The 224811-nt window shown below is 60.3% G+C and carries 230 protein-coding genes, 2 tRNA genes and 1 other annotated feature (1 of these 233 running past the window's edge); of the genes, 134 read left to right on the forward strand and 98 right to left on the reverse strand.

All coding sequences use genetic code 11. The annotated features are described in order from the left end of the window. The 6 genes in view from selD to yqeB are tightly spaced (at most 24 nt apart) and all read left to right on the forward strand, a layout consistent with a single transcriptional unit that may run on beyond the window. On the forward strand, positions 1 to 836 hold the 3' portion of the coding sequence (gene selD / locus F3G95_RS00305; protein WP_149793298.1) for a selenide, water dikinase SelD. Its footprint begins 205 nt before the window's first position; only the last 836 of its 1041 coding nucleotides appear in the window; its start codon lies beyond the left edge, outside the window; it ends in the stop codon at positions 834 to 836. Positions 837 to 860: 24 nt separating this feature from the next. Further along, positions 861 to 1463: a sulfurtransferase-like selenium metabolism protein YedF gene (gene yedF / locus F3G95_RS00310; RefSeq protein WP_149793299.1), complete on the forward strand. Its 603-nt coding sequence runs from the start codon at positions 861 to 863 to the stop codon at positions 1461 to 1463. After that, positions 1460 to 2599 (forward strand): aminotransferase class V-fold PLP-dependent enzyme, encoded by a 1140-nt coding sequence (locus F3G95_RS00315; RefSeq protein ID WP_149793300.1) that lies wholly within the window; start codon positions 1460 to 1462, stop codon positions 2597 to 2599. The genes yedF and F3G95_RS00315 overlap by 4 nt, the downstream gene beginning before the upstream one ends. A 1-nt stretch (position 2600) precedes the next feature. Then, complete coding sequence (locus tag F3G95_RS00320; protein ID WP_149793301.1) at positions 2601 to 2831, forward strand: DUF3343 domain-containing protein; 231 nt, start codon at positions 2601 to 2603, stop codon at positions 2829 to 2831. A 19-nt stretch (positions 2832 to 2850) separates the two neighbouring features. Next, entirely contained in the window at positions 2851 to 3903 is a 1053-nt protein-coding gene (locus F3G95_RS00325; RefSeq protein ID WP_149793302.1) for an XdhC family protein, read from the forward strand. Then, positions 3893 to 4708 (forward strand): selenium-dependent molybdenum cofactor biosynthesis protein YqeB, encoded by an 816-nt coding sequence (gene yqeB, locus F3G95_RS00330; protein WP_149793303.1) that lies wholly within the window; start codon positions 3893 to 3895, stop codon positions 4706 to 4708. Before F3G95_RS00325 ends, yqeB begins: the two co-directional genes overlap by 11 nt. A 41-nt stretch (positions 4709 to 4749) precedes the next feature. Here yqeB and F3G95_RS00335 read toward each other — a convergent pair whose 3' ends face one another. The 5 genes from F3G95_RS00335 to nth all read right to left on the reverse strand — a co-directional run bounded on the left by F3G95_RS00335 (position 4750) and on the right by nth (position 7777). After that, on the reverse strand, positions 4750 to 5595 hold the full coding sequence (locus tag F3G95_RS00335; RefSeq protein WP_149793304.1) for a sugar nucleotide-binding protein: 846 nt from the start codon (positions 5593 to 5595) through the stop codon (positions 4750 to 4752). Between the two features lie 12 nt (positions 5596 to 5607). Further along, positions 5608 to 5919: an AzlD domain-containing protein gene (locus tag F3G95_RS00340; protein WP_149793305.1), complete on the reverse strand. Its 312-nt coding sequence runs from the start codon at positions 5917 to 5919 to the stop codon at positions 5608 to 5610. Then, positions 5916 to 6698, reverse strand: a complete 783-nt coding sequence (locus F3G95_RS00345) for an AzlC family ABC transporter permease (RefSeq protein ID WP_149793306.1) — start codon at positions 6696 to 6698, stop codon at positions 5916 to 5918. The genes F3G95_RS00340 and F3G95_RS00345 overlap by 4 nt, the downstream gene beginning before the upstream one ends. A gap of 131 nt (positions 6699 to 6829) precedes the next feature. Continuing rightward, on the reverse strand, positions 6830 to 7069 hold the full coding sequence (locus F3G95_RS00350) for a GlsB/YeaQ/YmgE family stress response membrane protein (protein ID WP_015564063.1): 240 nt from the start codon (positions 7067 to 7069) through the stop codon (positions 6830 to 6832). Positions 7070 to 7096: 27 nt separating this feature from the next. Continuing rightward, positions 7097 to 7777 (reverse strand): endonuclease III, encoded by a 681-nt coding sequence (nth, locus tag F3G95_RS00355; RefSeq protein WP_015564064.1) that lies wholly within the window; start codon positions 7775 to 7777, stop codon positions 7097 to 7099. A gap of 176 nt (positions 7778 to 7953) precedes the next feature. On the opposite strand from nth, the gene F3G95_RS00360 reads away from it, so the two are divergent. From F3G95_RS00360 to nrdR, 34 genes are all read left to right on the forward strand, one after another. Next, the gene (locus F3G95_RS00360; RefSeq protein ID WP_149793307.1) at positions 7954 to 9228 is read left to right on the forward strand and encodes a replication-associated recombination protein A; all 1275 of its coding nucleotides are present in this window, start codon (positions 7954 to 7956) and stop codon (positions 9226 to 9228) included. A gap of 49 nt (positions 9229 to 9277) precedes the next feature. Further along, on the forward strand, positions 9278 to 9658 hold the full coding sequence (locus F3G95_RS00365) for a transcriptional repressor (protein ID WP_149793308.1): 381 nt from the start codon (positions 9278 to 9280) through the stop codon (positions 9656 to 9658). Between the two features lie 106 nt (positions 9659 to 9764). Continuing rightward, on the forward strand, positions 9765 to 11156 hold the full coding sequence (miaB, locus tag F3G95_RS00370; RefSeq protein ID WP_149793309.1) for a tRNA (N6-isopentenyl adenosine(37)-C2)-methylthiotransferase MiaB: 1392 nt from the start codon (positions 9765 to 9767) through the stop codon (positions 11154 to 11156). 64 nt (positions 11157 to 11220) lie between these two features. After that, positions 11221 to 11628 carry a YlbF family regulator gene (locus F3G95_RS00375; RefSeq protein ID WP_015564067.1) on the forward strand — a complete coding sequence of 136 codons (408 nt, stop codon included), beginning with the start codon at positions 11221 to 11223 and terminating at the stop codon, positions 11626 to 11628. A 111-nt stretch (positions 11629 to 11739) separates the two neighbouring features. Then, entirely contained in the window at positions 11740 to 14355 is a 2616-nt protein-coding gene (gene mutS / locus F3G95_RS00380; protein WP_149793310.1) for a DNA mismatch repair protein MutS, read from the forward strand. A 25-nt stretch (positions 14356 to 14380) separates the two neighbouring features. Beyond that, positions 14381 to 16534: a DNA mismatch repair endonuclease MutL gene (mutL, locus tag F3G95_RS00385; protein ID WP_149793311.1), complete on the forward strand. Its 2154-nt coding sequence runs from the start codon at positions 14381 to 14383 to the stop codon at positions 16532 to 16534. Next, on the forward strand, positions 16518 to 17474 hold the full coding sequence (gene miaA / locus F3G95_RS00390) for a tRNA (adenosine(37)-N6)-dimethylallyltransferase MiaA (protein ID WP_243130228.1): 957 nt from the start codon (positions 16518 to 16520) through the stop codon (positions 17472 to 17474). Before mutL ends, miaA begins: the two co-directional genes overlap by 17 nt. 6 nt (positions 17475 to 17480) lie before the next feature. After that, entirely contained in the window at positions 17481 to 18800 is a 1320-nt protein-coding gene (locus F3G95_RS00395) for an HlyD family efflux transporter periplasmic adaptor subunit (RefSeq protein ID WP_149793312.1), read from the forward strand. Positions 18801 to 18911: 111 nt separating this feature from the next. Next, positions 18912 to 19382, forward strand: coding sequence for a cell division protein SepF (locus tag F3G95_RS00400; protein ID WP_149793313.1), 471 nt, complete (start codon positions 18912 to 18914; stop codon positions 19380 to 19382). Then, positions 19366 to 20187 (forward strand): YlmH/Sll1252 family protein, encoded by an 822-nt coding sequence (locus F3G95_RS00405; RefSeq protein ID WP_149793314.1) that lies wholly within the window; start codon positions 19366 to 19368, stop codon positions 20185 to 20187. Before F3G95_RS00400 ends, F3G95_RS00405 begins: the two co-directional genes overlap by 17 nt. A gap of 18 nt (positions 20188 to 20205) precedes the next feature. Continuing rightward, the gene (locus F3G95_RS00410; protein WP_149793315.1) at positions 20206 to 20970 is read left to right on the forward strand and encodes a DivIVA domain-containing protein; all 765 of its coding nucleotides are present in this window, start codon (positions 20206 to 20208) and stop codon (positions 20968 to 20970) included. Positions 20971 to 21086: 116 nt separating this feature from the next. Further along, positions 21087 to 23882 (forward strand): isoleucine--tRNA ligase, encoded by a 2796-nt coding sequence (gene ileS / locus F3G95_RS00415; protein ID WP_149793316.1) that lies wholly within the window; start codon positions 21087 to 21089, stop codon positions 23880 to 23882. A 73-nt stretch (positions 23883 to 23955) separates the two neighbouring features. Next, complete coding sequence (lspA, locus tag F3G95_RS00420; RefSeq protein WP_149793317.1) at positions 23956 to 24432, forward strand: signal peptidase II; 477 nt, start codon at positions 23956 to 23958, stop codon at positions 24430 to 24432. Between the two features lie 3 nt (positions 24433 to 24435). Then, positions 24436 to 25368: an RluA family pseudouridine synthase gene (locus tag F3G95_RS00425; RefSeq protein WP_149793318.1), complete on the forward strand. Its 933-nt coding sequence runs from the start codon at positions 24436 to 24438 to the stop codon at positions 25366 to 25368. Then, entirely contained in the window at positions 25365 to 26198 is an 834-nt protein-coding gene (locus F3G95_RS00430) for an HAD hydrolase family protein (RefSeq protein ID WP_149793319.1), read from the forward strand. Before F3G95_RS00425 ends, F3G95_RS00430 begins: the two co-directional genes overlap by 4 nt. A gap of 78 nt (positions 26199 to 26276) precedes the next feature. Further along, positions 26277 to 26612, forward strand: coding sequence for a helix-hairpin-helix domain-containing protein (locus tag F3G95_RS00435; protein WP_149793320.1), 336 nt, complete (start codon positions 26277 to 26279; stop codon positions 26610 to 26612). 33 nt (positions 26613 to 26645) lie between these two features. Next, complete coding sequence (ppk1, locus tag F3G95_RS00440) at positions 26646 to 28952, forward strand: polyphosphate kinase 1 (protein WP_149793321.1); 2307 nt, start codon at positions 26646 to 26648, stop codon at positions 28950 to 28952. An 82-nt stretch (positions 28953 to 29034) separates the two neighbouring features. Beyond that, positions 29035 to 29574: a M23 family metallopeptidase gene (locus F3G95_RS00445; RefSeq protein ID WP_149793322.1), complete on the forward strand. Its 540-nt coding sequence runs from the start codon at positions 29035 to 29037 to the stop codon at positions 29572 to 29574. Beyond that, positions 29571 to 30020, forward strand: coding sequence for a peptidase (locus tag F3G95_RS00450; RefSeq protein WP_149793323.1), 450 nt, complete (start codon positions 29571 to 29573; stop codon positions 30018 to 30020). The genes F3G95_RS00445 and F3G95_RS00450 overlap by 4 nt, the downstream gene beginning before the upstream one ends. A 48-nt stretch (positions 30021 to 30068) precedes the next feature. Further along, positions 30069 to 31931 (forward strand): TIGR03960 family B12-binding radical SAM protein, encoded by a 1863-nt coding sequence (locus tag F3G95_RS00455; protein ID WP_149793324.1) that lies wholly within the window; start codon positions 30069 to 30071, stop codon positions 31929 to 31931. Further along, complete coding sequence (locus F3G95_RS00460) at positions 31906 to 32550, forward strand: TIGR03936 family radical SAM-associated protein (protein WP_149793325.1); 645 nt, start codon at positions 31906 to 31908, stop codon at positions 32548 to 32550. Before F3G95_RS00455 ends, F3G95_RS00460 begins: the two co-directional genes overlap by 26 nt. A 204-nt stretch (positions 32551 to 32754) precedes the next feature. After that, entirely contained in the window at positions 32755 to 33096 is a 342-nt protein-coding gene (gene rplS, locus F3G95_RS00465) for a 50S ribosomal protein L19 (RefSeq protein WP_149793326.1), read from the forward strand. A 132-nt stretch (positions 33097 to 33228) separates the two neighbouring features. Continuing rightward, positions 33229 to 33771 (forward strand): signal peptidase I, encoded by a 543-nt coding sequence (gene lepB / locus F3G95_RS00470; RefSeq protein WP_149793327.1) that lies wholly within the window; start codon positions 33229 to 33231, stop codon positions 33769 to 33771. After that, on the forward strand, positions 33768 to 34691 hold the full coding sequence (ylqF, locus tag F3G95_RS00475; RefSeq protein WP_149793328.1) for a ribosome biogenesis GTPase YlqF: 924 nt from the start codon (positions 33768 to 33770) through the stop codon (positions 34689 to 34691). Before lepB ends, ylqF begins: the two co-directional genes overlap by 4 nt. Next, positions 34688 to 35332, forward strand: coding sequence for a ribonuclease HII (locus F3G95_RS00480; protein ID WP_149793329.1), 645 nt, complete (start codon positions 34688 to 34690; stop codon positions 35330 to 35332). Before ylqF ends, F3G95_RS00480 begins: the two co-directional genes overlap by 4 nt. Further along, positions 35332 to 35697, forward strand: coding sequence for a YraN family protein (locus tag F3G95_RS00485; protein WP_015564084.1), 366 nt, complete (start codon positions 35332 to 35334; stop codon positions 35695 to 35697). The genes F3G95_RS00480 and F3G95_RS00485 overlap by 1 nt, the downstream gene beginning before the upstream one ends. Before the next feature lie 98 nt (positions 35698 to 35795). Further along, positions 35796 to 37256, forward strand: a complete 1461-nt coding sequence (thrC, locus tag F3G95_RS00490; RefSeq protein ID WP_188117490.1) for a threonine synthase — start codon at positions 35796 to 35798, stop codon at positions 37254 to 37256. A gap of 28 nt (positions 37257 to 37284) precedes the next feature. After that, positions 37285 to 37968, forward strand: a complete 684-nt coding sequence (locus F3G95_RS00495) for a metallophosphoesterase (RefSeq protein ID WP_149793331.1) — start codon at positions 37285 to 37287, stop codon at positions 37966 to 37968. A gap of 216 nt (positions 37969 to 38184) precedes the next feature. Next, positions 38185 to 39501, forward strand: a complete 1317-nt coding sequence (gene tig, locus F3G95_RS00500; RefSeq protein WP_149793332.1) for a trigger factor — start codon at positions 38185 to 38187, stop codon at positions 39499 to 39501. A gap of 151 nt (positions 39502 to 39652) precedes the next feature. Continuing rightward, entirely contained in the window at positions 39653 to 40252 is a 600-nt protein-coding gene (clpP, locus tag F3G95_RS00505) for an ATP-dependent Clp endopeptidase proteolytic subunit ClpP (RefSeq protein WP_015564088.1), read from the forward strand. A 40-nt stretch (positions 40253 to 40292) separates the two neighbouring features. Then, positions 40293 to 41624, forward strand: a complete 1332-nt coding sequence (gene clpX, locus F3G95_RS00510) for an ATP-dependent Clp protease ATP-binding subunit ClpX (RefSeq protein WP_149793333.1) — start codon at positions 40293 to 40295, stop codon at positions 41622 to 41624. Positions 41625 to 41850: 226 nt separating this feature from the next. After that, the gene (locus F3G95_RS00515) at positions 41851 to 43131 is read left to right on the forward strand and encodes an aminotransferase (RefSeq protein WP_149793334.1); all 1281 of its coding nucleotides are present in this window, start codon (positions 41851 to 41853) and stop codon (positions 43129 to 43131) included. 156 nt (positions 43132 to 43287) lie between these two features. Beyond that, a complete protein-coding gene (gene secF, locus F3G95_RS00520; RefSeq protein WP_149793335.1) occupies positions 43288 to 45621 on the forward strand; it encodes a protein translocase subunit SecF in 2334 nt (777 codons plus the stop codon). A gap of 46 nt (positions 45622 to 45667) precedes the next feature. Then, positions 45668 to 46129: a transcriptional regulator NrdR gene (gene nrdR / locus F3G95_RS00525; protein ID WP_149793336.1), complete on the forward strand. Its 462-nt coding sequence runs from the start codon at positions 45668 to 45670 to the stop codon at positions 46127 to 46129. Between the two features lie 343 nt (positions 46130 to 46472). Here nrdR and F3G95_RS00530 read toward each other — a convergent pair whose 3' ends face one another. Both F3G95_RS00530 and F3G95_RS00535 read right to left on the reverse strand, forming a co-directional pair. Further along, positions 46473 to 46841, reverse strand: a complete 369-nt coding sequence (locus tag F3G95_RS00530; protein ID WP_149793337.1) for a DUF4363 family protein — start codon at positions 46839 to 46841, stop codon at positions 46473 to 46475. Positions 46842 to 46851: 10 nt separating this feature from the next. After that, positions 46852 to 47544, reverse strand: coding sequence for a DUF421 domain-containing protein (locus F3G95_RS00535; RefSeq protein ID WP_149793338.1), 693 nt, complete (start codon positions 47542 to 47544; stop codon positions 46852 to 46854). A 72-nt stretch (positions 47545 to 47616) separates the two neighbouring features. Between F3G95_RS00535 and F3G95_RS00540 the strand changes: the two genes are divergently transcribed. Genes F3G95_RS00540 through F3G95_RS00550 form a run of 3 tightly spaced genes read left to right on the forward strand, consistent with a single transcriptional unit; the run spans position 47617 to position 50876 of the window. After that, positions 47617 to 49062, forward strand: coding sequence for a spore germination protein (locus F3G95_RS00540; RefSeq protein ID WP_149793339.1), 1446 nt, complete (start codon positions 47617 to 47619; stop codon positions 49060 to 49062). Continuing rightward, positions 49063 to 49905: a hypothetical protein gene (locus F3G95_RS00545; protein ID WP_149793340.1), complete on the forward strand. Its 843-nt coding sequence runs from the start codon at positions 49063 to 49065 to the stop codon at positions 49903 to 49905. It begins immediately after the preceding gene. Beyond that, a complete protein-coding gene (locus F3G95_RS00550; RefSeq protein WP_149793341.1) occupies positions 49902 to 50876 on the forward strand; it encodes a hypothetical protein in 975 nt (324 codons plus the stop codon). Before F3G95_RS00545 ends, F3G95_RS00550 begins: the two co-directional genes overlap by 4 nt. Here the strand turns inward: F3G95_RS00550 and F3G95_RS00555 are convergent. The 3 genes from F3G95_RS00555 to F3G95_RS00565 are packed head-to-tail and all read right to left on the reverse strand — an operon-like array spanning position 50873 to position 54701. Beyond that, positions 50873 to 52222 (reverse strand): ATP-binding protein, encoded by a 1350-nt coding sequence (locus F3G95_RS00555; protein WP_149793342.1) that lies wholly within the window; start codon positions 52220 to 52222, stop codon positions 50873 to 50875. The genes F3G95_RS00550 and F3G95_RS00555 overlap by 4 nt on opposite strands. Then, the gene (locus F3G95_RS00560; RefSeq protein ID WP_149793343.1) at positions 52219 to 52908 is read right to left on the reverse strand and encodes a response regulator transcription factor; all 690 of its coding nucleotides are present in this window, start codon (positions 52906 to 52908) and stop codon (positions 52219 to 52221) included. Before F3G95_RS00560 ends, F3G95_RS00555 begins: the two co-directional genes overlap by 4 nt. Then, entirely contained in the window at positions 52905 to 54701 is a 1797-nt protein-coding gene (locus F3G95_RS00565) for a Na/Pi cotransporter family protein (protein WP_149793344.1), read from the reverse strand. The genes F3G95_RS00560 and F3G95_RS00565 overlap by 4 nt, the downstream gene beginning before the upstream one ends. A 366-nt stretch (positions 54702 to 55067) precedes the next feature. Here F3G95_RS00565 and hprK point away from each other — a divergent pair, with 366 nt between their 5' ends. The 28 genes from hprK (at position 55068) to tyrS (ending at position 82669) form a co-directional block, all read left to right on the forward strand. Next, complete coding sequence (gene hprK / locus F3G95_RS00570; RefSeq protein WP_149793345.1) at positions 55068 to 56003, forward strand: HPr(Ser) kinase/phosphatase; 936 nt, start codon at positions 55068 to 55070, stop codon at positions 56001 to 56003. 25 nt (positions 56004 to 56028) lie between these two features. Beyond that, positions 56029 to 56967 (forward strand): UDP-N-acetylmuramate dehydrogenase, encoded by a 939-nt coding sequence (gene murB, locus F3G95_RS00575; RefSeq protein WP_149793346.1) that lies wholly within the window; start codon positions 56029 to 56031, stop codon positions 56965 to 56967. A gap of 18 nt (positions 56968 to 56985) precedes the next feature. Further along, positions 56986 to 57849, forward strand: coding sequence for an RNase adapter RapZ (gene rapZ / locus F3G95_RS00580; RefSeq protein WP_149793347.1), 864 nt, complete (start codon positions 56986 to 56988; stop codon positions 57847 to 57849). A gap of 15 nt (positions 57850 to 57864) precedes the next feature. After that, complete coding sequence (gene whiA / locus F3G95_RS00585) at positions 57865 to 58806, forward strand: DNA-binding protein WhiA (RefSeq protein WP_149793348.1); 942 nt, start codon at positions 57865 to 57867, stop codon at positions 58804 to 58806. Then, a complete protein-coding gene (locus F3G95_RS00590) occupies positions 58803 to 62315 on the forward strand; it encodes a DNA polymerase III subunit alpha (RefSeq protein WP_188117491.1) in 3513 nt (1170 codons plus the stop codon). Before whiA ends, F3G95_RS00590 begins: the two co-directional genes overlap by 4 nt. Positions 62316 to 62492: 177 nt before the next feature. Next, the gene (gene pfkA, locus F3G95_RS00595; protein ID WP_015564104.1) at positions 62493 to 63467 is read left to right on the forward strand and encodes a 6-phosphofructokinase; all 975 of its coding nucleotides are present in this window, start codon (positions 62493 to 62495) and stop codon (positions 63465 to 63467) included. Positions 63468 to 63618: 151 nt separating this feature from the next. Next, positions 63619 to 65613 (forward strand): NAD-dependent DNA ligase LigA, encoded by a 1995-nt coding sequence (gene ligA, locus F3G95_RS00600; protein WP_149793349.1) that lies wholly within the window; start codon positions 63619 to 63621, stop codon positions 65611 to 65613. A 130-nt stretch (positions 65614 to 65743) separates the two neighbouring features. After that, entirely contained in the window at positions 65744 to 66625 is an 882-nt protein-coding gene (locus F3G95_RS00605; RefSeq protein ID WP_149793350.1) for an ATPase, T2SS/T4P/T4SS family, read from the forward strand. After that, positions 66622 to 67074: a hypothetical protein gene (locus tag F3G95_RS00610; protein WP_149793351.1), complete on the forward strand. Its 453-nt coding sequence runs from the start codon at positions 66622 to 66624 to the stop codon at positions 67072 to 67074. Before F3G95_RS00605 ends, F3G95_RS00610 begins: the two co-directional genes overlap by 4 nt. Before the next feature lie 21 nt (positions 67075 to 67095). Continuing rightward, on the forward strand, positions 67096 to 67290 hold the full coding sequence (spoIIIAC, locus tag F3G95_RS00615; RefSeq protein WP_015564106.1) for a stage III sporulation protein AC: 195 nt from the start codon (positions 67096 to 67098) through the stop codon (positions 67288 to 67290). Between the two features lie 11 nt (positions 67291 to 67301). Then, positions 67302 to 67667 (forward strand): SpoIIIAC/SpoIIIAD family protein, encoded by a 366-nt coding sequence (locus F3G95_RS00620; protein WP_149793502.1) that lies wholly within the window; start codon positions 67302 to 67304, stop codon positions 67665 to 67667. Continuing rightward, positions 67664 to 68752, forward strand: a complete 1089-nt coding sequence (locus F3G95_RS00625) for a stage III sporulation protein AE (protein WP_149793352.1) — start codon at positions 67664 to 67666, stop codon at positions 68750 to 68752. Before F3G95_RS00620 ends, F3G95_RS00625 begins: the two co-directional genes overlap by 4 nt. Beyond that, positions 68749 to 69237: a hypothetical protein gene (locus tag F3G95_RS00630; protein WP_149793353.1), complete on the forward strand. Its 489-nt coding sequence runs from the start codon at positions 68749 to 68751 to the stop codon at positions 69235 to 69237. Before F3G95_RS00625 ends, F3G95_RS00630 begins: the two co-directional genes overlap by 4 nt. Further along, on the forward strand, positions 69234 to 69737 hold the full coding sequence (locus F3G95_RS00635; RefSeq protein WP_149793354.1) for a stage III sporulation protein AG: 504 nt from the start codon (positions 69234 to 69236) through the stop codon (positions 69735 to 69737). The genes F3G95_RS00630 and F3G95_RS00635 overlap by 4 nt, the downstream gene beginning before the upstream one ends. Before the next feature lie 45 nt (positions 69738 to 69782). Further along, positions 69783 to 70403: a SpoIIIAH-like family protein gene (locus F3G95_RS00640; RefSeq protein ID WP_015564111.1), complete on the forward strand. Its 621-nt coding sequence runs from the start codon at positions 69783 to 69785 to the stop codon at positions 70401 to 70403. Between the two features lie 109 nt (positions 70404 to 70512). After that, positions 70513 to 70899 carry an Asp23/Gls24 family envelope stress response protein gene (locus tag F3G95_RS00645; protein WP_149793355.1) on the forward strand — a complete coding sequence of 129 codons (387 nt, stop codon included), beginning with the start codon at positions 70513 to 70515 and terminating at the stop codon, positions 70897 to 70899. Between the two features lie 80 nt (positions 70900 to 70979). Continuing rightward, the gene (gene nusB, locus F3G95_RS00650; RefSeq protein WP_015564113.1) at positions 70980 to 71414 is read left to right on the forward strand and encodes a transcription antitermination factor NusB; all 435 of its coding nucleotides are present in this window, start codon (positions 70980 to 70982) and stop codon (positions 71412 to 71414) included. Continuing rightward, on the forward strand, positions 71411 to 72352 hold the full coding sequence (locus F3G95_RS00655; protein WP_149793356.1) for a glycoprotease: 942 nt from the start codon (positions 71411 to 71413) through the stop codon (positions 72350 to 72352). Before nusB ends, F3G95_RS00655 begins: the two co-directional genes overlap by 4 nt. After that, on the forward strand, positions 72340 to 73563 hold the full coding sequence (xseA, locus tag F3G95_RS00660) for an exodeoxyribonuclease VII large subunit (RefSeq protein WP_149793357.1): 1224 nt from the start codon (positions 72340 to 72342) through the stop codon (positions 73561 to 73563). The genes F3G95_RS00655 and xseA overlap by 13 nt, the downstream gene beginning before the upstream one ends. Continuing rightward, a complete protein-coding gene (xseB, locus tag F3G95_RS00665; protein WP_243130229.1) occupies positions 73541 to 73762 on the forward strand; it encodes an exodeoxyribonuclease VII small subunit in 222 nt (73 codons plus the stop codon). The genes xseA and xseB overlap by 23 nt, the downstream gene beginning before the upstream one ends. Before the next feature lie 29 nt (positions 73763 to 73791). Next, the gene (locus F3G95_RS00670) at positions 73792 to 74682 is read left to right on the forward strand and encodes a polyprenyl synthetase family protein (RefSeq protein WP_149793358.1); all 891 of its coding nucleotides are present in this window, start codon (positions 73792 to 73794) and stop codon (positions 74680 to 74682) included. Between the two features lie 121 nt (positions 74683 to 74803). Then, positions 74804 to 75277, forward strand: coding sequence for a divergent PAP2 family protein (locus tag F3G95_RS00675; protein ID WP_149793359.1), 474 nt, complete (start codon positions 74804 to 74806; stop codon positions 75275 to 75277). Between the two features lie 45 nt (positions 75278 to 75322). Beyond that, entirely contained in the window at positions 75323 to 77206 is a 1884-nt protein-coding gene (dxs, locus tag F3G95_RS00680) for a 1-deoxy-D-xylulose-5-phosphate synthase (protein ID WP_149793360.1), read from the forward strand. Beyond that, the gene (locus F3G95_RS00685; protein ID WP_149793361.1) at positions 77203 to 78006 is read left to right on the forward strand and encodes a TlyA family RNA methyltransferase; all 804 of its coding nucleotides are present in this window, start codon (positions 77203 to 77205) and stop codon (positions 78004 to 78006) included. The genes dxs and F3G95_RS00685 overlap by 4 nt, the downstream gene beginning before the upstream one ends. Before the next feature lie 32 nt (positions 78007 to 78038). Beyond that, on the forward strand, positions 78039 to 78890 hold the full coding sequence (locus tag F3G95_RS00690; RefSeq protein ID WP_149793362.1) for an NAD(+)/NADH kinase: 852 nt from the start codon (positions 78039 to 78041) through the stop codon (positions 78888 to 78890). A 21-nt stretch (positions 78891 to 78911) separates the two neighbouring features. Beyond that, positions 78912 to 79400 (forward strand): arginine repressor, encoded by a 489-nt coding sequence (locus F3G95_RS00695; RefSeq protein WP_149793363.1) that lies wholly within the window; start codon positions 78912 to 78914, stop codon positions 79398 to 79400. Positions 79401 to 79416: 16 nt separating this feature from the next. Continuing rightward, a complete protein-coding gene (gene recN / locus F3G95_RS00700) occupies positions 79417 to 81084 on the forward strand; it encodes a DNA repair protein RecN (protein ID WP_149793364.1) in 1668 nt (555 codons plus the stop codon). A 52-nt stretch (positions 81085 to 81136) separates the two neighbouring features. Next, positions 81137 to 81385 (forward strand) — a binding site (T-box leader). A gap of 63 nt (positions 81386 to 81448) precedes the next feature. After that, entirely contained in the window at positions 81449 to 82669 is a 1221-nt protein-coding gene (gene tyrS / locus F3G95_RS00705) for a tyrosine--tRNA ligase (protein ID WP_149793365.1), read from the forward strand. Between the two features lie 123 nt (positions 82670 to 82792). Here tyrS and F3G95_RS00710 read toward each other — a convergent pair whose 3' ends face one another. From F3G95_RS00710 to asd, 5 genes are all read right to left on the reverse strand, one after another. Further along, positions 82793 to 83260, reverse strand: coding sequence for an ACT domain-containing protein (locus F3G95_RS00710; RefSeq protein WP_149793366.1), 468 nt, complete (start codon positions 83258 to 83260; stop codon positions 82793 to 82795). A 43-nt stretch (positions 83261 to 83303) separates the two neighbouring features. After that, positions 83304 to 84590, reverse strand: coding sequence for a CapA family protein (locus F3G95_RS00715; protein ID WP_149793367.1), 1287 nt, complete (start codon positions 84588 to 84590; stop codon positions 83304 to 83306). Positions 84591 to 84645: 55 nt separating this feature from the next. Next, the gene (dapB, locus tag F3G95_RS00720) at positions 84646 to 85404 is read right to left on the reverse strand and encodes a 4-hydroxy-tetrahydrodipicolinate reductase (protein WP_149793368.1); all 759 of its coding nucleotides are present in this window, start codon (positions 85402 to 85404) and stop codon (positions 84646 to 84648) included. A 75-nt stretch (positions 85405 to 85479) separates the two neighbouring features. Further along, a complete protein-coding gene (gene dapA / locus F3G95_RS00725) occupies positions 85480 to 86373 on the reverse strand; it encodes a 4-hydroxy-tetrahydrodipicolinate synthase (RefSeq protein ID WP_149793369.1) in 894 nt (297 codons plus the stop codon). 47 nt (positions 86374 to 86420) lie between these two features. Then, a complete protein-coding gene (gene asd, locus F3G95_RS00730; protein WP_149793370.1) occupies positions 86421 to 87503 on the reverse strand; it encodes an aspartate-semialdehyde dehydrogenase in 1083 nt (360 codons plus the stop codon). A 152-nt stretch (positions 87504 to 87655) separates the two neighbouring features. Here asd and queA point away from each other — a divergent pair, with 152 nt between their 5' ends. The 7 genes from queA (at position 87656) to F3G95_RS00765 (ending at position 94292) form a co-directional block, all read left to right on the forward strand. Next, a complete protein-coding gene (gene queA, locus F3G95_RS00735; RefSeq protein ID WP_149793371.1) occupies positions 87656 to 88684 on the forward strand; it encodes a tRNA preQ1(34) S-adenosylmethionine ribosyltransferase-isomerase QueA in 1029 nt (342 codons plus the stop codon). A gap of 112 nt (positions 88685 to 88796) precedes the next feature. Next, on the forward strand, positions 88797 to 89942 hold the full coding sequence (gene tgt, locus F3G95_RS00740) for a tRNA guanosine(34) transglycosylase Tgt (RefSeq protein ID WP_149793372.1): 1146 nt from the start codon (positions 88797 to 88799) through the stop codon (positions 89940 to 89942). 72 nt (positions 89943 to 90014) lie between these two features. After that, positions 90015 to 90323: a preprotein translocase subunit YajC gene (gene yajC, locus F3G95_RS00745; RefSeq protein WP_149793373.1), complete on the forward strand. Its 309-nt coding sequence runs from the start codon at positions 90015 to 90017 to the stop codon at positions 90321 to 90323. Positions 90324 to 90390: 67 nt separating this feature from the next. Further along, a complete protein-coding gene (locus F3G95_RS00750; RefSeq protein WP_149793374.1) occupies positions 90391 to 90777 on the forward strand; it encodes a TIGR04086 family membrane protein in 387 nt (128 codons plus the stop codon). A gap of 57 nt (positions 90778 to 90834) precedes the next feature. After that, positions 90835 to 91587 (forward strand): hypothetical protein, encoded by a 753-nt coding sequence (locus F3G95_RS00755; RefSeq protein ID WP_149793375.1) that lies wholly within the window; start codon positions 90835 to 90837, stop codon positions 91585 to 91587. Between the two features lie 83 nt (positions 91588 to 91670). Then, complete coding sequence (radA, locus tag F3G95_RS00760; RefSeq protein WP_149793376.1) at positions 91671 to 93083, forward strand: DNA repair protein RadA; 1413 nt, start codon at positions 91671 to 91673, stop codon at positions 93081 to 93083. An 18-nt stretch (positions 93084 to 93101) separates the two neighbouring features. Beyond that, on the forward strand, positions 93102 to 94292 hold the full coding sequence (locus F3G95_RS00765) for a tyrosine-type recombinase/integrase (RefSeq protein WP_149793377.1): 1191 nt from the start codon (positions 93102 to 93104) through the stop codon (positions 94290 to 94292). Between the two features lie 583 nt (positions 94293 to 94875). Here the strand turns inward: F3G95_RS00765 and F3G95_RS00770 are convergent. The 9 genes from F3G95_RS00770 to F3G95_RS00815 all read right to left on the reverse strand — a co-directional run bounded on the left by F3G95_RS00770 (position 94876) and on the right by F3G95_RS00815 (position 105165). Beyond that, on the reverse strand, positions 94876 to 95709 hold the full coding sequence (locus tag F3G95_RS00770; protein WP_149793378.1) for an N-acetylmuramoyl-L-alanine amidase: 834 nt from the start codon (positions 95707 to 95709) through the stop codon (positions 94876 to 94878). A 4-nt stretch (positions 95710 to 95713) separates the two neighbouring features. After that, positions 95714 to 98125 carry an endonuclease MutS2 gene (locus tag F3G95_RS00775; RefSeq protein ID WP_149793379.1) on the reverse strand — a complete coding sequence of 804 codons (2412 nt, stop codon included), beginning with the start codon at positions 98123 to 98125 and terminating at the stop codon, positions 95714 to 95716. A gap of 33 nt (positions 98126 to 98158) precedes the next feature. Continuing rightward, positions 98159 to 98905: a DNA repair protein RecO gene (recO, locus tag F3G95_RS00780; RefSeq protein WP_149793380.1), complete on the reverse strand. Its 747-nt coding sequence runs from the start codon at positions 98903 to 98905 to the stop codon at positions 98159 to 98161. A 200-nt stretch (positions 98906 to 99105) separates the two neighbouring features. Beyond that, a complete protein-coding gene (gene era / locus F3G95_RS00785; RefSeq protein ID WP_223387478.1) occupies positions 99106 to 100038 on the reverse strand; it encodes a GTPase Era in 933 nt (310 codons plus the stop codon). A gap of 18 nt (positions 100039 to 100056) precedes the next feature. Continuing rightward, positions 100057 to 100548, reverse strand: a complete 492-nt coding sequence (ybeY, locus tag F3G95_RS00790) for an rRNA maturation RNase YbeY (RefSeq protein WP_149793381.1) — start codon at positions 100546 to 100548, stop codon at positions 100057 to 100059. Positions 100549 to 100627: 79 nt separating this feature from the next. Further along, a complete protein-coding gene (locus F3G95_RS00795) occupies positions 100628 to 101590 on the reverse strand; it encodes a PhoH family protein (RefSeq protein WP_015564135.1) in 963 nt (320 codons plus the stop codon). Between the two features lie 641 nt (positions 101591 to 102231). Then, positions 102232 to 103422 (reverse strand): site-specific integrase, encoded by a 1191-nt coding sequence (locus F3G95_RS00805; protein ID WP_149793383.1) that lies wholly within the window; start codon positions 103420 to 103422, stop codon positions 102232 to 102234. 139 nt (positions 103423 to 103561) lie between these two features. Beyond that, positions 103562 to 104434, reverse strand: coding sequence for a hypothetical protein (locus tag F3G95_RS00810; RefSeq protein ID WP_149793384.1), 873 nt, complete (start codon positions 104432 to 104434; stop codon positions 103562 to 103564). Between the two features lie 83 nt (positions 104435 to 104517). Further along, the gene (locus F3G95_RS00815) at positions 104518 to 105165 is read right to left on the reverse strand and encodes an XRE family transcriptional regulator (protein WP_149793385.1); all 648 of its coding nucleotides are present in this window, start codon (positions 105163 to 105165) and stop codon (positions 104518 to 104520) included. Positions 105166 to 105319: 154 nt separating this feature from the next. Here F3G95_RS00815 and F3G95_RS00820 point away from each other — a divergent pair, with 154 nt between their 5' ends. Both F3G95_RS00820 and F3G95_RS00825 read left to right on the forward strand, forming a co-directional pair. Next, positions 105320 to 105517 carry a helix-turn-helix transcriptional regulator gene (locus F3G95_RS00820; RefSeq protein ID WP_227622660.1) on the forward strand — a complete coding sequence of 66 codons (198 nt, stop codon included), beginning with the start codon at positions 105320 to 105322 and terminating at the stop codon, positions 105515 to 105517. A 39-nt stretch (positions 105518 to 105556) separates the two neighbouring features. Further along, on the forward strand, positions 105557 to 105886 hold the full coding sequence (locus tag F3G95_RS00825) for a hypothetical protein (RefSeq protein ID WP_149793386.1): 330 nt from the start codon (positions 105557 to 105559) through the stop codon (positions 105884 to 105886). Here F3G95_RS00825 and F3G95_RS00830 read toward each other — a convergent pair. Then, positions 105867 to 106214: a hypothetical protein gene (locus F3G95_RS00830; RefSeq protein ID WP_149793387.1), complete on the reverse strand. Its 348-nt coding sequence runs from the start codon at positions 106212 to 106214 to the stop codon at positions 105867 to 105869. The genes F3G95_RS00825 and F3G95_RS00830 overlap by 20 nt on opposite strands. Positions 106215 to 106281: 67 nt before the next feature. On the opposite strand from F3G95_RS00830, the gene F3G95_RS14025 reads away from it, so the two are divergent. The 36 genes from F3G95_RS14025 to F3G95_RS01010 all read left to right on the forward strand — a co-directional run bounded on the left by F3G95_RS14025 (position 106282) and on the right by F3G95_RS01010 (position 134752). Then, positions 106282 to 106404 (forward strand): hypothetical protein, encoded by a 123-nt coding sequence (locus F3G95_RS14025; RefSeq protein ID WP_279240228.1) that lies wholly within the window; start codon positions 106282 to 106284, stop codon positions 106402 to 106404. Between the two features lie 5 nt (positions 106405 to 106409). Next, the gene (locus tag F3G95_RS00835; RefSeq protein ID WP_149793388.1) at positions 106410 to 106604 is read left to right on the forward strand and encodes a helix-turn-helix domain-containing protein; all 195 of its coding nucleotides are present in this window, start codon (positions 106410 to 106412) and stop codon (positions 106602 to 106604) included. Positions 106605 to 106619: 15 nt separating this feature from the next. Continuing rightward, complete coding sequence (locus F3G95_RS00840) at positions 106620 to 106895, forward strand: hypothetical protein (RefSeq protein WP_149793389.1); 276 nt, start codon at positions 106620 to 106622, stop codon at positions 106893 to 106895. Beyond that, on the forward strand, positions 106892 to 107107 hold the full coding sequence (locus F3G95_RS00845) for a hypothetical protein (protein WP_149793390.1): 216 nt from the start codon (positions 106892 to 106894) through the stop codon (positions 107105 to 107107). Before F3G95_RS00840 ends, F3G95_RS00845 begins: the two co-directional genes overlap by 4 nt. Continuing rightward, on the forward strand, positions 107104 to 107379 hold the full coding sequence (locus F3G95_RS00850; protein ID WP_149793391.1) for a hypothetical protein: 276 nt from the start codon (positions 107104 to 107106) through the stop codon (positions 107377 to 107379). Before F3G95_RS00845 ends, F3G95_RS00850 begins: the two co-directional genes overlap by 4 nt. Further along, positions 107376 to 107576 (forward strand): hypothetical protein, encoded by a 201-nt coding sequence (locus F3G95_RS00855; protein WP_149793392.1) that lies wholly within the window; start codon positions 107376 to 107378, stop codon positions 107574 to 107576. Before F3G95_RS00850 ends, F3G95_RS00855 begins: the two co-directional genes overlap by 4 nt. A 121-nt stretch (positions 107577 to 107697) precedes the next feature. Then, positions 107698 to 107994 (forward strand): hypothetical protein, encoded by a 297-nt coding sequence (locus F3G95_RS00860; RefSeq protein WP_149793393.1) that lies wholly within the window; start codon positions 107698 to 107700, stop codon positions 107992 to 107994. Next, entirely contained in the window at positions 107991 to 109751 is a 1761-nt protein-coding gene (locus F3G95_RS00865; protein ID WP_149793394.1) for a hypothetical protein, read from the forward strand. The genes F3G95_RS00860 and F3G95_RS00865 overlap by 4 nt, the downstream gene beginning before the upstream one ends. Next, positions 109742 to 111046, forward strand: a complete 1305-nt coding sequence (locus tag F3G95_RS00870; protein WP_149793395.1) for an AAA family ATPase — start codon at positions 109742 to 109744, stop codon at positions 111044 to 111046. The genes F3G95_RS00865 and F3G95_RS00870 overlap by 10 nt, the downstream gene beginning before the upstream one ends. Beyond that, complete coding sequence (locus F3G95_RS00875) at positions 111046 to 112134, forward strand: ATP-binding protein (RefSeq protein ID WP_243130230.1); 1089 nt, start codon at positions 111046 to 111048, stop codon at positions 112132 to 112134. The genes F3G95_RS00870 and F3G95_RS00875 overlap by 1 nt, the downstream gene beginning before the upstream one ends. 152 nt (positions 112135 to 112286) lie before the next feature. Continuing rightward, positions 112287 to 112763 (forward strand): DUF669 domain-containing protein, encoded by a 477-nt coding sequence (locus F3G95_RS00880; RefSeq protein ID WP_149793397.1) that lies wholly within the window; start codon positions 112287 to 112289, stop codon positions 112761 to 112763. Continuing rightward, on the forward strand, positions 112763 to 114394 hold the full coding sequence (locus F3G95_RS00885) for a DEAD/DEAH box helicase (RefSeq protein ID WP_149793398.1): 1632 nt from the start codon (positions 112763 to 112765) through the stop codon (positions 114392 to 114394). The genes F3G95_RS00880 and F3G95_RS00885 overlap by 1 nt, the downstream gene beginning before the upstream one ends. Positions 114395 to 114399: 5 nt before the next feature. Continuing rightward, positions 114400 to 116622 carry an AAA family ATPase gene (locus F3G95_RS00890; RefSeq protein WP_149793399.1) on the forward strand — a complete coding sequence of 741 codons (2223 nt, stop codon included), beginning with the start codon at positions 114400 to 114402 and terminating at the stop codon, positions 116620 to 116622. A 265-nt stretch (positions 116623 to 116887) separates the two neighbouring features. Continuing rightward, on the forward strand, positions 116888 to 117301 hold the full coding sequence (locus tag F3G95_RS00895; protein WP_149793400.1) for a RusA family crossover junction endodeoxyribonuclease: 414 nt from the start codon (positions 116888 to 116890) through the stop codon (positions 117299 to 117301). Beyond that, complete coding sequence (locus F3G95_RS00900; protein ID WP_149793401.1) at positions 117298 to 117702, forward strand: hypothetical protein; 405 nt, start codon at positions 117298 to 117300, stop codon at positions 117700 to 117702. Before F3G95_RS00895 ends, F3G95_RS00900 begins: the two co-directional genes overlap by 4 nt. A 484-nt stretch (positions 117703 to 118186) precedes the next feature. Next, entirely contained in the window at positions 118187 to 118582 is a 396-nt protein-coding gene (locus F3G95_RS00910; protein WP_149793403.1) for a hypothetical protein, read from the forward strand. Further along, positions 118569 to 119825, forward strand: a complete 1257-nt coding sequence (locus tag F3G95_RS00915; protein ID WP_149793404.1) for a phage terminase large subunit — start codon at positions 118569 to 118571, stop codon at positions 119823 to 119825. Before F3G95_RS00910 ends, F3G95_RS00915 begins: the two co-directional genes overlap by 14 nt. Then, positions 119822 to 121315, forward strand: coding sequence for a hypothetical protein (locus tag F3G95_RS00920; protein ID WP_149793405.1), 1494 nt, complete (start codon positions 119822 to 119824; stop codon positions 121313 to 121315). The genes F3G95_RS00915 and F3G95_RS00920 overlap by 4 nt, the downstream gene beginning before the upstream one ends. Then, positions 121315 to 122829: a phage minor capsid protein gene (locus tag F3G95_RS00925; RefSeq protein ID WP_149793406.1), complete on the forward strand. Its 1515-nt coding sequence runs from the start codon at positions 121315 to 121317 to the stop codon at positions 122827 to 122829. Before F3G95_RS00920 ends, F3G95_RS00925 begins: the two co-directional genes overlap by 1 nt. Continuing rightward, a complete protein-coding gene (locus tag F3G95_RS00930; protein WP_149793407.1) occupies positions 122819 to 123022 on the forward strand; it encodes a hypothetical protein in 204 nt (67 codons plus the stop codon). The genes F3G95_RS00925 and F3G95_RS00930 overlap by 11 nt, the downstream gene beginning before the upstream one ends. A 53-nt stretch (positions 123023 to 123075) precedes the next feature. Further along, positions 123076 to 123154, forward strand: a tRNA-Thr gene (locus F3G95_RS00935). 92 nt (positions 123155 to 123246) lie between these two features. After that, positions 123247 to 123801 (forward strand): phage scaffolding protein, encoded by a 555-nt coding sequence (locus tag F3G95_RS00940; protein ID WP_149793408.1) that lies wholly within the window; start codon positions 123247 to 123249, stop codon positions 123799 to 123801. Positions 123802 to 123816: 15 nt separating this feature from the next. Further along, entirely contained in the window at positions 123817 to 124635 is an 819-nt protein-coding gene (locus F3G95_RS00945) for a hypothetical protein (protein ID WP_149793409.1), read from the forward strand. Positions 124636 to 124703: 68 nt separating this feature from the next. Further along, on the forward strand, positions 124704 to 125075 hold the full coding sequence (locus F3G95_RS00950) for a hypothetical protein (RefSeq protein ID WP_149793410.1): 372 nt from the start codon (positions 124704 to 124706) through the stop codon (positions 125073 to 125075). After that, positions 125075 to 125458 (forward strand): hypothetical protein, encoded by a 384-nt coding sequence (locus F3G95_RS00955; RefSeq protein ID WP_149793411.1) that lies wholly within the window; start codon positions 125075 to 125077, stop codon positions 125456 to 125458. The genes F3G95_RS00950 and F3G95_RS00955 overlap by 1 nt, the downstream gene beginning before the upstream one ends. 6 nt (positions 125459 to 125464) lie before the next feature. Next, positions 125465 to 125923 (forward strand): minor capsid protein, encoded by a 459-nt coding sequence (locus tag F3G95_RS00960; RefSeq protein WP_149793412.1) that lies wholly within the window; start codon positions 125465 to 125467, stop codon positions 125921 to 125923. After that, entirely contained in the window at positions 125920 to 126369 is a 450-nt protein-coding gene (locus F3G95_RS00965) for a hypothetical protein (RefSeq protein ID WP_149793413.1), read from the forward strand. Before F3G95_RS00960 ends, F3G95_RS00965 begins: the two co-directional genes overlap by 4 nt. A 19-nt stretch (positions 126370 to 126388) precedes the next feature. Then, positions 126389 to 126898, forward strand: coding sequence for a hypothetical protein (locus F3G95_RS00970; RefSeq protein ID WP_149793414.1), 510 nt, complete (start codon positions 126389 to 126391; stop codon positions 126896 to 126898). A gap of 19 nt (positions 126899 to 126917) precedes the next feature. Next, the gene (locus tag F3G95_RS00975) at positions 126918 to 127406 is read left to right on the forward strand and encodes a hypothetical protein (RefSeq protein ID WP_149793415.1); all 489 of its coding nucleotides are present in this window, start codon (positions 126918 to 126920) and stop codon (positions 127404 to 127406) included. After that, positions 127399 to 127992, forward strand: a complete 594-nt coding sequence (locus F3G95_RS00980; protein ID WP_149793416.1) for a Gp15 family bacteriophage protein — start codon at positions 127399 to 127401, stop codon at positions 127990 to 127992. The genes F3G95_RS00975 and F3G95_RS00980 overlap by 8 nt, the downstream gene beginning before the upstream one ends. A 182-nt stretch (positions 127993 to 128174) precedes the next feature. Further along, on the forward strand, positions 128175 to 131093 hold the full coding sequence (locus F3G95_RS00985) for a tape measure protein (protein ID WP_149793417.1): 2919 nt from the start codon (positions 128175 to 128177) through the stop codon (positions 131091 to 131093). A gap of 17 nt (positions 131094 to 131110) precedes the next feature. Beyond that, positions 131111 to 131974: a phage tail domain-containing protein gene (locus F3G95_RS00990; protein WP_149793418.1), complete on the forward strand. Its 864-nt coding sequence runs from the start codon at positions 131111 to 131113 to the stop codon at positions 131972 to 131974. After that, positions 131971 to 132978, forward strand: coding sequence for a siphovirus ReqiPepy6 Gp37-like family protein (locus F3G95_RS00995; protein WP_149793419.1), 1008 nt, complete (start codon positions 131971 to 131973; stop codon positions 132976 to 132978). Before F3G95_RS00990 ends, F3G95_RS00995 begins: the two co-directional genes overlap by 4 nt. A gap of 11 nt (positions 132979 to 132989) precedes the next feature. Beyond that, on the forward strand, positions 132990 to 133931 hold the full coding sequence (locus F3G95_RS01000; protein WP_149793420.1) for a hypothetical protein: 942 nt from the start codon (positions 132990 to 132992) through the stop codon (positions 133929 to 133931). Between the two features lie 12 nt (positions 133932 to 133943). Continuing rightward, positions 133944 to 134357, forward strand: coding sequence for a hypothetical protein (locus F3G95_RS01005; RefSeq protein WP_149793421.1), 414 nt, complete (start codon positions 133944 to 133946; stop codon positions 134355 to 134357). Positions 134358 to 134359: 2 nt separating this feature from the next. Further along, positions 134360 to 134752: a hypothetical protein gene (locus F3G95_RS01010; RefSeq protein WP_149793422.1), complete on the forward strand. Its 393-nt coding sequence runs from the start codon at positions 134360 to 134362 to the stop codon at positions 134750 to 134752. Positions 134753 to 134806: 54 nt separating this feature from the next. Here the strand turns inward: F3G95_RS01010 and F3G95_RS01015 are convergent, their stop codons facing one another. Beyond that, on the reverse strand, positions 134807 to 135094 hold the full coding sequence (locus F3G95_RS01015) for a helix-turn-helix transcriptional regulator (protein ID WP_149793423.1): 288 nt from the start codon (positions 135092 to 135094) through the stop codon (positions 134807 to 134809). After that, positions 135091 to 135450 carry a type II toxin-antitoxin system RelE/ParE family toxin gene (locus tag F3G95_RS01020; RefSeq protein WP_243130231.1) on the reverse strand — a complete coding sequence of 120 codons (360 nt, stop codon included), beginning with the start codon at positions 135448 to 135450 and terminating at the stop codon, positions 135091 to 135093. The genes F3G95_RS01015 and F3G95_RS01020 overlap by 4 nt, the downstream gene beginning before the upstream one ends. A gap of 98 nt (positions 135451 to 135548) precedes the next feature. Here F3G95_RS01020 and F3G95_RS01025 point away from each other — a divergent pair, with 98 nt between their 5' ends. Genes F3G95_RS01025 through F3G95_RS01035 form a run of 3 tightly spaced genes read left to right on the forward strand, consistent with a single transcriptional unit; the run spans position 135549 to position 136663 of the window. Then, positions 135549 to 135968 (forward strand): D-Ala-D-Ala carboxypeptidase family metallohydrolase, encoded by a 420-nt coding sequence (locus F3G95_RS01025; protein WP_149793505.1) that lies wholly within the window; start codon positions 135549 to 135551, stop codon positions 135966 to 135968. Between the two features lie 13 nt (positions 135969 to 135981). Further along, the gene (locus F3G95_RS01030) at positions 135982 to 136413 is read left to right on the forward strand and encodes a phage holin family protein (protein ID WP_149793425.1); all 432 of its coding nucleotides are present in this window, start codon (positions 135982 to 135984) and stop codon (positions 136411 to 136413) included. A gap of 1 nt (position 136414) precedes the next feature. Next, positions 136415 to 136663: a phage holin gene (locus F3G95_RS01035; protein WP_149793426.1), complete on the forward strand. Its 249-nt coding sequence runs from the start codon at positions 136415 to 136417 to the stop codon at positions 136661 to 136663. 71 nt (positions 136664 to 136734) lie between these two features. On the opposite strand, the gene F3G95_RS01040 is transcribed toward F3G95_RS01035, so the two are convergent. The 3 genes from F3G95_RS01040 to F3G95_RS01050 all read right to left on the reverse strand — a co-directional run bounded on the left by F3G95_RS01040 (position 136735) and on the right by F3G95_RS01050 (position 138342). After that, positions 136735 to 136917 carry a hypothetical protein gene (locus F3G95_RS01040; RefSeq protein ID WP_149793427.1) on the reverse strand — a complete coding sequence of 61 codons (183 nt, stop codon included), beginning with the start codon at positions 136915 to 136917 and terminating at the stop codon, positions 136735 to 136737. Positions 136918 to 137126: 209 nt separating this feature from the next. Beyond that, positions 137127 to 137202: transfer RNA gene (locus F3G95_RS01045), tRNA-Thr, on the reverse strand. 51 nt (positions 137203 to 137253) lie between these two features. After that, positions 137254 to 138342 (reverse strand): hypothetical protein, encoded by a 1089-nt coding sequence (locus F3G95_RS01050; protein WP_149793428.1) that lies wholly within the window; start codon positions 138340 to 138342, stop codon positions 137254 to 137256. A 67-nt stretch (positions 138343 to 138409) separates the two neighbouring features. On the opposite strand from F3G95_RS01050, the gene F3G95_RS01055 reads away from it, so the two are divergent. Then, on the forward strand, positions 138410 to 138697 hold the full coding sequence (locus F3G95_RS01055) for a YabP/YqfC family sporulation protein (protein WP_243130232.1): 288 nt from the start codon (positions 138410 to 138412) through the stop codon (positions 138695 to 138697). 12 nt (positions 138698 to 138709) lie between these two features. Then, positions 138710 to 139855 (forward strand): sporulation protein YqfD, encoded by a 1146-nt coding sequence (locus tag F3G95_RS01060; protein ID WP_149793430.1) that lies wholly within the window; start codon positions 138710 to 138712, stop codon positions 139853 to 139855. Between the two features lie 65 nt (positions 139856 to 139920). On the opposite strand, the gene hslO is transcribed toward F3G95_RS01060, so the two are convergent. The 12 genes from hslO to F3G95_RS01120 all read right to left on the reverse strand — a co-directional run bounded on the left by hslO (position 139921) and on the right by F3G95_RS01120 (position 151790). Continuing rightward, a complete protein-coding gene (gene hslO, locus F3G95_RS01065; protein ID WP_149793431.1) occupies positions 139921 to 140805 on the reverse strand; it encodes an Hsp33 family molecular chaperone HslO in 885 nt (294 codons plus the stop codon). Position 140806: 1 nt separating this feature from the next. Beyond that, positions 140807 to 141559, reverse strand: coding sequence for a methyltransferase domain-containing protein (locus tag F3G95_RS01070; RefSeq protein WP_149793432.1), 753 nt, complete (start codon positions 141557 to 141559; stop codon positions 140807 to 140809). A gap of 4 nt (positions 141560 to 141563) precedes the next feature. Continuing rightward, entirely contained in the window at positions 141564 to 142178 is a 615-nt protein-coding gene (gene yihA / locus F3G95_RS01075) for a ribosome biogenesis GTP-binding protein YihA/YsxC (protein WP_149793433.1), read from the reverse strand. 18 nt (positions 142179 to 142196) lie between these two features. Further along, on the reverse strand, positions 142197 to 144647 hold the full coding sequence (gene lon, locus F3G95_RS01080; RefSeq protein WP_149793434.1) for an endopeptidase La: 2451 nt from the start codon (positions 144645 to 144647) through the stop codon (positions 142197 to 142199). A gap of 118 nt (positions 144648 to 144765) precedes the next feature. Beyond that, complete coding sequence (locus tag F3G95_RS01085) at positions 144766 to 145305, reverse strand: Gx transporter family protein (RefSeq protein ID WP_149793435.1); 540 nt, start codon at positions 145303 to 145305, stop codon at positions 144766 to 144768. 25 nt (positions 145306 to 145330) lie between these two features. Next, entirely contained in the window at positions 145331 to 147226 is a 1896-nt protein-coding gene (locus tag F3G95_RS01090) for an ABC-F family ATP-binding cassette domain-containing protein (RefSeq protein WP_149793436.1), read from the reverse strand. 51 nt (positions 147227 to 147277) lie between these two features. After that, complete coding sequence (locus F3G95_RS01095) at positions 147278 to 148018, reverse strand: YjjG family noncanonical pyrimidine nucleotidase (protein ID WP_149793437.1); 741 nt, start codon at positions 148016 to 148018, stop codon at positions 147278 to 147280. Between the two features lie 123 nt (positions 148019 to 148141). Next, positions 148142 to 148369 (reverse strand): hypothetical protein, encoded by a 228-nt coding sequence (locus F3G95_RS01100; protein ID WP_149793438.1) that lies wholly within the window; start codon positions 148367 to 148369, stop codon positions 148142 to 148144. A gap of 56 nt (positions 148370 to 148425) precedes the next feature. Continuing rightward, positions 148426 to 150219 carry an SGNH/GDSL hydrolase family protein gene (locus tag F3G95_RS01105; RefSeq protein ID WP_243130233.1) on the reverse strand — a complete coding sequence of 598 codons (1794 nt, stop codon included), beginning with the start codon at positions 150217 to 150219 and terminating at the stop codon, positions 148426 to 148428. Positions 150220 to 150238: 19 nt separating this feature from the next. Further along, entirely contained in the window at positions 150239 to 150907 is a 669-nt protein-coding gene (locus F3G95_RS01110) for an HAD hydrolase-like protein (RefSeq protein WP_243130234.1), read from the reverse strand. Between the two features lie 170 nt (positions 150908 to 151077). Beyond that, the gene (locus F3G95_RS01115; RefSeq protein ID WP_149793441.1) at positions 151078 to 151413 is read right to left on the reverse strand and encodes a hypothetical protein; all 336 of its coding nucleotides are present in this window, start codon (positions 151411 to 151413) and stop codon (positions 151078 to 151080) included. Positions 151414 to 151481: 68 nt separating this feature from the next. Beyond that, complete coding sequence (locus F3G95_RS01120; RefSeq protein ID WP_149793442.1) at positions 151482 to 151790, reverse strand: YerC/YecD family TrpR-related protein; 309 nt, start codon at positions 151788 to 151790, stop codon at positions 151482 to 151484. Between the two features lie 713 nt (positions 151791 to 152503). On the opposite strand from F3G95_RS01120, the gene F3G95_RS01125 reads away from it, so the two are divergent. Then, positions 152504 to 154231, forward strand: a complete 1728-nt coding sequence (locus tag F3G95_RS01125) for a carbon starvation CstA family protein (protein ID WP_149793443.1) — start codon at positions 152504 to 152506, stop codon at positions 154229 to 154231. A gap of 390 nt (positions 154232 to 154621) precedes the next feature. On the opposite strand, the gene tsf is transcribed toward F3G95_RS01125, so the two are convergent. The 4 genes from tsf to F3G95_RS01150 all read right to left on the reverse strand — a co-directional run bounded on the left by tsf (position 154622) and on the right by F3G95_RS01150 (position 158885). Next, entirely contained in the window at positions 154622 to 155545 is a 924-nt protein-coding gene (tsf, locus tag F3G95_RS01135) for a translation elongation factor Ts (RefSeq protein WP_149793445.1), read from the reverse strand. 52 nt (positions 155546 to 155597) lie between these two features. After that, on the reverse strand, positions 155598 to 156320 hold the full coding sequence (gene rpsB / locus F3G95_RS01140) for a 30S ribosomal protein S2 (protein WP_015563994.1): 723 nt from the start codon (positions 156318 to 156320) through the stop codon (positions 155598 to 155600). 197 nt (positions 156321 to 156517) lie between these two features. Beyond that, on the reverse strand, positions 156518 to 158464 hold the full coding sequence (locus F3G95_RS01145; RefSeq protein ID WP_149793446.1) for an alkaline phosphatase family protein: 1947 nt from the start codon (positions 158462 to 158464) through the stop codon (positions 156518 to 156520). 127 nt (positions 158465 to 158591) lie between these two features. After that, on the reverse strand, positions 158592 to 158885 hold the full coding sequence (locus tag F3G95_RS01150; RefSeq protein ID WP_149793447.1) for a YlmC/YmxH family sporulation protein: 294 nt from the start codon (positions 158883 to 158885) through the stop codon (positions 158592 to 158594). Positions 158886 to 159016: 131 nt separating this feature from the next. On the opposite strand from F3G95_RS01150, the gene F3G95_RS01155 reads away from it, so the two are divergent. Next, entirely contained in the window at positions 159017 to 159628 is a 612-nt protein-coding gene (locus F3G95_RS01155) for an HAD family phosphatase (RefSeq protein ID WP_149793448.1), read from the forward strand. 67 nt (positions 159629 to 159695) lie between these two features. On the opposite strand, the gene F3G95_RS01160 is transcribed toward F3G95_RS01155, so the two are convergent. The 4 genes from F3G95_RS01160 to F3G95_RS01175 all read right to left on the reverse strand — a co-directional run bounded on the left by F3G95_RS01160 (position 159696) and on the right by F3G95_RS01175 (position 162767). Next, a complete protein-coding gene (locus tag F3G95_RS01160) occupies positions 159696 to 159854 on the reverse strand; it encodes a DUF1540 domain-containing protein (RefSeq protein WP_149793449.1) in 159 nt (52 codons plus the stop codon). Positions 159855 to 159926: 72 nt separating this feature from the next. Continuing rightward, positions 159927 to 160349 carry a flavodoxin gene (locus F3G95_RS01165; protein ID WP_149793450.1) on the reverse strand — a complete coding sequence of 141 codons (423 nt, stop codon included), beginning with the start codon at positions 160347 to 160349 and terminating at the stop codon, positions 159927 to 159929. 178 nt (positions 160350 to 160527) lie between these two features. After that, positions 160528 to 161283, reverse strand: a complete 756-nt coding sequence (locus F3G95_RS01170) for a heparan-alpha-glucosaminide N-acetyltransferase (protein ID WP_149793451.1) — start codon at positions 161281 to 161283, stop codon at positions 160528 to 160530. A gap of 89 nt (positions 161284 to 161372) precedes the next feature. After that, entirely contained in the window at positions 161373 to 162767 is a 1395-nt protein-coding gene (locus F3G95_RS01175) for a nucleobase:cation symporter-2 family protein (RefSeq protein ID WP_149793452.1), read from the reverse strand. 776 nt (positions 162768 to 163543) lie between these two features. Between F3G95_RS01175 and F3G95_RS01180 the strand changes: the two genes are divergently transcribed. Then, positions 163544 to 163741 (forward strand): hypothetical protein, encoded by a 198-nt coding sequence (locus tag F3G95_RS01180; RefSeq protein ID WP_188117492.1) that lies wholly within the window; start codon positions 163544 to 163546, stop codon positions 163739 to 163741. Beyond that, on the forward strand, positions 163738 to 164562 hold the full coding sequence (locus tag F3G95_RS01185; protein WP_149793454.1) for a hypothetical protein: 825 nt from the start codon (positions 163738 to 163740) through the stop codon (positions 164560 to 164562). Before F3G95_RS01180 ends, F3G95_RS01185 begins: the two co-directional genes overlap by 4 nt. Before the next feature lie 471 nt (positions 164563 to 165033). Here the strand turns inward: F3G95_RS01185 and F3G95_RS01190 are convergent, their stop codons facing one another. The 27 genes from F3G95_RS01190 to F3G95_RS01325 all read right to left on the reverse strand — a co-directional run bounded on the left by F3G95_RS01190 (position 165034) and on the right by F3G95_RS01325 (position 191269). After that, the gene (locus F3G95_RS01190) at positions 165034 to 166566 is read right to left on the reverse strand and encodes an SPOCS domain-containing protein (protein WP_149793455.1); all 1533 of its coding nucleotides are present in this window, start codon (positions 166564 to 166566) and stop codon (positions 165034 to 165036) included. A 177-nt stretch (positions 166567 to 166743) separates the two neighbouring features. After that, the gene (locus tag F3G95_RS01195) at positions 166744 to 167370 is read right to left on the reverse strand and encodes a hypothetical protein (RefSeq protein WP_149793456.1); all 627 of its coding nucleotides are present in this window, start codon (positions 167368 to 167370) and stop codon (positions 166744 to 166746) included. A 900-nt stretch (positions 167371 to 168270) separates the two neighbouring features. After that, entirely contained in the window at positions 168271 to 168876 is a 606-nt protein-coding gene (locus F3G95_RS01205; RefSeq protein ID WP_149793458.1) for a hypothetical protein, read from the reverse strand. Between the two features lie 654 nt (positions 168877 to 169530). Further along, entirely contained in the window at positions 169531 to 170181 is a 651-nt protein-coding gene (locus F3G95_RS01210) for a thiamine diphosphokinase (protein WP_149793459.1), read from the reverse strand. Between the two features lie 380 nt (positions 170182 to 170561). Next, positions 170562 to 171443, reverse strand: coding sequence for a ribosome small subunit-dependent GTPase A (gene rsgA / locus F3G95_RS01215; RefSeq protein ID WP_149793460.1), 882 nt, complete (start codon positions 171441 to 171443; stop codon positions 170562 to 170564). A 10-nt stretch (positions 171444 to 171453) separates the two neighbouring features. Beyond that, positions 171454 to 173355: a Stk1 family PASTA domain-containing Ser/Thr kinase gene (gene pknB / locus F3G95_RS01220; protein WP_149793461.1), complete on the reverse strand. Its 1902-nt coding sequence runs from the start codon at positions 173353 to 173355 to the stop codon at positions 171454 to 171456. After that, a complete protein-coding gene (locus F3G95_RS01225) occupies positions 173348 to 174097 on the reverse strand; it encodes a Stp1/IreP family PP2C-type Ser/Thr phosphatase (protein ID WP_149793462.1) in 750 nt (249 codons plus the stop codon). Before F3G95_RS01225 ends, pknB begins: the two co-directional genes overlap by 8 nt. Before the next feature lie 13 nt (positions 174098 to 174110). Beyond that, complete coding sequence (gene rlmN / locus F3G95_RS01230; RefSeq protein ID WP_149793463.1) at positions 174111 to 175151, reverse strand: 23S rRNA (adenine(2503)-C(2))-methyltransferase RlmN; 1041 nt, start codon at positions 175149 to 175151, stop codon at positions 174111 to 174113. Positions 175152 to 175166: 15 nt separating this feature from the next. Further along, a complete protein-coding gene (rsmB, locus tag F3G95_RS01235; RefSeq protein WP_149793464.1) occupies positions 175167 to 176495 on the reverse strand; it encodes a 16S rRNA (cytosine(967)-C(5))-methyltransferase RsmB in 1329 nt (442 codons plus the stop codon). Further along, the gene (gene fmt / locus F3G95_RS01240; protein WP_149793465.1) at positions 176492 to 177412 is read right to left on the reverse strand and encodes a methionyl-tRNA formyltransferase; all 921 of its coding nucleotides are present in this window, start codon (positions 177410 to 177412) and stop codon (positions 176492 to 176494) included. Before fmt ends, rsmB begins: the two co-directional genes overlap by 4 nt. Further along, positions 177412 to 177948, reverse strand: a complete 537-nt coding sequence (gene def, locus F3G95_RS01245; RefSeq protein ID WP_149793466.1) for a peptide deformylase — start codon at positions 177946 to 177948, stop codon at positions 177412 to 177414. The genes fmt and def overlap by 1 nt, the downstream gene beginning before the upstream one ends. Before the next feature lie 23 nt (positions 177949 to 177971). Beyond that, entirely contained in the window at positions 177972 to 178802 is an 831-nt protein-coding gene (locus F3G95_RS13925; RefSeq protein ID WP_149793467.1) for a GIY-YIG nuclease family protein, read from the reverse strand. Between the two features lie 13 nt (positions 178803 to 178815). Then, positions 178816 to 181077, reverse strand: a complete 2262-nt coding sequence (priA, locus tag F3G95_RS01255) for a primosomal protein N' (RefSeq protein ID WP_149793468.1) — start codon at positions 181075 to 181077, stop codon at positions 178816 to 178818. Positions 181078 to 181090: 13 nt separating this feature from the next. Then, positions 181091 to 181663: a guanylate kinase gene (gene gmk / locus F3G95_RS01260; protein ID WP_149793469.1), complete on the reverse strand. Its 573-nt coding sequence runs from the start codon at positions 181661 to 181663 to the stop codon at positions 181091 to 181093. Positions 181664 to 181666: 3 nt separating this feature from the next. Beyond that, the gene (locus F3G95_RS01265; protein ID WP_015563972.1) at positions 181667 to 181930 is read right to left on the reverse strand and encodes a DUF370 domain-containing protein; all 264 of its coding nucleotides are present in this window, start codon (positions 181928 to 181930) and stop codon (positions 181667 to 181669) included. A gap of 21 nt (positions 181931 to 181951) precedes the next feature. Continuing rightward, a complete protein-coding gene (locus F3G95_RS01270; protein WP_015563971.1) occupies positions 181952 to 182830 on the reverse strand; it encodes a YicC/YloC family endoribonuclease in 879 nt (292 codons plus the stop codon). 197 nt (positions 182831 to 183027) lie between these two features. Beyond that, entirely contained in the window at positions 183028 to 184431 is a 1404-nt protein-coding gene (locus F3G95_RS01275) for an oxaloacetate decarboxylase subunit alpha (protein WP_149793470.1), read from the reverse strand. A 16-nt stretch (positions 184432 to 184447) separates the two neighbouring features. Continuing rightward, positions 184448 to 184831, reverse strand: a complete 384-nt coding sequence (locus F3G95_RS01280; protein WP_149793471.1) for a biotin/lipoyl-containing protein — start codon at positions 184829 to 184831, stop codon at positions 184448 to 184450. 46 nt (positions 184832 to 184877) lie between these two features. After that, positions 184878 to 186197 (reverse strand): carboxyl transferase domain-containing protein, encoded by a 1320-nt coding sequence (locus F3G95_RS01285; protein WP_149793472.1) that lies wholly within the window; start codon positions 186195 to 186197, stop codon positions 184878 to 184880. A gap of 146 nt (positions 186198 to 186343) precedes the next feature. After that, positions 186344 to 187180 (reverse strand): pseudouridine synthase, encoded by an 837-nt coding sequence (locus F3G95_RS01290; RefSeq protein WP_149793473.1) that lies wholly within the window; start codon positions 187178 to 187180, stop codon positions 186344 to 186346. A 252-nt stretch (positions 187181 to 187432) separates the two neighbouring features. Next, positions 187433 to 187837 (reverse strand): GerW family sporulation protein, encoded by a 405-nt coding sequence (gene ytfJ / locus F3G95_RS01295; protein ID WP_149793474.1) that lies wholly within the window; start codon positions 187835 to 187837, stop codon positions 187433 to 187435. Between the two features lie 170 nt (positions 187838 to 188007). Beyond that, the gene (locus tag F3G95_RS01300; RefSeq protein ID WP_149793475.1) at positions 188008 to 188283 is read right to left on the reverse strand and encodes a type II toxin-antitoxin system YafQ family toxin; all 276 of its coding nucleotides are present in this window, start codon (positions 188281 to 188283) and stop codon (positions 188008 to 188010) included. Next, positions 188280 to 188549: a type II toxin-antitoxin system RelB/DinJ family antitoxin gene (locus F3G95_RS01305; protein ID WP_015563964.1), complete on the reverse strand. Its 270-nt coding sequence runs from the start codon at positions 188547 to 188549 to the stop codon at positions 188280 to 188282. Before F3G95_RS01305 ends, F3G95_RS01300 begins: the two co-directional genes overlap by 4 nt. A 65-nt stretch (positions 188550 to 188614) precedes the next feature. Continuing rightward, entirely contained in the window at positions 188615 to 189337 is a 723-nt protein-coding gene (locus tag F3G95_RS01310; RefSeq protein ID WP_243130235.1) for a DUF2953 domain-containing protein, read from the reverse strand. Next, positions 189334 to 189867, reverse strand: a complete 534-nt coding sequence (gene scpB / locus F3G95_RS01315) for an SMC-Scp complex subunit ScpB (RefSeq protein WP_149793476.1) — start codon at positions 189865 to 189867, stop codon at positions 189334 to 189336. The genes F3G95_RS01310 and scpB overlap by 4 nt, the downstream gene beginning before the upstream one ends. Continuing rightward, on the reverse strand, positions 189864 to 190595 hold the full coding sequence (locus tag F3G95_RS01320) for a ScpA family protein (RefSeq protein ID WP_149793477.1): 732 nt from the start codon (positions 190593 to 190595) through the stop codon (positions 189864 to 189866). Before F3G95_RS01320 ends, scpB begins: the two co-directional genes overlap by 4 nt. Beyond that, positions 190595 to 191269, reverse strand: a complete 675-nt coding sequence (locus tag F3G95_RS01325) for a site-2 protease family protein (RefSeq protein WP_243130236.1) — start codon at positions 191267 to 191269, stop codon at positions 190595 to 190597. Before F3G95_RS01325 ends, F3G95_RS01320 begins: the two co-directional genes overlap by 1 nt. 194 nt (positions 191270 to 191463) lie before the next feature. On the opposite strand from F3G95_RS01325, the gene rpmB reads away from it, so the two are divergent. The 4 genes from rpmB (at position 191464) to F3G95_RS01345 (ending at position 193532) form a co-directional block, all read left to right on the forward strand. Next, on the forward strand, positions 191464 to 191652 hold the full coding sequence (gene rpmB / locus F3G95_RS01330) for a 50S ribosomal protein L28 (RefSeq protein WP_005932647.1): 189 nt from the start codon (positions 191464 to 191466) through the stop codon (positions 191650 to 191652). 76 nt (positions 191653 to 191728) lie between these two features. Beyond that, positions 191729 to 191905: a DUF4250 domain-containing protein gene (locus tag F3G95_RS01335; RefSeq protein WP_015563959.1), complete on the forward strand. Its 177-nt coding sequence runs from the start codon at positions 191729 to 191731 to the stop codon at positions 191903 to 191905. A 16-nt stretch (positions 191906 to 191921) separates the two neighbouring features. After that, positions 191922 to 192680: a hypothetical protein gene (locus F3G95_RS01340; RefSeq protein WP_149793479.1), complete on the forward strand. Its 759-nt coding sequence runs from the start codon at positions 191922 to 191924 to the stop codon at positions 192678 to 192680. 18 nt (positions 192681 to 192698) lie between these two features. Beyond that, entirely contained in the window at positions 192699 to 193532 is an 834-nt protein-coding gene (locus tag F3G95_RS01345; RefSeq protein ID WP_149793480.1) for a sugar phosphate isomerase/epimerase, read from the forward strand. A 270-nt stretch (positions 193533 to 193802) separates the two neighbouring features. Here F3G95_RS01345 and F3G95_RS01350 read toward each other — a convergent pair whose 3' ends face one another. From F3G95_RS01350 to F3G95_RS01360, 3 genes are all read right to left on the reverse strand, one after another. Then, the gene (locus F3G95_RS01350) at positions 193803 to 195524 is read right to left on the reverse strand and encodes a PASTA domain-containing protein (RefSeq protein ID WP_243130237.1); all 1722 of its coding nucleotides are present in this window, start codon (positions 195522 to 195524) and stop codon (positions 193803 to 193805) included. A 195-nt stretch (positions 195525 to 195719) separates the two neighbouring features. Further along, positions 195720 to 196457, reverse strand: a complete 738-nt coding sequence (locus tag F3G95_RS01355; protein WP_022256466.1) for a YebC/PmpR family DNA-binding transcriptional regulator — start codon at positions 196455 to 196457, stop codon at positions 195720 to 195722. Positions 196458 to 196629: 172 nt separating this feature from the next. Beyond that, complete coding sequence (locus F3G95_RS01360) at positions 196630 to 198174, reverse strand: RsmB/NOP family class I SAM-dependent RNA methyltransferase (protein WP_149793481.1); 1545 nt, start codon at positions 198172 to 198174, stop codon at positions 196630 to 196632. Between the two features lie 107 nt (positions 198175 to 198281). On the opposite strand from F3G95_RS01360, the gene F3G95_RS01365 reads away from it, so the two are divergent. Beyond that, positions 198282 to 198485, forward strand: a complete 204-nt coding sequence (locus F3G95_RS01365; RefSeq protein WP_149793482.1) for a hypothetical protein — start codon at positions 198282 to 198284, stop codon at positions 198483 to 198485. A gap of 118 nt (positions 198486 to 198603) precedes the next feature. Here the strand turns inward: F3G95_RS01365 and F3G95_RS01370 are convergent, their stop codons facing one another. From F3G95_RS01370 to F3G95_RS01440, 15 genes are all read right to left on the reverse strand, one after another. After that, positions 198604 to 199008, reverse strand: a complete 405-nt coding sequence (locus F3G95_RS01370) for a ribonuclease III domain-containing protein (RefSeq protein WP_149793483.1) — start codon at positions 199006 to 199008, stop codon at positions 198604 to 198606. A 162-nt stretch (positions 199009 to 199170) separates the two neighbouring features. Continuing rightward, on the reverse strand, positions 199171 to 200454 hold the full coding sequence (obgE, locus tag F3G95_RS01375) for a GTPase ObgE (RefSeq protein ID WP_149793484.1): 1284 nt from the start codon (positions 200452 to 200454) through the stop codon (positions 199171 to 199173). A gap of 79 nt (positions 200455 to 200533) precedes the next feature. After that, positions 200534 to 200785, reverse strand: coding sequence for a 50S ribosomal protein L27 (gene rpmA, locus F3G95_RS01380; RefSeq protein WP_015563948.1), 252 nt, complete (start codon positions 200783 to 200785; stop codon positions 200534 to 200536). 17 nt (positions 200786 to 200802) lie between these two features. Next, positions 200803 to 201114 (reverse strand): 50S ribosomal protein L21, encoded by a 312-nt coding sequence (rplU, locus tag F3G95_RS01385; protein ID WP_015563947.1) that lies wholly within the window; start codon positions 201112 to 201114, stop codon positions 200803 to 200805. Between the two features lie 165 nt (positions 201115 to 201279). Further along, entirely contained in the window at positions 201280 to 201612 is a 333-nt protein-coding gene (locus tag F3G95_RS01390) for a type II toxin-antitoxin system RelE/ParE family toxin (protein WP_149793486.1), read from the reverse strand. Next, complete coding sequence (locus F3G95_RS01395; protein ID WP_149793487.1) at positions 201602 to 201859, reverse strand: type II toxin-antitoxin system Phd/YefM family antitoxin; 258 nt, start codon at positions 201857 to 201859, stop codon at positions 201602 to 201604. Before F3G95_RS01395 ends, F3G95_RS01390 begins: the two co-directional genes overlap by 11 nt. Before the next feature lie 95 nt (positions 201860 to 201954). Continuing rightward, positions 201955 to 203004, reverse strand: a complete 1050-nt coding sequence (lgt, locus tag F3G95_RS01400) for a prolipoprotein diacylglyceryl transferase (RefSeq protein ID WP_149793488.1) — start codon at positions 203002 to 203004, stop codon at positions 201955 to 201957. Next, positions 203001 to 204314, reverse strand: a complete 1314-nt coding sequence (locus F3G95_RS01405; RefSeq protein WP_149793489.1) for a pitrilysin family protein — start codon at positions 204312 to 204314, stop codon at positions 203001 to 203003. Before F3G95_RS01405 ends, lgt begins: the two co-directional genes overlap by 4 nt. Next, positions 204307 to 205590 (reverse strand): insulinase family protein, encoded by a 1284-nt coding sequence (locus F3G95_RS01410; RefSeq protein WP_149793490.1) that lies wholly within the window; start codon positions 205588 to 205590, stop codon positions 204307 to 204309. The genes F3G95_RS01405 and F3G95_RS01410 overlap by 8 nt, the downstream gene beginning before the upstream one ends. 20 nt (positions 205591 to 205610) lie before the next feature. After that, positions 205611 to 206417, reverse strand: a complete 807-nt coding sequence (locus tag F3G95_RS01415) for a M15 family metallopeptidase (RefSeq protein WP_149793491.1) — start codon at positions 206415 to 206417, stop codon at positions 205611 to 205613. A gap of 169 nt (positions 206418 to 206586) precedes the next feature. Continuing rightward, positions 206587 to 207786 (reverse strand): aspartate kinase, encoded by a 1200-nt coding sequence (locus F3G95_RS01420; protein ID WP_149793492.1) that lies wholly within the window; start codon positions 207784 to 207786, stop codon positions 206587 to 206589. Between the two features lie 84 nt (positions 207787 to 207870). Further along, complete coding sequence (thrB, locus tag F3G95_RS01425; protein WP_015563941.1) at positions 207871 to 208776, reverse strand: homoserine kinase; 906 nt, start codon at positions 208774 to 208776, stop codon at positions 207871 to 207873. Between the two features lie 23 nt (positions 208777 to 208799). Beyond that, complete coding sequence (locus F3G95_RS01430; RefSeq protein WP_149793493.1) at positions 208800 to 210035, reverse strand: homoserine dehydrogenase; 1236 nt, start codon at positions 210033 to 210035, stop codon at positions 208800 to 208802. A gap of 37 nt (positions 210036 to 210072) precedes the next feature. Next, the gene (locus F3G95_RS01435; protein ID WP_112114976.1) at positions 210073 to 210513 is read right to left on the reverse strand and encodes an ACT domain-containing protein; all 441 of its coding nucleotides are present in this window, start codon (positions 210511 to 210513) and stop codon (positions 210073 to 210075) included. Positions 210514 to 210676: 163 nt separating this feature from the next. Beyond that, entirely contained in the window at positions 210677 to 212956 is a 2280-nt protein-coding gene (locus F3G95_RS01440; RefSeq protein ID WP_243130238.1) for a transglycosylase domain-containing protein, read from the reverse strand. Between the two features lie 491 nt (positions 212957 to 213447). Here F3G95_RS01440 and F3G95_RS01445 point away from each other — a divergent pair, with 491 nt between their 5' ends. Further along, on the forward strand, positions 213448 to 213816 hold the full coding sequence (locus F3G95_RS01445; RefSeq protein WP_015563938.1) for a hypothetical protein: 369 nt from the start codon (positions 213448 to 213450) through the stop codon (positions 213814 to 213816). A 58-nt stretch (positions 213817 to 213874) separates the two neighbouring features. Here F3G95_RS01445 and F3G95_RS01450 read toward each other — a convergent pair whose 3' ends face one another. Continuing rightward, positions 213875 to 215653, reverse strand: coding sequence for a Na/Pi cotransporter family protein (locus F3G95_RS01450; RefSeq protein ID WP_149793495.1), 1779 nt, complete (start codon positions 215651 to 215653; stop codon positions 213875 to 213877). Positions 215654 to 216498: 845 nt separating this feature from the next. Here F3G95_RS01450 and F3G95_RS01460 point away from each other — a divergent pair. Then, positions 216499 to 218301, forward strand: coding sequence for a carbohydrate-binding domain-containing protein (locus F3G95_RS01460; protein WP_243130239.1), 1803 nt, complete (start codon positions 216499 to 216501; stop codon positions 218299 to 218301). Between the two features lie 84 nt (positions 218302 to 218385). Here the strand turns inward: F3G95_RS01460 and F3G95_RS01465 are convergent, their stop codons facing one another. Next, a complete protein-coding gene (locus F3G95_RS01465) occupies positions 218386 to 218859 on the reverse strand; it encodes a CBS domain-containing protein (RefSeq protein ID WP_149793497.1) in 474 nt (157 codons plus the stop codon). 512 nt (positions 218860 to 219371) lie between these two features. Here F3G95_RS01465 and F3G95_RS01470 point away from each other — a divergent pair. Both F3G95_RS01470 and F3G95_RS01475 read left to right on the forward strand, forming a co-directional pair. Further along, complete coding sequence (locus F3G95_RS01470; RefSeq protein WP_015563933.1) at positions 219372 to 219722, forward strand: Asp23/Gls24 family envelope stress response protein; 351 nt, start codon at positions 219372 to 219374, stop codon at positions 219720 to 219722. Between the two features lie 51 nt (positions 219723 to 219773). Then, positions 219774 to 221468, forward strand: coding sequence for a DAK2 domain-containing protein (locus tag F3G95_RS01475; protein ID WP_149793498.1), 1695 nt, complete (start codon positions 219774 to 219776; stop codon positions 221466 to 221468). A gap of 591 nt (positions 221469 to 222059) precedes the next feature. On the opposite strand, the gene F3G95_RS01480 is transcribed toward F3G95_RS01475, so the two are convergent. After that, positions 222060 to 224669, reverse strand: coding sequence for a hypothetical protein (locus F3G95_RS01480; RefSeq protein ID WP_149793499.1), 2610 nt, complete (start codon positions 224667 to 224669; stop codon positions 222060 to 222062). Positions 224670 to 224811 lie beyond the last annotated feature (142 nt).

A 224811-nucleotide genomic window follows, 5' to 3' on the forward strand; every position in this document is an offset into this window, starting at 1 on the left:
CGCCGATGGTGGATGACCCCTACACCTTCGGCCAGATCGCGGCGGCAAACGCCCTCAGTGACGTCTACGCCATGGGCGGCGAGGTAAAGACTGCACTGAATCTCGTCTGCTTCCCTGAGAGCATGGATCTGAACATCCTCGGTGAGATCTTGCGCGGCGGCGCAGAAAAAGTGGCCGAGGCGGGGGGCATCCTCGCGGGAGGCCACTCCATCGCCGACACTGGCGTGAAGTACGGCCTGTCGGTCACCGGTCTCGTGGACCCCCGCCGCCTCACTGCCAATGATACGGGAAAGCCCGGCGACAAGCTCATTCTCACCAAGGCGCTGGGGGTTGGCCTCATCTGCACGGCCAACCGCGTGGGCGAAGCTGCCCCCGGCGCCATGGACGCTGCCGTGGCCTCCATGACGACCCTGAACAAGTCTGCCGCCGAGATAAGTCGAAGCTATGATGTTCACGCGGCCACGGATGTGACCGGGTTCAGCTTCCTCGGCCACCTCCATGAGATGATGGGCGGGCGGCTGTCCTGCCGTATCGACGGCAGCGCTGTGCCGGTTCTGCCGGGTGCGTGGCGGGCCGCTGACGACTGCCTTTATACCGCCGCCGGTCAGCGCAACCGAAACCACACCGGGCCTTTCGTCCGGTTCGAAAATGTGCCGTTTGCCATGCAGGAAATTTTGTTCGACCCCCAGACCTCGGGCGGACTGCTGCTTGCCGTGGCTCCGGAAGAGGCTGAAAGCCTCTGGGACGAGCTGCAAAAAGCCGGCATCCCCGCACAAATCGTGGGAGAAATCACAGAGAAGCAGGATACCGAAATAGTTGTGTCCTATCCTGAATAAAACATACGATAGAGAGGGAAAACTATGATGAAAGTTGATGCCAGAGGGGACGCCTGCCCGCTGCCTGTAGTGAAGGCAAAGAAAGCGATTGCGGAACTAAATGGCGCAGGCGAAGTCGAAGTGCTCGTGGACAACGAGATCGCCGTCCAGAACCTCACCAAAATGGCCCAGCAGAAGGGCTACCAGTCTGCCGCCGAAAAGCTGGCCGAGCGGGAATACCGCGTCCTGTTCACCGTGGGTGAGCCTGCGGCAGAAGAAGAGGAAGCTCCGGCCTGCGCCCCTGACGCCCGCACCGATACGGTGGTGGTCATCGCGTCCGACAAGATGGGCGAGGGTGCTGAGGAGCTGGGCAAGACCCTGCTGAAGGCTTTCATCTTCTCGCTGACCCAGCAGGACAAGCTGCCCAAGACCATCCTCCTCTATAACGGCGGTGCGCACCTCACCTGCGAGGGTTCGCCCATGCTGGACGACCTCAAGGCACTGGAGGCTGAGGGCGTCGAGATCCTCACCTGCGGCACCTGCCTGAACTTCTACGGCCTGACCGAGAAGCTGGCCGTGGGCGGTGTGACGAATATGTACGTTATCGCCGAGAAGATGCTGAACGCTGGGAACGTGGTCAAGCCGTGATCTACCTCGACAACGCCGCTACCACCCTGCAAAAGCCGCCCTGCGTGGGCCAGGCTATGCTGGATGCACTGGAACATGCGGGCAATCCGGGCCGCGGGGCGCATGAGCCGACCCTTCACGCGGCCCGTATCGTCTACCATGCCCGTGAGACACTTGCAACACTTCTCCATGCGGAAAGCCCGGACTGCATTGCTTTCACGGCCAACGTGACCCAGGCGCTCAATACAGCGCTCTGCGGCCTCGTCCGCCCCGGCGACCATGTTATCACAACGGTCTGCGAGCACAACTCAGTGCTGCGGCCGCTCTATCGCCTGCGGGAGCAGGGGGCAGAAGTGAGTTTTGTGGAGGTGGACGACACCGGGCGGCTGCGGTATGAGCAGTTCGAAAAATTTCTCCGCCCCAATACCCGTCTTGTCGTGGTGACGCATGCTTCCAACGTCACAGGCAATCTTACGGACCTTGCGTTCGTCTCCACTTTTGCAAAAAAGCACGGTCTTACGCTTGTCGTGGATGCAGCCCAGACCGCAGGCGCACGACCCATCGACGTGCAGGCGCTGGGGGTGGATGTTCTCTGTTTCACCGGACACAAGGCGCTGCTGGGTCCGCAGGGGACCGGCGGGCTGTATGTCCGCCCCGGGCTGACCATAGCCCCCCTTGTGGTGGGTGGCAGCGGCATCCACAGTTTCGATGAAACACACCCCTCTCAGATGCCCACAGCGCTGGAAGCGGGGACGCTGAATGTTCCCGGCCTCGCGGGCCTCGGGGCAGGCGTGGAGTGGATACTTTCGCAGGGCGTCGAAGCTCTGCATGAAAAAGAAACGGCTCTGACACGCCTGTTCTATGAGAAAATCGTCCATGCTCCCGGTGTGAAAATTTACGGCAGTTTCGACGAAACAGACCGCGCGCCCATCGTCTCCCTGAACTTCGGGGGTGAGGACGCCGCCTGTGCCGCCGACATCCTCTGGGAGGACTACGGCATCTGTGTCCGGGCGGGCGCTCATTGTGCGCCCCTCATCCACAAAGCCCTCGGCACCGTGGAGCAGGGGATGGTGCGATTCAGCTTCTCCCACCAGAACACAGAGGCCGAGGTGCTCAGAGCCGCCGAGGCGGTCTGTGAGCTGGCCGAGGAGGGCTGATATGCGCAGAAAAAGACAATACATCGTTCTTTCGTTTGCCTCTACTGCCCGCGCGATGGGCTGGGAGAAAGAGTGTGCCGCCCGGGGGATCCCGGGGCGGCTCATCCCGCTGCCCGGTGAGATCACGGCAGGCTGCGGGCTCGGCTGGCGGATGCTGCCCGAGGACTGGCAGACGTGGCAGTCTCAGCTGAACGATGCGGACTACGATGCTGCCACACCGGTGGAGCAATAAACCATAATGGAGAAATTCTATGTCGATTCGTGAGTTTTTGGACGCTTTGCGCAGCACACAGGGGCAGCATACGCTGGCCTCCGTACTGGAAGGGCCGGAAAGCGGAGCAAGGCTTCTTCTTTGTGAAGGCGTACCCGTCTGGCCCGCAAGACCGGAGGGTCTGCTGGCCCGGAATCTCCCGGCGCTGGCCGGGTGTGGTGCAAGCGGCATCCTGACTCTGGAAAATAAGCGGATCTTCGTCGAGAAATTCGGAGGTGCGCCCCGGCTCGTCATCTGCGGCGGAGGCCATGTGGCCGAGTCCGTCGTCCGGCTGGCCGTGATGCTGGGCCTGCCCGTCACCGGTCTCGAGGAGCGGCCGGAGTACGCTGACGCCCTTCGCCGTGCCGGGGCAGAAAAGGTCCTCTGCGGTCCTTATGCCGAAAATCTCACCCAGGTGGAGGGCAGTGCGGAGACCTACTTTGTTGTCGCCACCCGCGCCCACTCCTTCGACGTGGAATGCCTTACCGAAATATACAAGAAACGATTTGCCTACGTTGGTATGCTGGGCAGCCGAAGCCGGTCGGCCCTTGTCCGCCGCCAGCTCATCGAGGCCGGAACTGCCCCGGAAAAGGCTGAGTCACTCCACGCCCCCATCGGCCTCGCCATCAAGGCGCAGACAGCGCAGGAAATCGCACTATCCATCCTCGCGGAGATCGTTGAAGTGAAAAATGGCCGTCAGCAGACGGAAGGCTTCCCGCCCGAGCTGCTGAATGCGCTGGATGCCTGCACGGGACAGGGAAAGGCTCCTGTCCTTGCGACCATCGTTTCCCGCCACGGTTCGACCCCCCGGGAGGTGGGAGCAAAGATGCTGGTGCTGCCGGACGGCAGGTCCGTGGGCAGTGTGGGCGGCGGCATTATGGAATACCGTGTGCAGCAGCTTGCATCAAAAATGCAGGCGGGCGAGGCTGCGCCCTGCCAGCTGGCAGAGTATTCGGCCAGCGCGAAAGAGGACGATGCGGCGCTGGCTGCCTGCGGCGGCTCGATGAACGTGTTCCTGCAGCTGCTCAGGGAGGAAGAAAACAATGAAGCGTGATGACGTCATCCTGGTGCGCGGCGGCGGCGACCTCGCCACCGGCACCATCCATCGGCTGTGGTCGGCGGGATTGAAAGTGCTCGTGCTCGAAGCCGAACACCCTGCCGCCATCCGCCGCCAGGTCTCGGTGAGTGAGGCCGTGTATGAGGGCGGGGCTGTCGTGGAGGGAATGCGCGCCACCCTTGTAAAAACGCTGGATGAGGCCGTTGTGGTCTGGCATCGCGGCGATGTGCCGGTGATGGTGGACCCGAAAGGGGAGCTCATCCCGCAGGTGCGGCCTGCCGCGCTCGTTGATGCCATCCTTGCAAAGAAAAATCTCGGAACGACGCGGGATATGGCTCCGCTGACCATCGCACTCGGCCCGGGTTTTACCGCCGGTGTGGATGTCGATCTCGTGGTGGAGACCAAGCGCGGCCACCGTCTGGGCCGTATCATCCGGGAGGGTGCGGCCATCTCCAACACGGGCGTCCCCGGAGTCATCGGCGGCTATGGTGCTGAGCGTGTCATCCACGCAGAAAAGGCCGGTATCTTCCGGAATGTGTGTGCCATCGGAGATCTTGTGTCGGCGGGTGAAACGATCGCGGAGATCGAAACGCCGGACGGCATCCGCACTCCGGTGACGACCCGCATTGCGGGCATCCTGCGCGGCCTGCTGCGGGACGGCTGCCCCGTCACGCCCGGCTTCAAGGTGGCTGACGTGGACCCCCGCCGGGAGGAGTTGGAAAACTGCTTCCTCATCTCCGATAAGGCGCGCTGCATCGCGGGAAGTGTGCTGGAGCTGATCGCGGCAAATCTGTGGAAATAATAAAAAGGGAAGGGACTGCCTTGGGCAGTCCCTTCCCTTTTTTACATCAAATATCCAAGCCGGTAATCCCCGAGACACACCCGAAGTGCGCCCCGCGTCGAGGAGAACTCGATGCCGTGAGCCCGGAGCTTCCCGGTATCCATCGCGAGGTTGCGGGTGAGATCGGATTCCTCGATCTTCACATCCACTTGCAGTAAATTTGCGAAGCATCGCGCAGTCTCGACCATGTCTCCGTCGCACTCGCTGCCGAAGTTGTAGACGCCGCCGGGCAGCTCCATCGCAGGGACGAGGTTCTCGATGACCTCCCGCACATAGCCCACGCCCCGGTAGTCATTGCGCGAAAAGCGCAGCACTTCACCGGTCTTTGCCGCTTTCAGGATGTTCAGCGGCAGGTTGCCCCGGATGGGCAGATGATAGCCCGGGAGGTCGTACATCCAGGGCAGGCGGAGCGCCACAGCATCCGGGCAGCGGGCCAGAACCCGGGCCTCGGCCTCGAGCTTGTGCTGTCCGTAGACGTTGGAAGGGGAGAGGGGCAGCGTCTCCGCCAGCGCCCCCCGCTGCGTCACGCCCGCATACACCTGGTCGGAGCTGCAGGAGAGCAGCTTTGCGCCCACCTCTTCCGCGCCCTTCGCCACCCACTCGGGCAGCAGGACGTTGGCGCGGAAGGAGTCCTCCGGCTCCTGCTGGCAGTACTGGGTGTTGGAGAGGGCCGCCGTGTGGACGATGACGTCCGGGTGCTCCTTCAAAATGAAGCGCAGCACCGCGTTTTCGTCGGCAGTGCGCAGGGTGTCGGACGGGAAGGCGCAGAGCGCAAACTTCCCCCGCCACATATCGAGGATGCGCGCGCCCACAAAGCCGCCTGCGCCGGTCAAAAGGACTCGTTTCATAGGGCAGTCACCTCAGTGAACAAGGAACAGTTCCAGCACGAAGACGACGGCGCAGCAGGCCACCGACACCTGAAACAGGCTGGCTCCGAACCATGCCGCCGCAATGCCTACCACCAGCGCCACCGCACCAGCTGCCGGACTCTGGGTGGCGTTGACGATGGCCGGGAAGGTCATGACCGCCAGAGTGACGTAAGGGACGTAGTATAAGAACGACTGGATGAACCGGTTTTTGATGGGCTTCCGGATGAGGGTCAGCGGCAGGATGCGGATGGTGTAGGATACGGCGAACATCACTGCGATGTAAAGCCAGTTGCTGCGAATCATTGTTCAGCCTCCTCACTCTGGGTCTTGACGGGGAATAACAGCGCACCTGCGCAGGAAATAGCCACTGTCAGGATGATGGTGCGGGTGCCGTCCGACAGGGCGGAGATGCCCGGCAGATAGGTGCAGGCAAAGCTCAGCGCAAAGCTGATGGCCACCAGCGCGGCCACGATCTTATCCTTCCGGGCCGGAGGAATGATGATGGCGAGGAACATGCCGTAGAGCGCCACGCTCAGCGCGCTGACGGCCCGCAGAGGCAGCAGATTGCCCGCGATGATGCCCAGCGCCGTACCCGAAGCCCACGCCGGCGCGGCCAGCGCGATGGCGCCGTAGGTGTAGAAGGGGTTCAGATAGCCCGGCCGGGCGATGGTGATGCCGAACAGCTCGTCAGTGACGTCATAGCCGATGATGAGCCGGTGGAAAAACGGCGTACCGGGGGCGAACCGCTGGGCCAGCGCACAGCTCATCAGCAGATAGCGGGCGTTGGCGATGAGGGTGATGATGGCTACCTCGAGATAGGTCGCGCCGCTGGCAATGAGGGCAAAGGCAGCGTACTCGCCCGCCGAAGCATTGTTGAGCAGGCTGGCCACGAAGCCCTGCAAAGGTGTAAAGCCCGCTGTCCGGGCCGCGATGCCCAGCGAGAACGACACCGCAAAATACCCCAGCGCGATCGGCACACCGTCCCGCATCCCCTCGCAGAACACCTTGCGGCTGAAAGCGTAGGGCTTGGCGGGCTGTGCGGAGCGGAGAGTCTGGTTCGACGACTCATGCGTAGTTTCCATGAGAAAAGCTCCTTTCCAATTTCAGACACGAACCTTATTATAGCATAGTTTGAGAGAAAATGACATCGGGCAGAAACGAAAAAACCACAGCTTTCACCCCTGAAAGCTGTGGCATTTTCAAGATGGACTGCTTACCTGAACAGCTTGCGGCCAGCCCAGATGCAGACACAGGCGCCGATGACCGAGACGATGATCTCACCCACGAGGCCGGTAGCGGACAGGCCCACGAGGCCGAAGAGGATGCCGCCCACAAAGCTGCCCAGGATGCCCAGCACGATGTTGCGCAGGGCGCTGGTCTCACTGCCCATGATGCGGCCTGCGATGGAACCGGCCAGCGCACCGATGAGAAGGCTGAAGATAAAACCAAACATAAGAAAAACCTCCTGAAATATGTAAAATCAGACGTTGGACGCTTCCTCCCGCGCGCAGCGGCAGATGTCCGAAAGACAGCATTTTTCGCACTCCGGCTTCCGGGCATTGCAGACGGCCCGGCCATGCATCACGAAACGGTGGCACAGATCACTGCCCTCTTCGGGCGGGACGATCTTCCAGAGCGCCATCTCCACCTTCTGCGGTTCCTTGATGCCGTCCACAAGGCCGATCTTGTTGCACAGGCGGATGCAGTGGGTGTCGGTGACGATGGCGGGCTTGCCGAACACGTCGCCCATGATGAGGTTCGCGCTCTTGCGGCCCACGCCGGGCAGTGCCAGCAGTTCCTCAAAGGTGGTCGGCACCTTGCAGTCGTACTTGTCCCGCAGCATCCGCATACAGGCCGAGATGTCCCGGGCCTTGCTGCGGCCCAGCCCGCAGGGTTTGACGATGGCTTCGATGTCCTCGGGCTCTGCCTCGGCCAGCGCGGCCACCGACGGATATTTTGCAAACAGGTCCTGCACCACGATATTCACCCGGGCGTCGGTACACTGGGCCGCCAGCCGGACGCTCACCAGCAGCTGCCAGGCGTGGTCGTAGTCCAGCGTGCAGCCTGCGTCGGGATACTCCGCCTTAAGCCGCCGGATGACCTCCAGAGCCAGCTCTTTTTTGGCCGTCAGGTCTTCGGCGGAGATGTTCTTTCCGCGCATACATTTCCCCTCGTTTCTTGATTGGAATGGCACAAGCATATCATGTTTTGCGAAATTTGTAAATGCTTTGTCGTTTATCTGAGAATCATTTTCATTATTTCTCTTGCCGCGGCGTGCAAAATGCGCTATACTATAAAAGAGAAGGATTCTCATGATCATTTTTGGAGGGAAGACCCATGAACGAACCGCTGGCGCAGCGTCTGCGCCCCAAAACGCTGGCCGATGTCTGCGGCCAGCAGCATCTTCTGGCCGAGGGACAGGTGTTCCGCCGCACCATCGAGAGTGGTCGTATCCCCAACATGATCTTCTACGGCCCCTCCGGCACGGGCAAGACCACCGTCGCCCGCATCATCGCCGAGAACAGCGGCATGACCCTCCATAAGCTCAACGGCACTTCCTGCGGCACCGGCGACATCAAAGCAGTGCTGAAGGACATCGGCACGCTGGCCGGGGCAGGGGGCATCCTGCTCTACCTCGACGAGATACAGTACCTCAACAAAAAGCAGCAGCAGAGCCTTCTGGAGTGCATCGAGGACGGTTCTGTCACCCTCATTGCCTCCACCACCGAGAACCCTTACTTTTACATCTATAATGCACTGCTGTCCCGCTGTACGGTGTTCGAGTTCAAGTCCCTCTCCGTCGCCGACATGGAACGGGGCATCCGCAATGCCCTGAAAAAGCTCTCGGAGTCGGAATCACAGCCTGTCGTGATGGACGAGGACGCCTGCGTCTACCTCGCCGAGAGTGCGGGCGGCGACCTGCGCAAGGCGCTGGGCTGTCTCGATTTCGTGGTGACGGCGGCCCCCGTGGACGAAACCGAAAAGCACATCACCCTCGAGATGATACAGCAGGTCACCCGCCGCACCGCCATGCGGTACGACCGGGACGGCGACGACCACTACGACATCGTGTCGGCCTACCAGAAGTCCATGCGCGGTTCCGACCCCAACGCCGCCCTCCACTATCTGGCCCGTCTGCTGGAAGCGGGCGACCTGCCCTCGGCCTGCCGCCGGTTGATGGTCTGCGCCTGTGAGGACGTGGGCCTTGCATACCCGCAGATCATCCCCATCGTCAAGGCGGCAGTGGACGCAGCCAACATGGTGGGTCTGCCGGAAGCCCGGCTCCCGCTGGCCGATGCCGTCATTCTCGTGGCAACCAGCCCGAAATCCAACAGCGCCCACGACGCCATCAATGCGGCCATCGCCGATGTGCAGGCGGGGCGCACCGGCCCCATCCCGCGCCAGCTGCAGAACAAGCACTTCGACGGCGAGGATGCTGCCGTCAAGGGCCAGAACTACAAGTACGCCCACGACTATGAGAATCACTGGGTGGACCAGCAATATCTGCCAGACCTGCTCAAGGACGTGAAATACTATACGTTCGGCGACAACCGCACCGAACAGGCCGCCCGGGCCTACTGGGCGAAGATCAAGGGGGAAGACAAGCTCTGAACCCGGCCTTTATCCCGATACACACCCCATCAGAAAAAGGAGAAAGACCATGCGTTATTCCAAACAGCGCGAGCTGGTACTGCAGAAAGTGGAGCAGCTCTGCGACCACCCTACTGCCGAGGAGATTTTCGACCTCGCAGCCAGGGAATGTCCCGGCCTGAGCCTTGGTACCGTCTACCGCAACCTCAACAGTCTCGTGGATGCAGGCCGCGTCCGCCGCGTCTCCATCCCGGGCAAGGCTGACCGCTTCGACCACACTCTGGGCTGGCACAGCCACCTCTACTGCAACTGCTGCGGCGGCGTCGTGGACGCCGACGTGGACGAAAAGCAGGTGATGAAGCTGGTGCGCAGCCAGAAGGGCGTCGTGCAGGACTGCGCCGTGGTGCTGTTCGGCCTGTGCGAGACGTGTGCCGCCAAGCAGGCTCAGTAAAAATAAACTCTTGCCCTCCAAGGCCAAAAAGGGTATACTATAGAGAGCTTTCTTTATAGTATCAGTATGTCTGCTGCCGGAGGTGTGTCTCCGGAGGCAGAGAAGGATGGTTTCATTGGAGTACATAGCATTTGAACATAACAACGCGGCGGCAGAGCTGGTCAAGCTGGCCTATGACACCCCGCCGCTGGCCTTCGTCCACAGCTACGGCTGCCAGCAGAATGTCAACGACGGCGAGCGCATCAAGGGTGTGCTGATGGACATCGGCTACGGCCTGTGTGACAAGCCTGAGGACGCCGACCTCATCCTTTTCAACACCTGCGCCGTCCGTGAGCACGCCGAGCAGCGTGTCTTCGGCAACGTGGGCGCTCTCAAGGGCCTGAAAGAGAAGAAGCACGGCCTCATCATCGGCCTCTGCGGCTGCATGGCCAACCAGAAGCACGTCGTGGAAAAGCTGCGCCAGAGCTACCCCTACGTGGACCTCGTGTTCGGTGTGGACGGCATCGACACGCTGCCCCAGCTCATCGCCCAGAAATTGCAGAAGCACAAGCGGGTGCTCATGGAGCCGGCTCAGCGCCCCGTCATCGTGGAGAATATCCCCATCCGCCGTGAGAGCGAGTTCCGTGCCTGGCTGCCCATCATGTATGGCTGTGACAACTTCTGCACCTACTGCATCGTGCCTTATGTCCGCGGCCGCGAAAAGAGCCGCAAGCCCGGCGACATCCTCGCCGAGTTCAAGAGTCTCGTGGAGGCAGGATATAAGGAAATCACCCTTCTGGGCCAGAATGTCAACAGCTACGGCAAGGGCCTTGAGGAGCAGGTGGATTTCTCCGACCTGCTCAACCTGCTCTGCACCGTCCCGGGCGACTACCACATCCGCTTCATGACCAGCCACCCGAAGGACGCCAGCTTCAAGCTCATCGACACCATCGCGGCCCAGCCGAAGATCTGCAAGCATCTGCATCTGCCGGTGCAGTGCGGCTCGGACCGTCTGCTTGTCCAGATGAACCGTCACTATACCGTGGAGCATTACCTCGAACTCATCGAGTATGCCCGGAAGAAGGTCCCCGGCATTACCTTCTCCAGCGACATCATCGTGGGCTTCCCCGGCGAGACCGAAGAGGATTTCCAGAAGACCCTCGAGCTGGTGCAGAAGGTAGGCTATATGCAGCTGTTCACCTTCATCTACTCCAAGCGCACCGGCACCAAGGCGGCAGATATGCCCGACCCCACCCCCCGCAAGGAGAAGACCGACCGCATGACCCGCCTGCTCAAAGTTCAGGACGACATCGCAATGGCCCTCGTGAAGGCTCAGGTGGGCCAGACCGTCCGCGTCCTCGTGGAGAGCTATGGCCGCAATGAAGGCACCCTCTCGGGCCGTCTGGACAACAACCTTACCGTCGAGTTCAAGGCTGACCCCGCCCTCATGGGCAGCTATGCGATGGTGCGCCTCACGGGCGCCCGTGCCACCGTCCTGCTGGGCGAACTTTCGGAATAACATTGATATTCTGGATACACTATCCTAATATATAACACAGGAACGATAAAAGGAGACTACTACAATGGATTGCATCGACCTTTTCAAGCGTGCCGCCATGGCACTTCAGACCGACTCCCGCTATCTGGCTATGGACCAGGCCCGCAAGATGAACGACAAGGACGAGGAACTGCAGAACCTCATCGGCGAGTTCAATCTGGCCCGCATGGACCTGAACAACGAGATCGGCAAGCCCGAGCGCAGCGATGAGCGCATCGCCGAGCTGAACCAGAAGGTGAACGACCTCTACGGCAAGATCATGGCCGATGACGGCATGGTGGCCTACAACGAGGCAAAGCGCGACTGCGAGGCCCTCGTGAACTATATCGACGCCATCATCAACACTGCAATGAACGGCGGCGACCCCATGACCGTGCAGGAGCCTTCCGCTTCCTGCACCGGCAGCTGCTCCACCTGCGGCGGCTGCCACTAAGGCTTAAACCATGAAACACAAAACGCGGCTGTGCAATGCAGGGCCGCGTTTTGCTTGCAACAGGCGGTTTTGGATGGCAAACCGACAACTAGGGGAGGAAGGTGAACGGTCATGGCAGAGCTTTCGCCCATGATGCAGCAATATCTGGAAATCAAAAAACAACATAAGGATGAGATTCTTTTCTACCGCATCGGTGACTTCTACGAGATGTTCTTTGACGATGCGCTCACAGTCTCGCGGGAGTTGGATCTGACCCTCACGGGCAAGCAGTGCGGCCTCGAAGAGCGCGCGCCCATGTGCGGCGTACCGTTCCACAGCTATGAGGGCTATGTGGCCCGCCTCATCTCGAAGGGCTACAAGGTCGCCATCTGTGAGCAGATGGAAGACCCGGCCAAGGCCAAGGGTCTTGTGAAACGCGACATCATCCGCGTGGTCACGCCCGGCACCGTCATCGAGAGCAGTATGCTTCAGGATGACAAAAACAACTACATTGCGAGTATTTTTCTGAAAGGCGGCGCAGCAGGCCTCTGCTTTGCGGATGTCTCCACCGGCACGGCCCATATCACCGAGCTCAAGCGGGAAAAGATCGCCCCGGCGGTCATTGCGGAACTCTGCCGCTACCACCCCAGCGAGGTGCTGATGAACCCGGGTCTGCTGGACTGCCGGGAGATCACTGCCTACATCAAAAAGAATATGGACTGCGCCGTCGAGCTGGTGGAAGAGGAGCGGTATGCCCCGGGCCTCGTGGCCATCTCCCTCGAGAACCAGTTTGGCCGCGACTGGGCTGCAAAGACCGGCATCGCAGAAGACGGCCTTGTCCGCCTGGCAATGGCCGCTCTGCTGGAATATCTCCATGATACGCAAATTAAAGGCGTTGAGCGCCTGAAAACGGTCATCACATATAATGAAGCTCAGTTCATGAGCCTGTCGCCGGTCACCCGGGCAAATCTCGAGCTGACCGAGACGCTGCGGGGCCGCGAAAAGCGGGGAACGCTGCTCTGGGTGCTGGACAAGACCAGCACCGCCATGGGCAAGCGGATGCTCCGCAGCTGGATCGAGCAGCCGCTCATTTCCAGTGCCGCCATCAACCGCCGCCTCAACGCGGTGGAAAGCCTCGTGAATCAGACCATGCAGCGGGGCGATTTGATCGAACAGCTCCACTACATCGCCGACCTCGAGCGCCTGATGACCCGCGCGGTCTACGGTTCCGCCACCCCCAAGGAGATCTACACGATGGCCCAGACCTGTGAGCGCCTGCCGGAACTGCGGGCGCAGGCCGAGAGCTGCAGCTGCCCGGAGCTGACTGCTCTTGCAGGACAAATCGACCTGCTGGACGATGTGAAGACGGCCATCCTCGCCGCCATCGACCCGGAAGCGCCCTCCACCCTCAAGGACGGCGGCGTCATCGCAAAGGGTTACCACCCCGAGGTGGACGAGCTGCGCTCCATCCGGGACAACACCAAGGGCGTCCTCGCCCAGCTGGAAACGCGCCTGCGGCAGGAGACCGGAATCCCCAAGCTGAAGATCGGCTACAATCACGTCTTCGGCTACTACATCGAGGTCAGCAACTCCTATAAATCCATGGTTCCCGAGACCTACATCCGCAAGCAGACCCTCACCTCCGGTGAGCGCTATATCACCCAGGAGCTGAAAGAGCTGGAAAGCAAGATCTTAGGTGCGCATGAGCGTCTCATTGCGCTGGAGCATCGGCTCTTCTCGGAACTGCTGGAAACGATCGGCGGTCAGCTCGACCGTATCCAGCGGACGGCAAATGCTGTGGCCGAGCTGGACGTGCTGGCGGCGCTGGCGCAGGTGGCCGCTGAAAACAACTACTGCCGCCCTGTGGTGGATGACAGCGACGAGCTTGCCATCACCGAGGGCCGCCACCCGGTGGTCGAGCAGATGCTGAAAGGCAGCCTCTTCGTCCCCAACGATACCAAACTCAACTGCACCACCGACCGCTGTCTCATCATCACCGGCCCGAATATGGCAGGCAAATCGACGTATATGCGCCAGAACGCTCTTATCGCTCTGATGGCGCAGATCGGCTCCTTCGTCCCGGCGACCAGCTGTCATGTGGGCGTCGTGGACGCCATCTTTACCCGCATCGGCGCATCGGACGACCTTGCCGCTGGCCAGTCCACCTTCATGGTCGAGATGACCGAGGTTGCCGAAATTCTCAAGAACGCTACCCCCAAGAGCCTCGTCGTGCTGGACGAAATTGGCCGCGGCACCTCTACCTTCGACGGCATGAGTATCGCCCGGGCCGTCGTGGAGCATATCTCCGACCCGGCCAAGGGCCTCGGCTGCAAGACCCTCTTCGCCACCCATTACCACGAGCTGACGGACCTGGAAGGGGCCATCGAGGGCGTCAAAAACTACAACATCGCAGTCAAGAAGAGGGGAGAGGACATCACGTTCCTCCGCCGCATCATCCGCGGCCCCGCCGACGACAGCTACGGCATCGAGGTGGCGAAGCTGGCCGGTCTGCCCGGCACCGTGACCCGCCGCGCCCACGAGGTGCTGCGCACGTTGGAAGCGTCTGCCCCGAAGAACAAAGTGGAGCAGATGGATTTCGACGCCCTGCAGGAGTATTCTTCGCCCGCCGTCCCCAGCGAGATGATGGAAAAGCTCGAGGCACTGGACGTTGAGACCCTGACTCCCATCGAGGCGCTGAACTTCCTCTACGAGCTGAAAAAGACCCTGAGCGGCAGCCTGAATGGCTGATTTTATTTGAAACGGAGGGAAACGAATGGCAGAGATACACGTTCTCGACAAGCACACGGCAGAACTCATTGCCGCCGGTGAGGTGGTCGAGCGGCCCGCATCGGTCGTCAAGGAGCTTCTGGAAAACTCCATCGACGCCGGTGCGTCTCAAATCACCGTCTCAATCGAGTCGGGCGGCGTCCATCTGATTGAAATCAGCGACAACGGCACCGGCATCGAGGCAAAATACATCCCCACGGCTTTCATTCGCCATGCCACCAGCAAGATCCGGACGGAGGACGACCTCACCAGCATCCACACGCTGGGCTTCCGCGGCGAAGCGTTGGCCTCTATCGCCAGCGTGGCCCGCGTCGAAGTGCTCACCCGCACCGAGGCCGACGAGTGCGCTTCCCTCTACCGTATCGAGGGCGGGGAAGAGCAGCCCATCGAGCCGGGTGCGCGAGGCGTCGGCACCACCATCCGGGTCCGTGACATCTTTTTCAACACGCCTGCCCGGATGAAGTTCCTCAAAAAGGATTCCAGCGAGGGTACTTTCGTGGCCGACATCGTGGGCCATGTGGCCCTGAGCCACCCCGAGGTGAGCTTCAAGTTCATCCGCGAAGGCAAACTGCAGTATGTCACCCCCGGTGACGGCCAGCTCCGCAGCGCGGCTTATGCCGTACTGGGCCGGGAGTTCAGCCGTGACCTCGTGGAGGTGGATAACCGCGAGGGCGTCTACCGCGTCTGGGGGCTCATCACCCAGCCCCGCAGCTGCCGCGCCAGCCGCAGTATGCAGTATTTCTATATCAATGGCCGCTATGTCCGCAACCGCACCATGATGGCGGGCATGGAGATGGCGTTCAAGGGTACCACGATGCAGGGCAAATTTCCTGGAGGGATCCTGCTTCTTGAGATGCCCGCCGACCTTGTGGATGTCAACGTCCATCCGGCAAAAACAGAAGTCCGCTTTGCCCGGGAAAACGACATCTTCGACCTCGTCTACCATGCCGTCAAGCTGGCACTGAGCCAGCCGGGTACAGGGGAGAGACAGTTCGTCTTTGACAGCGAGAAAGAGGATGATGCATCCAACGAACATGAAAATAGCGGAAATAAAGGAAAAAATGCTGTAAAGAATAATAGCTTTACAGGACTTTCGGCGGTGATCTCGGGTCAGGCAGAGCCGGGAAGCCTGCCGCACCCGGAGGAAAAACCTTTCCGCCCGGCGGCACCGGCAGCGTCTGTGACACCCCGCACGACACAGCCCTCTGCCCCGGAGCGGGACATCCTCCCGCTGCCCGTAAAAGCCCCGGAAAAGGCTGCGCCGGCATCGGAACACACATGGACAACGGTTGCGGCCTCCGAGCCTCTTCCGATGAATGCTGCCCTCCACAGTCCTGAGCCGCCGCAGGAGGAAAGCGTCCTTGAGCCGCCGCCCTTCCGGGCTGCATCCAGTGAGTCACAGCTGGACATCGAGGCAGACATCGACCTGCCGGATGTCACCCGCGACCACATGGCCGCGTGGGAGCCTGCCCCGGATGAACCGGAGCGTCCGCCTCTGCCGGAGGCTTCGGATGAGCCGCAGCAGAGCGCAGCCCCGGAGCAGCTGGGCTTTGACGTTCAGGACGGCCCCGAGCCCCTTCGGTATGTGGGCGAGATCTTCCGCACCTATATCCTCGCGGAGCGGGGCGACGAGATCTGCATCATTGACAAGCACGCCGCCCACGAGCGCCAGCTCTTCGAGAAGCTGGCCGCCCACTACGGCGATGTCCCCAGCCAGCTCCTCCTGGAGCCGCTGGTGGTGGAGCTCTCCGCCGAGGAAAAGACTGCTCTGCTGACCAACCTCGACCTGCTGGAAAGCGCCGGCCTCGAGGTGAGTGATTTTGGCGGCAGCTCGGTCTGCCTGCGCTCGGTCCCCGCTGATGTGGAGCAGAGCAGTGCCGAAGATCTGTTGGTCGAGCTGGCGGCAAAGCTGGCCCACGGCAGCCGCGACGCCCTGAACGAGCGGACGGAGTGGGTGCTCCACTCCATTTCCTGCCGCGCCGCCATCAAGGCGGGCGACCACACCTCGCCGCAGGAGCTGATGGCGCTGGCCGAAAAAATTCTCTCCGGCGAAGTGCCGCCCTTCTGCCCCCATGGGCGCCCCTGCGTTCTCAAACTCACCCGAAAGGAGCTGGAAAAGCAGTTTGGCCGAATCGTGTGATAGAAATCAGAAGCATCCGGTGCTGGCCGTCGTCGGCCCCACTGCCACCGGCAAGACCGCTCTCGGCGTGGCGCTGGCCGAAGCTTTTGAGGGCGAAGTCATCAGCGCCGACTCGATGCAGATTTATAAAGGATTAGACGTCGGTACGGCGAAGGTCGCGCCCGACGAGACCCACGGCGTCCCGCACCATGCGGTGGATATTCTGGAGCCGGACGAGCCCTTCAGTGTGGCGGATTTCGTCGCGCTGGCCGGAACGCTCGAGGCTGACATTTCTGCCCGGGGCTGTCTGCCCATCCTCGTGGGAGGCACGGGCCTCTATGTCCAGAGCTTTTTGTACGGTGTCCGCTTCGCCGCCGAGAAGACGCCGGACGGCCTGCGGGAACAGCTGGCCGCAGAGATGGCGGAAAAAGGCCCGGAGGCTATGTACAAAGAGCTGCAGACCGCCGACCCGGAAGCCGCCGCCGCCATCCATCCAAACAATCAGGTGCGGGTCCTGCGGGCGCTGGAACATTTCCGGGCCACCGGCAAGCGTCTGAGCGAGCAGAAAGCCCAGTCCCTCCCGCCGGAGCGTCCCTATCGTTCGCTGGTGCTGGGTCTGGACTTTCCCGATCGCACCCAGCTCTACCGCCGTATCGACCTGCGGGTGGACAAGATGCTGGACGCCGGTCTCCTCGATGAGGCAAAGCTGGCCTATGACCACTGCCAGACCTACCGCACGGCAGCGCAGGCCATCGGCTACAAGGAATTCTTCCCCTATTTTGAGGGGACGGCCCCGCTGGATGCCTGCACCGAAAAGCTCAAGCAGGCCTCCCGCAACTACGCCAAGCGCCAGCTGACCTGGTTCCGCCATATGGACGGCGTGGTCTGGCTGGACGCCTCTGCGCCGGACGTTACAGCCCGGGCCGTGCAGCTGACCCGAAAATTTTTAGCGAAAGGGTGACCTTTTATGATGGATAGACCACGCTCTGATCCCGGCGCGTCCAGCGCTTTGGGCAAGCTGGCAGGCTTCGTTATCACTGTCGTGGTGCTGGCGGGCATCTATGTGGGCTATCAGGCCCTGCAGGTGCTCTTCCCGCCCAACACCTACGAGACGGCGCTTCTTGCCACCGTGGCGGATACGGTGGACGCCGACGGCGTTCTCCTCTTCGATGAGGTCTATGTTCCCGGCGGCGGAACGCTGGGCTATCTCGCGGCCGACGGCGAGCGCGTCTCGGCAGGGGCTGCGGTAGCGGAGATCTACAGCAGCCCGGAACAGGCGGGCCTCCGTCAGCAGCTCACCAGCCTGAACGACCAGATCGAGCTTCTGCAGCGCTCTCAGAATACCACCGCCACCCAGCTGGATTCTCTGAAAAAAGAGCGGGCTTCCGCGCTTTATGATATGATGGATGCGCTGGACGGCTCTGCCTACGACGAGACAGCCCAGGGCGAAGAAAACTACATCCTCGCTCAGAACAAGCTCTGGGTCATCACCGGTGAAGTCTCGGACTTCTCGGCCCAGATCGCCTCCCTCACCGAGCAGTCGGCGCAGGTGCAGGCCCAGCTGGGTGGGCCGACCCAGATCACCGCCCCTCAGACGGGTTACTTCATCCGCAGCTCTGCCAGCGGGCGGCTCAACGCCGGGGCAGACGACATCCTCGCGCTGAACACCACCGACCTGCAGGCGTATCTGAACTCTGACCCCGAACTGCCGCTGGACGGCTGCGCGGGCAAGATCGTCTCGGGCTTTGCGTGGCGGTACGTCGGCCTCTGTTCGGCCAAGGAAGGGGAGAAGCTGCTGGGCGACAACGGCAAGCCCCTGACCCGCTCGGTGAAGATAAAGTTCCCCGGCCAGATGGAGACGCCCCTCAAGGCCTCCGTCTCCGAGGTGACCATCGACGAAGCGACCGGTCTGGCCCGCTTTGTCATCACCTGCGAGATCATCAACGGCGATGTGCTGCGGCTCAACCGGGCCAGCGCCCAGATCATCGTGGACGAGACCACCGGCCTGCGCGTTCCCATCGACGCGATCCATTATCTGAAAGAGGACGGCACCGAGTCTGAGACGCAGGGCGAGAACTACATCCCGGGCGTCTATGTCAAATACGGCAATCTTGCCCGTTTCTGCAAGATCGACCCCGTGGATAATGACCATCCGCTGGTGACGGACGGCGAGTACCGCATCGTCATGCCCAGCAGCTCGGATAAGACAAAAACCGTCAGCGAAGTCCGCCTTTACGATGAGATCATCGTCTCCGGACAAAATTTGTATGATGGAAAGCTTTTGTAGTTATTGACATCTGACGCAAAAAATCAGATAATAGAAAAAGCTATTAGCAACTCTTTTTCACAAAGGGGTGCCAGGCAGCGTGAGCTGCCCGAATGAAAGGAGCAAGTTTCTATGTCTTTTGTGGACAGCCTGAAAAAAGGGCTTTTCGGCAGTGAGGACGATTACGACGATCAGTACATGGACGACGGTCCTCAGATGGTGAATAACAACAACGGTCTCGGCGTCGCAGGCAACGAGGAAGAGGACGAGCCCGAAGAGGGTGCAGCCCCCAAGCGGAACGGCAAGGTGGTCAACATCCATGCTACCACCCAGCTCAAGGTCGTTCTGGTCAAGCCTGAGCACTTCGAGGATGCCAGCACGATTGCAGACCACCTGAACAACAAGCGCACCGTCGTGCTGAATCTGGAATCCACCAACAAGGAAGTTTCCCGCCGTCTTGTGGACTTCCTCTCCGGTGTGGCCTACGCCAACAACGGCCAGATCAAGCGGGTGGCCAACAGCACCTTCATCATTACTCCCTACAATGTAGACATCATGGGCGACCTGCTGGACGAGCTGGAGAACAATGGCGCGTTCTATTGATACCCAGCAAAGCGCCGTGCGGGGCTTCGTCCCGGCGCAGAACGATGAGGAACGCTTCCTCATGCGCCATGTCGAGGATCTGGCCCGCGCCGCCTTTGGCCGGGGCATCGCCCGTTATTCGGCGTTCTTGAGTGACCGAGAACAGCAGCTGGCGCAGGCGGCGCTCAACCGTGCCGGTGCGCCGGAGGAAAGCTGCCGCTTCGAGGGCGGCTGGCCCGACGCCGAGCGCCGGGTGCTCTGCCTCGAGCCGGAAGACTGCTACCCTGCAAGCCCTGTCTGCTGCGTCCGGCTCAGGTGCCGTGCGCTGGCCGGTTCGCAGCTGCCCGTCCATAAGGATTATCTGGGCAGCCTGATGGGGCTCGAGCTTCGCCGTGAGGCGCTGGGCGACATCGTCCTGCCGCCGGAGGAGCCGGGTACCGCTTATCTGTTCGCGCTGGAGCCTGCTGCAGCCCTTATCTGTCAGGAGCTGCGCAGTGTGGGCCGCACCGAGGTGACGGCTCAGCAGCTGGCGCTGGACGAAGTACCGGAGTTTGCGCAGGCAGAGCGCCGGTTACAGACCGCGACCGTATCGTCGCTGCGTCTGGATGCCGTACTTGCCGCCATGCTGCGGTGCAGCCGGGGCATGGCCGCAGAGCTTGTGGCAGCGGGAAGGGTAGAGATCAACCATCTGCCCGTTTCCAGCGCCCATGCGCCGGTATACGAATCTGACGTGTTCACAGTGCGGGGCAAAGGGCGCTTCCGCCTCACAGCCCTGCCGGGCAAGAGCAAAAAAGACCGACAAATCATCGAGTTCTTCCAATATTGAGAAGGACGACTGGATAAAATGGAGGAGATCATTATGCTGACACCGCAGGACGTGCGCTCTGTGCAATTCGAAAAAAACCTCCGCGGCTACCGTACCGAGGATGTTGACCGCTTTCTGGATAAGGTAGAGCAGCAGCTCGGGCAGGATGCGGAGCAGATGGAGGCCCTGCGCAAGCAGGTGGCCGACCTGACTGCCGAGAACGAGACTCTGCGCCGCAATATGCAGAGCTATGAGGCCGACGGCGATATGCTCAAGAGCGCCCTCATCAACGCGCAGCGCATGGGCGAAAACGTCATCCGCGAGGCCAACCAGAAGGCCGAGGACATCCTGCACCGTGCAAATCTGCGCGGCGACGATATCATCCGGGATGCCAACGAGCTGCTGCAGAAGGCCAGCGACCGCGCCGACGAGATCATCAGCGAGGCCAACGACAAAAAGCTGGCCGAAGAGCGTGAGTATGACCGCGTTCGTCTCGAGGTCACCCGCTTCAAGTCCGACGTGCTGAACCTCTACCGCACCCATGTGGAGTCCCTGAGCCGTCTGCCGGAGTTCCAGCAGAAAGAAGAGACCCCCGCACAGGATGCCGAGGCTGAGCTGCCCGAAACCGAGGATGCCGATACCACCGAGGAAGCAGCACCCGCTGCGGACGCTGCCGAGACGGAAGACGCCGCCCCCGAGAAGGCTGGCGAGGACTTCTGGGAGAAGGACGAATCTCAGCTCAAGCTCGACCCGCCCCCGGCAGACCCCAACGCTGTCTTTCAGGGCGTGAGCTTCAGCGAATAATTCCCTAAGCATCGACAGCAAGGCATCATTTGTGTGCCGTAAAGCTGTTTTGATAAAATAAGCGCATAGCTGCGCTGTTTGCGACTGCAAAACCAATAGAGGAGAGTGTAAAACCAGTGGCTAAGAATAAGTCTCAGTACGACAGTACTCTGAATCTGCCCAAGACCCTGTTTGAGATGCGCGCCGGCCTGCCCAAGAAGGAACCGGTCATGCTCAAGGATTGGGACGACAACGACCTGTACAACCAGCTCATGAAGCACAACGAGGGCAAACCTCAGTTCATCCTGCACGACGGCCCTCCGTATGCCAACGGCAATATCCACATGGGTACCGCGCTGAATAAGATCATCAAGGACATCATTATCCGCGAGAAGAACATGGAGGGCTTCCAGGCTCCCTATGTACCCGGCTTTGATACCCACGGCCTGCCCATTGAGCTGAAGGCCCTGTCCTCCGTCGGCGAGAAGAAGAAGGACATCTCCAAGCTCGAGCTGCGCCAGATCTGCGAGAAGTTCGCCACCGAGCACATCGACATCATGAGCGACCAGTTCAAGCGTCTGGGCGTTATCGGCGATTTTGAGCATCCCTATCTGACCCTCAAGCCCGAGTTTGAGGCCCGTCAGATCGAGATCTTCGGCGAGATGGCCAAGAAGGGCTATATCTACAAGGGTCTGAAGCCTGTCTACTGGTGCCCCGACTGCCGCACCGCTCTGGCTGAGGCCGAGATCGAGTACGGCGAGGACGAGTGCGACTCTATCTTCGTCCGCTTCCACGTCTCTCAGGACCCCAACGGCGTTCTGGCAAAGCACGGCATCCCGATGGAGAAGACCTACTTCGTCATCTGGACCACCACCACCTGGACCTTGCCCGCCAACGAGGCCATCTGCCTGAACGGCCAGTTCGAGTACTCCTTCGTCAAGATCGGCGACGAGTTCCACATCATGGCCACTGACCTCGTCAAGAGCGTCATGGATGCCTGCCACATCACCGATTACGAGGTGGTGGGAGAGCCGGTCAGCGGCGCTGAGTTCGAGCTGATGCGCTATAACCACGTTTATCTGCCCAAGGAAGGCTGGGTCATCCTCGGCGACCACGTCACGCTGGAAAGCGGCTCTGGCTGCGTCCACACCGCCGGCGGCCACGGCGTCGATGACTTCAACGTCTGCCAGAAGTACCCCCAGATCCCCATCACCGTCCCCGTGGACGACGGCGGCTATCTGACTGAGCAGGCCGGCAAGTACGCAGGCCAGCGCGTCTGGGCTTCCAACAAGACCATTCTGGCCGACCTGACCGCCTCTGGCGCTGTCATGGGCCAGCTGCACATCAAGCATCAGTATCCGCACTGCTGGCGTTGCCACAACCCCATCATCTTCCGTGCTACCGAGCAGTGGTTCTGCTCCATCGCCAAGTTCCGTGAGGACGTCTACAAGGCCATCGACACCGTGACCTGGATGCCCGACTGGGGCCATGACCGTATGCACGGCATGGTGCGCGACCGCAACGACTGGTGCATCAGCCGTCAGCGCACCTGGGGTGTGCCTATCCCGGCCTTCTACTGCAAGAAGTGCGGCGCTTACCACATCACCGACGCCACCATCAAGGCCGTCAGCGACCTGTTCCGCAAGGAGGGCTCTGACGCCTGGTATAAGTACGACGCTGAGCAGATCATCCCCGCTGGTGAAGTCTGCGAGAAGTGCGGCGCTTCCGAGTGGACGAAGGACACCGACATCATGGACGTCTGGTTCGACTCCGGCTCCACCCATGCTGCCGTTCTGGAAGAGCGTCCCGAGTTGCGATTCCCGGCCGATCTGTATATGGAGGGCGGCGACCAGTTCCGCGGCTGGTTCCAGTCCAGCCTGCTGACCAGTGTCGCAAGCAAGGGCTGCGCACCCTATAAGTCCGTTCTGTGCCACGGCTGGGTCGTGGACGAGCAGGGCAAGCAGATGCACAAGAGCGCCGGCAACGGCGTCGAGCCCAGCGAGATCATCAAGGATTACGGCGCAGACATCATCCGCCTGTGGGTGGCTTCTTCCGACTACACCGTCGATGTGCGTGCCGGCAAGAACATCTTCAAGCAGCTGAGCGAGGCCTACCGCAAGATCCGCAACACCGCCCGCTTCATTCTGGGCAACCTCGACGGCTTCGACCCCAACACCGACTGTGTGGCTGACGACCAGCTGCAGGACATCGACCGCTGGGCTCTGGCTGCGCTGGATGACCTCATCGTCAACACCAACGCCGGTTATGCTGTGTATGACTTCAACAAGGTCTACCACGCTGTCTACAACTTCTGCGTCGTGGCCATGTCCAACTTCTATCTGGACGTCACCAAGGATCGTCTGTACTGCACCAACGGCACCGGCCGCAAGGCTGCGCAGACCGCGATGTACAAGATCCTCGTCGCTCTGGACAAGATCATCGCTCCCATCCTCTGCTTCACCAGCCAGGAGATCTGGGACTTCCTGCCCAAGACCGAGGCTATGAACAAGTACGTCGTCTTCGAGGATATGCCGAAGGCCGGCCAGTACGCAGCTGACGATGCCTTCAAGGCCAAGTGGGCGCAGCTCATCGCTGTCCGCGACGAGGTCAAGAAGGTCCTCGAGCAGGCCCGTGCAGATAAGCAGATCGGCGCTTCTCTCGAGGCTTCCGTCACTCTGTACTGCAATGACGCCGTCTACGACCTGCTCAACAGCATCCCGATGGACGAGCTGGCCGACCTGATGATCGTCTCCCATGTGGAGCTGGTCAAGGGCGAAGGCGGCGCAGCCAGCGCCGTCGAGGGCCTGGGCGTTGCTGCTGCACACGCCACCGGCGACAAGTGCGAGCGCTGCTGGAAGTACTCCGCAGACATCGGCACCCACGCTGCTCATCCCACTCTGTGCGCACGCTGCGCCGCTGTTGTGGAGGGCTAAACCATTTCGTATCTCTGGCGGCGCACCCGGCGCAAAAGGGGGCGCCGCCTTTTTCAAAAAATCAGGAGAAACTATGGCATATGTCATTCTGAATCTGGTCTGTGTGGCCGCGCTGGTGGGCATCGACCAGGCCATCAAGCTCTGGGCTACCCAGTATCTGGCCCCTGTGGAGGCCATCACCGTCATCCCGCATGTGGTGGAGCTGCGCTTCGTGCTCAATCAGGGCATGGCGTTCAGCCTGCTGAGCGGAAAGCAGCTCTTCCTTATCCTCGCCACCAGCGCTGCGCTGCTGCTCGTAGCCTATCTGCTGTTCTTCCGCAGCCGCGGCAAGCTCCTGCAGCAGATCGCCTTCATCCTCGTGCTGGCCGGCGGCATCGGCAACCTCATCGACCGTGTGCTGAACGGTGAGGTCGTGGACTACATCAACCCCCTGTTCATCGACTTTGCAGTCTTCAACTTCGCCGACATCCTCGTCTGCGTCGGTGTGGCGCTCTGGGTGCTGGTCATCCTGCTGGAAGAAGTGGAAGATAAGCCCTCGAAGGAGCAGTAAACCATGGAACAGCGTGAATTTATCGTGGAGGCGGAGGCCGCAGGCCAGCGTATCGACCGCTTTCTCAGCGGGGAAGACACCGGCCTTTCCCGCAGTGCGCTACAAGGCCTCGTGGCTGAGGGTCATGTGCTCTGCAACGGCAAAAGCATCGCCAAGAGCCTCAAGCTCAAGGCGGGGGACACCATCCTGCTGGAAATTCCTGACGCAAAGCCTATCGAGGCTGTGCCGCAGGACATCCCGCTGGACATCGTGTACGAGGACGACCACCTTCTGGTGGTGAACAAGCCCAAGGGCATGGTCGTCCACCCGGCTCCGGGCAACCCGGACGGCACGCTGGTGAACGCCCTGCTCTGGCACTGCAAGGGCAGCCTCTCGGGCATCGGCGGCGAGATACGCCCCGGCATCGTCCACCGCATCGACAAGGACACCAGCGGCCTGCTGGTGGTGGCGAAAGATGACGCCACCCACATCGGCCTGTCCCAGCAGATGGCGGTCCACAGCGTGGAGCGCGCCTACCAGACCGTCGTCTACGGCGGTTTTGCGCAGGACGAGGGCTTCGTGGAGGCAAATCTGGGCCGCTCCAAGACCGACCGCAAGAAGATGGCGGTCTACCCGGCCAGCGAGCCCCACACCAAGTATGCCTACACCGGCTATAAGGTGCTGGAGCGCTTCGGCGGCTTTACCCTGCTGGAATGCCGCCTCAAGACGGGCCGCACCCATCAGATCCGCGTCCACATGGCGTCCATCCGGCATCCCGTGGCGGGCGACCCGGTGTATGGCCCCCACAACTGCATCACCAGGCTCCACGGCCAGTGTCTCCACGCAAAGACATTGGGCTTCATCCACCCCATCACGGGGGAACATCTCCGCTTCAACTCGGAGCTGCCGGAGTATTTCACCCACTTTATTGCATCGCTCAGGAGGGGGACTGTATGACGAAACTTCTCGATTCTACGCTCGTACTCTGCGATCTGGACCATCTCCTTTTGGCCGGTGACGGCAATATGCCGCAGGTCGTGCGGGATGTGCTCCAGCTGTTTTCCAGCCGGGGCGGCAGGCTGACGGTCTTCACCCAGCGTTCGCCCCGGGCCGTCCGCGCCGTGCTGGGTGGACTGCGCCTTGCTGCGCCCGCGCTCACCTGCGGCGGTACGCTGGCCTACCGGTTCTCGGAGGGCAGCGGCCAGCCGCTGTGCAGCTTCGCGGGCTGTGAGGAGTCCATCTTCAAAAAACTGCCCGCAGCTGTGGGCCTCGGCATCGCGCTGCAGATGGCCGACGGCTCTACCCGTGTGCTGCGGATGAGCACCGCCCTCGAGCGCCATCTGCGCCGGGAGTTCACCCCCTTTACGCTGTGCAGTCCCGCCGACGTCAAGGGTGAGGACGTGCTGCGCATCCTGCTCTATCAGGACCGTCAGCAGCTGCCCATTCAGGCCCTGCTGGAAAAGGCACTGGGAGACAATGCCGCCATGCTGCGCTCGGAGCGCACCGGTATGGATGTCATAGTGCTGACACCGGGTGCCGTCTCGGCGGAAGCAATGCTGGGTGCGGTCTGCCTGCCCGTCAACTGCACGGCTGACCAGCTCACCGTCGCCGCCGGGTGCAGCCAGATGCTCGAGCTGGTCCGTCAGGCCAGGCAGAGCGTCGTTCCGGCAGATGCCCCGGTGGAGCTGCGCCTTGCCGCAAGCCAGACGACCCTGACCGACCACGACACCGGCGCCGCTGCAGAGTTTTTCTATGGCCTTGTGCGAAGTGCCGAAGCTGCATCGTAAAAATTGTGTAAAGTCTCCTGCAAATTTTCCGCAGGAGACTTTCTTTTTGGAAGGATTTCGAGTACAATGAGAGAAACTATGTTAAGCCCTAGTGAGCGCCGCTTTCTGGTACTGGCGGCAGCAGCGGCGGTCTGCATTGTCAGTCTGGCGTTCTGGTATGCCGTGCCGCCATCCCCGGCGCAGGCTTCGTCAGCGGCAGTCGAGCCTCTGCGGGAGTCCTTCCGCGTGGACCTCAACACCGCCGGGGTGGACGCTATGACCACACTGCCCGGCCTCGGGGAGAAGAAAGCGAGAGCCATTCTGGAATATCGTCTTGCCTATGGCCGGTTCCAGAGCCTCGATGAGGTGGCACAGGTGTCGGGCGTTACGCAGGATATGATAGACGAATGGCAGGGCCTCGCCTATGTGAGCTGAGAGGGGAGACCTTCTCGGGAAAAAGGAGTTATCATGAGTGAAGAGAGCATTTTTATCAACCGGGAATTGAGCTGGCTGGACTTCAACCGCCGCGTGCTGGTGCTGGGCAAGGATAAAAATGTCCCGCTGGCCGAACAGCTCAAGTTTCTGGCCATCTACGGCTCCAATCTGGACGAGTTCTTCATGGTGCGCGTCGGCTCGCTCCAGGAGCGCGCCAACCTCATGCGCGGCAAGAAGGAAAAGCGGGAAAACAAGACGAACATGACGGCGGAAGAGCAGCTTGCCGCCATCATGCCCAAGACCGCTCAGCTCCAGGAGGACTGCGACAAATACTACGCCAAAGCGCTGGAAAATCTGGCTGCCTGCGGCTACCGCAAGGTGGATTTCGATAAGCTGAGCAAAGAGGACGAGCACTTCTGGAAAAAGTATTTCCAGAGTGAGCTTTTCCCCATCCTCAGCCCCCAGATCGTGGACAGCCGCCACCCGTTCCCGTTCCTGCGCAATAAGGAGATCTATCTCGGCGTCCTCCTTCACGAAAAGCACACCTCGGAGCACACCCTCGGCATCGTACCCATCTCAAGCCAGATGGAGCGGATGCATTTCGTCCGGAAGGACAATGAGACCTGCTTTGCCCTGACCGAGGAGCTGGTGCTCCATTATGCGGCCCTCATCTTCGGCAAGGAAAATGTGCAGGAAAAGTGCCTCTTCCGGGTCACCCGCAACGCCGACATCGACGTGAAAGAGGGCATGATGGACCATGACATCGACTACCGCGAGATCATGGCCGATCTGCTCAAGCGCCGCCGCAAGCTGGCCGCCGTCCGTCTGCAGGTCATCCCCGCCGCACCACAGGTCGCTCAGCTGCTCTGCAGCCGCCTCGAGCTGACCCACAAGCGGGTCTTCGTCCAGAAGAGTCCTCTTGACCTGAGTTTCTTCTACAAGCTCACCTCCCGCATGGAGTCCGACGGCCACCCCGAGCTGTTCTATACGCCTGCCCGGCCTATGCTGCCTCCGCAGGACTATGACCTTGCCGCCGAGGTGGAAAAGCACGATGTGCTGTTGAGCTATCCGTACCAGTCCATCCGCCCCTTTATTGCGATGCTGAAAAAGGCCGCGCAGGACCCCGACGTCATCTCCATCAAGATGACGCTCTACCGCATGGCCCGTGAATCTCAAATCGTACAGGCCCTCGTGGAAGCCGCCGAGAACGGCAAGGAAGTCGTGGCGCTGGTGGAGCTGCGCGCCCGCTTTGACGAACAGAACAACATCGACTGGTCGAAGCACCTCGAGGAAGCCGGATGCACGGTCATCTATGGCTTTGACGACTACAAAGTCCACTCCAAGCTGACTCTCATCACCAAAAAGAGCGCCCACGGCTACTCCTACATCACCCAAATCGGTACCGGCAACTACAACGAGAAGACCAGTGAGCTTTATACCGACTACTCCTTCATCACCGCCGACCTCGGCATCGGCGAGGAAGCGTCCAACGTCTTCCAGAACCTTGCCGTGCAGAAACTGACGGAGGAGAGCGAAAAGATGCTGGTAGCACCCCTCCGCTTCAAGAGCGTGCTGCTGGATGAGATGGACCGGGTCATCAACGCTGCCCGTCTGGGCCGCCCGGCTTCCATGATTTTGAAGAACAACTCCATCTCTGATAGAGATATTATCCTCAAGCTCGAGGAAGCCAGCTGTGCCGGTGTCCGCATCGACATGATCGTCCGCGGCATCTGCTGCGTCCGCGCCGGTGTGCCGGGCAGGACCGAAAACCTCCACATCCGCAGCCTCGTGGGCCGCTACCTCGAGCATGGCCGAATCTACAGCTTCTATGACGGCGTGAACACCCGCATCTATATCGCATCCGGCGACTTTCTTACCCGCAACACCGAGTGCCGCGTGGAAGTCGGCGTCCGGGTGGAAGACCCCGTGCTGAAGGAGAAGCTGGACAGCATCCTCCGCCTCCAGCTCAGCGACAACGTCAACGCCCGCGAGATGCAGCCGGACGGCAGCTACCAGAAAGTCAAGCCAGCCCCCGGCGAGCCGCTGGTGAACAGCCAGATGGGAATGTACGACCTTCTCCGCGACGACTGGACGGCCCGCGACAAAGCGCCTGCACCGGCTTCTGTCGCTGAGACGCCGAAGCCCCAGCCCGTCAAGGCTCCGGAAAAGCCTGCCGCACCGGCAAAGGCGGCACCTCAGCCCGCAAGACCCACAGAGCCGGAAAAACAGCCAGTACAGCCGGAAAAGGCCGCTCCCGCCCCGATGCCCATTGTCGTCACCGAGAGCCGCCCCCGCCGCACCGGTCTGCTGAGCCGCCTGCTCGAACACTTCCTGAAATGATCCCCGATGCCGCTGGCCCGCAAGGCCGGCGGCATTTTATATTGTCCTGCCGCATACAGTACAGGAAACAGGAGGGACGCCGATGGGGACAAGACAGCATAAAACAAAAGGATGGGTGATTTTTGCGGTGTTCTGCGCTGTCCTGTTCTGCGTGGCCGCTCTGCGGGCCTGTGCCGCAAAAGCCGCGCCCGAGGGCTGTTCGCTGAAACGGGTAAGGCCCGCGCAGACGGCCTGCTTCCCGCTGGGTACGACGGCATGGCGGGTCTCGGACGCCTACGGCTGGCGCACCGACCCCATCACCGGCGAAGAGGCGTTCCATCGCGGCACTGACCTCGCCTGTTCGGAAGGCACGCTGGTGCTGGCCGCAATGGATGGCGTCGTCACTGCCGCCCGGCGGAGCGCGGCCTACGGCAACTACCTCCGCCTGAGCCACAGCGGCGGGCAGGAGACGCTTTACGCCCATCTGCAGTATCTCTTCGTTCGGGCCGGAGAGGTGGTGCAGGTGGGTCAGCCGCTGGGGACAGCGGGGGAGACGGGCCGCTCCACCGGGGCGCACCTCCACTTTGAGCTTCTGGAACAGGGCGTCCGCTATGATGCGGGGGCTCTGCTGGGCCTGCCATGAGGCGGCTCGTCCGGCTGGGGCCGCTGGTGTTCCGTGACCCGCTGCTGCTCTGCGGGGCGCTGTATCTGCTGCTCTGGTTCGACGCCAGCGGCTTCCTGCGCATCGGCCTGTGCGCCGCCGTCCTCCACGAAATGGGTCATATCTTCGTCTATCTGCTCCTGTTCCGGTGCTTTCCCGTCATCGAAGTGACCATGACCGGTTTCTGTATGCGGACATGGGGTCAGACCCTCACCCGGGGGCAGACCTTTCTGCTCGCTGCCGCCGGGCCGGGCATGAATGGCCTCTTGGCCGCCATCTGGGCAATGAGGATGGAACAGTGTGCGACCATCCGGGGCAGTGCGTTCCTTGCGGCCAATCTGCTCACCGGGGCGTTCAACCTTCTGCCTGTCCCACCGCTGGATGGAGCTCAAATGCTGCGATGTCTGTTGCAATCTTCGCCCAAATAGGGTAGAATATATAAATATGCAATCCGTGTTGTTAAATGGAGGAACTTGATGTTTGATCCGAAACTGAAAGAAGCGCTGTCCCGGGTGCAGAAGCCGGGCCGCTACACCGGCGGCGAACCGGGCAGCGTCTATAAAAATAAAGACGAGGTAGACGTCCGCTTCGCGTTCTGCTTCCCGGACACCTACGAAGTAGGCATGTCCTTTCTGGGCGAAAAAATCCTCTACGAGCTGCTGAACAGCCACGAAAACTGGTGGTGTGAGCGCGCTTTTATGCCGTGGCTGGATATGAAGGCTGAGATGGAGCGCCTGAACCTGCCCCTCTACACGATGGAGAGCAAAGACCCCCTCACGGCTTTCGACGCTGTGGGCTTTACGCTCCAATATGAGCTGTCCTACACCAACATCCTCGCCATGCTGGATCTGGCGGGCATCCCGTTCTACTCGAAAGACCGCGACGAGAGCTGGCCCCTCATCGTGGCGGGCGGCCCCTGTGCCTGCAACTCCGAGCCCATCGCCGACTTCTTCGACGTCGTCCAGCTGGGCGAGGGCGAAAACCAGCTGCCCGGCATCTGCGCCGAAATCGAAAAGGCTAAGAAGGAGGGCGGCGTCTCCAAGAAAGAGCTGCTGCTCCGCATCGCCAGGATCCCCGGCGTCTATATCCCGGCTTTCTACGACATCGAATACTACGAGGATGGCCGCGTCAAGTCCATCACCCCCAACGAGCCGGGCATCCCGGCGGTCATCACCAAGGCCATCATCAAGAACCTGAACGACTTTGCGCCTCCGACCAACTTCGTCGTCCCGATGGTGGGCGCCATTCAGGACCGCGCCAGCGTCGAGGTGCTGCGCGGCTGTGTGCGCGGCTGCCGGTTCTGTCAGGCAGGCTTCCTCTACCGCCCCATGCGCCAGCGCGACGCCAGCCTACTGAACAAGGCCGCACAGGACCTCTGCGCCAACACCGGCTACGAGGAGCTGAGCCTTTCCAGCCTGTCCACCTCCGACCACAGCCAGCTCGAAGAGCTGCTGGACGATTTGAACGAGTGGGCGCCGAAAGAGCACGTCAGCCTGTCGCTGCCCTCTCTGCGGATGGACAACTTCTCCCAGAGCCTCATTGAAAAAACCACCAAGGTGCGAAAAAGCGGCCTGACCTTTGCCGCTGAGGCCGGCACCCAGCGCCTGCGCGACGTCATCAATAAGAACGTCACCTGGGACGAAATCGAAAAGACCTGCTCGCTGGCCTTTGCCAACGGCTACACCTCCGTCAAGCTCTACTTCATGATGGGCCTTCCCACCGAGACGATGGAGGACATCGAGGGCATCGCCGAGACCGCTCAGAAAGTGGTCGATTTGTTCTACTCCAATCCCAAGCACGCCAAGGGCCGCGGCGTGCAGGTGACCATCAGCTGCGCCTGCTTCGTGCCGAAGCCCCACACCCCCTTCCAGTTCGTCCCGATGGACACCGAAGAGATGCTGCAGGCCAAGCAGAAGCACCTGCTCGAAAGCGTTCACAGCCGCAAGATCAAGGTCAACTACCACGACAGCACCACCAGCTTCCTCGAGGGCGTCTTTGCCAAGGGCGACCGCCGCTTGGCTCCCGTCATCCTCGAGGCCTACAAGCGCGGCTGCTATTTTGACGGCTGGGAAGAGTGCTTCAAGTACGACACCTGGATGCAGGTCTTCGAGGACATGGGCATTGACCCCAAGTTCTACTGCCAGCGCGCGATCGGTCTGGACGAAGTGACCCCGTGGAGCCACATGGACTACGGCGTCACCCACGAATATCTGGTGCGGGAGTACAACAAGGCCCTCGCGGCTCAGACAACTCAGCCCTGCAACCGTGCCTGCCACGGCTGCGGCGCAAACCATCTGTTAGGAGGACCGTGCTTTGATTACAGTAAGGATCTCGTTTAAGAAGATGAACGAAGCCTCCTACATCTCCCTGCTGGATATGCAGCGGGTGATGCAGCGGGTGCTCAAGCGCAGCGGCCTGCCGGTGTGGCATACGCTGGGCTTCAATCCCCACATCTATATGACTTTTGCCTGCCCGCTCTCGCTGGGGCAGGAGAGCCAGTGCGAGTGCGTGGATGTCAAGACCGAGGCCGAAAACCCCGATTTTGCCCAGTGGCAGACGGCGCTGAACGCCATCATGCCTGCCGGAATCGAGGTCTACCGCGTGGAGCCGGTGAAGATGAAGGCCGACGCCATCGCCTACGCCTGCTACCGCATCCGCTACCCGGCGGATGCCGCGGAAAAGCTTGCGCAGTACAATGCCCTCGACAGCGTGCCGGTGGAGAAAAAGAGCAAGCGCGGCGTCAGGATGGTCGAGATGAAGGAATATGTCCCCACTCTCGAGCTTGAGACGGAGGGGGAGAGCGTGAGCTTTGCGGTCTGCCTGCCTGCCTCGCAGGACCTGAACCTGAACCCCTCACTGCTGACGGCGGCGCTGGAAGCAAAATTCGGGGTCCCGGCGGCGAACGCCTCCATCCTGCGCACCGAATTTCTGACGGCAGACAAGCAGAAGTTCGAATAAGAACGGTCTATCAAAGCCAGAGCGAAAATTTTTGCATAAATTTGCCCGAAACGCTTGCTTTTACGGGCGGTTTGTGCTATCCTATTAAGGCGTTAGTGTCCGCTGAGACCACAGCGGGGTTAATGACACATATCATTAAACGGGCGGTCCTCTGACGGCAGTTCGCCGTGTATGAACGTCTAAAAACAAATGGAGGAATTCAAAATGGACGCACTGAAGATTATTTCTGAAGGCAGCATCAAGGCTGAGAAGCCCCAGTTCAACGTCGGCGATACCGTCCGCGTTGATGTTCGTATCAAGGAAGGCGAGCGCGAGCGTATCCAGGCTTTCGAGGGTACCGTCATTGCTAAGAAGCACGGCGGCGTCGCAGAGACCTTTACCGTTCGCCGCGTTTCCTACGGCGTCGGCATCGAGCGTGTCTTCCCCATCAACAGCCCCTTCGTCGAGAAGGTCACTGTTGTCCGTAAGGGCAAGGTCCGCCGCGCAAAGCTGTTCTACCTGCGTGGTCGTACCGGCAAGGCTGCCAAGGTCAAGAGCGATATTTGATGATTCCCCGTTTCAAAGCGGGAGAAAAGGGGACAACTCGTTTGTCCCCTTTTTTCTGTTATACGGCGCTTTTGGCGCAGAGACAGAGAAAATAAAAACGGGCAGAAGCCCGGATAAAGAGGTGCATCGGATATGGAACAGTCACAGCCTGCTGTCCGTGGTCAGGGCCTGCTGGAATGGTACGAAGCGCTTATTTCGGCGGCGCTGGTGCTGGTGCTGGTGTTTTCCTTTTTCTTCCGCATCATTCAGGTGGACGGCGAGTCGATGGTGCCTACGCTGGAAAACGGCGATAAGCTCGTCGTCTGGGGCGCAGGCTATGAGCCTCAGCGGGGCGATGTGGTCATCGTGGACAGCTACACCAGCTATGGCCGCCCTCTGGTCAAGCGTGTCATCGCCAAAGGCGGCGACACCATCTCCATCGACTATGCCACCGGAACGGTAGAGGTCAATGGAAAGGTGCTGGAAGAGGATTACATCGCAGAGCCGACCTATCTGGGCTATGATGTGGAGTTCCCGTACACTGTGCCTGAGGGGACGGTGTTTGTGATGGGCGACAACCGCAACGCCTCGCTGGACAGCCGCTCGAGCTATGTCGGCTGCATCGACGAACAGGATATACTGGGCAAAGTGCTGCTCTGCTTTTTGCCCTTTTCGGATTTTGGAGTAGTAAAATGAACAATCAGGACACCCGGTTTGCAAACCAATATGCCATCCAGTGGTTCCCGGGCCATATGGCCAAGACGCTGCGGATGATGGAGCAGGAGATCCAGCACGTTGACGCAAGCCTTGTACTGCTGGACGCCCGCATCCCGCTGTCCAGCCTCAACCCGGAGATCGAGCGCATCACGGCCCGCAAGCCCAAGCTCTATGCGCTGAACAAAGCGGACCTCGCCGACCCCGCCGTGACGGAAGAGTGGATCCGCTACTTCCACGAGGCGGATGCGGGCTGTGTCGCCATCAGCGCCAAGCAGAAAGGCGGCGCGAACGCCGTCAAGGCCGCGATCGAAAAGGAACTGTCCGGCCTGCTGGCACGCCGCCAGAACCGCGGCATGGCCGGTGCCAAGACGCAGGTCATGCTCTGCGGCATCCCCAATGTGGGCAAATCCACCTTCATCAATACCTTCGCAGGCTCTGCCCGCGCCAAGGCGGCTGACCGTCCCGGCGTGACCAAGGGTAAGCAGTGGGTCAGCACCGAAAAGTTTGACCTGCTGGATATGCCCGGTGTGCTCTGGAAGAAGTTTGATTCCAAGACCATCGCCTCGAATCTGGCCTTCATCGGCTCCATCAAGGATGACATCCTTGATGTGGAGGAGCTGGCCATGAACCTTTTGGATGAGGTGCGCCGCAACTATCCCGACCTCGTGGCCCAGCGCTACAAGCTGGACGCCGAGACGCTGGCTCTGCCGCCCTACGAGCTGATGGAAGCCATCGGCCGCAAGCGCGGTCTGCTGGTGCGGGGCGGTGAGGTGAACACCGAGCGCTGTGCCGTGATGCTGGTGGATGAGTTCCGCGCCTGCAAGTGGGGCCGCATCTCCCTTGAGCGCCCGCCCCAGCGGGACGACATGGCCGACTTTGCCGAGGAGGACGAGGAATGAAGCGTCGGACGGATGAGGAGATCTCCGCGCCGCTCTACGCCTACGATGCCGACATCCGGGCGCAGTACGGCTGCTTTGCAGGCGTAGACGAGGCGGGCCGCGGCCCGCTGTGCGGCCCGGTCTGCGTGGCCGCCTGCATCCTTGACCCCGAGGCTCCGGTCTACGGCATCAACGACTCCAAGAAGCTGAGCGAGAAAAAGCGGGAAGCTCTTTTCGACCAAATCGTTGAAAAGGCATTGGCTTACAAAATCGTCTTCGTCGGCCCCGACATCATCGACCGCGACAATATCCTGAATGCCACCATGGGCGGGATGCGTCAGGCCGTGGAGGGGCTGGACATCGTGCCGAACCTCGTCCTTGTGGATGGCAACCGCATCCCGGCCGGGCTGACCATGCCCGCACAGCCGGTGGTGAAGGGCGACGCCACCAGCTCCAGCATCGGCGCAGCGTCCATTCTGGCCAAAGTCAGCCGTGACCGCTATATGCTGGAGCTGGACAAGCAGTATCCCCAGTATCAGCTGGCAAAGCACAAGGGCTACGGCACCAAGCTCCACTATGAACTCATTGCCCAGTACGGCATTCAGCCGTTCTACCGCCGCAGCTTCCTCAAAAAGCAGGGCTACTGGCCCGAGGGCAAGTGATGGACCGGGCCGGGACAGGCCGCAGGGGAGAAGCAGCTGCCGCGCGTTTCTACGAGAAACAGGGCGCGGCCCTCATCACCCACAATTATCACACCCGGATGGGGGAGATAGACCTCATCCTGCGGGAACCGGACGGAACACTGGTGTTCTGCGAGGTAAAGACCCGCGCCAAAGACTCTCTGGATACCCCCGCTGCGGCGGTCAACGCCGCCAAGCAGCGCCGTATCATCGCATCCGCCGCATGGTATCTCCAAAGCACCCATCAGAGCGACGAGCCGGTACGTTTCGACGTGGCCGAAGTCGTCCCTCTTGACAGCGGGCGCTGGATGGTACATATTATAAAGGGTGCTTTTTGCGCGAAATAGCAGGAAGTGCCGGTGGGAAAAGGCAGAAAAACGGCTCTGGGCCGCTGCCGCACGACGAGGCCAAGTGATGGGCCTTCTGGCAAAAAGGAGCGATAACGATGAAATTTTTCAGCACGAGAGACCATTCCCGCATTGTGACCGCCTCTCAGGCGATCGCACAGGGCCTGTCGGATGAGGGCGGCCTGTTCGTCCCGGAAAGTTTTCCGCAGGTGGACGTGGAGGCATTGTGCCAGCTGGATTATCCGGAGCTGGCCGCTGCCGTCGTCAGCGAATATCTGACCGACTACTCGAAAGACTTCCTCGCTGAGGCTGCTCGCACGACTTATGGTGAGGCCTTCGGCGGCAAGGCCGGTTATCTGGCCCCGGTGGAGGGCGATACCTATGCCCTTGAGCTGTGGCACGGCCCGACCTGCGCCTTCAAGGATTATGCCCTTCAGCTGATGCCGAAGCTCCTCGTGGAGGCAAAGAAGAACCTCTCCCGCACCGAAAAGACCCTCATCCTCGTGGCGACCAGCGGCGACACCGGCAAGGCCGCACTGGACGGCTACCACGACATCCCGGGCGTCGAGATCGCCGTGTTCTACCCCACGGGCGGCACCAGCGAGATCCAGCGCCTGCAGATGGCCACGCAGGAGGGTGCAAATGTCGCTGTCTATGCCGTGCGCGGCAACTTCGACGACGCCCAGACCGGCGTGAAGAAGGTCTTCGGTGATAAAGCCATTGCGGCCAAACTGGCCGAGCGGAACATCCGCCTTTCCAGCGCCAATTCCATCAACTGGGGCCGCCTCGTGCCGCAGATCGTCTATTACTTCGCCGCTTATGCCCAGCTGCTCAAGGCGGGAAAAATCAGCTTTGGCGACAAGGTCGATTTCTGCGTTCCCACCGGCAACTTCGGCGACATTCTGGCCGGCTACTATGCAAAGCAGATGGGCCTGCCCGTCGGCAAGCTGGTCTGCGCCTCCAACCAGAACAACGTCCTGACCGACTTCCTCTCCACCGGCACTTACACTGCAAAGCGGGAGTTCTATAAGACCACTTCGCCCAGCATGGACATCCTCGTGTCCTCGAACCTTGAGCGCCTGCTCTACCACGTCACCGGCAGCGATGCCGAAGTGGCCGGCCTGATGAAGAGCCTGAACGAGACGGGCCGCTACACCGTCCGTCCCGAGACGCTGAAGGCCATTCAGGAGAGCTTCGACTGCGGTTGGAGCAGTGAGGAACAGGTGGCAGGGGAGATCCGCGCCCGCTACGAGAAGGACGGCTACCTCTGCGATACCCATACGGCGGTGGCTTTCCATGTCGCCGCCCAGAAGAAGCGGGACGGCGTGCCGATGGTGGTGCTTTCCACCGCCTCGCCCTTCAAGTTCCCGCGCAGCGTGCTGGAAGCTCTGGGCCACACTGCCCCGGAGAACGACTTCGAGGCCATGCAGGCGCTGGAAGAGGCTACCGGCCGCACCGCTCCCGCAAGTCTCGCAGTCCTGCGGCAGAAGGCCGAGCGGTTCAGCACCGTCATCGACCCGGCTCAGATCGCGGAGGTGGCACTGGGCTGTCAGGCTTGACGAAAACCAGAACAGGAGTAAATAAACTATGGCACTTTTTGTGCTTGGCGATACCCACCTTTCCCTGGGCGGCTCCAAGCCGATGGACGTTTTCCCCGGCTGGAACGGCTATGTGGAGCGGCTGGAGGCCAACTGGCGCAAGCTCGTAAAGCCCGAGGACACCATCGTCCTTGCAGGCGACATCAGCTGGGCCATGCGTCTCACCGATACCCGCAGGGATTTCGAATTTCTGCAGCAGCTGCCCGGCCAGAAGCTCATCATGAAGGGCAATCACGACTATTGGTGGACCACCGCCAACAAGATGAACGCCTACCTGAAGGCCGAGGGCTTCGATACGCTCCACATCCTGCACAACAACTCCTACTCTGTGGAGGGCTACGCCATCTGCGGCACCCGGGGCTGGCTGTTCGATGTGGGGGAGCCTCACGACGAAAAGGTGATGAATCGGGAGATAGGCCGCTTGAAGATGAGCCTCGATGCCGCAGAACCCGGGCTGGAAAAGCTGGTGTTCCTGCATTACCCGCCGGTCTACACCGGCACCAGCGCCCCCGAGATCGTGGCGACACTGAGAGCCTACGGCATCAGGACCTGCTACTACGGCCATCTGCACGGCAATGCCATCCGCTATGCGGTGCAGGGCGATGTGGACGGCATCCGCTACAAGCTTGTCAGCGCTGATGGTCTGCGGTTCTGCCCCTACCGCATCAACTGAGGCAGAGACCAGAACCGCAGAAATGACAAAAAGTCAAAATTTGGGGTGGCAATTCTATCACGACCGTGCTATAATAAGTTGTGACGCGATTGTTGCACCCAATTTGAGCGCGCGCGTCCCCGCATTTCGCAAACAGCAAGGACGCGGTGCGCGGTTGCAGGCGGCAGTTTTCCCGCTGCCCCAACGCAATAGAATATTTGAGTGGAGGATACACAAATGAATTTCATCAAGTGCGAAAAGCTCGAGAAGAGCATGGCAGAGCTGCAGTTCTCCATCGACGCTGAGGCTTTCAAGGCTGCAGTTGCCGATGTTTTCAAGAAGGAGGGCAAGAAGTACCCTGTTCAGGGCTTCCGCAAGGGCAAGGCTCCCAAGGCTCTCATCGAGAAGATGTACGGCGCTGATGTCTTTACCTACGACGCCATCAACGAGCTGTTCCCCGCAGCTTACGAAGAGGCTGTCAAGGCTGCCGGCATCGAGCCGGTCGGCCGTCCTGAGGTCAGCGTTGACTCCGCCAGCGAGGCTGAGGGCGCTACCCTGACCGTCAAGGTCGCTGTCAAGCCCGAAGTCAAGATCGGCGCATACAATGGTCTGACCGTTGAGAAGACTGTCCATACTGTTTCTGACGAGGCTGTCGAGGCCGAGCTGAAGCGTGTGCAGGAGCGCAACGCCCGTGAGCTGACCCGCGAGGGTGCTGCTGAGAACGGCGACATCGTGGACATCGACTTCGAGGGCTTTGTGGATGGCGTCGCATTCGAGGGCGGCAAGGCTGAGCACTACAGCCTGACCCTAGGCAGCGGCAGCTTCATCCCCGGCTTCGAGGACCAGCTCGTTGGCCACGCTGCTGGCGAGGAGTTCGACGTCAACGTCACCTTCCCCGAGCAGTACCAGGCTGCTGAGCTGGCTGGCAAGCCCGCTGTCTTCAAGATCAAGCTGCACGAGGTCAAGTACAAGGAGCTGCCCGCTCTGGACGACGAGCTGGCTAAGGACTGCTCCGAGTACGACACTCTGGACGAGTTCAAGGCTTCCATCCGCAAGAACAACCAGGAGCAGCTGGACAAGCAGGATGACCTGGCTGTCGAGAACGCTCTGGTCGATCAGGTCATCGACGGCATGGAGGCTGAGATCCCCCAGGCTATGTACGATGTCCGCATGGACGAGCTGGTCAACGACTTTGCTTTCCGCATGGAGCAGCAGGGCCTGCGCCTCGAGGACTACCTGAAGTATATGGGCCAGTCCGTTGACCAGTTCCGTGCTTCCTTCATGCCTCAGGCTGAGAAGCAGGTCAAGATCCGTCTGGCTCTGGAGGCTGTCGCAGCTGCCGAGAACATCGAGGCTTCTGAGGACGAGCTGAACGCAGAGGTCAAGCGCATCGCTGACCAGTACAAGATGGAAGAGGACAAGGTCCGTGAGCTCATCAATGTCGATGAGGTGAAGCACGACCTGGCCATCAACAAGGCGATCGACTTCATCAAGAGCCACGCTAACGTCGTGGAGAAGGCCGCTGAGGCCGAGAAGACCGAGGACGCTCAGTAATTCTGGCGCACAAGGTCACACAGGGCAGGGAGTGATCCCGGCTCTGTAAGCTAAGGTTGTTGAAATTGACCGATACGGCTACGGCCCATGTGCGCTTGCCGTATCGGTCAATTTTGCAAATACAATAATTTTCATTCAGGAGGCGAACCCTATGAGTTTTGTTCCTTACGTTGTCGAGCAGTCGGCGCACGGGGAGCGTTCCTACGATATTTTCTCCCGTCTGCTGAACGACCGCATCATTGTGCTGAGCGAGGATGTCAACGACACCTCTGCCAGCCTTGTCGTGGCACAGCTGCTGTATCTGGAAGGGCAGGACCCCGATAAGGACATCAGCCTGTATATCAACAGCCCCGGCGGCTCCATCAGCGCGGGTATGGCCATCCACGATACCATCCAGTATATCAAGTGCGATGTCTCCACCATCTGCATGGGCATGGCTGCCTCGATGGGCGCATTCCTGCTGGCCAGCGGCACCAAGGGCAAGCGCTTCGCTCTGCCCAACGCTGAGATCATGATCCACCAGCCGCTGATCGCAGGCGGTCAGGGCGGCGGTCTGTCCGGACAGGCTACCGACATCAAGATCCACGCGGACCACATCATCCGCACCCGCGCCAAGATGAACCGGCTGCTCAGCGAGTACACCGGCCAGCCGCTGGAAAAGGTGGAGCAGGATACCGAGCGCGACAACTTCCTTTCTGCGCAGGAGGCCAAAGAATACGGCCTCATTGATGAGGTCATCACCCACCGCTGAGCGGCAGAAAGCAATACACCCAGGATAAGGAAAAACGGTTATGGCTAATAACAATTCCGGCAGAGATAAAAACGAAAAGGATCTGGTCTGCAGCTTCTGCGGCAAACATCAGGACGAAGTGGAGCGGATGATCATCGGCCCCGGCGTGAACATCTGCAGCGAATGCATCGGCCTCTGCGCCGACCTGCTCTCGGACAAGCCGGATCATCCGGGCAGCAACAGCTCCCGCCCCAGCCGCGGCAGCGCCAGCCGGGCGCGTATCCAGCCCGCAGATGATCTCGCCATCAACATCAAGACCCCCGCAGAGATCAAGGAGGGTCTGGACCAGTACGTCATCGGGCAGGACGAGGCCAAGCGTGTGCTGGCCGTCTCGGTCTACAACCACTATAAGCGCATCCTGAGCGGCAAGGGTGCAGACGTTGAACTGCAAAAGTCCAACGTCCTGCTGCTGGGACCCTCCGGTGTCGGCAAGACCCTGCTGGCCCAGACGCTGGCCAAGATGCTGGGCGTTCCCTTCGCCATCGCAGACGCCACCACCCTGACGGAGGCCGGCTATGTGGGCGAGGACGTCGAGAACATCCTGCTCAAGCTCATTCAGGCCGCGGACTTCGACGTCCAGAAGGCTCAGATCGGCATCATCTATATTGATGAGATCGACAAGATCACCCGCAAGAGTGAGAATCCCTCCATTACCCGCGACGTGGGCGGTGAGGGTGTTCAGCAGGCTCTGCTGAAGATCTTGGAAGGCACCGTCAGCAATGTCCCCCCGCAGGGCGGCCGCAAGCACCCCCAGCAGGAGTTCATCCAAATCGACACCACCAACATCCTCTTCATCTGCGGCGGTGCGTTCGACGGTCTGGACAAGTATATCCTCCGCCGCACCGACAAGTCTGCACTGGGCTTCGGCAGTGCGCTGAAGGATAACTCCAGCGAAGCCGAAAAGGCCCTGCTGCGGAAGGTCGAACCCCACGACCTCGTCAAGTTCGGCCTCATCCCCGAGCTGATCGGCCGTCTGCCGGTCATCACCGTGCTGGACGACCTGGACGAGGATGCGCTGGTGCGCGTGCTGAAAGAGCCCCGCAACAGTCTGGTCAAGCAGTATAAAGAGCTGCTGTCGATGGACAATGTGGAGCTGGACATCACCGACGAGGCTCTCCATGCCATCGCCCGCAAGACCATTGAACGCAAGACCGGCGCCCGCGGCCTGCGCAGCGTGATGGAGAACATCCTCATGCCCATCATGTACGATGTGCCGAACGACCCCACCATCATCCGCGTCACCATCGACGAGGACACCGTGGAGGGCGGCGAAGCGCACATGGAGTACGGTGCGGTGCGCAAGCGCTATAAGAGTCAGACTTCCCTGAGCTGAGCGTCAGCGCACAGCAGGGAAGAGCAGCCCCGCTGAAAGCTTTTTGCTTTTTGGCGGGGCTTTTTTGTGCCATCTGACTTGTTTCCGAGACCAAATTGTAGTAAACTATAAAAGTCTGGAATTGCAAGGGGAATACCGGGACGGTCCACTGGCATGGGACTGCTCTGCGGATGGCAGCGCCGGACATTTTGTGGGAAACAGAAAGTACGATAAAGGAGTGTGTGTTATGGCAAATTATTTTGAGATGACCCGCGACGAACTGACTGCTGAGAAGGCAGCTCTGGAAGAAAAGTACAAGAAATTTCAGGCAATGGGCCTGAAGCTGAATATGGCCCGCGGCAAGCCCGGCCCTCACCAGATGGACCTGGCAATGGGTCTGCTGCAGATGACCGATTACACCACCGACGCCGGCACCGATGCCCGCAACTACGGCGACCTTGAGGGCCTGCACGAGGCCCGTGAGCTGTTCGGCGACGTGATGGGCGTCAAACCCGAGGAAGTCTTTGTGGGCGGAAACTCCAGCCTGCAGATCATGTACAACCTCATCTCTATGGGCTACTGCTTCGGCTTCCCCGAGTCTCCCTGCCCCTGGTCGCAGGTGGAGAAGCGCAAGTTCCTCTGCCCGGTACCCGGCTATGACCGCCACTTCGCCATCACCGAGGAGTTCGGTTTTGAGCTCATCAGCGTTCCCATGACTCCGACCGGCCCTGATATGGACGTTGTTGAAAAGCTGGTAGCTGAGGATGATACCATCAAGGGCATCTGGTGTGTGCCTCAGTATTCCAACCCCGACGGCTACACCTACAGTGACGAGACCATCGACCGCTTCGCCAGGATGAAGACCGCTGCTCCTGATTTCAAGATCTTCTGGGATGAGGCTTACATCGTCCACCACCTGACGGACGAGATCATCGAGACTCCTGTCCTGCTGAACGAGTGCAAGAAGTACGGCACTGAGGACCGCGTCTTCATGTTCACCTCTACCAGCAAGATCACCTTCCCGGGCGCAGGCGTCTCTGCACTGGCCTGCAGCGAAGCCATGATGAAGTACATCTGCAAGCGCTTCTCGGTCATGATCATCAGCTATGATAAGATGAACCAGCTGCGTCACGTCCGCTTCCTCAAGAACAAGGAAGGCGTTCTGGCCCACATGGCAAAGCACCGCCGCCGTCTGGTACCCTGCTTTGATGCCGTCAAGACGGCCTTCAATGAGGAGCTGACTCCCTGCGGCGACATCGCCCACTGGACGAACCCCAAGGGCGGCTACTTCATCAGCCTCTATGTCATGCCTGGCTGCGCCAAGCGTGTGGCCCAGCTGTGCAAGGACTGCGGCCTGACCCTCACCGGCGCAGGCTCCGCTTACCCTTACCACAAGGACCCGGACGATGCCCATCTGCGCATCGCGCCCACTTATCCCAGCCTGGACGAAGTGGAGACTGCGTCCGACCTGCTCTGTGTCTGCGTCCGTCTGGCCGCAGTCGAGAAGCTGCTGGCTGAGAAAGCCTGATTCATCGCACAAGATCCCCGCTGTGCTGCCGCTCTGACGGCGCAGCGGGGATTTGGAAGTTGTTTTCATAGCCAGAGTGCGCCAAAAGGCAGTTCAGGCGGTGTGCAATGGTTATGAAAACAGCTTCTTATTATATTTGGAGGTTTCCCGATTCATATGAAAACTAAAGGCAAAGCATGGCAACTTGTCCTCACTGTGCTTTTGATCGCGGCGTTTGTCTATACGGCATTCTTTGGCGTCGCAGTCAAGTACGGTGATGTGACCACAACCTACATCAAGGGCGCGAAAGACATCCGCTTTGGTGTGGACATCAAGGGCGGCGTCAACGTCACCTTCGTCCCCTCCGACGGCTATGACGCCACCGACGACCAGCTCGAGGCTGCTCAGCTGGTCATCGAGAACCGTCTGGTCGCCCTCAACGTGACCGACTATGAGCTGTATGTGGACAACAACTCCGACAGCCTCATCCTCGAGTTCCCGTGGCAGTCGGGCGAGACGGAGTTCGACCCCGAGGCCGCCATTGAGGAGATCGGCACCACTGCCTATCTGACCTTCCGCGAGGGGAGCAGTGCAGACGGAGAGCTCGTCCTCGACGGTTCGATGGTGGAGAGCGCAGCTGCACAGTACGGCCCCGTCAACGGCAGCAGCTCCGAGTACTATGTGGCGCTCAAGTTTACCGATGAGGGCGCCAAAGCATTCGGCGACGCGACCACCCGCCTGTATCAGACCGGCGGCACCATCAGCATTTGGCTGGACGACGAGAACGTCAGCACCGCCAGCGTCAACGCCGCCATCACCGACGGCTCTGCCATCATCACCAGTTCTGCGTCGAGCCCCTTCACGCAGGAGGACGTTGTCAAGATGGCCCGCCAGATCAACTCCGGCTCTCTGCCCTTTGCGCTGACGGTGGACAGCTACTCCACCATCAGCCCGAGTCTGGGCGAGAACAGCCTGAGCGCCATGGTGCTGGCCGGCGTCATCGCCTTCGCCCTCATCGTGGTGCTGATGACGGCTCTGTACCGTCTGCCCGGCTTCCTGGCCTGCATCGCTCTGGCCGGTCAGGTGGCGGCTACGCTGGCCTTCGTCTCCGGCTACTTCTCGGTGTTTGAGAGCTTCACCCTGACCCTGCCCGGCATCGCCGGCATCATCCTCGCCATCGGCATGGGTGTTGACGCCAACGTCATCACTGCCGAGCGCATCAAGGAAGAGCTGCGCAGCGGCAAGAGCCTCGACGGCGCTCTCAAGAGCGGCTTCGCCCGCGGCCTGACTCCCATCATCGACGGCAACGTGACCATCGTTATCGTCGCCATCGTGCTGATGGGTGCCTTCGGCCCGTCTGACGGCTTCTTCGCCAAGGCCCTGCACTTCGTCTTCTTCGCCTTCGGCCCCTCGACCGCAGGCACCATCTACGCCTTCGGTTACACGCTGCTCACCGGTGTGCTGCTCAACTTCGTGTTCGGTATCTTCGCTACCCGTACCATGATCCGGGGTGCTGCCTCTATCAAGGCTCTGCGTGACCCCCGCCTCTACGGTGCCGATGCTCCCGGCAAGACCCCGGCAGAGAAGAAGCAGGTCGACTTCGTTGGCCTGCGCAAGCGCTTCCTGACCTTCTCCGCCTGCCTGATGGCAGCCATCGTCCTCTGCGCTGTGGTGCTGGGCGTCCATCTGGACACCGAGTTCACCGGCGGTGCGATGATCACCCTGAGCTACGAGAACAGCTTTGAGATGTCTGCCGTCCAGAAGACCGCCTCCGAGGCACTGGGCAGCAACGGCCTGACCCTGCAGACCGGCGAGAACGTCGCGACAGGGGAGCAGACTCTGAAAATCTCGATGCCCGGCACCGAGACTGTCACCACCGACGAAGTGCAGACCCTGCTGGACTCCCTGAATGAGAGCTGCCCGGACAACTCCTTTGCACAGCTCTCTCTGAGCAATGTCAGCGCCGCAATGGGTACCAAGTTCCTTCAGAAGAGTCTGGTGGCCGTGGTGTTCGCACTGGTGCTCATCCTCGCCTACATCGCCTACCGCTTCAAGAAGATCGGCGGCCTCACCGGCGGCATGATGGCTGTTCTGGCCCTGCTCAATGACCTGATGGTGGTGTTCGGCACCTTCGTGCTGCTGCGCGCCCCGCTGGACGGCAATTTCATCGCCGCCATGCTCACCATCCTCGGCTACTCCATCAACGATACCGTCGTCGTTTACGACCGTATCCGTGAGAACCGCGGCCTGCTGGGCAAGAAGGCCAGCTTCGAAGAGCTGGTCAACCATTCCGTCAACCAGTCTGCCCGCCGTACCATCATCACCACCGTCACCACGGTGATGGCTCTGGGTGTGATGTGCATCGTCTCCAAGCTGTACGGTCTGGACAGCATCTTCACCTTTGCCTTCCCCCTGATGATGGGTATGCTCAGCGGCGTGTACACTTCGCTGTGTGTCTCCACTTCCGCATGGGTGGCCTGGAGCGAGCGCAAAAACGCAAAGAAAAACTGAGCTTCTATCCTGACGCAAATCTGTCCTGAATCTAGGAGGAACGACCATGAAATGCCCCTATTGTGGCGCTGAGGAATCCAAAGTCATCGACTCCCGCCCTACCGAAGACAGCGAGCGCATCCGACGCCGCCGGGAGTGCCTGAACTGCCATATGCGGTTCACGACCTACGAGGTCGTGGAAACGGTGCCGCTCATCGTCATCAAAAAGGATAACTCCCGTGAGCCGTTCGACCGGCAGAAGCTGCTCAATGCGATGCTTCGGGCCTGCGCCAAGCGTCCGGTGAGCTACGAGTCTCTGGAACGCGCCGTCAGCAGCATCGAGCAGACCCTGATGAGCACCTATGACCGCGAGGTGACGAGTGTTCGCATCGGTGAGCTGACCATGCAGGAGCTGAAGAAAATCGACGAGGTGGCCTATGTCCGCTTTGCCTCGGTCTATCAGCAGTTCGCGGACGTCGAAAGCTTCTTCAATGAGCTGAAAAAGCTGATGGGCGACCGTAAGAAGTAAAGTGTAAAAAAGCACGAGCGCCCCATTCTCTGCCGCAGGGCAGGGGATGGGGCGCTTTTTGCGCCTTTGGGACACGGGAAAAGAGCCCTTTCTATAAGGTCTGTATCTTTCGAAAGATACGCTGAAAGATGGGATATATAAAAATCCATATAGCCAGGGACACTTAATGGCAGCCTCTTATAAATAGAATTGTTACAGAGAAAAACAATGATAACGCAATGGAAATATCGGATGACCTTGCAGATGAAATCCCTTTTATAAGACTCATCTTGCGCCGGGACGAGACGGCATAATTTCGAATAATATAGATTACACGAAATATAACCGCGTCCTGACGATTTAATTACACAAGTCTACGTGACAGCCATTCCAGCGTCTCCACCCGAACCTGCGCCCGGCGCAGTTCACCAAATGCTTCTTCGGGGGCGTTCAGTTCGAGATGTCCGTCCGCAGCGCGAAGGGCAGCTTCCAGTTCTGTGAAGTCCTGCGTGCGGAGCAGGTGATTCATCCCTTCCCGCATTTTGTCGCAGAGTTCAGCGCCCTCGGCCAGTGCCTGCCGCGCGGAAGGGAGGTCCTCGTCCCGGATGTCCTCCATGGCATTGTCGATGTCGTCCGAAATATCCTCTGCAAACTTCTGCACCCGCCAGCTGCTGTAAAAGGCCACACCCAGCAGCACTGCCACAATGCACAGACACGCATAAATTCGCTTCATTCCACACCTCTCACTGGGAGCTGCCCTTGCGGCGGCTCTCTTTTTTCAGCAGAAAATAGTCCTCCGTCTCGTTGCCCACTAAAAGCAGAATTTCCTCCGGCAGCAGGGTATTGGCCTGCGCTGTCCGCTCGAGCCAGTCCTGGTCTTTGCCGCACCAGTGCAGATTTTCCTCGAGCACCTGTCCGTCCAGCACGAAGGGGATAGTCGCGTGGCTGTGCTCCACTTTCAGCTGCAAGTCAGCGAGGGTAACGGTCTCTTTCTCAGGGCGCAGTGCCGCCGAGAGACTGCCATTCGTCTCCACCACGGCGTAGGAGACATCCCGGGGGTCAAAGATGTTTTTGCCGCGCAGTGCCTCCAGCAGGTCGGCAGTCGTCAGCCGGAGGGTGCGCAGAGCGTTCTGGTCGATTTGTCCGTCCAGGATGACCGTCTTGGGACGGCCCGACATCAGGTTGAAAAATTTCTGGCTGCGGAAGCTCAGCGCCGACCCCAGCAGCTCTAAAGCCGCGATGAGGAAGAGAGGAATGAGGCTGGCCGTCACCGGCACTTCTTCCGACTCGATGGAGATGGACGCCAGATTTGAGATGAGGATAGTAGATACCAGCTCTTCGGGCTGCAGTTCGCCCAGCTGACGCTTGCCCATCAGCCGCATGGCGAACAGAACGCAGAGATAGATGAGCAGAGTACGGAAAATCAGAAGCTTCACGAGAAGGCCCTCCTTGTGGGTTGAATAAGCACCGTTGGTGGGGGAATACTGGCAGGAAAAGGGGGATACCGTATGCTGCAGCTTTCCTCGTCGCTGGAAGAGAATCTGGCGGCGCTCAACGCTAGGTTTGGCGCTTCGGCGGATTTTTATGCCAAGCGCATCGAGCTTTATCACTGCCCGGGGGCCATCGTCCTTTTCGACAATATGGCCAGCCTCGAGTCGCTCTGGTCGCTTTTACTGGACGCCGCCACCCGTCACACGCCCAGCCTCGAGCCGGAGCGGATACCTCACACCGGCACGCAGGTGTATGATTTGCTGATGAACCATTCCGGTCTGCCCGCCGAGGACGGCCCGGTCAAGGACATGGACGACCTCATCCGCCGCATGACCGCCGGCATGGCCGTGCTTCTGCTGGAAGGGTGCAAAAAGGGGCTTGTCTTCTCGGTGCAGGGGCTGAAATCGCGCTCGGTGGAAGAGCCCTCCGGGGAAGGAAACCTCCGTGGTTCCCGGGAGGGCTTTGCCGACCTGCTGCGGGTCAACCTGAGTTTACTGCGCCGCCTCATCCGCACCGACACCCTTGTGATGGAGACCGCACAGGCCGACTGTGCCATGAAGACCGAATACGCCATCTGCTACTGCAAAGACAAGGCCGGCAAGACGGCGGTGGCGCGGGTGCGCCGGACGCTCCAGGAGGCAAAGCCGGAGGTCCTGCTGGATTCCAGCTACTTTGTACCGTGGCTTTTCCCGGCCAGGTGGCGGCTGTTTGCCCCAGTGAGCTATACCGAGCGCCCGGCATCCGCCGCCGCAAAGCTCTGTGAGGGAAAAATCATCATCCTTGTCAACGGCAGCCCCTCGGCGCTGGTGCTGCCGTCCCTTTTCTGCGAGAACTTCGACTGCCTCGACGACTACGCCACCACGGCAGTTTTTTCGTCGTTCCTGCGCGTCCTGAAGTATGGCTCGTTTTATCTCAGCATCTTCCTGCCGGGCGTTTTTGTCTGTCTGGCGGTCTATCTGCCCGAGCTCATCCCACCGCAGTTATTATTCAAAATCGCGGCGGCAGAAAAGGCGACGCCTCTGCCGCTCTTTGCCGAGATGCTGCTGGTCATCATCTTGTTGGAGATCATCCGGGAGGCCGGGCTTCGGATGCCCCAGACGCTGGGCCACTCGGTGAGCCTTGTCGCGGCACTCATCATCGGTGACGCCGCCATCGGGGCCGGACTGCTGAGCACGCCGGTTATTCTCGTAGCCAGCATCACGGCCATCTCGGTCTTTGTGACGCCCTCGCTGTACGAACCGGCCACATTGCTGCGCTTGGGCGTTACGCTGGCCGCCGGTCTGGCCGGGCCGGTAGGTCTGGTGTGTGCGGCCTTGGGCGTGCTGGCCGCACTGACGTCCATCTCCGCGATGGGGGTACCCTATCTTTCGGGCGCAGTCTTTTCGGGTGACGGCGTCGTCCGCCGCAACTATCGGGCGCTGTCCCGCCGCCCATTCACCATCTGGCAAAGGAGGGGTTCCTGAATGCAGCAAAAACAGACATTCTCGGCCCAGACGCTGACACTCAGCGTCGCGGTGGCAGAGCTGGGCCGCGCCATCTTCGGGGCAGGGCAGACCGGCTCCGTCCGCGCCGTCCTGCTGAGCAATGTACTGGCGGCAGCGGCCTTCGTGCTCCTTGCCGCGCTCGTCTCGGTCAACGCCTCCCGTCTGAACCGCCCGGGCTTTGCAGGAAAGTGCATCTGTGCCGTCTTTCTGCTCTGGTATCTCTTCGAACTTGTCCGGACGGCTGCAATGCTCCAACAAGCCTGTTGGGAACAGTTTGCGTCTATGGCCTTCATCGGTCTGCTGCCGTTCTTTCTCTGGGCAGGGTGGAGCCTCGGCTGTGAGCTGTATGACCGGATGGCCTCCGTCCTCGGGTGGCTCGTAGTGCTGGGTATCGTGTTCTGTGTGCTGGGGCTGGCCGGACAGCTGCAATGGCAGGTGCTCGTGACAGGTGAGACGGCACATTCGTTTGTGCTTCCGGATGCATCTTTTTACCCGGAATATTTCTCCTTTCCACTTCTCTGTATGAGAAAAAATAATGCGAAGATCAGTAAAAAGCCTGTCGTGTGGCTTCCAATCATCGCTGCCGTCATTTCCTCGGGTTATGCGCTGGGGCTGGCCCTTCTTTTCGGTGCCCCGCAGGCTTACCCTGGCTATGAACTGCTGCGGGCGTGGAGCTTCGGCGGCATCTCCCGCTTTGATGCCGCGTTCCTGCTCCTCTGGCTGGCGGCGGCGATCTTCCGCTTCGGCTTTATCGTCCGTGCCGTCCGGCTGCTCTGTGAGCGCCTTGCCGAAGGGCCTGTAAATGCGGAGGCTGTACAATGACCCGCCGGGGCTGGCTGCGGCTGATGGCCGCAGGCGTCCTCGTCGTCTGGCTCTGTCTCTTTTTGCATTGGGACAACACCGAAAAAAGCATGATACGCGCCCTTCTCGTCGAGACGAACGGCGACAGCTGGACAGTGGGTCTGCTGTACCAGTTCCCGGAAGCCTCCGCCGATTCCTCCGAGGCCAAAGCCGCCATCCGTCTCTGTATTGGCCGAGGCTCCGAGCTTTCTTCTGCCATTTCTGCCGCTGAGGAAGCCCTGCCCCAGCGGGCGGACTGGCGGCTCTGCGAATATCTTCTGGCCGGGCTGGATTCGGTGCGGCAGACGCTGCCTGCCTGTGAAGAACTGTTTCTCCATCGACCCTACGGGCGGCTGGCGTCCCGGGTGTTTGGGGGAAGTTTTTCGGTAGAGACACTGAAAGAGCGGGCCGATGGATCAGACGTCCTGCCGGAAAATCTCCTGCAATGCGTCAAAAACGCTGCCCCGGCCGCGCCCCGGCTCTATCAGCAGAGCAGCGGCTTCATCCTGCCTGTCGTGGAGCTGGAAGACGAGGACGCACATTACAGGCCCGAAGCCCTCATCATCACCCCGGAACAGACCGGCCAGCTGACCGAGTCCCAGACGGAAATGGCACTCTTATTGCAGGGCAAAAGCTGGACGGATACAGGGGAGCATCGTTTCTTTCTGGAATCTGGGCCGCTCCGCCTGCGCCGGGCTTTCTGCGGCGTGGAGCGGGAAGGGGAGAGCTTTCTTCTCCGGGTGAACGCGCTCTCACGCAATAATGCCCTGCCTGCCGACGCCGAAGCAGAACTGGAAGCCCTCTGTGCGGACACCGTCCGCCGCTGCTGGACGCTGGGGCTGGACATCTCCGGACTCGGTGCGCATCAGGCACTGCGTGACGGTCACTTTGCGCTCACAACAAAAAACGTCTGCCCGGAAATTCGGGCAGACGTGAAGCTCATGAAATTTTAAGAAGCCGTTTCGAAGATCACGGTGATGGTGGTACCCTCGTCCACAACGCTGTCCAGCTTGATGCGGGCGTTGTGGATGCGGGCGATGTGTTTGACGATGGCCAGACCCAGACCGGTGCCGCCGGTGGCTTTGCTGCGGCTCTTGTCCACCCGGTAGAAGCGCTCGAACACGCTGTTCTGCGCCTCTTTCGGGATACCGATGCCGTTGTCCTTCACGGTCAGGGTGCAATGACCGTCCCGGGTGCAGGCCGTGATGATCTGGACTTTTCCACCGGGGCGGTTGTAGCGGATGGCGTTGTCGCAGAGGTTCTGGCACAGCTCATCCAGCAGGCTGCGGCTGCCTGTCACAGGGGCGCTTTCGCCGAGGTAGGTCAGGGAGATATAGGAGTGCCGGGCGTTGACCTTCTGGCGCTCCACGCACTCGCGAGCCACATCCAGCAGATCGACCGTTTCCATTGCAGGCGCAGCACCCGTCTCGCTCACATTGTCGAGGTGGGAGAGCTGCAGAATATCGTTGACCAGCTGTATCATCCGGCTGGCCTCTACATGGATCTTGCGGGCAAAACCCGGCGTATCCTCGGGTTTTGCAATGCCGGTCTCGATGAGCTCTGCATAACCGGAGATGCTGGTCAGAGGCGTTTTCAGCTCGTGGCTGACATTGGCCGTGAACTCCTGCCGCATTTTCTCGTTATTTTCCCGCAGCATCCGGTCGGAGTGGATGCTCTCGGCAAAGGGGATAAGCTCCTTGTAGGGGACATTCTCCTGGATGTGATCGAGGTCATCGGTCATCTTGAGCACAGGCTGGACGAGGCTCTTGGTCAGCAGTCCGGCAATGATGGCGGCTGCGCCCATCATCAGGAAACAGCTCAGCACGATGGCAGGCAGAGCGGCGTCATAAATCGACCAGATCGTCTCAGAATCCTGTGCCACCCGGAGGATGTCTCCGTTCGTCAGCAGCATGGCGTAATAATAAGTCTCATAGCCCAGCGTCTGGGAGTCGCGGCAGTCGCGGCCCACACCGCTCTTCATGGCCTGTTGTATCTCGGGGCGGCTCAGATGGTTCTCCATCGGCTGGTTGGTGGCCGACTCAAAAAGCACACTGCCGTCCGAGGCGATGAGAGTGATGCGCAGCGAGCCGTCCACATAAGTTTCCAGCTGGCTGGGGGCGTCCACCTGCGCACAGCCGGCAGCCACAAGGTCGGCTTCCCGCTCAAGGGCTGTCCAGGCCTGCTCCCGGAACGCCTTGTGGAACACAAAGATGCAGAGCGCAGCGGTACACACCAGCCCCGCAAAGCCCATCAGAAACAGCAGATAGCTTATTTTTTCTTCCATGCTGCGTGGTTTCATTGTTCGAGCTCCTCCTCGCTGTCCGTCAGCTTGTAGCCCACTTTCCGCACCGTGCAGATGTACTTTCCGGCGTCGCCCAGCTTTTTGCGCAGGGTGCGGATGTGCATATCCACAGTCCGGCTCTCCACTGAGATGTCAGTACCCCACACCACCTGCAAAATGGTCTCGCGGGTGACGACAAGGTTGGTGTTTTCCAGCAGCAGGCGGAGCAGGCTGTATTCTTTGTAGGTCAGCTCCACCGGTGCGCCGCTGACAGTGACGCTGTGGCGGGCATTGTCCAGCAGGATCTCCCGGAAACTGTAGACGTTGGGCCGCGCCTCGGGCTCTGCCCGGCGGAGGGCTGCCCGCACCCGGCTCAGGAACTCCATGATGCCAAAGGGCTTGGTGATGTAGTCGTCTGCGCCGCAGTCGAGGCCGCGCACGGTGTCCAGCTCGCTGGACTTGGCTGTTATCATGATGATGGGCAGACGCCGCAGGGAAGGGGCGGCGCGGAGCTTTTTCAGGATGGAGAAGCCGTCCTCACCGGGGAGCATCACGTCCAGGATGACCAGTTCCGGCGGCGTGGTGTGGACGGCCTGCCAGAACGGCTCCGAGGACTCGAAGCCCACGGCCTCGTAGCCGTTGGACTGTAATGCATACTGCTCTAATTCACGGATGGCTGAATCGTCTTCTACGATATAGATCATGCCTGTTTGTCCTCCGTTTCGGTGACGTTTTCGTCGGGGAAGAGATAGCGCTCACGGTAGCGGTTCAGGCGGCGCTGGAACTGCTCGCTCTCCTTGGTGGAGGCATGGCCGCTGCGCAGGTCGTTGAGGTAGGCGTGGGTGTCGAAGCTGTCCTGCGCCACCTCGATCTGGGCAACTGCCACGTTGCTGCAGTGGTCGCAGACGCGCTCGTAGTTGGTCAGCAGGTCTTCCAGCACGAAGCCATACTCGATGGAACAGCTTCCGGCCTGCAGGCGGGCGACGTGCCGTGCCTTGATGGCACGCACCAGCTCGTCCACGACGGTCTCCAGAGGTTCGACCTTGCTTGCCAGATGCAGGTCATCTTTGCGGAAGGCGTCAGTGGTGCGGTTCAGCACGTCCTGCACGGCGTCCTCAAGCACCTGCAGCTCTTCGCGGGCATCGGTGGAGAAGTTGACCTCCTTGGTGTGCATCTCCTGCGCGGATTCCAGAAGGTTCACGGAATGGTCGCTGATGCGCTCGAAATCGCTGATGGTGTGGAGCAGGGTATTCACGCTCTGGCTGTCCGCATGGTTCAGCTCACGGCTGGACAGCTTGACCAGATAGGTGCCGAGAGCATCTTCGTACTGGTCAACTTTGCTCTCCTCATCCCGGACTTTCTGGGCCAGCGCATCATCCCAGGTGTGGGTCAGGCTCATGGCCTGCATGACGCCCACACGGGCCAGCTCGGCCATGTCAGCAGTAGCAGAGTGGGCGCGGGCCACGGCCACAGCCGGGGTGTTCAGCAGACGCTCATCCAGCAGAGCAAAGCTCTCTTTTTCGGCGTCGTCGGGGATGGTGAGGATGGCCAGCTTTTCCAGACCATTTGCGAAGGGGAGAAGGATGAGGGTGGCCGCGATGTTGAAGGCGGAGTGGACCACAGCAATGCCCCAGGCGGCGATGGTCTCGTTCACAAAATCAAAGTGGACCACGGCGTTCAGACCGTAGAAACCGGCCAGAAAGACCGTGACACCAATGATGTTGAAGTAGAGGTGGACCATGGCGGCACGGCGGGCATTCTTATTTGCGCCCACAGAAGAAATCAGCGCGGTGACACAGGTGCCGATATTCTGACCCATGATGATGGGGATAGCGCTGCCGTAGGTGATGACGCCGGTAGCGCTCAGTGCCTGCAGGATGCCGACGCTGGCGCTGGAACTCTGGATGATGCCGGTGACCAGTGCGCCCACCAGAACGCCGAGGATGGGATTGGAGAAGCGGACGAAGAGGTTGGTGAACCATGCCTCACCCTGCAGGGGCTCGACGGCATTGGACATGGTAGTCATGCCGGTCATCAGGATGGCAAAGCCGATGAGGATGGTGCCGATGCCCTTTTTCTTCTCATTCTTGCCCATATAGAGCAGGATGCCGATGAAGGCGAGTATGGGGCTGAAGGAGGTGGGCTTGAGCATCTGGATCCAGATGCTGTCGCCCTGCAGGCCGGAAAGGCTCAGCAGCCAGCTGGTGACAGTGGTACCCACATTGCTGCCCATAATGATGCCGATGGCCTGATGCAGCTCCATGATGCCGCTGTTGACGAAGCCGACCACCATGACGGTGGTAGCACTGGAACTCTGGATGATGGCGGTCACGCACAGACCGAGGAAGAAGCCCTTGAGGGGGTTATCCGTCAGCTTGCTCAGGATCTTCTGCAGATGGCCGCCGGCCTGTTTCTCAAGGGCTTTGCCCATGATGTCCATGCCGAACAGGAACAGAGCCAGACCGCCCAGCAGAGAAAAGACATTGAATAGAGTCATGTTTTACTCCTCGCTTGTTGAAGCTTGCGTTTGTACATCGACAGCGGCCGTAGAGGACCCGTGCAGGAGCATGTCTCAACTTTTTACACGACCTGCACTGGATTTCACCGGTCCTATCCCTGATTATGAGTATACGAGTGGAATGTAAAATCGGAAACCGGCGAAATGTAAAACTCATGTAAAGTGAACTCTATCCCTGTCTCCTATTATATGGTTTTGGCCCCCGGATGCAAGCGCTGGCGCAAAACCAGAAAAGATTCCTGAAAGAATTGTTGTTTTTGCTGTCCGTCTCGATTATAATAAGGAAGGATAAGCTGTGCTGCCTTTTGGTATGGCGGAGCACAGAGGATGCAGGAGGAAAAACGAATGGGGAATTTCGCTGTTTCGCTCAAGCGGCTGGTCGAGAAGGTCAGCCTCGAGGTTATCTATACGCCCTGCGATTTGGACAAGATCAGCGTCGAGATCGCAGAGGTCAACCGTCCCGGCCTGTTTCTGGCCGGTTACTACGATTATTTCGATAAGCTGCGCTTACAGATCATGGGCCTTGCGGAGATGAACTTTCTGGCCGGTCTTACGCCGGAAAAGCGCCGTGAGCGCCTTGACCGGCTGTTCCGCCAGCGGCCTCCGGCCGTCATCCTCTGCCGCAACGAGGAGCTGGAACCCTTCCCGGAGATGCAGGAGCTTGCAAAGCAGCACGGGGTAGCCCTGCTGCGCTCCAACGAGACGACCTGCACCATGATGGGCAGCCTCATCAGTGTGCTGAACCTTGAACTGGCTCCCCGCATCACCCGCCACGGCGTGCTGGTGGAAGTTTACGGTGAAGGCATCCTCATTCTCGGCGACAGCGGCATCGGCAAGAGCGAGCTGGCCATCGAGCTGGTCAAGCGCGGCCACCGCCTCGTCGCCGACGATGCCGTGGAGCTGCGCAAGGTCTCCAGCCGTCAGATCATGGGGACTGCGCCGGAAAACATCCGCCACTTCATTGAGCTGCGGGGCATCGGCATCGTCAACGTGGCCCGCGTGTTCGGCGTGGGCGCGGTCAAGGTGAGTGAAAGCCTCGACCTCGTCGTCCAGCTGGAAGCATGGGACCCCACCAAAAACTATCAGCGCACCGGCTTGGAAAGCGAGTATTATGACATTCTGGGCGTCAACATCCCCAGCACCATCATCCCCGTTTCGCCCGGACGCAACCTCGCAGTCGTGCTGGAAACGGCGGCTATCAATAACCGCCAGAAGAAGATGGGCTATAACGCCGCCAAGGAGCTGCTCATCCGTCTGGGCCTGAACGACACGATGGACTGATTTTCTACCGATAGAGGGAGAACGAATGGAACGATTGAAACAGGCTTTGTCCGCTGCGGGCATTGCATACAAAGAAAACGAGCCGCTCAGCGCGCACTGCACTTTCCGCATCGGCGGCCCGGCAGATGTCTTTATCCTGCCGGAAAATGAGGCGCAGCTCTGCGCCGCCATCAAGCTGGCGAAGGAAGCAAATGTCAAATATTATCTGCTGGGCAACGGCAGCAACATCCTGTTTGAGGATGCGGGCTACCGGGGAGCTGTCATCAATGTATCGGCCATGAAGAGCGCGATCGGCATTCTTGAAACCATCTGTTTCCCGGGCAAAGACCCGTCCCTGACTTACGATGCTGTCGTTGTCGGTGCGGACAAGATGCTCTCGTCGCTCTGCATGACGGCGCTGGAAAACAGCCTCACCGGTCTTGAGTTTGCCTACGGCATCCCGGGTACGGTGGGCGGTGCTGTCTACATGAACGCCGGAGCTTATGGCGGCGAGATGAAGGACGTGCTGGTCTCCGTGCGGTATCTGACCGCAGAAGGGGAGAGCGTTGAGGTACCGGCAGAACAGCTCGACCTCAGCTACCGCCACAGCATTTTCGAAGAAAACGGCGGCTGCATCCTCTCGGCAAAGTTCTACCTTGCAAGAGGCAATGCCGCCGACATCCGCGCCAGGATGGACGACCTGATGGCCCGTCGCAAAGACAAACAGCCTCTCGACAAGCCCAGCGCCGGCAGCACCTTCAAGCGGCCGGTGGGCGCATTTGCGGCAGCCCTCATCGACCAGTGCGGTCTGCGGGGCTACCGCCATGGCGGCGCAGCCGTCAGTGACAAGCACTGCGGCTTTGTGGTCAATCTGGGTGGAGCGACCTGTGCAGATGTGTTGGCTCTGTGCGATGAGGTGCGTGTCATCGTGAAAGAAAAGACCGGCTATGACCTCGAAAAAGAAATTCGTGTGGTGGAAGCATAAAAGAAAGAGGCGTGCAAAATGAATCTTCTTATCGTCAGCGGCCTTTCCGGTGCAGGCAAATCTGTCGCCATGAATGCACTGGAAGACATCGGTTTTTTCTGCATTGATAACATCCCGGCGGCACTGCTGCCCAGCATCACGGCGTTTTCGAAAGCGGGTGACAACCAGCTCAAGCGGGTGGCTCTCTGTATGGACATCCGCGGCTGCCGCACGCCGGAAGAAATCGAAGAAGCTCTTTCTCAGCTGGACGCGCAGGGGATAGAATATGAGATCTTGTTCCTTGATGCCCCGGACGATGTGCTGATGCGCCGCTACAGTGAGACGCGCCGCCGCCATCCGATGAGCATTTCTGACGGCCTTTCCACCCGGGAAGCCTTCCGCAGGGAGCGCGGGATCTTGCAGCCCCTCAAAGACCGGGCAGATTATACCATCAATACCGGCCTGCTCTCCACCTCGCAGAACAAAGAGCGCATCTGCGACCTGTTCAACCAGAACGGCGGCGCGAAGAGCGCCATGCGTCTGACGGTCATGTCCTTCGGCTTCAAGTTCGGCATCCCGCCGGAGGCGGACCTTGTTTTGGATGTCCGCTGTCTGCCCAACCCTTTTTATGTCCCGGAACTGAAGCATAAAACGGGTCTTGATGAAGAGGTCGTCGATTTTGTCATGAGCCACCCGGAGGCGCAGGAGCTTTTGAAGCGCTATGAGTCATTTCTGGAATATGCTCTTCCGCTCTACGTCAAGGAAGGCAAAAGCCAGCTCACCATCGCAGTGGGCTGCACCGGCGGCAAGCATCGCTCCATCACATTTGCGCGGAAAATCGCGGAATACTGCGAAAAGCTTGGCTATAAGCCCGGCATCCAGCACCGCGATTCTGTCCGTTGAAAGGATAAACATATCATGAGTTTTGCATCCCAGGCAAGGGAGGAGATCGCCCGGCGCAGTCTGCAGAAGGACTGCTGCGTCCGCGCTGCTGCCTATGGAATTGCCTGCTTCGCCAAGTACTTCGACGCCAGCGGCCTGGTGCTGCAGACGGAACAGGAGCTGACGACGCAGGTGGCTTCCCAGCTGTTTGCGCGCTGCGGCGTACAGGGCGACATCATCGAGAAGCAGCGCCCCAGCGGGGTGGTCTATGAGTTCAGCATCCGCGCACCGGAGCAGGTGGCGCGGATGCACGAGCTTTTCGGCACCACCGGCACCGAGACGAGCCTGCAGATAGACCCCAGACTGATTCGCTGCCAGACGTGCGTCAGCGCGTACATCGGGGCAGCTTTTTTGTGCAGCGGCACGGTCACTGACCCGCAAAAGGAGTATAACATCGAGTTTCTCACCAGCCGCACGAACCTTGCGCGCGACTTCGAAGCCCTGCTGGCGGAGCACGAGTTTGCGCCCCACCGCACCCGCCGCAACGGCGTGAACCTTGTTTACGTCAAGAGCTGCGACAACGTGGAGCGCATCCTTTCCTTTATGGGAGCGGCGGAGGCATCGGCCCAGCTCAGCGCCCAGAAGGCTGTCAAGCAGATGCGCAACCAAATCAACCGCCACACAAACTGCGATACCGCAAACCTGGGCAAGACGGCCCGTGCCAACGCCCAGACGCTCAAAGCCATCCGCTTTCTGGAAGAGCAGGGGGCGCTGAAAACGCTGCCCGAGGCGCTGCAACAGGCAGCAGCCCGGCGGCTGGAATATCCTGATTTATCGCTGACGGCGCTCTGCGGATGCTTTGACCCGCCCATGAGCAAATCGGGCCTTTCTCACCGGATGAAAAAGCTGGAAGCGCTGGCCGACGCCCTGCGTCAGCGGCTCGAAGAACACACTGAAACAGAGGAGGCAGGAGCATGAGCGATGTGACCGAAGGGAACCGTCATGGGAGAGACTTCGTTCATCTCCACATCCATACCGAATACAGCCTGCTGGACGGTGCCTGCCGTATCGACCAGCTCATGGACCGCGTCAAGGAGTGTGGTCAGAGCGCCATCGCCATCACGGACCACGGCGTCATGTACGGCTGCGTCCAGTTCTATAAGGCCGCAAAAAAGGCAGGCATCAAGCCTATCATCGGCTGTGAGGTCTATGTGGCCACCCGCACCCGCTTCGATAAAGTCAACAAAATCGACGGCAACAACCATCTTATCCTGCTCTGCAAGAATGAGACTGGCTATAAGAACCTCATCAAGATGGTGTCCGCTGCCTTCGTGGAGGGCTTTTATTCCAAGCCTCGTGTAGACAAGCAGCTTCTTGAGCAGTATCATGAGGGGCTTATCTGCCTGTCTGCCTGCCTCGCAGGCGAGATCCCGCAAGCCATTCTGGCGGGAGACTATGAGCGGGCAAAGTCCACGGCCCTATGGTATCAGGAGCTGTTCGGCAAGGGCAATTACTACATCGAACTGCAGGACCACGGCCTCGAAGAGGATACGATCGTCCTGCCCCAGCTCATCAAACTGGCGCGGGAGACCGGCATCCCGATGGCGGCCACCAACGACTCCCACTATCTGCGGAAGGATGACGCCAAGATGCAGAGCATCCTGCTCTGCATCCAGACCGGCAAGACCATTCAGGATGCCGACCGGATGGAGTTCCAGACCGACGAATTCTACGTCAAAACGACGGATGAAATGTATGATTTGTTCGCAATGGTGCCGGAAGCCTGCGCCAACACCCGGAAAATTGCGGACCAGTGCAATTTCGACTTCGACTTTGGACACACCAAAATTCCATATTACAAAGCCCCGAACGGGATGGACAATCAGGAGTTCTTCGAGAAGCTCTGCTGGGACGGCCTCGAGCGCCGCTACGGCCCGGACGTCCCACAGTCCAATAAGGACCGCCTGACCTATGAGATCGGCGTGGTCAAGTCGATGGGCTATACCAACTACTACCTCATTGTCTGGGATTATATCAACTACGCCAAGAGCCAGGGCATTCCGGTAGGCCCGGGCCGTGGCTCGGGCGCGGGCAGCATCGCGGCTTACTGTGTAGGCATCACCGACATCGACCCCATCCGCTACAACCTCATCTTCGAGCGATTCCTGAACCCCGAGCGCGTCAGTATGCCCGATTTTGACGTCGATTTCTGCTATGAGCGCCGTCAGGAGGTCATCGACTACGTCAACCGGAAGTACGGCGCAGACCATGTGGCCCAGATCGTCACCTTCGGCACCATGGCTGCCCGCAACGCTATCCGCGATGTGGGCCGCGTGATGGGTATGCCATACCAGAGCGTGGATGTGGTGGCAAAGCAGGTGCCGATGGAGCTGAAAATGACGCTGAAACGCGCCTTGGAGGTCTCACCGGAGCTGAAGCGGATGTACGACAGCGACCCGCAGGTCACAGAACTTATCGACACTGCGCTGAAAGTTGAAGGTATGCCCCGCCACGCCTCCACCCATGCGGCCGGCGTCGTCATTACCCCGGAACCGACAGACTATTATCTGCCCCTGGCCACCAACGACGGCCTGCCTGTCACCCAGTTCAATATGACCGAGATCGAAGAGCTGGGTCTGCTGAAAATGGACTTCCTCGGCCTGCGCACCCTGACGGTCATCCGGGACGCGGAGACGGCCATCCAGAAAAAAGACCCGTCCTTCTCCATCCAGAAGCTGGATTATGACGATGCAGCGACTTATAAGATGCTGGGTCAGGGTGAAACGGAGGGCGTGTTCCAGCTCGAATCCTCGGGTATGAAACAGGTCCTCGTGGGTCTGCAGCCGCAGAACCTTGAAGATGTCATCGCTCTTATCAGTCTTTACCGCCCCGGCCCGATGGACTCCATCCCGACCTACCTGCGCAACCGCCACGAGCCGGATAAGATCAGCTATAAGACCCCTCAGCTGGCCCACATCCTCGACGTCACCAACGGCTGTATCGTCTACCAGGAACAGGTCATGCAGATATTCCGTGAGCTGGCCGGTTTCTCGTTCGGACAGGCAGATAACGTCCGCCGTGCCATGAGTAAAAAGAAGCACGCGGTGATGGAGGCAGAACGCGAGCATTTTGTCCACGGCTGCACCGAACCGGGCCACGAATGCCCGGGCTGTGTCGCCAATGGCATCTCTGAGGAAATCGCCAACGAGATCTACGATGAAATGTCGAGTTTTGCCTCCTACGCCTTCAATAAAAGCCATGCTGCCTGCTACGCTTATGTCGCATTCCAGACGGCTTATCTCAAGTGTCATTACCCCAGCGAGTTTATGGCCGCATTGCTCACCAGTGTGCTTGACAATACCGACAAAGTCATCGAGTATTCGGGCGAGTGCGCCCGCCTGGGCATCAAGGTGCTTCCGCCGGACGTCAATATCTCGAATGGCGGCTTCACGGCGGACAACGGCAAGATCCGTTTCGGCCTGAATGCGGTCAAGAATGTGGGCCGCAACCTCATTGAGCGAGTCGTGGAAGAGAGAAAAGAGAAGCCTTATTCGAGCCTCTATGATTTCTGTAAGCGGATGCACGGCACTGAGCTGAACCGCCGGGCCGTGGAATGCCTGATCAAGGCGGGTGCCTTCGACAGTATGGGCGTCAACCGCCACAGCCTTGTGGAAGCCGTGGACGGCATCATCAAGAGCGTGGAGAGCGACTCCCGCCGCAATCTTGAGGGACAGCTGGACCTGTTCTCAGTGATGAGCGGAGAATCTCAGACTGCCGACACCGACAGCTACGAGATAAAGCCCTTCCCGGAGTACAGCCACACCGAACTGCTCCAGCAGGAGAAAGAGGTCAGCGGCCTCTATCTGTCCGGCCACCCGCTGGATGCCTATCGGGAACAGTCGGCACGCTTTGCGTCCAACAGCATCAAGGAGCTCACCGGCGAGGATGCCCACAAGCTGGACGGCAATCATGTCCGTATCGTGTGTACCATCGTCAAAAACCGGATGATGACCACCAAGTCCAACACGATGATGGCCTTCACCAGCGTGGAGGACCTGACCGGTACGATGGAGGTCATCGTCTTTCCACGGGTACTGGATACTTTCCGCGATGCGCTCAAGGAGAATGCTGTCGTGGTCATCGAGGGACGCCTCTCCGTGCGTGAAGATGAGCCTTCCAAGCTGATGGCTGAGAGCATCTCGCCCATCGAGGGCTATGACCCCAAACGCCCGCAGGCCAACCGCCCCAACCTCATGCGGGATGCCGCCCAGCGGCTCTATGTCCGCCTGCCGTCCCGCAGCTGCCCCGAGTATGCAAAGGTCATCAATCTCCTTGAGATATTCGACGGCGATATGCCCGTCATTTTCTATCTCGAGGATGTCAAGCAGAAGCTCGCCGCGCCCCGGAGACTCTATGCTTCGGGCCATCCACTGCTGTTCCAGGAGCTGAAACGTCTGCTTGGTGAACGCAATGTCGCAACAAAATGACATTTCTGTGCATCAATCATTATGCCTTCGCTGTTTTCAAATGATTAACTTTGTGATATACTTGTCTAAGGCAAGCCATAGCAAATATGTTGCATCGAGTCGGGCCGCATCTGTGGAAGAAGGGGATGCGCGCACCCCGAGTGGTATGTGAAGAAACAAATTGGAGGGAATCTCTCTATGGAAAAGCAAATCAAGACGATCGGTGTTCTCACCAGCGGCGGCGACGCCCCTGGCATGAACGCAGCTGTCCGTGCCGTGGTCCGTACCGGCCTGCACAAGGGCTTCCGCATGATCGGCATCCAGCGCGGCTATAACGGTCTGCTGAACGGCGAGTGCTTCGAAATGAACCTGCGCAGTGTCTCGAACATCATCTCTGCCGGCGGCACCATCCTCTACACCGCACGCTGCCTTGAGTTCAAGACCAAAGAGGGCCAGGATAAAGGCGCAGCCAAGTGCCGTGAGCTTGGCATCGATGCGCTGGTGGTCATCGGCGGCGACGGTTCTTACCGCGGCGCCCGTGAGCTGGCACACCGCGGCATCCCGATGATCGGCCTGCCCGGCACCATCGACAACGATATTGCCTGCACCGACTACACCATCGGTTACGATACCGCTATGAACACTGCTCTGGAGATGATCGACAAGCTGCGCGACACCACCCAGAGCCATGACCGCTGCAGCGTCGTCGAGGTCATGGGCCGCAACGCTGGTTACATTGCCCTGAACGTCGCCATCGCCTCCGGCGCTATGGCCGTGCTGCTGCCCGAGAAGGAATTCGATATGCAGCGCGACATCCTCGATAAGATCGTCGAGACCCAGCGCACCGGCAAGCGCCACTTCATCGTCATCGTGGCCGAGGGCATCGGCCATTCCCAGGAGATCGCCAACGAGATCCAGGCCCGCACCGGCATCGACACCCGTGCCACCATTCTGGGCCATGTCCAGCGCGGCGGCTCTCCCACGCTGCGTGACCGTGTGAACGCCTCTGCTATGGGCTACCACGCCGTCTGCCTGCTCGAGCAGGGCAAGTATAACCGCATCGTCGGCATGAAGGGTGAGGAGCTGGTGGATTACCCGGTAGATGAGGCCCTCGAGATGACCAAGAGCATCGACCCGGTCCTCGTGGACGTATGCAATACGATCTCGATTTGAGTTTTTGAACATAGCGCAGAGCTGTATTTCTCAGTAAAAGGGGGAAAGCAGCTCTGCTTTTTTGTTTACGAAAAACACCGTTTTGTGGTATACTATCGCAAGAGAATCAAGACGCGGCGCTCTGTCCCGCGTCAGGCAGGAGAGTGGAACTGTGGAACTGGAACAAGCCAAGAAGCGCGTAGAGGAGCTGCGCGCTGTTATCGAGAAGAATAACCGCCTTTATTACGACCAGGACGCCCCCGAACTCGAGGACTTTGAATACGACGCCCTGACGCGGGAATTGAAGGAGCTGGAGGCGCAGTACCCGGAGCTGGTCACTCCGGCTTCGCCCACCCAGCATGTCGGCGGCACCCCCAGCGGACGCTTCGCAAAAGTGACACATGCCGTCAAGATGGAAAGCTTGCTGGATGCATTTTCCTACGATGAACTGCGTGATTTCGACCGCAGAGTGCGTGACGCGGGTATCGAGCCGGAATATGTCGTCGAAATCAAGATCGACGGTCTTTCTTGCAGCCTTGAGTACGAGAACGGTGAACTGGTTCGTGCTTCTACCCGCGGCGACGGTGTCGTGGGCGAGGACGTCACCGCCAATGTCCGGGCTATCAAAAAGATACCGAAGAAGCTGAAAAATGCCCCTGAGTTTCTCGAGGTGCGCGGCGAGGTTTATATGCCCCATGAGGCGTTCCAGCACCTCTGCGCCGAGCAGGAGCTGCAGGGCGCGGCACCCTTCAAGAATCCCCGCAACGCCGCCGCCGGTTCGCTGCGCCAGAAGGACGCCAAGATCACCGGGAGCCGCGGCCTTTCGATTTTTGTTTTCAACGTCCAGCAGGTGCGTGGCAAGGAGCTGACTACCCACGCGGAAAGCCTCGATTACCTCAAAAGTCTCGGCCTGCCGGTCTCGCCCCGCTACCACATCGTCCACGATATTGAGGACGCGATCAAGGAAATCGAGCAGATCGGGCAGAACCGCTCAAAGCTCGATTTCGACATGGATGGTGCGGTCATCAAGGTCAATCACTTCGCCCAGCGCGATCTGATGGGCTCTACCAACAAGTTCCCCCGCTGGGCCATCGCGTTCAAGTATCCACCCGAAGTCAAGGAGACGACCTTGCGCAGCATCGAGGTCGCTGTGGGCCGCACAGGCGTATTGACCCCGACCGCCTGCTTCGACCCGGTCTTCCTCGCCGGTACGACAGTGGCCCGCGCGACCCTCCACAACGAGGATTTCATCCGCCAGTTCGGCCTCTGCATCGGCGATACCATTCAGGTGCGGAAAGCCGGCGACATCATCCCGGAGGTCATCGGCGTCGTCCATCACCCGGAGAACGCAGAGCCTTACCAGATGCCGACAGTCTGTCCGTCCTGCGGCGCACCGGTCGTCCATCTCGAAGACGAAGCCGCCCTGCGCTGTGTCAACCCGGAATGTCCTGCCCAGTCTCTGCGCAACATCATCCATTTTGCCTCCCGCGATGCAATGGACATCGACGGCTTGGGAACTGCCGTAGCGACACAGCTGGTGGAAAAAGGCCTCGTCCACTCGGCGGCAGACCTTTATGATTTGACGCTCGAGCAGCTGCTGACGCTGGAAAAGTTCAAGGAGAAGAGCGCAACGAATCTTCTCCACGCCATCGAAAATTCCAAGCAGAACAACCTCGACAAGCTGCTGTTCGGCTTCGGCATCCGCAACATCGGCGACAAGGCCGCTGCATTGCTGGCTGAGCACTTCGGCACACTGGAAGCCATCCGGGAGGCAGATATTGAAAAAATCAGCGAGATCGACGGTTTCGGAGGCGTGATGGGCCAGAGCGTGGTAGAGTTCTTCGCCAAGGACGGTACCACAGACCTTATCCATCGTCTGGCCGACGCCGGGGTGAACATGACCTGGAAGGGCGAACCGAAGGGTGACAAGCTGGCGGGAATGACACTGGTCGTCACCGGCACCCTCGAGACGCTCTCCCGCAATGAGGCAGAGGCTCTCATCGTCAAAAACGGCGGCAAAGCCAGCGGCTCAGTCTCCAAAAAGACGGCCTACGTTGTGGCCGGCACAGCGGCAGGCTCCAAGCTGACCAAGGCACAGGCCCTCGGCGTACCTGTGCTGACGGAGGAAGAATTCCTTGCCATGCTGCGGGATGAACCGGAAGCTTAAATAGAATAGACTCAAAAGGCTCATGCAGTGGGTGTCCCCGCTGCGTGGGCCTTTTTTGCGTTCTAAAAACTCTGCCGCCGCATACAGTAGGAGCAAGAAGCCAAAATGACGAGACCGAAGGAGAAACAAGATGGACGAGTATTACCGCGCTGTTCGGGCTCTGCCTGCATGGCTGGCGCGGCCTTTGAGCGCCCTGCCGCCGGACATTGCAGAACAGGTACATGAGATACGCCTCCGGGTCGGCTGTGGAGTACAGTTGACCATCGGCGGAAAGCCCTGCTGCCCGGCGGAGCTGCCTGCTTTGCAGACGCTCCGGCTGACGCCTTTGCAGATGGAAGAGATATTCGTCACCCTTTGCGGCGGGTCGGTACACAGCCACGAGACAGAAATTGCGGCGGGCTATGTCACGCTCAGCTGCGGGTGCCGCGCCGGGCTGGCCGGACAGTTTTACTGCGCACCGGGGCAGAGCGCCGTCTTGCAGGAGCTGCGCTCGGTAAATATCCGCGTGGCCCGGAACCGGGAATTTCCTCTGCCACAGAAACTCCGGGATATTCTGCAGCAGCGATTTATCGGGATGCTCCTGATGGGGGAACCCGACAGCGGCAAAACGACCCTTCTGCGAGGTGTCGCCCGGGAACTTGCAAAACAGAACAGGGCCGTGGCTGTCATCGACGAGCGGAGAGAGATATTCCCTTCGGAGGAAAGCGCGGCGCTTCCGCTCGACATCCTCAGCGGCATACCCAAGGGACAGGCGGTGCAGATGGCTCTGCGTACCCTCTCGCCGCAGGTCATCTTGTTGGACGAGCTGGGCGGGATGGACGAGCTTTATGCGCTGGAGCAGGGGCTTTTCAGCGGGGTGGAATTTATCGCCACACTTCATGCCGCCAGCTGGGAAGAGGCTGCCCGCCGTCCGCAGGTGCAGTATCTGCAAAAGTGCGGTGCGCTCCATGTGGCAGTGCTTCTGAAAGGCCGCACTGCGCCGGGGCAGCTGAAAGAGGTGCGTGTTTCGTGAAAACGCTTCGAGTCGTCTGTGCGCTGTTCTGGCTGGGCTGCGGCTGGTGCGCAGGGGATGCGGCCTGCCAGAATACGCGGCAGCATCTGGCGGCGCTGGAAAAGACGCTCTTGCTCTTGCAGCGTGTCCGGCAGGAGATCAGCTATCGTCACACGGACCTTACCCTGCTTTCCCGCAGACTGAAACAGGAGGGGCTTGTCACGGGCGAAAGCTTCCGGGGCCTTTGTCCGCCGCCCGGTCTGACGCGCCCGGAACGCGATTGTTTCATCGAGTGCTTCTCGGACCTTGGCCGCACGGAGGCAGAACAGGAGTGCCAGCGGCTGGCATTTTATCAGGAGCGGTTCACGCTGTTTTTACAGCAGGCACAGGAACACGCCCGCCCGCAGCTGGAATTGAGCCACAAGCTGGGATTTGCTGCCGGACTGGCGGCGGCCATCCTCTGCCTCTGATGAAAGATAGGGGGAATGTGTATGGACATCGACCTGATTTTCAAAATCGCGGCCATCGGCATCATCGTGGCGGTGCTCAACCAGCTGCTCATCCGCTCAGGCCGGGAAGACCAGGCCATGATGACCACGTTGGCGGGGCTGGTGGTGGTGCTGTCCATCCTGGTCAAGCAGATCAGTGTTCTTTTTGTCACCATCAAGTCCCTCTTTGCGCTATGAGCGCCCTCACGATGCTGGGACTTGCGGTGATGGGGGCTGTGCTATACACCCTGTTCCAGAAAAGCGCCCCGGCTTTCGGGCTGTTCGTCTCAATGGGAACCGCCGTCCTCGTGCTGTGGAAAATCAGCGCAGCGGCGCAGACCGTGCTTTCCGGGCTGACAAAACTGGAACAGCGGGCAGGCGGCGACGCCTTTTCCTGTCTGCTGCGGTGTACAGGCATCATCCTGCTGGCCGATTACGCCCACTCGCTCTGCGAAGAGGCGGGGGCTGAATCGCTGGCGTGGTGTACGGCACTGGCCGGACGGGTGATGGTGCTTGCGGCAGCGTGGCCCCTGCTGGAAGAGATCGGCCAGAAGATAGGGAGCATCGCAGGATGAAAAGAGACAAGCTTTTCCGTTTGAGTCTGGCAATACTGTTCTTGTGGACGAGCCTTGCACTCGCGGCCCCGGCGGCGCTGGCTGCTTCGAGCAGGGCTCTGCCGGGCAGTTCTCTCTGGGAGCCCTATTTGCAGCAGAGCCGCATCGATCTCGAAAAAGCGGCATCCTCACCGTGGGAAACACTGAAAAGCTTTCTGCCTCAGTCCTTCGGCGCACTGGTGCGCCAGACGGCAAGTCGTTATACGTCAGTGCTCCTGTTCCTGACGCTGACGGCGGTGCTGGGGCTCCTCGCCGGGGAATGCACCGATGGGGCCTTGCTGGATCTGGTGGCGGCAGGCGGCTGCGGCGTCCTGCTCTGGGGGAGCCTGCTGGAAGAAGCCCAGAAGCTTTGTGAGCAGGTGGAGAGCTGGCGCAGCTTTCTGTTGGGGTTCCTTCCCGTCTATGCTGGTGTCCTCACGATGGGAGGGGAAGGAGCAGCAGGCAGTGCGGCCAGTGGAGCGCTGCTGACGGCACTCTGCTTTCTGGCTCAGCTGGCAGCGGCCTTCGTTCAGCCGCTGCTCCACTGCTATCTGATGCTCAGCATGGCCTGCTGCGTCAGCTCTGAACCAGCCCTCGGCGTTTTCTGCAAGGGCGTCGGCAGTGCGCTCCGTCAGGCGCTGGGCTGGGCCGGAAAAATTCTGGTGGCTCTGCTGGGCCTGCAGAGGGCTGCGGCATTCCAGCTGGACCGCTTTTCGCTCCGTACCGGCCAGCTTTTGGCAGGGAGCGTCCCCATCATCGGGCAGACTCTCAGCAGTGCATCGGAATCCATCCTCGCGGGGATACAGCTCCTCAAGAGCGGGCTGGGGCTGGCAGCTCTGTCGGTGCTGGGCGCGGAGTTCGTGCCGCTCTATCTGGGACTGATGATACAGCTGGCTCTTCTGATGGGATGCAGCCTGCTCTGCAGTCTCACTGGCATCTCCCGCTGCCGCGCATTATTCGACTGTTTTGCCGAGGCAGTGCGCTGTATGGCAGCGGTGGTGGCGCTTTTCTTCGGGCTGGCGGCGGCAGGGGTGGCCCTGCTGTTCATCGTAGGAGGTGGTTCATGATGCAGGCACTGGAACGGGCAGCAGCAGTCTTCTGTACGGCCTGTATCTGCGCCGAGCTGCTCTCCCGCTTTGTCGGGCAGGGCTGGGGGCAGAAGTGCATAAAAGCGGTGGCGGGGCTATATATTCTAGTAGTCTTTGCGGATGCTCTGCCCGGCGCGAAGGCGCAGTTTACTGCATTGGAACTGCCGCAGGTGTCGGCGGTCTCGGTAGGCAGTCTGGAGGATGCTGTTCTGGCACAGACGGCAGAAGAACTCTCCCGTACGCTCGAAGAACGCTGTCTCAGCGAGGTGGGTGTTTCGCTCAGGCTGAATATCGTTCTGAGCCAGACCGCTGAGGGCGTGGAAGCGGCTGAGGTGCAGATCGTCCCTCGGGACGCCGTCACTGCCTCGCAGAAACGGGCAATAGAAACGCTGCTGGAAGGACAGCTTCAACTGGGACCGGAATGCATCAAATGGAACAGCCCCAGCGGGGAGGATGTGCCATGAACAACAAGCTTTTTTCGCGGCTGAAGGACCTCGCGCAGAAGGAAAACCGCGCCCGGCTGGCGGTCTTGCTGGGCGCGGCGGCCATGCTGCTCATCCTGCTGTCGGAGCTGTTCACCCCTTCAGGGAAGACCGCCGCAGCAAGCGCCGCCCCGGCGGATGACAACGTCTACCGCCAGCAGCTCGAGCAGCAGCTTTCCGACCTCATCACGCAGGTAGAGGGCGCGGGAAAGACCACCGTGATGGTAACACTGGAAAGCGGAGAGGAGACCATCTATGCTCTGGACACGCTCTCGGGACAGACCCAGGAACAACAGACCCATGTGCTGCTGGATGACGGGACCGCGCTGGCACAAACGGTCTGCACCCCCAGAGTGTGCGGGGTGGCCGTGGTGTGCGAGGGCGGGGGAGATGTCCGGGTCGCCGCCCGCATCACCGAGCTGGTGGGGGCGCTGCTGGATGTCCCCTCCAACCGCATCTGCGTAGAGCAGCGCCGGGAATGATTTTTTGCAGCGATGAAATATAAGTTATGCAAGGAGGAGACACAAATGAGAGCTATCACTAAAAACACACGCAGGGTCACAGCGCTGACCCTTGCGGCCGCGCTGGTCGTGGCGGTATACCTTAACTGGCAGTATGCCCGCACCGGCATCGGCGTGGATGAAGAGGCGGTCAACGTCTCGGCGGTGGCTGTGGAGGGTGAGCCTGTGGCGGCACCCGTTACCGACGGGCTGATGACGGAGGCTGAAGCAGTATCCAGTGCCAACAAGAATTATGGGGAGGCCCAGCTCGTCAGCGTGGCCAACGACGCAGGAGCGAAATTCTTTGAGGAAGCCCGTCTCAAGCGCCAGAAAGCTCACGATGAAGCGATGGACACGATCCAGAAGACCCTCAAGACCTCGGGCCTTTCCGCCGAGGAGAAAAAAGGTTATACCCAGCAGCTGACTTCCAACCTCGAAGACCTCAACGCAGAAAATGAGATAGAAACGCTGGTCAAGGCGAAAGGCTTTGCCGACTGCCTCTGCTTTTTGCAGTCCGGCCGGGCTGACCTGACCGTGATGACCTCCGGCGACGCGCTGACGGCGGCACAGGTGGCCCAGATACGGGACATCGTGCTCAGCAAGAGCGAGGTGACTGCGCAGAATATTACTGTGGTGGAAGTGAAGTAAGGTGTTGTATAAAACCGGAGAAAATGGTATAATGACATCAAAGGTTTTGCAAAGGGATCCTCTCTTTGCATGGAACGCATAAAATAAAATGGGCATACGCTCATTTTGGATGGAGGGCCATAGAATGGATTTACAGAACATGGATCTTAAAGGCGGCAGTCTGCAGATCTCCACAGAGGTCATCGGCAAGATCGCCCGCTGTGCAGCGCTGGAGATCGAGGGTGTGGCAGAAGTGTCCTGCGGCAAGCAGAACCGGAAGGTGAAAGACCTTCTCGAGCGCGCCAACGTCCAGTCGCCCGTTACCGTAGAGATGCGGGACGGCACGGCAGAGATCACTCTGGAAATTGTAGCAGCCTTTGGCGCACGCATCCCGGCTGTGGCCGAAAAGGTGCAGGAAAACGTCAAGTCTGCCGTCCAGAACATGACCAATGTCACGGTCAGCCGCGTTGACCTCGTCATTGCCGGTCTGGCCCCGGCGGCTGAGCCGCAGGCCTGAGCCGAAAAACAAAACGTAAAAGAAAATTGCGGCCGGCCTTCCCGCAAAAGGGAGGGCCTTGCCGCTGTGAGAGGAACATTATGGAAAATATTCTGCCCCGTCGTGAAGCACGCGAAAATGCATTTCTGCTGGCATTTTCTCAGACCTTTGGTGACATTCCCCTGCAGGAGGCTCTGGACAACCACCACGAGTGCGATGAAGAGCATCCGGTGGATGTTTTTGGCCAGCGGCTGCTGCGGGCTTATTATGAGCATTCCGCAGAGGTGGATGACCTCATCAGCGCCCATCTGCGCAACTGGACGATGGAGCGTCTGCCCCGCGTGAGCCTGACGGTGCTCCGTCTGGGTCTGGCCGAGATGCTGTACGGCGACGAGAAAAAGCCTGGCGTCGTCATCAATGAGGCAGTCGAGCTGACCAAAAAGTATGGCGCAGACGAGGATTATCAGTTCGTCAACGGCCTGCTGGGTACGGTGGCACGCGAGCAGGGTCTGGACGCAGAGCCTGAGCAGCTGTGAGCAGCTATACGCTGGGCATCGACACCAGCAATTATGCAACCTCTCTGGCCGTCTTTAATACAGCCGGAGAGGTTGTTTGCGCAAAAAAGCGTTTCCTTCCGGTGAAGGAGGGCCAGCTGGGCCTGCGCCAGAGCGACGCCCTTTTTCATCACACAGTCGCCCTGCCCGAGATGCTGGCAGAACTGGGCAGCGAGTTTGACTTGACCCAAATCAGCGCCATAGGTGTGTCGGAAAAGCCGCGCCCGGTAGAGGGCAGTTATATGCCCTGTTTTCTGGCGGGTGTCAGCGCTGCCGAGGCGTTCGCGCTGGCCCGGGGCATCCCGCTCATCCGCACGACCCATCAGCAGGGCCATGCGGCGGCGGCACTGTTTGCGGCCAAGGGTGAAGAGCTCTTCCGCGAGAAAACACTGCTGTTCCACATTTCCGGCGGCACGACTGACCTGCTTCTTTGCGATGAAGTGAAGCATATCGAGACGCTGGGGACCAGCTCCGACCTCTACGCCGGACAGGCTGTGGACCGTGTGGGTGTCAAGCTGGGCTTTGGATTCCCGGCTGGCGTCGAAGTCTCCCGTCTTGCCGCGGAATGTGATGAGACGATAAAACCGAGATCCAGCGTTCGCGGTATGGAATGCAGCCTTTCCGGGCTGGAAAACCAGTGCAATGCTTTATTGACAGCTGGCAAAAGCCCTGCCTATGTCTGCAAGTACTGCCTGCTCTGCGTGGCAGATACCGTGGTCAAGATGACCAAAGCGGCTCAGAAGGAATATCCCGGGCTTGCTGTGGTCTGTGCAGGCGGCGTCATGAGCAGTGACATTATCCGCAGCTGGGTGCAGCAGCGCCTCCCGCAGGTGTATTTCGTACCCGGCCAGTATTCCAGTGACAACGCCATCGGCGTGTCTATCCTCGCCGCACGGGAGGCCGGGCTATGGCTGAAGTGATCACTGTCTCGGCCCTGAACCAGTATGTCAAGACGCTGCTGGATGCAAATGACATCCTGTTCGATTTGGCGCTGCGGGGCGAGATCGCAAACTTCGTACAGAACGCCCGCAGCGGCCACTGTTATTTCTCTCTCCGGGACGCCAGCGCCAGTGTCAAAGCGGTGATGTTCCGCTCAGATGCGCGGCGGCTGGGCTTCCGCCCGGAAGAGGGCATGAAGGTAGTCGTGCGATGCCGTGCTACTCTTTATGAGCGGGACGGCGCGTTCCAGATCTATGTCAACGAAATGTTCCCGGACGGTATCGGTGCGGCGCAGCTTGCTTTTGAGCAGCTGAAAGCCAGGCTCGAGCAGGAGGGGCTTTTTGCGGCAGAGCACAAAAAGCCGCTGCCCGCGTATCCCAAATGCATCGGCGTCGTCACCAGCAAGACCGGCGCGGCATTGCAGGACATTCGCAATGTTATTGGTCGGCGCTGGCCTGCGGCAAAACTTCTGCTCTGCCCGGTCAATGTGCAGGGCTTTGAAGCGGCGCAGCAGATTGCAGATGCCATTGGAAAGCTGGACAAAAGCGGCCGGGCAGACGAAATCATCGTAGCCCGGGGCGGCGGCAGCAGGGAAGACCTCTGGGTCTTCAACGCCGAGGTCATCGCCCGGGCGGCCTACCGCTGCAAAGTGCCGCTCATCAGCGCCATCGGGCATGAGATAGACTTTACCATTTTGGACTTTGTGGCGGACCGTCGCGCGCCGACCCCGTCGGCTGCGGCAGAACTAGCCGTGCCGGACCGTGCAGAGCTTCTGCGGGTGCTGTCCCAGCTGGAGCAGAGCTGCCAGAATGCGATGCAGAACCATCTGGATGCAGCGTCTGGTCGTCTGATGATGGCTGAGCAGCAGCTTTCCTATGATATGACCCGTCGGAAATTGACCGGTGGGCAGGCAGAGCTTGCCGTGAAGCAAGAAAAACTTAAGGCCGCAGCACAGAGTTGCATTCAGCAGCGGCAGGCGCAGCTGCGCCACGCCGCTGCGCTGGCCGACTCGCTCAGCCCCTACCGGGTACTGGGGCGCGGCTATGCGATGGTATACGACAGCAAAGGCAGGCTGTGCAGTACAGACGCTCTTGCAGCCGGTGATAAGCTCACCCTGCGCGGTGCAGCGCACACAGCAGAATGTACGGTCATGTCCGTGGAGGAACTGAATGAGAGCACCCAAAAGCTTTGAAGACGGCATGGCCCGTCTGGAAACTATCCTGAGCCAGATGCAGAGCGAAGAGACGACCCTTTCCGAGTCGGTCAAGCTCTACGCAGAAGCGGCTTCGCTGATGGAATACTGCCATGCTGCGCTGGAAAAAGCGTCTCTCCAAATGGAGGAGATCGACGCCGCCCGCAGCGAAAAGGCAGCCCCCGAAACAGAAGAATAAAAGCAACCAGCTTGCAGGGAGGAACCATTATGGAGAGCGCAGAGTATAAAAAACAGTATGACGAATATCTGGCCCGTGCAGAAAAGGCATTGAGTCAGGCGTGCGAGCGCTATCTTCCTGAGGGATCTGACGTCTGCCGCGCAGCACGCTACAGCCTGCTGGGCGGCGGCAAGCGTATTCGCGCTGTGCTGGTGCTGGCCGTGTGTGATATGCTCCACGGCAATGCCGAGGCAGCTGAGCAGTTTGCAGCCGCAGTCGAGATGCTGCACTGCTATTCGCTCATCCACGATGATCTGCCCTGCATGGATAACGACGATATGCGCCGCGGCAAGCCCTCCTGCCACAAGGCATTCGGCGAATCCACCGCGATGCTGGCCGGTGATGTCCTGCTGACCGAGGCTTTCGAGGCAGTCGCCGGTGCGCCTGCTCCCGCTTCTGTCTGTGTCCACGCGGCACAGGCGCTGGGCGCAGGTGCAGGCAGCCGAGGCATGGTGTACGGTCAGGAACTCGATTTGAAATACGAGGCGCTTGCCGCTGCCGAGGAACAGCTCCGTCTCATCCACCGCCACAAGACCGGCGCACTCATCAATGCAGCCATCCAGATGGGCGGTGCTGCAGCACAGGCCGATGAGGTCCAGCGTAAGACGCTGGAAGCATATGCTTATGGCATCGGTCTCGTGTTCCAGATCGTGGACGATGTGCTGGACGTGACCGGGACCGCCGAGCAGCTGGGCAAACCCATTGGCAGCGACAGCGAAAACGGCAAAACGACTTTTGTCACCCTGTTCGGCGTTGACGGTGCCATGCAGCTGGCGGAAAAGCTGAATGACGAGACCTGCACAGCGCTACGCGACGCATTCGGCGAAAAGAGTTCGTTTTTGGAGCAGCTGGCCCGCACACTGCTGAACCGCCGCAGCTGAGCCAGCCGCATTCTGCGCCGAGATCGTCTCAGAGATCGCACAGGACTACTTATCGCAAATGCGCTGCTTTTTGAGACACTGGCTGTGGGATTGCGATAAAATTCAAGAAGGTGAACAAACTATGCAATTTATCAAAGAATTGTTCTCGGTCAACGAGATATTGACCGTTTCCATCATGGGCTGGTTCGTTGCACAGGTACTCAAGACCATCATCAACTTTATCCTGCTGGGCAAGTTCCAGCTCGAGCGGATGTGGGGCGACGGCGGTATGCCCAGTGCCCACAGCGCGACCGTCTGCGCGATGGTCATTGCCGCAGCCCGCAGCGAAGGAGTCAGCTCGGCTATTTTTGCCGTAGCCAGTGTGGTCGCCATCATCACCATGCACGACGCAATGGGCGTGCGCCACGAGACGGGCGAGCAGGCCAAGGTGCTCAACCAGATGATCGAAGAGTGGATCGACATCAGCGAAAAGAACTCTCCGTTTTTGCAGAATATGCATCTGAAGGAGATGGTCGGACATACGCCCCTGCAGGTCATGGCCGGCATGGTCGTCGGCATCGTGGTCGGCTGCCTATATCCCATGCACCTTGTCTAATCAAAAAATATCCGGAATTTGAAATGTGAGGAGGATAGTCATTTTATGCATCCTTCATTGCTTCAGAATATTTCACAGCCTCGTGACCTGAAGCGCTTGAGCAGCGCGCAGATCCAGCAGCTCTGCGGCGAGATCCGTCAGTTTCTGCTGGACAGCGTATCCAAAACAGGAGGTCATCTTGCCTCCAATCTCGGTGCGGTCGAGTTGACGGTAGCACTTCACCGTGTCTTTGAGACTCCTCAGGATGCTTTCGTGTTTGACGTAGGACATCAGTGCTACACCCATAAGCTCCTGACCGGGCGGTATCAGCGCTTTGGCACCTTGCGGAAGCTGGACGGCCTTTCGGGCTTTCCGAATCCCAATGAGAGCGCCCATGATGCTTTTATCGCCGGACACGGCAATACGGCCCTTTCTGTTGCCATCGGCATCGCATGGGCCAAAAAGCTGAAAGGGGAGCCGGGCCATGTGGTGGCCATCATCGGCGACGGTGCATTCACCGGCGGCATGGTCTACGAGGGGATGAACAATATCGGAAAGCTGGACAATCTTCTGGTCATCCTCAACGACAATAAGATGTCCATTTCCCACAATGTCGGTGCGCTGGCAGGCTATCTGGGCCATCTGCGCACCACGAACGGCTATTTTACGGCCAAGGAAAATGTCAACAGCTTTCTGAACGGTGTGCCTGTCATCGGAGCGCCCATCAAAAGCGCTCTTCAGAACAGCAAAAAAGCGATCCGCCGGGCCATGTGCCATTCCACGATGTTCGAGGATATGGGTTTTCACTATTTTGGCCTCATCGACGGCCACGACGAGCCGGAACTGGAGCGCATTTTCCAGACCGTTTGTGCTCAGCCCGGGCCGACGCTGCTCCATGTCGTGACGAAGAAAGGCAAGGGCTATGCGCCTGCTGAGTCGAACCCCGGCAATTACCATGGCGTTTCCAAGTTCGACCCGACCAGCATCCCTGACCCCGAGGTCGCTCCGGCAGAGTCGTTCTCGAGTGCCTTTGGCCGGACGCTCAGCGCCGCCGGAAACACCGACAAGACCCTCTGTGCCATTACTGCCGCCATGAAATACGGCACAGGTCTGCAGTTTTTCAGTCATGCCCATCCGGAGCGCTTCTTCGATGTCGGCATGGCCGAACAGCATGCCGTGACCTTTGCAGCCGGTCTGGCCAGCAAGGGGATGCTGCCGGTGGTCTGCATTTATTCGACCTTCCTGCAGCGCAGCTACGACCAGATCATCCATGACGTCAACCTTCTGCATGAAAATGTCGTCTTCGCGGTGGACCGTGCAGGTTTCGTCCCCGAAGACGGGGAGACACACCAGGGGATCTATGACCCCGCTTTTCTCAGCCAGACCGGAATGCCCATCTATTCGCCTTCAAACTACGAAGAACTGCGGCATTGGCTTCCCATCCTGCTGAGCCATGAGATGCAGGGTCCCCGGGCCATCCGTTACCCCCGCGGCGGAGAGAGCAAAACTCTGGCAAAATACAGCTGCTCAGGCAGGGAGTACGATAAACTCATTTTCACACCGGGTGCAAAAGCCGCACTGGTGAGCTACGCCGACGAGGTAGAAGATGTTCTTGCAGCGGCAGAGATGCTGGCCAAAGAGGGCATCCCCTGCGATGTTTATAAGCTGGTGCGCATCTTCCCGTTTGAGGAAGAACTGATCCATGACCTTTCTTCCTATCCCGTCGTTCTGATGGCCGAAGAGTGTGTGGCCTGCGGCGGCATCGGCGAACATCTTGCCCGCGCCCTGCAGGATGCTGGCTGGCAGGGCCGGTACATCCACCGTGCCGTGAGGGAGCTGTGTCTGCCTCATGCGACGGTGCCTCAAATCAAACAGGTGACCGGTCTGGATGCCGCACATCTGGCCGAGGCCGTGCGGGAAGCAGACCCGAAAGGAGAGAAAACACTTTGAAAATTCGTTTGGATCAATATCTGGTGCAGCACGGCATGATCCAGAGCCGTGAGCGCGCCAAAGCCCTCATCATGGCCGGTGTCGTTTTTGTCAACGAGCAGAAGGTGGACAAGGCTGGTGAGATGATAAAGGAAGACGCCAAGGTCGAGGTGCGAGGCCATGACATCGGCTATGTCAGCCGCGGCGGCCTCAAGCTGGAAAAGGCAATGCAGTGCTTTCCTCTGACGCCGAACGGCAAGGTCTGTATGGACATTGGTGCATCCACCGGCGGCTTTACCGATTGTATGCTGCAGAACGGCGCGGTCAAGGTCTATTCCGTGGACGTCGGTTACGGTCAGCTGGCATGGAGCCTGCGCACCGACGAGCGCGTCGTCAACATGGAGCGCACCAACATCCGCAATGTCACGCTGGACATGCTGGCAGAGCCTATCGAGTTTTTCAGCGTGGATGTGTCGTTTATCTCGCTGCATCATATCTTCCCGGTGGCGCAGGCCATCACGACGCCCGACGCAATGGGCGTCTGCCTCGTCAAGCCTCAGTTCGAGGCTGGCCGCGAGAAGGTGGGCAAAAACGGTGTCGTCCGCGACCCTGCCACCCACCGCGAAGTGCTCCACAATGCGATGGGCTATGCCGCTGCAAACGGTTTCGTCGTGCGCGGACTGGATTTCAGCCCCGTCAAAGGCCCTGAGGGCAACATCGAGTACCTGATGTTCGTCCAGAAGAGCGAACAGCCCGGTGTGCTGGATGATTCCGTCGCCGAGCAGGTCGTAGCGGCAAGCCACAGCTCTCTGGACAAGTAAATCTGCTGGGAGACGGAGGAATAAACCGCCCTATGACTGTTTACATTTCGCCAAACCCCGGAAAGGAACAGGCTGCCGACACTGCCCGCCGGGCAGCGCAGCTCCTGCTGATGCAGGAAGCTGTCGTCCTGATGCGGGATGACCTGAAAGAGTCCTGCTACGTGGAAGGTGTACAGTACCTTCCTTTGGAAGAATGCCTTCCGCGCACCGATGTCATCCTGACCATCGGCGGCGACGGTACCATCCTGCACGAGGCAAATTTTACGCTGCAATATCAAAAGCCCATCCTCGGCATTAACATCGGACGTTGCGGCTTCCTCGCCACCTGTGAGGTGGATGAAATGGAAGAAAAACTCGCCGCTCTGGTGCGGGGAGAGTATCTTCTGGACAGCCGGATGCTGCTCTATGTGCGGGTGCTGGGCGAGGATGGCTGGGAAGGCCATGCCCTCAACGATGTGGTCGTGACGAAAGGCCGTCTGCAGCAGGCCATCGACTTCAGCATCTACTGCGACGACATCCTTGTAGAGCATTACCGTGGTGACGGCGTCATCGTGGCGACCCCCACAGGCTCTACAGCCTATTCGCTGGCGGCCGGCGGGCCGATCTTGGACTCGCAGACCAAGGGCATCGTCGTCACGCCCATCTGTCCCCACAGTCTGACCAGCCCCGCAATGGTCTTTGCGCAGGAGCGCAAAATAAACATCTGTGTGGGGCAGGTCATCGACAACGAAGTGTTCCTGAGCTGCGACGGCGCAGCGGAATATCCGCTCAGTGCCGGCTCGACGGCGGAGATACGCCTCTCTGACCAGATCGTACAGCTCGTTACCTTCAGCAGGGCAGACCAGTTTCAGGCCATCGACCAGAAGCTGCGCAGCCGGAGATAATAACAAGAGGAGGCAAGGAATATGGGCCGAAACAATCCAGCTGAGGCAAAAGGCAAGACGGAACGTCAGCAGACGATCCTCCGCCTCATTCAGGAGCATCCCATCAGCCGACAGGAGGTACTTCTTGAGCATCTGCGCCAGGAGGGCTTCGAGGTGACACAGGCTACCATTTCCCGGGACATTCGGGAGCTGTGCCTCGTCAAAGCTGCCACCGCCGACGGCTATCGCTACGTTTCCAGCCATAACGAAAGCCTCAACCCCAAGATGCAGGGCCGGTTCGAGACGATATTCCACGAGTCGGTGCTGGGGGTGGATTTTGCCGGACATGTCGTGCTGGTGAAGTGCTACTCCGGCATGGCGAACGCTGCCTGTGAGGTGTTCGACGCCTTGAAATGGAAGAATGTCGTCGGTACGCTTTCCGGCGACGATACATTCCTTATCGTAGCCCGTTCGGAGCGGGATGCAAAGACCATCTGTTCGGAACTGACCCGTCATATCGGGCAGAAATAAACGCGGGAGTGAAACTATGCTGAGCAGCCTGCAAATCGAAAATGTTGCAGTTATCCAGAAAGCCAATGTCCACTTTGAGAAGGGGCTCAATGTCCTGACCGGTGAGACGGGCGCAGGCAAATCCATCCTTATCGACTCCATCAACGCCATTCTGGGCAACCGCACTTCCAAGGATCTCGTGCGCACCGGCGCGGCCAAGGCCGTCATCCGGGCGGCGTTCGAGGACGTGCCGCCTGCTGTTCTCGACAGCCTCGAAAAGGCAGGCTATGAGCGCTCGGAGGCCCTGCTGCTCAGCCGTGAGATCACCGCCGAGGGCAAGAGCACCTGCCGTATCAACGGGATGCCGGCCACTGCCGCCGTCCTGCGGGAGCTTTGCGGGGGGCTTATCAACATCAACGGTCAGCATGACTCCGTGGGCCTGCTGAACCCGGCCCGCCATGAGGGCATTCTGGATGCTTACGCCCAGAACAGTGCTGAATATCAGGCGTATTATGCTATCTACCGGGAACTGGTCGGCGTCAAAAAGACGCTGGACGCCATGATAACCGACGAGAACGAAAAGCAGCGCCGTATCGACCTGCTGAGCTATCAGGTGCAGGAGATCGACGATGCCGGCCTGACGGCAGGGGAGGAGCAGACGCTGGAAAGCCGCCGCAAAGTGCTGGCGAACGCTTCCATCATCCGGGACCGTATCGCACAGTGTTACGCGCTGCTCTCTGGCGGCGACGAGGCCCCGGGGGCTGTTGACCTTCTGGGCGAAGCCTCCAACGCTGTGGACGCAGCGGCACAGCTCGACGGAGAGCTGTCTGCCGGTGCGGGCCAGCTGCTCGACCTTTATTACACCGCAAAGGACGTCGCCGCAGACCTCATTGGCCGTCTGGATGCCTACGACACCAACGACGCAGAGCTGGACGAGATCGAGCAGCGCATCGACCTTATCTATAAGCTCCGTCGGAAGTACGGAGACACCGTAGAGGACATCCTTGCCTTTGGCGAACGGGCGCGGAAAGAACTTGAGATGATACAGTCCTCGCAGGAGAGGGTAGAGCACTTGCAGAAAGAGCAGCGCCGCCTTTACACCCTTGCGCGGGAAAAAGCCGAAGCCCTGACCCAGACCCGTCTGAAAGCTTTTGATGAGCTGAACAAGCGCATCTCTGGTACGCTGGACTTCCTGAATATGCCGGGCGTGCGGATGACGCTTCGCCATTCGCGTGGGCCGCTGGCCAGCCATGGACAGGACAGCATCGAGTTCTATATCTCCACAAACCCCGGCGAAGCCCCGAAGCCTCTGGCAAAGATCGCCTCGGGCGGTGAGTTGAGCCGTATTACCCTTGCCATTAAAAACGCAATGGCTGATAAGGATGCCGTGCCGACGGTCATCTATGACGAGATCGACAGCGGCGTATCGGGCAAAGCAGCCAGCCGTATCGGCGAGGTATTGCGTCAGAGCGCCGAGGGCCATCAGATCCTCTGCATCACTCATACCGCACAGATCGCTGCGCTGGCCGACTGCCATCTGCTCATTCAGAAAAATATCACGAACGAGCGTACCTATACTGAGATACACCCGCTGGACGAGAATGGCCGTGTAGAGGCGCTGGCCCGCCTCATCTCCGGCGACCATGTCACAGAGCTTTCGCTGGCCAATGCCCGGGAAATGCTGGGCCGGAACGCAGAAAAATAAGAAAAAGCCAGCGCTTGACATTCCGGCAGGGATGTGCTAAACTGAATCTCGTTGAAAGGCGAAGATGGGAACCGAGTACCCTGATGCGCTCTGCCCAGAGAGGCCCCGGCTGGTGAAAGGGGCTGCAGAGACGCAGGCGAAATACGTCCCTGAGCCGCAGGCTGAACGAATAGTAGGCTGTGCCGCGTGCGAGCGTTACAAACGCAGGAGTGTCACTCTACTCTGGGGTGCGCACTCGTGAGGCCGTCTCTGTGAAGAGGCGGCAAACAGAGGTGGTACCGCGAATTTTATCGCCCTCTGCCAAATTTATTTTGGCAGGGGGCGTTTTATTTTCCCTCTGCCCGACAAACAGGAGGAAATTTTTATGACTCTGTACGAAGAACTCAAGGCCCGCGGCCTCGTGGCTCAGATCACCGATGACGAGATCATCGACCTCATCAACAACGGCAAGGCCACCTTCTACATCGGCTTTGACTGCACCGCCGACAGCCTGACTGCCGGCCACTTCATGGCCCTGACCCTGATGAAGCGTCTGCAGATGGCAGGCAACAAGCCCATCGCCCTCATCGGCGGCGGCACCACCATGATCGGCGACCCCTCTGGCCGCACCGATATGCGCAAGATGCTGACCAAGGAGGACATCGCCCACAACGCCGCCTGCTTCAAGAAGCAGATGGAGAAGTTCATCGACTTCTCCGACGGCAAGGCTCTGATGCTGAACAACGCCGACTGGCTGCTGAACCTGAACTACGTCGAGCTGCTGCGCGACGTGGGTGCCTGCTTCTCCGTCAACAACATGCTGCGCGCCAAGTGCTATGAGCAGCGCATGGAGAAGGGCCTGTCCTTCCTCGAGTTCAACTACATGATCATGCAGAGCTACGACTTCTACTACATGTTCCAGCATTACGGCTGCAACATGCAGTTCGGCGGCGATGACCAGTGGAGCAATATGCTGGGCGGCACCGAGCTTATCCGCCGCAAGCTGGGCAAGGATGCTTATGCTATGACCATCACCCTGCTGACCGACTCTCAGGGCAAGAAGATGGGCAAGACCGCCGGCAACGCCGTCTGGCTCGACCCCAACAAGACCAGCCCCTTCGAGTTCTATCAGTACTGGCGCAACGTCGGCGATTCGGATGTCATGAAGTGCATCCGTATGCTGACCTTCCTGCCGCTGGAGCAGATCGACGAGATGAGCACCTGGAAGGACCAGCGCCTCAACGAGGCCAAGGAGATCCTCGCCTTCGAGCTGACCAAGATGGTCCACGGCGAAGAGGAGGCCGCCAAGGCCCAGAATGCAGCCCGCGCCCTGTTCAGCGGTGCTGCCGGTGATGCTGAGCATATGCCCAACACTCAGCTGACCGAGGCTGACCTGACCGACGGCTCCATCGGCATCCTGACCCTGATGGTCAAGGCTGGTCTGGCTGCTTCCAACGGTGAGGCCCGCCGTCTCGTCGTGCAGGGCGGTGTTCTGGTGGACGGTGAGAAGGTCGCTGCTCCCACGGTCAGCTTCACTGCTGAGCAGCTGTCCAAGGGCATCGTCATCAAGAAAGGCAAGAAGGTCTACCACAAGGTGAGCCTGTAAATCTTCTGATAAAATAAAAAGACCCGGCTGGTTCCTCTCCGCAGAGGGGAGACCCGCCGGGTCTTTTGCTGCAACAGCACCCATGCCTGTTTTATCAGACACGGGTGCTGCTTAATATCGTTATTACAGCTCGTAAGCCTTTTTCAGGGCCTCATAGGCTGCGTCCTCGTTCTCCGAACGGACCAGAAGGGAAATGTCCAAATCGCTGGTGGTGATGAGCAGAACTTCGATGCCTGCCATTGCCAGAGCATTCAGGGCGCGGGCGGCGACGCCGCAGCTGGTGACCATCTCCTCACCGAAGAGATTCAGCTTGGAGTAGCCCACGCTGATGAGGGGAGAAGCCTTGGCGTCCTTGTCCAGATTTGCCGCAGAGATGGCCTTCATGACCAGCGGCAGGTCGCTGCTGGATGCCGTGAAGCTGAAGTCCATGCTGGTGCCGTGGGGAGCGCTCTGGCTGATCATATCCACCACGACGCCAGTGTCGGCGAAGATCTGCAGATAACGTGCCATCGTGTTGCCCTTGAACTCGGCATCCTGCACACTGATCATCATCAGGCTCGGCTCAATATTGATTTTGGATACACCGTACATAGTAAACACTCCATTCTGCCCATCGGGCATTCTGATACAAGCTTTATGCAAGCTCCAAAAATTCGCTGTTGATGTAGGTCTGTGCCGTCTGGCGGATGTAATCGTACCCAAAAGAAGGATACGCGGCGCGGACGCCATGGGCCTGTGCAAGCTCCGGCGTGTAATCCCGGAACAGATACGTGCGGACATTAGACTTTCCGGCGTCATAGTGGGTCACGGTCACATGGAGCTTCGGGCCGCGCACTGCGCAATGGACGCTGCCGTCCGGCTCGGTGGTCTGCTCCAGCTCCAACGTCAGAATCGCGCCGATGAGCTGGTCAGGCTTGCTTTGGGTACTCAGGAAATTTCCCAGCGAATAGGCCACAAATACGTTCCGTCCATCGGCTGCGGTGCGCCATTCGGCGTCCTGCAGGACGTGCGGGTGGGTTCCGATGATCACATCTGCGCCCCAGTCGGCCAGAGACTGAGCTAAGGTGCGCTGCGCCTGTGTGATGTTGTGGCTGTCCTCGACGCCCCAGTGTACGCCGACTACCACAAAATCGGCCTCCTGCCGGGCCGCCCGCACCTGCTGTTCCATGACATCCTGCTGGCTGGTGTAGATGATGTTTGCGGTCATCTTGCTGTTCCGGGGGATGCCGTTGGTGTGCTCGGTGTAGGAAAGGTACGCGATCTTTACGCCGTCTACTGTCTGGATGGGGATGCGGCCATAGTCTGCCTCGCCCTTCCACAGGCCGGTGGTGATCACATCCTCGGGCATCGTCTCCCAGAATCGGAGGGTGGCGGCAATGCCCGCAGCTCCCTTATCGTAGGTGTGATTGTTCGAGAGACTGAACACCCGGAAGCCTGCCCGGTAAAGCGCTTCGGCGCACTCGCCGGGGGTCGAGAAGCAGGGATAGGTAGAGGGCGCAAGCTCTTTGCTGCAGAGTGTCTCCTGATTGATCCAGTTGATGTCCTGCTGTGCATAGAAATCGAGCAGATTCCTATAGCAGTAATCGAAGCTGTATCCTTCGCCCTCTGCAGCCCGCCGGGCGGCCTGCGAATAGATGGGTGCATGAATGAGGTTGTCCCCTGTAGCCGAGAAGCGCAGTGTCGTGACGACAGGCTGCGGTTCAGGCACGGCAAGCTCCTCCGAAACAGCAGGGGACTCCACCTCCACTGCCGGAGGAACTGCATCCACGCTGCGGCGGGGCCAGAAGCTCAGAGAGAGCAGCACCGATACAGCCACCAGCAGGACCCCCAGTGTGTACAGGGTGACGCCCTTATGCGAGGTGTGCTTTTGGGCGGAACGCCGACGGCGGGGAGGGGCTGCGTGCTTTGCGTGCTTGGCCATAGGCTCGTCTCCTGACGCACGATACCGTGCCTTATGATGCCATGCGCAGAAAAGCTTACATCTCTGCGATCATGTTACTCATATTGTACAGGCCGGGCTCCTTTTTTGCAAGATAAACGGCAGCATTTATTGCGCCATTTGCAAAAATATTGCGGGAATATGCCGTATGGCGGAGGGTGATGACCTCGTCCGGGCCGCAGAACAGCACCTCATGGTCGCCCACGATGCTGCCGCCGCGCACGGCGCTGATGCCGATTTCCTTGGGGTCACGCTTCTGGCGGACGGAGGAGCGGTCATAGACGTAATGGTATGCGCCGTCGTTTTCTTCGTTGATGGCATCAGCCAGCATCAGAGCCGTGCCGCTGGGAGCGTCCAGCTTGTTGTGATGGTGCTGCTCAACGATCTCGATGTCGTAGTTTGCGCCCAGAATGGCCGATGCACGCTTGCACAGCTCGGACAGGACGTTGATGCCCATGGACATATTGGCGCTCTTGAACACCGGGATGCTGCGGGAGAGCTGGACGAGCTTCAGCTGCAGTTCCTCGGAAAGACCGGTGGTGCAGACTACGATGGGCAGCTTGTGAGCCTCACAGTAGGGCAGAGCCTTCTCGACAGCTGCCGGAGCGCTGAAGTCGATGACGACGTCGCCCTTGCCGTCCAGCTTGTCCAGACTGTCGTACACGGGAATGCCGTTCATCTCGCCGTCCTTCATGTCGATGCCGGCCACGACGCGGCAATCCTCACGCTGGGCGATCATCTCGCACAGCACATGGCCCATCCGGCCTCCGATGCCCTGAATGATAATATCCGTCATTGTTATTATCCTCTTTTTTATCATACGGCAAATGCCCGGAGATCTGTCTCGCCGGGCATTTGCACATAAAATCGTTTATTCCTTGATAAGACCTGCAGCCTGCAGAGCCTGCTCGATCTGCTCCTTGTGTGCGTCGCCGGGCTCCACGAGGGGCAGCCGGCACTCACCGGCCTCCCAGCCCAGCACATTCATGGCGTACTTGACCGGGATGGGGTTGACCTCGCAGAAGAGCGCATCGCACAGGGGCAGCATCTCCAGCTGCAGCTCGCGGGCCTTGGCGGTATCACCATCGAACCATGCCTTGCAGCAGTTGTGAACAAGCTCAGGCTTGACATTGGAGACGACGCTGATGACGCCCTTGCCGCCCAGAGACAGCAGGGGAACCACCTGGTCATCGTTGCCGGAGTAGATGTTCAGTTCATCGCCGCAGAGGGCCGCGATCTTTGCCACCTGACCGATATTGCCGGAGGCTTCCTTGATGCCGTTGATGAGCGGGTGCTTGCTCAGCTCCTTGGCCGTCTCGGGGGCGATGTTCAGGCCGGTGCGGGAAGGCACGTTATACAGGATGACCGGAATGCCGCCGGCCTCTGCCATTGCGGTGAAGTGGGCGACAAGGCCAGCCTGAGAGGTCTTGTTGTAGTAGGGGGTCACCAGCAGCAGAGCGTCTGCGCCGCAGGCGGCAGACTTTGCAGCCAGAGCACAGCCGTGGTCGGTGTCATTGGAACCGGCACCGGCGATGACAGGCACACGATGGTTCACGAGGTCCACGGTATACTTGATGGCGGCCAGCTGCTCCTCGTCGGTCATGGTAGAGCACTCGCCGGTGGTGCCGCAGATGACGATGGCGTCGGTGCCGCGGGCGATCTGATCCTCAACGATGCGGCCCAGCTCATCAAAATTGATGCTGCCGTCCTCGTACATCGGGGTGATGATGGCAACACCCGCACCAGTAAAAACAGGATTCTTCATAGCAAAAAACTCCTTTGCAGCGCGTTGAAGTTCAAAAAGTGCGCAGATCAGTCAAAATAGCCCTTGGCTGCCAGCAGCTCAGCCAGCAGCACTGCGCCTCCGGCAGCGCCGCGCAGGGTGTTGTGGCTCATGCAGGCGAACTTGTAATCAAACAGGGTGTCCTCACGCAGACGGCCGATGCAGACGGCCATGCCGTGCTCGGTGTTGCGGTCCAGCTTGGGCTGGGGACGGTCGTTCTCCTCGAAGTAGTGGAGGAACTGCTTGGGTGCACTGGGCAGGTCCAGTTCCTGTGCGGGGCCGCGGAACTCGGCCCAAGCCTTGAGGATCTCTTCCTTGCTGGGCTTCTTATCAAAGCTTACGAAGACAGCGGCGGTGTGACCGTCAGAGACGGGCACACGGAAGCACTGGGCAGTGATGACAGGCTTCTCGGCGTTGACGATGTGGTCGCCCTCAATATGACCCCACAGCTTGAGAGGCTCACGCTCGCTCTTTTCTTCCTCGCCGCCGATGTAGGGGATGACGTTGTCGATGATCTCAGGCATCCGATCGAAGGTCTTGCCGGCACCGGAAATGGCCTGATAGGTGCAGACCAGAGCCTTGCTGACGCCGAAATCCTTCATCAGGGGGTGCAGGGCAGGGACATAGCTCTGCAGGCTGCAGTTGGACTTGACGGCGATGAAGCCGCGCTTGGTACCCAGGCGCTTGCGCTGAGCGGGGATGATGTCGATGTGGTCGGCGTTGATCTCAGGCACGACCATCGGCACGTCCGGAGTGAAGCGGTTTGCGCTGTTGTTGGAGACGACGGGGCATTCTGCCTTGGCGTAAGCCTCTTCCAGAGCCTTGATCTCGTCCTTCGGCATATTGACGGCGCAGAAGATAAAGTCCACCTGAGAGGCGACCTCCTCCACCTTGGATGCATCCAGCACCACCATCTTCTTGACGCTCTCCGGCATCGGGGTGGTCATGGCCCAGCGGGAACCGACAGCCTCCTCATAGGTCTTGCCAGCGCTCCGGCCGGAAGCGGCCAGAGTCGTCAGCTTGAACCAGGGATGATTTTCGAGCAGAGTAACAAAACGCTGGCCTACCATACCGGTGGCACCGACGACGCCCACTTTATATTGTTTATCCATTTCCAGCACCTTTCCTTTCAAAAAAAGCCAATTCGCATAAGACTCCGCTTGCAAAGCAGACGTCTATGCAATATAATAGATACCGCTATACAGATTTTATGATAACATTGATACGGCATTCGTGTCAATCATCGGAAAGGCAAATGCTAACTATGTTAAAAAAAGATTTTTGGTATGATTTACCCAAAGAGCTTATTGCACAGGAGCCTGCGTCCCCCCGTGATGCGGCCCGTCTGATGGTCCTGAGCCAGAAAGACGACAGCATCCAGCACCGCATCTTCCACGACCTGCCCGAATACCTCGAGCCGGGCGACCTGCTGGTGGTCAACAACTCCAAGGTCCTGCCCGCCCGCATCGTGGGCATCAAGCAGCCCACCGGCGCCGTCTGCGAGCTGCTGCTCCTGCGGCAGGTGAAGGGCGACCAGTGGGAGTGCCTTGCAAAGCCCGGCAAGCGGATGCAGCCCGGTACCAAGGTCAGCTTTGGCGACGGCAGCCTGACGGCCATCGTGGACGAGACGCTGGAAGACGGCAATAAGTTCGTCACTTTCTACTACGACACTGAGACCCTCTACGAGAAGCTGGACGAGTTCGGCAAGATGCCTCTGCCGCCCTATATCACCAAGCAGCTGGACGACCAGAGCCAGTATCAGACTGTCTACGCCAAGGAGCTGGGCAGCGCTGCCGCTCCCACGGCTGGCCTCCACTTCACGCCAGAGCTGATGGATACCATCCGCGCCAAGGGCGTCAACATCACCGAGGTGACGCTCCATGTCGGCCTCGGCACCTTCCGCCCCGTGCAGGAAGACGAGATCTCCGACCACAAGATGCACAGCGAGTGGTACTCCGTCAGCGAGGAGACTGCAAAGCTCATCCATGACACCAAGGCAGCAGGCCATCGTGTCATCGCCGTAGGCACCACCAGCTGCCGCACGCTGGAAGCTGTCGCCGCCAAGTACGGCGAGATCAAAGCCTGCAGCGGCAACACCGACATCTTCCTCTATCCCGGTGTCAAGTTCAACTGCATCGACGGCCTTATCACCAACTTCCATCTGCCCGAAAGCACCCTCATCATGCTGGTGTCGGCGCTGTACGGCTACGAAAAGACGATGGCCGCCTATAAGGTGGCTGTCGAGCAGAAATATCGGTTCTTCAGCTTTGGCGATGCGATGCTGATCTTGTAACTATTATAGCGCTTCGCCGCTGTAATATCCCGACTCTGTATCCGCAGCGAGAGCATACGCCCCCTGCGGCAGGATGCACGGCTGTTTTCCGTGCGCAGAAAGGAAAAATATTATGCCTTCTTTGACGACCTACAAGCTGCTCAAGCAGGAGCACAACGCCCGGCGGGGCGAGTTCAAGACCGTACACGGCACGGTGCAGACCCCCGCATTCCAGAATGTTGCCACCGCCGGCGCCATCAAGGGCGGCCTGTCTGCCCATGACCTGAAGGACATCGGTGCGCAGGTCATGCTCTGCAACACCTACCATCTGCATCTGCGTCCCGGCGACAAGCTGGTGGCAGAGATGGGCGGTCTGCACAAGTTCACCCGCTGGAACGGCCCCATCCTCACCGACAGCGGCGGATTTCAGGTGTTCAGCCTCGCAAAGCTGCGCAAGATCACCGAGGAGGGCGTGACCTTTGCCTCTCACCTCGACGGCCACCGCATCTTCATGGGTCCTGAGGAAAGTATGCAGATCCAGGCAAACCTCGGTTCCACTATTGCCATGGCCTTTGACGAGTGTGTCGAGAACCCCGCCCAGCACGATTACTCCAAAGCCAGCTGCGAGCGCACCACCCGCTGGCTCAAGCGCTGCAAGGATGAGATGGCCCGCCTGAAGCATGAAGGCATCTCCGTCAACCCCGACCAGCTGCTCTTCGGCATCAATCAGGGCTGCACCTTCGCCGACCTGCGCGTGGAGCACATGAAGCAGATCGCCGACCTGGACCTGGACGGCTACGCCATCGGCGGCCTCGCTGTGGGTGAGCCCACTGAGGTGATGTACGAGATGATCAGCGCAGTCGAGCCCTATATGCCCAAGGATAAGATCCGTTACCTGATGGGCGTAGGCACTCCCGGCAACATCATCGAGGCCGTCTCCCGCGGCGTGGACCTCTTCGATTGCGTCATGCCCAGCCGCAATGCCCGCCACGGCCACCTGAACACCTGGGGCGGCATCATCAACATCAAGAACGCCAAGTACGAGCGCGACGAGCGCCCCATCGACCCCGCCTGCGGCTGCCCGGCCTGCCGGAACTACTCCCGCGCCTATATCCGCCACCTGTTCAAGGCAGAGGAACTGCTGGGTATGCGTCTGGCCGTCATGCACAACCTCTGGTTCTACAATCACCTGATGGAGCGCATCCGCGATGAGCTGGATGCAGGCACCTTTACCGCCTTCCATGACCGCTATGTCAAGCTGCTCGACACACGAATTTGAGATTTAGCCTTGAAACATGCTGGATAAGCGCGTATAATAAGGTCATATGAATTTGAGAGGAGATTTTGCCCAATGCAATTTCTGACTACGACCGAAAGCTACATCAGCCTTTTCTTTACTCTGGCTCTGATGCTGGTGATGCTCTACTTCATGATCTACCGTCCCCAGAAAAAGCAGGAGAAGAAGGACGCTGCAATGCGCTCTTCTCTGGAGATCGGCGATCAGGTCACCACCATCGGCGGCGTCATCGGCCGTGTGGTCGCTATCAAGGACGACACCTTCGTGCTGGAGACTGGCGCTGACCGTGTGAAGATCCGCTTCACCAAGAACGCCATCAGCTCTGTCGAAAAGCTGAACATGGACAACGCCCCCAAGAAGTAATAATTTTCCGGATTCGTGCTTTGAACGCGTCTCCCTGCATACAGTAGGTGCAGGGAGGCGCGTTTTTATGTCTGATACCAAGAGGTTCCCGGCGATAGGGCTGCTGGTCGTTTTCGGAGTGGGCAGTGCGGCAGCAGCCGTGAGCCTGGCAGGGTTCGGCTGGCTGATGGTCAAACAGGGCCTGACGCAGGAGGCCGCTGCTCCGCTGGCCACAGCGGCAGTCTGTCTCGGCAGCTTTCTCAGCGGTCTGCTGATGGCCATTCTGCAAAAGGGCAAAGGGCTCGTCTGGGGCTCAGCGGAAGGAGTTCTCTTTGCAGGGCTGCTTTTTATTCTGGGTACACTGTACCAGAGTGAGTGGGAAACGATGCAGTTCGTCCGGGCGGGGCTTGTCCTGCTGATGGGGGTTCTGGGCGGGATCCTCGGAATGCTGCGCGCGGAGCGAAAGCGGCGCTGAATGCTCAGTCCACGCTACAGCGGCCATACACAACAAAAGCAGGAGGGAAAAAGCACGATGTGGGTCTATCAGGAAACGAAAACAAATGCAGCGGCGCTTGTGCCGACGCTGCCGGAAGATACAGCAGGCGAGTCTGTGGCAGAAAAAGAAGCCATGACGCCTGCTTCCGGGCGGCTGACGGAAAGGCCGCCTCAGAAAGCTCCCCGGCGGAAGCCCTTCCAGGCCAGCCGGGACTGCATCCTTCTGGCGGCGGCCTATCTCTTCGGTACGCTGATGGCGGGCGTCCTGCAGGCGCTGTGCGACGCTGAAGAGATGGAAACGCTGGCCTATTATCTGGACTGCTGGCGCGGAGTGTTCGCGGCGTCCAGTACAGCACAGGCGGTGGGACTATTCGGGGCTGAGCTGGCTGTCGTCCTCGGGGCGGCGGCAGTGTTCCTCCTGCTGGGGCTTTCGGCAGTGGGGCCGCTGCCCATCTTTCTGTTTGCGATGTTATACGGGACAGGCTCCGGCCTGCTCTCGGCGCAGCTCCTGAATAGCCTCGGGGCAAAACAGCTCGTTCTCTTTTTGCTCACCGCCAGCCTGCCGACGGCGCTGGCGGCGGGTGCGCTCTGCCTGTTCGGTGCCTCGGCTCTGCAGGTCAGTAGCCGGATCCATGCGTTCTCTTTCGGCAGAGGGGATAAGGGAAGCCATCCGGCAGGAGCACGGCTCCTGGTGGGGCAATTCGCCTTACTGGCGGTCTGTCTCTGCCCGCTCTGCGGTGCGGCCACCGGCCTTGTGTGTCTTGCAAATCGTCTGATGCAGGCCGGATAAGCGCCCGGCTTTCTTGCGGCCTTGGGCCGGATGTGGTATGATAAAGAAAATGATTTTCATGAAATGAAAACAGGGAGTCCAGAATGAAAGAACCGAAGCTGAAAACCGTATACGTCTGCTCCAACTGTGGAGAGACAAGCCCCCGCTGGATGGGCCGCTGCCCCAGCTGCGGCAGTTGGAACACCATGAATGAGGATGTGGTCGCCGAAGCGCCCAAGGCCGGGCTTTCCGGCGGCAAAGCCGCTGCGCCTGTCCGGCAGGAGGGCGTCACCTCGCTGACGGCAAGGCGTCTGGCCGACATCAGCACGACCGAGGAAAAGAGCCGCATCCTGACGGGCATTTCCGAGCTTGACCGCGTACTGGGCGGTGGCATCGTGTTGGGCGGCGTCGTACTGCTGAGCGGTGAGCCGGGCGTAGGCAAATCTACGATGCTTTTGCAGCTCTGCGGTGCCATCTCCAACCAGCACACGGTGCTGTATATCACGGGCGAAGAGTCTGTCCGTCAGGTCAAGCTGCGTGCGGCCCGCCTGAAAGTCCCGCAGGATAACATCTATCTGGCGGCAGAAAACGACGTAGACGAGATCTGCGGCCTCATCGAGAAGGAAAAGCCGGAACTGGTCGTCATCGACTCCATCCAGACCATGCGGTGTATGGACATCTCGTCTTCGTCCGGCACGGTCAGTCAGGTGAAAGAGAGTGCGGCCCGCCTGCTGGCTGTCGCTAAAAAGCAGGAGATCCCGATGTTTATCGTGGGCCATGTCAACAAGGACGGTGCTATCGCAGGCCCGAAGGTCATGGAGCATATCGTGGATACGGTTCTTTACTTTGAGGGAGACAAAATGCTGCCATACCGCATCCTGCGGGCGGCTAAGAACCGCTATGGCTCCACCAACGAGCTTGGTATGTTTGATATGACAGGGCAGGGCCTTGAGGAAATCGAAAATCCGTCCCAGATGCTCCTGGAAGGCCGTCCGCTGGGCGTTTCCGGGAACTGCGTCGCCTGTACTATGGAAGGCAGCCGCCCCATTCTCAGCGAGATACAGGCCCTTGCGACCAAGACGAATTTTCCGGCACCCCGGCGAGCCTGCAGCGGTTACGACTACAACCGCATGAATCTGCTCATTGCCGTGCTGGAAAAGCGTGCAGGCTATTTCTTCGGCAATCTGGACGTATATATCAACATCGTCAGCGGCATCACCCTGCGGGATACCGCCTGCGACCTTGCCGTCTGTCTGAGCATGGTGTCTTCGCTTCTGGACTGCCCCGTGAGCGATAAGCTCATCGCCATTGGTGAAGTTGGCCTCGGCGGCGAGGTGCGCAGCGTGCCGAATCTGGAGCAGCGTCTGCGGGAAGCGGAACGTATCGGCTTTGAGCGTGCCGTCGTACCAAAGCACAGCCTTGCACATCTGAACGCCGCCGATTATCCCGGCATGAAGCTTGTCGGTGCCGCCTATATCTCGGACGCCATCCATGCCCTGAAATCTGACCGTCTGTGACCATAAAAAGAGGAAACCATGTCGATTTATCTGGACGAGAAAAATCCCGAAAAACATAAGCCTTTTGATGATGCCTCGCCGGACATCGTCGCGTATGTGCGCTATCTGGAAGTCATCGCAGGCAAAAGCCCCAACACGGCCTTCAGCTATTACTGCGACCTGCGCAATTTCAGCCGCTTTATGAAGCGTCGGCGCGGCCTTGTGACCGACGATACCGAGATAAAGGACATCGACCCCAAGGGGCTCGATACGGCTTTCTGGGGCAGTGTGACCAAGGAAGACGTTTATGAGTATCTGTACTTTCTGAACAGCGAGTGCGGCAACAAAAAATCTTCGACGGCCCGGCGGCTGGCCAGTCTCCACGGCTTTTATGATTATCTGGTCAATCAGGTAGACCTGCTCAAAGAGAACCCCACAGCCTCCATCAAGCCGCCCAAGCAGGATAAAGTTCTGCCCAAATATCTGACCGCAGAACAGTCCATGGACCTTCTGGAAAGTACCCAGACCCAGAGCGATTTCCCGGAGCGGGATTACTGCATGGTGGTGCTGTTTCTGAACTGTGGGATGCGTCTTTCGGAGCTTGTCGGCATGGACCTCGGCGACATCGACATGGAACAGCGGCAGATCCGTCTGTTCGGTAAGGGCCACAAGGAGCGGATGGTTTACCTGAATGATGCCTGCATGGAGGCATTGCAGATCTATCTGAACAAGCGCAACACGATGGAGGGTCTGAACCCCAAAGAGAGAGCTGTCTTTATCACCCGGCGGCGCAAGGAGCGCATCTCAAACCGCAGGGTAGAGCAGCTGGTCACCGGCGCCATGAAAGCAGCGGGTCTGCGTGGTTTTTCCACCCATAAGCTCCGCCATACTGCCGCGACGCTGATGTATCAGACTGGCAACGTGGATATTCTGACCCTCAAACAGCTTCTGGGTCACAGCAGCGTCGGCACGACACAAATTTATACACACCTGCAGGAATTTCAGGTGCGTGCAGCGATTGAGCAGAATCCGCTGGGTGAAGTTAAGAAGGCAAACTTGGATACAACGCCAAAGGAGACAGGGGAGAGCAAGGGGGAATTTGCCGATCCTTCATCGGATGAGCCTGAAAATGATGCGCCGGACGGCCCGATGGAGGCCTTTGAGGGTGCCGCACAGGAAGGTTTCCGGGTGGATGTTTCGAGCCTTGCCGATACGAATGAACCCGAATGAACCCGAATGAACCCACACGATTTTTCAAAGGTTATTCGGTGTGGATTCTTCGATTTAAGGACATTCCAGAGGTTCTGAGACTTTACGAGAAAAATCAGAAGCTTCAGCTGGGATATATTGATGGAACCACGCAGACTGAACGCTCTTGAAAAATATGAGCGGCCGGAATCAAAAAGTGATGGCTATTGTCAGAAAAGTTTTTACAGACAACAGCGGAACGAGTGTAAAACAAAAAGCTGACCAAACATACAAAGCAATGCATTCAAATAACACAACTGTACAAAATGCGAAAAACCGGCTCAGCCAGCCCAAAAGGCTCAGGAGCCGCCGGAAAGGCCCGAAACCCGAAAAAGAGGGTTTTTTCGCTCCCCTATATTTCGTATAACCTGCATTATACGAAATATTATAAAAATCAAAAACAGAGGCCCCCTTCTCCTGCTTTCCGTCATCGGCGCAGGTTTTGGGAGCCTCTGCTGTTCTTTTATATCATTTCGTTTGGGACGCGTGGATCGCCTGCCAGGCAGGCATCATAAAATACAGCTGGACAAGACCGCTTTCATGCGAGCGTCCATTGCATCAGACTTTACAGCGGTGTATCCAGTGGCTGTGTTCCGAAGTACGCGCAGATTGCTTCATAGTAAGCGCGCGCCACTGTCTTACAGCCTTCTTCGCTGCCAAACTGTGCAACGTCCTCTTCGCTGGTCACAAAACACTGTTCTGCCAGAACCGCCGGACAGTTTACATCTTCCAACAAGGTAAAGCTTCGCTCGTCCCTTACTTCGGTATGGGTGCTCTCTACGAGCTGCTTTATCTCGCCCTGATAATAAATGTACCGGATGCCGCCGTGGCCGCGGAGCTTTGCGCCTGCGGCCTGCATTCCCTGCGCCAGCTGCTGCGCGAAGTAATAGCTCTCCTGATGCCATGTACGGCCCGGGACGGACGGATAACACTCAAAGCCCGACGCGGCAGAACCCTCCGGCGCGGAGTTGCCGTGGATGGACAGCAGCAGCTGCGGGCTCTGGGCATTGATGGCCTCTGCCCGCTCGCTGGGCTTTGCGGTGGCATCATAGCTTTCGCGGGAACGCAGCGGGATGTAATTAGGGTCGGCCTCCAGCAGCGCAAGCAGAGCCTCGGAGGTCTGGGCTGTCATCTCTTTTTCTTCGACGACTCCCCTTGCACCCGGGTCGCTTCCGCCGTGGCCGGCATCAATGCAGACCCGGTAGGGCGGGTCGCCCACCACAGGCCGGAAAGGCTCTTCCCCGCTCTCATTTCGCCCGGAGCCGAACAGCGCTGCTTTCCAAAGGAAAAATGCTGTACTGAAGCAGACGACGCACACCAAAAGGCCGATGACCGTCGCAGTGGACGGGCCGCACTGTTTTCTCCGGCGTATGTGTCTTGGATTTGAACGTCCTGCCATCGGTTTACTTCAGCTCGACGACGGTCACGCCGCTCTCGCCCTCGCCGTAACGGCCCAGACGGAAGCTCTTGACCATTCGGTTTCCCCGCAGATGCTTATGGATGGCCGTGCGCAGTGCGCCGGTACCATTGCCGTGGATGAGATATACCACAGTCTGGCCGTTCAAAATCGCACGGTCGATGAAGGAATCCACCTCCGGCAGCGCCTCGTCTACGGTAAGACCCAGCAGGTTGCATTCCATCTTTGCCGTGCGCTGCACGCGCTCTACCCTGCCATTGGGCCGGCTGGCGTCGCCGGTCAGGCGGGAGTAACGCTGCTGTGCCTTGGTCTGAGGCTTCGTCTCCTTGACCAGCTTTTCCGGCTGCTTGAGGCCCTTGAGCGGCACTTTCGTCTTGATGATGCCGGCACGCACCAGCACATCACCGTTTTTATCTGGCAGAGAGAGCACGGTAGCCAGCTGGTTCAGCTCTGCGATGCAGACCTCCTGCCCTACCTTGACTTCCTTCAGCGGAACGAACTCCTTGACCGGATTGTGTACCACTTCAGTCCCCATAAAGAGCTTTTCGGACTCTTTCTTGGCGATCTCACGGGCGCGCTGGGCCTTCTGCTGGGTGCTCATCCGCTCATCTTTCTGGAGCTGGCGCAGCTCATCCGTCAGAGCGTAGGCCTTGCTCTCGACCTCCTGCGCCAGTGCGCGGGCCTTGGCGCGGGCAGCTTCCAGCTCATTCTCGCCCTGCTGGATAAGCTCATCGCGCTTCTGACGGGCCGCATCCAGCTGGTGGGCGGCCTCGTTTTTCAGGCCTTCCACCTCGTCCTGACTGGCTTTGAGCTGGAGCTTCAAATCATCCAGCTGGCCCAGAACGGCGTCCAGACGCTTGTCTTCTGCGGACAGATGCTGCTGTGCCGCCTCAATGACCCGCTCCGGGATGCCGAGCTTTTCGCTGATAAGAAAAGCGTTGGACTTGCCCGGAACGCCGACGCTGAGCTTATAGGTGGGGCGCAGCGTCTCCAAATCGAACTCGCAGCTGGCGTTGACGACGCCCTTTGTCTCGAGAGCGAACACCTTCAATTCTGCATAGTGCGTTGTGGCCATCAGGAGCACACCGCGGCGGCGCAGCTCTTCGATGATGGCAACAGCCAGTGCCGCACCCTCCGCCGGGTCGGTACCGGCACCAAGCTCGTCCAGAAGCACCAGCGTGTGGGGCATGGCAAGCTCAAGGATGCCGGTGATCTTCTTCATATGACCGGAGAAGGTGGACAGGCTCTGCTCGATGCTCTGCTCATCGCCGATGTCCACGAGGAATTCGTCAAAAACACAGATCTCACTGCGCTCATCCGCCGGGATGAGGAAGCCGCACTGTGCCATCGCGCAAAGCAGACCGGCCGTTTTCAGAGTGACGGTCTTACCGCCGGTGTTGGGGCCGGTGATGATGAGCGAATCATATTCCCTGCCCAGCGAAATATCGACAGGAACGCACTTCTTTGCGTCGATGAGCGGATGACGCGCCCGGATGAGCGAGAACGACGTATCCGTCCGGACAGTGGGTTTGAACGCCTTCATATCCAGTGCAAGGCGGGCTTTTGCAAGCAGGACGTCGATTTCCAGCATGGCCTTATAGCTGTACTGGAACTGCGGCTCAATGGCTGCGACCTGACCGGTAAATGCTACCAGGATACGTTCAATTTCCTGGGCTTCCTGTGCGCGGTACTGAAGGATGCGTGCGTTTGCCTCCACAACAGCCTGAGGCTCGACGAAGACGGTCGCACCGGTAGACGAGACGTCATGGATGATACCGCTCACCTCACCGCGATACTCGCTTTTGACAGGAACGACATACCGGCCATTTCGGATGGAGACGACGCTCTCCTGTAAGTACTTGGAGGTGTCCATATTCCGGACCATGCTTTCCAGACGGTCGCGGATGCTGTTTTCAGTCGCACGGATCTTCTTGCGCAGGTCGTTCAGGGTGTGCGATGCCGTATCTGCCATTGCATCCGGTGCAAGGATGGCACTCGAAATTTGCTGCTCAAGGCCCGGCTGAGGAGCCAGCGCATAGAATAAGTCGTCCGTCGGAAGTGCATCGTGTTCCGAAGAGCCATACCAGCTGACGAGGTTCTGAAAGTTGCGAAGCGCACCGGCCACCATCAGCAGTTCACCCATTGAAAGGACACCGCCCTTGACGGCGCGGGCGGCCAGCTGACTGACGCCCTCTACTCCACCGAAGCGGGGCGAGCCGTTCTTGATGAGCAGTGAATTGATGGCATCGGTCTGTTCCAGCGCATACCGTACTTCATCGGGGTCGCACTGAGGCTCGATGGCAAGGAGCTTTTCGCGGGACTCCTTGCACACACAGCCCTCCGCCGCCCGGGCAATGATCTTGTCCAGTTCCAGCGTTTTCAAATAACTTGTTTCCATAGTAATTCCTTATATCAAATCGATTTCAAATGGTTATGGCAGGACGGATCTCAAAAAGTCGTAACTCTTCAACGGCTTGTCCAGATGGGTCAGCGCATATTGCTCTGCTGCTGCAGAGAGTTTCGCCAGACTGCCGACGGAAATACGGAAGCCGAATATCTTTTTATCTTCTACCAGACAGATATGCCGCAGCGCAAACAGTGCCCCGGCGTCCAGATTGCACTTTTTCCCCGCCTTTTGGGCGCAGGATTCGCAGAGCAGACAGCCCTCCGCCGGGTCGAGATAAAAGGCCGGGCCGTCGTAAGTGCCGCAGTCGCGGCAGTAGACCAGCTGCGGCAGAAATCCGCACTCGCTCATGGTACGCAGCTCAAATACGGCCTTGATGACCCGAAGGTCGGCCTTTTTCTCGCTTATCATGTAAAAGCAATTCAGGAGAAGCCTCAGTTCTTTTTCCGCTTCGTCTCCTGTGGGCGAAAGCGCCGAGGCCATTTCCGCCATATACATGGCAAGGCTCATCCCTTCGATGGAGGACGAGATGCCATGGAAGACGTTTTTGACATCCGCCTCTCGCACTGTATACATATTCCGTCCGGGGACAAGCACGAACTCCGAGTAACAAAAAAGCCCGCAGGCGCTGAACAGTTTGCTTTTCAGCCGCAGGCTGCTCTGCGCAGAGGCCGAGATGACTCCCAGCCCCGGCGTCAGAAGCGTGATGATCCGGTCTGATTCTTTATACCGGGTCTCTTTCAGGACAAGGCCCGGGGTCACAATGGTATCCATCTGTTTTTTCTCCTGCCGGGGCGGTGAGCCGCTGCTGAGCGAGCTGCCGCCTGTAGTCCAGATAACACAGAATATCACCGGTGCAGGCAAACGTCTGCCAGCTGAGTTCCACATCCATCGGACAACGCTCCTTTCCTTAAGGTATAGTGTCACCTCTATGGTACTGCGCTATCCCCGGGAAATCTGTCCTGTTATGAGGCTCAGCGGTTGGGCTGCTGCTTAAAGCCGAAATTGTTGAGCATGAACTCGTTATCGCGCCAGTCGGCTTTGACCTTCACCCAGCACTGTAAGTTGACGCGGCAGCCGAGGAATTCCTCGCAGTCGGTGCGGGCTGCGCTGGCGATCTTCTTCAGCATCGCGCCGCCCTTGCCGATGACCATGCCCTTGTGGCTCTCCCGCTCACAGTAGATGTTCACGTCGATGTCCACGAGGTCGGTGCCGGGGCGCTCCTTGAAGCGCTCGACCACGACCGCAATGCCGTGCGGGATCTCGTCCCGCATATAGAGCAGAGCCTTTTCACGGATAACTTCCGCTACAAGCTCCTTCTCAGGCATATCGGTGTAGGCATCATCGTCAAAATAATGTGGGCCTTCCACGGCATAGCGGCTCAGTGCATCGAACAGTTCCTCGCAGTGGTCATTATCGCGGACACTGACGGTATAGACATCATCAAAGACGCCCAGGGCCTTCAGCTCCGCCTTGCGGGCCTCGAGGTCCGCCGGGTCTTTGACGAGGTCGGTCTTGTTGATGACCGCGATGGCCGGGCCGCCCTTTTTCAGAGCCTCGACCAGAACCATCTCCGATTCATTCAGCGCGCCGTAGGGCTCGAACAGCATCATGGACACATCGACGTCAGCAATAGAGTCGCTGGCCGTCTTGTCCATCCGTTTGCCCAGCTTATTGTGGGGCTTATGCACGCCGGGGGTATCCAGCAGAACGTACTGCAGAGGCCCCCGGGTGATGACGCCAGTAATACGGGTACGGGTGGTCTGGGGCTTGGAGGTGACGATAGCCACCTTCTCCCCCACCAGCAGATTCGTCAGGCTGGACTTGCCCACGTTCGGGCGGCCAATGACCGCCACAAACACAGAGGATGTATCATAATGGCCCTGGATCGGTGTTTCGTTTTTCAAAATAGAACTCCTGTCTTTTTATTCCGTGTAGCTCACCGTGCGGGGCAGACCCAGCTGGATGAGGACAGCTTCTTCCTTCTCACGCATCCGCATGGCTTCCAGACCGCCGTTCTCGTGGTCATAGCCCAGCAGATGGAGCATGGAGTGGACCGTCAGGAAAGCGACCTCTCTCTGCAGCGGATGGCCGTAGAGAGTCGCCTGCTCCTGTGCGCGCTCCATGCTGATGACGATGTCGCCCAGCATCTTGCAGCCGTTGTTCTCGTCCACGTCATAGACGCCGTTCTCCCCCAGAGGGAAGCTCAAAACATCCGTGGGCATCGGCTTGTTGCGGTACTGGTTGTTCAGCTCAGCAATGGCTGCGTTGTCCACGAAGGTCACGCTGATCTCCGCCGGGTCGTCAAAATGCTCATATTCCAGCACAGCGTTGCAGGCGCGGCGGATGAGGATGCGAAGGCCCGAGGGGACCTTGATCGCTTTCTGCGAGTTGGTGATCAAAACTTTATTGGACATAAATCGTCCGCTCCTTTCGTTTCTACATTCTATTGAACGAATGCCCCGGTTTCTGTGGTATGCTGCCGGGGTTGTTTTTTCAGTGTTTAGCCGGGTGGGCAGCGGCCTCGTAGGCTTTGATGATCTCCTGCACCAGACGGTGACGCACCACGTCTTTTTCGGTGAAGTAGCACTGCGCGATGCCGTTCACGCCTTTGAGGACCTGAAGTGCATCCACAAGGCCGCTGCGGGTGCGGTCGGGAAGGTCGATCTGAGTGACGTCGCCGGTAACGACCACTTTCGAGCCGACGCCCATACGGGTGAGGAACATCTTCATCTGCTCCGGGGTGGTGTTCTGCGCTTCGTCGAGGATGATGAAGGAATCGTCCAGCGTCCGGCCGCGCATATAGGCCAGCGGTGCAACCTCGATGATCTGCTTTTCCACCAGACGCTCATAGGTCTCTGCGCCCAGCATATCGAACAGGCCGTCGTACAGAGGCCGCAGATAGGGGTCTACCTTCTGCTGCAGGTCACCCGGCAGAAAGCCCAGCTTCTCGCCTGCCTCCACCGCCGGGCGGGTCAGCACGATGCGGGAGACATCTTTGGCCTTGAACGCCTTGACAGCCATTGCCACAGCAAGGTAGGTCTTGCCGGTACCCGCCGGGCCGACGCCAAAGGTGATGGCGTTGTTCCGGATGGAGTTGAGGTACTCTTTCTGTCCCAGGGTCTTGGGACGGATGGGCCGGCCTTTGACCGTCACCGTCACGAAGTCTTCGGTCAGCTCCCGGACCCGCTTTTCCTCGCCGTCATGCGCAAGGCTCAGGCAGTAGCGCACCGTCTGGTCTTCCAGTGGCGTATGGTTCTCGATAAGGAGAAGCATCCCCTCCACAGCACGGGCCGCAGCTGCAACATTGGCCGGTTCGCCCGAAATGCGCAGCATCGTACCGCGGCACACCGCCGTCACCGAAAATTCTTTCTCCAGCATACGGATGTTCCGGTCACAGTTCCCGAATACGGCGGCTGCGATCTCTACGCTGTCTAATTCAATGCTCTTTTCTGCCATGCGGCTCCTCCTGAATGTCACTAGATTCTGCTTCTATTGTACCACCAAAACAGCGCGAAGAAAACTATGAAAATTGCACAAAATTTTTCAACCGCATATGGCGGTTTGGCAGAGCGCTCGAAACCTGCTCTATCAGCCTTTTCAAAGAGGTATAATCGCAATGTCCAAGTGTGCGATGACCCCCGCAAGGGTGAGCCGCTTATTTTTACTCCCTCTGTTCCCTTTTTGTGCCACCTCTTGAGCCACCTCGTTGAAAAACTTTCCCGGAAACAGGGGCAATTACCGCCCACATTCCCCTCGAAAGGCATTTCTCCGCACAAACAAAAATCCCCGAAAAGCCAGGCGCGAAGCCACTTTTCGGGGATTTTACTTTGGAGCTACTGATCCGATTCGAACGGACGACCTGCTCATTACGAGCTATAAAAGGGACTTTTAACGTGTTGTGTCGTGTTGTTTCATTGTCAAACAAATTGCGTGATGCAATCATTTTATTTGTCCGATGCTGTATCGTGCAATCTCGTTAATTACTTCGATTTTTCAAGGATGTTGCGGTTTTTGTTGCGGTTAAGTTGCGGTTTTTTAGCATCCTGTTTATAGGATGAATATGAGTCATCAAGAGACACGACGAAACAGAATTAAATTCAAGCTTTTCTCTTTTCTGGCTGCTTCAAGACCTCTCTTACGGTCTGACCGACCCGGCGGATGCTGTCCTCGTTGGCATGGGCGTACATCCGCAGCGTGGTGCTGCTGTCAGAATGCCCCAGCCGTGCGGCGACACTTACCACGTCGGCACCGTTGGTGATGGCAAGACTGGCGGACGTGTGGCGCAGCTTGTGCGGGTGGAAGTGCTCTATCCCATACCGTTTGCCAAATCGCTGGAAGTAACGAGTTGGAGTGTCTGGGTGCATAGGCTCCGGGCTATCGTCCTGTGTAAATGCCCAGCGCACCGTTACCGGCTGACTCTGCCGCAGCTCCTGCAAAAGCGCGGCCACGTCAGACGAGATGTCTACAACGCGGGTCTTGCCGTTTTTGGGCAGAGTCTCGTACACGCCCCGCTCGGAGGTGTACTGTAGATTCCTCTCGATGGTGATCGTGTTGGTATCAAAATCCACCGACTGCCATTGCAGCCCGCAGGCCTCGCCCCGGCGGCAGCCCGTATCGATAAGCAGCAGGATAAACGCCCGCCACTTGAGCGGCTCGCCATCCAGACAACGCAGAATATATCGCGTCTCCTCTGCAGTAAAAGCCTTGTGCTCTGTAGGAAGGGCTGCATCCTTCGACTTCCGGGGACGCGGAACCTTATCCATTGGATTCCGGTCTATCGTATCATCCAGCAAGGCAGCCTTAAACAGGTTATGCAGTACAGCATACACCTTTGTCACGCTGGCGAAGGCAAGCTCCTCTGACAGACTGGAAAGTAACGCCTTTATCATGGCCGGGGTGATCTCCGGCAGCAGCACATGGCCCAGAGCCGGAAAGACATGCTGCTCCAACAGCTGGGTATAACTGGCCCGGGTCTTTTCCGCCAGCGTGGCGGCTTTCTCTGGCAGATAGACGGCTTCAGCATATTGCCGGAAGGTTTTGATTTTGGCCGCCTCTACGGCTTCCGCAGCGGCCTTTTGCGCAGTCTCTTCACGGGTCAGCACTTCCCCATCCGCCAACTGCTGCTCCAATTCAGCGGCGAATTTCTGCAGCTCCCGCTGAATGGTGCGCTTGCTCCATGTCGGCTCCGGACGGAAGGTGCGCCAGACACGCCGCCCTCGCCCATTGCTGGCCTGCACCTCGTAGATTCGGTTTCCGTTTTTGTCAAGTTTCTCCTTGAAACTCGCCATAAAAATACACCTCCATATGGGTACACTTTGACAAGCCTGCCCGGAGGTGGTACAATACAGTTGTCTTAGGGCTGTATTGTTCCTCGTGAACAAGCTGTTCTTGGAAACGCTCTCGGTGCGCCAACACCGGGGGCGTTTTTTATTTTTGAGCCAGATCAAACAGATATGCGCTTGCTTCTCCAAGCTCAGACTTCTGGCCGTCTGTCATGTAAGGCAAATATGGTTCAAATGCCTGATGATATTTTTCTGCCCAGTTCTGTTTTGCCTTTGCTGTTTTCAGGCTCTCGATTTTTGCCTGATACTTTTCTTCCGTTCGATGAATGATTTCCTTTACAGCATCATCTCGGAAGCCAAGGCTGCGATAATTCTTCAAATCATCAGTAGTGCTTACCTGTGCACCGTACTTTTTGCACTTTTCAAGTTCCATCAAGCGTCCAACGCAAAAGTCATATCTTGTAAAAAAGGTGGCCGGTTCCGTGGTCGTCTGAAGGATTTTAGCGCTTTCCTGAGCCTGCTTCAGAAACTGTGGAGCCAAGACCTTTGCATTCGCGCGAGAATCAACAAGGCCAGTCTGCCCCATCCATTCAGGATTGGGATTATAGACCGATTCGAGTAGTCCTTCGCATTTATCACTATCTTGAGAACGAAATTCCTTTGCTCCCGCGATTCCTCCATATACAACGCAAAGAATTAGAAGAGAAACCCCATATGCTATAAATCCAAAAATGAGTGAAACCAGAAATCCGCCATCTTTGAGATCGGCAAGAAAAACCAGCACTCCAATCAGAGCACAGACAACAGTCACTGGCTGTGGGATACTAGTGTACTTCGTTTCAAACTCAGGTTCATCCATATGTGATTTCCGGGATGCTTTTGGGATTGATTTTGCTGTAGACTTACTACTAAATGCCACACGCGAAACAGAATGTGCCAATCGATTCATGCTTCGGTCAAACGATTTCGCAGCACTCGCATATTTTTTTGAATATCCAACCTTGTTCTTTCTCGACATATCAAGTTCCTCTTTACCATTTATCGGAACACCTTCCGGCACTCCACAACCAATCCTGCAATTCGCACCGGCAAGCGATTTTTTCACCCCACCCAATGCGTCCAGCCCACGACCTTGCCCTCAATGTGCACCTCTTCCAGCTGGGAGCCGGTGTAGACCATGGGCGCATAAGCCGGGTTTGCGGGCATCAGGGTCAGTGTTCCGGGGTTGTAATATACTCGCTTGAGGGTTGCTTCACCATCAATGCGCACCGCTGCGATCTCGCCGTTCTCTACCTCCGGCTGTGTACGGATATACACCACATCTTTATCGTGGATACCGGCATCCACCATGCTGTCCCCGTGGCAGGTGAGCGAGAAGTCGCACCGGATGGATTCCGGCACATCCACCATCTTTTCAATGTTCTGCTCTGCTGTGATGGGTTCCCCGCAGGCAATGCTGCCAATCAGGGGGATCTTCTTCATCTTCGGCATCGGCTCAAAGCCCGGCGGGATGGGAGCGGGCGAAGTGGGCTTGGGAGTCGGCTGCTCTTCCCAGCCCATTAGGTAGGCGGGAGACACTTTCAGCCGTTTGGCGATGGCGTCAACTTTGTCTGTCGGTATATTGGTTACAATATTATTTTCATACTTATATACTGCCTGCTTCGATATGCCGATGTAATCGGCAAGCTCCTGCTGGGTTACATCTTGCTCTTGACGTACCTGTCGAATGCGATCACCTACAGTCACCATGAGCACCTCCTTTAATGTCTATAGTATAGCAGATAAACCGACAGTTTACAATATTTTTAATTCAATTATCAAAAATAACTTGACAGGTCACAGATATGGTGCTATTATACTCGTGACCTCACAAGTTACAAAGAGGCAGTTTGGAGGTGAAAGTGTGGTAAACGTCAATTTACTCAAGTCGTACATGGTCAAGGCTGGCTACACCCAAAAAATGTTGGCTCAGGAACTCGGAATTTCGGAGCAAACCTTAACCCGCAAGCTCAAAAAACGTGTTTTTGGCACGGATGAGGCCTCAAAGATTGTGGAGCTTTTGAGCATCGACAATCCGCAGGCTGTATTTTTCGGCCATTAAGTAACTTAACAAGTTACATTTTCAAAGGAGGTGAAGAAGATGAAAATTGAAATCACTGGCACACCCAAAGAAATTGCCGTTCTTGTACTGGCGGTACAGGAGCGGCAGTCTCAGGAGCAGGAGCAGCAGCACCAGATCTTTTGCCAATTTGCAAGAGACCCTGCCCCTGTTTCCGACAAGGCACCGGACAATGAGTTTATGCTCAAACGTGACGGAGTTGAACTGCAACGCTACATGGGTTCAGAGATCGGCAATATCCTTCATTTAATGGATTTGACCGAAGGCGAACTCAAGAAGAAGTTTCTGGCTGCCATTTCCATAGCTGGCATCGCATTAGTAATCAGCCTTATTATCCTTGCCACATCGTGAAAATTGAAACGAGCAGGCTCACCACTGATATGACGATTGCCAGATTTGCACGTCTTTCGGTTCGGACTGAGTGTTTATGGTCAGTCAATGCCACTCGACCACCAGCTCCTATCGAGTAAAAATACGTAACATCCCCAAACATTCTGTCCAGTTCTCGTACTTCCGGGTCATCACTTTCCCCTTTAAGTACCATTTCGTGTTTTTCCATCCACTGCAATGTATCGAAATCGGCTGGAACCCCATCCTTGCGCATCTCATCAATCGAAAACCGCTTGTCAGGATGCTCACTCAGAAATTCCAGAACCTTCAGCGTTTTTACGTCCAGCATTTCTAACACTCCCTTCCGCCCAAGTATACCGCAGAAGGGAGCCAGCCACAAGGAGGCACAAAACCACATGAACGACTTACAGATCTTCTCCAACCCCGAGTTCGGGCAGGTGCGCACCGTCGAGCTTGACGGCCTGCCCGCGTTCGACCAGATCATGGCCGACATCTTTACCACTGAGAAAAAGGAGTGACCGCTATGAGGAAGCATACGCCTTCCGTCCCCTCTACCCCGTTCATGAATGTCCGCGATGCTGCCCGGGCCACCGGGCTTTCGGAATACTACCTGCGCAAAGAGCTCGATAAAGGCACCGTTCCTCACATCAAGAGTGGCCGGTGCATCATGATCAACGTCCCCGCCCTGCTGGTGCAGCTGGGTGTGCCGCAGAAATAAAAAGGAGGCATCCGCATGAAATCTTATACCCTCGCCTCTGAGCAAACTGCAGCACCCACTGGGTGCGCATATGTCGCGCCACTGTTTTGGATGCATTGGTTTCGTTGGACTGACAGCCGAGCATCTGGCGACTACCAGCTGGGCGCACGGGTCAAGGACGAAAACCACACAGGCTTACAAATTTTTGCCGACGGTGAGTGGCATCCAGTCAAGGCGTTTACATCTGATTTGTGCGAGCCGTGGGAAACCTGCGAAGCCGAAAACATTTTGGGAGAGGAGATCGAGGAATGAAACTTGAAAGCGAATACCTTTTGCGCACCGCCGTCATGCTGACGCATTCTGCATCCGATGGCGTGAGTTCGGCTAATTCCGTCAACAAATACGGTGGAACACCCGAGGCCATTGATAATGCCCGCAAAGAGCTTCAGGAGGCCAACGACAAAATCAGCCATGTCGAAGCGCTTCTTGGAATGATTGCTAGTTTGGAGGGAGTGGGTTTATGAGAATCAAATCTGGCGTCTGGTACTGGCTGGCGGTTGCCAGCGGTGCCGTCGGGATGCTGTATGCGCTGGGCTTTGCAGGCAGCATCGAAGCCCTTGGCGTCATCTCCGACACCGACTTCATCACCGCGATGGTACTGCTGTTGCTGGCGTTGTTCTTTGCCCGGCTGGGCGACCATGCCGCAGAGCGCGAAGTGCAGCGCCGCAAGCACATCGACCGCCGCCACGCCCGCACCGAAGAGCCGGAGTACCGGCAGAACCGGAGGGACGCATGAAGACCAAGCGCATGAAAAAGCTCCTGATGGGCATGGGCCTGTCCCGCAATCAGGTGAACCACATGGTCAAAGAGCAGCGGTTGAAAGGCTCTTCCAAAATCAGCAATGCAGCCTATTACTACGCTGTCAACCGCAGTCTTTCCAAGCCATGCTGGCGTGACTGGCTGCCGTATATCAAGAGCCTTGTGCTGGAGTGAAGCACATGACGAGTAAACAAAAAGCCCGCTGGTGCTGGAACACCGGCGAGCCTGCAAAGGGATGATGGTTTGAACCCCCATCACCCCGAAGGATAACACACTTTGGAGGTTTTTACAAGAGATGAAAGGTATTCTTATCGAGCCGGGCAAAGACCCGGTCGTGACCGCCCTGCCGGACACGCTGCAGGGCATGGAAGCGCTTTTGCAGTGTCCCTGCGAGCAGAAAGTTCTGCCCCGCACCCCGGCGGTGCTGGTGTACGCCATCTACGGCAAGGGCCTGAACCGTACTTATCGCGGCCAGCCCATCTATGGCACCATCCTCTGCTACGGCTGGCGGAATAACCGCTTCCAGCCCCTGAACAAAGACCTGCAGGCCGAAATGCTTGACCGCCTGAAGGAGTTGGAGGTGAGGGTGTGACCACCTATATCTGCAAATGCGGACGGCGAGTGAAGAAATCCACCGATGCCAGTACCACTGGTAACCGCCTATCCGGCTATGCACCCGGCCATGAGTGCTGGGGATGCCCCTACGCCATGCCATACGGAAACTATCAATGGGATGAAAGTGCTAGAACTGTCAGCCGGGAGACTCAGGGCTACGAATGCCGGATGAGCAAGACCCTCACCTATGCGTCAGAGTTCGCTGGCTCTATCAAGGATAAATGCACTTGTCGAGTGCATAGTCTGGACTTCGACTTTCTGTCTCAGGTCTCCTCCTGGATCAAAGACACTTATCCAGACAGAGAGATTTTTGGCTCGTTTTCCAAAGATATTCGTGCATCGGACTATGGATCTGATGGCCGTTACTGCCTGACTATCACCTGCACCCAGAATCTGAAAGGCGTTGCCGCAAAAAGAGAGCTGCTTGATCAGTTCTTTACTCCGAATGGTAGCCGCAAGGACATGACACCGCAGCAGGAAATGGAAAAGATTCTTGCTGACATCAAAAAAGCAAAGGAGATTTTCTCATGTACAACTGCCCCGACTGCGGATGCTGCTGCGACCATGACAAGCCCTGCTGCCAGCAGTTCGGCGGCGGCAATACCGACCACCTCGGCGAGCGAGGCGGCTGCAAACGGCTTGACCCCCGCGCTGTCCCCGCAGAGCAGCGCATCGGCCCCTGTTGTTCCTGCGGAGACTTCTTTTGCATCCGCAGCTGTCCCCACCTTTGACTTCTCTCCATTGGGGGAGCTGTCCCAGCAGGCCACCGAAGCCGATCAGCAGTTTGATTTGCATTACGGAGCGGCGCAGGACGAATACCTGATCTCCTGCATCTACCTTGCCCGGATCCACACTCTGACTGCCAAGGCGGGCCGGTATGGCGGCGGTACATGGACAAAGTGGTATGAGAGCAAGGGACTCAGCGAAGGCAGCGCCCGCACGATGGTCAAAAACGGTGACGCTTTTAATTCCGCAACAGTTGCGGAATTAAAACAGCTGCCCGAGCTGACCCGCAAAGATTTGAACCTCATCGCCCGCAGCGGCTGCGCTGGGCAGCTGGTCGAAGCCGCCGGAGACAGCCAGCGGGTGCAGGAGCTGTTGGCCCAGCTCAAGGCCAAAGAGTACAAGCTGAACGAAACGCAGGCCAGATTGAAGAGCGCCTGCATTCAGGAGCAGGAGTCGCGGGACGCAATGAATACCGCCAATGCTCAGCTGGAAGCCGCAAATGCTGACATTAAAGGTCTGACCGAACAGAACGATCAGCTCAAAAGCCGGTTAGACGCCGCTGAGGCCGGGGAAGAGGAAGCATGGAAGATGCAGACCAAGGCCGAGCAGCGTGCCAAAACCGCCGAGAGCCAGCTGGAAGGCTCCCGGCAGGTGGCCGAAGCGGCCAATCGTCGGGCCGACAAGTGGAGATCCGAGGCCGAAGCCGCCCGGAAGCAGCCCATCGTAGCTGTGGTGGACAAGGACGAAGTCGCCCGGCAGGCAAAAGAGATGGCCGACGGCATGACAGCCGACCTCAAGGCTCAGCTCGACCAGACGGCGGCTAATGCTGAGGCCGACGCCCGCGACGCCTACGACAGCATCCTTCTGGCCGGCCGCTCCATCACAAATCTCGCGCAGTCCATAAAGCCGCTGTTCGGCAAGCTTCCGGGTGAACAGCGGGAAAACGCGATCGATCAGTTCGTACGCACATTAGGACAAATTCAAGGGGAGGTATCCAGATGTCTGTAAAGATCACGGCCCTCGAGGCCGAAAACGTCAAGCGCATCAAGGCCGTTGCGCTCACTCCTGCGCCCACCGGTCTCACCCTCGTGGGCGGCAACAACAATCAGGGCAAGACCAGCGTTCTCGACGCGCTGGCATGGGCGCTTGGCGGCGAAAAATTCCGCCCGAACGCCGCCCAGCGGGATGGGGCCGTCGCTCCCGCCCACCTCCGCGTCACTCTCTCCAACGGGGTCGTCGTGGAGCGCAAGGGCAAGAACAGCAGCCTCACTGTCACCGACCCCACCGGCCGCCGCAGCGGCCAGCAGCTGCTGAATGCTTTTGTCGAGCCGCTGGCTCTCGATCTGCCCCGCTTCATGGAGGCCAGCGACAAGGAAAAGGCTGACATTCTGCTGCGCATCATCGGCATCGGGAATGAATTGCATCTCCGGGATATGGAGATCAAAAGCATCTACGACAAACGCACCTTCACCGGCCAGCTGGCCCAGCAGAAAAAGCACTTCGCCGACGAGCTTATCTCCTACCCCGATGCTCCCGAACAGCCCCTCAGCGCCTCTGACCTCATCCGCCAGCAGCAGGATATTCTGGCCCGGAACGGGGAGAATCAGCGCAAGCGCAGCCAGCTTTCTCAGCTGGAAAACAAGAGCCGCACCCTTGCACAGCGCCGGGAGCAGCTGGAAGCAGAGCTTGCACGTCTGACAGAAGAGCAGGCCGCGCTGACCACTGACCTCTACGCCGCCCGGAAATCTACCGAAGACCTTCAGGACGAATCCACCGCTGAGCTGGAAGCCTCTATCCAGAGCATCGAGGAGACGAACCGGAAAGTCCGGGCCAACCTCGAAAAAGCCCGCGCCGAGGACGAAGCCGCCAAGTACGCCAGCGACTACGACAAGCTTACGGATGCCATCGAGCAGAAGCGCAAAGAGCGTCTGGCCCTGCTGAACGGTGCCGACCTGCCCCTGCCGGAGCTGAGTGTGGAGGACGGCGCTCTTACTTATAAAGGCAAGCGCTGGCGGGATATGTCCGGCAGCGACCAGCTCCGGGTGGCCGCGGCTATCATCCGGCGGCTCAACCCGGACTGCGGCTTTGTCCTTCTGGACAAGCTCGAGCAGATGGACATGACCACGCTGGAAGAGTTCGGCCACTGGCTCGAAGCGGAGGGCCTGCAGGCCATCGCAACCCGTGTTTCCACCGGCAGCGAGTGCCAGATCATCATTGAGGACGGCATGGTCAAGGGTGCTGACCTGCCTGTCCTGTCCGCCGCACCCACGCAGACCAGAACATGGACGAAAGGAGCTTTCTGATGAGCAGCTATTCCATCACCACCGGCATTTTGAACACCCCGGTCAAGGTCGTGCTGTACGGCCCCGAGGGCATCGGCAAGAGCACATTTGCCTCTCACTTCCCGGACCCCGTTTTCATCGACACTGAGGGCGGCACCAAGCGGCTCAATGTTGCCCGCCTGCCCCAGCCCACCAGCTGGGCCATGCTGCTGGACGAGGTGCGGGCCGTCACCCGGGGCGAAGTTTCCTGCGGTACGCTGGTCATCGACACCGCCGACTGGGCCGAGCGTCTGGCCATCGACGCCATCTGCGCCAAAGCCAAGGTGGACGGCCTCGAGGGCTTCGGCTACGGCAAGGGTTACACCTACGTAAAGGAGGAGTTCGGCAGGCTTCTCGACGCCCTCGAGGAGGTGCTGAACAGCGGCCACCATGTGCTGATCCTCGCCCACGCCGCCATCACCAAGTTCGAGCAGCCGGACGCGGCGGGCAGTTATGACCGCTGGACCATGAAGACCACCAAGCAGACTGAACCCCTCCTGCGGGAGTGGTGCGATATGCTCCTCTTCGCCAACTACCAGACCATCGTAGAAAAGAGCGGCAGCAGCCCCAACGCCAAGAACAAAGCCACCGGCGGCAAACGGGTGCTCTACACCACCCACCACGCCTGCTGGGACGCCAAGAACCGCTTCGGCCTGCCCGATGAAGTCCCCTTCGACTACGCCAGCATCGCCCACTGCATCACCGGTCCGGCCTCTGCGCCGCCTGCCTCCCCGAAGCCCGCAGCACCCGCCGAAAAGGACATTCTTCCCCCTCCCAGCGCACCGGCACCGCAGCCCAAGCCTCAGCCGGAATCGCCCCGGGAGACTGTTCCCGAAGCCCTGCTGACGCCCGACCTCATGGCGCTGGGCGTCCCCGAAAAGCTGGCCGCGCTGATGAGTGCCAACAACGTCACCCCCGAAGAATTGCAGTTCGTTGTGGGCAAGCGGGGCTATTTCCCGGAAGATATGCCCATCAGGGACTACCCCGCCGACTTTGTGGAGGGCTGTCTTGTGGCCGCATGGCCGCAGGTGCTTCAGATGGTGCTGGACAACCGGGACCTGCCGTTTTAACCTCTCAGTCTGCTTCGCAGCCAGCTCCCCTACCGAGGGGAGCCTCTGGCGAAGAGATTAGGCCTTACGAAATGCCAAGGCCTCTCCTCGATAGGAGAGGTGGCATCGCGCAGCGATGACGGAGAGGTTTACTATTATAAAGGAGAATACTTATGACTGACATGAATACTACCGATCGCGCTCTTGGCTGGGACGATGAATTTACCAACGTCTCGCAGGACTTCGTGCTCCTGCCCGAGGGCGAATACTACTTCGAAGTGACCGGGATGGAGCGCGCCCGCTTCGAGGGCAGCGCCAAGCTGCCGCCCTGCTCCATGGCAAAGCTGACGCTGAAGATCTTCGGCGGCGCTCTGGGCGATACCACCGTCACCCACCGCCTCTACCTCCACACCAAGACCCAGGGCCTGCTGGGCGCGTTCTTCGAGAGCATCGGCCAGTGCAGGAAGGGTGACACCTTCCGCCCCCGCTGGAACGAGGTCGTCGGCGCCAAAGGCCGCTGCAAGCTGGGCGTCCACGATTACGTCAAGAAGAGCGGCGACCCCGGCCAGAGCAATGAAGTCATCCGCTTCCTGCCGCCGCCTGAAGAGAAAGCCGCGCCCTCTCAGGGCTGGACGCAGGGGGCATTCTGATGGGAGAAAAACAGGCTCTGCGCCCCTATCAGGAAGCCGCCCGGAAGAGCATCCACACCGAGTGGGAAAATGGCCGTCTCCGCACCCTGCTGGTGCTGCCCACCGGCACCGGCAAAACCATCGTGTTCGCCTCCGTCGCCGCCGATCAGGTGCGGGCGGGCGACCGGGTGCTCATCCTCGCCCACCGGGGCGAGCTGCTGGAACAGGCGGCAGACAAGCTTCAGCGCTCCACCGGCCTCGTCAGCGCGGTGGAAAAAGCCGAGTCCACCTGCCTCGACAGCTGGTATCGGGTGGTGGTCGGCTCTGTCCAGACCCTGCAGCGGCCGGCACGACTCGAGCGCTTTCCTCGGGACTACTTCGGGACTATCATCATCGACGAGGCCCACCATTCCATCACCGACGGCTACCGCCGCATCCTCGACTACTTCGGCAGTGCGAAGGTCCTGGGCGTGACCGCTACCCCCGACCGGGGCGATATGCGGAACCTCGGCGAGGTGTTCGACAGCCTGGCCTATGAGTACAAGCTGACGGATGCCATCAAAGACGGCTATCTCTGCCGCATCATGGCCCAGACCGTCCCCCTCAAGCTGGACATCTCCGCCGTGGGCATGAGCAGCGGCGATTATTCCGTAGGCGAGCTTGGCACTGCCCTTGACCCTTACCTGAGCCAAATTGCTGACGAAATGGCAGCACGCTGTGCCGGGCGCAAAACGGTGGTGTTCCTGCCCCTCATCAAGACGAGCCAGAAATTCCGCGATCTGCTGAACACCAAAGGCTTTCGCGCCGCCGAGGTCAACGGCCAGAGCGCCGACCGCAGACAGGTGCTTTCGGATTTCGAAGCCGACAAGTACAACGTGCTCTGCAACTCCATGCTGCTGACGGAAGGTTGGGACTGCCCCTCGGTGGACTGCGTCGTCGTGCTGCGGCCCACGAAGGTGCGCAGCCTCTACAGCCAGATGGTGGGGCGCGGCACCCGGCTCTCCCCGGGCAAGAACGATCTGCTTTTGCTGGATTTCCTCTGGATGACCGACAAGCACGAGCTCTGCCGCCCGGCAGACCTTGTCTGTGAGGACCGGGCCGTGGCCCGGCAGATGACTGACAATCTGGCCGAGAGCGGCGGGCCGCAGGATATTGAGGACGCCGCCGCACAGGCCAGCGAGGATGTGGTGGCCCAGCGCGAAGAGGCGCTTGCCAAGCAGCTGGAAGAACAGCGCCGCAAAAAGGCGAAGCTCGTTGACCCGCTGCAATACGAGATGAGCATTCAGGCCGAAGACCTCTCCGGCTATGTGCCGGCCTTTGGCTGGGAAGCTGGCCCGCCTAGTGCAAAGCAGACTGCCGCACTGGAAAGACTGGGCATCCTGCCGGAGGCCGTGGAGTCTGCGGGCAAAGCGGCTCTCCTGCTCGACCGTCTCAGCAAGCGCCGGGACGAGGGCCTGACCACCCCAAAGCAGATACGCTGCCTGGAGAAATACGGCTTCCAGCACGTCGGCACGTGGAGCTTCGAGGCCGCACGGCAGATGATAGACCGCATTGCCGCCGGCGGCTGGCGGGGCGCGCCGAGGGGCGTTGACCCCAAGAACTATATCCCGTCTGCTGAGCCGGTCATCGCAGATGATATGTTACTATGGTAATGCGAATGGAACATGAAAATGACATCAAAGAAGCGCTGGACTTCGTCTCCCCGTCCGCCCTGACCTATGAAGAATGGCTCATGGTGGGCATGGGCCTGAAAGAAACTGGTCTGCCCGTCGCCGTGTGGGAGCAGTGGAGTGCCCGGGACGGCGGGCGGTATCACAAGGGCGAGTGCATCAAAAAATGGGAGAGCTTCCACGGCAGCTCGAAGCCCGTCACCCAGAGCAGCATCTTCCAGCTGGCCTATGAGCACGGCTGGTCCGGCCCTGCAGGCCATGCGCTGGACTGGGGCGATGAGCTGACCGTCGGCCCGCAGCAGCCCGCACTGGTAGACCCCCGCTGGGTCGAAGAGCAGGAGCTTCACCTTCCCGACACATGGGAGCCTGCCCAGCAGCTCAAACGCTACCTGCAGGCCCTCTTCGAGCCGGACGAGTATGTGGCCTATGTCACCGAGAGCTTCATGGCAGCCGACCGCCGACGCCCGGCGAAAGGCTGCTGGGACAGAACTGCCGGGCAGCTCATCGAAGAGCTGGACGCCTGCGGCGACGACGTCGGCAAAGTCATGGGCGACTGCGACCCGGAAATCGGTGCATGGATCTGCTTCAACCCGGTGGACGGCACAGGCCGGAAGGATGCCAATGTCACCAGCTACCGCTACGCCCTCGTGGAGTGCGACAACATGGAGCCCGGCAAGCAGCTGGCCGCTATCCACCAGATGGAGCTGCCCTGCGCCGCGCTGGTCTACTCCGGCGGCAAGAGCATCCACGCCATCGTCCGGGTCAATGCGCCGGATTATGCTGAGTACCGCAAGCGGGTCGATTACCTCTACGCCACCTGCCAGAAGAACGGTCTGACCCTCGACCAGCAGAACCGCAACCCTTCCCGCCTCTCCCGGATGCCCGGCATCCTGCGGGCGGGGCAGAAACAGGCCCTGCTTGAAACGAACGTCGGCAAAAGCTGCTGGGAGGACTGGTGCGACTGGGTGGATGCCTGCACCGATGACCTGCCCGATACAGAATGTCTGGCCGATGACTGGGACGACCTGCCCCCGCTGGCCGATGCCCTCATCTCCGGCGTGCTGCGTCAGGGCCACAAGATGCTGCTGGCAGGCCCTTCCAAGGCAGGCAAGAGCTTCGCCCTCATTGAGCTGTGCATCGCCATCGCCGAGGGTAAAACGTGGCTGGGCCGCTTCTCCTGTGCGCAGGGGCGTGTACTTTATATCAATCTGGAACTTGATAGGCCGTCCTGCCTGCACCGCTTCAAGGACGTCTATACCGCGATGGGCCTTGCGCCGGACAATCTGCGGAACATCGACATCTGGAACCTGCGCGGCGCGTCTGTCCCGATGGACAAGCTTGCCCCCAAGCTCATCCGCCGGGCAGGCAAAAAGGGCTATACTGCCGTCATACTCGACCCTATTTATAAGGTCATCACCGGCGACGAGAACAGCGCCGACCAGATGGCGAAATTCTGCAACCAGTTCGATGTGGTCTGCCGCGCGCTGGACTGCGCCGTCATCTACTGCCACCACCATTCCAAGGGCGCGCAGGGCGGCAAGCGCAGCATGGACAGAGCATCCGGCTCCGGCGTGTTTGCCCGCGACCCGGATGCCATGCTGGACATGACTGAGCTGACCATCACCGACGCCATCCGGGAGCAGCTGCACAACAAGGCCGCCTGCCGGGTCATCAAAGCGATGCTGGATAAGCGCGGCCACGCGGACGCCTACGGCCCGGATGACGCCCTCAGCAAGAGCCGGATGCTCACCATCGCCAAAGAGAAGCTTGGCCTCGCCGACCTGCGGGCCATCGACGCCGAAGTGGCTGCGGCTCAGAAGAAAGCCGACAGCATGACTGCCTGGCGCATCGAAGGCACTCTCCGCGAGTTTGCAAGCTTTGCGCCGGTCAACCTCTGGTTTGACTATCCGGTGCATAAGCTGGACAGCGGGCTTCTGGAAGATCTGCAGCCGGACAGCGACTTCCGCACGCTGGGTGCAAAGGGTGCGAGCCGCCGCTGGGGTGACAAGGCCAAGCAGTCCAAGGACAGGAAGGCCGAGCTGGACACCGCTTTTGAAGCCTGCATGATGGACGGTGAGGTCACCGTCTACAGCCTCGGCGAGTATATGGATCTGAAGCCCCGCACCGTCAAGAACCGTCTGAAAGAAGACGGGCGCTTCTGGATCGACGGCGAGAAGGTCGGCCGCAAGGAGCCCGGCAGCAGAGGTTAAACACTCTGTTATATTTGCAATTACATTTTGTTGTAAAAATGCAGAAATAGCCGCTATTTTGCACGACAGCAAAAACTGCAAAATTGCAGAAATAGCCGCTATGACTGCAACATTTGCAGTGCAAAATAGCCTATATATAATAGCATGACTGCACTGCAATGTGTGATGGGGTATCCCAGAGGATGGGGCGACCACAGCCCCCATCCTCCGGGGACCCTCCCCATCACGTTGGCCGCTGATACAAAAAAAGAAAACGAGGTACGAAATGACCACACAGTTTTTTATCCCCATGCGCCCGCCCACCACTACCCATAACGCCAAAGAGCTGCATGCCTACATGAAGGGCGGTAAGCCCTGCGCCGTGCTGCATGACAGCTCTGAACTGAAAGCCGCCCGTGCCAAGCTCCACGCCTACCTTGCGCCCCACGCCCCTGAGAAGCCCATCCCGGCGGGCCGTCCGGTGCGTCTGCTGGTCAAGTGGATGTTCCCCGCCGAGGGCCGCCCGGACGGCAGCTGGCGCACTTCCAAGCCGGACACCGACAATCTGGAAAAAGCCCTCAAGGACGAGATGACCCGCCTGCACTTCTGGCACGACGACGCCCAGGTGTGCAGCGAGATCATCGAGAAGTTCTGGGCCGACATCTGCGGCGTGTTCGTGCAGGTGGAGGAGCTGGCATGACCTACGAGGAAAAGATAAGCTGGCTCTCCCGCTATCGGGAAGCCGAAAAGCTCTACCAGCGGCTCTCCTACCGGCTGGCAGAGGCGCAGGAAGCCACACGGCACATCACCCAGAACCTCAGCGCCGCGCCGGGCGGCAGCAAGGATGGGCAGTGCCTCGCCCGGGCAGTAGAGCGTCAGGAAGAAGCCGAACGCCGCGCCTACGCGCAGCTGGCCGTCTGTGATGCTCTGTTTGCGGAGATCGATGCCGTGCTTGTGCAGCTGGACTCCGCCGAATACTGCGCTCTTCGCAAATACTATCTGGACTGCCTGAAATGGGAGCAGGTAGCCGCAGACATGAATTTCACTTCCCGTGGCATTTTCGCCCTGCGCCGCCGGGCCATTGAACACCTGAAGCTCTGAAACTGTGCAGTATCCGTTCATTGTGCGTTCACTCTCTTCCGGTGTAAAATGATACCATCGGCAGAGCCGGAAAGGCCACCCGATACACGCAGCCTCCGCACCATGTCCTCCTTGACGCTTGACCGCATGGTGTGCGGGCTGCTTCTATTATGCCGCCTGAGCGCAATTTGGTGCGCGGCGCGTGTGACCAGACACGGCTGGTTCGATTCCAAGGGCGGCACCATGACGCTGCGCCCCGCCGCAGCAACCGCCTGACGCATGGCCTGCAAAACCGCCTGGGGCTGGCGTGCCGGATGGGAGTCCCTCCTTCTCCCCATGAGAGTCCGGCACACCACCGGAGGCCCCGGAATCCGCAGTGGGTTCAAGGATACCCCACCGGATGTGCGTCAATCACTCTGCACAGAAATGTGCGGGGATTTTTTATGCAGCTTCTGCCGTTCGGAAACCCCGGGCGGCTTTACTTTTGCACCGGAGAGGTGGTGACGTGTCGCGTGAAGATGGATACAAAAATCTGGTGCCGATGGACCAGCGAAGCAAGGACGAAGCCAGGTCATTGGGACAGCAGGGCGGCATCGCCTCGGGTGCGGCACGCCGCCGCAAGCGCTCCATGCGGGAGGCCGCCGACTACTACCTGAGTCTGCCCGAAACTGACCGCCGCCGGGTGAACGCCATGCTGCGGGACGCCATCGACCCGGAGGACATCGATAACCAGATGGCCGTCGTCATGGGCGTCACCGAGAGAGCCAAGCGCGGCGACCCGCAGGCGGCGTCGGTGCTGCTCAAGATGCTGGGCGAGGATACCGTACAGGAAGACCCCGCCGCCGATGCACTGGCAAAGGCGAAGGAGCTGCTGGGAGGCGTGGACAGTGCCATTGACTGAATTTCAGCAGGAATATCTGCGCAACTGCAATCACCGTTGGAATGTCAAGACCGGGGCGACCCGCTCCGGCAAGACCTATCTTGACTGCGCCGTCACCATCCCGAAGCGCATCTGTGCGGCCCGGGGCGAGGGCCTGCTGGTCATGCTGGGCAACACCCTCGGCACGCTGGAACGCAACGTGCTGGAGCCCATGCGCGGCCTCTGGGGGCCGGAGCTTGTGGGCGTCGTCCGCACCTCGGCCTCTGGCAACATCGTGCAGCTCTTCGGCCACAAGGTCTATGTCCTCGGTGCCGACAACAAAAAGCACATTGCCCGCATCCAGGGCGCGGCCTTCGAGTATGCCTACGGCGACGAGATCACCACCTGGGACGAGGGCGTTTTCCAAATGCTCAAGAGCCGCCTGTCCTGCCCCCACAGCCACTTCGACGGAACCTGCAATCCGGAAAGCCCCTCCCACTGGTTCAAGAAATTCCTCGACAGCGACGCGGACATCTACTGCCAGGCGTACACCATCGACGACAATCCGACTCTTCCGGCCCAGTTCGTGGCCGACCTGAAAAAAGAGTATACCGGCACCGTCTACTATAACCGCTTCATCCTCGGGCAGTGGATGGCAGCCAACGGCGTTATCTACCGCCTGTTGGCCGACAGCCTCGCCGCCGGGGATGGGCGTTTTTTCTGGCCCGCCGAGAAACAGCTGCACCCGTGGCGGATCCGTATTGGCGTGGACTTCGGCGGCAACGGCTCGAAGCACGCCTTCGTGGCGACCGCCATTCTGCCGGGCTGGTCCGGCGTTGTGGGGCTGGCGTCCCAGCGCATCGACCCGGTGGCGCAGGATGCCGACTATCTGGCCGACAAGCTCATCGAGTTCTGCATCGCGGTCTTTGCCCGGTATGGGGAGATCCAGTACATCTTCTGCGACAGCGCTGAGCAGACCCTGATAAACCATATCCGCGCCCGCCTGCGCCGCTGCAAGCTGAGCTGGCTTGCTGACCGGGTGGAGAACAGCGCTAAGATAAAAATCACCGACCGCATCCGGCTCACCTGCATCCTGATGGGCGGCGGACGCTTCTGGCTCATGCCGGAAGCTGCCACCCTGCGGGATGCCCTCGCTACGGCCCTTTACAGCGGCAAACATCCCGGCGTAGATGAGCGCCTCGACGACGGCAGCACCGACATCGACACACTGGACGCCTATGAGTACACCATCGAGCGCGATTTCAAGAGGTTGACGAACACATGAACATCACCGATTTTCTGGATCATCTGCATAAGACGCGCGGGTGGCAGCTGGATGCCGATTACTACAGCCAGATCGAGACATGGCGGCAATGGTGGAAAGGCAACGTACCCGGCGTTCATACCCGCGCCGCCAAGTATGCCGACGGTACCAAAAAGCGCACCATCGCCTCCCTGCGGATGCCCAAGCGGGTCTGTGAGGACTGGGCAAATCTGCTGCTGAACGACCGCACCACGTTTCAAATCGCGGACGCAGCCACCGCCCGGTATCTTCTGGGCGACGATGAGCAGCAGGTGGGCGGACTGCTCCGCGACCTGAATTTCTGGACGAACGCCAACGCGCTGGTCGAGAAAGCATTCTGGTCCGGCACAGGCGCTTTTGTTTTGAGCGTCGAGAATATGACCGTCGTAAACGGCAAGGCAGTCCCCAGCCCGGACGTCCGGCTCCGGCTGGACTACGACCCGGCCCCCTGCATTCTCCCCCTGCGGTTGGAGCGGGGCATCGTGACCGAAGCGGCCTTTGTCTCCGAGTGTCTGATGGACGGCAAGCCTGCCATTTACTTGCAGACTCACACCGGCAACGAAAAGAAGCGCACCATCCGCAACGAATGGTTCCGCGTCACCGACTCCACGTCCGGCACGCCGGTGTTTTCTCCGGTCGAGAAGCCCCCGGAAGGCACGGTGGAAAGCGTCACGGTAGAGGGCTCCCCGCCCTGGTTTGCGCTGTTCAGCCCGGGTGCTGTCAAGAACCTCGACGGCGGCAGCGGGCTGGGCATGAGCGTCTTTGCAGAGGCGCTGGAAGAGGCGCAGGGCGTGGACCTTGCCTTTGACAACTACCGCGAGGACATCCGCCTCGGCCACAAGAAAATATTCTACAGTTCCGACATCTGCCGCAAGGTGGTGGACGATAAGGGAGTGGAGCACTCCATCCCGCCGGACGACGATGTCGTGAGCCAGTTTGTGCATCTGCCCGGCAAGGAAAGCAGCCTCGACCAGCACAGCGAGTACCACGAGTACAACCCCGACCTCCGCGTGGAGCAGAATCACCGGTCCGTGCAGGATATGCTGAACCTGTTCTCCTTCAAGTGCGGGCTGGGCTGTCACCGGTACGATTTCGAGAATGGCAAAGTCACCACGGCCACCGAGTACAACGGAAGCCGACAGGATCTCGTAGCCAGCGCCAACAAGAACCAGATACCCATCGAGGGCGCTCTGATCTCCATCATCCGGGCCATCCTCTGGGCTGCAAAAGACTTGCAGAAGGCTACAGTCGTCCCCGACACTCCCATCTCGGTGAACTGGGACGACAGCTATATCACCGATGCCGAGACCCGTATGACCCAGATGAGAGATGATGCCCTCAGCGGCTTGCTGCCCCGCTACAAGTATCTCTCGGCCCGGTACGGCATCTCCGAAGAGGATGCCCGCAGACTGGCGCAGGAAGCCGCCGCCGAGAACCGCCAGCCTGAGCTGACCTTCGGCGGGGGTGCCTGATGCTGGCCCCGGACTACCTCGACCATGCACCCGACCGTCTCGTAATGCTCTGGCAGCAGGCCGAGGACGACATCCTGCGGGACGTGGCCCGGCGCATCGGCAAGATGGACGCCCTGACGCCGACGGCGAACTGGCAGCTCTGGCGCTACCAGCAGACCGAGGCCGTCCGCAAGGATATGGTGAAGCTTCTGGCCCGGTATACCGGCAAGAGCGAGGCCGAGATCCGCCGCCTGATGAAGGAGGCCGCGACCGCCGCACTGGAAGCCGAGGATGAGATCTATTACCATTACGGGAAAGAGCCAACGCCCTTCGAAGAATCGACACCGCTCCAAAACCTGCTCAACGCGGGCTATCGGCAGACGGCAGGCAGCTTCTCCAACCTCACCGCCACCACGGCAAACACCGTCTCCGGGGCTTTCGAGCAGGCGCTGGACAGGGCGTGGCTCCAAGTGAGCAGCGGCGCGTTCGACTACAAGACCGCTGTCAAGCGCGCGGTGGACGGCCTTGCCGACTCCATGCCCTACGTCACCTACCCCAGCGGCCACAGAGACACGCTGGAGGTGGCCTGCCGACGTGCCGTGCTCACGGGCGTGAATCAGACCGGCGCAAAGCTTCAGGAGGCCCGGATGGACGAGATGGGGGCCAGCTTCGTCGAGGTGACGGCCCACGGCGGGGCGCGCCCCAGTCATGCTGTGTGGCAGGGCAGGCGCTACCACCGGGGCGGGGCTGTGGACTACTTGGGCCAGCACTACGAGGATTTCGAGTCGGCCACCGGCTACGGCACCGGCGCGGGGCTTTGCGGCTGGAACTGCCGCCACACCTTCTTCGTGGTGTTCCCGGAGCTGGGCAGCCCGCCCGCATGGACGCAGGAGAGCCTTGAAGCCCTCAATGCCCGGGACATCGAGTATGACGGCGGGCTCTACACCCGCTACGAGATCAGCCAGATGCAGCGGGCCTGGGAGCGGGCCGTCCGCAAGTGGAAACGCCGGTATCTGGCCGAGGACGCCGCCGGGGCTGACACCACCGCCAGCACCGTGAAGCTGAGGCAGGCCCGGCAGAGCCTTGCAGGCTTCACTCGGGCCACCGGCGGCAGAGTGGACAGCGCCCGGATAAGTGTACATGGATTTGGGCGGAGTGAGGCAAGCAGGGCCAGCTATGTAGCCCTGAAACAGGAGCGGCTTGATGCAGTCAACAATGATTTGACCTCTCTTCGTGAAAATGGTAAAATCAAATTGACCGGAACAGCCGTATCTCCGCCCACCCTTCCCGATACTCTTAATTTTGAAGGACACGCACTGGAACAGATGGGAAGGCGGCAGATAAGTCTGGCACAGGCCAACGAAATCGCCGAGCACGCCATCCTTGCCATCCGTCAGCGCAACGGCACGCAGCATTCTTATTATTCCGATAAAGGCTTTATTGTTATCAAGCAGGACGGCTCCATCGGCACGTTAGGCTGGCTGGATGAAGGCGGCAAGCAAGTTGTGGAGGTTATGAAAAAGCATGGTTTTTAATACGACCCCGATTCCCGACCCTATGCTATTCTGCCCCATCTTCAACCACGAGATCGCAGACGGCCTCTGTTGGGATATTTCCAACATCGGCAACGACAGCCTGATGCTGCCACCCGAAAAGACCCCGCCCTGCGGCTGGGATGAAGCCCACAAAAGCTGCCTCAAGTGTCCGCACTATGCTGACTGGGACTAATAACCAAATACCGCGAGCGTCTTTGCCCATCCGGGCAGGGGCGCTTTTTTCATGCCGTTTTTAGCTCATATTGGTCAGAGCAGCTGCCTCGTAAGCAGCGGGCCGCCGGTTCGATTCCGGCAGACGGCACCATCGCGGCGGGCAGCGCGTACCCTGCCCAGCAACATGCGGAAGGCGAACCGCGTCAACAAACCGTAGTTTCACCCAAAGAAAGGGGTTTACTTATGAAGCGTGAAGACGTAAAGGCAAAGATTCCCGGCATCACCGACGAACAGCTCAACTGGCTGATGAGCGAAAACGGCGCAGACATCAACCGCGAGAAGACCGCCGCCGAACAGTTCAAGACCCAGTTCGAAAACACACAGGCCCAGCTCAAGACCGCGCAGGACGGCCTCGCCAAGTTCGACGGCAAGAAGACCCCGGACGAGTACGAGGCCGAGCTGACCAAGCTCCGGGGCGATATGCAGGCACAGGCGGACGGCTTCGCCTTCGACTCGGCCCTGAACACCGCCATCATGGGCAAGAAGGGCCGCAGCGTCAAGGCCGTCCGCGCCCTGCTGGACATGGAGGCCCTCAAGTCCTCCAAAGACCGCACCACCGACATCGACAAGGCGCTGGAAGAAGCTGCAAAGGCCAACCCCTGGGCTTTCGGCGAGGCCGCAGAGGGCGGCAGCGTCCACGTTTCCAGCGGCGCAGAGCACGGCACTCCGCCCACCGGCGACACCGATGCCGTCACCGCTGCCTTCAAGGCGATGAACCCCGGCATCAAGATCGACTGATAGAAAGGAAACATTATGGCACACGAAGCACAGGTTCGTTATTCCAAGCTGGTTGACCTCAAGCTCCGGGCGACGCTGGTCAAGAAGGTCAGCGTCATCTGCAACAACCGCTATGAGGGCAGCCCCAAGGCCGGTTCCGTCAAAGTCCCCGTCCGTGACACCGAAGTCACTGTGAACGACTACAACAAGCAGACCGGCGCAGAGCTGACCGGCGGCGACACCACCTATCTCACCGTCAACATCGACAAGGACAAGGCCGTCAATGAGATCATCGACGGCTTCGACGCCGCCAGCGTCCCCGACGATCTGGTGGCTGACCGTCTGGACAGTGCCGGTTATTCGTTGGCGCTGCAGGTGGATTCCGACGGCTCTGCGGAGCTGACCACCGCAGGCACGGCCTTCGGCACCACCACCGCCCTGACCGAGAAGACCATCTACGGCAACGTCGTGGACGCCCGCACCAAGCTCTCCACCGTCCATGTCCCCACCGAGGGCCGCTGGCTGCTGGTCTCCCCCGAGATCTATGGTCTGCTGCTGAAGAGTCCCGAGTTCATCAAGGCATCTGACCTTGGCGATGCTGTCGTCCAGACCGGCGCTGTGGGCCGCATCGCAGGCTTCACCGTCTTTGAGGATTCTACCCTCGGCGAGAACGTGGAGTACATCGCCGGTCATCCCAACTGGTTTGCATTCATCGACGAGTGGGCCGTCCCCGTCCATGTGCAGGATCTCAATGGTTCCAGCAAGTACATCGGCGCGTCCGCAGTCAAGGGCCGCAAGGTCTACGCCTTCAAAGTCACCAAGCCCCAGACCATCCTCATCAAGAAGAAAGCGTGACCGAACCTCTCAGTCTGCCGACGGCAGCCAGCTCCCCTAACAGGGGAGCCTGAAAGGAGCTGATTTTTTTGAATTACTGCACCTATGACCAGTATGCAGCCGCCGGCGGCACGCTGGACGAAGCCGCCTTTGCCCCTTTGGCCGCACGGGCGTCCCGGCTCATCGACCGGATGACCTTTGGCCGGGCCGAGGGCCACGCCGCAGTGTGCGAAGGCTGTGCAGAGGCACTGGCGGACGCCTGCATCCAGATCATCGACGCAGCGAACGCCGTGCAGAGAGCCTGCACGCCGCCCGGCGCGTCCAGCGTCTCCAACGATGGCGTGTCCATGACCTTCACCTCCGGCGCACTGGCCGCACGGCTGGCGGCAGAGGCGGCGTACATCCTCGCCAACACACTGGGCAGCGACCCGCACAATCTGCTGTATCGGGGGTGTTTCTGATGCAGACGCCCGTCACCGTCGTCATGCTGCTGCATGACATTGCCACCGAAACAGACCGGCCGGTCTGCAAGGTGCTCACGGGGTGCAGCTGGCGGGAGACGCGCCGCACCTCGGCCTCCGGCGACCCCCAGAGGGTGGTGCATATCCGCCTCCCGCCTGCGCCGGGCTATCTGCCCTATCCCCAGTGGGCGCGCCTGACACCGGCAGAGAAAGCCGCACACTGGACGCTCAAGCGGGGCAGCAAGCTCCTCTGCGGCGCTGTCCGCAGCCTGACCGAGGCCGAATATGCCGCCCTCGAAAAAACGCACATCTGCTGTACGGTGGCGGATGTCTCGGACGACCGGGGCGTCCCGCTGCCGCATTTTCATGTGGAAGGGAGCTGACACCTCATGTCCAAGCCCATTTTTGACCAGCCCTACGGCCTGAAATATCAGGTGGACGGCATCCGGATGGAGCTGAGCTGGCGCCCCGACTTCGGCGCAGAAAAGACCGCTGCCCTGCAAAAGGCCCAGTTCGCCCTTGCGCAGGAGGCCGCGCGGCTCATCGACAGCTACGTTCCCTTCGACACCGGCCAGCTGAAAAACGGCGTCCAGACCGCTTCCAAGTACGACGAGGGCCTTTTGGTGTACAACACCCCTTACGCCCGAAAGCAGTATTACCTCCATGCCGAGGGCACCGACCTGCACACCTTCATGGGCAACAAAGAACGCGGGCAGGAAGCCGACAAGTACAAGGGTCTGCGCGGCTCCTACTGGGGCCAGCGGGCACTTGCCGATGTGGGCGAACATCTGGCCCTCTTCGGGGCCAAGGCCGTCACGACCTTCTGGGGAGGGATGGGCCACTTATGAGCGAGAAAGCCACCATCACGGCCATGCGGGAATGGCTCAAGACCTGCCCTCTCATCGCCGAGGAACAGGGCGAAAACGGCGCAGCCTTCCGCATTTCCGGCCTCTCGCCGGAGCCTGTGGCCGAGTTTTCCATCGAGGACAGCCCCACCGACCCGGTGACGGCTGTTTTCTTTTCCGGCCGCAACCTCGCCAAGAGCTACATCTTCGTTTCCCGCCGCGACTACAGCGAGGCCCAGAGCGTCCAGATCGCGAACAGCGGCTTTTTTGAGCAGCTGACCGAATGGGTGCTGGCCCAGAACGACCGGCATCATCTGCCCCGGCTGGATGGCCGCAAGGAAGCGCTGCGCGTTTCAGTGACGTCCAGCGGCTACATCGTCACGGCCAGCGCGGGCAGCTGTAAGATGCAGCTGCAGCTGCGGCTCGAATATTACCAGCCCAAGGGCTGAAACGAAAGGAGTTTTTCCTATGACTGTTACCGAAGCCGTCAAGCTGTCGGGCCTGACCCCCAGCGCCGACTATACCGGCGTGGAGACCACCGACGACTTCCTGCTGGCCGTCCAGACCGAGGCCAGCCAGACCGACGTGAAAAACTGGGTGGTCTGTGCCGACCACGTGCGGGAGCACAGCGGCGCACTGAACGCCTCCACCTCCGACAACACCTACATCCGCACCGGCCCTGTCACCACCAAAGGCAGTGTCCAGCGCACCCTCTCCATTCAGGGCGACCGCTACGTGGGCGATGCTTTTCAGGACTTTCTGCTCTCCCACAAGATCGCGTTCGGCTCCGGCCAGAGCGTGGTGGTGCCTTATGTTTACTTCTCTCTCCGCACCGGCAAGGGCGAGAAGGGCGAAGGCGCGCTCATCCTGACCAGCGATGTGGGCGGCAGCGCCGGCGCGAATGCCACCTTTGCCGCCGATTTCAAGGGCATCGGCACCCCGGCTGAGTTCGACTATAACACCGCCGTCGCGGGCTGAGAGAAAGGAGCACCGATAAATGCTGATCCATGGACAGGAATTTGATTTTTCGCTTCTGAACGCCAACGACCTCGACCGTCTGGAGGACGCACTGGACGAGATGACCCGGGAGAGTGAAGCTGAGAATGAGCGCTGTGAGAGGGAAAACGTCCGCCTGGGCGACCGTCTCCGCGCACAGGCCCGCGTTTCCATGCGCGGCCTCGACAAGATCCTGGGCGCAGGGGCATCCGCCCGTCTGGGGCTGAACGAAAACGATGTCAGCCGTCTGTACGACGTCCTCGACGAGATCACGCAGGCAGCCGCTGCCGAAAAGGCGCGGTATTCCCGCCCGGCGGCCGTCCCCCAGAACCGCGCCCAGCGCCGGGCTGAGAAGCGCCAGAAGGACAAGCACAAGCCGCCCGTGAGCTATCCGGCCCAGCCTGCCGCCGCCCAGATGGTCGAGCGGGTGGATAAGGCCACCCGCCGCAGACAGCTTCTGACCGAGCTGGCGGCTCTGGAAAATGGCTGACATCCTGCTGGACAACCTGCCCCGCACTTGGGCCGGCAGGCCCATCGACTGGGATTTCCGGCCTATGGTCTGGTTCAACGGGCAGTATCTCCGCCTTCCGGAGGACGAAAAGGGCCTGCCTGAGCTGGCCCGGGAAACCATGCGCCGGTTTTACCGCGTGGCCGTCCCGCCGGAGGAAGAGGTGGACGCTTTCAAGGCGCTGGTGGAGTTCTACACCGCAGGCCCGCAGGAGGTATCCGACCGCCCCGGCAGCAGCCGCACCGAGGAACTGGCGCTGGACTACGTCACCGACGGCCCCGCCATCGTGGCCGCGTTCCAGCAGGCATACGGCATCGATGTCACCCGGGCAAGGCTCCACTGGTGGCGGTTCAAGGCCCTCATGTCGAACCTGCCCGAGGAGACCCAGCTGGTGAAGATCATCGGGTTCCGGACGGCTGACCTCACGCAGTTTCAGGGCGAAGAGCGGGAGCGGCATGCCGAGCTGAAGGAACGCTTCGCTCTGCCCGCCGCCCTGCGGAAAGGATGCGGTCGCATTGTCACCCTGCAAGACCGCAACGAAGCCTTTGCGGCCCGCTTCCGGCGCTGACCGCGCCCCGGTGCTCTGCCCCCTGTGCGGCCGGCCTCTGCCGGTCTGGGCCATCCCGGAAGCCAGCGCCCGGGGCATCTGGGTCAAATGCAAGAACCCGGCCTGCCGCAAAGAAATCGAAATAAAACTCTAAGCCTGTGCCACTGTGCCTGCGCTCTTTTTCGTAAAGAGAGGTGGACACATTGGCCGCAGATTTTTCCATCACCGGCGAAGTAAAGCTCAACAGTGACCCGGCTGAGAAAGCCACGAGCAAGTGGACAGTGGCCGCAGGCCAGCTCATCGCGGACTTTGCCAAGAAAGCTGCATCCAGCCTGCAAAGCGTGGTCAAGAGCGGTCTGGACTACAACCGCAGCATGGAAAGCTATCTGACCAACTTCAAGGTCATGCTGGGCGACGAACAGCTTGCCGCCGAGAAGCTGGAAGAGATACGCCGGATGGCCGCAAGCACGCCCTTCTCCCTGTCCGACCTGACCGAGGGAACCCAGACCCTCTTACAGTTCGGCGTCGCGGCGGACGACACCACCGGCGTACTGAAACGTCTGGGTGATATTTCGCTGGGCAACGCGGACAAGCTCCAGACCCTCGTGCGGGCTTACGGCAAGATGTCCTCGGCCCAGAAGGTCACGCTGGAAAACGTCAACATGATGATCGACGCGGGCTTCAACCCGCTCAATCAGATCTGCGACGCCACCGGCGAGAGCATGAGCGCCCTCTACAAGCGCATCTCGGACGGCAAGGTCAGCTTCAATGAGCTGGAAGCCGCCGTGGCTGCTGCCACCAGCGAGGGCGGGCAGTTCTACAACGGTATGCTGGAAGCCAGCCAGACCTTCAACGGGCGGCTGTCTACCCTGAAGGACAACGTAGCCGCCCTGACGGGTGAGCTGACCAGCGGGCTTTTCTCGGCTCTCGGGGACATCATCGTCAAGGCAAACGAGCTGGTCGTCTCCATCACCGAGGACGACAGCAAGATGGCCGCGCTCAAGGAGACCATCGGCATCCTGACGGCTGCGGTCGTGGCCGTCACGGCGGCAGTGCTGAGCTATAAGGCGACCGTGGCAGCAGCTACAGCTATCACGGCGCTGCATACCACTGCCACCACCGCGATGGCTGCGGCCCATAAAGCTGCCGCCGCAGGAGCTACCGGTCTGCAAGTGGCACAGGCGGCATTGAATACCGTGCTTTCGGCCAATCCCATCGGGCTTGTGGTGGCCGCTCTGGCCGCTTTGGCTGCGGGGCTGGTGACTGCCTACCACACCAGCGAGACCTTCCGCTCCGCAGTCGATTCAGCATTTTCGGCCATTCAAAAGACAGCCTCGAATGTCATCGGTTCGGTGGTGGACTGGATCAATGAGCTGGTGGCCCGCATCAAGGGTGCAGCCGCCGCTCTGGGCTCTCTGAAAAACGGCCTCGGTGCAGCAAAAGATGCCTACAACGAGGCTTATTCCGACTCTATCGGCAGCTATCAGCAGTCGAAAAGAGATAAGGCAAGCCAGAACCGCCTCGACAAGCACAACGAGCGGGTCGCACAGTCTCAAGCCGACGCGGCCAGCAGTTTCGGCTCTTCCGGCGCGGCGGCATCTGCCACCGTTGCGGCCGCTGCGGCCACCTCTGCCGCCAAGAGCACAAAACAGGCTACGGCGGACATCATCAAGTCCGTCAGCGACACCACCACCGCAATCAAGGACGGCGTGACCACCACGACCGAGACTGTCACCGAAACGCTGTCCAACGGCACGACCCAGCAGAAGCAGACCATCACCTCCACCAGCCGCCAGATGGTAGACGGCGTCCTCAAGGACGTAAAGACCGTGGAGACCATCGCGGCGGACGGCAAGCGGACGGTCAGCCAGACCATGGAGACCGTCCGTGATGTGGTGAACACCGTGACGGCCACCACCACGGCCCTCGCGGACGGCATCAAGACCACGACCGAGACCGTCACCAAGACGCTGGCAGACGGCACCACAGAACAGCAGCAGGTCATCACCCAGACGCAGGACAAGGTCATCGACGGGGCGCTCCGCACGGTGGAGACCGTCAAGACCATCGCCGCCGACGGCACCGAGCAGGTGGCCGAGACCATCAAGGACAGCGCCGCCAAGACACTGGACGGCCTGTGGAGCGAGATAAAGGACCGGGCCAGCGAGGGCGTGCTGGGCACCGTCGATACCCTGTGGAGCGCCGTCAAATCCGGCGACTGGGTGGGCATCGGCAAGTGGGCGGCATCCGCCCTCTACTCGGGCCTGACCGCTGACCAGAAGCAGCAGCTCACAAGCTACGCCCTGAGCCTCGTGGACACCCTGAACGGCGTTCTCGGGGACGCGGCGGGCAGTCTGGCGCAGACGGCGTGGAACCTCGGGCAGTCCCTCTTTGACGGCATCACCGGCAGGTTCGGCGACATCTCCTCCATGGCCGTCAAGATGGGCGGCACCCTGAAAAGCGTGTTCGGCACCCTCAAGGCCCCGCTGGCCGCTGCGGCCAAGGCCATCAGCGCCGGCCTCTCCGGCGGTCTGCTGAGTATGTTCCCGGCCATCTATGCGGGCTTCGCCGGCATGATCGGCACCATCGGCGCAGCCGTCGAAGGGATGCTGGCCGCCATCAGCGCGGCCCTTACCTCCACCCTCTTCGGCATCCCGGCAGGCCTCGTGGTGGCCGCTGCCGCTGTCGCTCTGGGCGTCGCCATCGCGGCCATCGTGTCCAAGCTGGGCGGAAGCCACAGCAGTTCCGGCGGTTCTGGCGGCAGCGGCGGGGGGGGGGGCGGCAGCTCCGGCCTCGACCTCGACACCCCCAGCATCACCGACGGGTCGAACAAGCTGACGGACACCATCGACGCCAACACCGCAAAGCTTACTGAAATAAACAAGTCCCTCGCCAAGCTGGTCAAGAGCGCAAACGCCCTTGTCCTCAGCGACAACATGGCCGTGAGCAGCCGGGTGGCAGCATCCGGCACGGCACAGGTCGCCGCTGCGGCCAGAAGCTACCGCGAGGGCGAGGGCAACACCAACATCACCCAGAACATCTACTCCAAGGCCCACACAGCCGCCGACCTTCAGCGCGAAGCGCGCTGGGAGGCCGACCGCGCAAAGGCACAGAGCCGCTGAAAGGAGGCCATCCACCCGTGCGCAAAGACCATCTCCGATTAGTCACCGACGCCGGGGCATCCCTCGACCTCGGGTGGGACTACGGCATCCCCTATCAGATCGACAACCTCTCGGGCGTGGACGTCACCCTCAAGACGGCGCAGGGCGTCAACCAGCAGGGTGTGACGGTAGAGGGGCAGAGCGTCGAAGGCGTGGCCCACGAGGTCATCGCGGACTTCTGGGGGCCGGACGGGGAGGCGCAGGCTGACCGCTTTTTGCAGCTGCTGCCCTTCTTCACCTCAGGCACGGCCTATTTCGGGGACAAATACTTCTCCCGGTTTTTCCTGCAAAAGACCCCCTACACCGTCCAGCTCCACCCATACCCCCGTCTGGACTTCATGCTCTACCGCCCGAAGCCCTACTGGTACAGCCTCGAGAGCCAGAACGCCGTCATGGGCGGCTTCGTACCCCAGTTCCGCTTCCCGCTCTGCTACGACAGCCACCGGTACAGCGAGTGGCGGCAGAGCTACTTCCTCAACGTGCGCAACCCTGGTGCGCTGCCGGTGCCTTTCACCGCGAAGCTCCGCTCCTCGGGTATCGTGGTCAACCCCGCCATCCGCAACAGCACCACCGGGGAGCACATCGGCTTTGACACCACCCTGAACAAGGGGGACGTGCTGGAGATCTACCGCACCACCACCGACCGTCTGGCCGTCAAGCTCATCTCCGGCGGCGTGGAGACCAACGCCTTCGCCCTGCTGGACGAGGACAGCGACCTCATGGAGCTGCACCCCGGCGATAACGTCCTCACCGCCGACGCCGCCAGCGGCAGGGAGGGCTTGCAGGCGTCCATCTCCTTCTACCCGATGGTGGTGGGCATCCTGCCGGAGGTGTTGGTATGACATTCGACGTCTTGGATGAAACGACCCTCGCCCGCCTCGGGAATATCGACGTATGGGTGTCGGTGTACTGGGATGAGCCCTACAACTCCGAAGGCAGCTTCACTCTGGAAGTCCGCCCCACCGAGGAGAACCTCTCGCTCCTGCGGGAGGGCCGCTGGCTCGTCCGCACCGACGCCGCGACCCGTGTACCCATGCGCATCTGTCACCGGAGCAACGAGAACGAGGACGCCAACCTCGTCGTCACCGGCTACCCGGCCACGTGGATCTACACCAAGCGGGTCAGCGTGGCTGCCGTGAAAAACGAGAACGCCGAGGCTGCCATGCTAGCCCTCGCCAAGTCTGCCGCCCCGTGGCCCCGGCTGGAGGTGGCCGAGCCGAAGGGCTTTGACACCACTTTTGAGCAGCAGACCTCGGGGAATACCCTCTTCGACTACTTCAAAACGGTGGGTGCAGCCTGCGACCTGGGCTTCCGGGTCATCCTCATAGGTAAAAACAGTGCGAAAAAACTCGTGTTCGAGGTCTGGCGGCCTACTGCCGACCCCAACAACCGCTTTTCGACCAAGTGGGGCAGTTTACAAGAGGCCAGTTGGGCCTTCGGCGACGGCAGCTATGCCAACGTGGCCCTCGTGCTGGGGGCGGGCGAGGGCAAAGACCGGGCCATGGTCTGGGCGGGCGACACCGATGCTGCCGGTGCGGAGCGCCGGGAGATGATCATCGACGCCCGGGACGTCCAGCCCGAGGACAGCGAGACGAATACCAGCGCCAGCTACCTCAAAAGGCTGGCCGACCGGGGCGCGTCGAAGCTCCTCGAACAGCTCCGCACCGGCAGCATCGAGATGACGCTGGACGCCGACGGCCTCGAGCCGGGGGACGTCTGCTTCTGCTCTCTGCCGGATCTCGGCTACAAGGCCACCGTCCGGGTGGCCGACATCATCATTCAGAGCCAGACCGACGGCACCACCCGCACCGCGCGGCTGGGTACACCCGTCTGGCACAAGATCTAGGAGGCGATAGCTTGAGCTCCCCCGGAATTATTACCTACCCGCTGGGCGGCATCACCTATGACGCCGAGGATGCTGCGGCCTACTTTGCCGGGCGCACCAGCGGCGTTTACAGCACCGACATCGATTTCGCGGTGGCCGCTGCCGCCGATGGCAGTACCGACCTCACCGTCAGCGCGGGGCAGGCGTGGATGCACGTCAGTCGGTGGGTGGGCCTCAGCGTCACCATGCGGGAGGCCCAGACCCTCACGCTGCCCCTCGCGGACAGCGCTCTGCCCCGCATCGACCGCGTCGTGCTCCGGTATGACGCTACCAGCCGCAACACCTCGCTGCAAGTGCTGCAGGGCGCGCCGTCCTCCGAGCCGGCAGGCCCGGACCTCTCCCGCACCGAGATGGTCTATGACCTCTGCCTCGCCGAGGTCTCCCGCCCGGCGGGCCAGACGGCCCTGACCGCCGCCAACCTCACCGACACCCGGGCGGACGAGGCCCTGTGCGGCCTGATGCGGGACGGCGTCACCGGCATCCCCATGGACGAGCTGGGCCGGCAGGCGCTGGCGAAAGCCAAAGAGACGGCGGCTCTCTGCGACAGCCTGCTGGCCAGCTACACCGGCGGCTATCTGGGCATCTGGCCGGTGACCCTGACGGCGGACAGCTGGGCCGAATGCACCGACGTACCCGGCTACGCCTACAAGCAGACGGCAGAGCTGCGGGCAGCGAGAGAGGCAAACGTCCCCTCCGCCGTACCCACCCCGGAGACCTTCACCGTGGCGGTGGCGGCGGGCCTCGCGGGCGTCTGCGAGACCGGGGCGGGTACTGTCACCTTCTGGGCCGAGAACGTCCCGGAGGGGGACATCCAGATGCAGGTGAGCCTGCTGGGCCAAATCGCCGACAGCAGCACCGAGACCGACGACACCAGCACTCTGGGTGACACCACCCTGGGCGATATGACCTTATAACGGAGGTGCAGCATGAAGTATACCAAACATCACTTTTCCAGCGGCATGAAGATCAACCTTGCCGACGTGCTCAACCGTCTGGAGGACGGCATCGCAGCCGCCTGCGGCGCGGCGGTGGAGGGAATCGGCAGCGTGACCACCGGCGACACACCCGCCGCCGGCATCCGGGACGGCAAGCTCTGCCTGACTCTGCCGCGCGGTGAACCCGGCCCGCAGGGCGACCCCGGCGAGGGCCTGAGTGACAACGCCAAGGCCCTGCTGCTCTCCCTGTTGGCCGGCACGGCCCCCGACAGGGACGCCTCCCTCGCCGCCCTGCGGGCAGAGTGGGGCGTGGCCGACAGGAGCACGGACACCGAGACCGCCGCTGCCGCCCCCGGCGCTGCCGGGGCAGACACAGAGGCCGCCTCCGCCGAAAGGGGGGCTTGAGGATGGCGCTGGGAAGTGTGGCTGTCAGCGGCGGCATGAGCAAAAAAGAGAAAGAGAGGATGATGTACATGGACGGGAAGTTAGTTTGGAGTGCGGCCATGGGCGCTTCCAGCGGTATGAGCACCACTGCCCCGGCAGAGGTGGACTATATCGTGGTGAAGCCTATGGCTTTGGCTTTTACAAGTTCTATCGCTTACTCGCAGCAAAAAACGGCACGGGTTGCCCGAGGAGGCTCAGGTCATGTATCGTGGATGCAACATTCAAGGTACAACAGTTCGATAGCGTCCAGCAATTATGCAAAGGTCACATTTTCAGCCGAGGGAAACATCAGCATTTATTATCCGCAGGATAACAGTGATGACTACTGCACTGTCGAGGGCTACCACTACTACTGACCCCGCCGCAACAAAAAGCAGCCCCGGGGTGGGGGCTGCTGGGAGAAACCATATTTACTTTGCTGACACAGGAACAAACTCCAGTTTTATTTTCATTCCCATTCCCGCTGCAAGGCGCTGGAGAGTACGGAGCGAAGGGTTTGCGTTGCCCCGCTCCAGCTTGCTGATGTCGGTCTGTGCTATGCCTGTACGCTCAGAGAGCTGCTTCTGAGTCAGACCACTCTCCTTCCGAGCCTTCAGGATGGCCTCGATGACTGTAAATTCGGGGTCGAGGGCATCCCATTCTGCCTTAAACTCGGGGTCTTTCATCTGTTCGGCAAGAAATTCATTGAAATTGCTCATCTGTGTTTCTCCTTTCGGGTGAGGTAATCGGCACGGTACATTTTTGCCAGCTCGATCTCGGCTGGCGGTGTTTTCTGAGTCTTCTTTACAAAACCGTTGGTCAGAATGACCTTTTTGCCGACCACAAAGAAGTAGAGGACTCGGGTAATGTCAGAGCCAAATTTGGTGCGTATCTCAAAAATCCCATCGTCCAGCGCCTTGGAGTATGGCTCTCTCAGAAAAGGCCCTTCTGCGCCGAGAAGTGACACGGTGCGCAAGACCTTGGCTTGCATCTTTTTGTCGAGGTTCAAGATGAAATCCTTAGCCGGTTCTGTTCCATCAGGCCGGTTATAGAACTCAATTTCATACTCCTGCACATCTTCGCATCCTTTCATAGAGGATTTATCCTATAAACATTATAGTGGATATATTCTCTATTGTCAAGAAAAAGTTAAAAAGAAAGGTCGTGTTCTCTATCGCTATCAAAGAATATTCCATGTCCCGGGACTCCACCCGGCAGCTCTCACCCAGCTTCCGGGTGCGGGAGTTTGCCTGCAAGGGCAGCGATGTCGTGCTCCTCGACGAGGAGCTTGTGGTGCTGCTCCAGTGCATCCGGGAGCACTTCGGAAAGCCAGTACATATCACCAGCGGCTACCGCACTGCCGCCCACAATGCCGCCGTGGGCGGCAGCAAGTCGAGCCAGCACCTTCTGGGCCGGGCGGCAGACTTTTACGTTGAGGGCGTGGACGTGGCCACCGTGGCCGCCTACGCCGAGACCCTGCTGCCCTCCCGGGGCGGCATCGGGCGCTACCCGAAGGACGCAAATCACCCCACCCGCAAGACCGGCTGGGTGCATATCGACACCCGGGCGAATAAGAGCCGGTGGAGTATGTAAAGGAGTGAAGAAAATGAAGGATACCATTTGCACCGCGATCGGCATCATCGGCGGGGTTATCGCCTCGCTGTTTGGCGGCTGGGACACTGCCCTGCAGACGCTGGTCATCTTTATGGCCATCGACTACATCACCGGTCTGGTGGTGGCGGGCGTGTTCCACGTCAGCCCCAAGACCAAGACCGGCGCGCTGGAAAGTAAGGCTGGCTGGAAGGGCCTCATCCGCAAGGGCGAGACGTTGCTCATCGTGCTGGTGGCCTGCCAACTGGATACCATCATCGGCGGCAGCTTCGTCCGCGATGCGGCGATCATCGGCTTTTCGGCCAACGAGGCCATCTCCATCGTCGAGAATGCCGGCCTGATGGGTCTGCCCATCCCCGCAGCCATCACCAAGGCCATCGACATTCTCAAGCAGCGGGCCGAGACGCCCGAGAAAGGCAAGGACTGACATGAAAAAGAAGATCTCCGCCGGTACTTTGACCCGCACTGCTGTGCTGGGCCTCGCCCTGGCAAATCAGCTGCTCAGCGCAGCGGGTAAGCCTTTGCTGCCCATCGACAATGCCCAGCTTGAGCAGATGATCTCTACTGGGGTTACCGTCGGTGCTGCGCTGGCCGCATGGTGGAAGAACAACAGCTTCACCCCTGAGGCCATCGAGGCAGATGCATTCATGGCGAGGATGAAGAAGAGCGTGCATTGAGCTGTCGCCCCTAACTGCATAACATGACAACGCCCCCGCCTCGGAGAACATCCGAAGCAGGGGCTCTTTATTTATTCTTTCATCATGGCAAGTATGAGCCGCATTTCTTCCGTTGCAGCTTGAATCTCGCCGCAGAGCTGTTCGACCTCTGCGACGCAGCTGACCAAATCAAGTGTCTTGATATATTCGATTTTTCGCCCTATATCCGAGAATTTTTGTCCAACACAACCCAGCTGTTCTTCCGGAAAGTTCATACATCCACCGTTCTGCCCTTTTTCTTAAACCGATTTCACAACAATTATCTATCACTTAATTCATTGAAAATTTTGTCAAAAAGCCTCAATTCTCGATTTTGAGCCACCTCATGTTGCGGTTTTTGTTGCGGTTTTCTTCGTATGCGTCAGCTTAAATAAGAAAAAATCCTACAAATCAGTCAAATTTTGACGCTGATTTGTAGGATTTTTGGAGCTACTGATCCGATTCGAACGGACGACCTGCTCATTACGAGTGAGCTGCTCTACCGGCTGAGCCACAGTAGCACATTGCGATCTCTGCAACGTGTGATATTTTACCATAAAAGCCGGGAGCTGTCAAGATTGATTCGCAACTTTATCCCTCTGTGTTTGATTCGGCTCCTTTGCAAGGACGCGGCTCAGCTCACAGACCACAAAGCAGCAGCCGAGAAACACCAGCAGCGCACAGTCGGGCGGAAGGCGGCGCATCGTGGTCACGCGGCCGCACAGGCTGCTGAACGTCTCCTGCGCCCGCTGAGGAAGCAGAAGATAGAATACCAGCAGCGAAAGCGGCAGATGGAGCAGTCGGGCGCGGTAGAGCGGGCGGAGGGTCATCTCGGGCGGGCAGATGGTCCGCACCTGCATCAGAACGGAAAGCCCCTGCACGCTCAGCGCCGCGCAGCACAGCATACTGGCGAACCGGCCGCTTTTCGCAGCCAGGTCACAACCAGAGCAGACCTCCAAAAGCATCGCGCAGAAAACGCCTGCACCGGAGGGCAGCACTTCCCCCGCTCCTGCGGCCAGCATCCGGAAAAACAGGACGAAGCCGCAGAGCTTGAGGTAGGTCTGGGCCGCCTGCGCGATGATGCCGTCCAGCCGGAGAGGCTGCGAAGCGGTCGGGAGAGCGGGGTGCGTCCTTGACCCAAGCGTCCCTCCCAGCCGCGCCAGAAGCGCGGCGGACAGATAGCCCGCTGCCACCTGTGCAAGGAACAGCAGGGTGCCCAGCTCTGCACTGCCCAGCATGGACTGCCCGACGGCCAGTATCACAAAGGACGGGCTGGAACAGACACAGGCCGGGAGGAGCACATCGGCCTCCCGCGCGGTGAGCTGCCCGGAGCGGACGGCCCCGGCGGCGGCACTTGCTGCGGGGGCAAAGCCGCCCAAAAATCCGATGAGCAGCACCCGCCCAGCCGCCGGAGCGCGGACCCCGATGAGTCTTGCCGCCGGACAGAAGGGCAGCCCCAGCACATCCGCCGCCGGGCATTGGATGAGCAGCGTGGACACGATGAGAAACGGGAACAGCGAGAGCAGCAGCGGACCGCCGCAGAGCGCCAGCCCCTCCCGCAGGGCCTGCGCACAGGCATCCGGCGCGGCAAACGGCAGCAGACCCGCGGCCAGCGCCATCAAAAAATACCCCACGCCCCGGATTTTCTCTTTCTGAATCATACGCGCACCCTCCATTTCCATATATATGTGGTAATTGGCAGCGGTTTGCATGGCGGGAGGGAGCAGCGTGGGAAGGAAACGAGAGCAAACGCATTCCCTGCGCGGCTGGTTCCGGCGGATGTTCCGTCAGCCGCCCGGGGACTTCTACGGACGGGCTTCGGTCTACCTGAGCGGCAGAAGGATGGAGATCGAGCAGTTCCGGCGCATCCGCTCCTACGAAGAAGGCAAGCTCTGTCTCGAGCTGGGGTGCGGCACTCTGACGGTCTACGGCGACGATTTGAAGATAGAGACACTCTCCACCCGGAGGCTCACCCTGCGGGGGCAGATTCTGCGGACCGATTTTTCAAAGGAATAGGAGCTTTCTACCATGGAATGGACTCAGCTCTGGGCAGGCGTCACCTTTGCGGCGCAGAACGGCGATGCCGAAGGTCTGCTGACTGCTGCGGCCGCTGGCGGGCTGCACCTCTCCGACATCGTTCCCCTGCCCGGCGGGTTCTCGGCCCGGTGCGCCGCATGGCATTATCGGAAACTGGCCGCTCTGGCCCGCAGACGGCGGGTGCGGCTGCGCATCCAAAAACGGCAGGGTCTTTTCTTTTGCATCCGTCCCCTTCTCCGGCGGCGGGGACTCTGGGCCGGATGCCTTATCTTTCTCCCTCTGCTGCTCTGGCTGCAGGGTTTTGTCTGGTTCGTCGAACCGGTGGGCCTGACGCCCGGCCAGCAGGCGCGGGCCGCCGTCGTCCTGTGGGAGGCAGGACTTTTCCCGGGAAATGCCGTCACACAGGAAAAGCTCACCGCCGGAGAATATGCCCTGCTCCAGAGCGGTGAATTTTCCTGGGCCAGTCTCAACTTTATGAAGGGAAAGCTGGTGGCGGAAGCGGCTGCGGCGAAACCGGTGCCGGACATCGCGGCCGGGACGCTCCACGGCCTCCGGGCCAGGGTGTCCGGCACGGTCGTTCGCACCAACCTCGTCAGCGGGACGATGCTCGTCGTCCCCGGCCAGGCCGTAGAAGCCGGTCAGGGCCTCATCGGGACAGCCCGCGCCGAACGGGACGGAACGCTCATCTTTCAGCCTGCGGCGGGCAGCGTCCGGGCGCAGTTCGAGTGGGAAAACGAGCAGGATACTGCCCTTCTTCTGCCCATCGAGCAGCTCACAGGGCAGCAGGCCGTGCATCGGACGCTCTTCTGGGACGGTCATGCTGTCGCTCTGCCCTCCCTGCATCCTGCTCCGGGCAAGGCAGAGGCCGAAGCCGTCGTCCGGCACTACCAGCCAGAAGCCTTCGGGCTTCCTGTTCCAGTTTTTATCGAAGAAACGACATATTATTACAAAGCCTCCACCGATTTGGAGCGGACCGAAGAGCAGGCTCTGGCCCTTGCTAGGCTGCAAAGTAAACAAGCTTTACAGCAAAATTGGGCCGATTTTGAGCTTCTGGCCCGCAAAGAGGACGTCTCTGTCGAAGAAAACACCCTCCACTACCGGGTCGTCTACACCATCACCGCCGACATCTGCAAATGAAAACGCCGCACAGCCCTGAGCACATCTGCTCCGGCCATGCGGCGTTCTATGATTATGGATTTTTGTTACTTCTCTTCCGGGGTCGTCTCGGCCAGAAGCTCGTTCAGGTCGAACTCATACTTCGTGTGGCAGAAGTGGCAGACCACCTCACACTTCGGGTCTTCGTCCCGGAGCTTTACCAGCTCTTTGCGGCCAAGGCTGAGGAGCATATCCTTCGTGCGCTCCTTGCTGCAGTCGCACTGATACTTCACCTCGCGGGTATCGAGGACCTGCGGGTCGAAGCCCGCCATTGCCAGCTCCATCATATCCTGCGGGGTCTTCCCTGCCCGGAGCATCTCGGTGACGGAAGGCATGGCGGCGATGTTCTGCTCCAGACGGGTGATCTCGGCATCGGTCGCGCCCGGCAGGAGCTGCAGCAGATAGCCGCCGGCGCAGGCGATGGACAGGTCCTTGTCCACCAGAACGCCCAGCGCACACACGGTGGGGATCTGCTCGCTGTAGGCGTAGTAGCTGGTGATGTCCTCGGCGATCTCACCGGACACCAGCGGCACCTGACCCACCGTCGGCTCCTTCTGGAGCTTGTTGTCCCGGATGACGGTCAGAACGCCGTCTTTGCCGACTGCGCCGCCCACGTCCAGATGTCCGTTCTCCTTTGCGGGAAGCTCGACCAGCGGGTGGTCGATGCAGCCTTTGACGTTGCCGTGTGCATCGGTGCAGGCGATGACGACGCCCGCCGGGCCGCCGCCGGATACGCGCAGGGTGATGGAATCGCCATCATCCTTGAGCATCGCGCCCATCAGGGAGACACCGGTGAGCAGACGGCCAAGGGCTGCGCTGCAGGTGGCGCTGGTGGTATGCAGCTTTTCTGCCGTGCGGACGATCTCAGTGGAGTCCACACCGCAGAACACGACACCGCCGTTTTCCGAAATGCCGCGGATAAGATTCGACATATTATTGTTCCTCCAGTTGGGTATACTGTTTGACTGCGCAGAAGAAATAGCGCTCGCTCTCGTCGGTCAGAGGGCCAAAGCTCTCGCCGTCGCAGACACTTTCCAGCGCAAAACCATGCTTTTCCAGAGCGGCGCGGATGGTGTCGAGGTCGTAGGTGTACTCGTAGAACTGCTCGTGGAAGTGCTCCCCCGTCTCGCGGTAGTCGATGTCCACGCTGATCTCCACCCGGCGGTCGGCGGCGCTGTAATGGTTGCGCCAGACGCAGGAGGCGTCCTCTTCTTCAAACGTAAAGACGTTTTCGCCCAGCACGTTCTGGTGCTTATAGGGCGTGTTCATATCGAACAGGAGCACACCGCCTTTTTCCATAAAGAAACCGGCGTTGGCGATGGCTTTGTCCAGATCCGGGATGTGGTTGAAGGTGTCGAAGGTGGACACCGCACCCCGGATGGTGCCGTAGAGGTCGAGCTTGAGCAGGTCCTGCCGCAAAAGAAGCAGGCCGCCGGAAAGGCCCAGCTGCTCAGCCTTGTCCCGGACGACGCAGAGCATCTCCTCCGACTGGTCGATGCCGATCATATCGTAGCCCGCCTGCGTGAGCATCAGGGTCAGCTCTCCTGTCCCGCAGCCCAGGTCTGCGAGGATGCCGTCATGGATACCGTGGGCTTCCAGCTCTTTTTTGATGTGGGCATACAGGGCCTCGTAGTCGGCCTCGCCGTTGAACTCATCGTAAAAATAAGCAAATTCGTTGTAAGCCATTGCGTTACTCCGCGTCCTCTGCGTTTGCCTCGTACTCGGCGGCGACGGCTGCGTTCAGCACAGCCTGCAGCTCCGGGATGCCGCAGCCGCTCTCGCCGCTGGTCAGCACCACCTTCTGGCAGCCGTAGGGCAGGCAGAGCTTTTCGAACTCCTCCTGCGTCTGGGCCAGCTGGCTCTTCTTGAGCTTGTCGGCCTTGGTCAGGGCCACGACGAAGGGAATATTGTGGTAGTGGAGATACTGCAGCATCTGGATGTCGTCGGCGCTGGGGGCGTGACGGCAGTCGATGAGCTGGACCAGCAGGGTGTGGTGGCGCTGAGCCTCGAAGTAGCTGTTGATGAGGTCGTCCCAGCGCTCTCGGTCAGCGTTGCTCACCTTGGCATAGCCGTAGCCGGGCAGGTCCACGAAGTAGCAGTCATCCACCGCGTAGAAGTTGATGGTAGCCGTCTTGCCCGGCGTGCTGGACACGCGGGCGAGATTCTTGCGGTTGCAGAGCTTATTGATGAGGCTGGATTTGCCCACGTTGGAGCGGCCGGAGAAGCTCAGCTCCGGGCGGTCGCTCTCGGGCAGCTGGCTGGAAATGCCGTAGCTTGCAATGAAATCCGCTTTGTTATAGTTCATAGCTTCGCTCCTTTCGTCTCAGCAGACCGCGCCCGGCTGCGGCTTTTCCGCCGGCTGCGGCAGGGCCGCAGCCTCAGCGGGCTTTACCTTCCTGGTGCGGGGGTGGCCCGCAGACACCGTCTTGGGCTTGAGGAGGGCTGCGGCGAGGACCTGCGACAGGTTGGACATGGGCAGGAACTCGATGTTCTTCTTGACCTCGTCGTCCACCTCGTACAGATCGGACAGGTTGTCCTTCGGGATGAGGACGGTCTTCATCCCCTCGCGGTAAGCGGCCATGCTCTTCTCGCGGAGGCCGCCGATGGGCAGCACATTGCCGTGGAGGGTGATCTCGCCGGTCATGGCCACATCGCCCCGCACCGGGATGCCGGACAGGCAGGAGATGAGGGCCGTGGTCAGGGTGACGCCGGCAGAGGGGCCGTCTTTGGGGACTGCGCCCTCCGGGGCGTGGATGTGCAGGTCGCACTTCTTGAGGCGCTCGGAGTCGATGCCGTACTCTGCGGCATGGACGCGGGCATAGGTGATGGCCAGCTGGGCGCTCTCCTTCATCACGTCGCCCAGAGAACCGGTGACGGTGATCTTGCCGCTGCCGTTGTCGATGACCTGCACCTCGATGGGCAGGGTCTCGCCGCCGATGCTGGTCCAGGCCAGACCGTTGGCGATGCCGATGGCGTTGGTGCGGTTGAGAAACTCGGGCTTGACCATCCGGGGTCCCAGCAGCTTTTCGAGGCCGGTGCCGGTGACGGAAACATTCTCCGCCTCGCCGGAAGCAATTTTCCGGGCGCACTTGCGCAGGACGCTGGTGATGGTGCGCTCCAGATTGCGGACGCCGGCCTCGCGGGTGTAGCCGTCGATGATGCCGTAGAGGGCGCTCTGGGAGAAGGTGACTTTGCCGGTCAGGCCGCAGGCGTCCAGCTGCTTGGGGACCAGATGCTTCCGGGCGATGTTGTACTTTTCCACCCGGGTGTAGCTGGGCAGCTCGATGACGTCCATGCGGTCGCGCAGCGGGCCGGGGATGGCGCTGAGGTCGTTGGCCGTGGTGATGAAGAGCACATGGCTCAAATCAAACGGCATATCGATGAAATGGTCGTTGAAGGTGCTGTTCTGCTCGGGGTCGAGGGCTTCCAGCAGAGCGGCCGCCGGGTCGCCCCGGAAGTCGCCTGCCAGCTTGTCGATCTCGTCCAGAAGCATCAGGGGGTTCGAGCTCTTGGCAGAGATCATGGCGTTGATGATCTTGCCGGGCATCGCGCCGATGTAGGTGCGGCGGTGGCCGCGGATCTCGGCCTCATCCCGCACGCCGCCGAGGCTGATGCGGACATACTTGCGGTTCAGGCTCTCGGCGATGGAGCGGGCGATGCTGGTCTTGCCGACACCCGGAGGGCCGACGAGGCAGATGATCTGGCCCTTCACATCGGGGGCCAGCTTGCGGACGGCCAGCACCTCGAGGATGCGGTCCTTGACCTTCTTCAGGCCGTAGTGGTCCCGGTCCAGCACCCGCTGGGCCTTGGCGATGTCCAGATCGTCCTCGGTGAAGGTGTTCCAGGGCAGGTCGAGGCAGGTGTCCAGATAGGTGCGGATGACCGTGCCTTCCTGATTGCTGCTCTGCATCTTGGAGAGGCGGTCCACCTCTTTGAGAAGCTTCTTTTCCCGGTCCTCGTCCAGATGGAGGGCGGTGATCTTCCGGCGGTACTCCTCGGCCTCGGCGGTGGTATCGTCGTCCTCGCCCAGTTCCTCGCTGATCATGTGGAGCTGCTCGTGGAGGGAGTAGTCGCGCTGGTTTTTGTCCATCGCCTCGTCTACCTTCTGGGCGATCTCCTTATCGATCTCGAGCATCCGGCGCTCCCGGTGCATCTTCTCGATGAGCAGATGCAGACGGCCCATCAGGGTGCCTTCGTCCAGAATGGCCTGTTTATCCTCGAAGCGGAACAGGAGGTTGGCCGGGATGTACTCGGACAGGAAAGCGGCGTCGGTGCTGGTGGCGATGGCAAACACCACGTCCTTGCCGATGTGGGGGTTCAGAGCCAGCAGGTCGTCAAAGCTCTTTTTGACGTTGCGGACGAGGACGTCCGCCTCCGGCAGCTCCTCGGGCTTCGCCATCTTGACCGGGGCCGGGCGGACGGTGGCCAGCAGGAAGCTGCCGTCGTCCTCCATCTCGGAGAGTCTGGCGCGGTATTTGCCTTCGACCAGGATGCGGACGAGGTCGTCCGATACCCGCATCACCTGCTTGACCTCGGCCACGACGCCGTAAGTATAGAGGTCGGCGGCCTTGGGGTCCTCGACCTTCATCTCTTTCTGTGCCACGAGGAAGACGTCAGAGTTGTTGCTGACGGCCCATTCCACGGCGGCGATGCTCTTCTCGCGGCCCACCTCGAAGTGGAGCAGATTGTTGGGGAAGACCACCAGCCCGCGCAGGGCGATGGCCGGAAGGTGGAGGACGCTCCGCTCCACCTTGACCGTAACTTTTTCAGACATAGTACAAAACCTCCCGGCCGTCCCTCGGATGCGAGTCATCCATAAGGGCGGCTTTTTTGTAGGGTCATATCAAATCTATCATTTTATTATAGCGAAAAATGTTTGCAGATGCAACTGCTCAGCGCTTTTCCCGGGTGTTATAGCCCAGTCTGCCCAGTGCGGGCAGGATGGCCCGGAGGGTCAGGGACGTGAGGGCGCCCATGACGAGGCCCAGCACCAGCATCACCGGCGCATAGTACAGCGACATGGCCGAGGACAGGATGAGCCCCGCGCCAAGCAGCTGGCCGATGTTGTGGGACAGTGCGCCGCAGACCGACAGGATGAACCATGTGGGCCGGAACGGGAGCTTATAGTAGAGCACCCACATCACCAGCAGGGACAACAGCCCGCCGCAGAGCGAGAGGAAGCCTGCCGTCCAGCCGGAGACGAGAAAGACGAACAGCGCCTTGAGCAGGTCGAGATAGAGCGCCTGCCGCGCCCCCATGAAGAACAGTGCATACATCACCACGATATTCGCAAGGCCCAGCTTCATGCCCGGCGCAAGGCCCGGGATGACCAGTGTGCCTTCGATGAAGGAAAGCGCCATCGCCAGCGCGAACAGCAGGCCGGAAAGTGCGATCTCGTGTGTTTTCTTCGGGTCATGGTTTCGGTTTGCCATCGGCTCTCCCCCTTTGCTGCATCGGTCATTCTTCGCCGCCGGCGGTCTGCTCGTACTGCTCCTGCTCCTCGACGGCGGCCTCCCACGCGGCGAAAAGCTCATCCTGATGGAAGCGCAGGTCGCTGAGCTCGTCGCTCTTTTCCCGCAAAAGCTGGGGGTCGTTGTAGACTTCCGGCGAGTTGATCTCGTTTTCCAGCTCCACTTCGCGGGCGCCGCAGGCTTCCATCTCGTCCTCGCAGGCTTTGATCTTGGCGCGCAGCTCGGCCCGGCGGCGGCGCTGCTCTTTGCCGTAGCCCGCCTTGGCGGGTTCGCTGCTCTTCTCGGCCACGGGGGCGGGAGCGGCGCGGCCCATCAGGGCGTCATAGCTGGGGTAGATGACCGCCTTGCCGTCCTCGAGATAGAGGATGGGGCAGGCCAGACTATTCATCAGGTGGCGGTCATGGGTGACGAGGAGCAGCGTGCCGGTGTAGGCCATCAGCGCCTCGGTCAGGTTCTCGCGGGTGTAGATGTCCAGATGGTTGGTAGGCTCGTCCAGGAACAGCAGGTTCGGGCGTTCCAGCACGATCTCTGCAAAGCGCAGTCGGGCCAGCTCGCCGCCGGACAGGGCCTCGCAGGGCTTGAAGACCGTCTCGCCCCGGAAGCCCAGCTTTGCCAGATGGCTGCGGACTTCCAGCTCGGTCATCCGGGGGTACTTGTTCCAGATGACGTCGATGACGCGGCCCGCGCCGATGCGGTTCTGCTGCTGGGCGAAGATGCTGGGCCGTGCGCCGGTGCCAAGGCGGACCATGCCGCCGGAGGGGCGGCGCTTGCCGTCCAGCACCTGCATCAGGGTGGATTTGCCTGCGCCGTTGGGGCCGGCGATGATGAGCCGCTGGCCGCGGCAGACCGTATAGGTGAAGGGCTCCAGCAGGGTGCGGTCGCCGATCTGAATGGTCAGGTTCTTGAGCAGCACCAGCTCATTCCACGGCTCCACGTCGTATTCGAAGCGGAACTTGAGCTGGTTGGTCTCGTCCTGAGGGGCCTCGGTGATCTCCAACTTTTCCAGCTGCCTGCGGCGGCTCTGGGCCATCTTGGTGGTGGAGGCACGGACGAGGTTGCGGTCGATGTAGTCCTGTAATTTTTCGGCCAGCGCCACGTCGGCGTCGTGCTGCTTCTGGCGCAGGGCGTCGGCGGCTTCCTTCTGGGGCAGATAGGCCGAGAAGTTGCCCTTATAGGTGGTCATGGTCTGGAACGAGACTTCCCAGATCCTGGTACAGACGTTGTCGAGGAAATAGCGGTCGTGGCTGACCACCAGAACGGCACCGGAGTAGCCCTTGAGGTAGTTTTCCAGCCACTCCATGGTGGCGAAGTCCAGATGGTTCGTGGGCTCATCCAGAATGAGGACGTCCGGCTTCTCGAGGAGGAGCTTGGCCAGACGGAGACGGGTCAGCTCACCGCCGGAGAGGACGCCCACGTTCTTGCTCCAGGTATCCTGCGCAAAGCCCATGCCGGACAGCACCTTCTTGATGTTGACGTCCATGTTGTAGCCGTCGGCGGCGTCGATGATGTTCTGCAGTTCGTCGTGCTTTTCGAGAAGGGCGGCGTCGTCGGGAGAGGCCGCCATCTTCTTTTCCAAGATCTGCATCTGGGCCATGGCGTCCAGCACAGGGGCGAAGGAAGAGCGCATCTCCCCGTAAATATCCAGCGTGACATCGAGCTTTGCGTTCTGCTCCAGATAGCCCAGCGTCACACCGTGGGTCACGCTGAACTCGCCGTCATAGTCGGTGTAGACGCCGGTCAGGATCTTGAGCAGGGTCGTCTTGCCTGCGCCGTTCTGGCCCACGATGCCGATGCGGTCTTCTTTTTCCACGCTGGCGCTCACGTCGTGCAGGACGACTTTCTCGCCAAAGCTCTTTCCGAGTTTTTCCAAATGAATCAGCATATCGTTCTTCCGTGTTCTTTTCCAGTAGGGTGGATAGGGACATTCCCGCCGTTACAGCTGATGACGGCGGTGCTTGAGACCGAGGTTCGCCAGCTCTTCCGGCTCCATCACCAGCGGGTAGAGTTCTTCCAGCGAGGCGATCTCGTAGGTGGGGCTCACCTTGCCCGGGTTCTCGGCGTGGCCGGGGTTGAACCAGCAGGTGTCGAGGCCCGCGTTCACGCCGCCCTGAATGTCGCTGGTGAGGCTGTCGCCCACCACCAGGACGTGCTCCCGGTTCTCCACGCCCAGAGCACGGAGGGCGGAGTCGAAGATGCGGCGGCTGGGCTTCTCGCTGTCCAGCTTCTCGGAGACGAAGACGTCCTCAAGGTAGGCCCCGATGCCGGATTCTGCCACCCGGCGGCTCTGCACCTTCTCGAAGCCGTTGGTCACGACGGCCAGCGTCGCCACCTCGGAAAGCTCCCCGAGGACGTCCGGCACATTGGGGGTCATCAGGTCGGGGTGGGAGGACAGGTGGTCGAGGTAGCAGCGGTTCATCTCCACGCCGTCACCGGCTGCGTTGATGGCCTTGAGGAAGCGGGTGAAGCGCTCCCCCATCAGCTTGTCGCGGCGTATCTGGCCCTTTTCCAGCTGACGCCACAGCTCCGAGTTGATGTCCCGGTAGGTCTGCACCGTCCCGGCGTCCGGCTCGATGCCGTATTCTACCAGCGTCTCAGCCAGCGCCTTGTTCTCGGCGGCGTCAAAGTCCAGAAGCGTATTGTCTGCATCGAAGAGGATGCAATAATATTTTGCCATGTTTCTTTCCCTTCTCTATCATGTTTCGAGCCGCCTGCCGCCTTGAGCGGGCGCGGCTGCGGTGCGGTTTGAGAACAGCGAGAAGCCAGCCCCGCCCGGCAGAGCTGGCTTCTCGTATTTTTATCATTCCAACGTCATTTCATAGGCGCCCTCGTCGGACTGGTCCGGCAGATTCCCGCTGCACTTACAACGCGGTGTGCAGGCGCACGCTTTTGCGATGCACTTTGCCATCTGCTCCTCTGTCACGCCGTTCTCGACGTTTTCCCAATCCATGTCGTAGTAGTCCACGCTGCCGTCGGTCACATCTTCTGCGCCGGGCAGGCCGAGGACTTGCATTTCTTCACGGAACATCCGCTCGCCTCCTCTCGGCTCAGCCTATGCGGCTTCGCAGAGGAAGGTGCGGGGCGTCATTCTGCCTTGCCTTCGGCTTCCTTGCTGGCGGAGACTTCCGACTTGCTTTCGGCCTTCGACTCTGCTTTGGGCTCCGAAGCAGCTTCCGACTTGGACTCGGGCTTGCTTTCGGACTCCGGCTCTGCCTTGGAGCTGCCGGACGCCGTACCGGACGATGCCGACGACGAACTGCTGGTGCTGTGGGAAGAGCTGCCCGAGCTTGCAGAGGAAGACGAAGAGGATGTACTGCCGGAAGAACCGGCATGGGACGAGGACGAACTGCTGGTGGAGCCGGACTCGCTGGTCACACCGCTGCCGATGGTGATGGTCAGGGTGTTGCTGCTCACCTTGCAGTCGTTGTAGGTGACGACGGCGTGGATCTTATAAGAAGCGTTGACCATGGAGCTGTCCACCACCACGGTGATGCTGGACTTGCCGGCGGCCTGCGTGACCTCCTGACCGTTGGCGTACCAGCGCAGGTTCTCGGTCTTGGCGTACTTGCCGCTCAAGGCAGCCTTGAAGGTGTAGGAGCTGCCCACAGCGCCCTTGCCCTCGCTGGTGATGTGGACGGAGGCCGTGCCGAAGACTGCCGTGACGTCCAGATTCTGCTTGAAGTCGGTGTCGGTGCGGGTCTTGCTGGTGAGGCCGTCGCTCCACTTGACAAAGACGTGGCCCTCCGCCGGGACAGCGGTCACGGTGATGGATTTATCGGGGTCGGTGACGGTGTAGGTCACAGAGCTGTTGCCGGTGTCATTGCCGACGCTCAGAGTGCCGCCGCCGTTCTTGTCCACACGGTAGCGGGCCTCGAACTTTTTGTTCTCGCTGGTGCTCTCGCTGGAAGAACTCTCCGAGCTGCTGGCGCTCTCGGCCTGACTCTCGCTGGAGCTGACAGCCTCCGAGCTGGGAGCGGCCACGGCGGAGCTGGGGTTGGAGACATACTCCATGGTGCGGGTGGGGATGTTGTTGGTGTCGGGGCGGCGGTCCTCGGTCTGCAGGGCGTGGGTGCGGAGATAGTTCAGCACTGCCTTGAGGCCGGCGCTCTTGAGGTGGATGTCGCCGCTGGTGTAGTAGTCCGCGATGCCGTAGCCGTCGCTGCCCTTGAGGGTCTCGGCGGAGTTGAGGAAGCGGACGCCCAGCTGCTCGCACATCTCCAGAAGGGCCATGTTGAAGTCGTCGATCTTGGCCTGGTCCATGTGGGGGTAGTTGGAGTGGTCAGCCGGGACCGGCGGCACCGTGTTGACGATGATGTCGGTGTAGGGGTAGCTCTGCTGGATGGCCTGGATGAGGGCCGTGTAGTGGGCGATGAAGTCCGGGACTTCCATCCCGGTGTCGTTGGTGCCGAAGGTCATGACCACACGGCGGGGCTTCATCATGGCCACCGCCTGAGGGATGGTGTAGTGGTTGGAATCCCTCTTAAAGGTAACGATGCCCTCGTTGAGCGCGACCTGGGTGCCGATGCCCTCTTTGGCGCAGAACTGCTGCAGGGAGATGAGGCCGTTGTTATAGAGGCGGACGGTGTTGGAATCGCCCAGAAAGAGGGTGTCGTTCAGATAGTCCGTGCCGGCGTCGGCGGTCTCCGTCAGCAGAGCGGTGGAGGCGTTGTCGATCTGGTAGTGGCCCGACAGGTCTCCGCCGGAGGTGGGGTCTGCCACAGACTCCGAGACGGAGGGGGCAGGCTCCTCCTTTTTGAGGAGGGTGGTGGTGATGCCGAAGGTCAGCAGCACCGCCAGCACGCAGAGGATGCAGACCAGAACGGCCCGATGCTGCATGGGAGTCATGGTTTCGTTTTGTTGTTGTCTTTTTTGACTCATAGATTCAGTCCCTCTCGTTTCAGGAATGGAAAGGCTCGTCCACCGGGCGGAGAGCCCAGTCCGTCAGCTCTTTGCAGTCAGCGGCCATGAAGACCGGCGCAAAGGGGGCGACCTCTTCCCTGCCGCCGTAGCCGTAGAGCACAGCGGCGGCGTCCAGGCTGCAGTTCACAGCGCCCTGCATATCGTCCCGGCGGTCGCCCACCATCAGCACCCGCTTGCCCTGCATGACGGGCTGGGCGAGGACGTGGCGGATGACGTCGGTCTTGTTGTCGCGGCTCTCATCCATGGACGCACCGCCCACGAAGGAGAAGTAAGGCGCAAGGCCCTGCTCTTCGAGGATGGGCCTCACAACGTCGGTGGGCTTGCAGGTGGCCGTGCAGAGAGTCAGGCCCGCAGCCTTGAGACGGCCCAGCATCTCCACCACGCCGGGGTAGACATTGCCCTCGTGGCAGCCCTTGGCGGCGTAGCTCACGCGATAGCGCTTCGTGGCCTCCTCGATTTTTGCAGGGTCGGAGAAATGCTCGCCGAAGCTCTTGCGGAGGGGCGGGCCGATGTAGCGGCCAAGGTCGCTCCGGGCGATGTCAACGCCCATGGAGCTGAAAACTTCTTCCAGTGTATTGAGAATGCCGGGGGCGGAATCGATGAGCGTACCGTCCACGTCAAACAGGATCGCATCGTAGTGCAGCAAGGTCAGGTTCCCCTTTCTCTTTGGATAAACATTATATAGTATAGCACAGATTTCGATATTCAGCAATTCCAACAAAACACTTTTCCGACTTTTATACATATTTTTAGGCAGCCCCACCCCGGAAAGCAAAAACTGCCCACCCATTGCGGGCGGGCAGTCGCATTTTGACATCAGCTCTCGGTGGTGGTGCAGTTCCCCGTCGAGGGGTAGTAGAGGTTGTTGGCGATGAATTCCAGCTTCTCTTTCAGAACCAGCTCAAGGTTCGCCACGGCGTGGACCATGTTGGTGGCGGAGTCGTTGACTTCCAGCAGCTTGCACAGGTCCAGTTCCTCCATGCTGAGGGCGGCTTTCATCTTCTGGGTCTCGGCGCAGAGGATGTGGCTCAGGGCCGACTCCTGCAGAGCGATGCTCTCCATCAGGTCGATGACGGCCTGGTCGAAGGAAACTCTCGGCAGCGCGGGGCAGCCGCAGGAAACGCAGGGGGTGCAGTTGGTGGTATCAGCCATAAGAAGGACCTTCCTTTCTATAATAGGAATCGGGCGCAGTCCATCCTATGTGCCTCGCCGCCCGGATGTCACTCCGGCTTTGCGCTCTTCTGTACCTTCTCGATGGTGTCGCGGTAGCCGCCGGAGCCGTACTGGATGCAGCGGTTGATGCGGCTGATGGTGGCGGTGCTGATCTCCACCGCCTTTACGATCTGGTCGTAGGTGCTGCCGCCGAGCAGGAGCTTGGCCGCTTCCAGACGCTGGGCCATATCGGAGATCTCCTTGACCGTGCAGAGGTCTTCGAAGAAGTTGTAGCACTCCTCCCTCGTCTCAAGACTCAGGATCGCGTCGAACAGTGCGTCGGTGGTGGGGTTTCTTCTGGGGTTCTTGTCCGCCATAGCTGCCTCCTTTAGGGCAAAGTGCCGCGGGGTGCGGCAGGGGTCTTTCTATTACTCTGTTACTTTAGCACTTGAAAGTATAAAAGTCAAGTATTCGGTCTTTCTTTCCGGGAGTTTAGCAGATTTCACCTGTGGAGGCATTCAGTTTTATTCATCTCACATCTGAACAAAAATCGCCTAAATTTTCTTAATCTCTCCCCCGCAAAAATGGCACAGTCTCCTAACTTGCCCAAAATATATTGACAAATTATGAAATCAGGACTAAAGTATACACAATCATTCGGCAAATGCAATGAACAGGACATGACTTTTCGCATTCCCTGCGCTCAGAGAGCCGCCATTCCGGTGCAAGACGGCAGCACAGTGCGATCAGCCCTCACCTGCGAGCAGCCTGTGCGAACCCGCTTGCGGCAGTAGTGCATGGCCGTTCAGCCCACGTTACAGGGCGGCGTATCGGCGGCAGGAACGCCTGTACGCGCAAGCGGCTGCTCCCGAAAGCAGCAAACGAAGTGGTACCGCGGAGAACGACCGGTGCAGATGCACCGTTTGGCCTTCGTCTTCGAGGAAGATGGGATACATCTTTGTGTCTCTATCTTTCGTGAGGACGGAGGCTTTTTTCACCCCTCCGGGCCGTTTCGCCTGCCCTGCTTTTGGGCACAGCCGTCCTGCTTCGGCCATTGCCGGTGTGAAAGAAAGGAAAGAGGTATAAAGAAATGAATACGCTGGTCATCGTTTTGATCGCAGCCGTGTGTCTGTTCGGCGCTTATACGCTGTATGGCCGCTGGCTGGCCAACAAATGGGGCATCGACCCCACCGCCAAGACCCCCGCAGTCGTCCACGAGGATGGCCGTGACTATGTCCCCACCAACGGCTGGACCGTGTTTGCACACCAGTTCAGCTCCATCGCCGGTGCAGGCCCTGTCACCGGTGCCATCCAGGCTGCTGCTTTCGGCTGGCTGCCTGTCCTGCTGTGGGTGCTGCTGGGCGGCATCTTCTTCGGCGCTGTCACCGACTTCGGCGCTCTGTACGCTTCCGTCAAGAACGACGGCAAGAGCATGGGCATGCTGATCGAGAAGTACATCGGCAAGACCGGCCGCAAGCTGTTCCTGCTGTTCTGCTGGCTGTTCTGCGGCATCGTCATTGCAGCGTTTGCTGACATGGTGGCCGGAACCTTCAACGCCTTCGGCGCCGACGGTGCTCTGGTGGAGGCTGCTCAGACCAACGGCGCTGCCGGTATGGTCTCCATCATGTTCATGGTCTTTGCTGTCGTCTTCGGCCTCATCCAGAAGAAGTTCAACTTCTCCGGCTGGAAAGAGAGCGTCATCAGCATCGTTTTCATCGTGCTGTCCTTCGTCATCGGTGCAAACCTGCCCTTGGTTCTGGGCAAGGCTGCATGGAGCTACATCACCTTCGTCTACATCTTCTTTGCCGCAGTTCTGCCCATGTGGCTGCTGAAGCAGCCCCGTGACCACATGACCACCTTCATGTTCGTGGCCATGATCGCCGGTGCCGTTGTGGGCCTGCTGGTCGCTCACCCCACCATGAACCTGCCCGTCTTCACCGGTTTCACCAACGAGAAGCTGGGCACCATGTTCCCCATCCTGTTCGTCACCGTGGCCTGCGGTGCTGTCTCCGGCTTCCACAGCCTCGTCTCTTCCGGCACTTCCTCCAAGACCGTCGAGAACGAGAAGGATATGCTGAAGGTCGGCTATGGCGCCATGATCCTCGAGAGTCTGCTGGCTGTTCTGGCTCTCTGCGTCGCCGGTGCTGCTGCCGCTGCTGACGGCACCCCCGCCGCCGGCACTCCCTTCCAGATCTTCAGCCGCGGCGTCGCCGGTTTCTTTGAGATGTTCGGTGTCCCCGCTTATGCCGCTACCGTCTTTATGACCATGTGCGTTTCCGCACTGGCTCTGACCAGTCTGGATGCCGTGGCCCGTATCGGCCGCATGAGCTTCCAGGAGCTGTTCAGCGTGGACGACATGGAGCACGCTGAGGGCTGGCGCAAGCTGCTCTGCAACGTCTACTTCTCCACCTTCATCACTCTGGTGTTCGGCTTCATCCTGACCAAGATCGGCTACGCCAACATCTGGCCCCTGTTCGGTTCTGCAAACCAGCTGCTGAGCGCTCTGGTCCTGTCTACCCTGTGTGTCTTCCTGAAGGTCACCGGCCGCAGCAACAAGATGCTCTTCCCCCCGCTGATCATCATGCTCTGCGTCACCTTCACCGCTCTGGTGCAGCGCCTCATGGCTATGGTCAAGGCCATCAGCAATGCCGCTGCTGTCACCATCCCTGCCGGTGAGACCACTTGGGGCGCTGTGTTCATCGCCAACGGCCTGCAGCTCATCCTGGCTGTGCTGCTGATCGTTCTGGGCCTGAACATCGTGTTCCACTCCTTCTCCGCCTACAAGAAGGCAGAGCACAACAGCGAGGCCAAGGCCTGATCCATTGACCGCTGCTGACTGAATAAGCAAAACGCCGCTGACGGCTTCCGAACCGTCAGCGGCGTTTTTGTTTGCTCTTATTGTGTGGTGGTGATGGTTTTCCCCTGCTCTGGCTGGATGCGCGGCAATGCGGGGTGTCGTCCGGTGCGTAGATGGAGTCGGTAGTTTCTCTGAGGACCGTCCGCTGGGGTGGGACCCTGTTGCCGAAGGCAATAGGGCGGGCGATGGAATGGCCCGAACCGTGTCCGAAGAGAAAGCTACCGACTCCTGTATAGCTGTCGTGGAGCAATACATCCATCCTCAGTTTCCCTTACAAGCACCAACAAAAAGAGCCGCAGCGCCCTGTTACAGGCACTGCGGCTTTCGTTTACTTCAGCAGTAGAAGCTGGCTTACTTCACCATGCTTGCGACTTCAGCAGCGAAGTCGTCAGAACGCTTCTCCAGGCCCTCGCCCTTGACGAAGTGGGTGAACTTGATGACCTTGATGTCGCCGCCCAGGTCCTTTGCGACCTTGGCAGTGTACTGACCAACGGTCATGTCGCCGTCCTTGACGAACTCCTGATCGACCAGGCAGTTCTCCTTGAAGTACTTCTTGATCTTGCCCTCGATCATCTTCTGCTTGACAGCGTCGGGCTTGTTGGCGTTCTTGGGGTCGTTGGCCATCTGAGCGAGGAGGATCTCCTTCTCCTTGGCGACGACCTCAGCGGGGACAGCAGCCTCATCGACGTAGCTGGGGTTGGCAGCTGCGACCTGCATGGCAACATCCTTGCCGTATGCAGCGAACTCGTCCTTGGCCTCGATGCCGTTGGTGGTCTCGAAGTTGACCAGGATGCCGTGGGTGCCGCCGCCGTGGACGTATGCAGAGCAGACGCCCTCGTAACGGACGAAACGGCGGACCTTGATGTTCTCCTTGATGACCAGGATGAGGTTCTTCAGAGCCTCATCGACGGTCTCGCCGCTCTCGGTCTTGCATGCCATCAGAGCCTCGACATCAGCGGGGTCCTGCTTCATGATGACCTTGGTGGCCTCCTTGACGAAGGCGACGAACTTGTCGTTCTTGGCGACGAAGTCGGTCTCGGCGTTGACCTCGATGACGACGCCCACCTTGCACGCGGGGCAGTAATCGGCGTAGACCATGCCCTCGGCAGCCACGCGGCTTGCCTTCTTGGCGGCGGTAGCCAGACCACGCTCACGCAGGATCTCGACAGCCTTCTCGAAGTTGCCGTCAGCCTCGGTCAGAGCCTTCTTGCACTCCATCATGCCGCAGTCGGTCTGCTTGCGCAGTTCCATAACGTCCTTTGCAGTAATAGCCATTTTGGTATTCTCCCTTACACAGTATTTGTTGGTTTGTGAGAATTTCGGGAAATCAGGCGTTTGCTGCGTCCTCAGCGGGAGCGGCCTCCTGGTTGCCCTGCTTGCCTTCCAGCACAGCGTCAGCCATAGCGCCAGCGATCAGCTTGACAGCGCGGATCGCGTCGTCGTTGCCGGGGATGACGTAGTCGATCTCGTCGGGGTTGCAGTTGGTATCAACGATAGCCACGATGGGGATGTTCAGCTTGCGGGCCTCAGCAACAGCGATGCGCTCCTTGTGGGGGTCAACGATGAACATGGCCTTGGGCAGGGTCTTCATGTTCTTGACGCCGCCGAGGTACTTGTCCAGCTTCTCCATCTCCAGCTCGAGCTTGGCCACTTCCTTCTTGGGCAGCAGCTCGAAGGTGCCGTTGTCCTTCATGTTCTGCAGCTGAGCCATACGGTCGATGCGCTTGCGGATGGTGCGGAAGTTGGTCAGCATACCGCCAAGCCAGCGAGCGTTGACGTAGTGCATGCCGCAGCGCAGAGCCTCGTCACGGATGGACTCCTGAGCCTGCTTCTTGGTGCCGACGAACAGGATGTCGCCGCCCTCAGCTGCAACTTCCTTCACGTAGTTGTAAGCCTCGTCCAGCTTCTTGACGGTCTTCTGCAGGTCGATGATATAGATGCCGTTGCGCTCGGTGAAGATATACTTCGCCATCTTGGGGTTCCAGCGGCGGGTCTGGTGACCAAAGTGAACGCCTGCCTCGAGAAGCTGCTTCATAGAAACGACTGCCATAGTAAAATTACCTCCAAAATTTGTTTTGCCTCCGCACACCGTGATCCACTGACATATCGGATGTCCGTGAACTGCCCTCCACTCGTCAGAGCACAAAAGGGCATAGTGATGCGTGTGTAATGCTAAGTAATAATAGCACAAACCTTCGTCCGTTGCAAGGGGTTTTCCTGCTTTTTTCAAAGAATCGTAGTTTTTCGTCAATCTGCGCCCTCGGACAGCTCCTCGAGCCCCATCCGGCTCAGGGCATAGCCCTTGCCGAACATGAGGTCGTACTGGAGCAGCCAGTGCTCATCGCTCCACTTCTGCTGCAGGGGGGTCAGCTCGTTCGAGGCAGTGCCGTCCTTCTCCAGGATGGTGCCGCGGGTGTTGGCCCGGTAGGCGGCCCGGAGCTGACGGCCAAGGAACTGGAAGTAGGCGGGCTGACGGAGGCCGAACAGCTCCATCATCACCGGCGAGATGTCGTAGGCGGCGATGGTGCCGAGGTCTACCGCCCGGTCGGAGTAGTTCGACCAGATGAGCAGGGTGGTCTGATGGAGGCGGGGGTCGGCGCTGGAGCCGCTGGCATAGCCGCTGCGGGTGTAGATGTCGTAGCCCGAGTCGATGGGGTTGTAGTGGTCGCCCCAGAACACGAGGATGACCGGCTCGTCCACCTGCGAGAAGTAGTCCGTCAGCCTGCCCAGCATGGCGTCGGCGTCCCGGATGCCGGTGGCAAAGTCTTCCAGCGCACCCACGGTGCTGGCCTTGAGGCCCGCCGGGGCTTCGGTGACCTTCACCCGCTGGTCGTCGGGGTAGTTATCCTTATTATAATTGGTGTGGTTCTGCATGGTGACGGCGTGGAGGAAGACGGGGGCGTCGGACCGGGCCTTCATGGTCTCGTACTGGCCGATGATCTGGTCTGCCATGGAGTCGTCGGTGACGAGGCCGGTGGTCCAGTAGTGGCGGCGCACCTTCTGGACGCCCTGCATCTTCTCGAGGCTGATGAAGTCGTCGAGGCCGAGGTTGGGGTAGGCCGTGTCGCGGCTCCAGTATCTGGCCCAGAAGCAGTGGACCGCCGCCGTCTGATACCCTTCGGTCTTGAGGTAGCTGGGCAGGGCGAACATGGGTCTCGTCACGTGCTGCTGGTAGGGCTTGCTGCCGCTGGGCAGATAGGACACCGAGTAGCCCGTCAGGGCCTCGAACTCCACGTCACAGGTGCCGCCGCCGAAGCTGGGGCTGTAGACCCGGCCATAGGCGCTGGTCTGCTGCAGGGCGTGGAGGTTGGCCGAGACGTCGGTGTCGAACCGGAAGCCGTACTGCTCCAGCTCCGAGACGTCCCAGTAGGACTCGTCCATCACATAGAGGATGGTGGGCTGCTTCACCCGCTCGTCTGCCGGGGTCTGGGCGGCGTAGGAGCCGGGCCAGACCGGGCCGGTGGTGTACTTCTCCCCTGCCTCCACGTTGTCGAGGATGGCGTTGATGGCCTCCTCCGAGTAAGCCTCGGGCTTGTCGATCTCCAGATTCGTCAGGTTGGTGAGGAAGCTGGTGATGACGCCGTAGTAGCGGTAGTAGCGGTCCTGCATCCATGCGTCGGGCAGGATGCCCAGCGACTGGGTGACGGCAGGCTGCAAAAACACCCCGAAGATGAGGGCGCAGGTGGCCGCTGTGCTGGCCGCGAAGCCCGCCAGACGCTGCACCCACGGCAGCTTTTGACGCCCCCGGTAGAGGAAGAAGGAGCCGACGGTCAGAGCCAGCACCACGACGCCGGAGACGACCATGCTCTTCTGGACGTGGATGCCCGCCGCGGAGGCCACGCCGGCCGCCTCGGACACCTGCATCAAGTCCCACGGGAGGAAGGGCTCACCCCGGAGCTGCAGGATGTAAAAGTCCACCGTGGCGGGCAGACAGCCCAGCAGGGCCGACAGGAGGGTGGCCAGCGGGGCGAAGCGGGTGAGCCAGTCCACCGCCATCCAGACGAGGAAGAGCAGCCCCCACGCCAGCAGGTAGGCTTCTGGGTGGGGAACGATGTACTGCACAAAGGTATCTCCGCTCAGGGTGCCGCGGGCGATGTACTCGGTGAGCACCAGAAACAGAAGGGTGGCCGCAGGCGGAAACAGCAGCCGCGCCCCGTGCAGCCGGAGGGACGCAGCACTCGGATGGTGTGTCATAAAGAAGTTCCTTTCACTTCTGCGTTTTTCGTATTATTTGAGGCGGCAGACTCCGCCCCAGTCCTCTATTATAATCATCCCGCCTCCAAAATCCAGCCCTGACGGACAAAAAACGGGTGAAAATCTTTCATCCGTTCAGCCACTGATGCAATTTATCCAGCAGTCCCCCGTGGGAGGGCGGCGGGGCGGGGATGTCCGTCCGCACGAGGATGGCGTCCAGACCGATGCGCTCGATGTCGGCCCAGGGGATGGTGAGGGTCTCGTCCCGGCCCAGCAGCCCGAAGAGCCGGGGCCGCCCCAGCAGAAGCAAACTCCCGATGCGGGCCGTGTCGGCGTCCAGCTCCAGATCGTCCACCCGGCCAAGGCAGGCCCCGTCCTTCAGCTGGACGACTTCCTTGCTGCACAGCTCCCGAAAGGTCATCTCCCCCGCCCCCTTACAGTCCCATCCTATGCCGGGGCGGGCCGGACGATGCAAAAGGACTGGAAAATACTGCCCCGGATGTGCTATACTGGGCGCAGTGAGACTCCAACTATTTTTAAGAGGTATCATCGATGTATAAAAATATCGTGTTCGACTTCGGCGGCGTCATGGTGGATTTCGACCCCCACAAGTACCTCATCGACCTGTTCGGGAACCGGGGGCTGGAAGAGGAGGTCTACGACCTGACCTTCGGCAGCAGAGAATGGCGGCTGCTGGACGCAGGCCGCATCACCCGCCGGGAGGCCAACGAGCGGATGCTCCAGCGGGCCAGGGCTGTGGGCCGGGGCTTCGAGGTGGAGGGCGTGCTGGACGACTGGATGAGTATGCTCCACCCCCGCCGCCGGATGCAGACGCTGGTGGAGCAGCTCAAGCAGCGCGGCTACTGCGTCTACTACCTGAGCAACATCCCCGAGGACGTGCTGGACCTGCTGATGCACCGGGACTTCGAGGGTCTTTTCGACGGCGGCGTGGCCTCCTGCGAAGTGAAGGTCAACAAGCCCGACCCCCGCATCTATCAGGCCCTGCTGGACAAGTACCGTCTCCGGGCCGATGAGTGCATCTTCATCGACGACCGGGCCGACAACCTCGTAGCCGCCAGCGCTCTGGGCTTCGGCATCTACGAGATGCACAACGTCGGCACCCTGCTGCGCAGCCTGCCCACCTTCGGCGTCAGCCTTCATTAAAAAACAGACAGCAAAAGACCCCTGCCCGGCAAGGCTGTCGGGCAGAGGTCTTTTTGTTGCGCAAAGCTTACTTCTTCTCGTAGCTCTGGCAGTAGTGCGGGATGTCCACCTGCTGAGAAGAGCAGGTGCAGCGCTCCGTCACCGTGATCTCGGGCAGGTCACACTTGCAGCTCCCCACGTTGTGGCGGCACTCGCAGACATCACAGCGGACACCTGTGTTTTCCATTCATTCATCACCTCTTTGTCCCTAGGTTGCCCCAAAGACGCGGGATGATGCAGGATGGGCCGGTGTTATTTTTTACCAGTTGGCCAGATCAGCGCCCAGCTTGCGGCAGGCAGCCTGAACGTCGTCGTCGGGGGTCTCGTTGCAGATGAGGCCCTCGTCGCTGAACAGCTGTGCGCCGTCCTCTTTGGCGCGCTCGCACCAGTCGCGCATCCACTGGCCGTCGCCCCAGCCGTAGGAGCCGAACAGAGCCACCTTCTTGCCGTTCAGAGAGCCTTCGAGGCCCGCGAACATCGGCTCGAACTCGCTCTCCTCCAGCTGCTCAGCGCCCATGGCCGGGCAGCCGAAGGCTACCACGTCATACTCACCCAGCTTTGCTGCGTCCATCTCGGCGCAGGGGACGATGGCGGCGGCAACGCCTGCACCCTCCGCGATGCAGTTTGCCATGGTCTCGGTGTTGCCGGTCGCGCTCCAGAATACGATTGCTACTTTGCTCATAATGTTCAGCCTCACTTTTGATTTATTGGGTTAGCCGCTTCTAACTTTTTGCTCCATAAAAATGCGTCGGAAGCAGGCTCAGACGCATCTCTTTAGTTAGATTTCTCTAACCGTCCATAGGATACCACAGCGCCGCCCCTTTGTCAAGCGGTCGCAGAGGCTAACTTTTCCAGAAGCTTTACCCCCCTCTCACCAGCCGGAACGCCACCGTCAGCACCCCCAGGATGACCGGCTGATGGAGCAGATAGAGCACCAGCGAGTGACGGCCCATCCAGCCCAGCGGCGGGCAGACCGACCGGCGCAGCGGCGCGAGGCGTCCGCGGCCCACGAGGTGGTGGAGGAAGTACCCCGCCCAGAACAGAAACAGCCAGGGCAGCAGCGGGAAATAGTCGGTGGAGAAAAAGCTCTTCGGCATGAAGCCCAGATAGGCCGTGGGGTAGCTGGCGTAGAGGGCCTGCGGCAGGGCCAGACGCCCGCCCGGCAGGTTCCAGAAGCCGTTCATCGTGGGGTAGGTCCCCCAGAACAGCAGGGCGCTGAGGGCCACGCCCACGGCGGGCGGGACGCGGCGGAGCAGCGGGTCCAGCGCGGCGGTGAGGAGCATGGACGAGCCCAGCAGAGTCAGCACCCCGAACCACACCACCTCCTCGGGCAGGAAGAGCAGGGTGACGGCTGTGACCAGCGCCCCTGCCCCGAAGACGACGGCTCCCCGCCGGAACGGATGATGCCCCAGCGGCAGGCAGAAGCCCGAAAGCAGGATGAAGACCCAGCAGATGCTCTGCTGCCACACAAAGCCCGGGCGTCCGGTGTACCACTTCTGGGCCACGCCGAAGAGGAACACCACGTCCCACATCCCGTGGTAGAGCATCATGCTGATGAGGTCGAGTCCCCGCAGCTCGTCCAGAAGACGATAGCGGGCGGCAGTTTGCGGTTCCATAGAGTCCTCCTTCCCTCTGATAAGACTGGGGAAATTATAGCACAAAAAGACCTCCCTGCAAAGACAGGGAGGCCGCAGTGGCTCAACGCTTACTTCTCATCGCGGGGCAGCAGGCAGTTGAGCAGGATGGCCACGAAGGCAGCAGGCACGATGCCGCTCTCACCGCAGATGAGCTGGACGAACTGGGGGGTGTTGGCAAGGATCTTGGCGTTTGCGCCCATGCCGTAGCCCACGCCCAGCGCCACAGAGACGATGGTCAGGGTGCGGGGAGTCATCTTCTCCTTGGTGATGAGCTGGATGCCCGACACCACGATGGAGGAGAACATCATGACGGCAGCGCCGCCCAGAACGGCCTGCGGCATGATGGAGATGAGTGCGCCCAGCTTGGGGATGAGGCCGCAGAGCATCAGGAAGATGGCGCCGGTGGCCAGTGCGCCCCGGTTGACCACCTTGGTCATGGCCACGAGGCCCACGTTCTGGCTGAAGGAGGTGTTGGGCAGGACGCCGAAGCAGGCAGCGACGGTAGAGCCGAGGCCGTCGCAGATGATGCCGCCGCTCAGCTCCTTATCGGTGGCCTCGCGGCTCATGCCGCCCTCCATGACGCCGGAGATGTCGCCCACCGTCTCCACGGCGGTGACGATGAACATGATCATGACGGGCAGGATGGCGCGGAGGTCGAAGACGATCTTGACCGGCACCAGCTTCGGGATGGCGAACCAGCTGGCCTCAGCGACCTTGTTCCAGTTCAGCACCCATGCTTTGGTGAACTCCACGCCGTCGGCGGTGACGCCGGTGGTGGGCAGGACGAAGCCCATGACGATGGCTGCCAGATAGCCCGCGATGATGCCCACGAGGATGGAGGAAGAGCTGAGGAAGCCCTTGGTCCAGTGCTTGAAGAGGAGGATGACCACCAGCACGAAGACGGCCAGCAGCAGGTTCTCCACCGAGCCGAAGTCCTTGGCTGCGTTGCCGCCGCCGAAGGAGTTGACGCCCACGGAGATGAGGGACAGGCCGATGGACAGCACGACCGTGCCGGTGACCACCGGCGGGAACAGCTTGCGCAGGGGCTTCAGAAAGACGCCCAGCACGCTCTCGAACAGGCCGCCCAGAATGGATGCGCCCATCATGGCGCCGTAGGTCGTGACGCCGCCGCCCATGCTGGCAGCCACGCTGTTGAACACGCCCAGGAAGCCCGAGCTGGTACCCATGATGATCGGCACTTTGCCGCCCACAGGGCCGAGGCCGTACAGCTGCACCAGCGTGACGATGCCCGCCACGAACATGGCGTTCTGCAGCAGGCTCACCTGCAGGTCTGCGAACTCACCGCCCGCGAGGCCGCAGGCGCTGGTGATGATGAGCAGCGGGGTGAGGTTGCCCACGAACATGGCGAACACGTGCTGCAATCCCAGCGGGACAGCATGGCGCAGCGGCATTTTCGCCTCAAACTCGTATGCCGAATTTTCCAGTTCAGCGCTTTTTATCATATTCCTGGCTCCTTTACTTCACTTCAGGTTTTTGTAACAAGCATAGAAAATTATAGCAGACCGGAACCGGGAACGGTAGGGCTTTTTCGAGTTTTTATTCATATTTTCGTAATAAGTCGTACTTCTACACCCCCGGCACCAGCACAGAGGGCAGGCTTCCTTGCCCTCTCAGTCACCTTCGGTGACAGCTCCCCCAAAGGGGGAGCCACTGGCGTGTCGGTCAGGCCCACGCGGGACGAGCAAAGCACGATGTCTCGGGAACAGTAGTGCTCCGCTGCCAAGATTCACGGCAGCTTGACAAGGTGCGCTTGTCCAGAAGATGCTGCCCTCTGTAGCAAGGCCCGCCCTTTTGCGCCATATCGGGCCTCAGGCGTCCAGTAGGAAGTTGACCGGCCTGCCAAGGGCTCCCCCTTTGGGGGAGCTGGCGCGGGGCGCCTGAGAGGGCAAGGATGCTGCCAAACAGCTCTGCACTGCGCGATAGTATCGCTCCGACAAAGAGCCTGCTTATCGCTACGCGGCAGCTCTTGGGAGACGGGCTTGCCCTCTCCGTCACGCCTGCGGCGTGCCACCTCTCCCAAAGGGAGAGGCTTTGGCATTCCGCATCGCTTCCTCTATCTTTTTGCCGAAGTTTATGGTATACTTGTTTTGCGGCCTTGCCCGCCCATTGACACCTGATCAACAGGACGGTATGAGGGGAAAAACCTGCTGCTGTTGCAGAAGAACTTGTTTTTTCAAACTCTATGCCGACAAGCTGGAAAAACGGCGCTTTACCCAGAATGTCCAGCCGCAAAAAAATTGCGGACTACTTTGGCATTACCGTTGAAGAGCTTATGGGTACAAAAAAAGAGCCCGCCGGGATGGGCGAGTTCGACAAACAGATGCAGGAAATTGTGGAGTTGCTTTTTGTTGTATCTATAATTTTATGTTACAACAGCTATAAGCTGAAATCCAGAGGAAAGAGGAACATCGAATGAAAATTACAGAAAAATGCAACGTTCTTGTGGCAAGCGCAATTGTGGCTGCGCTGATTTCGGGTACAGCGTTGCCTGCGCTGGCCGCCAGCCCCGCCGGGGACGTTCCCTTTGCGGTGCTCGCGCAGCAGAATAGTGCTGTGACCCCGGAGCAGGCAGAAGCGCTGATCAGCCAGATCGGTACTGTCACGCGCAGCAGACGCGCGGCAATCGTGGCCGCTTTGGATGCCTATAACCAGTTGGATGATGCAGGAAAAGCTGCTGTCACCAATTTTGGTGTGCTGGCAGAAGCACAGCAGATTCTTGGTATTCAGGATGCACTTGCAAAGTGCAATGTCAACTACGATGCAGTAGAAGACTGCTGGGCGATTACAACCCCGCATGATGACAGCATCGATAAGCGCAAGACGTGTGGCATTGGCCCCAACCTTTATATCTGGGACAAGGGGAACACTATTGTTTTCTGGGAAGATTTTACTTACATGGGCTCTTCCGAGCTGGATATCGATGACATCATTCTGCGCGGTGGAGATTATAAGTACACTTACATTTGCGATTATGATAACTCCGATTATGGATACGACAAAGAGCTTGGTAAATGGTTTGCATGGGCCACCTTTGAAATGGAAGACAGTGAAGTCGAATGGTTGCGAAACCTTTTGAGTGCCGATACCGTTATCATGCGTTTCGAGGGAACGGATTATAGCAAGTTTGATTACACATGGACGGTGCAGGACCGGCAGGCAATCGCCGATATTATTGACCTCTATAATCTTCTGAAAGCAGTTACACCGGAAGTGCGTGAAAAAGCACTGCGTAACTAATACGTTCGGCCTAGGGAATAGAAGCTTGGAAGAAAAAGTCTCTTCATGCCAGTGAACAGGAGCGTTCCCGATGTGGCGCAGAAGAGAAAAGACTGGAACGGCCTTATATCTGGATTCAAGGCAAGTGACCTTGTGTTTCTGGATGAAAGCGGATGCAATACGGATATGACAAGAAGGAGCCCGGGTTGCGGCTCCCAGCGTCTGCTTCGCTGCCGCTCGCATCCTTGCTGGCCGCGGCCCCAACAGCTCCTCCCTGCTTCCGCCGCTGGCGGCGGTCGTCGCCGTTGCAAGTGGCTTGACCGGTACGACGATGACCGTAAGCCCAACTAAATGAAAAGCCCCCTTGGAGGTAGCGACTCCGAGGGGGTTTTTCCTTTTTGGGGTGACAATCTTGACCCTTGACATTCCTGACTTTAGGATACCCCATTCCCCGCAAAAGTCAAGCGCTGTGCAGAAAGTTTACAGCTTCGCTCACCCCCCCGGCACAAGCAGTCTCCGCGCCTCGTCGAGGCGGGCGGTGCCGTCGGGGAGGTCGTTGGCGGCCAGCATCTGGCCGGGCGAGACGTGGTAGCGCCGGGCGATAGCGAACAGCTCCTCCCCCGGCTGGGCGTAGCAGATGCGGAGCGACACCTCCGGGTCGGCGGGGGCGAGGGGGTCGCCCAGCTCCACCGCCCCCACGAGAGAGGCCGTCTGCCGCGCCAGCACCGCGCCCTCGGCCCGGACGGTGAGGGACACATCCAGCGCGCCGCCCGCGCTGGCGCATTGCAGGTCCTGAACGCTCAGCCAGCACTCGGGGTAGGCGTCGGTGTCGGGCGGGAGGTCGGCGGGGAGGGGCAGGGCGTAGTCCAGCGCCTTTTCGTAGCACTCCATCTCCCCGAGGGTGTTTTCCGCAAAGGCCGACACCACGGCCCGGGCCGTCAGGACGGCTCTCCCCTCCTGCCGCGTCAGGCTCACCGGCCCGAAGGACGCGAAGCAGGCTAAAATATGCGCTCCGGCGTCGGGCAGAGGGCCGGAGCCCCGCAGCACCGTCGTCTCGTCCAGCGCGCAGTGCAGCGACTCTGTGGCGAGAGTCTGGGGCGTGAGGGTCGTCTCGAAGCGGGTGGAGAAGGCATCGGCCACGCATTGGAGCTGGTAGGGACGCCAGCCGCTCAGCCGCAGCATCGCCGTGGCCGTGAGGGTGGTGGAAGCCGCGCCGTCCTCGGTGGTCTCCCCTTCCGCCGCCGCAAAGCCCACCGGCTCCAGCACGCAGAGGCAGCGGCAGTCCTCGCTGAGGCCGTCTGCATCCAGGATCTGGTTGAAGGGCAGGTCGGCGGTCTGGCTGCGGAGGGCGGCGTCCCCTTCGGCCCGCCATCCGCAGAGGACGTGCAAGACCCCCTTCGCCACGGCCTTGCCCTGCATCCGCTTCAGCTCCCGCACCTCGGCGGTGCCGGTGATGTCGAGGATGGCGGCGGGGGGCTTCGGGAAGGTCAGCGCCCCCTCGATGGTCACGAGCTTTTCGAGGGTGGCGGCCCGCCGCACCCCTGCCAGCGTGACCGGCTTCTGCTCGATGCCGCCCTCGCTGAGGGCCGTGATGACCTCGGTGGACAGCTGGGCGTGGACGCTCACCACCAGCCCGTAGGCCCCCCGCACCTCGATGCGGCGGGGGTTGACGGCCCGGCAGTTGAGGTATTCGGTCTGGCCCTCGACGCAGGCTGTCCACGCCGTGGCCGCGAAAGAGGGCAGCTCGAGGGCCTTGGTGAAGGGCAGCTTCTGCTCAGTCTGGCACAGCCCCGCCCCCTCTTCGCCCTGATAATACACGGTACAGCGCAAATATCCTTCCAGCGTCAGCCGCCCGGGGGCCAGCTGCTTTTGCAGCACCACCGGATGCGCGAAGCACTTGACGATGCGCTGCACCGGCGGCAGATAGTCCGAGATCAGTAGTTCGGTCTCAAGGGGCAGCTCCGCCTTGGCGGTGCAGTCCGCACCCGCCGCAGGCAGAACGTCCCGGAACACTTTCAGCTCCATGGTGATGCTCCTTTCCTGTCCTTGCTCTGATGAGAGTGTATGCGGGGCAAAGCCGGGCTATGCCCTGCGCCAGCCCACAGGCGCAAAAAGGCCCCCTCAGAGGGGCCTCTGAGGGGGCGGAAGGGTTATTTCAAGAAAAGGGTGTGTAAGGCAGGGCTTGGCATCACTCCCTACACATTACCACCAACCGTTCATTATCGTGACCATCGCGGCGTAATTTTTTCCGTCTTTCTGGAACGTACCGGCGTATAGTTCAGCGTCATTTTTCTTGTAGTAGTCCAATTCTCTTCTTAAATTAGAAGGATCCACCAGATAAACCCAATGGTAAGGATCACCAGAACCAGGCCCTGGGTCCACATATCTATCCGAGTAAATCGGCCTGTTATCCAGAGTAATATCCGCTGTTCCGTCGGGGGAGGTCAGCTCCATCACGTCCACCCATAACGCCTGTTTAACCTGCACTTTGTCCTGCGTGATAGGGATAAGTGCGTCTTTAGCCTTGTCGTTCAACTTGTTGTTGTCGAGCCATTCCGCGTCAAATCCTTTTGCCACTGCCTCAAGCGTCTCCTTGGCTCTGTCGCTTGCTGTGGTTTCAGAAAGACGCAAATACGCCTTGAGCTTATCTTCAAGCTCCACGGACTCCTTCACAAGGCTCTTTTCGCTGCCGTGGGAAGCATTGCTGCTCCCGCCGCCGAAAAGCCAGTCATACAAAAGCTCGGCTGCGTCCAGCGGGGTGCAGGCGGTAAGGGTCACTGCGGTCATCACGCCCGCGAGGGCGAGGGCAAGGAATTTTTTCCGTTTCATGGTCGTATCCTCCTTTTTCTTGGGTGTTTTTGATACTTCCATTATAGCACCCCCCCCCCCCTATGCAAGTGCCATTCGCGCCGGTTTTGGGGCGATTCACGCAGAAAAAAGCCCCCGGGGGGTTGCCGCTCCTTGGGGGCTTGGCATTTATTGTATCTTTTTGCCGAAGTTTATGGTATACTTGTTTTGCGGCCTTGCCCGCCCATTTTATTGGGAAGGGGGTGAGCACCATGAGTCCATTTTTATCTCTTATCCAGTCCGTCGCAGTAAACATAATTTCACATTATGTTTGCAAGTGGCTTGACGGATTGTCTACGGGCCGTAAGCACTAAATAAGGAAACCCCCTTTCGGAGCGGCAACTCCGTGAGGGGGTTTTCTTTTGCTTTGGCGAGCACCATGAGTACTCTTATCTCTTATGCTTTTATTATATGCCATTCCCCGCAAAAGTCAAGCGTTGCACAGAAAGTTTACAAGCGCGCCCTCTGTCCAACCTCTCCGTCACGCCTGCGGCGTGCCACCTCTCCCAAAGGGAGAGGCTTTGGCATTCCGCCTCGTTTCCTGTATCTTTTTGGCGAATTATATGATATAATAGTCCTGCGGCTCGTCCCGCCCAATCTACCAAGGATGGGAGAAGGGGGGTGTTGCCTAATGGCGTATATTTTTTCTTTTGTTCTGTCCGTCGCAGCAAATGTAGCGTCCTACTACATCTGCAAGTGGCTTGACGGATGGCTGAAGGGCCGTAAGCACTAAAAAGGACCCCCTTTCGGAGATTGCAGCTCCGGGAGGGGGTCTTTCCTTTGGGTGCGCCGATGGCGTATTTGCTTTTTCTTTTGCTACTTTTATTATATGCCATTCCCCGCAAAAGTCAAGCGCTGCACAGAAAGTTTACAAGCGCACCATCAGGCCCGGACAACGACCACGAGGCAGTATTCCAGGCCCTCGACGGTCTTATGGCAGACGCCGACACACAGCTTGGTGGGCGCGGGCGACCCAAACGGAAGCAGGACTCCGACCTTCGGCACACTGTTAATGTTTTTGAACCGCTCTGCCTGCTCACTGGCGCTCATCCCGGTGGAGTCGAAGGCGAAAAAGCCCACGTAATTGCTCTGCTCCTCGTAGTCCTTCAGGCTGTTTAGCAGGAATTGGCCCAGCGTCTGACTGGGATTTATGTAGGAGTCCTTGTTCAGCCCGCTGATGTTCCCCTCCGTGTCCTTCTTGAACCATTCCGGGGTGAACGCGGGCCGGATGGTGCTGGTCAGTTCGGGGACGCTGTAAGAGACTTCGACGTTTTGGGAGTTTCCCTTGAAGTGGTCGGCGACGCCCTCCGCGACTGCGCTGTTTTCGGCGTCCTCTGCCGCCGAGCCGGTGCTGCCGGTGCTGCTCGAACCGCCGCCGAAAATCGAATCATACACGAGCTCGGCTGCGTCCAGCGGGGTGCAGGCTGTCAGGGACGCCGTCAGCAGCACGCCCGCGAGGGCGAGGGCAAGGAGCTTTTTCAATTTCATGGTCGTATCCTCCGTTCACTGTGGTGTTTTTGACACTTCCATTATAACCCGTCTCCCGCCGCCGCCGCAACGGCCATTCGCGCAGGTTTTGGGGCGATTCACGCAGAAAAAAGCCCCCGGGGAGGTCGCAACTCCTTGGGGGCTTGGCATTTATTGTATCTTTTTGGCGAATTGTATGTTATAATGGTTTTGCGGTTCATCCCGCCCATTTTATGGGAAGGGAGGTGGATTCTATGGTGCATTTACTCGCAATTTTGGAGTCTGTCGCAGCAAATGTAATGTCGCATTACATCTGCAAGTGGCTTGACAGATTCGACAAGGACCGCAAGCCCGACTAAATGGAAAGCCCCCGGGGAGGTCGCAACTCCTTGGGGGCTTTTCGTTTGGTGAATTCAGTGGAACATACTCGCAATTCCATCTTTAGTATATGCCATTCCCCGCAAAAGTCAAGCGCTGCACAGAAAGTTTACAGAAACCGCCGCACGGCGGCTTTCCATTTCTTTCAGTCCTGCGTTTCTTTCCGGATGCCGAACAGCCTCCGGAGCAAGCCTCTGAGGCACCTGGGGCTTTTGAGAACGACCACCTGCATAGAGCCGACCACCTTTCGTCGCTTGATACGCCATTATAGGCGGTCTGCGCCCGGAATGTTCCGGTTCAGCTCAGGATCGGCCCGTCCGGCACCGTCTCCACCACCACCAGCGCGCCCTTCTGGGTGGAGATGGTGATGCAGTCGGAGCCCTCGGCATACTCGTTGCTGACGCCGAGGGGGTAGCCTGCGGTGAGGACGGCGTCGGTCAGCTCATAGAAGGAGCCCCGCTCCGAGACCCCCTCTGCCCTGCCCTCCATCGGGAAGACCGAGAGGTAGAAATACTCATTCCTAGGGTAGCGGCGGGTCTCGCCGGGCATCACGAAGGTGATGCGGCTGCGCTCGTCCAGAAGCGTGGCCCGGACGCCCCGCTGTTCGAGGCCGAGGCCGGTGCAGAGGTTGGCCAGCGTATGCTCGAGGCGTCTGCCGCCCAGTACACCCAGCAGCAGCGCCTCGTCGAAGCCCTTCTCGGAGGCCAGCTTTGCCGCGTACTCGGTGTCGGTGTCGTCCTTGACGTGGGGCAGGATGATGGTGTCGTCGCCCTCCTGCGCCGGGCAGGGCGCGGTGTCGAAGTCGCCCACGATGATGTCGGGGCGGCAGTGGAGCGGCGCACAGTTGCGGTAGCCCGCGTCGCAGGCAATGATGGTGTCGCCGGGCCGCAGGGCCGACGCCAGCGAGGCGCTGACCGGGCAGGCGGAAATGATAACACAGCGGGACATGGGATTCCTTCTTTCTGGGAAGTATGATAACACAGCGTCTTTTTCTGTATCTTTTTGCCGAAGTTTATGATATACTGGTTCTGCGGTTCATCCCGCCCATCTTACTTGGGAAGGGAGGTGAAACCAATGATCCATATTCTCACAATCTTGGAGTCTGCCGTGGCAAATATAATTTCACATTATATCTGCAAGTGGCTTGACAGACTCGACAAGGACCGTAAGCCCGACTAAATGGAAAGCCCCCTGGGAGCGGCAACTCCTTGGGGGCTTTTCTTTTTTAGTGAAACCAATGGAATCTTCTCACAATCCCATCTTTAGTATATGCTCTTCCCCGCAAAAGTCAAGCGCTGTGCAGAAAGTTTACAGAGCTGCCCTCTCCGTCAGCGGCTGAGAGGGTACTGCCACTCCTTCACATCCTTGACCTCATCGTACATGGCGCAGTAGCTGTCGTAGCGGGTCTGGGAGAGCTTGCCTTCCGCGAGGGCGGCGCGGACGGCGCAGCCCTTCTCGGAGCGGTGGGAGCAGCCGGTGAACCGGCACGCGCCGAGGTAAGGCCCGAACTCCGGGAAGGCGTGTTCCAGAGCCTCTTTCGGGATAAAGCCCGCCCGGCTGGCCTCGAGGCTGGCGAAGCCCGGGGTGTCGGCGATGCGGCCCCCGAAGGCTTCAAAGATGGTCACCTCGCGGGTGGTGTGACGGCCACGGCCCAGCTTCTGGCTGATGGCGGCGGTCTGACGCTCCACGTCGGGCAGGAGGGCGTTCAGCAGGGTGGATTTGCCCACGCCGGAGTTGCCGCAGAAGGCGCAGAGACGGCCATTGATCCAGTGCCTGATGTCGTCCAGACCCTCGCCGGTGGCGTAGTCGATGCGGATGAAGGGCAGGGTGGACTTTTCGTAGGCGCTGCGCAGAAACTCTGCCTCGGCGAGGTCGCCTTTGGTGCAGACGATGACGGGCTGGACGCCCTTGTCCACCGCGATGGCCGAGAGCTTATCCAGCACGAGGGTGCTGGGGGTGGGCTGGGTGGTGCTTGCCACGAGGAACAGCACGTCGAGGTTCGCCATGGGCGGGCGGACGAAGACGTTCCGCCGGGGCGCGATGGACGCGATGACCGCCCCGCCGTTCTCGGTCTCCAGCGTCACCACGTCGCCCGCTACGGGGGTGATCTTCTGCTTGCGGAAGATGCCCCGGGGCTTGCACTCCACGACACCTTCCGACGTCTTAACGTAATAAAATCCGCCGATGCCTTTTGTGATATAACCTGTCATACCTACTCCTTTAGCCCAGCCAGGACGTCCACCAGTCGCTGAGACCGCCGCCGGTGGAAGAAGACGAGCTGGCGCCGGTGCTCTCGCTGGAAGAGCTGCTGCCCCCGAAGAGGCCGCCCAACCAGCCGCCGGAGCCGTCGCTGCTGGCGGTGCTCTCGCTGGGTGCTTCGGGTTCCGGTGCAGGCTCAGGGCCTGCGCTGACCACGACGCTGACCCGGGTGTTCAGCTTGGCCGATGCGCCCTCGCCGGGGTTCTGGCTGATGATGCTGCCCACGGGCTGGTCGCTGTACTGCTCGGTCTGGCTGCCCAGACCCAGTTTCCGCTGCACCAGCAGGGTGCGGGCGTCGTTCACGTTCATGCCGATGAGGCTGGGGACTTTGGTGGTGGTGGCCACCTGCGGGCGGCTGACGTAGATCACCACCGTGGTGCCTGCGGCCACCTGACTGCCTGCGGCGGGGTCGGTGCGGATGATGGAGCCTGCGGCCACCGACTCATCCACGGCCTGAGTGACCAGCACCGACACGCCCAGGTCCTTCAGCTGCTGTTCGCCGTCGGCCTGCACGTAGTTGGTCAGGTCGGGGACGGTGACGTAGTGGATGCCGAGGCTGACGGTGAGGGTCACGCTCTGGCCCTCGCGGACGGTGCGGCCCGCCACCGGCGACTGCTTGTAGACATGGCCTGCGGCGTAGTCGTTGTTGTACTCCTCTTCCCAGTTGACGACCACCTGACCGGAGGCCACCTGCTCAGAGGCGTTCACCTCGTCCTGGGTCATGCCGCTGAAATCGCCCAGCACGATGTCGGCGCGGTCGGTCATGATATTGCTGGAATCGTTCAGGATGGTCCAGCACAGGGCCGCACAGGCCAGCGCAAAGGCCGTCGTGATGCCCAGCAGCACCGGCATAAAGCCGCTGCGCTTCTTCTTTTTCGCCTTAGCCTTGGGGCGGGCGGGATTCGCCGCCGGTTTCTCCGGGGGTCTGCGGATGCTGCGTTTCTGCGGCATGGGGTCATTCACCACCTTTTCAGGTTCTTCCTTTACATATTGATACTGGAACGTGACGGAGGGGTCCTGCACGTAGGCGTCCAGCGCTTCCAGCATCTCTGCGGCGCTGGAATACCGGTTGACCGGCAGCTTCGCCATGGCGCGTTCCGTGATTTGCACGAGGCCCAGCGGCACGTCCGGGGCAAGCTCGGCCAGCGGCTTCGGGGTGTCCCGTATCTGCTTGCGGGCCACCTCCACCATGTCGTCGGCGTCGAAGGGCAGCCTGCCCGAGAGCATCTCGTACATCATGACGCCCACGGAGTAGATGTCGCTCTTGGGGTCGGTCTCCTCCCCCTTCGCCTGTTCGGGGCTGATGTAGTGGACGCTGCCCATGGCCTTTTTGCCGTTCTGGATCTGGTTTTCGGCCCGGGAGATGCGGGCGATGCCAAAGTCCATCATCCGCAGCTGGCCGTTGTCCAGCAGCATGATGTTCTGGGGCTTGATGTCCCGGTGGACGACGCCGTTGCGGTGGGCGTGGTCGAGGGCGCGGAGGATCTGGGCGATGAAGTGGACGGTCTCCCGGCTGGTGATCTTGCCGCCCCGCTCGTTGAGGTACTCCCGGAGGGTCATCCCCTCCACGCACTCCATCACGATATACTGTAGGTTTTCGCTGACAGAGACGTCGTAGACCTTGACGATGTTGGGGTGGTTGAGCAGGGAGATGGCCTTGGACTCGTTCTTGAAGCGGCGGACGAGGTCGGCGTCATGCATCAGCTCCTGACGCAGCACCTTGACGGCCACCACCGTGCCTTCCGGCACAGGCCCGCCGGGGGCAGAGACCACGGCCTTGTAGACGTTGGCCATGCCGCCTGCGCCGATGAGCTCCTGAATGGTGTAGAGCCCGTCCAGCGTCTTGCCGATGAGATTATCCATGCTTCACCTCCAGCGGCTCCACGCCCAGCAGCAGCGCGGTGATGTTGTCGGGGCCGCCGCCCGCGTTGGCGGCGTCCACCAGCCGGTCGGGGATGTCGTAGAACCCGCCCTTGGTGAAGATTTCCTCGATCTTTTCCTTGGGCAGGACGTTGGTGAGGCCGTCGGTGCAGAGCAGGATCATATCGCCCCTCTGCACCGGCACGCTGGTGAACTCGGGGTCGAGGCGGTAGTCCACGCCCAGCGCCCGGGTGATGATGTTCTTCTGGGGGTGATGCTCGGCTTCCTCGGCGGTGATGGTGCCGCAGTCCACCAGCTCCTGCACGTAGGAGTGGTCGTGGGTGAGCTGGGTGAGCCTGCCGCCCCGGACGAGGTAGGCCCGGGAGTCGCCTGCGTGGCAGATAAAGGCGCTGCCGCCCCGCACGAGGGCGCAGACCGCCGTGGTGCCCATGCCCGCCAGCTCCTCCTCCCGGGAGGCTTTCTGGAAGACGAAGCGGTTGGCGTTGATGAGCGCCCGCTTCAAAAAGGTTTCCTCGTCGCCGGGCAGGCACTGGGCGTACTGCTCGTGGAAGCTGTGCTCGATGACGTCGCAGGCGCTCACGGAAGCCTCACGGCCTCCCCGCGCACCGCCCATGCCGTCGCACACGAGGCCCCAGGCCGCGTCGCTGTTCAGCTCGCCTGCCCGGTAGTCATCCTGATTCTCGGGGCGGACGCTGCCGACGTCTGTTTTTCCTGCAAGTTTCATAGGATTCTCCTTCTCAAACTTTGCCGTTCATCTCGTCGCGGCGGAGCTGACCGCAGGCGGCGCTGATCTCGCTGCCCAGACGGCGGCGGACGGTGGCGTTGACGCCGAGGCTTTCCAGCTTCTGCTGGAAGCGCCGGACATTGGCGGCGTCGGTAGCCGAATACGGGCTGCCGTCCACCGGGTTGATGGGGATGAGGTTGACGTGAGCGCCCATCCCCCGGATGAGGTCGGCCAGCTGTCTGGCGCAGGCATCGGAGTCGTTGACCCCCCGCACCATGGAGTACTCGAAGCTCACTCTCCGGCCCGTCGTCTCCTGATACCGGCGCACGGCCTGCATCAGCACCTCCACGGGGTAGGCGTCGTTCACGGGCATCATGCCGCTGCGGATGTCGTTGTTGGGGGCGTGGAGGGAGACGGAGAGGGTGAGCTGGAGCTTCTTCTCGGCCAGCTGGTCAATTTTCGGCACGAGGCCGCAGGTGGAGAGGCTGATGTTCCGCATCCCGATGTTCACCCCCTCGGGGGACGAGATGTTCTCGAGAAAGCGCATGACTTCGTCGAAATTATCCAGCGGCTCCCCAATGCCCATCAGCACGATGTGGGAGATGCGCTCCCCGATGTCCTTCTGGGCGGTGTAAATTTCGGAGCATATCTCCCCCGCCTCGAGGTTGCGCACCCGGCCCGCCTGGGTCGAGGCACAGAAGCGGCAGCCCATCCGGCAGCCCACCTGAGTGGACACGCAGACCGTGTTGCCGTAGTGGTAGCGCATGACGACGGTCTCGATGCAGTTGCCGTCGGCCATCCGCAGCAGGTACTTCACGGTGCCGTCCTTGGCCTCCTGCCGCCGCTCGATGATGGGCGCGGCGATGTAAAATGCCTCCTCGAGCTTTGCCAGCAGGGCTTTGGGCTGGTCGGTCATGGCCGAAAAGTCGGTCACGAGCTTCTGGTGGACCCAGTGGAAAATCTGCTTGGCCCGGAAGCCGGGCTGGCCCATCGCTTTCAGCTCCGCCGTCAGCTGTTCCAGCGTCAGGGAGGATATACAGCGTTTAGTCTCCATGAAAATCTCCTTTTGTCAGGAATCACGTTTCTGCATCGCGCAGAGGAAAAAGCCGTCCATGCCGGTGCGGGTGGGGACGGAAAGCGCACCCCAGTCCCCCACGGTCATCCCGGCCGGGAAGCGGACGTCCGGCGTCACCACCCGGAACTCCGGGTGTCGGCCCACGAAGGCCCGCACCTGCTCTTCGTTCTCGGCAGGGTCGATGGTGCAGGTGGAGTAGACCAGACGCCCGCCCTCTTTCAGGTGGGCGGCGGCTGTATCCAGAATGGCCGACTGGGTGGCCAATAATTCATCGTGACGCGCTTTTTCGAGGGTCTTGTACCGGATGTCCGGCTTCTTGGCAAGGATGCCAAGGCCGCTGCAGGGGGCGTCTACCAAAATGGCATCCGCCATGGGCAGGTGGTTGTCCGGCTTTGTGCCGTCGGAGACCCGGGGCTCCACATGGGCAAACCCCATCCGCTCCACGGCCTTGCGGATGAGCTGGACGCGGTTCTCGCTGACGTCGCAGCTCACCAGCCGCCCTTCGTCCCCCATCTCCTCGATGAGGAGCAGGCTCTTGCCGCCGGGGGCAGCGCAGAGGTCGAGGACGGTATCGCCGGGCTTTGCCTCCACACAGAGGGCGGCAAGCTGGCTGGCCTGCCCCTCCACATGGAAATATCCGTCCCGGAAAAGCCCGCTCTCCGCCGGGCTCCCCTCGAAGCGGGCTAAGACGCTGCCCGGCACAAGGCCCGGGGCGGCGGTCTTCGCGCCCGAGGCCAGCAGCTTTTCGCAGAGGGCTTCCGGCGTCCCTTTCAGGGGGTTGGCCCGGAGGCTGGTCAGGCCGCCGTCGGCGGTGTGGGTCAGGATGTCCAGCGCCTCGTCGGGGTAGTGTTCGTGGAGGAACGCTGCCACGTCCCGGCCCGCCGAGCCCAGCACCATCAGCCGCTCCACCTCGTCGGCGAAGACGGCAGAGCCGAGGTCATAGCCGATGGCCCGGCGCAGCACGGCGTTCACGAGGCCGGAGGCGCTGGCTTTCCGGAAAGTACGGGTCAGCTTGACGGCCTCATTGACCGCCGCCGAGGCCGGCACCTGCATATAGCGGGCCTGCGCCAGCGCGGCGCGGAGAATTTCCCGCACCTGCGGGTCGAGCTTTGCGAGGCCCTTGGGCAGAAACCGGCTCAGGATATAGTCCAGCGTCCCCTGATGTTCCAGCACGGTGTAAAATATCGCGCTGGCAAATGCTTTATCGCGGCCTTCCAGCTTCTGGCGGCGCAGTTCTGCGTCGAGGATGAGGTTCGAAAAACCGTCCTGCTCCTGCCGCACCAGCGCCGCCACCGCCGCCCCGCGGGGGTTCGGGCCGCTCACAGGCTGTCCCCCGCCTTGAGGCGGAGACCGGCGGCGAAGGAGGTGCCGTCCATGGGCTTCTTGCCCTCCGGCACGACGTGCAGCAGCTGAATAGCGCCCTCACCGCAGGCCACGGTCAGGGGCTTGGTGGCGAGGACCGTGCCGGCGGCTTCGCCGTGGCTTTCCGCGACGCGGCACTCCATGACTTTGACCTTCTTGCCGCCCGCCGTCACGAACCATGCCCCGGGCCACGGGTTCATGCCCCGCACCCAGTTGTGGATGTGGTCGGCGCTGTCGGTCAGATGGAACTGGGCCATCTCCTTACTCAGCATGGGGGCGGTGGAGGCGTTCTCGTGGGCCTGAGGCTCTGCTTTCAGCGTCCCGGCTGCGATGGCAGGCAGGGTCTCGCAGAGCACCCGTGCGCCCACGGCAGTGACCCGGTCGAACAGCTGGCCGCTGGTCTCCTCGGGGTCGATGGCGATCCTCTCGCAGGCCAGCACGTCGCCGGTGTCGAGGCCCTCGTCCATCTGCATGATGGAGACGCCCGTCTCGGCGTCGCCGTTCAGCACCGCCCACTGCACGGGGGCGCTGCCCCGGTATTTCGGCAGCAGGGAGACGTGGAGGTTGATGCAGCCGTATTTCGGCGCTTCCAGCACCGATCTGGGCAAGATGCAGCCGTAGGCCACCACGACGATGAGCTCAGGAGCCAGCGCCCGGATGTTCTCGTCCTCGCCGCCGTCCCGCAGGGTGCGGGGCTGAAAGACGGGGGTGCCGTGGGCCAGCGCCACTTCCTTCACCGGGGGTGCGGTGAGCACCTGCTTGCGGCCCACGGGCTTGTCGCGCCGGGTGTAGACCCCGCAGATGTCGTGGCCCGCCTCATACAGGGCTTTCAGGCAGTCCGCCGCAATATCCGGCGTCCCCATGAACAGAATGCGCATCAGTCGTTCTCCTTCTTCTTGGCGGCAGCGGCGCGGCCCTCCTCGGTGTCCTCATAGAAGAACTCGCTGGACTCCATGATGGTGATGCCGTCCAGATGGTCGTTCTCGTGCTGGATGCAGCGGGCCAGCAGGCCCTCGGCTTCCAGCTCGAACCACTCGCCGTTCCGGTCCTGTGCGCGGACCTTGACGGCTGCGGGGCGGGTCACGGCGCCGTTGTGGCCCGGGAAGGACAGGCAGCCCTCGTAGGCGGTCTCCTCGTCCTCCGACACGGCGAGAATTTCGGGGTTGACGAAGTCGATGAACTTGTACTCGTAGTTTTCGGGGATTTCTTCCGGGGCGTCGGTGGTGTCCCACACCACGAAGACGCGGCGCAGCATCCCCACCTGCGGGCCTGCGAGGCCCACGCCGTCGGCGGCGATCATCGTCTCGCGCATATCGTCCAGCAGGGTGGCCAGACGGTCGTCGAAGTTGGTCACGGGGCGGCAGACCTTGTTCAGGATGGGGTCGCCCTCTTTTACAATGTTGCGGATAGCCATGAAGTATACCTCCAGATAAATCGTTAATTTTTGTTGTAGCCGTGGGTACGGGTGCAAAGGGTCTCTTTCCACCACGATTCCCGCTTCAGGATATATTCATCATCCATTCTTGCATTGTAATTCTCAAGGATGGAATACTGAAAATTTTCTTTTACATAGTTGAAGCCCTGCTGCTTCACCAGCTCTCGCAGCTCGACGTTCCCGCCGTGGCCGTCGGCGGCGTAGCTCGACCACCGCTGCAGCAGCATCCCGGTCTGGGACGTGGCCGACCCCACATACATCTTTCCGGTCTTGGTGTCGGTGATGAGGTAGACGGCCTTCTGGTTTCGCAGGGCATCGACCCAGCCGGGCAGCTGGCGGTCTACGATATTTTTCAGCAGCGGATAGCTCAGCCGGACGTTCTCGTAGCCGGGGAACTCGTCGCCGGTATACTGTTCGTTCAGGATCTGCACGACTTCCAGCTCGTCCATGACCGCTTCATACTTCCGGCTCATCCTCCGGCCGTCGTTGTGATACTCCACCACCACCCGACCGAAGTACTGCTCGTACTCTTTCCTCTCGTCGGCGTCATACCCCACGCCTTCGGTCACGTCCCGCAGACCGGTGATTTTTTTGATGGTAGTCAACAACCACTTATCCCGCCTGAATCTGAGCAGACAGACAGCCGTCTGCCCCACGCTGAAATCATGGCGGTCTTTGTAGCCCAGCAGCCAATACACGTTCACCCAGTCAGGATTCGTCTTGTAGAGTTCCAGCGGGTCATCGGAGCCGTCACAAATATTGAACTTCACCCGGACATTCGGCACCTCTGAGGCATCAAAATGCAGCAGGTCGTTGAGCATGATCTTTGCCATTTTCGATTCCTCCTCAAATATCACCGTCAGAATGCATATCCACCACCACGGTGGCCTTGGCGGGCAGCTTTTCCTGCTCATAGAGGCCGAGGGTCTGGCGGACAAGGTCGCGGAAGCGTTTGTCGGCGCGGCACTTGATGGTGAGCTTGTAGCGGTAGTTCTCGTTGATCTTTTCGATGTTGCCGGGGGTGGGGCCAAGCACCCGGAGGGGCAGGTCCGGCTGCTGCGCGGCCTGACGGCCTAAGAGGGCCGAGAACCGGGCGGCGGCCCGGGCCACCTCGATCTCCTTCGGGCCGGAGAAGCCCACGACGCAGAGCCCGCAGAAGGGCGGGTAGAGGCCCAGCTTGCGGTAGGCGATCTCCTGCTCGAAGAAGGCGTCGTAGTCCTGCGCGGCGGCGAGGTTGAGGACGGGGTTGTCGGGGTCGGTGGTCTGGATGATGGCGAAGCCCGGGTCTTTCGCCCGGCCGGAGCGCCCCACCACCTGGGTGATGAGGCTGAACACCGTCTCGTAGGCCCGAAACCCCTGCGCAAAGAGCAGCGAGTCGATGCCGAGGACGCCCACGAGGGTCACGTCCTCGAAATCGAGGCCCTTGGCCACCATCTGGGTCCCCACCATGATGTCGTACTCATGCCGGGCGAACTTCGCCAGCAGCTTTTCGTGGGCGTCTTTGGCGGCGGTGGAGTCCTGGTCCATCCGCAGCACTCTCGCCTCCGGGAAGAGCTGGGCCAGCTCCTCCTCGGCCTTCTGGGTGCCGAAGCCCCGGTAGAGCAGCTTGCCGCCGCAGACGGGGCAGGTCTTGGGAGGCGGGTCGAGCTGGGTGCCGCAGTAGTGGCAGAGCAGCTTATGGCCCGCCTTGTGGTAGACCATGGGGACGCTGCACTTGGGGCATTTCAGCACCTCGCGGCAGTCGTCGCACTGGGCCATGGTCTGGTAGCCCCGGCGGTTGAGCAGCAAAATCGTCTGCTTCCCCGCGTCGAGGTTGCGCCGGATGGCGTCCTCCATGGCAAGGCTGATCTCCCTCGGGTTGCCCGAGGCCAGCTCTGCCCGCATATCCACGATCTGGACGCTGGGCAGCGGGTTGCCGCCGTAGCGCTGGGTGAGCCGGACGAGCTGGGTGCGGCCATTCCGGGCGGCGTAAAAGCTCTCGGTGCTGGGGGTGGCGCTGGCCAGAAGGAGCAGGGAGCCGTTCTCCGCCGCCCGCTGCCGGGCCACCTCGTGGGCGGCGTACCGGGGCGCAGACTCGGAGCGGTAGGTGTGCTCCTGCTCCTCGTCGATGATGACGAGGCCGATGTTCTCCAGCGGGGCAAAGACGGCGCTCCGGGTCCCCACCACGATGTCGGCACCGCCGTCCTGTATCATCTGCCATTGGAGCAGACGCTCGGTATGGTTGAGGGCCGAGTGCTGGACGGCCACCCGCCGCCCGAACCGGCTCTTGAGGCGGAGGATCATCTGAGGCGTCAGGCTGATCTCCGGCACCAGCACGAGGGCGCGGCGGCCCAGCGCCAGACACCGCTCGATGAGCTTTAAGAACACCAGCGTCTTGCCGCTGCCGGTGACGCCGTAGAGCAGCGCCGAGTGGGGGGCGGTGTCTTCGAGGCCGGGCAGCAGGGCGTCATAGGCCGCCTGCTGCTCTGCCGTCAGGGTGATGGGCTCGTTTTTCAGCGGGATAGACGAATACAGGTCGATGGATTTGTTCACCTTGCTGCATTCGACGACGCCCTTGGCGCAGAGGTTGTCCAGCACGGCTTTGGTGATGCCGTGGGCCTCCATCTCGTTCTGGGTGCGCTCCCCCCCGCTCAGCAGGGCCACTGCCGCCAGCTGCTTGGCCGTGGGCCTGGGCTTTTGCTGCAAGCTGCCCACCAGCTTATAGCTGTTCTCGGTGTGGCGGGGGAGCTGCTTTTTGAGCACCCGCGTCACGCCGTCCGCCGCGAGGGCGGGCTTATACTGCGCCCCATAGGGGATGACCGCCTTGACGGCCTCGTAGTAGGTGCAGAAGGTGCGCTCCTTGAGGAAATGCACCAGCCGCAGCAGCTCCGGCGTCAGGCAGGCCGAGGCCGGGGCCACGTCGAAGAGGTACTTGAGCTTTGCGTGTTCCGGCTCTTCGTCGCAGGCCAGCACCACGCCCATCCGGGCCTTGCTCCCCCGCCCGAAGGGCACCAGCACCATGCTGCCGAGGCGGACGGCCTCCTGCTGGTCGGGCATGACGGCGTAGGTATAGAGTTTGTCGAAGTGGAAGGTCGCGTTGCTCACGGCAACGCCTACCGTTTTTGGCATTCGCGGCTCCTTGTTATCTGTCGAGGCCGGCCCGCTGGCGGATGATGCCGTAGAGCTTCTCGGCGCAGGCGTCCACCTCGTCGTTCACGAGGGTGAGGGTGAACTTCTCCTGCTCGGCCAGCTCCTTCTTTGCGGTGGCGAGGCGCTCAAGGATGCTGGCTTCCGTCTCGGTGCCGCGGCCCCGGAGGCGGCGTTCCAGCTCCTCCACGGAGGGCGGCAGCAGGAAGATGGTGGTAGCCCCCGGGAACATCCGGCGGATGTTGGCCGCGCCGTGGACGTCGATGACCAGCACCACCAGCTTGCCCGCCTCGAGGCGCTTATCCACCTCTTCGCGGAGGGTGCCGTAGTAGTTGCCGTTGTAGAAGTTATGCTCCACCACCTGGTCGGTTTCGATGAGGTGCTGGAACTGCTCCCGGGTGCGGTAGTAGTAGTCCACGCCCTCCTGCTCGCCGGGGCGGGGTGCGCGGGTGGTGGCGGAGACGGTCTTTTCGATCTCGGGGTGGGCCTCGCGCAGGGCCTTGACCACACTATCCTTGCCGGTACCGGCGGCACCGGAGACGACAAACAGGTACTTTTCGTTTTCCATTTTTTACTGCTCCTCTGTCGGTTTTCCTTCCGGCTGGCCCGCAGCGCGGCTTGCCACCGTCTCAGGCGTCAGGGCCGAAAGGACTACATGGTCGGAGTCCATGATGAGCACGGCCCGGGTGCTGCGGCCATAGGACGCATCAATGAGCATCCCCCGCTCCCGCGCCTCCTTCACCAGACGCTTGACCGGCGCAGAGTCGGGGCTGACGACGGCCACCACCCGCCCTGCGCTGACCAGATTGCCAAAGCCGATGTTGATGAGCTTCATCTGAACTCCTCCGTACTGTTTTTATTCGAGGTTCTGGATCTGTTCGCGGATCTTCTCGATCTCCGCCTTCATGTCCACCACCGTGCGGGTGATGTCCAGATCCTGACACTTGGAGCCGATGGTGTTGGTCTCACGGTTCAGCTCCTGAGTCAGGAAGTCCAGCTTGCGGCCCACCGGCTCGTCCAGCTCCAGAATGGAGCGGTACTGGGCGATGTGGCTGCGCAGACGGACGGTCTCCTCGTCCACGGCGGTCTTGTCGCCGAAGATGGCGGCTTCCGTCAGGACGCGGGCGTCGTCGATGCTGCGGTCCTCGAGGATGGTCTTGAGCTTCTCGTAGAGGCGGCTGGTGTAGGCTTCGACGCGGCCTGCGCTCAGGGTCTCCACCCTGCCCACCCGCTCCTCGAGGAAGCACAGGCGGCTCTCCACGTCGGCCTTCATCTTGGCACCCTCGGCGGCGCGCATGGCGATGAAGTTGTCCAGCGCCTGAGCCGTCACGGCGGAGACGTCGGCCCAGAGCTGTTCCTCGTCCACGTCGGCGTGGCGGGTGGCCAGCACGTCCGGGAAGCGGGTCAGCGTCGAGACGGTGACGTCGTTCTTGATGCAGAGCTTCTCCGAAAGGTTCCGCAGGGCCTTCTGGTAGCTGCGGGCCAGCTCCATGTTGACGGTCACTTCTGCGTCGGCGGCCTCCACGTTCTGGATGGTCATGCTCAGCTCGACCTTGCCGCGGGTGACCCGCTCGTTGAGCTGCTTTTTCAGGCGGCTGTCCATGTAGCTGCAGCTGCGGGGGATGCGGGACGAATACTCGAAATACCGGGAGTTGACGCTGCGCAGCTCGACCGTGATCTCGCGGCCATTCAATACAGCAGTCCCCCGGCCAAAACCGGTCATGCTCAGGATCATATGCTCCACGTTTCCTCTCTGTTGATGGGTGGATATGCGGACAAATTACGGTATATGTATCCGCGTTTGGGTATACAGGCCCATGTTACGATACATATGTTATTATTCTACTCTGATGACCGCTTTTTTGCAAGTAAAAGAGCACAAAAAGCCCCCCGCATCTCTGCGGGGGGCTTAGAAAGCCTTATGCTGTTTTATCAGACGGGGTGAGACTTGTTTGCAAAATCTGCATGGTCTGCATCCACGCCCTGAGCCTTGGCGTTGCGCTTCTCGAAGAACTTGGGCGCGACCTGCGGGAACATGGCGTAGGTCAGGACGTCCTCTTCCTGAGTAGCCCACTTTGCAGCCTCAGCCTTCAGCTTGTCCATCTCGGGAGCGAGGGTGTCGGCAAAGCGGCAGGTGATGGGCTTCTCGTCGCCCAGGATCTTCTTGGTGAACTCGGCGCTGATGGGAGCGGGAGTCTTGCCGTAGTCGCCGTGGACCAGGCCCTTGAACTCCTTGGTGACCATCTTGTAGCGCTCGCCCAGGATGACGTTGAAGACAGCCTGGGTGCCGACGATCTGGCTGGTGGGGGTGACCAGCGGAGGATAGCCTGCGTCCTCACGAACGCGGGGGATCTCAGCCAGCACTTCGTCCAGCTTGTCTTCCTTGCCGGCATCCTTCAGCTGCTTGAGCATGTTGGAGAACATGCCGCCCGGCACCTGATACAGCAGGGTGTTGGCGTCCACGCCCAGAGACTTGGGGCTGATCTGGCCGTTGGCGATGTACTTCTCGCGCAGCTTTGCAAAGTATGCGCGCACGACGTTCAGCTGCTTGAGGTCGAGGCCGGTGTCGTAATCGGTGCCCTGCAGGGCGGCCACGAGGCTCTCGGTAGCCATGTGGCTGGTGCCGCCGCTCAGGGGGCTCATGGCGGTATCGACGATGTCAGCACCGGCCTCGATGCCCTTCAGCAGGGACATGGAAGCCAGACCGGCCGTGTAGTGGCTGTGGATGTCCACAGGGATGGACAGGGTGTTCTTCAGCTCCTTGACCAGCTCGTAGCAGGTGTAGGGAGTCAGCAGACCGGCCATGTCCTTGATGCAGATGGAGTTTGCACCCATCTCTTCCAGAGTCTTTGCGTACTTGACGTAGTACTCGTTGTTGTGGACAGGGCTCAGGGTGTAGCTGATGCAGCCCTGAACGTGTGCGCCTTCCTTGTTGGCAGACTTGATGGCGGTCTGCAGGTTGCGGGCGTCGTTCAGTGCGTCGAAGATGCGGATGACGTCGATGCCGTTTGCAACGGACTTCTTCACGAAGTACTCGACGGCGTCGTCCGCGTAGGGGCGGTAGCCCAGCATGTTCTGGCCGCGGAACAGCATCTGCAGCTTCTGGTGGGGCAGCTCCTTGCGCAGGATGCGCAGACGCTCCCAGGGGTCCTCATCGAGGAAGCGGATGCAGCTGTCGAAGGTCGCACCGCCCCAGCACTCGACGGAGAAGTAAGGGATCTTGTCCATCTCGGGCAGGATGGGACGCATCTCGTCCATCGTCATACGGGTGGCCAGCAGGGACTGGTGGGCATCGCGCAGGACGACTTCCGTGATCTTGATGGGCTTTTTAGCCATTGTTGTCACCTCTCTCTTAGTTCATGGAAACCAGAGTGTCACCGGAGTTGACGGTGTCGCCCTTATGGACATTGATGGAAGCAACGGTGCCGTCCTGAGGAGCAACGATCTCGTTCTCCATCTTCATGGCCTCGAGGATGACCAGCACGTCGCCAGCCTTGACGGAAGCACCGGCGGCGACCTTCACGTCCAGGATGTTGCCGGGCATCGGAGCCTTGACCTCAACAGCGCCTGCGGAAGCAGGAGCAGCGGGTGCGGCAGGAGCAGCAGCGGCAGCGGGAGCCGGAGCGGCCTTGGGTGCGGGTGCAGCAGCAGGAGCCACGGGTGCAGCGCCGGCAGCGGTCTCCTCGACAGAGACGCTGTAAGCAACGCCATTGACGGAAATATTGTAGTACTTCATGGAAGAGTCCTCCTGAATCAATCTATATCGTTAGATGTACGTTTTCTTACAGAGCCATGTTGCCGTGCTTCTTGGGCAGACGGGCAGCACGCTTGGTGCTCAGCAGCTCGAAGGCGGCCACGACGCTTGCGCGGGCGTTGGCAGCCTCGCAGGTCATGTCGGCAGAATCGGCGGCCACGGCAGCGTCAGCGCTGCACACCTCGGCGACGTAGGCAGCAGCCTTGGCCTTGGTAGCGGCGACGATGTTGTCGGAAGCGTCGATCTCGTCCTTGTACAGCACGGAGACGGCAGCGGAAGGCTCGAGAGCGCTGATGGTGCAGCCCTTGACAGCGATCTTCAGGTCAGCAGCGGCCAGTGCGGTGTAGACGGGGCCGACAGCCTTCCCGGCGATGAGAGCCACCTTGGCGGTGGTAGCGTCGGCATAGGTAGCAGCCAGACGGGCAGCCTCGCGGATGCCGCCGGCGATGTCATCGGAAGTGCTGGGAACGAAGCCCTCGGTGTTCACGATGGTCAGCACGGGGACGCTGAAAGCGTCGCACAGGCGGACGAAGCGGGAAGCCTTGGCCACGCAGTTGTGGCACAGCTCCTTGCCGGTGGCCACGACGCCCACGGCGTTGCCGCCGATGGTAGCGAAGGCGGTGTAGACGTTCTTGCCGAAACCGGCGTACATCTCCACGGCGCTGTCCTTATCGATGAGGGCAGCAGCGGCCTTTGCGGGCTCGGCGTTGGCGCTCAGGACAGCGGTGGGCTGCTCGAACTCGAAGATGGCCGGGCCGGTCAGGTTGTTGGCAGGCAGCAGACCCACGATGTGGGCAGCCTTCTCAGCAGCCTCGGCAGCGTCAGCGGCCACGATGGCAGCCACGCCTGCCTTTGCGGCAGCAGCGGCAGAACCGGCGTCAGCGACCTTGTCGCCCTTAGCGGCAGCGGTGAAGGGAGCGGTGAAGAACAGCTCTGCGCCCTCAGCCATGATGCAGACATCTGCGTTGGCAGCGCTCAGAGCGCTGGTGCCGCCGCAGACGCCCAGAACGACGGCTACCTGAGGCACGACGCCGGACACCTTTGCGATGGTGGCGTTGAGCTTTGCAGCTGCATTCAGCACGTCCAGACCCTCAGCCAGCTTTGCGCCGACGGAGTCGTAGAAGGTAACGACCGGGCAGCCCGTCTGGGCAGCCAGCTCGAGGACCTTGATGTTCTTTTCAACGTCCTTGACGGAAACAGCCTCGCCGTTCTGGAAGACGGCGTAAGCCTGCTGACCGGCAGCATAGCCGCTGGCAGCGCTCACCGCACCGTCCGCAAACAGAGCGGTGTATTCCCCGTCATCAAAAAACTTGGCGAGGATTTCTCCTTTGGTACTCTTTGAAGCCATGGTAAGACCTCCTGCTTATCTGTGTGAGTTTCAAAATTAGGTATATTATACCCGATTTTTCCAAGATTCTCAAGCCTTGTTCCATTCCTTTTTTTCAGAGAATGTTACAAATTTGGCAAAAAGAGCGGAAATTTCGGACACATTGCTCACTTGCGTTTCTTCCCTGCGGCAGCCTTGTTCCCGCCCACAGGGCCACGGGGACGGCGGGCAGCAGCCTTGGACTGCAAAGCGGCCGAGCGGGTCTGGGCGCGGCCCTTGGCAGCTGCGGCGCGCAGGCCGTTCACCTCTGCCTTGGTCAGCTCGCGGTACTTGCCGGGCTGGAGCATTCCCAGCTTGACGACGCCCTCAGCGTTCCGCTTCAGACGGATGACCTCGAGGCCCACGGCCTCGCACATCCGGCGGATCTCGCGGTTCTTGCCCTCTTTCAGGGTCATCTCCATGACGGTGCGGCCCGGCTCGTCGGTGACGACATTGATGGCGCAGGGCATGGTCTTGGTGCCGTCGTCCAGCACGACGCCGGAGCTGAGCTTCAGGATCTGTGCCTCATCGGCCCGGGGCTGGACGGTGACGCGGTAGAGCTTGGAGATGCCGCCGGACGGATGGGTGACGGCCTGTGCGAAAGCGCCGTCGTTGGTCATCAGCAGCAGGCCCTCGCTGTCCTTGTCGAGACGGCCCACGGGGTACAGGCGGGCCGGGATGTCGGCCACCAGCTCCATGACCGTCTTGCGGCCCAGCTCGTCGCTGGCGGTGGTGACATAGCCGCGGGGCTTGTACAGAGCCAGATAGTACATCTGCTGGTTCTTCTGGATATAGATGCGCTCGTCGTCCACATGGAGGACGTCGCGGTTGGGGTCCATCTTGTCGCCCACCTTCACGGGGTGGCCGTTGACCTTCACGCGGCCCTCGGCGATGATCTGCTCGGCGGCGCGGCGGGAGCAGAGGCCCTGCTCGCTCATGATTTTCTGAATGCGTTCTTCTGCCATGATAAAATCTCCTTGTGCGCCTCCCGGCGCTCAAATGCACACCCTCTCCCCTTTTCAGGTTCCGGTGCGCGGTATCAAAACTGCGGGTCGGAAGTCCGCAGTTACGGCGTAGATTCACTCCCTCAGTCATCGCTGCGCGATGACAGCTCCCTCGGCGAGGGAGCCTCTGGCGAAGAGGGAGAGCTTTGCGGAATGCCAAGGCCTCCCTCTTTGAGGGAGGTGGCACGGCGTGAGCCGTGACGGAAGGAGTCGTTACTGCTCCGCAGGCGCAGCGGCGTCCTTCTTCTCCTCTTTCTTCAGCAGAGCGCTGACCTTGTCCACCAGCTCGGGCAGCATGGTCAGGGCGCGGTCAACGGTGTTGGAGCCGTCGGACAGCTGGATGGTGCGCACGCAGCCGTCCTTCACCACCAGAAAAGCCACCGGCTGGATGTTGACGCCCGCGCCGGAGCCGCCGCCGAACAGGTCCTTGTTGGCGGCGTTCTTGCCGTCGAAGTCGGTGCCTGCGGAAGCAAAGCCGAAGGAGATGCGGGACACCGGCAGGATGGTGGTGCCGTCGTCGGTCTTGATGGGCTTGCCGATGATGGTGTTGGAATCTGCCATCTGGCGGATCTTGTCCATCGTGACGTTCATTAAACCTTGAATCGGATGCTCAGCCATAAAATCGGCCTCCTACTATTATTTTCCGGGAAAACTCCCTCTGGATAGGAGTATACACCATACGATATTATTGTAACACACTTTATAGGAAGACGTCCAGTCTTTCAAAAGAAAACGCCCTGCAAAAATTTGCAGGACGTTCTGTCTGTATGCCGTTTTTCCCATTCAGGTCAGAACAGATCGCTGTGTGACCCCGTTCTGGAAAGCAGCAGATAAAGTTCTTCCTCGTAGATCTGATAGATCAGCAGCCAGTCCGGCGTAATATGACATTCGTGAAAACCGGCATAGTCACCGAGCAGAATATGGTCTCTGTACTTTTTGTCCAGTTCTTCACCGGCAGCGAGCGTTCTGATGACATTTTCGATCAAGCGCTGGTCGTAGCCGCGTTTCTTGACCAATTTCATATCCCGCTTGAAGCGAGACGACGGCTTGATCTCGTATTTCATGCAAGCAAGTCCTTCATCATTTCATCCACATCATGATAGCTCTTATATTTTTCCGGGTGCGCTATCATATCCTCGGATTCCTTCATTGCTGCGAGCGTATCTGCATTCGGAACTTCCTTCTGGATGTCGAAGGGAATGCAGTTTTCCCGAATCGACTGACGCAGAAAAATATTTACTGCGGTAGAAATATCAAGGCCAAAATCAGAAAAGAGCTTTTCTGCTTCCTTTTCGACTTTTTCATCGACCTGAATGCTGAGAGTCGTCATAGCAATCGCCTCCTTTTTATCAGTATAACACGTTTTGCCGTCCATTTCAATTCCTGCATTCTGCCTCACAGGAAGACGTCCAGCACTTTTTCGCGCCAGAACTCATACAAAACGCGCAGAGCGGCTGCAACGATGAAAAGCAGCCTTGCGCTGAGGCGGAACGACACCCGGTCGGCCACCGTCGGCTCGGCACTGCCGAAGTCCGGCAGGATGCGCAGCTCGTCGAAATCGAGGTAGACGAAGCGGTCGATGACGCCGAGGGACGAGTAGAGCCATGCGTTCAGCCTGCCGTAGGCGCGGGCAGCTTCGGCGGGGTCGTCGCCCCGGACGCCGAGGCAGACCCGGATCTTGGTGACGCGCAGCGAGCCGAAGACGGCTTTCGTCAGCCGCCCGGCACCCCGCAGGATGGTCACGAGGATGTTCAGCGTCAGCTTCGCCTTCCTGCGCGGAGCTGTTTCCTTTTTCGGTCTCTTCGCCTCTTTTGCGGCGGCTTTCTTCCGTTTGCGCTCTTCGCGGCGGGTGCGGAGCTTCGCTTTCAGCTTTCCCCAGAAGCCTTTCGGTTCTTCGGATTCGGCGGGCTTTTCCGGCGCAGGCCACTGGAACACCGGCAGGGTGAGCCCAAGCGCACCGGCCCGGACGGTCAGGACGCCGCCCTCCCAGCAGACGTCCGCGCACAGCGGGCAGAGCAGGACGAGGGCCAGCAGCACCAACAGGATCAGGAGCAGGACGCCTGCGATCTTCAGCAGGGTCAGCAGCAGCCAGCCCAGAGCCATCAGGACTCCCATCATGTCGCCGCCTCCCCTTCCCGATCTCCGCGCACCGGCGGCAGGTCTGCCAGCGAGGAAAGGCCGAAGCACCGCAGGAAAACATCCGTGGTGCGGAAGCTCACCGGGTGGCCGGGCAGGTCGAGACGGCCCGCCTCCTCGATGAGGCCCTTCTGCAGCAGGCCGCTGACGCTGGACGAGGAGTCCACGCCGCGCACCTGTTCGATGAAGGCGCGGGAGACGGGCTGGTTGTAGGCGATGACCGTCAGCGTCTCCATGGCCGCCGGGCCGAGAGGCACCGAGCGCCGGGCGTCCAGCAGACGGCGGATGCAGTCGGCCCACTCGGTCCTGGTCGCCAGCTGCCAGCGGGTGTCCAGATGGAGCAGGCAGAGGCCGGAGTCCTCCCGGGCGTAACGGACGCGCAGCTCTTCCAGCGCGGTCTCCACCGCGGTCTGGGGCAGCTGGACGGCGGCGGCAAGCTTATCGGCGCTCACCGGGTCGCCCGCCGCAAAAAGCATCGCCTCTACGGCGGCTTTTATCTGTTTCTGGTTCATTCTTCCTCCTTTGCCCTTTCACGGGGCAGGCGTCCGCGCTGCATGGTCAGCTCTCCCTTGGGGCCGAGGGTGACACGTCCGCCGCGCACCAGTTCCAGCAGGGCCAGAAAGGTAGCCACGTTGGTGCTTCGGCTCTGGCTGCGGGCGAAAAGCTGGCTCATCCGGGCCGCACCGCCCGCGATGAGGCGGCGCAGGATGTACACCACCCGGCTGCTCACCGACACCTGCGGGGCTGTCACCAGCGGCTCAAAGACGGCCTGGGTCGGCATCCGCCGGACAGGCGCACGGCCCATCAGGCTCTCCCAGCAGTCGGCCAGCACCTGAGGCAGATGGTTGAGGGCGTAAGTCTCGTCCCGTTCCAGCTGCATCGGCTGTCGGACGAAGGTGGGCGTCGCCTCCGCAGCGGCGCGGAGGGCAGAGGCCATCCGGCGGCACTGGTCGTACTCGATGAGCTGGCCGGTGAGCTCCTGCTTCATCCGCTCGCCCTCGGTGCTCCGGGGCAGCAGCAGATAGCTCTTCATCTCCACGAGGTGAGCTGCCATCTCGATGAAGGAGCTGGAAATGTCGGGGTCTACGGCCTGCGCGGCCTCCACGGTGCGGGTGTACTGGTCGATCAGCTCGAGGATGGGGATGTTGTGCAGGTCCATCTTGTGCTTCGTCACCAGCGCCAGCAGCAGTTCCAGCGGGCCTTCGAACTCTTCCAGATGGAAGGTAAGCTCCTCCGCCATCAGATCACCGCCCCTGCAGACGCATAGTAGGCCGAGTAGGCGATGGTGTCGATGTACTGAGTGCCATTGTCCAGCAGGTCCCACACCACATTGTTCATCACGCTGAGGGGGCCGTCCAGAAAGCCGCCCCAGACCGCCGCCAGCAGGACGATGAGGATGACCCGCTCATACTTCATCATGCCGAAGTAGATGCGCTCGGGCAGCACAGCCAGCAGGACGCGGCTGCCGTCCAGCGGCGGCACCGGGATGAGGTTGAACACGGCGAGGCTCACATCCAGATACACCAAGTATTGCAGGAAGAGCGCCAGAAAAATCGTCGCATCGTTGACGGGCGCCCAATAATAGAGCAGCTTCCAGACCACCATCGCAAGGTAGGCCAGGATGAGGTTCGCCGCCGGGCCGGCCAGCGCCGTGAGGGCCATGCCCTGCTTCGGGTTTCTGAAGTTGCGGGGGTCGGTGGAGACAGGCTTTGCCCAGCCCACGCCCGCGAACACCATGCAGAGCGTTCCCAGCAGATCGAAGTGGCGGAAAGGGTTCAGCGACAGTCTCCCCTGCTGCTTGGCTGTGGGGTCGCCCAGCAGCCATGCGGCCAGCGCGTGGCCCGCCTCGTGGAAAGGGATGACGGTCAGGGCGGCCAGCACCCGTGCGAGGGTATAAAACATTCTTGGGGTCATGGTGTTCTCCTGTTTTCTATAAGATATACGCGTTTATTGTACTATTTTTTTCGCCTTTAGACAAGCGTTTGGGCTGTAGACGAAAAAAAGCCGCAAAAAAATCGAAAAGGGACTTGCTTTTTGGCAGCAGTTCTGGTAAAATAGTCAAGCTGATTATTTTGATTCCATACTTCACTGTAGGAGGTGCAAGTACCATGGCTAAGTGTGAATGCTGCGGCAAGGGTGTTACCTTCGGTATCAAGGTCTCCCACTCTCATCGCCGTTCCAACCGTACCTGGAAGCCGAATGTCCGTCGTGTCAAGGCGGTCGTGGAGGGTTCTCCCAAGTATATCTACGCATGCTCCCGTTGCCTGCGCGCTGGCAAAGTCACCCGCGCTGTCTAAGCTGATGCGTATTGCCGGTCACTTTGTCGAGTGGCCGGCTTTTTATTTTATCTCGGAACATGGGAGGAAACAAAAGATGGCTCTGCCGAGCGACCCGATCATGCTTTTGAGCGTGGTCAACCTGAAACTGCGCGATTTTTACCCCAGCCTCGACGCCCTCTGCGACGACATGGACGCCGACAGGGACGCCCTGTGCAAGGCACTTTCCGCCGTGGGCTATGCCTACGACGCGGCACGCAATCAATTCATCTGACAGGAGGAGCATTTTCATGATGGAAGGCACTTATTATAAGGAGTGGAGCGCGGTGCTCGACCGCGAGATGGAGTTCAAGGTCTACGGCCACGGCGGTGTGCCGGTGCTGGCACTGCCCGCCCGGGGCGGCCGCTTCTACGACTGGGAGAACAACGGGATGCCCGACGCAGCGGCCCGTCTGCTGCACGAGGGCAAAATCCAGCTCTTCTGCGCCGACAGCATCGACGGCGAGAGCCTGCTGGCCGGCAATGAGTCTCCCCGCCGCCGGGCCGAGATGCAGGAGAAGTATTTCGTCTACCTCACCAGCGAGCTGGCCGCGCGCATCGCGGAGCTGAACGCCCCCGAGAGCAAAGAGAAGCCCCTCATCTGGTGCGTGGGCGTGGACACCGGCGCCTATCAGGCCGTCCAGTGCCGCCTGCGCCGTCCCCGGACCTTTGCGGGTGCAATGGGCCTCTCCGGCCTCTACGATATGGGCCGCTTCCTCGGCAGCGCAGAGGACGACCTCGTCCTCCGCAGCAGCCCCCTCGCCGCTCTGCGCAAGAACGGCATCTGCGACAGGAATGTTCTGTCCAAGGCCGAGGAGAACAGTCTGCTGCTCTGCGTGGGTCAGGGCGGCTATGAGGGCGATGCCCTCGCCGACACCCAGGCTCTGGCCGACACCCTGAGCGAAGTCGGCTTCCCCTGCCACCTCGAAGTCTGGGGCGGCGACGTCTCCCACGACTGGTACTGGTGGGGCAAGGAGTTCGGGATGTTTGCCGAGCGTCTGTTCGGCTGAGCGTAAGGAGGATGCGGGATGTCTGAATTCATCGTCGGCGCACGGGGCCACGATTTTGGCCGTCACAGCGTGGAAGAACTGCTCCGCTCCATCGGGGACGCAGGGTTCCGCTGCACCCAGCTGGCCTACACCAAGGCCGTGGAGGGCGTCAAAAGCTATGCAGACGTGACCCCTGAGCTGGTGGCCGCCACCAATGCCGCCGTCCAGAAGAGCGGCGTGTCCATCGCCGTGGACGGCACCTATGTTGAGCTGGGCTATGCGGACGAGGACAAGCGCCGCGCCGAGGTGGCGAAAGCCCTGAGCCAGGTGCCGGTGGCAAAAGCTCTCCGGGCCGGCTGCATGGGCAGCGAGACCACCAACATGGCAAAGCAGCCCACCGTCAGCCGCAGGGAAGCGCAGGAAGCACTCCTTCGCAGCCTGGGCGAGATCCTGCCCGTCTGCGAGGAGCAGGGTGTGCTCTTCGCGGTGGAGTGCGTCTACTACCACGCCATGAACACCCCCGAGGCCGTCAAGATGGTGCTGGACACCATCGCCAGCCCCAACCTGCGGGTCATCTGCGATCTGGCGAACTACGTCGGCCCCGAGAACGCCTCGGTGGACGCACAGCGCCGCCTCTGGGACAAAGTCGGCAGCTGGTACGGCGATAAGATCGTGGCCGTCCACTTCAAGGGTCAGAACTTCAAGCCCGACGGCACCCTCTACTCCACCAGCCTCGAAGACTCCTGTGTGGACTACAAGGGCGGCTTCGAGATGCTGCGCGCCCTGCCCCAGCCCCTCCTTCCCGTCCTGCGGGAAGAGGCTGTCCCGGCCCGCGCCGCCAGCGATCTTGCGTTCATGAAGAGCTTTTTCTGAAGCCCCGCCCCCCGAAAGGCTCTCCCTTTGGGAGAGCTGGCGCGTAAGCGCCTGAGAGGGCAAGGATACTGCCAAACAGCTCTTACACTGCGATAGTATCGCTCTGACAAAGAGCCTGCTTATCGCTGTGCAGCGGCTCTTTCGTGCCGGGCTTGCCCTCTCCGTCACCTTCGGTGACACCTCTCCCAAAGGGAGAGGCTTTCCATAAAACCAAAAACATCTGCAACACTTCTTCGATTCCCGAAGTCCGTATTGCAGATGTTTTTTTGTTTAATCCGTATCGTATTCCACGCCGCCCTGCGCGGCATCCCCGCCGGCGGGCGTCCCTGTATCCGAAGGCGCTTCCGATCCCGCCGGGGCATCGGCGGGGACATCCCCCGCGATATAGAGCACGATGGTAGTTCCCACCTCCACCATGCTCCCGGCGTCCTCGCTGGCCGACACGACGCAGCCCGCCGCCTCAGAGCCGTCGTTGATCACGGTGAAGCAGGTAGCGTTCAGACCCTTGGTGGCCAGCTCCTGCACGGCGCTGTCCTGCGTCTGGCCGATGATGTCGGGCATCTCCATCATCTGGGGGCCCCGGCTGACCACGAGGCTGACGGTGTCCCCCTTCTGGATGACCTCGCCCGCCTCCGGCGACTGCCGGATGATGCGGCCCTTCTCCACCGTGTCGCTGTATTCCAGCGTGACGTAGAAGAGATACTCGTCGATATAGCTGCGGTTGTTGCGCACCTCGGCGTCATAGTCGCGGCCCACGAGATCCGGCGTCAGGGTGATGTTTTCGTTCACCGGCTCACTTGCCGGCTCACTCGCCGCCTCGCTGACGGACTCCGGAGCGATCACTTCCGGCGGCTTCTCGCTCTGATGGCTCAGCAGACCCCAGAGGATCAGCAGGACGAGGACGCTGAGCAGAATGACGATGCCCGCCAGAAGATTTCGGACGCTCAGCAGCTCCGCCTTCGCGGGCGCTTTCGGCTCCTGCGGCGCGGGGACGGGCGGGTCCAGCGCCTCCATGCTGCGGGACAACTCCTCCGCATACTCCCGCTCCGAGAGGGCGCGGAAAAGCTGCTGCACCGTCTGGATGCGCTCCACCGGCTTGAGCCGGAGGCCCAGATACAGCGTCTCGGAGACGTAAGCCGGCACCGACGGCGTCACCGTGCGGGCCTTGGGGTTGGAGTCGGAGACGAGGCGCTGTGCCGCCGGGACGGGGCTCAGCCCGCAGACCATCCGGTAGAACACCGCCGCGAGGCTGTATTCGTCGGTGTAGCGGCCCTCGAACTCGGCGGTGGAATACTGCTCCGGGGCGGAATAGCCCTCGTACAGCTGCTCGTGGAGGCCGCTGCCCGCCGTGCGCAGACCCACCGTCGCGTAGCCGGTGAGCCGGGCGCGGCCATTGTCCATGATGCGGATGTTGGCCGGGCAGATGCCACGGTGTACGAGGCCCACCTGATGCATGGCCTCCACCCCGTTGAACACCGGTTCCAGCATGGCACAGGCCTGCTGGGGCGTCACGGTGCCGTGCTCCTCCAGCCACTTCTGGAGCGGACAGCCGCCGGGGTTCTCCATGACGGCGTAGACCGTGTTGTTCTCTTCGAAGACGTCCAGCACGGCCTCCAGGCCGTTGGCCGGGGTGATGCGCTGGATGAAGCGGTAGAGGTCGGCAAAGTCCATCCGGGTGGTCTTGAACAGCACCTCGCTGCCCGGCTTCGGGCGGAGGATGCAGTCTCTCCCCCGCTCTGCCGCCAGCGTCAGGGGCATATACTCCTTGATGGTCACCCGGAAGGGGCCGTTGTTCTCCACGCCCCGGTAGAGGATGCCCTCGCCGTCCACGCTCTGGATGTCGCCCACGGTATACCGGCCTGCCAGCACAGTGCCTGCCGGAAGACTGCCCGACGGGTTGCGCCCTGCAAGCTCCCGGCCGCAGTGGGGACACTGCTCCTCCCCTGCTTCCAGCTCCTGCATACAATATGGACAAATGCGTCGTTGCTCCATGTCGGCCCCTCCCCGTGATGTTTTGTTCTGTTTATTATAACATAGCCGACGGGAGAATGGTACCGTTCTTTTTATTTTCCATGCCCCAGCAGGCACACCTTTATCGCAGGCCGCTATAAAACAACAAAGCCGCTTTCTGTGCCTCACAGCACAAAAAGCGGCTTTGTTTACGTCATTCTTAAGATTTGCGGAAGCTTATTCCGGCAGGTCCTCTTCGTTCTCGAGGCTGTGCCAGACGTTCTGGACGTCATCGTTATCCTCGAGGGCATCCAGCAGCTTGCCCATCAGCTTGAGCTGATCGGGGTCGGTCAGACGGGTGGTGGTCATGGGGACCATGGCCAGGTCGTCGGAGAGGATCTCGTAGCCCTTCTCCTCCATTGCCTTGACGACAGCGGAGTAGTTCTCGGGGTCGGTGGTGATCTCAGCGGCCTCTTCGCCTGCATCGAAGTCCTCAGCACCGGCATCCAGCGCGTCCATCATAGCCTCGTCGGCGTCCTTGTCTTCCAGAGAGATGTCGATGACGCCCTTCTGGCTGAACAGGAAGCCCACACAGCCCATAGCGCCCAGATTGCCGCCGTTCTTATCGAAGTAGTGGCGCAGGTCAGCAGCGGTACGGTTGCGGTTGTCGGTCAGAGTCTCGACCATGACCGCAACGCCGCCGGGGCCGTAACCCTCGTAGGTGATCGCCTCGTACTCGGTCTTATCGCCGCCCTCGGCCTTCTTGATGATACGCTGGATGTTATCGTTCGGCACGCTCATACGCTTTGCCTTGGAGATCAGGTCAGCCAGCTTGCTGTTGGAAGCGGGGTTGGGGCCGCCGGTACGGACGGCAACGCTGATCTCGCGGCCGATCTTGGTAAAGACCTTTGCCTTTGCGCCGTCAGTCTTCTCCTTCTTGCGCTTGATATTGTTCCATTTGCTATGTCCAGACATGGAAAAGAGCCTCCTGTATTTTATCAGTGATCTCCGCCTGCGGGCAGACGGGCTGTGGTCGCCCGCATTGTGGCAGCACACAAAATCTAACTCTATTATTTTATCACAACAGCCATCGGCGTTCAAGCCTTGTACCGATGGTTTTCCGGTTTATTCTGCCAAAAACTACGTTTTACAGCAGACGAAGTGCCTTGGGATAATGGTTTTTGACCCTGCCGCCGGACACTTTGCCGCCTCCCAGCGGCCAGCCGTCCACCGTCACGCAGCACCATCCATCGGCAGCGGTGTGAGCTTCTATCTCCCGGCCGGAGAGATATTCCACAGTTCGGGAGTCGGCGAGGGTCAGTTCCTCACAGTTCCGGCAGAGCGCGCCGAAAGCCGTGAACAGATGATGTTCCGGCACAAAGCGCCCCTTCTGCACACTGCCCACGAAGACCCCTGCACGCAAAACGTGAAGATTCGTCTGCGGGAAAGCCGCCGGCAGCAGAACGCCGCCGCCATGCACCACGGCAGGGCGCTTTGCCAGCTCCGGGAAATATTCCTCCGCAAATTCCCGCCATGCAGCAAGGCTCTGGGCGGGCGATGCATCCCCTGCCCCAGCGTCTCGGCTGCGGGAGCTGCGGCCCTGCACGGCCTCCCGGCAAGCCCGGCTATTCTCCCGCCGGGCGCTGCGGGCATCCGCAGGCTTTGCGGCTTTCTGGGGCTTGCCGCCTTTGGCCTTTTTGCCTGCTTCGGCGGCAGCGGCCAGCCAGAGCTGTTCTTCGGGGGTGTACTCGCCGGGAGCCGGCAGAGTCCGGGGCGTACCGGCTTTGACGAGCCGGGCCATGAAGTGTCCCTCCCCGCCCTGACAGGGCCAGATGCGGCGCACCTTGCTCACGTCCAGCGGCAGACCACCGGTGCGGTTGGCCTCGCCCTCGCTGCCGAAGGCGTAGTCCACATTGCCCAGCACATCGGCCAGCGTGAACTCCGGGTGGCGCTGCAGGAATGCGGCCACCTGTCCCTCGTCCTCTTCCGGCGCGAAGGTGCAGGTGGAGTAGACCAGTTCGCCGCCCGGCGCGAGGGCCGCAGCGGCGCTGTCGAGGATGTCCGCGCCCAGCTCTGCGCACTGCTTCACCAGCGCTTCGCAGTGCTGGGCCAGCGCGGCAGGCTCTTTGCGGAACATCCCCTCACCGGAGCAGGGCGCGTCCACCAGAACCCGGTCGAAGAACTCCGGCAGGGCCGCTGCGATGCGGGCGGGCGTCTCGTTGAGCACGACGGCGTTGGACACACCCATCCGCTCAAGGTTGCTCTTCAAGATCTCTGCACGGGCCGCGACATATTCGTTGCTCACCAGCAGGCCCTGCCCCTGCAGAGCGGCGGCGAGCTGGCTGCTCTTGCCGCCGGGGGCAGCACACAAATCCAGCACCCGCATCCCGGGCCTGACGCCCAGCAGCGGCGCTGCCGACGAGGCCGAAGGCTCCTGCGAGTAGAAGACACCTGCGTGATGGTAGGGGTGGCGTCCCGGCTTGAAGTCAGGCTGTTCCACCACGAACGCCGCCTTGCAGAAGGGCGAGGGCCGCAGCGGGAAATCTGCCCGGGCCGCAAATCCTTCCGGCGTAGTGCGGAGGGCGGACACGGTCACGCCGCGGGCCGCTGTCTCCTGCGGGGCGGCGTAGAGGGTGTCGTACCGCTCCCCCAGAAGGGCGCGTTCCCGGGCTTCAAAATATTCGGCAGGCATTTTTATGAGACCTCCTTCGAGCTGCGGTGCATAAAGCCGCCGCAGCCGGTCAAACTATGGGCAGGGAGCGCAGAGCGTCTCCCGAAATCGAAAGGAGCGACGATACGATGGAAAATCGCAGTGAGAAACGCAGCACCAACTGCAAGAACCAGACTCAGGACCGCACCAGCGATCAGAGCACCAACCGCACCACCAATTCCAGCCAGAACTCTGCTGCCAACGAGCACAAGCACCCCAACCAGTACACCAAGGGTGCCGACGACGAGGGCGGCAAGAACTCGGCTCGCAACTCCGCCCGCAACAGCCGCTGAGCTTCTGCGCTGAGCGCCGCCCCGCCTGAACGGACCATCCGGCGGGACAACAAAAAGCCCGCTGCTCTCTTTGCACTGTTTCCCAGTGCGGAAAGCAGTGGGCTTTCGCGTGTTCCGGTTATTTTTCGTTGGGGTCGAACGACTGCCACAGCGTCTCGAACAGCTCATGCACCCGGCTCAGCCGGCCGTTCAGATACAGCCAGCCCAGCAGGCACTCGAAGCCGGTGGACGCGCGGTACTCCTCCGGGGAGGCGTGTTTGGCCACACTGGCCTTGCTGGCGTTGCGGCCCCGCTTGAAGACAGCCAGCTCGTCCTCGGTGAAAAGCGGCTCCAACAGCTGCTCTTCCCGGAACTGTGCCCGGGCCGAGACGTATTTGACCTTTTCGGCGTTGAGCTTTCCCGCCGACAGACGGTGGTGCTCCACCAGCCGCTGCCGCACCAGAAGTTCCAGCACACTGTCGCCCACGAAGGCCAGTGCCAGCGGGCTCAGCTCCCGGGGGTTGATCTTTTCGGGTTCGTTCATAGAACGGTTTTCCTTTCATCAGTGTCCTTGCCCTCTCCGTCATTGCTGCGCAATGCCACCTCTCCCAAAGGGAGAGGCAGAAGCCTGACCGTTGCGTTCCGGCTCTCCCTTTGGGAGAGCTGCCGAACCGCGTGAGGCTGAGAGGGCAAGCCCGTTGACCTCTTAGAAGATATAATCGAACTGATACTCGCCGATGAGGATGGTATCGTTCTCCTGCACGCCCTTCTGCACCAGAGCGTCCAGAATGCCGCTCTCGCCCAGCTGGCGCTGGAAATACTGCAGGCTCTCGTAGTCGTCCACGTTGCTGCCGGCCAGGATATACTCCAGCCAGGGTGCATCCACGCTCCAGACATGAGCCTCCACCCGCTTGATGGTGAACTCGCGGCCGCCGGCCTTTGCCTCGGGCTTCTTGTACTCGGGGGCAAACACAGGGACGGCGGGAATGTCCTTCAGGCGGTTGTAGACCAGACCCGGAAGCTCCCTGACGCCCTGCATGGTGGCGGCGGAGATGGGGACGAAAGTCAGGCCCTTCTCTTCCACATACTTGCGGAAGGTGTCGATCTGTTCCTCGGTGGCAAGGTCACACTTGTTGCCCACCACGATCTGGGGACGCTCGGCCAGAGCCGGGCTGAACTTTGCCAGCTCCTCGTTGATCTGCTCGAAGTCCTCGATGGGGTCGCGGCACTCGCTGCCGGAGACGTCCACGACGTGCAGCAGCAGACGGCAGCGCTCCACATGGCGGAGGAAGTCGTGGCCCAGGCCGACGCCCTCGCTGGCGCCCTCGATGAGGCCGGGGATGTCGGCGCAGACAAAGCTTGCGCCCTCGCCCACCGACACGACGCCCAGCGTCGGCACCAGCGTGGTGAAGTGGTAGTTTGCAATTTTCGGCTTTGCGGCGCTGATGGTGGAGATGAGGGTGGACTTGCCCACGTTGGGAAAGCCGATGAGGCCCACATCCGCGATGAGCTTCAGCTCGAGAGTCACCTGAATGTCCTCGCCGGGCATACCGGGCTTTGCAAACTTGGGGATCTGGCGGGTGGGGGTAGCAAAGTGTGCATTGCCGTAGCCGCCGCGTCCTCCCTTGGCGATGGTGACGGGGGTGTGGTCGGACAGGTCGGCGATGACAAGGCCGCTCTCGGCGTCCTTGATGACCGTACCCAGAGGCACCTTGATAACGAGATCCTCGGCGTTCTTGCCGTGGCAGAGGCTTGCGCCGCCCTTGCCGCCCTCGTCGGCGGTGTACTTGCGCTTATAACGGAAGTCCATCAGAGTGGTAAGGTGGTCGTCCACGACGAAGATGATGTCGCCGCCCCGGCCGCCGTCGCCGCCGTCCGGGCCGCCGGCGGCCACGAACTTCTCACGATGGAAGCTCACTGCGCCGTCGCCGCCCTTGCCGGCATGGAGCCAGATGGTGGCGATGTCGATAAAATTGGTTTGTGCTGCCATACAGGCCCTCCTGTTTTTTCATCAAAAAGAGCCGGGCCACGAGGGTCCGGCTCTCTGTGTTGCAGATTTTAGAAAGAAGTTACTGCTTGACGCTGCACTTCTTGCCGCTCTTGCCCACGCGCTCGAAACGAACGGTGCCATCGACCAGAGCAAACAGGGTATCATCGCTGCCCTTGCCGACATTCTCACCCGGCTGGATGTGAGTGCCGCGCTGACGAACGAGGATGTTGCCGGCCAGAACGAACTGACCATCTGCACGCTTGGTGCCCAGACGCTGAGCCGCAGAATCACGGCCGTTCTTGGTGCTGCCTACGCCCTTTTTATGTGCCATTGTAATATACCTCCTACTTAGCCGTTGATCGCAGTGATCTCAACCTTGGTGAAGGGCTGACGATGGCCCATGCGGCGAGCACTGTGCTTCTTTGCGCGATAGGTGATGATGTTCAGCTTCTTGCCCTTGCCATTCTTGATGACCTTGGCAGAAACGGAAGCGCCCTCAACAACAGGAGCGCCAACCTTGACCGAACCCTCCTCGCCAATAGCGAGAACCTGATCAAACTTCACTTCGGAGTCGGCCTCAACGTCCAGCTTTTCGATGTAGACGATGTCGCCCTGCTCCACGCGGTACTGCTTACCGCCGGTAACAATGATTGCGTACATTTTGTTCATTCCTTTTCGTTGTACTCGCTGGTCGTAAAGGCAGGCCCTCACAGGGGCCATTTGAGGCGCCCACACCAAGCGGCTAGAATAGTATAGCAAAAAAATGTGCGGATTTCAAGAGGAAAATCCCGCTTTTGCGGAAATATTTTCAGTTTTTCTCCTCTTTCAGCTGTTAATGTGCTTCAGCACCTCATCCATATCCCTGCGGCCATAGACGATGCGGAGAAGCCAGACCGTCTTTCGTTCTTTATCCGCACGGTAGTACAGCAGATAATTGCCCACGACCTTTTTCCGAATGATCTTTCTTGGCAGGAATGCATTGGTGACCAGTGCCCCGCCCTCCGGGAAAACGCACACCGTCTCCATGCAGCGGCCGATGTCCTCCATCAGTTTTGCTGCCGCCTTTGCGTTATCCAGCTCGTTTCCGATATAATCAAGGATGTCGTCAAGCTCTTTTTCCGCTCTCCGGGTCAGGCGATAGTGATATTCACAGTCCATACTTTTTCCTCAATTCTGCCATCGCCGTCGGGCCATCGACTGTGCGTCCTGCCTCCACATCATCCAGTCCCTCCAGAATAAGCTTTGCCTCTTCCATCTCCTGCATGGTGCGCTCATAGTAATCAATATCCATCACCACGAGGCGGCCATAGCCGTTCTTCGTCACAAAGACCGGGCCGTTCTCCTCGGCGCACCGGCGCTCGATCTCCACGGTATTCTTCAGTTCTCTCATCGGAATGATCTGCATCGTAATGCCCCCTTTATGTTCTGTGGCTATATTATACACCAAAAAGAGCCACAGCACAAGGTTCTCTGCGCTGCGGCTCTTTCGAAATATTCTGATCAGGCGTCTTTTTTCTCCGCCAGTTTCTCTTTGAGCTGCTGCTTCACCCGCTCGTTATAGGCATTCGTGCGCTCGAGGAAGAGCTTGCGGGGGCTGGAAGCCACCAGCTCCTCCCTCTCCACCGTAAATTCCGGCTCTGCCTTGCGCACCTTCGCCAGCAGGCTGCGGTTCTCTGCCGTCAGCGCCAGCGTCACCATGAGAGGCTTGGACTTATATTTCCGGGTCAGGAAAATTTCCAGTGCCACACCGCCCACGACGGCCGCAGCCGCCACCAGCTGGGAAGCGCGCAGGCCGAGCGACGGCACCAGCAGCAGGCTGTCGGTGCGGAGAGCTTCGATCCAGAAGCGGCCTGCACCGTACCAGACAAGGTAGCGCAGGGCAATGTCGCCGTTGAACTTTCGCTTTTTGATGTACGCCACCAGCAGAGCCAGACCCACGAAGCACCAGATGCTCTCGTAGAGGAAGGTGGGGTGGACGGGCATGGCGGGGTCGATGGTGACGCCCTTCGGCACCGTGACGGTGCTGCCCATCAGGTAATCTTCCGTTGCTTCGCTGAACATACCCCAGGGCAGGGTGGTGTTGCAGCCGAAAGCCTCCTGATTGAAGAAGTTGCCCCAGCGGCCGCAGCCCTGTCCGATGAGGAAGCCCATGCCGGCCAGGTCGAACATGGGCAGCACCGGCACGCCCCGCCATTTGCAGGCCAGGCCGCCAAACACAAAGGCGCCGATGATGCCGCCGTAGATGGCCAGACCGCCGTCGCGGACGGCCAGCACATCCCAGATGGTATCGTAATTATAGGGTGCCATCGCCACATAATACAGGCGGGCGCTGGCGATGCCCAGCACCACGCCGATGAGGATGACATCCACCATCGAATCGGCGTTGATGCCGAACTCCGTGCAGCGGCGGAACGCAAAGACCAATGCGAGGCAGAGGCCAAAGGCGATGCAGACGCCGTACCAATAAATATCCATGTCGCCAATGCTGAAGGCTACCCGGCTCAGCTCAAAGCTGAGGCCGAGGCCCGGGAACTGTACCAGATTTGTCATTCTTCCGTCTCCTCTTCTTCCTCGTCCTCAACGGCAGTGCCGTCCGGCTCAATGTACATCACGGCCATCCGCTCAGGCCGCAGGATGTGCTGCAATGCCGCGTCGGCGTCCTCTGCCGTCAGGCCCGCCAGCATGGTGATCTGCTGGGCCACAGTCTGCCCTGCCAGCGCGAAATCTGCCATCTGGCTGGCCGAATCCTCGACGTTTTCCAGATTTTCGATGAGCTGGCCGTATTTTTCGTTCTTGCAGAGGGTGAAGATCTCCCGGTCCACGCCCTCTTTGCGCACCCGCTCGATCTCGTCCAGCAGAAGCTGCCGGACGGTGTCGGGCTGGTCGCTCTCGCCGGTGAAGAGGATGCAGCAGCACCCGCCCACCCGCAGCGCCTCCCCGCCGAAGCCCGGGTTGGTCAGGCCCTCGTCGTAGAGGCGGCGGTAGAGCGGCGACATCCCGCCGCAGATGCAGCAGAGGATGAGCTCGTACAGCATCTCGCTGCGCAGGTCGCCGAAAGGCAGCGGCTCTTCTTTGAAGCCCAGACCGAAGCAGGACTTGGCGATGGGCATGGCGATGGTCTTTTCGGCCGCTGCCAGCGTCATCGGCTCGGGGCGGAGCAGGCGCTCGACCTTTTCCGCCGGGCGCTCGTCCATCAGGCCATGGCGGGCGCAGGCAGCCAGGATCTGCTCCATGCTGGTGTTGCCTGCTGCGGCCAGCACCATATTGCCCGGCGCATAGAATGCCTTGCAGCAGTCGTAGAGCATTTCCGGCGTTATCTCCGCGATGCTCTCCACCGTTCCCGCAATATCGCTGCGGATGGGGTGGCTGTGATACAGGCACTCGCACAGGCCGGTGATGAGCCGCCAGTCGGGGCTGTCATCGTACATCTTTATCTCCTGCCCGATGATGCCCTGCTCTTTGGCGATGGTCTGCTCGGTAAAGTAGGGATGCCCCACCATGCCCAGCAGCACGTCAAGGCTCTCGTCCAGCTGTTCCGTGGCCGTAAAGAGGTAGCAGGTGCGGTCGAAGGCCGTGAAAGCATTGGCATTCGCGCCGGTCTTGGCGAACTTTGCAAAGGCATCGCCGTCCTCATCCTCGAACATCTTGTGCTCGAGGAAATGGGCCACACCGGCGGGCAGATGCACTTCCCGCTCCCCCAGCCGGAAATCCCGGTCGATGGAGCCGAAGCGGGTGGCGTAGATGACATGGGTGCCGGAGTAGCCCGGCATGGGGCGGACGAGTACGGTCAGCCCCGAGGGCAGAACTTTCCACTGGTCAGCGGCGGTGCATTCCAGCACGCTCTGGGTGTTCTCAGCCATTCTCGTTTCCCTCCTCCCGCGTCAGCAGACAACTCACCGACAGGGTGAACTGCCTCAGAATATCCCGCACATCCTCCCTGGTCACCGCCAGCAGGGCGCGGCGGGCGTCGTCCGGCGTCTGCACCGGGCCTCCCCGCAGCACCTCCATATAGTACCATGTCTCGATGCCGCCCAGCGTATCCTCCAGGCCGTTCATCCCGGCCAGCAGGCCCCGGCGGCAGTCTTCCAGCTCTTCGTCGGTGATCGGGCCGTCGCAGAGGTCCGCCAGCTCTTTGAGCACCGCCTGCTCAGCGTGGGCCGCGTCGGCGTGCTCGACGCCGCTGTTGACGGCCATGCTGCCCGTGAAGCTCTGGAAGGAGGACGAGCAGTAGTAGCACAGATGGTCGCGCTCCCGGACGTTCAGGAAAAGGCGGCTGGTCACGCTGCCGCCGTAGAGGGCCATCGCCAGCCGGACAGCGGCCAGCTGTTCGGGCTGCATGGGCCGGCCCAGCGTGAACAGCATACAGAGCTTGGCCTGCGTGGTGTCGAAATGCTCCACCTTCCGCACCGGCTCCCGCCGGGGCATGGCGATGTTCTCGGCCCGGGGCAGCGGGGCGCGGTCGATGGCCGAAAGCTCCGTCAGAAGGGCGTCCTTCACGGCGGTGGTGCTGGCCTCGTCGCAGCCCAGCACGATGAGCTCGATGTTCGCCGTCCGCAGCATCTCGTAGTATGCCTCGGTCAGCGCTTCGGGCGTCAGGCCGTCCACTTCTTCTAAGCAGCCCTCCTGCCGGACACCGGCGGGGCTGTCGCCGAAGAACTCGCGGTTGGCCTGCCGCTGGCAGTAAAGGCGCTTGTCGTTCACTTCGTCTTCCAGCGCCTTCTTCAGCATCTGCTTTTCGATGCCCACGGCCTCGGGGTCGAAGGTGCCGCCCACAAAATAGGGGTGGAACGCCGTGCCGAGGGCCAGTGCGGCGTACTCCTGCGTCAGCTTCTCCCCTTCCAGTGCGAACTGGTCCTTGATGCCGGTGATGCTGACGCAGAGGTTGTGGCTGCAGCCCATGGGGCGGGCGTCCACGGTCAGGTCGGCGCCGTAGAGGCGGGCCAGCTTTTTGGTCATCTGGGTCATGTCGGGGCAGTCGGCATAGCCCCGCTCCATCACCAGCGGCAGCAGCGCGTGGGCCGTGGCCGTCTCGCGGCGGGCCGGGAACGCGAAGTGGATGCTGATGCGGCAGCGGTTGAATTTCTGTGCGGCGTCATACGAGAGGTGGACGCCGGGCGCGATTTGGAATCGTCTCAATGTTCTATCGTCCTTTTGTATTATTTCGTTTGTTCCAGCGCCAGATACTCTTCCAGCGAGAGGCCGGAGGCGCGGATGGCGAGGGCGTTGTCCCTGCCCACATACCGCCAGTGCCACGGCTCAAACACCATGCCGGTAGCGGCCTGACGCTCCTGCGGCCAGCGCAGGATGAAGCCGTGCTCTGCGGCATAGGCTTCCAGCCACTCATAGGCACGGGTGTCGGCGAAGCCGGTGTCCTTTTCCATGCTGTCTGCCGCGAGGATGTCGGCACCGTAGCCGGTGGCATATTCGCTGGCCTCCGGCGCAGGCTGGACGGTCGCAGCCCTGGCAGCGGCCTCTTCCTCCGAGCAGCCGGACTCCCGGTAGCTCTGGACCGCGGCCTCATAGGCGCTCTGGCGGGCGGCGGCATCCTGATACCCTGCCGTCAGCACCAGCTCGATCTCATCCTGCTTTGCGGCCTCGGCCATTTCGCGGTAGGCTGCGGCGGCCTCGGCTTCCAGCGAAACGCCGGTGGCATCATCGGCCACAGCCAGCTCCGGCGTCGGCTCTTCCGTCAGGGGAAGGTTTGCATTCACCAGCATAAGGCGCTTATCCGAAAGGTCCGTCTCCGCGCCGCCCTCATACTCCCGGGCCTCGAAGGCCGTAGGCGGTGCGATGAGGGCATAGGCCCTGGGCAGCAGCCAGAGGATGCCGCCGGTCATCACAGCCATGACCGCGCCGCAGCTGAGCAGAAAGACCGTCCAGTTGCGCACGAGGCGGATACGGTGTCTCCGGCGGCGTTCTTTCGGCGACAGAGCGCGGCGGGGTGCGGGTCGATTTTGCTCCATGATGCAGCTTCCTTCCTGTTTTTGACGTTCGCCCTGGATACAGGCAGATAATAATATTATACACCCCTTTTATCTGGGTGTAAACGGCAGGGGCTGTAAAAAAATTGTGTACGCAAAAAGCCGCCGCACCGGCGCAGGACGCACGGCACGGCGGCTTTGAAGCCACGTCTTACTCGAACAGCATATCGTGGATGGCGCTGACAGCCTTGTCGGCGTCCTCACGGTCGATGATGCAGGAGATCTTGATCTCACTGGTGGAGATCATCTTGATGTTGATGTTGCTGTTGGACAGAGCCTCGAACATCTTGGAGGCCACGCCGCTGTGGCTCTGCATGCCGGCGCCCACGATGGACACCTTGGCACAGGTCTCGTCGCAGATGACCTGATCGAACTTTGCGCTCTCGCGCAGGACGCGCAGAGCAGCCTCAGCTTCGCTCTCCGCGCAGGTGAAGCTGATGTCCTTCTTGCCGTCGCGGCCGGTGGACTGCAGGATGATGTCCACGTTGATATTCTTCTGGGCCAGCAGGCCGAAGATCTTGAAGCTGGTACCCGGCTCATCGGGAACATTCAGGATCGTAATAACAGCAACGTCGGTGTCCTTTGCGACACCCTTGATCAGCATACCTTCCACGTCTTTTACAACCTCCTTGACGACCGTGCCGGGCACGGGGTTCAGGCTGGAGAGGACCTCCAGCTCCACATTATACTTTTTAGCCAGCTCCACGCTGCGGTTGTTGAGCACCTGTGCGCCGAGGGATGCCAGCTCCAGCATCTCGTCGAAGGTGATCTCATCCAGCTTGCGGGTGTTGCGCACCTTGCGCGGGTCGGCGGTGTAGACGCCCTCCACGTCGGTAAAGATCTGGCAGCGGTCGGCGTGGAGCGCTGCTGCGATGGCGACAGCGCTGGTGTCGGAACCGCCGCGGCCCAGCGTGGTGATGTCGTCCAGCTTGTTCAGGCCCTGAAAGCCTGCCACGACGACGACGCGGTTGCGCTCCAGCTCCGAAGAGATGCGCTCGGTCTCCAGCTTGGTGATGCGGGCCTTGGTGTAGGCACGGTCGGTGCGGAAGCCTGCCTGCCAGCCGGTCAGACTGGTGGCATGGCAGCCCAGCTCGTTCAGAGCCATAGCCAGCAGGGCGATACTGATCTCCTCGCCTGCTGCCAGCAGCATATCCATCTCACGGGCAGAAGGGTTGTGGGTGATCTCTGCTGCCTTTGCGATGAGGTCGTCGGTGGTGTCGCCCTGTGCAGATACCACCACGACCACGTCATTTCCCGCGTTGTGGGTGTTGGCCACGATGCGGGCCACGTTGAAGATACGGTCCCGGTCCTTCACCGAAGAACCGCCGAACTTCTGTACGATCAACGCCATATCTTGTCACTCTCCTCTTTTTGCTCCCTCAGTGTGTGAGGGGTACACCGGGCGGAAGCGGTCTTGCACTTCCGGTCCTGTTTATCATTCCACTGTCGCACCGGTGTTGTCGGCATCCAGCCGCAGCAGTGTAAATGCTTCACATCCGTCCAAGCCTTCCAGCAGCTCGAGGCCCTTTTCCAGCTTGGAGTAAAATTTCTCGGCGTTGGCCTTTTCGGCCACAGCCATCACGGTGCTGCCGGCGCCCGAGACGTACACCGCCTTGGCACCGCAGAGCCGCGCCATATCGAAGACTTCCTTCGAGCCGGGCATCAGGGGCATCCGGTAGGGCTGGTGGAGCTTATCCTCGGTGGCAATGGCCAGCAGGTCGTGGCGGCCCTCGCAGAACGCCGCCGGGATGAGGGCCGCACGGGACAGGTTATACACCGCGTCCTTGTGGGTGACCTCTTTGGGCAGGGCCGCACGGGCGGCTTCGGTCAGCAGCTTGTAGTCCGGCACGATGGCCGCGAAGCAGAGGCTCTCGTCCACGTCCCGCTTGACGGAGTAGACGACGCCGTCCTCGAAAACGCTGCTGGCCAGACCGCCCAGAAGGGCCGGTGCCACATTGTCCGGGTGGCCCTCGATGGAGGTGGCCAGCGTCAGCAGCTCCTGGGTGTTGAGCACATCGCCCAGCATCCGGTTCGCACCCAGCAGGCCCGCGATGATGCAGGCCGAGGACGAGCCGAGGCCCCGGGCCATCGGGATGGCGTTGGTCTGGACGAGCTTGAGGGGCGGCATGGTCTTGCCGACCTTATCGAACAGACCCTTGGCCGAGCGGTAGACCAGATTGGTCTCGCCGCGGGGGATGCGGGTGCCGTCCGCCGCCGAGATGTCCAGATGGTCGCTCTCTTCGAAGGTCACGGTATTGTACAAGGTCACAGCCAGACCCAGCGCATCGAAGCCGGAGCCGATGTTGGCACTGGTGGCCGGGACGGAAACTTTTATCTTCATCGCAGCTCCCTCTTCTCTCGCGCTCAGACGTCCTCAGGCAGGCGGCGGAGCACCAGCTTCACGCTGCCGCCCATGGCCTCTACCTTGCGGGCTGCTTCGGCCAGAGCCTTGTCGTCGGCGCTGTCCACAAAGTAGGAGCAGCCGTCGAAATGCTCTTCCACCACATGGCCCTTGCCGTAGATGGCCTCGGCCACCGCCGGGGCGATGCCTTCCACACGCACATAGTATGCGGCGGGAGCGGGGTCGGTGAGCATTCCCTCCACCGGCTCGGCGGGCTGCCAGAACAGGCTGTCGTGGACCTTGACGCCGTTCTTGAGGGCGTCCACCACGTCGGCCACGACAGCACTGGCGGTGGGCAGCTTGCCCGCGCCCTTGCCGTAGAAGACCACGTCGCCCAGCATATCGCCCTTGACGAGGACGGCGTTGAAGACGTCATCGACACCGGCCAGCTGGTTTGCCTTCGGCACGAGGCAGGGCTCGACCCCGGCGGCAACGCTGCCGTCCTCGCCCCGCTTCATCCAGGCGATGAGCTTGATGACGCAGCCCAGCTTCTCTGCCGCAGCCACATCATCCACCGTGATGTCGCGGATGCCGCGGGTGGGGATGTTCTGGGGGTAGATCTGGTGGCCGCAGACCAGCGAGGACAGGATGGCGATCTTGCGGCAGGCGTCGCGGCCGTCCACGTCGTCGCCGGGGTCCCTCGTCTCGGCGTAGCCCAGCTCCTGGGCGATCTTCAGAGCCTCGTCAAAGCCCAGATCCTCCCGCGCCATCTTGGTGAGCATGAAGTTGGTGGTGCCGTTGACGATGCCTTCCACCTCGGTGATGACGTTGGCCGCGAGGCACTGGTGCATCGGGGTGATGATGGGCGTGCCGCCGCCCACGGAAGCCTCGAACAGGAAGGCGCAGTTGTGCGCCTTGGCCAGAGCCAGCAGCTCTGCGCCGTAGGTAGCCACCATCTCCTTGTTGGAGGTGCAGACGCTCCGGCCGCTCTCGAGGCAGGCCTTGACGTAAGGGTAAGCGAAGCGGGTGCCGCCGATGGTCTCGACGACGACCTTCACTTCGGGGTCTTCCAGAATGGCGTCAAAATTCTTTATAAACAGCTTTGCAGCCGGATGATCCGAGAAGTCCTTGGGGTCAAGGATGTACTTGACCTCCACCGGTTCGCCTGCGCGGTGGGAGACGCCTGCGGCGTTGCGGCAGAGCACCTCGTACACGCCGCTGCCCACCGTGCCAAAGCCCAGAATCGCGATTTTTGCCATGATACTGCCCTCGTTCCTTTTTTCTATGAATGTACTGTCACAGATTGTATCCGCAGTGTACGCCCACGACCATCCGCTGGCGCGAAAGCTTTTCCGTCAGCTCCTCGGGGGTCATCTGCATGGTGTCGGTGCGGATGGTGACAGCCACCAGCGCGGCTCCGTTCTCCGGAGTAGACTGATTGATGGTCACGATGCTGGCACCGGCGGCACTGATGCCGGCCAGAAGGCTCTGCAACGCACCCGTCTCGTCCCGCAGGGTCGCCATGACAGTGATGACCTCGCGGCCATTCTCCGAGTCAAAAATGCAGTCCTTATATTTATAAAATGCACTGCGCGACAGGTCTACGCTGCGGGTCGCAGCCGAAATGCTGCGTGCCTCTCCGCTGGCCAGAAGCTCCTTGGCCCGGACGACCTTGAGGAAAACTTCCGGCAGGACCTGCGCATCCACCAGATAAAAACGGCGTTCCAACTTGTTCACCTCTCAAACACAAGTGTTCTTGCAGAAAATATAATAGCATCCGACTCCCTGCATTGCAAGAGGTCGGATGCTATTTTGTCAGATTATCCAGTTTTGAGCCGTGAAGTACCCCTTCAGCGCACCGAATCTGCAACCCGATGTGCCGAAAAGTATGATTTTTGCCTCAGTCGGTGTCCAGATTGGTGGTGTCCGGCTCAGGCGCGAGAGGCTGGCTGGCGACAGCTGCCTGACCGTGGGAATAATTGCAGACGTCGGGCAGGTCGTCGGCACGGTAGTAGCCCACTGCCGTGCTCGGGCAGGAGCCGCTGGCCAGCAGGCCGCTCTGGGTGCAGTAGCTGCGCTCCACGACGCCGTCAGCCGCCGGGAATGCCTTATAGGGCAGGTCTGCCTGGACCTGCTCCATCAGGGCCTTCCATGCCATGACGCAGGTGCGGGTCTTGGCCTGCTGCTTGCCGAGGGTCTGGGTCATATCGTAAGGCGCATCATAGCCCCACCACACAGCGGTGACGTAATAGGGCGTGCCGCCCACGAACCACAGGTCCCTCTCATCGCTGGCCGTACCGGTCTTACCGAAGGCCTCCATGCCGTTGGAGTTGGGGTAGCGGCCGCTGGCCGTACCGACGCTGGAGAACAGGACATTCTTCAGCAGGCGGTTCATGACGTAGGCCGTCTGGGGCGTCAGAGCCTGATAGCTGGTGTCGTTGCTCTCCATATAGATGTTGCCGTCCCGGTCGAGCACACGGGTGTAGAGGTGAGGCGTGGTGTACTCGCCGTCGTAGAAGATCTGGAACGCCGCCGCCAGCGCCATCGGTGTGACGCCGTGGGTCTGGCTGCCCATGACCATCTGCGCAAGGCCCACATCGTTGACGGGGTCCAGCGTGCTGAGCTGCAGGGTATTGTAGACGAAGTTAAAGATGTTGTTCGCGCCCACGAGGTCGCCAACGCGGATGGCGATGGTGTTCAGGGAGCGGGCAAGGCCGTTCCAGAGCGGCAGGTCGGAGCCGTCGCCGTAGTTGCCGTCGTAGTTGCGGGGCCAGCTGCGCCATGCGTTGGGGTAGGCTTTCAGCTGCTTGTCCGTCAGGCCCATGAGGCCGTTCCGGCGGCAGTAGTCCTCGTCACGGATGACCATGTCCTGCTTGAGGTAGAGGGGCGAGTTGTTGAGCATGGTAGACCAGTTGACCAGACCATACTCGATGCCCAGCGCATAGGCGCCGATGGGCTTGATGGAAGAACCGGTCTGACGGGTGACGCCGTAGGCGCGGTTCAGGGAAAGGCTCTTGGTCTTTTCGCCCAGACCGCCCACCATGGCGATGACATTGCCGTCATAGTCCAGCGTGACCATCGCCGCCTGGGTGCGGACGTTGCGGTAATAGTAGACCGTACCGTCGTCGCCGGTGCGGGTCTTGGGGGTGCCGTCCTCATTGAAGACCTGCACATCGTCGTCGGAGATGCTGGTCACCTCTTCCTCATGCCAGCCGGCCGGGAAGTAGGCGTCGTCGGTGTTGAGCATCAGGTTCTCCATCGCGGTCTGGATCTTGGGGTTGACCGTTGCCTCGATGGTGTAGCCGCCGGTGTAGAGCATACTCTGGGCGGTGGACTCATCCACGCCCTCCTTGGCCATGATGTCCTTCACCACCTCGTTGAAGAGGGCATCGGTGAAGTAAGAGGTGGTGGAGCTGCTCTTCTTCGTGTTGTCCGTCTCTGCCAGCACCAGCGGCTGGGCAGCGGCGCTGCGGTAATCCTCCTCCGAGATGACACCCTGCTGCCACATATTGTAGAGCAGGAAGTTCCGGCGGTTGATGAGGTTCTCGGGGTTGGTGTAGGGGTTATAGTTGGTGGGATTCTTGGTGATGGAGGCGATGGACGCGCACTCCCAGAGGGTCAGCTCGCTGACATCCTTGTCAAAGTACTCGTTTGCCGCCGTCTGGACGCCCTGGATGGTACCGGTGAAGCTGATGGTGTTCAGGTAGGCTTCCAGAATGGTCTCCTTGGAGTAGCTGCGGCTCAGGATGAGGGCGCGGTAGATCTCGCGCAGCTTGCGCAGTGCGCCCTCGATGCCGCTGGCGCTCTTGTCGCTGGTCAGGTTCTTGATGAGCTGCTGTTCCAGCGTGGAGGCGCCCTGCTTGGAGCTGTAGATGGGCAGCAGGTATTCATTGATCATCGCGCCGATGGTGCGCTTGAAGTTGACGCCCGGCTCGCTGTAAAAGTCTTTGTCCTCGGTGCAGATGAATGCATACTGTAGGTTGGTGGGGATCTGCTCGAGGTCCGCCCAGACGCGGTGGCTGTTGGAGGAGCGCAGGGTGGCGTACTCCACCTGTGCGCCGGTGTCGGGGTCGGTGGCCACCACAAGGCTCGACTGACTCAGTTCGATGTTGTCGAGGTTCAGCAGGTCGCCGTCACTGGCCGTAGCCTGCACCACATAGTACACAGCGCCCACTGCCACCAGACTGCCCGCCATGATGCCCAGACAGACGAGGGTGACGATGGTCCGGCCCAGGAATCCGAGAGCGGGATGGCCGCGCCTTTCTCCCTGCTCCTGCGGCCCGCGGGCCTCACGGACCCGCCGGTTCTGCTCCGCTGCGGGCCGCTGCTCCCGGAGCGCACCATCACTGTGGAGTCTCCGTCTTTCATTGTTTGAGATAAGGATCGCCTCCTATCGCAATTTTCACTGTTCTGCATCTCAAAGCATCCTCTGACGATGCCGTTTGCTGTTCCTGCTGCGGCCAGACGGCCCACAGCCATAATAACACATTATAGTCCCCGCCGCCCGCTTCCGCAAGGGGGAAATCGACGGGATACGATGTTAGTATAGCACATCTGCCCCGCCAAAGTACAGCATCCGGGTGTGAAAATTCTGCATTCCTGTCTGAGGCAGTTTTCTTTTGCACATACTACCGTCTGAAACACCATTTCAGCCGAAAGGAGTCCACTGCCATGCGCAAGGTCTGGCTCTGCATTTTTTATGCGCTGTGCATTTTTACCATCGTGTTCAGCCTGTTCTGGATGGCCCTGCCCAGTCTCCCCTTCCCTGCCGACTCCGGCGAAGAGACGCCGGCCTCCGAGCCGGGTCTGGCCGCGCAGGGCTCCGCCGGGCAGAGCGGCACCGACTTCTACCTCTGCGACGAGGGCGGGCGGGTGGTCGTCTACACCTGCTCCGACAACGGACTGCCCGACAAGCGGCTCCTGCGCACCGGCATCTATGTCAATCTCCTGCCCGAGGCCGATGCCCTCCGGCTCAAGCAGGGCCTCTACGTCACCGGCGAAACGGCCCTCCGGGCGCTGCTGGAAGACCTGGGCGAATAAACAAAAACAGTGCAGACCTCCCCGGGGAGGTCTGCACTGTTTTTATCCTTTATCAGAATCAGGCTTCGAGCTGTTCCAGCGGGATAAGGTAGTCCCTGCGGCACTGCTCGTAGTTGAGCATATATTCCTTGGTGGGGTTGTGGTGCATCATATTCTTGAGGGTATGGGAGTCGTAGTCCTCGCCTACCTCCATGCCCACCAGACGGGCGGCAATGTTGGAGCAGTGGTCCGAGATACGCTCTGCATTGCTCAGCACATCGAGATAGACGACACCGGTATCAATGGAGCAGACACCATCCTTCAGACGCTTGATGTGCTGCGCACGAAGCCGCTCCACGAGGATGTCGATGACCTGTTCCAGCGGCTCCACCTGACTGGCGGTCCGGGCGTCGTCGAACTCGAAGGCGTCCGTGGTGAGGGTCAGTATCTTTTCCAGCGCATTGTCGAGAAGCTTCAGCTCCTGCTGTGCCTTCTCGCTGAAGGTGACTTCCTTGTCGGCCAGCTCCTGCGCCTTTTCTTTGATGTTGACTGCATAGTCGCCGATGCGCTCGCACTCGGTGACAAAGTTGAGCAGCTCGGTCACCTCATGGCTCTCCGCGTCGCCCAGCTCCTGGTCTGCCAGCTTGATGAGGTAGTTGGAGATGTCCACCTCCATCCGGTCGATGAGGTTCTCGCGGACATCGATGGCACTCACGACGTCCTCGTCCATCTTGAGCAGCAGCGGGGTGGCGAGGCCGACGTTGCGGGCTGCGCGGCGGGACATCTTGACCACCGCGTTCTTAGCCTGCTGCAGAGCCACAGCCGGGCTCTTGAACAGGCGCTCATCCAGCACAGGCATGCTCAGCTCCTGCGCCTCCTCCGCGCTGTTCGGCACGGTCATCATGGCCAGCCTGGACAGCACGCCGCTGCAGGGCAGGAAGAGCAGCATCGCAATGACGCTGGTCATGGTGTGGATGTTTGCAATGCTGCTCTTGTTCATCACATCGCCCCACATGGGGATGCCGATGGTGAACTGGACTGCATAGACCAGCGCCAGCAGGATGACGCTGCCGATGATGTTGAAGTACAGGTGGATGAGGGCGGCGCGCTTGCCGTCCTTGGAGGAGCCGCCAATGGTCAGCAGGGGGGTGAAGGCCGTGCCGATGTGGGCGCCCAGCACGATGGGGATGGCCGAGCTGAAGGTGACGAGGCCGGTGCCGGACAGCGCCTGCAGGATACCCACAGAGGCCGAAGAGGACTGGATGATGACCGTGACCACCACGCCCACGAGAACGCCGAGGATGGGGTTGGTCATGGTGACGAACAGCTCCTGAAACGCTGCGCTCTCACGCAGGGGAGACACGCCGGTGTCCATCAGGCTCATGCCCGTGAACAGGATGCCGAAGCCCAGCATGATCTGGCCGATGTTCTTTTTCTTCGCGTTGCGGATGAACACATAAAAAATGCAGCCGATAAACGCCACCACCGGCGCAAACGTCTTGGGCTGGATGAGGGTCAGGATAAGGCTGTCGCCCGAAATATCCGCCATGCGGATGAGCTGACCGGTGACCGTAGTACCAATGTTTGCACCCATGATAACGCCTACCGACTGCGTAAGGGTCATGATGCCGGAGTTGACAAGGCCGACGCAGATGACGACCGTACCGGCCGACGACTGGATGACGCCGGTGATGAGGGTGCCGAAAATGACGCCCTTGATGGTGGACGAAGTCAGTTTCTGCAATATGCCCTGCATCTTGCCGCCGGCCAGCTTTTCGAGGCCGGCACCCATGATCGACATGCCATACAGAAACAGCGCAATACCGCCCAGCAGAGAGGTGATGTGTGTAATGTCCATAAAACAATGCTCCTAAAATCTTCCTATTGCTCTCTTGCACAAGACGGCCGTGCTTCGCTCTCCATACGCAAAATGCCGTCCTTTCTATTATAACATCGAACCCCCCGGCTCAACAAGCATTATTTTACAGGAAAATCACTTTTTTGACCGGAATTTTAAGATTTCCGGGCCTTCTTAGACGGTTCTTTTCTTGAATTTTACATTCATTTTACATTAGTATTTTCTAACTTCCGCCCGGTGCTTCCCGGTATTTCCGGGAATGCATCAGGCGGCATCCAGCTCTTCCATCGCCTCCCGCAGGGTGTCTGCCGAGAACAGGAACGCGCCTGCCCCCGTATACACCTCCACATGACCGCCCACATACCGAAGCTCAACGTCTTTCATTCCTCTTCCCTCCTGTGTCTTTTTGTTCTGACAGGAGTATAGCAGAATAAAAGTCCAATAAAATGTATCTTCGGAAGTTTTTTGAGGAAAAAGGCTCAGAAAAGCCTCTCCCTTTGGGGGCAACGGCGACGACCGCCGCCAGTGGCGGAAACAGGGAGGAGCTGTTGGGGCCGCGGCCAGCAGGATGCGAGCGGCAGCGAAGCAGACGCTGGGAGCCGCAACCCGGCCTTGGCGAGCGGAGCGAGACTGAGAGGGCAAGCCCGTCTCCCGAGAGCCGCCATGCAGTGATAAACCGTCTCTTTGGCAGAGCCAAAATCTGACGGGTTTTCTCCATTCACGCAGGAAACAGGGCGATTCGCGCAGGTTTTATTGATTTTTTCCCCGCAGATGTGGTATATTCAAAGCAACCTGATATTCTACGGTCTCACCATTTCTTTTCACCGTTCAAAGGAGGTTTTTGTATGCTGTCTTATCGTAAGCTTGCGATGCGTGTTCTGGGTCGCCCTCTCCATACGGAGGGGATCGATTCACCCCGTCCGGCCTCTCAGCGGGCAGCAGCGTTTATCCTGACTGCCGCAATGCTCACCACCCTTGCCGCCCCGGCTTTTGCCGATATATGGCGCATCGAGGATGGTGACATCACCGTGAAGGCAGGCGAGACCAAAGGGACGAACAAGGTCTCACAGGGTACGACCATCGACAAGGTGGACACCAACACCATCATCACCGGCACGTCGGATACGAACACAGTCACCATCGATACTTCTAAGGGCAACGTGGACGTCACTTTCGACGACCTGAACATCGACGCCAGCAGCCGGAACGAAGCCGCCATGAGCGTGACCGGCAGCGGCAATACCACGATTAAGCTGGATGGCGACAACCATCTCACCGGTGGTAACGGCGACACCTACGGCGGCGACGGCATCGCCAGCACCGGCAGTCTCACCATCTCCGGCGGCGAAACCGACAGCCTGACGGCCCAAGGCGGCAGCGGCGAAAACGGCGGCGACGGCATCACCAGCAGCGGCAGCCTCACCATTTCCGGCGGTACGGTCACTGCCACCGGAGGCAATAGCACGGGCATTGTTGGCTCCGGCGGCAGCGGCATCCACAGCGGCGGCGACGTCACCATCTCCGGCGGTACCGTCACGGCCACCGGAGGCGATAGCACGGGCAGTGATGGCTCCGGCGGCTACGGCATCTACAGCTCCAGTACCACCACCATCTCCGGCGGTACGGTCACTGCCACCGGAGGCGATAGCACGGGCAGTTATAGCTCCGGCGGCTACGGCATCTACAGCTCCGGCGTCACCATCTCCGGCGGTAGTACGGTCACGGCCAATGGCGGAAGCGGCAAAGACGGCTCCGGCGACGGCATCTTCAGCTTCGACCCTGTCGCCATCTCCGGCGGTACCGTCACGGCCAAAGGCGGCAGCGGTGAAGACGGCGAAGACGGCGGCGACGGCATCCGCAGCTTCGACCCTGTCGCCATCTCCGGCGGTACCGTCACGGCCAAAGGCGGCAGCGGCGAAGACGGCTCCGGCGGCCGCGGCATCATCAGCACTAAGAGCGTCACCATCTCCGGCGGTACGGTCAACGCCAATGGCGGCAGCGGCAAAAACGGCAACGGCGGCAACGGCATCATCGGCTCCGGCCGTGTCGCCATCTCCGGCGGTACGGTCGAAGCCGCTGGCGGTAACGGCGGCAAAGTCGGCGGCAGCGTCATCGATCTGTCGGGCAGCCTCGAACTGACCGCCAAGGCCGGTAGTCCCAACGGCAAGGCCCTCTCGCAGCGCGGCAAGGAGCTTGACCTCAACACCATCAAGGACAAGCTGGGCCCGGGCGCAAAAGTCACCACCACCGATGCCGACGGCAAGGTCATCGATCAGGTCCCCATCCCCCGCCCTGTGGAACCGGAGGAGTCTTCTTCCTCTTCTGACGGCGGCTCTTCCGCCCCGTCCGCATCCGTCTCTTCCCTCCCCGGCCTGACTGTCACCGACAAGAGCGGCGCGGTCATCTCCTACACCAGCACCCAGAGCGGCAATACCCTCACCGTCTGCGTCGGACGGTTCACAGCCTCCTTCCGCATCTCGCTGGCCGCGCTGCGTCAGCTGCGGGCTGAGGGCATCGAGACCATCGCCTTCCAGACCATCCTCTGCTCCACCACCCTCTCGGTGGACGAGCTTCTGGCTATGGGCGGCGAGGACGCCGAGGCTGTCCTGACCCACCGGTTCACCGATTCCAGCCTCACCGTGGGCTGAAGCACCACTCTCCCCTTCCCACAGGCATAGAAAGGCCCCGCTGCCCTGCACATTTCATGCAGAGCGGCGGGGCCTTTTCCTGTTTTACTGCACCCCGGCAGAAACCGGGACTCGTTTTTCCTGCTTTTCGGGCTTTCTGCGCTGCTCTGCGGCGGCAGCGCGAGAGCGGTCGTAGCAGTAGCGGATGATGGCCTGACGGCGGACGATGCCGATGAACATTCCCCGGTCATCCACGACGGGGACGAAGTTCTGGTTCATGGCCGCCTCGATGAGCTGGTCCATGCTCGTGGTGACTGTGACGGCCTTGTAGTCCCGCTTGTGGGCAAAATCCCGGATGGGGATGTCCTCTGCCGCCTCAAGGTCGAGGCCGTGGAACTTTTTCAGCCCCCAGAGGATGTCCCCTTCCGTCAGAGTTCCCACATACTCTCCCTTGCGGTTGAGCACCGGGATGGATGCGTAGCGGTTGTTCTCCCATTTTTCCAGCGTCTGGCGAAGGGTGAAGTCATCGTACACATACATCAGGTCCTGCTTGGGGGAAAGGAAAAACAGAATATTCATGAAAACAACTCCTATTGTGAACTTTTCCGCCGCCGGGCCGCAGCTCCTGTGCAGCCGCAGCAAATTCCTGTCTTCAGCACCTTGGCAGCCGAATGCCCCGGCATCCTGTGCCGGATACAGTCTTACTCTTGCCACCTTAGATTTTAGCACTTTTTCATAGTAAGATAAAGATGTCTGCGCCATCTTTTATATTTTATTCACAATCACCTTTTGTTTTGTCGGATAAATATTCACGAAATGGATGCACTGCGAAGGATTTTGTGCTATACTAACAGCAGGAACGCGGCCCTTTGCGGCTCTGTCTGTCTTTTAGTATACCGGCATTGCGGTGTCGAAACAGACCGAGACGGGTAAGCCGCGCCTGACTTTTTTCTTTCTGTCAGCAATTATGTGCTGTACAGCTTCCTCATAAAGTTGTATAATAAAAGTGGTACGCCGCCTTCTCAGGCCCGCGCACCGCCCCGCCGCCGTGCGGACGGGGTATCATAATGAATAAAAGGAGCAGAGCGACTATGATCACTTCCCGTTTTCCGCTGGGAGATGTCAGCTTCTCAGCCGAGTATTTTTCCACGCTCGTGGGCGAAGCAACCAAACAATGCTACGGCGTGGCCGCAATGGCCCCCCGTGATCTGACCGACCGTGTCCGCAGCGCCGTGCGCGGCGTGGACGACTCGGCCAAGGGCGTCCGTGTCACACAGGAAGAGGGCCGTCTCGTGATCGAGCTGCACATTGCCGTCAGCTACGGGCTGAACATCTCCACCGCCGCGCGTTCCATCTCGCACCGCGTGAAGGACGAGGTGGAGCAGGCCACCGGCCTGAAAGTCGCCCGCGTGGTCGTATCGGTCGATGACGTGGTTGCCTGATGAGACAAAGCCCGCCCGGGGGTACCGGGAAGATATAAGGAGTAAAAAGCAATGATTTCTGGTAAGATCCTGCGCGACGCCATTATTTCCGGCGCAAACAACATCAACAACCAGCGCTCCCGCGTGGACGAGCTGAACGTGTTCCCCGTCCCCGACGGCGACACCGGCACCAACATGGGCATGACCGTCGGTGCAGCCGTCCGTGAGCTGCAGGCCATGGACGACAGCTGCACCGTGGGCGAGGCCGCAAAGACCGCTGCCTCCGCCATGCTGCGCGGCGCCCGCGGCAACTCCGGCGTCATCACCAGCCTGCTGTTCCGCGGCTTCTCCAAAGCTCTGGAGGGCAAAAAGGAGGCTGACGCCGCCGACATCGTGGCTGCGCTGCAGAAGGGCGTCGAGGGCGCTTACAAGGCTGTCATGAAGCCCACCGAAGGCACCATCCTGACCGTTGCCCGCGTCGCTTCCGAGGAAGCTGCTGCCTGCGGCAAAGAGGATGTGGCCGAGCTGTGGGACGTGGTGCTGGCCGCCGGTCAGAAGGCTCTGGAGGACACCCCCAACCTGCTGCCCGTCCTGAAGAAGGCCGGCGTCGTGGACGCCGGCGGCCAGGGCATCATGATCATCTTCGAGGGCATGGGCAAGGTCTTCCATGGTGAGGACATGGTGGCCGGCGGCGAGGCTGTCCCCAACAAGGCCAAGCTCTCCACCGAAAACGCCGGCAAGGGCGTCTTCACCGACGACCTGATGAAGGTCGAGGACATCAAGAACGGCTACTGCACCCAGTTCCTCATCAACAAGAACGAGGGCGCAAGCGCCGCAAAGATGCGCGCCTTCGCCGAGTCCAACGGCGACAGCGTCGTCTGCATCGAGGACGATGACGTCATCAACCTCCATGTCCACACCGCCGACCCCGGCAAGATCCTGAGCGAGGCCATCAAGTACGGCTACCTCACCAACTTCAAGATCGAGAATATGCACGAGCAGTTCCTGGCCCGCCAGAAGCAGGGCAAGAGCCTCGAGAAGCAGGCTTCCGCCGAGAAGAAGCCCGACCCTGCCAGCGAGTTCATCTACGCTGCCGTTGACCCCAGCCGCGACTATGGCTTCGTTGCTGTCGCCGCCGGTGAGGGCCTGAAGTCTGTCTTCACCGACCTGGCCGCTGACGCTGTCGTCTCCGGCGGTCAGACCATGAACCCCGCCACCGAGGACATCCTTGCCGCCATCCAGAGCGTCCCGGCCAAGACCGTCTTCGTCCTGCCCAACAACAAGAACATCATCATGGCTGCTGAGCAGGCTCAGAAGCTGGCTGACCGTCAGGTGGTCGTTCTGCCCACCCGCACCGTCCCCATGGGCATCACCGCTCTGCTGAACTTCGACCCCTCTGCTACCGTCGAGGCCAACACCATCAACATGATGTCTGCTGCCGATAAGGTCTCCACCGGCCTCATCACCTACGCCGCCCGCGACAGCGAGTACGACGGCAAGCGCATCAAGAAGGGCGAGATCATGGCCCTGGAGAACGGCAAGATCGTCTCCACCTCCAGCGACATCACCAAGGCCACCTATCGTCTGGCCCGCGGTATGTGCAAGAAGGATTCCAGCTTCGTCACCATCATCTCCGGCTGCGACGTCTCCGACGAGGATGCCGAGAAGGTGACCGAGATCGTCAAGGCAAAATGCCCCAACCACGTTGAGGTCAGCCACATCCGGGGCGGTCAGCCGGTCTACTACTATATGATCAGCGTGGAGTAAGCCCTCTCAGGCGCTCCGCGCCAGCTCCCCCAAAGGGGGAGCCATTGGCATGTCGGTCAGCTTTCGTCTGGACGAGCGAAGCCTGATATAACGCAAAAAATAGTGCCCTGCTACAGAGGGCAGCAGCTACGGAACCATGTTCCTTGTCAAGCTGCTGCTAGCCTTGGTAGCAGGGCACTACTGTTTCCGGATAGAGTAAGCTTTGCTCGTCCAGCGTGGGCTTGGCCGACACGCCAGTGCCTCTCCCTCTGGGAGAGGTGTCATTGCGAAGCAATGACGGAGAGGGCAAGCCCGGCACGAAAGAGCTGCTGCGCAGCGGTAAGCTGTGCCTTCGTCCAACCTCTCAGTCTCGCATTCGCTCGACAGCTCCCCTAGTAGGGGAGCCTCTGGCGAAACCGTTCACTTTGCGGGGACTGCCAAGGCCTCTCCTACCAGGAGAGGTGGCACGCCGTCAGGCGTGACGGAGAGGTTGTACAAAGGGAAGCCTGCCCATAACCAAAAAAGCCCCCGGCACGATGCGGAACGTGCCGGGGGCTTTTGCAATAAGGAGGCAAGCGGAGGGATGCGGAAACTCTCCGCCTTGGGGGATGGTTAGTCTTTCACCAGTTCGCTGTGGTCTGCCTCCACCAGCAGCAGGGTGGGCTCTTCGGCCCCACGGTGGGTGAGGTAGAACACCTCGCTGCCGCTGCCCTGTGCCAGCAGGTCGTTGATGGCAAAGCTGCTGGTCTTGCCATTGGTGACGAACTGGATGGTCTGTGCGCCATGCTCCTGCAGGTAGCGCAGGGTGTTCAGGTCGCCGGTAAGAGTGGCCGTGTCGTAGGCACCGGTGTAGGTGCGCAGGGTGCCGTTCTCGCTCACGGTAAAGGGCTCATTCATGCCCTCGGCGTCCACCACCCGCAGCTCAAGGGCGCTGTTGGTGTCGGAGGGCAGGGCTTCGGTGGCACCGCAGTTGGTGCAGGTGTGGGTGCCGTTGCCGTTGTCCTTCCAGTGGTGGCCGGTGGCGGGGATAGTCTCCGTCCACTCGTCGATATGCTCCGGGGCAGTGGCATACCTATCGCTCTCATAGGTGCATCCGTACTTCACCCAGCCATCTTCCGTGCAGGTGGCATCCTTGCGGCCGATCTCTTTTTTGGTGCAAACATTTTTGCCATGGACGATCTTTTGCAGTCTACCATACGCACTATACCACAGCTCCGTATTATCGCCAATGGTATTTACAAGGCCCCCTGCTTTGGGGTCACTTCTTTTGCCTACCTTAGCCTCAGCACCTTTCACATTGATATACTTATCATCCAGCGATTTCCATGGTTTCATTTTAAGCAGCACATTGTTGCCGATGTTGACCTCGGTGGCGGAAATCGCACCATATTTTCCAAATATTTGAACGTAATCGCCGATCTTAACTTTTCCGTTTGTTCCGCCGTCAATGTTCACTACAACTTTTCTGTTCGAATCTCCGCGAATATCCCCACCGCCGATGCCGGAGCCTGAATTGTCCGGCTCTGCATTTGCATAAACATTGTCTGTATCAATGGTAACATTGTCCTTTATGTTGACCTCCACATTTCCATCCTTACTTCCGATCGCAGTGGAATTTCTGATGTTCGCCGTCCAGATGGTCGAATGGCCCTGAATGGTGACCTTGGTATCTTTTGCGCCATTGCCAATGGCAGAGCCGCAGAACCCGGTTGCCGTGACATGGACATCTTCCTGCTCTGCGGTAGCCCCGGCCGTACCAATGGTCACCTCTGCTTCGGTGTCCTTGCCATTATCTCCGGCAGCAGCGCCGATGGCGGCCCCATCGCCAGTGTCACTCCTTGCAGCGACCGTTGCATGGTCACAGATCACGATGCCCTTTGCCGAGCCACCGTAATAGCTGCCCCACCCAGCACTGCCGCCGCCGATGGCAGCGCCATCGCGGGCGGTTGCCTTCACCTTGGAATGCCCCCGGATGATGATGTTTTTTGCATTTCCTGCAAAGCCGCCGCCAATGCCTGCGCCACCCCCGTCGCCTGTTGCGTCAACGGTCGCATAGCCCTGGATGATGATGTTTTCTGCATCTCCAGGTTTTTCCTTTCCATAGTAGCCGCCGCCGCCAATGCCTGCGCCATTCCCGCTGCCTGTTGCGTGAACCGTTGCATAGCCCTCGATGGTGATGTTTTTTGTGCCTTCGGCAGCACTTCCCCCGATGCCTGCCGCTCCGTTCCCACCTGCACCTTTTGCAGTCAGGCTGCCGGAGGTGTCTGATTCTAATTTGGGGGTGGTGATTTTCTTTCCCTCGTCATTGGTCTCGTCTGTGATGATCAGCGTTCCCTCTCCCTGCTTGCGCAGTCCTGCCTGATAGCTTGCCGGATAATCGGTTCCATAACTATCCAAAACATTCTGGCCGTCCAGCTCAACTTTTGTCTTTCCGTCGCCGGAGACATCCATTGCAGCTTTATTAACTTTCTTCTCCACCTTAATGTTCACATTACTGAGCCGGATCTTGAGTTCCTTGGCCGCTTCGCCCACCCAGTTATTGATGACCCGGATGACGTTTTTGGTGGGTTTTTCGGCGCTGCCCTCTGCCGGAGTGGTCGGAGCAGGATCAGCCGCCGGGGCGGCGTCCAGAGTGGCCTCCTTGGTCTTTGCCGTAGGGTCTGCAGAGGTGGTGGGGGCGAGTTTCGTGGCCTGCTGCTCCGAATCCGGGTCTGCCGCCGGGGCGTACTCGTACACCACATCCTCCTTGGGGGAGTCCTCGGCGGGCTCTTTCTTCTCCTCGGTGGTGTCCTTGCCCTCCTGGGTCTGGGCAGAGTCCTCCTCTGCCTCGCTCAGGGTAAAGGCCGCGTCCGGGTCAGGCTGGCTCTCCCCGGCAGCGTCCGCAGACCCGGCTGCTTCCTGCTCCTGCGTATCAGTGCGCTCCTTGTCCGGGACTGCTACCTCTGCTCTTTTTTCTTTAATTCGAGTATCTTCCCTCAGGGTAGTATGATCTTCGTCGGTGCCGTCCTTGATCACGATCTCGTCGCTGGTGTCGGTGTAGGTCTTATCCCCCTGAGTTACTTTCACATACTGCTTGCCGTCCGTACTCGTTATGGTCTCTACGTCAATGCTGCCGTTGCCGATATAGTAAACATCCGCAAAGGCCGGGGCTGCAATGGACGTAACAATCGACATAATGGCTGCCGTAGACAGCACCCGCAAAGCTAAATCTTTTCGCTGCATAATACTCTCTCCCTATTATCTCAGGGCGTGGGCTCTGCCGCAGCAGAGCATCCCGGCCGCCTCCGCATGGCGGACTTTGCCCGGGGCGCTGCACCTGTTTGAGCAGATACTTGACCCCCGCCGTTCGCACCCCATTTTACCC

Origin of the sequence: Faecalibacterium sp. Marseille-P9312, assembly GCF_902497445.1 — a bacterium.
GTDB classification, from domain to species: Bacteria; Bacillota; Clostridia; order Oscillospirales; family Ruminococcaceae; genus Faecalibacterium; species Faecalibacterium longum.

Bases quoted from the DNA above. Each gene is read 5' to 3' on its own strand.
- yedF (WP_149793299.1), top strand. From the start codon at position 861: ATGATGAAAGTTGATGCCAGAGGGGACGCCTGCCCGCTGCCTGTAGTG.
- F3G95_RS00320 (WP_149793301.1), top strand. From the start codon at position 2,601: ATGCGCAGAAAAAGACAATACATCGTTCTTTCGTTTGCCTCTACTGCC.
- F3G95_RS00325 (WP_149793302.1), top strand. From the start codon at position 2,851: ATGTCGATTCGTGAGTTTTTGGACGCTTTGCGCAGCACACAGGGGCAG.
- yqeB (WP_149793303.1), top strand. From the start codon at position 3,893: ATGAAGCGTGATGACGTCATCCTGGTGCGCGGCGGCGGCGACCTCGCC.
- F3G95_RS00335 (WP_149793304.1), bottom strand. From the start codon at position 5,595: ATGAAACGAGTCCTTTTGACCGGCGCAGGCGGCTTTGTGGGCGCGCGC.
- F3G95_RS00340 (WP_149793305.1), bottom strand. From the start codon at position 5,919: ATGATTCGCAGCAACTGGCTTTACATCGCAGTGATGTTCGCCGTATCC.
- F3G95_RS00345 (WP_149793306.1), bottom strand. From the start codon at position 6,698: ATGGAAACTACGCATGAGTCGTCGAACCAGACTCTCCGCTCCGCACAG.
- F3G95_RS00350 (WP_015564063.1), bottom strand. From the start codon at position 7,069: ATGTTTGGTTTTATCTTCAGCCTTCTCATCGGTGCGCTGGCCGGTTCC.
- nth (WP_015564064.1), bottom strand. From the start codon at position 7,777: ATGCGCGGAAAGAACATCTCCGCCGAAGACCTGACGGCCAAAAAAGAG.
- F3G95_RS00360 (WP_149793307.1), top strand. From the start codon at position 7,954: ATGAACGAACCGCTGGCGCAGCGTCTGCGCCCCAAAACGCTGGCCGAT.
- F3G95_RS00365 (WP_149793308.1), top strand. From the start codon at position 9,278: ATGCGTTATTCCAAACAGCGCGAGCTGGTACTGCAGAAAGTGGAGCAG.
- miaB (WP_149793309.1), top strand. From the start codon at position 9,765: ATGGTTTCATTGGAGTACATAGCATTTGAACATAACAACGCGGCGGCA.
- F3G95_RS00375 (WP_015564067.1), top strand. From the start codon at position 11,221: ATGGATTGCATCGACCTTTTCAAGCGTGCCGCCATGGCACTTCAGACC.
- mutS (WP_149793310.1), top strand. From the start codon at position 11,740: ATGGCAGAGCTTTCGCCCATGATGCAGCAATATCTGGAAATCAAAAAA.
- mutL (WP_149793311.1), top strand. From the start codon at position 14,381: ATGGCAGAGATACACGTTCTCGACAAGCACACGGCAGAACTCATTGCC.
- F3G95_RS00395 (WP_149793312.1), top strand. From the start codon at position 17,481: ATGATGGATAGACCACGCTCTGATCCCGGCGCGTCCAGCGCTTTGGGC.
- F3G95_RS00400 (WP_149793313.1), top strand. From the start codon at position 18,912: ATGTCTTTTGTGGACAGCCTGAAAAAAGGGCTTTTCGGCAGTGAGGAC.
- F3G95_RS00405 (WP_149793314.1), top strand. From the start codon at position 19,366: ATGGCGCGTTCTATTGATACCCAGCAAAGCGCCGTGCGGGGCTTCGTC.
- F3G95_RS00410 (WP_149793315.1), top strand. From the start codon at position 20,206: ATGGAGGAGATCATTATGCTGACACCGCAGGACGTGCGCTCTGTGCAA.
- lspA (WP_149793317.1), top strand. From the start codon at position 23,956: ATGGCATATGTCATTCTGAATCTGGTCTGTGTGGCCGCGCTGGTGGGC.
- F3G95_RS00425 (WP_149793318.1), top strand. From the start codon at position 24,436: ATGGAACAGCGTGAATTTATCGTGGAGGCGGAGGCCGCAGGCCAGCGT.
- F3G95_RS00430 (WP_149793319.1), top strand. From the start codon at position 25,365: ATGACGAAACTTCTCGATTCTACGCTCGTACTCTGCGATCTGGACCAT.
- F3G95_RS00435 (WP_149793320.1), top strand. From the start codon at position 26,277: ATGTTAAGCCCTAGTGAGCGCCGCTTTCTGGTACTGGCGGCAGCAGCG.
- ppk1 (WP_149793321.1), top strand. From the start codon at position 26,646: ATGAGTGAAGAGAGCATTTTTATCAACCGGGAATTGAGCTGGCTGGAC.
- F3G95_RS00445 (WP_149793322.1), top strand. From the start codon at position 29,035: ATGGGGACAAGACAGCATAAAACAAAAGGATGGGTGATTTTTGCGGTG.
- F3G95_RS00450 (WP_149793323.1), top strand. From the start codon at position 29,571: ATGAGGCGGCTCGTCCGGCTGGGGCCGCTGGTGTTCCGTGACCCGCTG.
- F3G95_RS00455 (WP_149793324.1), top strand. From the start codon at position 30,069: ATGTTTGATCCGAAACTGAAAGAAGCGCTGTCCCGGGTGCAGAAGCCG.
- rplS (WP_149793326.1), top strand. From the start codon at position 32,755: ATGGACGCACTGAAGATTATTTCTGAAGGCAGCATCAAGGCTGAGAAG.
- lepB (WP_149793327.1), top strand. From the start codon at position 33,229: ATGGAACAGTCACAGCCTGCTGTCCGTGGTCAGGGCCTGCTGGAATGG.
- ylqF (WP_149793328.1), top strand. From the start codon at position 33,768: ATGAACAATCAGGACACCCGGTTTGCAAACCAATATGCCATCCAGTGG.
- F3G95_RS00480 (WP_149793329.1), top strand. From the start codon at position 34,688: ATGAAGCGTCGGACGGATGAGGAGATCTCCGCGCCGCTCTACGCCTAC.
- F3G95_RS00485 (WP_015564084.1), top strand. From the start codon at position 35,332: ATGGACCGGGCCGGGACAGGCCGCAGGGGAGAAGCAGCTGCCGCGCGT.
- thrC (WP_188117490.1), top strand. From the start codon at position 35,796: ATGAAATTTTTCAGCACGAGAGACCATTCCCGCATTGTGACCGCCTCT.
- F3G95_RS00495 (WP_149793331.1), top strand. From the start codon at position 37,285: ATGGCACTTTTTGTGCTTGGCGATACCCACCTTTCCCTGGGCGGCTCC.
- tig (WP_149793332.1), top strand. From the start codon at position 38,185: ATGAATTTCATCAAGTGCGAAAAGCTCGAGAAGAGCATGGCAGAGCTG.
- clpP (WP_015564088.1), top strand. From the start codon at position 39,653: ATGAGTTTTGTTCCTTACGTTGTCGAGCAGTCGGCGCACGGGGAGCGT.
- clpX (WP_149793333.1), top strand. From the start codon at position 40,293: ATGGCTAATAACAATTCCGGCAGAGATAAAAACGAAAAGGATCTGGTC.
- F3G95_RS00515 (WP_149793334.1), top strand. From the start codon at position 41,851: ATGGCAAATTATTTTGAGATGACCCGCGACGAACTGACTGCTGAGAAG.
- secF (WP_149793335.1), top strand. From the start codon at position 43,288: ATGAAAACTAAAGGCAAAGCATGGCAACTTGTCCTCACTGTGCTTTTG.
- nrdR (WP_149793336.1), top strand. From the start codon at position 45,668: ATGAAATGCCCCTATTGTGGCGCTGAGGAATCCAAAGTCATCGACTCC.
- F3G95_RS00530 (WP_149793337.1), bottom strand. From the start codon at position 46,841: ATGAAGCGAATTTATGCGTGTCTGTGCATTGTGGCAGTGCTGCTGGGT.
- F3G95_RS00540 (WP_149793339.1), top strand. From the start codon at position 47,617: ATGCTGCAGCTTTCCTCGTCGCTGGAAGAGAATCTGGCGGCGCTCAAC.
- F3G95_RS00545 (WP_149793340.1), top strand. From the start codon at position 49,063: ATGCAGCAAAAACAGACATTCTCGGCCCAGACGCTGACACTCAGCGTC.
- F3G95_RS00550 (WP_149793341.1), top strand. From the start codon at position 49,902: ATGACCCGCCGGGGCTGGCTGCGGCTGATGGCCGCAGGCGTCCTCGTC.
- F3G95_RS00555 (WP_149793342.1), bottom strand. From the start codon at position 52,222: ATGAAACCACGCAGCATGGAAGAAAAAATAAGCTATCTGCTGTTTCTG.
- F3G95_RS00560 (WP_149793343.1), bottom strand. From the start codon at position 52,908: ATGATCTATATCGTAGAAGACGATTCAGCCATCCGTGAATTAGAGCAG.
- F3G95_RS00565 (WP_149793344.1), bottom strand. From the start codon at position 54,701: ATGACTCTATTCAATGTCTTTTCTCTGCTGGGCGGTCTGGCTCTGTTC.
- hprK (WP_149793345.1), top strand. From the start codon at position 55,068: ATGGGGAATTTCGCTGTTTCGCTCAAGCGGCTGGTCGAGAAGGTCAGC.
- murB (WP_149793346.1), top strand. From the start codon at position 56,029: ATGGAACGATTGAAACAGGCTTTGTCCGCTGCGGGCATTGCATACAAA.
- rapZ (WP_149793347.1), top strand. From the start codon at position 56,986: ATGAATCTTCTTATCGTCAGCGGCCTTTCCGGTGCAGGCAAATCTGTC.
- whiA (WP_149793348.1), top strand. From the start codon at position 57,865: ATGAGTTTTGCATCCCAGGCAAGGGAGGAGATCGCCCGGCGCAGTCTG.
- F3G95_RS00590 (WP_188117491.1), top strand. From the start codon at position 58,803: ATGAGCGATGTGACCGAAGGGAACCGTCATGGGAGAGACTTCGTTCAT.
- pfkA (WP_015564104.1), top strand. From the start codon at position 62,493: ATGGAAAAGCAAATCAAGACGATCGGTGTTCTCACCAGCGGCGGCGAC.
- F3G95_RS00605 (WP_149793350.1), top strand. From the start codon at position 65,744: ATGGACGAGTATTACCGCGCTGTTCGGGCTCTGCCTGCATGGCTGGCG.
- spoIIIAC (WP_015564106.1), top strand. From the start codon at position 67,096: ATGGACATCGACCTGATTTTCAAAATCGCGGCCATCGGCATCATCGTG.
- F3G95_RS00620 (WP_149793502.1), top strand. From the start codon at position 67,302: ATGCTGGGACTTGCGGTGATGGGGGCTGTGCTATACACCCTGTTCCAG.
- F3G95_RS00625 (WP_149793352.1), top strand. From the start codon at position 67,664: ATGAAAAGAGACAAGCTTTTCCGTTTGAGTCTGGCAATACTGTTCTTG.
- F3G95_RS00630 (WP_149793353.1), top strand. From the start codon at position 68,749: ATGATGCAGGCACTGGAACGGGCAGCAGCAGTCTTCTGTACGGCCTGT.
- F3G95_RS00635 (WP_149793354.1), top strand. From the start codon at position 69,234: ATGAACAACAAGCTTTTTTCGCGGCTGAAGGACCTCGCGCAGAAGGAA.
- F3G95_RS00640 (WP_015564111.1), top strand. From the start codon at position 69,783: ATGAGAGCTATCACTAAAAACACACGCAGGGTCACAGCGCTGACCCTT.
- F3G95_RS00645 (WP_149793355.1), top strand. From the start codon at position 70,513: ATGGAGGGCCATAGAATGGATTTACAGAACATGGATCTTAAAGGCGGC.
- nusB (WP_015564113.1), top strand. From the start codon at position 70,980: ATGGAAAATATTCTGCCCCGTCGTGAAGCACGCGAAAATGCATTTCTG.
- xseA (WP_149793357.1), top strand. From the start codon at position 72,340: ATGGCTGAAGTGATCACTGTCTCGGCCCTGAACCAGTATGTCAAGACG.
- xseB (WP_243130229.1), top strand. From the start codon at position 73,541: ATGAGAGCACCCAAAAGCTTTGAAGACGGCATGGCCCGTCTGGAAACT.
- F3G95_RS00670 (WP_149793358.1), top strand. From the start codon at position 73,792: ATGGAGAGCGCAGAGTATAAAAAACAGTATGACGAATATCTGGCCCGT.
- F3G95_RS00675 (WP_149793359.1), top strand. From the start codon at position 74,804: ATGCAATTTATCAAAGAATTGTTCTCGGTCAACGAGATATTGACCGTT.
- dxs (WP_149793360.1), top strand. From the start codon at position 75,323: ATGCATCCTTCATTGCTTCAGAATATTTCACAGCCTCGTGACCTGAAG.
- F3G95_RS00690 (WP_149793362.1), top strand. From the start codon at position 78,039: ATGACTGTTTACATTTCGCCAAACCCCGGAAAGGAACAGGCTGCCGAC.
- F3G95_RS00695 (WP_149793363.1), top strand. From the start codon at position 78,912: ATGGGCCGAAACAATCCAGCTGAGGCAAAAGGCAAGACGGAACGTCAG.
- recN (WP_149793364.1), top strand. From the start codon at position 79,417: ATGCTGAGCAGCCTGCAAATCGAAAATGTTGCAGTTATCCAGAAAGCC.
- tyrS (WP_149793365.1), top strand. From the start codon at position 81,449: ATGACTCTGTACGAAGAACTCAAGGCCCGCGGCCTCGTGGCTCAGATC.
- F3G95_RS00710 (WP_149793366.1), bottom strand. From the start codon at position 83,260: ATGTACGGTGTATCCAAAATCAATATTGAGCCGAGCCTGATGATGATC.
- F3G95_RS00715 (WP_149793367.1), bottom strand. From the start codon at position 84,590: ATGGCCAAGCACGCAAAGCACGCAGCCCCTCCCCGCCGTCGGCGTTCC.
- dapB (WP_149793368.1), bottom strand. From the start codon at position 85,404: ATGACGGATATTATCATTCAGGGCATCGGAGGCCGGATGGGCCATGTG.
- dapA (WP_149793369.1), bottom strand. From the start codon at position 86,373: ATGAAGAATCCTGTTTTTACTGGTGCGGGTGTTGCCATCATCACCCCG.
- asd (WP_149793370.1), bottom strand. From the start codon at position 87,503: ATGGATAAACAATATAAAGTGGGCGTCGTCGGTGCCACCGGTATGGTA.
- queA (WP_149793371.1), top strand. From the start codon at position 87,656: ATGTTAAAAAAAGATTTTTGGTATGATTTACCCAAAGAGCTTATTGCA.
- tgt (WP_149793372.1), top strand. From the start codon at position 88,797: ATGCCTTCTTTGACGACCTACAAGCTGCTCAAGCAGGAGCACAACGCC.
- yajC (WP_149793373.1), top strand. From the start codon at position 90,015: ATGCAATTTCTGACTACGACCGAAAGCTACATCAGCCTTTTCTTTACT.
- F3G95_RS00750 (WP_149793374.1), top strand. From the start codon at position 90,391: ATGTCTGATACCAAGAGGTTCCCGGCGATAGGGCTGCTGGTCGTTTTC.
- F3G95_RS00755 (WP_149793375.1), top strand. From the start codon at position 90,835: ATGTGGGTCTATCAGGAAACGAAAACAAATGCAGCGGCGCTTGTGCCG.
- radA (WP_149793376.1), top strand. From the start codon at position 91,671: ATGAAAGAACCGAAGCTGAAAACCGTATACGTCTGCTCCAACTGTGGA.
- F3G95_RS00765 (WP_149793377.1), top strand. From the start codon at position 93,102: ATGTCGATTTATCTGGACGAGAAAAATCCCGAAAAACATAAGCCTTTT.
- F3G95_RS00770 (WP_149793378.1), bottom strand. From the start codon at position 95,709: ATGGCAGGACGTTCAAATCCAAGACACATACGCCGGAGAAAACAGTGC.
- F3G95_RS00775 (WP_149793379.1), bottom strand. From the start codon at position 98,125: ATGGAAACAAGTTATTTGAAAACGCTGGAACTGGACAAGATCATTGCC.
- recO (WP_149793380.1), bottom strand. From the start codon at position 98,905: ATGGATACCATTGTGACCCCGGGCCTTGTCCTGAAAGAGACCCGGTAT.
- ybeY (WP_149793381.1), bottom strand. From the start codon at position 100,548: ATGTCCAATAAAGTTTTGATCACCAACTCGCAGAAAGCGATCAAGGTC.
- F3G95_RS00795 (WP_015564135.1), bottom strand. From the start codon at position 101,590: ATGGCAGAAAAGAGCATTGAATTAGACAGCGTAGAGATCGCAGCCGCC.
- F3G95_RS00805 (WP_149793383.1), bottom strand. From the start codon at position 103,422: ATGGCGAGTTTCAAGGAGAAACTTGACAAAAACGGAAACCGAATCTAC.
- F3G95_RS00810 (WP_149793384.1), bottom strand. From the start codon at position 104,434: ATGTCGAGAAAGAACAAGGTTGGATATTCAAAAAAATATGCGAGTGCT.
- F3G95_RS00815 (WP_149793385.1), bottom strand. From the start codon at position 105,165: ATGGTGACTGTAGGTGATCGCATTCGACAGGTACGTCAAGAGCAAGAT.
- F3G95_RS00825 (WP_149793386.1), top strand. From the start codon at position 105,557: ATGAAAATTGAAATCACTGGCACACCCAAAGAAATTGCCGTTCTTGTA.
- F3G95_RS00830 (WP_149793387.1), bottom strand. From the start codon at position 106,214: ATGCTGGACGTAAAAACGCTGAAGGTTCTGGAATTTCTGAGTGAGCAT.
- F3G95_RS14025 (WP_279240228.1), top strand. From the start codon at position 106,282: ATGAACGACTTACAGATCTTCTCCAACCCCGAGTTCGGGCAGGTGCGC.
- F3G95_RS00835 (WP_149793388.1), top strand. From the start codon at position 106,410: ATGAGGAAGCATACGCCTTCCGTCCCCTCTACCCCGTTCATGAATGTC.
- F3G95_RS00840 (WP_149793389.1), top strand. From the start codon at position 106,620: ATGAAATCTTATACCCTCGCCTCTGAGCAAACTGCAGCACCCACTGGG.
- F3G95_RS00845 (WP_149793390.1), top strand. From the start codon at position 106,892: ATGAAACTTGAAAGCGAATACCTTTTGCGCACCGCCGTCATGCTGACG.
- F3G95_RS00850 (WP_149793391.1), top strand. From the start codon at position 107,104: ATGAGAATCAAATCTGGCGTCTGGTACTGGCTGGCGGTTGCCAGCGGT.
- F3G95_RS00855 (WP_149793392.1), top strand. From the start codon at position 107,376: ATGAAGACCAAGCGCATGAAAAAGCTCCTGATGGGCATGGGCCTGTCC.
- F3G95_RS00860 (WP_149793393.1), top strand. From the start codon at position 107,698: ATGAAAGGTATTCTTATCGAGCCGGGCAAAGACCCGGTCGTGACCGCC.
- F3G95_RS00870 (WP_149793395.1), top strand. From the start codon at position 109,742: ATGTCTGTAAAGATCACGGCCCTCGAGGCCGAAAACGTCAAGCGCATC.
- F3G95_RS00875 (WP_243130230.1), top strand. From the start codon at position 111,046: ATGAGCAGCTATTCCATCACCACCGGCATTTTGAACACCCCGGTCAAG.
- F3G95_RS00880 (WP_149793397.1), top strand. From the start codon at position 112,287: ATGACTGACATGAATACTACCGATCGCGCTCTTGGCTGGGACGATGAA.
- F3G95_RS00885 (WP_149793398.1), top strand. From the start codon at position 112,763: ATGGGAGAAAAACAGGCTCTGCGCCCCTATCAGGAAGCCGCCCGGAAG.
- F3G95_RS00890 (WP_149793399.1), top strand. From the start codon at position 114,400: ATGGAACATGAAAATGACATCAAAGAAGCGCTGGACTTCGTCTCCCCG.
- F3G95_RS00895 (WP_149793400.1), top strand. From the start codon at position 116,888: ATGACCACACAGTTTTTTATCCCCATGCGCCCGCCCACCACTACCCAT.
- F3G95_RS00900 (WP_149793401.1), top strand. From the start codon at position 117,298: ATGACCTACGAGGAAAAGATAAGCTGGCTCTCCCGCTATCGGGAAGCC.
- F3G95_RS00920 (WP_149793405.1), top strand. From the start codon at position 119,822: ATGAACATCACCGATTTTCTGGATCATCTGCATAAGACGCGCGGGTGG.
- F3G95_RS00925 (WP_149793406.1), top strand. From the start codon at position 121,315: ATGCTGGCCCCGGACTACCTCGACCATGCACCCGACCGTCTCGTAATG.
- F3G95_RS00930 (WP_149793407.1), top strand. From the start codon at position 122,819: ATGGTTTTTAATACGACCCCGATTCCCGACCCTATGCTATTCTGCCCC.
- F3G95_RS00940 (WP_149793408.1), top strand. From the start codon at position 123,247: ATGAAGCGTGAAGACGTAAAGGCAAAGATTCCCGGCATCACCGACGAA.
- F3G95_RS00945 (WP_149793409.1), top strand. From the start codon at position 123,817: ATGGCACACGAAGCACAGGTTCGTTATTCCAAGCTGGTTGACCTCAAG.
- F3G95_RS00955 (WP_149793411.1), top strand. From the start codon at position 125,075: ATGCAGACGCCCGTCACCGTCGTCATGCTGCTGCATGACATTGCCACC.
- F3G95_RS00960 (WP_149793412.1), top strand. From the start codon at position 125,465: ATGTCCAAGCCCATTTTTGACCAGCCCTACGGCCTGAAATATCAGGTG.
- F3G95_RS00965 (WP_149793413.1), top strand. From the start codon at position 125,920: ATGAGCGAGAAAGCCACCATCACGGCCATGCGGGAATGGCTCAAGACC.
- F3G95_RS00970 (WP_149793414.1), top strand. From the start codon at position 126,389: ATGACTGTTACCGAAGCCGTCAAGCTGTCGGGCCTGACCCCCAGCGCC.
- F3G95_RS00975 (WP_149793415.1), top strand. From the start codon at position 126,918: ATGCTGATCCATGGACAGGAATTTGATTTTTCGCTTCTGAACGCCAAC.
- F3G95_RS00980 (WP_149793416.1), top strand. From the start codon at position 127,399: ATGGCTGACATCCTGCTGGACAACCTGCCCCGCACTTGGGCCGGCAGG.
- F3G95_RS00995 (WP_149793419.1), top strand. From the start codon at position 131,971: ATGACATTCGACGTCTTGGATGAAACGACCCTCGCCCGCCTCGGGAAT.
- F3G95_RS01005 (WP_149793421.1), top strand. From the start codon at position 133,944: ATGAAGTATACCAAACATCACTTTTCCAGCGGCATGAAGATCAACCTT.
- F3G95_RS01010 (WP_149793422.1), top strand. From the start codon at position 134,360: ATGGCGCTGGGAAGTGTGGCTGTCAGCGGCGGCATGAGCAAAAAAGAG.
- F3G95_RS01015 (WP_149793423.1), bottom strand. From the start codon at position 135,094: ATGAGCAATTTCAATGAATTTCTTGCCGAACAGATGAAAGACCCCGAG.
- F3G95_RS01030 (WP_149793425.1), top strand. From the start codon at position 135,982: ATGAAGGATACCATTTGCACCGCGATCGGCATCATCGGCGGGGTTATC.
- F3G95_RS01035 (WP_149793426.1), top strand. From the start codon at position 136,415: ATGAAAAAGAAGATCTCCGCCGGTACTTTGACCCGCACTGCTGTGCTG.
- F3G95_RS01040 (WP_149793427.1), bottom strand. From the start codon at position 136,917: ATGAACTTTCCGGAAGAACAGCTGGGTTGTGTTGGACAAAAATTCTCG.
- F3G95_RS01050 (WP_149793428.1), bottom strand. From the start codon at position 138,342: ATGATTCAGAAAGAGAAAATCCGGGGCGTGGGGTATTTTTTGATGGCG.
- F3G95_RS01060 (WP_149793430.1), top strand. From the start codon at position 138,710: ATGGAATGGACTCAGCTCTGGGCAGGCGTCACCTTTGCGGCGCAGAAC.
- hslO (WP_149793431.1), bottom strand. From the start codon at position 140,805: ATGTCGAATCTTATCCGCGGCATTTCGGAAAACGGCGGTGTCGTGTTC.
- F3G95_RS01070 (WP_149793432.1), bottom strand. From the start codon at position 141,559: ATGGCTTACAACGAATTTGCTTATTTTTACGATGAGTTCAACGGCGAG.
- yihA (WP_149793433.1), bottom strand. From the start codon at position 142,178: ATGAACTATAACAAAGCGGATTTCATTGCAAGCTACGGCATTTCCAGC.
- lon (WP_149793434.1), bottom strand. From the start codon at position 144,647: ATGTCTGAAAAAGTTACGGTCAAGGTGGAGCGGAGCGTCCTCCACCTT.
- F3G95_RS01085 (WP_149793435.1), bottom strand. From the start codon at position 145,305: ATGGCAAACCGAAACCATGACCCGAAGAAAACACACGAGATCGCACTT.
- F3G95_RS01090 (WP_149793436.1), bottom strand. From the start codon at position 147,226: ATGCTGATTCATTTGGAAAAACTCGGAAAGAGCTTTGGCGAGAAAGTC.
- F3G95_RS01095 (WP_149793437.1), bottom strand. From the start codon at position 148,018: ATGGCAAAATATTATTGCATCCTCTTCGATGCAGACAATACGCTTCTG.
- F3G95_RS01100 (WP_149793438.1), bottom strand. From the start codon at position 148,369: ATGTTCCGTGAAGAAATGCAAGTCCTCGGCCTGCCCGGCGCAGAAGAT.
- F3G95_RS01105 (WP_243130233.1), bottom strand. From the start codon at position 150,219: ATGAGTCAAAAAAGACAACAACAAAACGAAACCATGACTCCCATGCAG.
- F3G95_RS01115 (WP_149793441.1), bottom strand. From the start codon at position 151,413: ATGGCTGATACCACCAACTGCACCCCCTGCGTTTCCTGCGGCTGCCCC.
- F3G95_RS01120 (WP_149793442.1), bottom strand. From the start codon at position 151,790: ATGGCGGACAAGAACCCCAGAAGAAACCCCACCACCGACGCACTGTTC.
- F3G95_RS01125 (WP_149793443.1), top strand. From the start codon at position 152,504: ATGAATACGCTGGTCATCGTTTTGATCGCAGCCGTGTGTCTGTTCGGC.
- tsf (WP_149793445.1), bottom strand. From the start codon at position 155,545: ATGGCTATTACTGCAAAGGACGTTATGGAACTGCGCAAGCAGACCGAC.
- rpsB (WP_015563994.1), bottom strand. From the start codon at position 156,320: ATGGCAGTCGTTTCTATGAAGCAGCTTCTCGAGGCAGGCGTTCACTTT.
- F3G95_RS01145 (WP_149793446.1), bottom strand. From the start codon at position 158,464: ATGACACACCATCCGAGTGCTGCGTCCCTCCGGCTGCACGGGGCGCGG.
- F3G95_RS01150 (WP_149793447.1), bottom strand. From the start codon at position 158,885: ATGACCTTTCGGGAGCTGTGCAGCAAGGAAGTCGTCCAGCTGAAGGAC.
- F3G95_RS01155 (WP_149793448.1), top strand. From the start codon at position 159,017: ATGTATAAAAATATCGTGTTCGACTTCGGCGGCGTCATGGTGGATTTC.
- F3G95_RS01160 (WP_149793449.1), bottom strand. From the start codon at position 159,854: ATGGAAAACACAGGTGTCCGCTGTGATGTCTGCGAGTGCCGCCACAAC.
- F3G95_RS01165 (WP_149793450.1), bottom strand. From the start codon at position 160,349: ATGAGCAAAGTAGCAATCGTATTCTGGAGCGCGACCGGCAACACCGAG.
- F3G95_RS01170 (WP_149793451.1), bottom strand. From the start codon at position 161,283: ATGGAACCGCAAACTGCCGCCCGCTATCGTCTTCTGGACGAGCTGCGG.
- F3G95_RS01175 (WP_149793452.1), bottom strand. From the start codon at position 162,767: ATGATAAAAAGCGCTGAACTGGAAAATTCGGCATACGAGTTTGAGGCG.
- F3G95_RS01180 (WP_188117492.1), top strand. From the start codon at position 163,544: ATGTCCAGCCGCAAAAAAATTGCGGACTACTTTGGCATTACCGTTGAA.
- F3G95_RS01185 (WP_149793454.1), top strand. From the start codon at position 163,738: ATGAAAATTACAGAAAAATGCAACGTTCTTGTGGCAAGCGCAATTGTG.
- F3G95_RS01190 (WP_149793455.1), bottom strand. From the start codon at position 166,566: ATGGAGCTGAAAGTGTTCCGGGACGTTCTGCCTGCGGCGGGTGCGGAC.
- F3G95_RS01195 (WP_149793456.1), bottom strand. From the start codon at position 167,370: ATGAAACGGAAAAAATTCCTTGCCCTCGCCCTCGCGGGCGTGATGACC.
- F3G95_RS01205 (WP_149793458.1), bottom strand. From the start codon at position 168,876: ATGAAATTGAAAAAGCTCCTTGCCCTCGCCCTCGCGGGCGTGCTGCTG.
- F3G95_RS01210 (WP_149793459.1), bottom strand. From the start codon at position 170,181: ATGTCCCGCTGTGTTATCATTTCCGCCTGCCCGGTCAGCGCCTCGCTG.
- rsgA (WP_149793460.1), bottom strand. From the start codon at position 171,443: ATGACAGGTTATATCACAAAAGGCATCGGCGGATTTTATTACGTTAAG.
- pknB (WP_149793461.1), bottom strand. From the start codon at position 173,355: ATGGATAATCTCATCGGCAAGACGCTGGACGGGCTCTACACCATTCAG.
- F3G95_RS01225 (WP_149793462.1), bottom strand. From the start codon at position 174,097: ATGAAACTTGCAGGAAAAACAGACGTCGGCAGCGTCCGCCCCGAGAAT.
- rlmN (WP_149793463.1), bottom strand. From the start codon at position 175,151: ATGGAGACTAAACGCTGTATATCCTCCCTGACGCTGGAACAGCTGACG.
- fmt (WP_149793465.1), bottom strand. From the start codon at position 177,412: ATGCGCATTCTGTTCATGGGGACGCCGGATATTGCGGCGGACTGCCTG.
- def (WP_149793466.1), bottom strand. From the start codon at position 177,948: ATGGCTATCCGCAACATTGTAAAAGAGGGCGACCCCATCCTGAACAAG.
- F3G95_RS13925 (WP_149793467.1), bottom strand. From the start codon at position 178,802: ATGGCAAAGATCATGCTCAACGACCTGCTGCATTTTGATGCCTCAGAG.
- priA (WP_149793468.1), bottom strand. From the start codon at position 181,077: ATGCCAAAAACGGTAGGCGTTGCCGTGAGCAACGCGACCTTCCACTTC.
- gmk (WP_149793469.1), bottom strand. From the start codon at position 181,663: ATGGAAAACGAAAAGTACCTGTTTGTCGTCTCCGGTGCCGCCGGTACC.
- F3G95_RS01265 (WP_015563972.1), bottom strand. From the start codon at position 181,930: ATGAAGCTCATCAACATCGGCTTTGGCAATCTGGTCAGCGCAGGGCGG.
- F3G95_RS01270 (WP_015563971.1), bottom strand. From the start codon at position 182,830: ATGATCCTGAGCATGACCGGTTTTGGCCGGGGGACTGCTGTATTGAAT.
- F3G95_RS01275 (WP_149793470.1), bottom strand. From the start codon at position 184,431: ATGGCTAAAAAGCCCATCAAGATCACGGAAGTCGTCCTGCGCGATGCC.
- F3G95_RS01280 (WP_149793471.1), bottom strand. From the start codon at position 184,831: ATGAAGTACTACAATATTTCCGTCAATGGCGTTGCTTACAGCGTCTCT.
- F3G95_RS01285 (WP_149793472.1), bottom strand. From the start codon at position 186,197: ATGGCTTCAAAGAGTACCAAAGGAGAAATCCTCGCCAAGTTTTTTGAT.
- F3G95_RS01290 (WP_149793473.1), bottom strand. From the start codon at position 187,180: ATGGCAGAAGAACGCATTCAGAAAATCATGAGCGAGCAGGGCCTCTGC.
- ytfJ (WP_149793474.1), bottom strand. From the start codon at position 187,837: ATGGCTGAGCATCCGATTCAAGGTTTAATGAACGTCACGATGGACAAG.
- F3G95_RS01300 (WP_149793475.1), bottom strand. From the start codon at position 188,283: ATGAAATACGAGATCAAGCCGTCGTCTCGCTTCAAGCGGGATATGAAA.
- F3G95_RS01305 (WP_015563964.1), bottom strand. From the start codon at position 188,549: ATGACGACTCTCAGCATTCAGGTCGATGAAAAAGTCGAAAAGGAAGCA.
- F3G95_RS01310 (WP_243130235.1), bottom strand. From the start codon at position 189,337: ATGATGGGAGTCCTGATGGCTCTGGGCTGGCTGCTGCTGACCCTGCTG.
- scpB (WP_149793476.1), bottom strand. From the start codon at position 189,867: ATGAACCAGAAACAGATAAAAGCCGCCGTAGAGGCGATGCTTTTTGCG.
- F3G95_RS01320 (WP_149793477.1), bottom strand. From the start codon at position 190,595: ATGGCGGAGGAGCTTACCTTCCATCTGGAAGAGTTCGAAGGCCCGCTG.
- F3G95_RS01325 (WP_243130236.1), bottom strand. From the start codon at position 191,269: ATGACCCCAAGAATGTTTTATACCCTCGCACGGGTGCTGGCCGCCCTG.
- rpmB (WP_005932647.1), top strand. From the start codon at position 191,464: ATGGCTAAGTGTGAATGCTGCGGCAAGGGTGTTACCTTCGGTATCAAG.
- F3G95_RS01335 (WP_015563959.1), top strand. From the start codon at position 191,729: ATGGCTCTGCCGAGCGACCCGATCATGCTTTTGAGCGTGGTCAACCTG.
- F3G95_RS01340 (WP_149793479.1), top strand. From the start codon at position 191,922: ATGATGGAAGGCACTTATTATAAGGAGTGGAGCGCGGTGCTCGACCGC.
- F3G95_RS01345 (WP_149793480.1), top strand. From the start codon at position 192,699: ATGTCTGAATTCATCGTCGGCGCACGGGGCCACGATTTTGGCCGTCAC.
- F3G95_RS01350 (WP_243130237.1), bottom strand. From the start codon at position 195,524: ATGGAGCAACGACGCATTTGTCCATATTGTATGCAGGAGCTGGAAGCA.
- F3G95_RS01355 (WP_022256466.1), bottom strand. From the start codon at position 196,457: ATGTCTGGACATAGCAAATGGAACAATATCAAGCGCAAGAAGGAGAAG.
- F3G95_RS01360 (WP_149793481.1), bottom strand. From the start codon at position 198,174: ATGCCTGCCGAATATTTTGAAGCCCGGGAACGCGCCCTTCTGGGGGAG.
- F3G95_RS01365 (WP_149793482.1), top strand. From the start codon at position 198,282: ATGGAAAATCGCAGTGAGAAACGCAGCACCAACTGCAAGAACCAGACT.
- F3G95_RS01370 (WP_149793483.1), bottom strand. From the start codon at position 199,008: ATGAACGAACCCGAAAAGATCAACCCCCGGGAGCTGAGCCCGCTGGCA.
- obgE (WP_149793484.1), bottom strand. From the start codon at position 200,454: ATGGCAGCACAAACCAATTTTATCGACATCGCCACCATCTGGCTCCAT.
- rpmA (WP_015563948.1), bottom strand. From the start codon at position 200,785: ATGGCACATAAAAAGGGCGTAGGCAGCACCAAGAACGGCCGTGATTCT.
- rplU (WP_015563947.1), bottom strand. From the start codon at position 201,114: ATGTACGCAATCATTGTTACCGGCGGTAAGCAGTACCGCGTGGAGCAG.
- F3G95_RS01390 (WP_149793486.1), bottom strand. From the start codon at position 201,612: ATGGACTGTGAATATCACTATCGCCTGACCCGGAGAGCGGAAAAAGAG.
- F3G95_RS01395 (WP_149793487.1), bottom strand. From the start codon at position 201,859: ATGCAGATCATTCCGATGAGAGAACTGAAGAATACCGTGGAGATCGAG.
- lgt (WP_149793488.1), bottom strand. From the start codon at position 203,004: ATGACAAATCTGGTACAGTTCCCGGGCCTCGGCCTCAGCTTTGAGCTG.
- F3G95_RS01405 (WP_149793489.1), bottom strand. From the start codon at position 204,314: ATGGCTGAGAACACCCAGAGCGTGCTGGAATGCACCGCCGCTGACCAG.
- F3G95_RS01415 (WP_149793491.1), bottom strand. From the start codon at position 206,417: ATGGAGCAAAATCGACCCGCACCCCGCCGCGCTCTGTCGCCGAAAGAA.
- F3G95_RS01420 (WP_149793492.1), bottom strand. From the start codon at position 207,786: ATGGCGTTGATCGTACAGAAGTTCGGCGGTTCTTCGGTGAAGGACCGG.
- thrB (WP_015563941.1), bottom strand. From the start codon at position 208,776: ATGAAGATAAAAGTTTCCGTCCCGGCCACCAGTGCCAACATCGGCTCC.
- F3G95_RS01430 (WP_149793493.1), bottom strand. From the start codon at position 210,035: ATGGCAAAAATCGCGATTCTGGGCTTTGGCACGGTGGGCAGCGGCGTG.
- F3G95_RS01445 (WP_015563938.1), top strand. From the start codon at position 213,448: ATGCGCAAGGTCTGGCTCTGCATTTTTTATGCGCTGTGCATTTTTACC.
- F3G95_RS01450 (WP_149793495.1), bottom strand. From the start codon at position 215,653: ATGGACATTACACACATCACCTCTCTGCTGGGCGGTATTGCGCTGTTT.
- F3G95_RS01460 (WP_243130239.1), top strand. From the start codon at position 216,499: ATGCTGTCTTATCGTAAGCTTGCGATGCGTGTTCTGGGTCGCCCTCTC.
- F3G95_RS01465 (WP_149793497.1), bottom strand. From the start codon at position 218,859: ATGAATATTCTGTTTTTCCTTTCCCCCAAGCAGGACCTGATGTATGTG.
- F3G95_RS01470 (WP_015563933.1), top strand. From the start codon at position 219,372: ATGATCACTTCCCGTTTTCCGCTGGGAGATGTCAGCTTCTCAGCCGAG.
- F3G95_RS01475 (WP_149793498.1), top strand. From the start codon at position 219,774: ATGATTTCTGGTAAGATCCTGCGCGACGCCATTATTTCCGGCGCAAAC.
- F3G95_RS01480 (WP_149793499.1), bottom strand. From the start codon at position 224,669: ATGCAGCGAAAAGATTTAGCTTTGCGGGTGCTGTCTACGGCAGCCATT.